We start from the raw sequence: 230,686 nt of genomic DNA, 5'->3' as shown, positions 1-230,686 counted from the left end.
TTCCTGCATGGGCGTGAGCGGGTAGACATCCTCGATCTGCGCTGCCGGAACCGGCAAGGCGTCGATCTGCGCCTGGGTCAGGCGAGCCAGCGGGAAATCCGAAGGCGTGAAACTGCCGGTGCCGTCGGCCAGGCAATGGCCGACCAGGGCCAGCAGCTCCTGGCGATAGGCCTCGGCCAACGCGGCGATGGTCGCCTCGTCATAGCGCTCGGTGCTGAAGGTCCAACGCAGTTGCAGGGCACCGCCATACACCTGGCCATCGACGCTGAGCCAATTGGGCAGCGGCGCATCCAGGTCATGGGCCAGGCCTGCCGGCGCATCCAGCGGCTGGAACAGCTCGGCACTGTCGAACTGCTGGTCGAATTGACCCAGGTAATTGAAGGTGATGCGCGCCTGGGGCAAGGCGGCCATGGCTTCGCGCCCGGTGGTGTCGGCCAGGTAGCGCAGCACACCATATCCCAGCCCCTTGTGCGGCACCTGGCGCAGTTGTTCCTTGATGCCTTTGATGGCCGCGGCGACGTCCTGTTCGGTGTCGCCCAGTTGCGGCGTCAGGCACAGCGGATAGGCATTGGTGAACCAGCCGACGCTGCGGGTCAGGTCCATGTCCTCGAACAGGCCGTCACGACCATGGCCTTCCAGTTGCACCAGTACCTGGCTGTCACCGCTCCAGCGGCACAGGGTGCGCGCCAGGGCGGTGAGCAGCAAGTCATTGACCTGGGTCCGGTAGGCCGCAGGTGCCTGTTGCAGCAACTGGCGGGTCTGCTCCTCGTCCAGGCCGATGGCCAAGGTACGGGCATGGCGGTGCAGGTTGCCGCCCTGGGGATGATCGCAGGGCAGTTCGCGATGGGCAGTACCGAGCTGATCCTGCCACCAGCCAAGCTCGTCACGCAGCGAGTCGCTGCCGGCATAGCTGACCAGGCGCGCGGCCCAGTCAGCCATGGCGTGGGTCTTGGCCGCCAGTGGCTGGCCGCGGTAGAGCGCCTGCAGGTCCTCGAGCAACACGCGCCAGGACACACCGTCCACCACCAGGTGATGGATCGCCAGCAGCAAGCGCTGGGCGCCCTGCCCGTCGGTCACCAGCAGCGCACGCAGCAATGGGCCTTCGGCAAGGTCCAGGCTGCGCTGTACATCGGTGTACAGCGCCTGGCAATTCTCGAAATCCGCCACGGTGGCGACCCACAGTAATTGCTGACCCGGCGATTGGACGTACTCGGCCTGCCAATGCCCGTTGGCCTGGGTAAAGCGCAGGCGCAGGCTGTCGTGATGCGCCACCAGCGCCGCCAGGGCATGCTCCAGCGCCTGAGTCTGCAACGGCTGACGGACCTCCAGCAGCACGGCCTGATTCCAGTGTTGAGGGTGAACGATCTCGCTGTCGAAGAACCATCGCTGGATTGGCGTCAGGGCGCTGCTGCCCTGCCGAGCGCCCTGCTCGATGCCGCTTTGCGCCTCGCTACGGCTGACCACGGCGGCGAGCGCCTGGACAGTCTGGTGTTGGAACAGATCGCGCGGGGTGAACTGCAAGCCCAGCTGGCGGGCGCGACTGACCACCTGAATCGACAAAATCGAGTCGCCCCCCAATTCGAAGAAGTTGTCCTGCACACCGATGCGGGCAACGTTGAGCACCTCTTGCCAGACCTGCGCCAGTTGCTGCTCCAGTTCGTTGGCCGGCGCCTGATAGTGCTGGCGTGCCTGCTCGATGTCCGGCGCCGGCAAGGCGCGGCGATCGAGCTTGCCGTTGCCCATCAGCGGCAGGCTGCTCAGCAGCACCAGGTGCGCAGGCACCATGTAATCCGGCAGGTGCTGCCGGGCATGGGCCTTGACCGCCTCGCGCAGGGCCGCCTGGGTGTCGGCGTCAGCACTGGCCTGTGGGCAGACCAGATAGCCCACCAATTGCTTGCCCCCCGGCAGGTCCAGGGCGACGACCACGGCTTCATCGACAGCGGCATGGGCCTGCAGCTGGCTTTCGATCTCGCCCAGTTCGATACGGAAACCACGGATTTTCACCTGCTGATCGGCACGCCCCACATACTCGACCAGACCATCGGCGCGCAGGCGTACCAAATCCCCTGTGCGGTACAGACGACCGCCCTCCTGACTGAACGGGTCGGCGATGAAGCGCTCAGCCGACAGCCCCGGACGATCGTGATACCCCTGGGCAAGACCGGCGCCCCCAATGTACAGCTCACCGATGCCGCCCTGAGGCAGTAACGCCAGGTCATCATCCAGAACGTAAGCCGTGCGCGCCCCGATCACCCGGCCGATCGGCACGCTGCCCGCATCCGCCGGCAACTGCTGCGGCGCAAGGCAGGCCAGCGGCATGACCACGGTTTCAGTCGGCCCGTAGGCGTTGAAGAACTGCTGTGGCAGGAATGCCTGGCGGATTCGCTGCAGATGCTCCCCGGTCAATGCTTCGCCCCCGGTGATCACCAGGCGCACCGGCAACTGCTCGTGCTGCCCGAGCAGGTACTGGGCCAACTGGCTACCGTAACTGGGGGTAAAGCCCAGGATGCTCACCTGCTGCGCGCGCACCAGCTGGCAGATCTCTTCGGCACCCCACTGGCCCTGGCCACGCAGCACCACCCGAGCGCCGCACAACAGCGGCGCCAGCAGGCGCTCAGTGGCGGCGTCGAAGTTGATCGAATAGAAGTGCAACTCGCAGTCGTCGCTGCGCATGCCGAAGGCCGCGATCACCGCCTGGCAATGCATGGCGATTTCGCCATGGCTGACCACCACACCCTTTGGTTGGCCGGTGGAGCCTGAGGTGTAGATCAGGTAGGCCTGATGCTGCGGCAGGTTGAGGTTGTCCAGTGGCGCATCGCTGTAATGCGCAAGCGACGCGGCATCGTCTTCCAGGCACCATTGGGCCACGCCTTCAGGCAGCCCCCCTATGGCATCGAACAGAGCACGCTGCCCGAGCAGCAGGCCGAGTCGGCTGTCCTCGATCATGTAGCGCAAGCGGTCGAGGGGATACTCCGGGTCCAGCGGCACATAGGCACCGCCGGCCTTGAGGATGGCAAGCAAGCCCACGACCATTTCCAGCGAACGCTCCAGGGCAAGGCCCACCCGCACCTGCGGCCCGACGCCACGTTCACGCAGGGCGCGGGCCAGGCGGTTGGCCTGCTGGTCCAGTTCAGCGTAGGTCAGGTGCTGGCCGGCGAAGGTCAGCGCCCGGGCCTGAGGGCTGCGCGAAGCCTGCAAGGCGAACAGGCCATGCAGGGTCTGGTCGAGCTCGAGGCCTTGCTCACCCTGCAACTGGCCGACCAGCGCGTGCTGCTCAGCGTTGCTGAGCATCGGCAGCTCGCACAGGCGCGAGCCCGGGGCATCGATCAGGCCGACCAACAATTGCTGCCAGTGCTCAGCCATGCGGGCAATGCGCGGCTCGTCGAACAGGTCACGGCTGTAGGTCAGGCAGCAGCCCAGGCGACCGTCCAGGTCAGTCACCTCCAGGTAAAGGTCGAATTTGGTCGCACTGGCGTCGTTGACCAGGTAATCCACGCTCATGCCCGCCAGTTCGCGGCTTTGCTGGAAGGCCCAGCGCTGGACATTGCACATCACCTGGAACAACGGGTTGTAGGCGCTACTGCGCGGGGGCTGCAAGGCCTCCACCAGCTGGTCGAATGGCAGGTCCTGGTGCGACTGGCCATCGATCACGGTGCGACGGACCTGTTCGAGCAATTGGCTGCCGGTCATTTGCCCATCGAGCTCGCAACGCAGCACCTGGGTGTTGAGGAAGGCGCCAATCAGCCCTTCGCTTTCCGGGCGGACACGGTTGGCCATCGGCGCGCCGATGCGCAGGTCGCGCTGACCGCTATGGCGGTGCAGCAAGGCGGCCAGGGTGGCGGTCATGGTCATGAACAAGGTCAAGCCATGCTGGCTGTTGAAGGCATGCACACGTTCGACCAGCGCGGGGTCGAGGTCGAAGCGGTACAGCTCGCCACGATGGCTCTGTACGGCCGGACGCGGACGGTCCGAAGGCAGCGCCAGCACCGGATGCTCGTGACCCAGGCGGGCTTTCCAGTAGGCCAGTTGGCGGGCTGCTTCTCCGCTTTCGAGCCACTGGCGCTGCCAGACGCTGTAATCGAGGTACTGCACCGGCAGCGGCGCCAGGGGCGACTCGCGCTCATCGACGAAGGCCTCGTACAGCTCGCCCAGCTCACGGGCGAAGATGTCCATGGCCCAGCCTTCGGTGACAATGTGGTGCAGGGTCAGCACGAAGTAGTGTTCGCGCTCACCGGTCTTGACCAGGCAGGCGCGCAGCAACGGGCCGCGCGCCAGGTCGAACGGCAGGTGCGCCTGCTCATCGGCCAGTAGCTGCAAGCGCTGCTGGCGATCTTCGCCCTGGAGCGCGGAAAAATCATGCCACTGCACACGCAGCGGGCTGTCTTCGGCCACGCACTGATATGGCACGCCGTCGATCTCAGGGAAGGTCGTGCGCAGGGTCTCATGGCGCACGACCAGGGCCTGCAAGGCCCGCTCGAAGGCATCCACATGCAACACGCCGCCCAGGCGCGCCATACCGCCGACGTTGTAGGCCGGGCTCTCCGGCGCCATCTGCCACAGCACCCACATGCGCTGCTGCGAATACGACAGCGGCACTGCCTGGCGCCGATCGACCCGCTCGATGACGCCTTGCCGGTTGTGCTCGCCGGCGGCCTGAATGCGCTCGATCTCGGCGCAGAAGGCGCCCAGTTCGCTGGCCTCGAACAAGGCCTTGAGCGGCAGCTCGACGTCGAGCGCCTGGCGGGTACGCGAGACGATCTGGGTGGCGAGCAGCGAGTGGCCACCGAGGGCGAAGAAGTCATCCAGAAGACCGACCCGCGGCAGATTCAGCACCTCACGCCAGATCGCCGCCACCTGTTTCTGCACAGCGCTTTGCGGCTCGACATGACCGCGTTGCTGCCAGACCGGTGCCGGCAGTGCCTTGCGATCAACCTTGCCGCTCGGCCCCAGGGGCATCTGTGCCAGGTGAATCAGTTGCGCCGGCACCATGTAGGTCGGCAGGCGCTCGCCCAAGGCTGCGAGCAGCGCCTCGGACTGTTCGACACCGCTGTAGTAGCCGACCAGCTGCGCACCGACGGCATCGGGGTGGACCAGCACCAAGGCCTGGTCGACGCCCGGCTCGGCCAACAGGCAGGCCTGGACCTCCTGGGGCTCGACACGAAATCCTCGCACCTTGACCTGTTGATCGAGGCGGCCGAGGTATTCCAAGGCTTGCAGCGGCAACAGCCAGCGGGCACGGTCGCCACTGCGGTACAGCCGCTCGCCGTTGCCATCGGGCTGGGGCACGAAGCGTTCGGCGGTCAGCCCAGGACGGCCCAGGTAACCACGGGCCAGTCCCGCGCCGCCCAGGCACAACTCGCCCGGTACGCCCGGCGCGGTCAGTTCCAGCTCGTCATCCAGCACTCGGCACAGCACGTTGCCCAGCGGCCGGCCGATCGGCGAGCGTTCGCCATCCTGCGTCTGGCAATGCCAGTGGGTGACGTTGATGGCGGTCTCGGTCGGGCCATAGCGGTTGTGCAACTGCACCTGCGGCAAGACTTGCAGCACGCGGTCACGCAGGTGCGCCGACAGCGCCTCGCCGCCGGAGAACACCCGGCGCAGGCTGGTACAGCTCGCCGCCAGCGGCTCCTGGACAAACACCTGCAGCAACGGCGGGACGAAATGCAGCGTGGTCACGCCATGGGCCTGCACCAGCTCGGCGATACGCCGCGGGTCGCGGTGCTCGCCAGGGCCGGCCAGTACCAGCGTGCACCCCTGGATCAACGGCCAGAAGCACTCCCACACCGATACGTCGAAGCTGATCGGTGCCTTCTGCATCAGCACGTCGCTGTCGTCCAGCGCGTAGGTGCCCTGCATCCATTGCAAGCGCTCAGCCAACGCGGCATGGGTGTTGCCCACGCCCTTGGGCTGGCCGGTGGAGCCTGAGGTGTAGATCACATAGGCCAGGTTGTCGCCGTCCAGGTGCAGGCCTGGGGCATGGCTCGGCCAGCTGTCCAAATGCAGCTGATCCAAAGCGATGGCACTGACGCCCTGGACCTGCGGCAGGCGTTCGAGCGTGGCGCTGTGGCTGAGCAGCAGTGCGGCGCCACAGTCGCTGAGCATGTAAGCCAGGCGCTCGGTCGGGTAATCGACATCCAGCGGCACATAGGCGCCACCGGCCTTGAGGATGGCTAACAGACCGATCATCAACTGTGGCGAGCGTTCCAGGGCGATGGCCACGCGGGTGTCCGGGCCGACGCCCTTGTCACGCAGGTAGTGGGCCAGGCGATTGGCCTGCTGGTGCAGGCTGGCGTAGTCGAGACTGCCACCTTCCCACACCAGCGCCGTACGCTCCGGTGTGCGTTGGCCCTGGTCGGTCAGTTGCTCGACCACCAGGCGCTGGGCGCTCGGCGCAGGCGCCTGCCCCCATGCCAGCAGTTGCGCATGGCCTGCGTCGTCGAGCAAGCGCACCTCGCCCAGCACGCGCTGCGGGCAGGCGCAGACTTGCTCGAGCAGGGTCAGCAGGTGCCTGGCCAGACGTTCGATGGTATCGGCCTCGAACAGCTCGGCGGCATAGTCGAACGCTAGACTCAAACGCCCCTGGTGATCCTGCTCGCTGTGCAATTGCAGGTCGAACTTGGCCTCGCGGCTATGCCAGGGCAATTCTTCGGCGAGCAGACCAGGCAGGCGGCGCAGCGCCGAAAGATCACGCTGCTGATGATTGAACATCACCTGGAACAGCCCCTGCTCGCGGGCATCTGGCAGCGCCTCGAGCAATTGCTCGAACGGCAAGTCCTGGTTGGCCTGGGCCAGCAGTGTGGCCTGGCGCACCTGGGCCAGTAACTGATTGAACGGCAGGCGGCCATGGAGTTCGGCGCGCAGCACTTGGGTGTTGATGAAAAAGCCCACCATGCCCTGGGTTTCCAGGCGCGGGCGGTTGGCGTTGGGCACACCGACGCGGATATCGCCCTGACCGGTGTACCGGTGCAACAGGCCTTGCCAGGCGGCCAGCAGGACCATGAACAGGCTAGCCTGCTGCTCGCGGGCCAACGTGTCCAGGGCAGTGGCCAGCGTGGCGGGCACCTTCACGCTCAGACGCGCGGCGCGATGGGTGCGCTCAGTGGCGCGCGGATGGTCGGTGCACAGGTCGAGCACCGGCAATTCATCGCCCAGTTGCGCCTTCCAGTGGTTCAACTGCCGCTCACCTTCGCCGCCGGCCAACCATTGGCGCTGCCAATGACCATAGTCGGCGTAGCCCAGCGGCAGGGGCGCCAGGTTGGCCTGAAGGCCTTGGCAATGGGCGGCGTACAGCTTGGCGAATTCGTCGAGCAGGATGTTCAACGACCAGCCATCGGCAACGATGTGGTGCAGGGTTACCCAGAGCTGGTGGTCCTCATCGCCCAGGCGCGCCAGCGTGACGCGCAGCAGCGGTCCTTGGGTGAGGTCGAACGGCTGCCGCGCCTCGGCCTCGCGACAGGCCAGGACCTGCTCGGCGTCCGCCCCTTGCAGATCCGTGCGGTGCAGCTCGAAGGTCGCCTCGGGCAAGACCTGCTGCATGGCCTGGCCGTCGACCTCGCAAAAATGCGTACGCAAGGACTCGTGACGTGCCACCAGCGCCTGGAAGCTCGCCTGCAGCGCCGACTCGTCCAACTCACCCCGCAGGTGCAAACCGGCAGGGATGTTATAGGCCGCCGACTCCGGCGCCAGCTGCCACAGTAGCCACAGACGGTTCTGCGCCAGCGATTGCGGCAGAGCCTTGCCACGCCCCAGAGCATCGATGGCCGCGGACGCGGTGCCACCTTCGGCCAGGCTCGCTGCCACCGCAGTGCTGTAATCGGCCAGGGTCGGCGACTCGAACAGCGTGCTCAGGCTCAGGCCAACACCCAGTGCGTCCGCCAGGCGAGCGGTCGCCTGGGTGGCGGCGATGGAGTTGCCGCCCAGCAGCAGGAAATGATCGTCCGGTGCCACCGTTTCGACCTTGAGCACTTCGCGCCAGATGGCCGCGATGCGCTCCTGCAGCTCACCACCTATCGCCTGCGCAGCCACAGGCGCTTCGACAGTCGGAAAACGTGCATAGCAGTCCAGGCTGCCATCGGCCATGCGCAGGCGGCAGGCCGAGCGCTGGAGCTTGCCACTGGAGGTCTTGGGCAAGGCGCCGGGGTTGAGCAGCAGTACCACCGCAGGTGCCTGGCGGCAGGCATCGGCAATGACCTGGCGCACAGTACGGATCAGGTCCTGAGGTTTGATGACCTTCTGCACGTTGCGGCTGATCTCCACCGCCACGCCGATACCCTCTTCCCCCTGGTCGTCCACGGCGAATACCGCGACACGGCCTTTACGCAGCCCTTCGACCTCGCGTTCAAGGGTCTTTTCAAGGTCCTGTGGGTAGAGGTTCTGGCCCCGAACGATGAGCATGTCTTTCAGGCGCCCGGTGACGAACACCTCGCCATCACGCATGAAGCCCAGGTCCCCGGTGCGCAGCCAGGTCTGGCCGTCCTGCTCGACAAAGGTGCGTGCGGTGGCCTCTGGGTTGCGCCAATAGCCCTGCGCGATGCTCGGCCCTGCAGCCCACACTTCGCCGATGCGGTTATCGCCCAACACCGCCAGGCGCTGCGGGTCGACGATGCGCACGGCGTGGCCGGGCTGCGGATAGCCACAGCTCATCAGTACACTGCCCTGGCCAGGTTCGGCGCGATTGGCGGCGAACGCCTCGGCGTCCAGGGCCATGGCAGCGATGCCCTGGCCCCGGCGGCTACCGCTGACGAACAGCGTCGCCTCGGCCAGGCCGTAGCTGGCAAAGAAGCTGCTCGCCTCGAATCCACATGCACTGAACTTGTCCGCGAAGGTCTGCAGGCTGTCCTGGCGAATCGGCTCGGACCCTGAATACGCCACCCGCCAACGGCTCAGATCCAGGCCAGCCAGGGCCGCCTCGCTGACCCGCTCGCTACACAGGCGGTAGGCGAAATCCGGACCACCGCTGATGGTGCCGCCGTAGTCGCTGATCGCCTGCAGCCAGCGCTGTGGCCGGGCAAGGAAATAGCCCGGCGACATCAGCACGCAGGGCACGCCGCTGAAGATCGGTTGCAAGAGCCCGCCGATCAGGCCCATGTCGTGGTACAGCGGCAACCAGCTGACGATCACGTCGTCCGGGTTCAGGTCGATGCCAAAGCCCTGACGGATCAGTTGCTCGTTGGCCACCAGGTTGCCATGGCTGACCTGCACGCCCTTGGGCAAGGCAGTCGAGCCGGAGGTGTATTGCAAGAAGGCAATGTGCTCACCGGTCAGCACCGGCTCGCGCCAGTCGGCCGCCAGCGCCGGGTCCAGACAGTCCACGGCCAGCAGGCCAGGGGCGCCCTGCTGCGCCAGGGCATCGAGGCCCTGCAAGCTGTCGCGCAAGGCGTCGACGGTGAGCAGCAGGCGCGGCTGGGCATCGTCGATGATCGATAGCAGACGCTCCTGGTGATGGCGCCGCGAAGATTCCGGCGGATACGCCGGCACGGCAATGACCCCGGCGTACAGGCAACCGAAGAACGCCGCCACGTAGTCCGGGCCACTGGGAAACAGCAGTACCGCCCGGTCGCCAAAATCGGTACGCGCCTGCAGCGCCGCGGCAATGGCCCTCGCTCGCAGATCCAGCTCCTGATAGCTGAGCACGGCCTGCTCGCTTGGATCATCGGCTAGAAAGCGCAAGGCGATCCGGTCGGGGGTCCGCGTGGCGCGCTGCGCCAGGGCGTGGACCAACGAGAGCGGGAGTTCGAAGGCGTCCATCATGGGGAGTTCCTGCCAGTGTCTGGATAAGTCGTGCCGACGCTGCGCCGCGAGACAGGCGCAAAGCGTTCGACAGCCGGATGTACACAGGGGAACGGATGGGCGGGGCAAATAATTAAACCGCTTGGCGGCGGCAGACAAAGCAGACGAGAGGCGAAAGGGGCCGATTTCAACGGTCGAGGCTTAGAACGCAACCGTCACGCTACTAATTACTTTTCGCATTTGACAATCATTATCATTGTGAATAATTTGTCGCTCGTCGTAGGAAGCGTCCTACACAGACGCCTTCCCCTTCCCTTCAGCGTCCAGGTGATTTCCATGGCGGAACAACTATCCACAAGTAAGTGCGATTCACCACTGCTCCAGGCATTCGTCGACAACCGCAGCATCCTGGTCAAGATCGCGGCCCGCATCACCGGCTGCCGTTCACGCGCCGAAGATGTGGTGCAGGATGCCTTCTTCCGACTCAGCGCCGCGCCGCAGATCACCTCGTCGTTCAAGGCCCAGCTCAGCTACCTGTTCCAGATCGTGCGCAACCTGGCCATCGATCACTACCGCAAGCAGGCCATGGAGCAGAAGTATTCCGGCAGTGAAGAAGAAGGCCTGAACGTCGTCCTGCAGAACGCCTCGCCCGAAACCACCCACATCAACCTCGCCACCCTCGAGCACATCGCCGAGGCCCTCGGCGAGTTGCCCCAGCGCACCCGTTACGCCTTCGAGATGTATCGCCTGCATGGCGTGCCGCAGAAAGACATCGCCAAGGAACTTGGGGTGTCGCCGACGCTGGTCAATTTCATGATCCGCGATGCCCTGATCCATTGCCGCAAGCACACCCGCCAGGCCTGAGCCGATGGGGCCGCTGTGCGGCCCCATCGGCTCAGGACAGTGAGCAGCGGTCGAAGAACCGCTCCCGCCCCAAGATCATCAACGCCGCCCGTTTGTGCGGAAAATCGAACTCTTTTTCGCAATGGAAGCACTGATCGTGCATGTAGCCGATCATCTTGCCGTTGTCGGCACGCGGCTCGGCGACCACCCGCTGGGTCCGCGGATCGTCCAAGAACAAATAGTGCACCAGCGCCGACAGCCAACTGGCTACCTTGTGCGGACCGCGATGGGCCTGCTCGCCCACCAGCATATGGATACCCCGGTCGTAGTCGTCCGCCGGATAGAACGGCGCGATGCGGTCCTCCTTGGCCCAGTAGGCCTCGAAGTAGGCAAAGGGCTGGTCATCGAAGCAGCCGATCAAGGTAAGGGTATGCGGGTCGGCCTGAAGCTTGGTCAGGTATTGGCGATGCTGTTCGAGCGTGCCGCCTTCCTGCCAGAACTGCAGCACACGTGCATCGTTCTGCCAGCGATTGAAGCGTTCCAGGTCCTGTTCGATTTCAAGCGTGCGCAGCGACACCCAGGCCCCCAGGCGCGCATCGAATCGCCGGTACACCTCACCTCGGGGCTTGGGTGCACGACGAGGATGGCGCTTGCCATCGCTGATCTGCATTTGCTGCGGATAAGCGCCGGCTTGCGCATCGCCCAGCCAGGGCTGCGGCAGTTGCCAGAACATCGCTCGCTCGCACAGGTACAGCCCTGGCTGGTCACCGGGCACCAGCAGGCCGCTGGCCAAGGCCGAATCCACTGGATGCGGGCAATGCCAGACCAGGCGCTGGCGCGCTGGATCCCGCGAGAGCAGCCAGTAGCAGGCTGCCCACAGCGCTTGCGCGGGGCGCGCTTGGCACACCTGCTCGAGGTGGACGTGCAGCGGCTCGCCTGGGGTCAGGCGAACCCGGATCAACGCTTGCCCCTCAAGGGTCAGGCTCAACCGGCAATCGTTTTCATCGGCGCTGAGACTGCGCCAACGCGGCAGGGAAAGGGGCTGCGAATCGGCATCGAACGGCATGGTCATGGCTCACGGCATTGAAATGAAGGCTCAATCCGGTAGACGTGACGGGCATTAGGGAATTTAGTGGCCGCTCGGCGCCACGACGTTGATCCGATAGGGCTGGAAGATGCGCAGCAATTCGCCGCTCGCGCGCAGCCGATCGAGCAAGGCGGCGAATGTCCGGGCATCGATCGGCGCGCCTGGGCGAACCATCGCATAGTGATGATAGACCTGATCGACCCGCTCAGAGGCCATCAGCTGCGCCCGGCTGTCCGGGTTTCGCGCCATGAAGTCAGCTAGAAACGATCGCGTCGCCAGGGCAATGTCGACACGTCCACGCTGCACCATCAGCAAGTTGCTGTCGTGGGAGTAGGTCAGCGTGGCGCTGAAGTTCTGGCTCAGATAGCGGGGGTCGGAATTGAAGTCGGCAAAGGCGTAGTGATAGCCGTGGAACAATGCCAGGCGTTTGCCTTGCAGGCTGCTGAAATAGTGCTGGTCTCGCCCGGCCTGTTGGCGTGCGACGAACACTTCGGCATCTTCCAGGCCCATGTCTACGCTTTCGTGGGGAACCTGTTCCCAGCCCCATTTGGGATTCTCGAATATCGCGATGTCCGTGCGCCCTTGCTGGAAATCGCCAAAACGCCGAGGAATCGACGTGGGAACCTGCACGAAGTGGTAGCTGTGCTGTTGCTGGTTGAGGGCTTTGAGCAATTGCGGCAACAGGCCGTTGTCAGCGCCCTGCTCGGGACGCACGGTATAGGGCGGAAAATGCGCCGCCCCGACCCTCACCTCGACAACCGCTTGCGCCGACGCAGGCAGCGCCATCCACACTGCGGCGAGTATCAACAAGGAAGACAAGGCCTTCGAGCCGGTCACGGAAGTCAAAAGCAGACACTCATCACGGTTTGTGAATGGATTCAACTAAGCTAGGCGCTTTCCCGCCAGGGCACAACCTTCTGCGATGTCAAAACAGCAGCATTGTGCCAGGGGATGCCCTTGGGCCTCAGATTGGCTACGCTCTAGCGACCACGCAGGGGACTGCGTCTTGCACGGGAGCCCGGTATGGGGCATTGGCTGGTGATTGACCTGGAAGCGACCACCGATGACGGTGGCTGGCCCGTCACGGAGATGGAAATCATTGAAATCGGGGCGAGCCTGGTGACACGCGAAGGTCGCGAGATCGATCACTTCCAGCGCTTCGTGCGGCCCAGGCGGCGACCACAGCTGACCCCCTTCTGCCGTGAGTTGACCCATATCACCCAGGCCAGTGTCGACGGCGCAGCCTCCTTTACCGAGGTCTGGGCGCAGTTCGAGCGCTGGCTCGGCCATCATCAGGGGCAGTTGCAGGCCTGGGTCAGCTGGGGCGACTACGACCGCCAGCAGCTGCAACAGGAATGGAAACAGCACCAGCTCACCAGCCTGCTGCAGGCCCTGCCCCACATCAACCTCAAACAGCGCTTTGCCAAGGCCCGCCAACTGCAGCGCCCGATGGGGCTGAACAGCGCCCTGCAACTGGCCGGCCTGCAGTTCGCCGGCCAGCAGCATCGCGCCCTGGAAGACGCCCGCAACACTGCGCGGTTACTTCCGTTGAGCCTGCCGGCCAGCGGCACCTGAATTCAGATGACGAGGTGTTGGGGCTTGGGCATACTGGCCAGCCTTTTTTCCTCCCTTTTTTCAGGAGTCGCTCCATGTTCAAGGTCAATGAGTACTTCGATGGCACCGTCAAGTCGATCGCCTTCACGGGCGAGGAAGGTCCAGCTACCGTGGGTGTCATGGCGCCGGGCGAATACGAGTTCGGCACGGCCAAGCGGGAAATCATGCACGTGGTGTCCGGCGCGCTGACCGTGAAGCTGCCGGGGAGCGATAACTGGGAAGTCTTCAAGGCGGGGAGCCAGTTCAATGTGCCTGCGGACAGCAAGTTCCAGCTGAAGGTGGCGGTGGATACAGCTTACCTGTGTGAGTATCGCGACTGAGCTCTTCTTGGGTAGTGTAATTATCCGTTTCTGGTGGTGACGCCACCGACGCTTTTCGCCTTTGCGGCGACTACTGTTGCTGTTGGGCAAAAGTAGGTCGCCGCAATGGCGCAAAGGTGACCAAGCGGCGGCACATCAGACGGATCAGCCACAAACCTCAAACCAACACCACTACCTCATCAGAAACGCAGCAACCCGCTCAGCCGCCACCTGCAGATGCCCCTCATGCGTCAAACCCGACGCCTTCAGCGGCTTCAAGTCATGATCCGCTGCCGCCAACCAACACAACTCGATCGCAGGCGACAACACATACCCCGCCACCGCCTCCCGGTTCCCCAGGGCATCGCGCTCGCCCTGGACGATGAGCGTAGGCGTGCGCAACCCCGCCAGATGCTCGACCCGGGGTTTTTCCGGCTTGCCCACCGCATAGAACGGATACCCCAAGCAAACCAAGGCATCGGCCCCCAGCTCATCGGCCAGCAGGCTCGCCATGCGCCCGCCCATGGACTTGCCGCCAATAGCCAACGGCCCCGCGACCAATAGTCGCACCTGCCGATACACCTCGCGCCAGCAGTCGAGCAGCACCTTCTGTGGGTTGGGCGGCCGCTTGCCGCCGCCCTCACGACGTTGGGCCATGTAGGGGAACTCGAAGCGGATCACGCCTACCCCTTGCGCTGCCAGCCTTTGCGCCATGTCCTCCAGAAAGTCGCTGTCCATCGGCGCCCCCGCGCCGTGGGCCAGGATCAGGCAGCCCTTGTAGTCCTGATCCCCCCGAATTCTCGGAGGATCGCAGCGCAAGCCTGGGATATTTCCCACCTGCGCCCATTGATCCCCGTCAATACCGGCAATGTGCCCATTACTCATGCTTGCCTCGCTATCTAGCCTGCCTATAACCGTGGATGGGAACCCATACATGAACACAACCAGCAGTACCGCCTATAACTACAAGGTGGTCCGCCAATTCGCCATCATGACGGTGGTGTGGGGAATCGTCGGGATGGGGCTCGGCGTTTTCATTGCCGCGCAACTCGTCTGGCCCTCCCTGAACTTCGACCTTCCCTGGACCAGCTTCGGCCGCCTGCGACCGCTGCACACCAATGCGGTGATCTTCGCCTTCGGCGGCTGTGCCTTGTTCGCCACTTCCTATTATTCGGTGCAACGCACCTGCCAGACCACCCTGTTCGCCCCCGCCCTGGCGGCGTTCACCTTCTGGGGCTGGCAGCTGGTGATCCTGCTGGCGGCCATCAGCCTGCCGCTGGGCTTCACCAGTTCCAAGGAATACGCCGAACTGGAATGGCCCATCGACATCCTGATCACCATCGTCTGGGTCGCCTACGCCGTGGTGTTCTTCGGTACGCTGATCAAGCGCAACACCAAACACATCTACGTCGGTAACTGGTTCTATGGCGGCTTCATCCTGACCGTGGCGATGCTGCATATCGTCAACAATCTGGAAATGCCCGTCAGCCTGACCAAGTCCTACTCGATCTATGCCGGCGCCACCGATGCAATGGTCCAGTGGTGGTATGGCCACAACGCCGTGGGCTTCTTCCTGACCGCAGGCTTCCTGGGGATGATGTACTACTACGTGCCCAAGCAGGCCGAGCGCCCGGTGTATTCCTATCGGCTGTCGATCGTCCACTTCTGGGCGCTGATCACCCTGTACATCTGGGCAGGCCCGCACCATCTGCACTACACCGCCTTGCCCGACTGGGCGCAGTCGCTGGGCATGATCATGTCGCTGATCCTGCTGGCGCCGAGCTGGGGCGGGATGATCAACGGCATGATGACCCTCTCCGGCGCCTGGCACAAACTGCGCAGCGACCCGATCTTGCGCTTCCTGGTGGTCTCGCTGGCCTTCTACGGCATGTCCACCTTCGAAGGCCCGATGATGGCCATCAAGACCGTCAATGCCCTCTCCCACTACACCGACTGGACTATCGGCCACGTCCACGCCGGCGCCCTCGGCTGGGTCGCGATGATCTCCATCGGCGCGCTGTACCACACCATTCCCAAGGTGTTCGGCAAGGAGCGCATGTACAGCATTGGCCTGATCAACGCCCACTTCTGGCTGGCGACCATCGGCACCGTGCTGTACATCGCCTCGATGTGGGTCAACGGCATCGCCCAGGGCCTGATGTGGCGCGCGGTCAACGCCGACGGCACGCTCACCTACTCCTTCGTCGAGACGCTGGTGGCCAGCCATCCTGGCTTCATCGTCCGCTTCGTCGGCGGCGCGATCTTCCTCAGCGGAATGTTGCTGATGGCCTGGAACACCTGGCGCACCGTGCGCGCACCGGCCACCGACGCCGCCCCTGCGAACGCCCAGCTGGCCTGAGGAGACACGCCTGATGAAACATGAAGTCATCGAAAAGAACGTAGGCCTGCTGGCTTTGCTGATGGTCTTTGCCGTCAGCATCGGCGGCCTGACCCAGATCGTCCCGCTGTTCTTCCAGGACGTCACCAACAAGCCGGTCGAAGGCATGAAGCCCTACACCGCCCTGCAGCTCGAAGGCCGCGACATCTACATCCGTGAAGGCTGCGTTGGCTGCCACTCGCAGATGATCCGTCCGTTCCGCGCCGAGACCGAGCGCTACGGCCACTACTCGGTGGCTGGCGAGAGCGTCTGGGACCACCCGTTCCTGTGGGGCTCCAAGCGCACCGGTCCGGACCTGGCCCGCGTCGGTGGCCGCTACTCCGACGACTGGCACCGCGCGCACCTGTACAACCCGCGCAACGTGGTGCCCGAATCGAAGATGCCGTCCTACCCGTGGCTCGTCGCGCAAAAGGTCGACAACAGTCACACCGACACCAAGATGCGCACCCTACGCACCCTGGGCGTGCCCTACACCGACGAAGACATCGCCGGTGCCCGCGACGCGGTCAAGGGCAAGACCGAGATGGATGCCCTGGTGGCCTACCTGCAGGTGCTGGGCACCGCGATCAAGAACAAGAGGTAACGATGGAACTGTCACTGGATATCGGCATGATCCGCGGCCTGGGCACCTTGGTGGTGATGATCGCCTTCATCGGCCTGAGCCTGTGGGTCTTCAACCGCCGCCGCGACCGTGATTTCGCCGAAGCGCGCCTGCTGCCCTTCGTCGATGACCGCCTGCCCCCTGCCGGGCAGGAACCTGCCATGAGGAATAATCGGTAATGACCACCTTCTGGAGTACCTACATCAGTGTACTGACCATCGGCAGCCTGATTGGCCTGACCTGGCTGCTGCTCGGCACCCGCAAGGGCCAGAGCAACAACACCACCGACCAGACCATGGGCCACAGCTTCGATGGCATCGAGGAGTATGACAACCCGCTGCCCAAGTGGTGGTTCTGGCTGTTCGTCGGCACCCTGGTGTTCGCGGTGGGCTACCTCATCCTCTATCCGGGTCTGGGTAACTGGAAAGGCATCCTGCCGGGCTACGAGAATGGTTGGACCCAGGTCAATGAATGGCAAAAGGAAATGGACAAGGCCGACGCCAAGTTCGGGCCGATCTTCGCCAAGTTCGCCGCCATGCCGGTCGAAGAAGTCGCCAAGGATCCGCAAGCCCTGAAGATGGGTGGCCGCCTGTTCGCCTCCAACTGCTCGGTGTGCCACGGCTCCGACGCCAAGGGCGCCTACGGCTTCCCCAACCTGACCGACAAGGACTGGCGCTGGGGCGGGGAGCCTGAAACCATCAAGGCGTCGATCATGGACGGTCGCCATGGCGTGATGCCAGGCTGGTCCGAAGTGATCGGTGAACAGGGCGTGGCCGACGTGGCTGCCTTCGTGCTCACCAACCTCGATGGCCGTACCCTCCCTGAAGGCGCCAAGGCCGACCCGGTCAAAGGTCAGGAGATCTTCGCGGCCAACTGCGTGGCCTGCCACGGTCCTGAGGGCAAGGGCACCCCGGCGATGGGCGCGCCCAACCTCACCCACCCGCAGGCGTTCATCTACGGCTCGAGTTTCGCTCAGCTGCAGCAGACCATCCGCTACGGCCGTCAGGGCCAGATGCCGGCCCAGCGCGAAATCCAGGGCAACGACAAGGTGCATCTGCTGGCAGCCTATGTGTACAGCCTGTCGCAGGATGACGCGTCCGAAACCGTGACTGCCAAGTAACACCCTTCGCGGGTAAACCCGCCCCCACAGGAACAGCGCCGATCCTTGTGGGAGCGGGTTCACCCGCGAATATCCCGCCCAAGCACCAGGACAAGCGACGTCCGCCAAGGGCTGCGCTCCGCCCTCCCCGCCTCATCCCTCCTTGCACCCCCTCTGAACAGAACTAAGCTTGTTGCCACAGTGGCCTCGCTTATAGCGAACCCACATGGCGCGGCGCATGGCCTGACTCCGCGCACCGGCTTTTGCGGGTCGATCGCACAGGTTTCGGTAGACGTCCCTTCTTACCGGAGCCCTGCAGAAAAAGCTTGACCGATCGATCAGAAAAAGGCGAAAAACGGTACACATTACAAACATTTATTTGTGTACAATCATCCAGCCCCTAAACCGCGGGACGGTGGTGGAAAGGGCCTGGACACGGGTCGGCGTCATGATCCTTGCGTTGCCATAACCCTGGTGGTTATCGATACTGGCGCCGATTTTCGACCAACAAGAACACCCAAAACCGTGGAACCTTAGAATGAGCACTGCAATCAGTCCGACTGCTTATAACTATAAGGTCGTCCGCCAGTTCGCCATCATGACGGTGGTCTGGGGGATCCTTGGCATGGGCCTCGGCGTCTTCATTGCCTCGCAACTGGTATGGCCCCAGCTCAACCTGGACCTGCCATGGACGAGCTTCGGCCGCCTTCGCCCGCTGCACACCAACCTGGTGATCTTCGCCTTCGGAGGTTGCGCGCTGTTCGCCACTTCCTACTACGTCGTGCAGCGCACCTGCCAGACTCGGCTGATCTCCGACAGCATGGCCGCGTTCACCTTCTGGGGTTGGCAGGCAGTGATCGTCGGCGCGCTGATCACCCTGCCGATGGGCTACACCACCACCAAGGAATACGCCGAGCTCGAGTGGCCGCTGGCGATTCTGCTGGCCATCGTCTGGGTCACCTACGGCCTGGTGTTCTTCGGCACCATCGTCAAGCGCAAGACCAAGCACATCTATGTCGGCAACTGGTTCTACGGTGCGTTCATCGTTGTCACGGCGATGCTGCACATCGTCAACCACATGTCCTTGCCGGTCAGCCTGTTCAAGTCGTACTCGGCCTACTCCGGCGCCACCGATGCAATGATCCAGTGGTGGTACGGGCACAACGCTGTGGGCTTCTTCCTGACCACGGGCTTCCTGGGGATGATGTACTACTTCGTGCCCAAGCAGGCCGAGCGTCCGATCTACTCCTATCGCCTGTCGATCGTCCACTTCTGGGCACTGATCACCCTGTACATCTGGGCAGGCCCGCACCATCTGCACTACACCGCGCTGCCTGACTGGGCGCAGTCGCTGGGCATGGTGATGTCGATCATCCTCCTGGCCCCGAGCTGGGGCGGCATGATCAACGGCATGATGACCCTCTCCGGTGCGTGGCACAAACTGCGCACCGACCCGATCTTGCGGTTCCTGGTGGTCTCGCTGGCCTTCTATGGCATGTCCACCTTCGAAGGCCCGATGATGGCCATCAAGACCGTCAACTCGCTGTCGCACTACACCGACTGGACCATCGGCCACGTCCACGCCGGCGCCCTCGGTTGGGTCGCGATGATCTCCATCGGTGCCGTGTATCACATGATCCCGCGCCTCTACGGTCGCCAGCAGATGCACAGCGTCGGCCTGATCAACGCCCACTTCTGGCTGGCGACCATCGGTACCGTGCTGTACATCGCCTCGATGTGGGTCAACGGCATCACCCAGGGCCTGATGTGGCGCGCCATCAACGACGACGGCACCCTCACCTATTCCTTCGTCGAAGCCCTCCAGGCCAGCCATCCGGGTTATATCGTCCGCGCCCTGGGCGGTGCGTTCTTCGCCTCCGGCATGCTGCTGATGGCCTACAACGTCTACCGCACTGTCCGCGCCGCGAAGCCGGCCGAGGCTGAGGAAGCCGCCAAGATCGTCGTCGTGGGAGCTCACTGATGAAGCACGAAGCAGTCGAGAAGAATATCGGCCTATTGGCCTTCTTCATGGTCATCGCCGTCAGCATCGGCGGCCTGACCCAGATCGTCCCGCTGTTCTTCCAGGACGTCACCAACAAGCCCGTCGAAGGCATGAAGCCGCGTACCGCGCTGGAGCTTGAGGGTCGCGACATCTACATCCGCGAAGGCTGCGTCGGCTGCCACTCGCAGATGATCCGTCCGTTCCGCGCCGAGACCGAGCGCTACGGCCATTACTCGGTGGCCGGCGAGAGTGTCTGGGATCATCCGTTCCTGTGGGGCTCCAAGCGCACCGGCCCGGACCTGGCGCGTGTGGGCGGTCGCTACTCCGATGACTGGCACCGCGCGCACCTGTACAACCCGCGCAACGTCGTGCCCGAGTCGAAGATGCCCTCCTACCCCTGGCTGGTGGAAAACAAGCTCGATGGCAAGGACACGCCGAAGAAAATGGAAGTCCTGCGCACCCTGGGCGTGCCCTACACCGACGAGGACATTGCCGGCGCCCGCGACGCGGTCAAGGGCAAGACCGAGATGGACGCCCTCGTGGCGTACCTGCAAGGCCTCGGCACCATCATCAAGAGCAAGCGGTGACACTGATGGATATCGGGATGATTCGTGGCCTGGGCACCGTCGTGGTGATGGTCGCCTTCGTAGGCCTGGCGCTGTGGGTGTTCAACCCACGGCGCAAGAAAGAGTTCGACGAGGCAACCCAGTTGCCGTTCGCCGATGATCCCGAAGCCAGCCGGCACGTCGAGCAAGCGCAAGCGAAAGCTTCTAGGAGCAAAGAACAATGACAACCTTCTGGAGTCTGTACGTCACCGTCCTGACCCTGGGCACCATCTTTTCCCTGACCTGGCTGTTGCTCTCCACCCGCAAGGGCCAGCGCGAGGAAATCACCGACGAGACCGTCGGCCATGCCTTTGACGGTATCGAGGAATACGACAACCCGCTGCCCAAGTGGTGGTTCTGGCTGTTCGTCGGCACCATCGTGTTCGCCTTGGGCTATCTGGTGCTGTACCCAGGCCTGGGTAACTGGAAAGGCGTCCTGCCTGGCTACCAGTACCTGGATACCGAAAAGCAGACCGAGTTCTCCAACGGCCAGGCCGGCTGGACCGGCGTGCACGAATGGGAAAAGGAAATGGCCAAGGCCGATGCCCGCTTCGGGCCGATCTTCGCCAAATTCGCCGCCATGCCGGTCGAGGAAGTCGCCAAGGATCCGCAGGCGCTGAAGATGGGAGGTCGCCTGTTCGCCTCCAACTGCTCGGTGTGCCACGGCTCCGATGCCAAGGGCGCCTACGGCTTCCCCAACCTGACCGACAACGACTGGCGTTGGGGCGGCGAGCCGGAGACCATCAAGACCACCATCATGAATGGTCGTCACGGCGTCATGCCGGCCTGGGCCGAAGTGCTGGGCGAGCAAGGCGTGGCCGATGTCGCAGCCTTCGTCCTGACCAATCTTGACGGCCGCACCCTGCCCGAAGGCGCCAAAGCCGATCCGGCCAATGGCCAGAAGCTCTTCGCCGCTAACTGCGTGGCCTGTCATGGCCCCGAAGGCAAAGGCACTCCAGCGATGGGCGCGCCTAACCTGACCCACCCGCAGGCGTTCATCTACGGCTCGAGCTTCGCTCAGCTGCAACAGACCATCCGCTACGGTCGTCAAGGCCAGATGCCGGCTCAGGCGCAGATGCAGGGCAACGACAAGGTCCACCTGCTGGCGGCCTATGTCTACAGCCTGTCGCATCAAGACGCTGCGCAGCAGAAAGCAGAGTAACCACAGCAAGCGGCCCCGGCGATCACCACCGGGGCCGTTTTTTCTGGGCTGGCAGGATTGATAGGAGGAATCGCTACCGGATTCCGAAGGACAGGACACTAGGAAATTCTCTGGTGGACAGGCATCGAGCCTGACTTACCCAGAGGATTTAAGAAATGGCCTACCCCACCTATCCCGTAGCCCTACCCCCAAAACAGCCTGGCCGCTATGGCAACCGCCCGACACCCAGAGCGTTCGTGTTCGCATCCGATCCACAGTACCCATGGACGCCCGCTTCCGACTATGGCGAATATGAAAGCGACGCTGAACGCAACAAAGAATCGAAAGCCCTGATCAACGAGCAGTACGCCAGCATTGCGAGCTACCGCAACAGCTTGGGTGGCACGGGCGTCCCGGTGATGATCAATGGCGACATGACAGCATACGGGCACGGCTGGCAACGCAAAGTCCTCTACCCGATCATCGAGCGCCACCTGCACAAGAACTACTACTTTGGCCTGGGCAATCATGATTACAAGAACAACATCACCGATGAATTCGGAGGCTCATTCAACAACGGCGGGCCCCGGGACAGCGTGATGGATCTGCTCAATCACCACCGAGATGTGGTGGACACGATGGATGTCGCGACCTCGAGCAGCTACAGGCTGACCAGCTACAGCGGCAGCCTGGCGTACAGCATCAGCTTCGGCAGGGTTCGCCTGATCCAGCTGAACAACGAGCCCACCTACCGTGTGGATTTCGACAGTGGCTGGGCATGGCCTTTCGAGCCCCGCGATAAGTTCAGGATCAATGACGCACTAGGCTGGCTGGAGGGGCAATTGAAAGAAGCCTATGAGAACGGCCAGATCGTCCTGCTCAACCTGCATCAGCCAGACGATTGGGACGGCACCGAGGAGGACCTGATGCATTTCAGGGACATGATCAACCACTTCCAGGTCAACGCGGTGTTCGGTGGCCACTATCACACCGAAGCCGGAGGCTGGCATCGCTCCAACCGGCAATATGGCGCGGTCCCGGTCTTCCTGAGTGGTTCGGCCTCCCAGCGCACCTACCTGCTGGCCGAACTGGACGACGATGCCCAAGGGTTGGCCATCAAACGCGTGAGGAACAATGACTGGACCCAGGCCGAAACACTGAGGCACCTGAGGCTGTATCGGGCATAGACACTTGCCTGCGGCGGGCACGCCTTGTCAATTGACCTGCGTCAAGGCGAGCCCCAATACACGATAATCAAATGCAACCCAATGCGACTTAACGCCGCAGCCACACTCCAGGTGCCATGACGGGCGTATCATGCACGGACACCTGATGGGTCACAAACGCGGTCGGCATGCACTGGCCGCAGCGTTTTTCCACTGCCGTGGGACATGATGATGAGCAAGCAAATTCCGGTACATGACGTCACCCCGCCCGCCAAGAAAGGCAAGGAATCCGTCGACCTCTACGCCTCACGGGAAAAAATCTACACCCGTGCCTTCACCGGCGTGTTCCGCAGGCTGCGCATGGTCGGCGGGGCCATCCTGTTCCTGCTCTACTTCGGCACGGTGTGGCTGAACTGGGGCGAGCATCAGGCTGTGTGGTGGAACCTGCCCGAGCGTAAGTTCTACATCTTCGGCGCCACCATCTGGCCGCAGGACTTCATCCTGCTCTCGGGCCTGTTGATCGTGGCGGCCTTCGGCTTGTTCTTCATCACGGTGTTCGCCGGGCGTGTGTGGTGCGGTTATACCTGTCCGCAGAGCGTCTGGACCTGGATTTTCATGTGGTGCGAGAAGGTCACCGAGGGTGACCGCAACCAGCGCATGAAACTCGACAAGGCGCCAATGAGCACCAACAAGTTTTTGCGCAAGGCCGCCAAGCACAGCCTTTGGCTGCTGATCGGCTTCGTCACTGGCATGACCTTCGTCGGCTACTTCTCGCCCATTCGCGAACTGGTCACCGAGTTCTTTACCGGCCAAGCCGATGGCTGGGCCTATTTCTGGGTCGCGTTCTTCACCCTCGCCACCTACGGCAATGCCGGCTGGCTGCGTGAGCAGGTGTGCGTGTACATGTGCCCTTACGCCCGCTTCCAGAGCGTAATGTTCGACAAAGACACCCTGATCGTCTCCTATGACCCACGCCGCGGCGAGACCCGAGGCCCGCGCAAGAAAGACATCGACTACAAGGCCAAAGGCCTGGGCGACTGCATCGACTGCACCATGTGCGTGCAGGTCTGCCCCACCGGCATCGACATCCGCGACGGTCTGCAGATCGAGTGCATCGGCTGCGCGGCCTGCATCGACGCCTGCGACAACATCATGGAGAAAATGGACTATCCCAAAGGGCTGATCAGCTACACCACCGAGCACAACCTGTCCGGGCAGAAGACCCACATGCTGCGTCCACGCCTGATCGGCTACGCCGTGGTGCTACTGGTGATGATCGGTCTGCTTGCCACCGCCTTCGCCACCCGCTCGCTGGTGGGCTTCGATGTCAGCAAGGACCGAGTGCTGTATCGCGAAAACGCCCAAGGACGGATCGAGAACGTATACAGCCTCAAGGTCATGAACAAGGACCAGCGCGACCACGTCTACGTGCTCGACGCCACCGGCCTGCCGGGCCTGCAGCTCGAAGGCCATCGCGAGATCCGCGTCGCTGCCGGCGATATCGTCAGCCTGCCAGTGCAGTTGTCGGTCGCGCCCGAGCAATTGCCCTCGACCACCAACGAAATCACCTTCATCCTCAAGGACGCTGATCAAAGCGCCACCCAGGTTGAAGCCAAGAGCCGCTTCATCGGCCCGCAAATACGCTGAGAGAGAATTCGACAATGCCTGCCGCAACCGCCGACAGCCCCTGGTACAAACACCTTTGGCCGTGGATCATCATCGGTATCCTGGCCACCTCGGTATGCCTGAGCCTGACCATGGTCAGCATCGCCGTGCACAACCCCGACAACTTGGTGAACGACAACTACTACGAGGCCGGCAAAGGCATCAATCGCTCCCTGGATCGTGAACTGCTGGCCCAGACCCTCAACCTCAAGGCCAGTGTGCACCTGGACGAACTGACCGGCGAAGTCGATGTACGCCTGACCGGCAACAGCGCCCCTCAGACGCTGGAGCTGAATCTGATCTCGCCCACCCAGCCAGACAAGGACCGCAAGGTACAGCTAGCCCGCAGCGAACCCGGTCGTTACCTCGGCCAGCTCGACGACCGGGTCGAAGGCCGGCGCTTCGTCGAACTGCTGGGCAGCGAAGACGGCCACGTCTGGCGTCTGTTCGAGGAGGAGAAAGTTGCCCATGGCGTGACCCTGGCGCTGGGCGACGAGGCCCTGCAGGGCGCCGAGCACCAAGAGTAAACGATTCCCCGTTAGAGCAGGTTTACCGCACGATGGCGCCCGACTGGCGATGAGACAGGCAGTCCGGCGCCATTACGCGGTGAACCCGCCCCACAGGGTTGCGCTGCAGCCAGAAGACATCAAATGACCCAACCCATCCCCTGCTACCACTGCGCCCTCCCCATCCCCGCCGGCAGTCGTTTCACCGCGGTAGTCCTTGGCGAGCCGCGTCAGTTCTGCTGCCCGGGCTGCCAGGCAGTGGCTGCGTCCATCGTCGCAGGTGGCCTGGAGCACTACTATCAGCATCGCAGCGACACCAGCGCTAACCCCGAAGCCTTGCCTCGGCAATTGCAGGACGAACTGGCGCTCTACGATCGCGCCGACGTGCAGCAGGCGTTCGTACGTCACCAAGACGAGCTGTCCGAAGCCACACTGATGATCGAAGGCATCAGTTGCGCCGCCTGCGGCTGGCTGATCGAAAAGCATCTGCGTAACGTGGCCGGCGTCGCCGAAGCACGACTGAACCTGTCCAATCACCGCTTGCTGGTGACCTGGGACGACCGCCAATTGCCCCTTTCCCAGCTGCTGGCCGAACTGCGCCAGATCGGTTACGCGGCCCACCCCTATCAACCGGACCAAGCCGCCGAACGCCTGGCCCAGGAGAACCGCAGTGCGCTGCGCCGCCTGGGCGTGGCAGGACTGCTGTGGTTCCAGGCGATGATGGCGACCATGGCCACCTGGCCGGAATTCAACATCGACCTGAGCCCGGAACTGCACACTATCCTGCGTTGGGTAGCGCTGTTTCTGACTACCCCAATCGTGTTCTACAGCTGCGCACCGTTCTTCAAAGGTGCCGCCCGCGACGTGCGCACACGCCACCTGACCATGGACGTCTCGGTGTCTCTGGCCATTGCCCTGGCTTATGGCGCCGGCATCTGGACAGCCATCACCGGCAGCGGCGAGCTGTACTTCGACACCGTCGGTATGTTCGCGCTGTTCCTGCTCACCGGCCGTTATCTGGAACGCCGTGCGCGGGAGCGCACAGCAGCGGCCACCGCCCAACTGGTCAACCTGCTCCCCGCCTCCTGCCTGCGCCTGGACAGCGTCGGAAACGCTGAGCGCATCCTGCTCGGCGAGCTCAACCAGGGTGATCGGGTCCAGGTGCTGCCTGGCTCGGTGATCCCCGCTGACGGGCGTATTGTCGATGGCCGCTCCAGCGTGGACGAATCGCTGCTCACCGGTGAATACCTGCCTCTGGCACGGCAGGTCGGTGACCGGGTCACCGGCGGCACCTTGAATGTCGAGAGCACGTTGACCGTGGCGGTCGAAGCCATTGGCCAGGACTCGCGCCTCTCAGCCATCGTGCGCCTGCTGGAGCGAGCCCAGTCGGAAAAACCGCGCCTGGCCGAGATCGCCGACCGCGCCTCTCAATGGTTCCTGCTGTTCACGCTGGTGGCCAGCGCAGCCATTGGCCTGCTGTGGTGGCAACTCGATGCGACGCGAGCCTTCTGGATCGTCCTGGCCATGTTGGTAGCGACCTGTCCCTGCGCGCTGTCCCTGGCCACTCCGACCGCCCTCACCGCCGCCACCGGCACCCTGCACAAACTGGGCCTGCTGGTGACGCGAGGCCATGTGTTGGAAGGGCTGAACCAGGTCGATACGGTAATCTTCGACAAGACCGGCACCCTCACCGAGGGTCGCTTGGCGCTACGCAGCATCCTCCCCTTGGGGGCGCTGCCTGTCGATCGTTGCCTGGCGCTGGCCGCCGCCTTGGAGAACCGCTCCGAGCACCCCATCGCTCGCGCCTTCGGTCGTACCGCCGAGCCAGCCGAAGATGTGCAGACCGTGCCCGGGCTGGGGCTGGAGGGGCGCTTCGACGGGCAGCAACTGCGCATCGGCCAGGCCACGTTCGTTTGCGCGTTGAGTGGCGCCCAGATCCCGCCAGTACCAGAGGCGCGTGGCCAATGGTTGCTGCTGGGTGATCGCCAAGGTCCGCTGGCCTGGTTCGGCCTGGATGATCGGCTGCGTGATGACGCACCTGCCCTGCTGGCCGCCTGCAAAGCCCGTGGCTGGCGCACCCTGCTGCTATCGGGCGACAACTCGCCAATGGTCGCTGAAGTCGCCACACAACTGGGCATTGACCAGGCCATTGGCGGCCTGCGCCCGGACGACAAACTGGAACGCCTCAAGGCGCTGCAGGCCGAGGGTCGCAAGGTGCTGATGCTGGGAGACGGGGTCAACGACGTGCCGGTGCTGGCCGCCGCCGACATAAGCATCGCCATGGGTTCGGCCACTGATCTTGCCAAGACCTGCGCCGACGCAGTGCTGTTGTCCAACCGTCTGGACGCTCTGGTGCAAGCCTTCGACCTGGCCCGACGCACTCGCCGCAATATCATCGAGAACCTGCTCTGGGCGACCTTGTATAATGGCCTCATGTTGCCGTTCGCCGCCCTCGGCTGGATCACCCCGGTCTGGGCAGCCATCGGCATGTCGGTCAGTTCGCTGATCGTGGTGCTCAATGCCCTGCGCCTGACCCGGCCGACAGGCGCGAGCCTGCTTGCGAGCCAGACGCCCGCGACCGAAAGGAAACCGCTATGCCCGCCCTCTACGTCATGATCCCCGCGGCTCTGCTGATCGTCGGCGTGGCCGTCTACATCTTTTTCTGGGCAGTGGACAGCGGCCAATACGACGACCTCGACAGCCCTGCCCACAGCATCCTGTTCGACGATCAGGACCCACGCCACCAGGCCGCTGTCAAACCCGACGAAAACCAGCCAGACGACAAGGATCCGCCCACCCGTGCCTGACCTGCTTCCCCTGCTCGGCTCGGCACTGGTCCTAGGCTTGCTCGGCGGTGGGCACTGCCTGGGCATGTGCGGCGGCCTGATGGGCGCCCTGACGCTGGCCATCCCTCCTGAGCAACGCAGCCGTCGCCTGCACCTGCTGCTGGCCTATAACTTAGGGCGCGTACTGAGCTATGCCACCGCAGGCCTGTTGCTCGGCCTGGCCGGCGTGGCACTGGCCAGCAGCCCACTGGCCCAAGGCCTGCGCGTGGTCGCTGCACTGCTGTTGATCGCCATGGGCCTGTACCTGGCGGGGTGGTGGAGCGGCCTGACCCGCATCGAAGCACTGGGCCGCGGCTTGTGGCGCCACATCCAGCCCCTGGCCACTCGCCTGCTGCCAGTCTCCAGCCTGCCCCGGGCGCTGCTGCTCGGAGCCCTGTGGGGCTGGCTGCCGTGCGGCTTGGTGTACAGCACACTGCTATGGGCTGCCAGCCAGGGCAATGCCGCTCATAGCGCGGCCTTGATGCTGGCGTTCGGCATCGGGACCTGGCCGGTGCTGGTGGCTACGGGGCTGGCTGCCGAACGCATCGGCGCGGTGCTGCGGCGGCGCGGCGTACGCATGGCCGGGGGACTGCTGGTGGTCCTGTTCGGCCTGTGGACCCTGCCAGGGCCGCACCAGCACTGGTTGATGGGACACTGACAGCGCCTCAGCCCCAGCTACGCGCTCCCATCCAGACCCCGTTGATGCAAATCAAGACGAGCCCCAGCGGGCCGCCCTAGACTCCGGACACTGCCGCTCTCTCCGGGGACCACCATGCTCGACGACCTACGCTGGGACTGCGACCTGATCCGCCGCTACGATCTGGCCGGCCCACGCTACACCTCTTATCCGACCGCCATGCAACTGCACGGCGAAGTGGGTTCGTTCGACCTGCTCCACGCCCTGCGCGAGAGCCGTCGCGCGGTCCGCCCACTGTCGCTGTACGTACACGTGCCGTTCTGCGCCAACATCTGCTACTACTGCGCCTGCAACAAGGTCATCACCAAGGATCGCGCCAGAGCCCAGCCTTACTTGCAACGTCTGGAGCAAGAGATCCAGCTGATCGCCTGCCATCTGGATGCCAAGCAGCGGGTCGAGCAATTGCATTTCGGTGGAGGCACACCCACCTTCCTCAGCCATGTCGAACTGCGCCAATTGATGGCCACCCTGCGCCAGCACTTCCACCTACTGGACGACGACTCCGGCGACTACGGTATCGAGATCGACCCACGCGAAGCCGACTGGTCGACCATGGGCCTTTTGCGCGAGCTGGGCTTCAACCGCGTCAGCCTGGGCGTGCAGGATCTCGACCCGGCCGTGCAGCGCGCGATCAACCGCCTGCAAAGCCTGGAGCAGACCCGCACCTTGATCGAGGCCGCACGCACCTTGCAGTTCCGCTCGGTCAACCTCGATCTGATCTATGGCCTGCCCCGCCAGACCCCGGAAGGCTTCGCCCGCACCGTCGAGGAAGTGATCCGCCTGCAGCCGGACCGCCTTTCGGTATTCAACTATGCCCACCTGCCCGAGCGCTTCATGCCCCAGCGACGCATCGACAGCGCTGAGCTGCCAACGCCTTCGGCCAAGCTGGAAATGCTCCAGGGCACCATCGAGCAATTGACGTGCGCCGGCTATCGTTACATCGGCATGGACCACTTCGCCTTGCCCGATGACGAGCTGGCGATCGCCCAAGAAGAGGGCACCCTGCAACGCAACTTCCAGGGCTATACCACCCACGGCCACTGCGACCTGATTGGCCTGGGCGTATCGGCCATCAGCCAGATCGGCGATCTCTACTGCCAGAACAGCAGCGACCTGGCCACCTACCAAGACACCCTTTCCAGCGCCCAGCTGGCCACCCAGCGCGGGCTGCTGTGCAACCCGGATGACCGCCTGCGGCGCGCGGTGATCCAGCAATTGATCTGCCATTTCGAGCTGGACTTCGACAGCATCGAGCAAGCTTTCACCATCGACTTTCGAGGTTACTTCAAGGACCAATGGCCACAATTGCAGGCCATGCAGCGTGATGGTCTGATCAGCCTGGATGCAAAGGGTATTCGGGTACTGCCTGCCGGGCGACTGCTGGTACGTTCGGTGTGCATGGTGTTCGACGCCTATTTGGCCATGCACAACCAGCAACGCTTCTCTCGGGTGATATAAACAAACCGAGTCGATCAACCGCATGGACAGAACGCCTTGTCAGGCACACTATGGACAGTTAACAGGCCTTGGCATACTCCCGCCAAAGCCCCGGCCAGGTCGCACCAAAATAGCGCACGCTGGCCTACTGCCTATGCTGTGAGTTACCCTTACAGCTTATGTGTGCTTTCCCACAAGGATCGATAGAAATGTCCGAGCCAGTCAAACTGCGCCCACACAACCAGGCCCATTGCAAGGACTGCAGCCTGGCCCCCCTGTGCCTGCCCCTGTCACTCAATCTGGAGGACATGGATGCACTGGATGAAATCGTCAAGCGTGGCCGTCCCCTGAAAAAGGGTGAGTTCCTGTTCCGCCAGGGTGACAATTTCGGCTCGGTCTACGCCGTACGTTCCGGCGCCCTGAAAACGTTCAGCCTCAGTGATGGTGGCGAAGAGCAAATCACCGGCTTCCATCTGCCGAGCGAACTGGTCGGGCTATCGGGGATGGACACCGAGACCTACCCGGTGTCGGCCCAAGCCCAGGAAACCACCTCGGTCTGCGAGATCCCCTTCGAGCGGCTGGATGAGCTGTCGGTCCAGCTGCCCCAGTTGCGTCGCCAGTTGATGCGGGTCATGAGCCGGGAGATTCGCGATGACCAGCAGATGATGCTGCTGCTGTCGAAAAAGACCGCTGACGAACGCATCGCCACCTTCCTGGTCAACCTGTCCGCCCGCTTCCGTGCCCGGGGCTATTCGGCCAACCAGTTCCGCCTAAGCATGTCGCGCAACGAAATCGGCAACTATCTGGGCCTGGCGGTGGAAACCGTGTCCCGGGTGTTTACCCGCTTCCAGCAGAACGGCCTGATCAAGGCCGAGGGCAAGGAAGTTCATATCCTCGACCCGATCCAGCTGTGCGCGCTGGCCGGCGGCGCGATAGAAGCCTGAAGCCGCACCGGCAAGGTATACTGGCGCATCCGTTTTCCAGGAAAGCCACATGCACAGCGATACCTTCGATCTCAAAGCCCTGATCCGCCCGGTCCCGGACTTTCCCAAGCCGGGCGTGATCTTCCGCGACATCACCCCTCTGTTCCAGTCGCCGCGCGGGCTGCGCTATGTGGCCGACCAGTTCATCGAGCGTTATGTCGAAGCCGAGTTCAGTCACATTGGTGCCATGGATGCCCGGGGTTTTCTGATCGGCTCGATCATTGCCCACCAGCTGAACAAGCCACTGATCCTGTTCCGCAAGCAAGGCAAGCTGCCGGCCGACGTGCTATCGGAGGCTTACCAGACCGAGTACGGCGAAGCGTTTCTCGAAGTGCATGCCGACAGTCTCTGCGAGGGGGATTCGGTACTGATCTTCGACGACCTGATCGCCACCGGCGGTACCCTGCTGGCGGCCGCCAATCTGATCCGTCGCACCGGTGCCGAGGTGTTCGAGGCTGCGGCCATCATCGACCTGCCTGAGCTGGACGGCTCGCGCCGCCTGCAGGCTGCGGGCGTACCCACCTTCTGCCTGACCGAGTTTTCGCTGAGCGAGTTCTGATTTTTTGTCAGAGCCCTGCGCCTCCAGGCGACTGCAGGCGCGGTTCTGTTCATGATTCAGAGCGAGATCGGCTTACGCCCGGCGAAGGCATGAGCCAAGGTACCGCCATCGACCAGTTCCAGCTCCCCACCCAACGGCACGCCATGGGCGATTCGCGAGGCGATCAGGCCTTTCTCGGTCAGCAACTGGGCGATGTAGTGGGCGGTTGCCTCCCCTTCCACGGTAGGGTTGGTCGCCAGAATCACCTCGGTGAAGCTGCCTTGCTCCTCGATCCGTGCCATCAATTGCGGAATACCGATCGCATCCGGGCCAAGCCCGTCCAACGGTGACAGATGCCCCTTCAGGACGAAGTAGCGGCCTCGGTACCCTGTCTGCTCCACTGCATACACATCCATCGGACCTTCGACCACACAAAGTTGTGTGTCGTCACGGCGCGTGTCGGCGCATTGCGGGCACAATTCCTGCTCGGTCAGGGTCCGGCATTGACGGCAGTGGCCGACGCCTTCCATGGCCTGGCTCAGGGCCTGGGCCAGACGCAGACCGCCACTGCGGTCGCGCTCGAGCAACTGCAGGGCCATACGCTGGGCGGTTTTCTGGCCGACACCGGGCAGCGTGCGCAAGGCGTCGATCAGTTGGCGGATCAGGGGGCTGAAGCTCATGGGAAAGGCCTGACAGATCAATAGGAGGCGGTTTATACCGGCCGGGGTCATATACGTCAAATACCCCCCTTCAAGCGGCCACCAGCAACGACCTCACTTCCCGCCGCCCTTGCTCTTCATGCGCGATAGTCCAGACACCATCAATCACGTATGAAGAGGGGCATGGGCAGCGAACCCGTTGTCGCTGATGTGCTGGATCAGCATGGCTTTTCACAGCCAAATAAAAAAGCCGCCCCGATCATCGGTAGCGGCTTTTCGATGCGCAGCCAGTCATTGCCTGGCCAGGCAACAGTCAGAACGGCATCTTGAAGCCCGGTGGCAGCTGCATGCCTGCAGTCATGCTACCCATCTTCTCCTGGCTGTTCTGCTCGACCTTGCGCACTGCATCGTTCACAGCAGCAGCGATCAAGTCTTCCAGCACTTCTTTGTCCTCTTGCATCAGGCTGTCATCGATGCTGATGCGCTTGACGTCATGACGACCGGTCATCACCACGCTGACCAAGCCGGCACCGGATTGGCCAGTCACTTCAGCATTGGCCAGCTCTTCCTGCATCTTGGCCATTTTTTCCTGCATCTGCTGGGCCTGCTTCATCAGGCCGGCCATGCCACCTTTCATCATGGGGTACACCTCGATTGGGTCATGTGATGCGCCCCGGCTTGCTACCGGGCGCATGGTTATCCGTTCATTCGCCCTGGCTGACCAGGGCTTGCACAGGCTCAATAGTATCCTGTCGTACCGTCGCACCGAACTGCCTGATCATCTGCTGGATGAGTGGGTCCTGCTCGATCGATACCTCAGCCTCGCGCTGGCGCTCTGCACGCTTGCGCGCAGCAGCCTGGGCCGGAGTTTCCTGCTCGGGGCGGATCAGTTCGATCTTCAGTCGCAGGGTTCGTCCCAAGTGCTGATTCAGCGCATCGTTCAGCCGGCGCTGCTGGGTCGTATTGAACAGCGCGCCCTGCCCCGGGTCCAGATGCAGCAGCCAATCGTCACCATCAGCGGCAATCAGCGTACAGTTTGCGGCGATGTTGCCTGTCATACCGGAGACAGGCAACTGTGGGAATAATTCCAGCCATTGCAGAGCCAAGCCCGTGGCCGGCTTGGCCGCTGGCAGAGGCTCCGGCGCCTTCGCCGGCTCGGCTTCGTGCACATGCTCGGCCAATTCGTCCAGGTAGCTGAAACCTGCCGGATCGCTGTCAGGCGTGTAGTAATCCTCATCGAGCGGCGGTTCGTCGTCGCGGTCCATGCCTGCCGAGCCGTAGGCTGACGGATCGAAAGGCGGCTCGTCATGGCTTGGGCTCTGACTGGACACCGGAACAGGCTGAGCCTGCGGCGCGGGCGAGACGTCGGGCGCAGGTGACGCGACGGGGACTTCCCACGGCAGGTCGATGACGTCCTCCACCACCACATCCGGCTCCGGCGCAGCTACCTCGACTTGTCGCTCGGGCTCGGGCGCAGGTACCGGGTCGACAACCGCTGACGGTGGTTCGACCGGCGGCACAGCCGCTGGCTCAGCAGCAACAGCTGCCTGGGCCGGCGTCTCGGATTGCTCGGGAACACTCGCGACAGGCGGCTCGACGACAGGCGTCGCGGCTGCCACCGGTTTTGCCGGATCAGCTGTGGCCTGGCTGATCCCCACCGGCTTTAGTACCGGCTTCGGCGCATCTTCGGCATCCGCCGGGCGGAAAGCCAGCATGCGTAACAGGACCATCTCGAATCCGCCCCGCGGATCCGGCGCCAACGGCAGGTCCCGTCGACCGATCAGGCCCATCTGGTAATAGAACTGCACATCCTCGGCCGGCAATGCCGAGGCCAGGGCCAGCACGCGGTCACGATCGCCCTGGCCGTTGTCCACGGCCTCTGGCAGCGCCTGGGCGATCGCGACCCGGTGAAGCACATTGAGCATCTCGGCCAGCACGCCGTTCCAGTCCGGCCCCTGTTCGGCGAGATTGCGCACGGCCTCCAGTAGCGCCCGCGCATCGCCTTCCAGCAGCGCCTGGAGTACGCCATACACCTGACCATGGTCGAGGGTGCCGAGCATTGCCCGGACATCGGCGGCCAGCACCTTGCCCTCACCGAAAGCGATGGCCTGGTCGGTCAGGCTCATGGCGTCGCGCATGGAGCCATCAGCCGCACGGCCGAGCAGCCACAGGGCATCCTCCTCGAACGGTACGTTTTCGGCAGCCAGGACATGGCTCAGATGCTCCACCACCCGCTCCGGGCTCATGTTCTTCAACGAGAACTGCAGGCAACGAGACAGGATGGTCGCCGGAAGCTTCTGCGGATCGGTGGTCGCGAGGATGAACTTGACGTAAGGCGGAGGCTCTTCCAGCGTCTTCAACAGGGCGTTGAACGAGTGGGTGGAAAGCATGTGCACTTCGTCGATCAGATAGACCTTGAAACGCCCACGGCTCGGCGCGTACTGCACGTTGTCGAGCAGTTCACGGGTGTCCTCGACCTTGGTCCGGCTCGCCGCGTCGATCTCGATCAGGTCGACGAAGCGCCCCTCGTCGATCTCTCGGCAGACCGAACAGGTACCGCAGGGTGTTGAGGTAATACCGGTTTCGCAGTTCAGGCACTTGGCGATGATCCGCGCGATCGTGGTCTTGCCCACGCCGCGCGTACCGGTGAATAGATAGGCATGGTGCAGGCGCTGGTTGTCCAGGGCGTTGATCAAAGCCTTGAGCACATGGGCCTGGCCGACCATTTCGCGGAACGAGCGCGGGCGCCATTTACGTGCAAGAACCTGATAACTCATCAAAAAACCATCGCAACCTGAACAAGCGGAAGATCGCTAATGCTAGCGGAGCGGGGGCAAAATTGCACCCTGCCGAACTCGTCTAAGCTAAGGACAAACGCACGCATTGGCAGCGATCAAGGAGGATTGACGTGCACAAAGCCCTGCTCATCCTCATGCTCTGGGCCGGCAACGCCCTGGCCGAGCAGCCAGTGCTGCGATTCTCCGTCGCCGAAAGCTGGAGCATGCCGCTGATCCGCATCGAACAGGACCAGCCGGTGGAGGGCATCCTGTTCGATCTGATGCAGACACTGGCCCGGGAGACAGGCACACGGGCGGAATATCACGTCATGGCACGCCTGCGGGTGCAACAGGCGATGGACGCGGACGAAGTCGATGTACGCTGCCATGTGACCCCGGCGTGGTTCGACAACCGCTTCGACAAGTTCCTGTGGAGTGTACCTCTCCTTCACCAGCGTGACCTGCTGGTCGGGAGCCCCGGCCAGTACGCTCCTACCCGCCTTGAACAACTGCCGACTCAGGCCGTTGGCACAGTCCTAGGCTATCGCTACCCCGCACTGGACGCATTGTTTGACCAAGGTCGGTTACGTCGCGAAGACAGTCGCAATCAGGTTCTCGTCTTGCAAAAGCTCCAGGCAGGCCGCTACCGCCATGCCGTGAGCAATGAATTCTCACTGCTATGGTTCAATCGCACACTGCCCCCGGCGCAACAATTACAGGCCCTTGCCGTACTGGAGGAGCAGGACTTGCGTTGTATCGTGCGCAATGACCCGACAGTCCCCACCCAGGCGGTGCTCAACGCCCTGGCACACATGAAGCAGTCAGGGCAGATCGAGCGGATTCTGCAGCGCTACAGCACCCCGCCCACACGGCCGGTCAGCTCGCAGACAGTGACATCGTCCCAGATTCTCGATCGCTGACCCTCACCACGGGCCCGCCTGCACCAGCATCGCACTCAAGAACAACCCCACCCCGAACACCATATGCGTCGCGACGCTGCGCAGGCAGCTGACCAGCGGCTTGGGCGTACGCGACGCAAAGAAGCCTGCCCCCAAGGCAGGCTGCATGAAACAAAGCGGTGCCACGACCGAGCACAAGCCGAAAGCCAGGGCCGGCCAGAGTGTTGGCGAGCTCAGCCACGCCTCCCCTGCCAAACTCACCAGCAATGCTGCAAAGGCGAGGCCGGTGGCGTAGTGCATGAGCCAGCCCAGTGCGCGTTCGTGCCTAATGGGCGCGGCCTTGGCGATTGCTTCATGGCGCAGATGCCCATGTCCCATATGGCCTACCCAACGTCCGACCATCGCATAGTTCAAGGTGGCAACGCCTATACGCTTGAGCATCAACGTCCACAGGTCCATGACCAGCGTGGCGCCGATGCCGATCGACAAAGTACTTAGGAAAGCAGTTGTGGCAGACATACGAACGCCCTCTGGCATTGACGGAAAATTCCATGCCGCGCAGCATAGAAGTTGAAGTCAACTTCAAGTCAAGGGATGCACAAATGGACATCGCCGATGTGGCCAGGCGCACAGGGGTACCGGCCTCGACACTGCGCTACTACGCCAAGAAAGGTCTGATCAGGTCGCTGTCCAGGCAGGGCGAGCGCCGACAATTCCCTGCCGATATCGCCCAGCGGCTGGGGTTGATCGCCCTAGGCCAGGCTGCAGGATTTTCACTGGATGAAGTGGGGGCGATGTTGGTGGAGCAGCAAGTCGATCGACAGATGCTGCGAGACAAGGCCGACGAGCTGGATCAACGAATCAAGCGCCTGCAAGCGATGAGCAAAGGCCTTCGCCATGCGGCGGCATGTCCTGAAGAGGATCACCTGAACTGCCCGACGTTTCAGCGACTGCTGAAGCTTGCCGCCGCCAGTACACGAGCGAAAAAGCAGGCCAAGCCTCAGTAACCGTGCGATTCCCGGAACGGTTGGCTCTTATGGTAGGCCACCCATTCCTCTACCTCATAGGGCAGGTAAAGCTGACGCCGCGCCCGCGAAAGTGCGATGTACACTGCACAGACCCGAGCATCGAACGCATAGGCGTCCTTGAAGGGGTCGGTGCTCATCAGCTCCGGCGTCAACAGCACGCGCTCGAACTCCAACCCTCCCGCATCCTCGGCCAGCATCAACAGAACGCTGCCGGGCTGGCCGGTCACCCGAGCCTTGACCTTGTTCAGCTCAGCGATACGGAAGCCTTCCTGCAGCCTGGCCTCGACCCAGACGAATGCAGCATCGTGCTGATGGATTTCGCGAACCTGCCGCCAATCCGTGGAGTGAGCGAAGGACGGATGCGACTCGTCACTATCCTGCTCTCCCCTGAACAACCTGATCGCGGTTTCCATGAAGCCCTGCAGGTTCATCTGCTCGGCAAAGGTGATTGCGTAATGCTTGCCGGCCAGTTCCATCGCCCATTTCATCGCGTCCCAGTGGGATGCGGTCAACACCACGCAGCCCTCCGGCGGCACAAAGCCTTCTGGATAGAACTCCACGCCGACCTCGGCGCTACCCGCGCCCTCGAATGCCAGCTTGGACTTTTGCGAATGCACGCTGATCAGCGGGTTGATCAAGCGCTCGACCTGAGGACCGCTACGCACGGAGAAGGCGATATCGCGCTGACGCACCTCGCGCTGCCTGCGCAGTCCCGGCCCCCAGGCGCGCTGGTACTCATCGCCAAGGGTAATCAGGACCTGACGGCCACGCTCGATGATCTGCAACAAGGACGCCGGCACGTCCTGGCTCTCGTCGATGATCACGTGGCCATAGCGGGCCGGCACACTGCAACCGGCAAGGCTTGCACGCTTGATCAGCAACAGTGCCAGGAATCCCGTGTGGCTGTCCCAGGCAGGATTAGCCTGGAGGTAGGTCCACAGCCGGCTTGAATATTCCAGCAGTACCCGACTGTCGAGGTTGGACAGCGGGTGTTCGAAATAGGGCAGGTGCCGGGCAGTGATGCTGTAGTCCCAGGACTCGCAGTAGTTCTTCAGCAGCTCAAGGCAGATCTCCAGCGTTTTCTCCGGTCCGTACTGGCGAAAACCGAGAATGCCCAGTTCCTCGGCCAAGGCACGTTTGCGCGGAACCCTCACGGCCTTGGCAGGAGCGCGTCGCGAGCCCTGCAACAACTCATGGGCGAATTCGCCAAACGTCTTGCCTCGCTTGCTATCGGCAGCGACACCCAGGCGCCGCCGCAGCGCGTGCAATTTGCCGGAGGTACGCGCCAGCGGCAGCACGCTCCCCGCGGGCAGGCAGTCCATCAATGCCCCGAGCAAATAGCTCTTGCCGATACCCGCATAGCCTTGAACGTGCAAGTCCTCGTCCGGATTGGCCCGCACTATCCTGACCAGCTTGTCCTGCTCGGCGGTGAGCCAGCGCTCCCTGTCGAACCTGGTGATCGCTTGCTGACGAAACGGATTGTTGCGCTGGTGGCGGCGGATCTTGAACTCGAAATCCCACTTGCCATCAGGTAACAGGTACTCGCCGGCCGCCACTTCGTCAGCCATCAGCAAATGCAGCTTCGAGCCTTTGATGAGCTCCAGCCCGAAGTACAGTTTTCGCGCATCGAACAACCGCCGCGCTTCCGACAACAGCCCTATCCCAGGTGAATGGCGAACATCGACCGACCAGGCCAACAGCCTGGCCAGTACCTTTTCGGTTGCAGAGGGATCGAGCACCTGCCCCTTGGCCTCGACAAGATTCTGGATAACCAATACCGCTGCCAACTGCGCATCGCCCAGCGCATCGAGCGCGCTGTGATCCTGGGCATCGAGCAACCCCTGGCAGGTCTCCAGGGAGACCGGCAGGAACACGGGGTTGGTGAAATCGTAGTGTTCAGGTTGCATACGCGCTCACGGGAAAATCATTCAACGCGGCAAGGCCCGTCGGCCTCGGCCACTGTCAGGGTGTACTCGTACGTCCCAAGGCTGCCCGACATGCCGCCCGGATAGCTTCGTGCTTCTGGGAGGCCGGCTTCCAGCATGCCGTCGAGTTCATAGATTGCCATTTCCAGCAGCTTGCGCAGGTCCCGGGCGCTACCAGCCGAAACCTTGAGCTCAAAACCCAAAGCCCCTTGAGCGACGACGCCCTGATCAGTGTTTGCAATGACTTCGGCCTCGCCGAGGATGCGCTCATGCTCCTCTTCCATCTGGTCGAGCACCCTCGACAGCTCCAGAACCCGCTCGGGATGGGCAGCCATCAGGTCCTTGATTTCCAGGCGACGGATTTGCCAATCACGGATCTTGTGGCGGGTCTGGTCATCTAGGTGATCCATGGGCGTACCTCAGGAGGTGAAACAGCGAACGGAATGCCTTGCATGATAAGGCGCTCGCAGGGGCGGGAGAAAGACGCGCGGTATTACCAGACGTTGAATTCTGGCGCAGGGAGAGAGGTAGGAGAGACAGGTGAATCGCTTGGCGGACGCCAGAAATGGAGGCGGCCCCACCAGCCACACCCCGGCACACGATGTTCCCGCTATGGCTGCTCCCTTCCGGGCCTGACCAGGTTAACGGGTAATCGTTGCGGGAAGGCCTGAAAGCCTCGCCATTCCTGACTTCTAGCGTTTTCTGCTCGTCGCACGACTATCAATCGGAGACCACATTCTATAGCGCTGGCATGAGCCTTTGGGAGCGCTTTGGATCACCGTTTCGGATCACTTCTGGATCCCTTTTGGATCACTTGGCCACACCCCACCGGCCATTTTTTGCAAAAAATGCGAGCCCCTATCCATCGAGCCGTCCCACTCGATTCCCCCCGGTACCCACCCCTCCTCGCCTGAAAAAACAGGGCACCCCCTCCCCGATCAAACACGATGCTCAGGCTTCCCTGTCGACAGCGAGGGTGAGCCGGGGCACGACGACCACCCACGGGCCTCGATCTCACTTCCAGGTGAACGAGTACCGCGCTCTGGCCAGAGGTCTCGATGGAAGGACAGATCAGCCCGCAAGACCGCGAGATGGGTTCCCGTGCGTACTAAGGGGGCGGCTCAGAAGGTGTACCTTCCGAGCCAGCTTGAGCCAAACGAAGCGCTGCGATCTTCACATGGATCAGAACTGTTGATTTCTACCGATCCACCCAATAGCATCTTGAGCCAGCTTTGTGATCCACCTAGCGCTCAAGGAGCTATTAGCCATGACCGCCACCATCGCCTACGTCCGAGTCAGCACCGACGACCAAACAACCGAGGCCCAGCGCCACGCCATCAGCCAACGCTTCAATGTGAGTGAGTGGTTCTCCGATGAAGCCACCAGCGGCGCCACGAAGGCGCTGCAACGGGAGGGCTTCAAGGCACTCCACGCCTATGCCAGGAAGGGAGATACCGTAGTGGTCGCTGCCATCGACCGCCTGGGCAGGGATACCATCGACGTGCTGGAAACAGTGGAAGCCCTGAAAGCCAAGGGCGTAACCGTGGTATCGATGCGCGAAGGCTTCGACCTCTCCAGCCCAGTCGGCAAAGCCATGCTCACCATGCTGGCTGCCGTAGCTGAACTGGAGCGAGCCAACATCAAAGCCCGCCAGATGGCCGGGATCGAGCGAGCCAGGGCACAGGGCAAGAAGCTGGGGGCGCCGAAGGTGATCGATGATCAGGCCGTGGCGATCTGGAGGAAGGAGAACGAGGCCAGCATTGCAGATACCGCCAAGCACTGGGGGATCTCGACTGCTGCCGTGAAGCGGGCTTGCAGGGTGCTGCGAGTGCCACAAGCGGCAGCCGTGTAGACGAGGTTGTGGGTTTGGGGGTGCATTATTTTTTGCTCCCCCAACGCGCCGTTACCGCATGGCCGAGTACACGCTCTCACCAGCCCCGTAGTAGCTCGTGAAGATGTGGTGGAAGGCCAGCTCGCACTTCTCGTTGTAGATCCCCTCGTCGTAGCTCTCAGGCAAGCCCCGGTCGAAGACGATCTCCAGAGTACGCCGCACATCACTTCTGGCCCGGTCTTTCTTGCGCCAGTCGAGCACCAGCTTCTCGGCCTTCAGTGTCTCCAGAAGCTCCTTGCAGACCTTCTTCACCTGCGCCCTTTCCTTATCTGCAAGTTCAGGCACTGGCTTGGTCAGGATGTCGAACAGAGCCAGCTCTTCCTCGGAGAGGTTCTCGCGGATAGCTCGTTGATCCTCGACCTGCAGATCAGCAGTCAGATCCACCAGCTCCTTGAAGAACACCTCGATGTTCAGGCTGCCAGAGTTGTAGGCGTCGATCAGCTTCTGGAACTTCTCCATGAAGTCCTTGCGAGTGGGGTTCTCGGTCAGCATGGTTTCCAGTTTCATGCTCAGCAAGGCCCGGAGCTTCTCGGCCTCGGTGCGTTTGCGCCCCTGATTGAACTTCTCCTTGAGCTTCTCGAAGTCAATCTGGCTGAGGTCATGTAGTGGCTGATCGTCGTCTTCCTTGATGATGTAAGGCACCGGAGCGATGGAGCGATCCAGCAATTCCTCGACCTGCTGCATCACCTCGGAGATGTCGACAGGAGGGGCCAGTGCCTTGATCTTCTGGGCAATCACGGAGATCAGCACAGCATCAGGAGCAAGCTCATTGGCATCAGGATCGGGAAGAATCGCTCGGTAGACCCGAGACACAATCCGGGCCTGACTCATGAAGCTGTTCTTGGTTTCCTCATTGGCAATGAGTTGCTCAACCGCATCATCCAGCTTGGCCACCTTCTCGAAGCCTTGAGCATCCTTGATGGCCTGGGCATTCACACCATGCTCGGACAGGAACGAGATCCCCCTGGCAAGCAGGTGCTTCAAGTACTCGACCAGCTCGGCCTTGTTCTTGATTGGCTCACCCTCCCCCCCTTCGCCAGAAGAAGCCCCACCGTAGATCGCCAAGGCTTCCTGCAGCTTACGGAAGACCCCCACATAGTCGACGATCAGCCCCGCCTCCTTGCCCGGATACTTCCGGTTGGCCCGAGCAATGGTCTGCATCAGGGTGTGATTCTTCATCGGCTTGTCGAGGTAGATGGTCGAGCAAGACGGTACATCAAAGCCGGTGATCCACATGGCACACACGAAGACCAACCGCAGAGGATCCTTGGAATCCTTGAACTTCTCGCCCAGGTTCTCCTCATTCATGCGCTTACGGTGTGGGATGATGTCCAGCCCTTTGTCGGCTAGCTCCTTCACCTCATTCTGACCTTGGGAGACAACCACCGCCATGTCGGTCGATGTCATCACCTGGATCTTGTGCTGTAGCTCTTCCTGCTGCTCCTTGGGAGCCTTTGCGAGCTGAGCTTTCAGTTCAGCCAGATACGTCTTCCAGTGATCCTGAACCTTGTTGTACATGCGGACGGCGGTGGCCTTGTCGATGCACACCAGCATGGCCTTACCCTGGTAACCACGACCAACGAAGTGGTTCACCAGATCCTTGGCGATAGCCTCAAGGCGATCCTCTCGGGTGATCAGGTGGTACTCACGGGCGAAGACCTGCTCAACCTTGCGCTCCTGCTCCTCGTCCAGCTCGGCCTCTTCGAGTAGCGCCGCCATGTCCTCGTTGAGGTTCTCATTGATGAGCTGCATCTCGGGAATGCGGTTCTCGTAATACAGGGGAACCGTGGCACCGTCAGCGATGGACTGGCCGAAGTCATAGACCGAGATGTAGTCACCGAAGACCTCTTTGGTCTTCTCCTCGCCAGCCATCAGTGGCGTCCCGGTGAAGCCCAGGAAGGCGGCATTGGGGAGTGCCGTCCTCATGTTCATGGCCAGCGTGTCGTACTGGGAACGGTGAGCTTCGTCGGTGATGACGATGATGTCCTGGCGGTCAGAGAGCTGCGGGTAGACCTCGCCTTTCTTCGTGCCGAACTTCTGGATCAACGTGAAGACGTAGCGGTGGTCTTCACTGAGCAACTGCTTGAGGTGAGCGCCGCTGGTGGCATGAGCCTCGACCTCACCCACCGCGCCTGTGGCAGCGAAGGTCTTGTAGATTTGCTCGTCCAGTTCGTTGCGGTCGGTGACGATCACGAACGTCCAGTTGCCTGGGATCTTGCGAAGGATCTTCTGAGCGAAGAAGACCATCGACAGAGACTTGCCTGAGCCTTGGGTGTGCCAGAAGACGCCAAGCCGCCCGGCCTGATCCTTGGGGCGATCCTTGGTTCGCCAGACCTCAGCGATGGCCTTATTGACCCCCAAGTACTGGTGGTTCTTGGCGATCTTCTTGATCACGCCCCCAGCCACATCCTCGAACACGGTGAAGTTCTCGACGATATCCAGCAGCCTGGAAGGCTCACCGATGCCTCTGATCGCGGTCTCCAGGGAGACAACGCCCTTCTCACCTTCATCGTTGATCCGCTTCCACTCGAACAGATGCTCCCACGGCGAGAAGGTGCTTCCCACCACGGTCTGGGATCCGTTCGATAGCATCAGTGCGCCGTTGTAGGTGAAGAGCTGCGGGATGACCGTGCGGTAGTCGGTGAGGTTGTCGTCGTAGGCGGCCTTGAGCGTCTTGTGCGTTGCCTTCAGCTCAACGAACAACAGCGGAATACCGTTCACGAAACCCAGCAGGTCGGTGCGCCGGGTGTGGTAATCCCCTTTCACCCAGAACTGGGAGGCGAGGAAGAAGTCGTTCTCCTCGACATTGCCCCAGTCGATGACCTTGGCCACCTTGAGCGTGTTATGCCCGTGCTCATCGGTGACCGAGACAGGCACCCCATCCTTCAGCAGCCGGTAGACTTCCTGATTGGCGTTGACCGGCAGCAGCTTGGAGCGATCTCGTGCCAACTCCTCGACCACCAGATCGATGGCCTCGTTGGGCAGATCAGGATTGAGCTTGCTGAGTGCAGCCCGCAAACGCCCCTCCAGCACCACATCCTGCTGGGTCTGTCGACCTTCGCTGGAGGAACTACCTGTCCACTCTGCGTAGAGGTTCCCAGTTTCCCAACCGAGAGACTCGAACAGCGCGATGGCTGGCTGCTCGACCAGCGTGTCCTCGGAATAGTCGTGCGAATGTGGTGCTGCTGGACTCATGCGCCTGAACTCCTTTTAGGTCGGCATGGGGATATCGGATACGTCGATCTCACCGGAGATTAGCTTGGGAATCAGAAGATCACGCTGCGCTCGGAGGTTAGCGTTCTTACGGCGCAACTTCATTTCCAGATCATAAAGCGGCTCAAGAAATGATGACGCAGCATCTAGCACCGCTTTCTCAGGCACCACAACATGCAGCTTCTGCAAGTCCTTCGCACTAAGGTGGGCAACTGTAGTTCCAACAATAGTGTTCTCAAGGTGTTTGATCGGCCTTTCGAGAGAAAGAAAAAGAAAGTAACGACCGACCTGTATGGGACGAAATCTCGCAACACGCTGAACTAGCCATGCCTGTCCTCCAGCCCACTTCCCCATATGGAACTGACCATCCATACCAATCAGTATGTCGCCATTTTCGATAAGATGCTTCGGCTTACCTTCTTCAGATGTGTAAGTCTTTACCTCGCCAGCTTTGATATCCCTGATGCGAACGATACCCAGGCCAACACCATCCTCATTAAATTGGCTAGCTTTAAACGGATGGCCATAGGTCACTTCCGCAACATCGTAGAGAGGTTGTATGCCCCAACCTTCAGGAATCAGCCCAAGCTCACTCTCTTTGAACTCCACTCCCTCATGCCCCGGAAAGCGGAACTGAACGAACCACTCCTCGTACAACCGCCGCGCCATTTCTTCGAGGATCTCGATGCGGCGCGTGTTGTTTTCGATAAGGTCGTCGTAGGCGGAGAGAATCGATACGATACAGCGCTGAGTATCAAGTGAAGGCAAAGAAACCTGAACAGCATGAATTCTGTCAGGTGCTGTATGCCTAACGGTTGAGCCGGTGGCTGTAGCCTTGATCTGATCTCTTACGAAAGACCAGTTCAGTAAGTAGTATAGGTACTCTTTTGTTAGCTTTTCTTGGTCTAGCTGTGTGACTAATCCAAGTCTTTGGTTGTGCAGGTACTTATCATTGCGCGGAATTATTGCTGGGCTACCAAGAATTCTTGCTTCTTGTGTGAGATCGGTCATAACTATGAGTAAATCCCCCGCAGAGAGGATGTACTCATCTGGAGGGGTTGCAGAGTAGTACTTCTCTTTTTCTCCTTGTGATTTCAGTCCGCCATGCTCTCTGAAGTTTCCAGGGGTAAGCACCACATAATTGCCGGATTTTACAAAATGCTCCCCCTTGAATGCATAGCCATGTTTTACTCGGAAACATTCGCCGAATCTAATCATGGACGTCTGATTCATGCTGACGCCTCAAGAACTGCCGCAATGCTCTGAGCAATAACCGCCTCAAGCTCTGCCGCTTCGGAGTTGAGTACCTCCAGCTCCTCGACCAGTTCCTCCAGCCGAACTGCGAAGTCCACGTCATCAATCTCTCTAGTCGCTGCACCCACGTATCGCCCAGGGTTCAGCGACCACCCCTGCGCCTCGATCTCTTCTCTGGTGGCAACCTTGCAGAGCCCTGGAACGTCCAGATAGCCATCACTCAGCCCTCGCTCAGCAAGCAACTCAGCACTGCCCTGCTCCAACTCGGGCACTTGCCCTCGGTACAACCGTACGATATTGGCAATGAACTCGACCTGCTCAGGCAGCCAGTCACGGTGAGCCCTGTCAATCTGCCGGTAGATGTGACGAGCATCGATAAACAGAACCTTGTCTGCGCGCTCCGCATCACGCTCTTTCGCCCGGTCAAAGAACCACAGGGTGCAAGGTAGAGTCACGGTGTAGAAGAAGTTCGAGCCAACCGAAACGATCACATCGACTGCGCCGCTCTCAATCAGTTTCTGCCGGATCACCTGTTCGCTACCTCGGGCATCACCTGCCGAGTTCGCCATCACGAAACCAGCGCGACCGCTATTGTTCAGCGATGCGTAGAAAAGCTGTATCCAGAGGTAGTTGGCATTGTCGGTCTTGGGCACACCGAACGGGAACCGCAGGTCGCCTTCAAGGCGCTCCTTATCGACACCGGATACGTTGAACGGTGGATTGGCCATAACGAAGTCGAAGCGCCCACCATCACGAGTAACGGCCTCATGCGGGTCTTCGTAGTAGGTGTTGGCGATACGCACATCACCCGACAGGCCATGCACAGCCAGGTTCATCTTGTTCAGATTGACCGTGACCTGCTCTTTCTCGGTGCCGAAGATGGAGATTTCTTCCATCGCCGTCTTGTGGTGGCGTTTCACGAAGTCAGCCGACTGGGCGAACATGCCCCCAGATCCACAAGCCGGGTCGAAGATCCGCCCATGGAACGGCTCGATGATCTCGACGATCAGCTTCACGATGGACTCGGGGGTGTAGAAGACCCCGCCTTTCTGGCCTTCCTTCAGCGCGAAGTTACCCAGGAAGTACTCATAGACTTTGCCGAAAGCATCCCCACTGAGATCCACCGGGCCAAGCAGCTTGATCAGCTCCAGCAGCACCTTGTTGCCAAGCTGGACGTAGTTGCGAGGCAGAGCGCCTTTGAGGTCGACGTTCTCTTCCTCAACGGCCTTCATGGCTTCGTTGATAGCCAAACCGATGACATCGCCCTCGGTGAGGGTCTGCAGATAGGAGAAGCGGGCCTTCTCTGGAAGGAAGATCACGCCCTCGGCCAGATAGTCATCTTTGCTGACCTTGCGGCGTCCACCAGAGCCAATCGGCCCCAGCTTCTTTTCGGCAGCGGCGTAGATCTTCTCGGCATATCGCAGGAAGATCAGCCCTAGGACAGGCACCGAGAACTCCCCCGGCCTCAACCCCGTGTTGGCCCATAGCTGGTCAGCTACAGCCCACAAACGCTTCTCTACATCTCCAGTGACCAAGGCACATCTCCACGCAGCAATACAGAAATGCCGAGAGCTTACTACAGACGAGAGCTGATCAAACGCATGGCTATAACCGGAGCAGACCAGAGTGCCATCACGTGCTCTGCTACCAACGAGGAGCAGCCAACTTGCCACCAATGCCATATCAGCAAGATCGCAGCACGTTCGACGAAGATCGATTAACACACAGTTATGGAGGAAAGAACGCGTAATCTCGCACGTTCGATCTTCAACCATGACGCTCGATCTTCACCGCCGCAAACCGCCGGAGGAGCTGATCGAGCCAGGGAAAGGCAACAGCCCAGCGAGGCGACCGCCGAGTACCTACTGCTACTTTGAGCTTCAGGCGTACAGCCCCTCTCACTGCCCCGACAGATCGGCCAGCAGTCACGGGTGATGACGAACCTGACATAGCTGGCTGAGAGGTGATGGCACTCAGTCGAGGCTGGCTACCTGCGATGACTCGCGGGGTGTAGCGGTGGATGGCGAAGCCACTCTAAGAGTGTCTTTGAGCTGTCCTCTATCCATGGTCATTACCATCATTCCATCAATGAAGAACGAAGCCATGAGACAGCATCAAGCCTGTCTTGCGGAGGACACTGGCAGGTGCTCTTCAAGCTGCACCGCAAGTTGCTCTTGATGCCTCCCCAACTCTGCTGACACAGGATCGATGATCACCGATGACGATGTTGTCAGTGATCATCCCCGTCAGTGGTTGTCAGGAAGCCCAATACCCTCTGCCAGACCACCTCCTGCTCATCTTCATGTACCTCCAGATGACTCCGCCCAGGGGCTTCCCCATTTGCCTCTGTCATCCATCAGCCCTGGCCTCAGCACAGTAGCGACCTAGGCAACCACTGCTGCCCAGGCTTTGGCCCATGGATGGCTTCCAGGCACCGGGGAACTCCTGGGCCAGTCACCAGCATCAACCCTGCATCCCTTGCAGATTCCCCTTCAAACCCAGCCCGTTTTGTCCAGCCGTCCGAGCCGTCCGTGTTTCCCTTGTAGATGGGAGCTGGTGGCATGGATGGAAGGGACTCTGACGGCTGAACAAAAAGGATGATCTACGCCATGAGCTTGTACATCACCACCGAATTTCTGCGCGAGCTGATCTTCTCCTGTTCGCAACCGGAGGCAGCCTGATATGCGACTGATGGAGTTGTTTTTCATAGTTGCATTGACCATCTGGCTTTTCATGCCACTGATCTACTTGCTGCTTATGCAGTTCACCCTGGACGTGAAGCTAACAGCACGGAACAAGGCATCTCACGAAGACCATACGCAGCAGGGTTGTAACCAATAGCGTGCCCGTTCGGATCAGACCGCACCCAAGGCGTTGAAACCGGGGGGCGCAAGATGGCTAGCAGGTCTGCTTCTGCGATCTGTAACCACAGCGCCACCTCCCTCAGAGGTTGGGTTTGTCTCACCGCTGAGACTGAAATCTGCCTCTAGCCCAGTAAATCCGGGGCAAGCAATTGCCCTTCTATGTAAGGAAAGGAGCTTCTCGCACCTTCCTGCACCCCCCTGATTCATCCATTACCACCACAGACCACTAAGGAGTATGTCGCCATGCTTCTCTCGTTTATCCATTCACCCTCAGAACAAGTTGACCTGCCTTTGTGTGTTCCTGTGCGGACACGCGACGGACTCTTTGCCATCAACCCTGAAACAGGATGTGTCATTGATCAGCAGGTAACTACATCTGCGCTCTCGAAGCGTCACGTCGAGGCCCAAGTTGGGATCGATACTCGCTACCCAGCGGAAGCAAGAAACCCTCAAGAGCTGTACCAGGCTTTATCCGTTCATGACCCGCATCTCGCGGATCTCAACGTCGAGTACGACCGGCTTCTCGGGCTGCTCGATGTCGGACACTCTGTCCTGGCGGTCAAGGTCTTCCGGTTCATCTGCGAGCGGCTCGACGGCTGGAACTACTGGTTCGGTCGAGTCGCTGACCTGCTGACAGCGTTAGATGGCTACGGTCGAGCAAGCGTTTATCGGGCCTGGTCATCACTTCAACCGATGCTGCTCAGAGTTGAGCCCATCCACAACCTCGGAACGCTCCGGGTGCGGGTCAACCCTTGGTACGCATGGCGAGGTGCTCGATACATCCAGAGCCCGGCGATCAGTAACTGGTATGCGGCAGCCGCTGTGCAGTTGTCGTCGATTGAGCGAGACGTGAGGGAGGGCTGATCGATGACGCACGGGCAAATGAAACAGGGAGATTCGACCGGCAAAATCAAGCAGCGCATCTCCGACGACGTGCGACAGCGGGTGCTCGATCTGCGCCGAAGCCACTCCCTACGAGAAGTAGCCGCAATGACCGGGCTGCCGCTCGGAACAGTGAAGACCCTGGTTTCACGATCAGGTAAGTTCCGCGATAACGCCAAGCACCGAGAGCTGTTCAGCTTGCCGCCGATCCGAGAAAGTGAGGAAACGCTGCCGAGTGTGCCGGAGTTGCCGCCTCAGGAGAACATCACTGGCGATAAAGAAGTGGATGCTGTCCTGTGGTTGCGACAGGTGATTGCTACAGGTGAAGCTGCGCTGATCAGCAGAGCGCTGGAAGCCGCGAAGCAGATCAAGACTCCCCTGAAGGAGCTGGAGGTTCGGTACGGGAAGTACCTCATGGAGTCGAGTGGTGGGAATGTGCTGGCCGGACTTGGCTCTGTTGGCTTTGCCGACCTTGAGGAGCTTGCTACCCGCTCAGTTGAGCGCAAGCGTCTCCGGGTTGAAGCGTTTGCCCGTTTTGGTGAGGCGCTGATGGAGGATACTCCGGCAGAGGCTTTCTGTATCGAGGCGCTGGCAGGTTTGGAGCTTACTGGTAGCTTGCTTGAATATGACGCGGGCGAAGTTGCCGAGAGGTTCAAGGCTCGTTTCAAGCTGATGCCGCAGACGCTGGCGGACTGTCTGTATGAACTGGATTATTGGAGTCGCCTCTATAGCCTACGGCGAGCGGCTGATCAGGATTTCTATGATGGTCTACCAGAGGTAGAAGCAAGATCGAGTTTTGTGTTCGCACTAATGGCAGAGATTCGCCCCCGAGATCGAGCTGAAGCGAAGGCAGTCTTGCGCTATCTGATAGAGAACGATTGCAAGAATTGGGCGAACACCGATGCCATACTTGAAAACCTGATCGGGTAGCTCCTCACTGCACCTCGCCCAGCATCCGCAACCCCCGGTTTCACTCTTCCTTTCCCCCTGCAGTTTCGCCACTGCATTTCAATCAACACCAGCCCGTTTAGTCCTGCCGCTTGTGTCCGTCTGCGCTGCCCTATGTGGTGGGCGCTGGTGGGCGTAGGCGGTGGCGACCACAGGCGGCAGAACTAAGAGGAACACCACATGAACCCTCAATTCGCATCAACTTGTCCAAACAGAAAAATTTGGTTGATCCCACCTTACCGGGGCGTAACTCGAGCACCTTCCAGAAAAGCACACTTCCCCCTCCAACGAACACCCATAGCCCGCCTCTGAGCGGGCTTCGTCTTTTCTGGAGGACAGAACATGAACGCACTGATCAACAGCAACATCGCCACCATGAACAGCCTGGAGATTGCCGAGCTGGTTGGCTCCCGTCACGACGACGTTAAACGCTCTATCGAGCGGCTGGCAAAACGAGGCGTGATTGTCCAACCGCCAATGGCGGATGTACCCGGCCTCGACTCGCTGGGCCGCACCCGCATCACCGAGGTGTGCGTTTTCTCCGGGGAGAAGGGTAAGCGCGACTCCATCGTTGTCGTGGCACAACTCTCCCCAGAGTTCACCGCCCGCCTGGTTGACCGCTGGCAGGAGCTGGAAGCGAAGCTCGCACAGCCAGCCTTCCCAATTCCTCAGTCGTTCCCCGAAGCCCTGCGTCTGGCTGCTGAGATGGCTGAGAAGAACGAGCGTCTGGCCTTGGAGAACCAGCACCTCACCCTGGAGAACAAGGAGATGGCACCGAAGGCTGTCGTCTTCGACAACTGCGTGGCGCTGCGTCAGGAATCACTGGCCACCTTCGTGCGTACCCTGGAAGGCGTCAACACGATGGCCATCAAGGGTGATCTGGCTGACCTGGGTTACCTGTACCGCACCGTCGGCGCTGGTAAGTACCGCGTGTACGCCAAGTACCGTGACGTGCTGTTCACAGAGAAGCTGATCGCCCAGCTCTATCTAGAAGGGAAGCTGACCATGAAGAAGGGATTTGCTGCCTGACCTGCAGTTTCGCCACTGCACTTCAACTCACACCAGCCCGTTTAGCCCTGCCGCCTGTGTCCGTTTGCGCTGCCCTATGTGGTGGGCGCTGGTGGGCGTAGGCGGTGGCCAATGCTGACCTCTGGCAGCTCCTCGATCAGCTACTGGCCGAGCACACGGTTCGCTTCAGGTGGGTGCGTGGCCATAGCGGTCATCCCGAAAATGAGCGGGCCGATGCCCTGGCTCAACGAGCTGCTCTGGGTGAACGCGTCGAGCGGTATGGCATCCTCAAGCAGCCCTGATCACTGCAGCCACCCGACAGCATCGAAGTCCACTGCCTCCACCACCGGAGCCAACACCTCGGGCCTGAAGTCCTTACCGTAGCGGCTGAAGGTGATGCCACCCGTCTGGTGCCCCAGCAGCCCACCTACCAGCGCCTCACTGAGACCCTTCTGCTTCAGATGATCCGCGATGGTGTGACGGAAGCTGTGGAAGTCCTTCTGCCCTTCCCCATCCCTGAAGCCCAACTGCTCACGAACACGGGTGAACCACTTCGACGGAGCAGCCCCGTAGCCATGCTTTTTGTGGCAGGTCAGCTCAGGGAAGACCCGCTGATGCCCTGCTGCCCGCTGCTTCTGGACGAACTCGATGAAGCCCAGCTCCTTCAGCTTGGAATGGATCGGTACCAGCCGCTCGGAAGATGCAGTCTTGAGCTTCTGATCGGGTCGTGATGCTCGAATGTGGAGGCAGTCCACACCGTTGATGGTCACCACATCGTCGAGGTAGAGCTGACACAGCTCATTGAGCCTCGCTCCGGTGTACAGCCCCAGCAGCGGTAGCCAGTACTGATTCGGCTTCTTGGTGCTGGCCGAGGCGTACACCTCCTTCGAGAACAACCGGCGCAGATCCTTCTCGGTGAAGACACTGCGCTCCTCGCTGACCTTGCCCCGCTGCTTCACCCTCAGCCCATCGAAGGGATTGCGCTCGCAGTAGCCCTCACGGATGGCATAGGAGAAAAAGGTCGTCAGGTTCTTCACGTAGTTGTTGAACGTAGTGAGGCTGATCGTGCTGGTTGCCGTCTTGATGATCTCCTCCAAGGACTGGCCTTCGGGGAGCTGATTGAGACGCGGGGGCAGCTTGAGGGCTGTCTCGCGGAACTTCCTGGCATCCTGGCGAGTGATCAGGTCAATGGGCATGTCACCGATGATCCGCACCAGTAGGGATGCAACGGATCGCTTGTCGTCGATGGTCTTGGTCGAGACGCCTTCATGCTCCTGCTGCCCCAAGCACTCCTCGACCACCTTGGAGAAGCGAGGAGACCTACTGGGCGAATCTGGTACTAACCCCATGCCCTGACCTGAAGAGGCTCTTGTAGAGGCTCTGCGGAGCTTCTGAGAGCCTTCCGCCGCTCTACCTTGCCCCACCTCGCCATTCGCTCCGGGCTGTCCCTGTGGGGGCACTCCAGCAGCCGCCATCTCGACCAACTGCTGCTGACGGAGCCATGAGGCCCAACTGGCGACTCTCTTGCCTCCAGCCTCCCAGCCACCCCGCAAGGCATCAAGGCAAGGCCGAACACCTTGAAAGGCTTGGGTGTATAGGCGCTGAACCTGCAAGAGCAACTCACGGCCACGAATCAAGGCTTCGCGCTTGCAGCGGGTCTGCAGGGAGCGACGAATCTCGGCACAGGGGAACAACGGACGAAGGACTTCTGGCACCACGATTCTGAAATAGAAGATCGAGTGTCGGGATAACCAGAGGTAGGAAGGTACGGAAGACACGGTGGATCACCCCTTGGATCACTTGCGTGCTAGGGAGCGAAAAACCGTTAGAAATCAATTACTTAAAGAAATGGAGGCGGCCCCACCAGCCACACCCCGGCACACGATGTTCCCGCTATGGCTGCTCCCTTCCGGGCCTGACCAGGTTAACGGGTAATCGTTGCGGGGGGACCGATGGGGCCACCACGACGGCTCGCCATGTGACGAGCCGCGCCATTGTACCGGTCTGGGGCGAAGTTACAACCTCTGCATCGAGAAAAAACCATCATTTCTCAATGACTTGTCCCCTCCGCTGGTCAGACGGCGATGCCGTGACCCTCAAGGAAGGCGACAAACGCTTCCTCATCCAGCACCTTGACACCTAGCTCGCTGGCCTTGGCGAGCTTGGAGCCCGCACCGGGCCCGGCGACGACGCAATGGGTCTTGCTGGAAACCGATCCTGCCACCTTGGCACCGAGGCTTTCCAGCTTGTCCTTGGCGATGTCACGGCTCATGCGTTCCAGGGTGCCGGTCAGCACCCAGGTCTGCCCGGCCAGGGGCAGCCCTTGCGCGACCCTCTTCTCGCTGGCCCAGTGCATGCCGAAGTCGAGCAGTTGCGCTTCAATGGCACGGGCCAGCTGCTGGTTGGCCTCGACTCTGAAGAACTCCCGCACCGCCTCGGCCTGCTTGGTGTTCAGAGCCTGGCGCAGGTCAATACCATCGGCTTCGATGATCTTGTCCAGGGTACCCAGCTTGTCCACCAGTTTTTCCGCGCCCGTCGGCCCGACCGAGGGGATATCGAGCTTGGCGATCATGCCCGCCAAGGTAGTACTGGCGGCGAACTCGGCCGCCAGTTCGCCCTCGTCCTGCAGCTGCATACCACTGTCGAGCAACTGCTGGATGACCTCACGGTTGTGGTCATCCTCGAAGAAGTTATGGATCTCGTAAGCGACTTCCAGGCCAATGTCAGGCAGATAGGTCAGCACCTGCGGCAGCGCCTTTTGCACCCGCGCCAGGCTGCCCAAGGAGCGGGCCAGGACTTTGGCGGTCTCCTCGCCGACATCCGGAATCCCCAAGGCGAAGATGAAGCGCGCAAGGCTGGGCTGCTTGCTGGCCTGGATCGCCTCCAGCAACTTGTTGCTGGACACTTCGGCAAAGCCCTCGAGCTCGACGATTTGCTCGAACTTAAGGTCGTACAGGTCGGCCGGAGAGCGGATCAATCCTTCGTCAACCAATTGCTCGACGCTCTTTTCGCCCAGGCCGTCGATATCCATGGCTCGGCGCGAAACGTAATGGATGATCGCCTGCTTGAGCTGGGCGGCACAGGCCAGGCGCCCTACGCAGCGGTAAACCGCGCCTTCACTGGTGGTCTCCTTGCCTTTGCTGCGCTTGACCAACTGGGTGCGCTCGACTTGCGAGCCACAGACCGGGCACTGACTGGGCACAACCACAGGACGGGCGTTGTCGGGACGGCGCTCGATCACCACCTGCATCACTTGCGGAATGACGTCACCGGCCCGACGGATGATCACGCTATCGCCAATCATCAGACCCAGGCGGGCGATTTCATCCATGTTGTGCAGCGTGGCGTTGGAGACCGTGACACCAGCCACCTTCACCGGCTTGAGCCGCGCCACGGGGGTGACGGCGCCAGTGCGGCCGACCTGGAACTCGACGTCGAGCACTTCGGTGAGTTCTTCCATGGCCGGGAACTTGTGGGCGATGGCCCAACGCGGCTCCCGGGCTCGAAAGCCCAGCTCGCGCTGGGCAGCCAGGCTGTTGACCTTGAACACCACACCGTCGATCTCGTAAGGCAGATCGTTGCGGCGGGCGCCAATGTCGCGGTAGTACGCCAAGCATTGCTCCACCCCTGCGGCATGGCGCAGCTCGCGACTGATTGGCAAGCCCCAGGTCTTGAGCTTCTCCAGGATACCGATATGGCTGTCGGCGATGGCCTCGGAGACCTGGCCCAGGCCGTAGCAGCAGAATTCCAGGGGGCGGCTGGCGGTAATCTTGGAGTCCAGCTGGCGCAAACTGCCAGCAGCGGCGTTGCGCGGATTGGCGAAGGTCTTGCCGCCGCTCTCGGCCTGGGCGGCGTTCAGGCGCTCGAAGCCGGCCTTGCTCATGTACACCTCGCCGCGCACCTCAAGCACCGCCGGCCAGCCTTCGCCGTGCAGCTTGAGCGGGATGTTGCGAACAGTACGCACGTTAGCGCTGATGTCCTCGCCCGTGGTGCCATCCCCCCGAGTGGCGCCCTGCACCAGTTGGCCGTCGCGATATAGCAGGCTGACTGCAAGGCCATCGAGCTTGGGCTCACAGCTGTAATCGACCGCGGCCTGCTCAGCGAACAGATCGCCGGCCGGCAGATCCAGCCCCTCCACCACGCGCCGATCGAAGTCGCGCAGGTCGTCTTCCTCGAAGGCATTGCCCAGGCTGAGCATAGGAATTTCGTGACGCACCTGGCTGAACGCCGCCAGCGCCGCCCCGCCGACGCGCTGGGTTGGCGAATCGGGCGTCACAAGGTGCGGATACTCGGCCTCCAGCGCCTTGAGCTCGTTGAACAGACGGTCGTATTCGGCGTCAGGCACGCTCGGCTCGTCCAGCACGTAATAGCGGTAATTGTGCTGTTCGAGTTCGGCACGCAGTTCATGGATACGGTTTTCGGCGTTCATCGTTCATCTTCTCTTGCAACGCAAAAGAGCAGCACAGGGCTGCTCTTTTTGCTCAAATCGGGCGGGCAGGATCAAGGCAGGTCCGCCCGCTGGGGGCCATCAACGCTTCTGGGTCAGCGCGCGACGCTCGAACTCGACGATGCGCTGGCGGTAGTGCTCGATGGTCTGGGCGGTCAGTACGCTACGCTGGTCATCCTTGAGCTCGCCGTTGAGTTCATGGGCCAGCTTGCGGGCGGCAGCGACCATCACGTCGAAGGCCTGCTTGGGGTGACGCGGGCCTGGCAGGCCCAGGAAGAAGCTCACCGCGCGAGTGCTGAAATGGTCGATATCGTCCAGATCGAACACCCCTGGCTTGACCGCATTGGCCATGGAGAACAGCACTTCGCCGTGACCGGCCATGCTCTCGTGCCGATGGAAGATGTCCATCTCGCCGAAACGCAGGCCGCTTTCGAGGATGTTCTGCAGCAGGGCCGGCCCCTTGAACCCCCCCTCGTCGCGGGAGATCACGCTGATCACCAGTACTTCCTCGGCCGGAGGCAGTTCTTTGACTGTATTGCCCGCGCCTGCACCGTTGTGGCGGCTGTGCTCGGCAGGACGATCATCATCGGCGTCGGCAAACAGGTCCGGCTCACGCGGCTCGGCAGCCAGGTTCAGGTCGCCCTGCTGTGGCTCGCTGGCGCGCTTGCCACGTTTGTTGGTTTTGGCTGGCTTGGGCTCACGCTCACGCGCCGGGGCGCTGACCGAAGGCAGATCGCTTTCGTCCAGCTCGGGTTCTTTTTGGGTTTCCAGTACGCGTGCAGGGCCCAGTACCTCGGCGCTGCCCTCGTCGTCCGGCAGATTGGAGTAGCTGCGATCCAGACGGAATTTCAACTTGCCCTTGCCGCCGCGCATGCGGCGCCAGCCGTCGAAAAGAATACCGGCGATGACAATGACGCCGATGACGATCAGCCATTCGCGCAGACCGATTTCCATGTAATCCCGTGCCTCTAAAAAATATGCTTGAAAACAAAGGCTTCAAAGCCCTTTAACACGTGGCGCCAACTCTATGTTCTGACAGGCGTTTTACCCACGCAAAAAATAAGTGACATAAAGCTAGCACGACCAAAGGCAACTTTACACCGTCTGTCGCACATGTCGGGGGGATTTCCCCACGTATCCTGCCTTATCTTCGCTCATCAGGCATCGACCATGGCCAACGCTTCCTCCACATCAACTGCAACAAGACGTGAGCAGCCTGGCTCGTGCATGGTCACCCCCATCAATTGATCGGCCATTTCCATGGCAATCTTGTTATGGGTGATGTAGATGAATTGCACGCTTTCGCTCATTTCCTTCACCAACCTGGCGTAACGTCCGACGTTGGCATCGTCCAGCGGCGCATCGACCTCGTCGAGCATGCAGAACGGTGCCGGGTTCAGCTTGAAGATGGCGAACACCAGTGCGAGGGCGGTCAACGCCTTCTCGCCACCGGACAGCAGATGGATGGTGCTGTTCTTCTTGCCCGGCGGGCGCGCCATGATCGTCACCCCAGTATCGAGTAGATCTTCGCCCGTCAGTTCCAGGTAAGCACTGCCGCCACCGAAAACTTTTGGAAAAAGTGCCTGCAAACCGGCATTTATCTGATCAAAGGTATCCTTGAAGCGATTACGGGTTTCCTTGTCGATCTTGCGGATGACGCTTTCCAGTGTCTCCAATGCTTCCACCAGGTCGGCATCCTGGGCGTCCAGGTAACGCTTGCGTTCGGACTGCTGCTGGTATTCCTCGATGGCCGCCAGGTTGATTGCGCCCAGGCGCTGGATGCGCCCGTCCAGTTGCTCGAGTTCTTGCTCGGTGCCCTGCTCGCTTGCCTCGGGCTCGAGGGTGGCGAGCACACCCTGCAAGTCATAGCCATCGGCCAGCAGTTGCTCCTGCAGCGTCTTGCGACGCACATCCAGGCCCTGGGACTCCAGGCGGGACTGCTCAAGCTGACCGCGCAGCAACTGAGCCTGTTGCTCGGCCTGGGTTCGACGGCGTTCGGCATCGCGCAGTTCACGGTCGGCTTCATCCATGTGCAGACGAGCCTGGCGCATTTCCTCATCGACGCTCATGCGCCGCTCCAGCAGCTCTTCGAGCTTCATGCGCTGTTCTTCCAGCGGCGCTTCGCCCTCCTCCAGATTGAGGCTCAGTTGCTCCTGGCGCTCGCTCAGGCGTGCCGCCTGTAGCTCCAAACGCTCCAGGGCCTGACGGGTGGAATCATGCTGGGCCCGCAGGGAGCCCAGGCGCACCGCCAACTGATGGGCATGATCCTTGTGCTGACGAGCCTCCTGACGGATACGATCGAGCCCTTCGCGCAGAGTGTCGCGCCGGGCCATCAGTTGCTCGCGCTGCTCGGTGTCTTGGGCCATCCGCTCCAGGGCTTCCTGTAACAGCAGACGGGCCTCGCCCAGTTGCTCATGCTCCATGGCCCGCTGCTCTTGCAGCTCGGCCAATTCTTCTTGCAGCCGGCGGCAGCGCAGCTGCACCTGCTCGGCGCGGGCTCGCCCGGCCGAAAGCCGCGCCTTGAGTTCGCCGAGCTGGCGGTTTTCGTCCTGACTGCGTCGGCGCAGCTGTTCACGCTGCGCTTCCAGGTCGCGCTGTTGTCCGCGCAGGTCCTGCAGGTGTTGCTCCAGTTGCTCCAGACGCGACTGGAGTTCGAGCTGCTCATGCCCCAGGCGTTCGATTTCCTGGCCACGGGCCAGAACCCCGCCTTGGGACTCCCCGCCCCGGCTGATCCGCAAAAAGTGTCGACCGATCCAATATCCGTCTCGACTGACCAGGCTCTGACCTTCCGCCAGCCCGGCTCGCAAGGCCAAGGCCTGTTCGAGACTCTCCACGGGACGTACCTGACCGAGCCAGGGCGCAAGATCGGTGCGCCCCTCGACTTTGTCCAGCAGGCTGCCCGGCAGTCGAGCCCCCTGCGTGCTCGCCAGCAGCAGCCGCAGTTCGCCCTGCTCCAGGGCAGTGAAATCCAGTGAGGCGAAGTCTTCGACCAACACTGCTTGCAGATCGGCACCCAGCACGGTCTCGACCGCCAGCTCCCAGCCTGGCTCGACCCGCAGCCCTTCAGCCAGCCGCGGCTTGTGCTCCAGCCCTTGGCCGCGCAGCCAGTCACTGGCACCCGCACCGGGCTCCAGGGCCGCCTGCTGCAATGCTTCCAGAGATGCCAGGCGCCCGCCTAAACGTTGCAGTTCGCCTTGGGACTGCTGATGAGTCTCAGTAGCCTGTTGCAACTGCTCGCGTACCGCGTCGAGCTGCTCGAGCACCTGTTGCTCGCTCATCTGAAGCGTTTCGAGCTCCAGTTCGCTACTGGCCACTTGCTCGGTCAACTCGAACAACGCGGCGTCTTCGGGTTCGGCCGCGAGCTGCTCGCGCTCTTCCTCCAGCTTGCGTTGACGCTCGGCCAAACGCTCCAGGCCAGCCTCCAGCTGCTGCAAACGGGACTGTTGCACTTCAGCCTGGCGCCGCGGCTCGGCGGACTGGGTATTGAAACTGTCCCATTGCTCCTGCCAGGCGTGCATGCCCAGCTCAGCCTCCTCGAGGGTGGCGGTCGCCTCTTCGGCGCTGGCCAAGGTCAGTTCCTGCTCGGGTTCGAGCATCGCCAGCTCTTCACCCAGGGTCGCCAGCAACGTGCGGTCATGCCCTAGGTGCGACTCAGTTTCCAGGCGGGTGCGCTCGGCTTCCTTGAGGTCGTCTTGCAATTGGCGTAAGCGTTGCTGGCCATGCTGGATGCTCTGTTCCACACGGGCGATGTCGCCGGCGACAGAATAGAAGCGACCCTGGACCTGATTGAAGCGCTCTGACAGCTCATGATGGCCGTCACGCAGGCGCTCGATACTCGCATCGGCATTGCGCTGCTCGGCCACCAGGGCTTCAAAAGCCACCTCCTGATCGCCGATGACCGCTTCGCGCTGGCGCACGCGCTCATCCAGCTCGCGCCAACGCAGGGCTGACAGGCGCGCCTTGAGTTGGCGCTCCTGGGCCTTGTATTCCCGGTATTTCTCGGCGGCCTGGGCCTGGCGGTGCAGGCGTTCAAGCTGGCGTTCGAGCTCCTCGCGAAGGTCGGTCAGGCGCGCCAGGTTCTCCTGGGTACGACGAATGCGGCTCTCGGTTTCGCGGCGACGCTCCTTGTATTTGGAGATGCCTGCGGCTTCTTCGATGAAATTACGCAGCTCCTCTGGCTTGGCCTCGATGAGCTTGGAGATCATCCCTTGCTCGATGATCGAGTAGCTGCGCGGCCCGAGGCCGGTGCCGAGGAAGATGTCCGTGATATCACGCCGCCGGCATTTGGTGCCGTTCAGGTAATAGGTGTTTTGCCCGTCGCGGGTGACCTTGCGGCGGATGGAAATCTCGGCGTAGGCGGCGTACTCGCCCAGCAACGTAGTCTCGCTGTTGTCGAACACCAGCTCGATGCTGGCCTGGCTCACCGGCTTGCGGCCGGATGAGCCATTGAAGATCACGTCGGTCATCGACTCGCCGCGCAGGTTCTTGGCCGAGCTTTCGCCCATCACCCAGCGCACCGCATCGATGATGTTGGATTTCCCGCAGCCATTGGGACCTACCACGGCGGCCATGTTGCTGGGGAAATTGACCGTGGTCGGATCGACGAACGACTTGAACCCGGCCAATCGAATGCACTTCAGGCGCATCGATCAGACCTGCGCCAGGGCCGCCAACACCAGCTCGCAACTGCGCTGGCTGTAGGCGACCAAGACCTCGCGGATACGTGCCTGGTCGCGGGCGACCACGGCTTCGAGCAGGCGAGCGAACAGTTCGAGGTAGTCGACCATGTTGGCCTGGCGCTGGTCCAAGGCCAGGTAATAGGCGCGGCTCATGGCAGGCTGCAGGTTTTCGACGGTTTCCTGCAGATAGGGATTGTCGGCGAATGGATAGGCTGCGCGCATCACCGCGAAGCTCTCGGCGACGAAGGTTTCGATGTCCTGGTTGGCATGGGCCCGCTGCAAGCGCTGCTGGATCTCGAGGAACGGCTCCAGATCACGCTCATGGCGCCAGCTGCTGGCTACCGCGTTGCCCAGCAGAATGTAGAACTCGCCCATCAGAGTGCACAGGCTGCGCACGCCACGTTCGTCCAGTTCGGTGACGTGGGCGCCGCGGCGCGCCAGGATCGCCACCAAATGTCGGCGTTCGAGGATCAACAGCGCCTCGCGCACAGAGCCGCGGCTGACGTTGAGCGCCTGGGTGACCTTCAGTTCCTGGATCCGTTCGCCCGGCTTGAGTTCGCCGCGAATGATCCGTTCGGCCAGGTAATGGGCAATCTGCTCGGAGAGGCTGTCCGGCGCCTTGAACGTCATGGTTTTCCTTCAGAATCTTGAACGGGGCACAAGGAGGCGATTGTAGCCTACTTGCCCGGCCGTCGCGCAGGGGTTCGCTGCGCTTTAATTCGACCTGTGGACGTGCTGCGAAGCCGGCGCGTTCTATGCTTTGAATATGACGATCTTGTCCCGTCGGGACGTGGCGTACGCAATTTCTTGACCTTTGAGTCAGAAATTTATTGACCAAATGGTCAAGCGTGCTTAGAGTCCGACCGAACAACAATAAAACCATTGCGAGGCCTTCCCCGTGATCCAGTTTCTCGTCAACCAGGAGCTGCGTAGTGAGCACGCCCTGGACCCGAACATGACGGTGCTGCAATACCTGCGTGAGCACCTGGGCAAACCCGGCACCAAGGAAGGCTGCGCCAGTGGCGACTGCGGCGCTTGCACCGTGGTGGTCGGCGAGCTGACCCAGGACGACCAGGGCCGTGACACGCTGCGCTACCGCAGTCTCAACTCATGCCTGACGTTCGTCTCGTCACTGCACGGCAAGCAGCTGATCAGCGTCGAAGGCCTGAAACACCAGGGTGAACTGCACAGCGTGCAGCGAGCCATGGCCGATTGCCATGGTTCCCAGTGCGGCTTCTGCACTCCAGGCTTCGTCATGTCCCTGTTCGCCCTGCAAAAGAACAGCGACGGCCACGATCTGCACCAAGCCCAGGAGGCCCTGGCAGGCAACCTGTGCCGCTGCACCGGCTACCGCCCGATCCTTGCCGCGGCCGAGCAGAGCTGCGCCCAGCCTTGCCGCGACCAGTTCGACGAGCAACAAGCCCAGACCATCGCCCGCCTCAAGGCGATCGCCCCGACCGAAACCGGTGAGCTCAACAGCGGCGACAAGCGCTGCCTGGTGCCACTGACCGTGGCCGACCTTGCCGACCTGTACAGCTCGCACCCTGAGGCGCGTCTGCTGGCCGGCGGCACCGACCTGGCCCTGGAAGTCACCCAGTTCCACAAGTCGCTGCCGGTGATGATCTATGTCGGTCACGTGGCCGAACTCAAGCGCATCGAAAAAACCGAGACCCACCTGGAAATCGGCGCCGCCACCCCGCTGACCGACTGCTACGGCGCACTCAACGAGGAGTACCCCGATTTCGGTGCCCTGCTGCACCGCTTCGCCTCGCTGCAGATCCGCAACCAGGGCACGCTGGGCGGCAACATCGGCAACGCGTCGCCGATCGGTGATTCGCCACCCCTGCTGATCGCCCTCGACGCCCAGGTGGTTCTGCGCCAGGGCGAGACCCAGCGCACCCTGGCGCTGGAAGACTACTTCATCGACTACCGCATCACTGCGCGCCAGGACAGCGAGTTCATCGAGAAGATCATCGTCCCGCGTGCCAGCGCAGACTGGACGTTCCGCGCCTACAAGGTTTCCAAGCGCCTGGACGACGACATCTCGGCGGTGTGCGCGGCGTTCAACCTGCGTATCGAGGACGGTGTGGTGCGCGAGGCGCGGATCGCCTTCGGCGGCATGGCGGCCATTCCCAAGCGCGCCCGCGCCTGCGAGGCCGCACTGGAGGGCAAGGCCTGGGACCAGGCCAGCATCGAGCAGGCCTGCCTGGCCCTAGACGAAGACTTCACCCCGCTCTCGGACTTCCGCGCCAGCAAGCAATACCGCCTACTGACCGCACAGAACCTGCTGCGCAAGTACTTCATCGAACTGCAATCGCCGTACATCGAAACCCGGGTGACCGCTTATGTCTAACCATCACGTAGCCAAAAGCCAGGCCGAGATGGCCGAACTGTTCAGCCAGGACCTGACCACCGGGGTCGGCCGCAGCATCAAGCATGACAGCGCCGACAAGCACGTCAGCGGCGAGGCGGTGTACATCGATGACCGCCTGGAATTCCCCAATCAGCTGCACGTCTATGCGCGTACAGCCGACCGCGCCCATGCGCGCATCCTGCGCATCGACACCACGCCGTGCTACGCCTTCGAAGGCGTACGCATCGCAATCACCCATGAAGACATCCCGGGCCTGAAGGACATCGGCCCAGTGGTCGCCGGCGACCCGCTGCTGGCCATCGACAAGGTCGAGTTCTTCGGTCAGCCAGTGCTTGCTGTCGCCGCCCGAGACCTGGACACCGCACGCCGCGCCGCCATGGCGGCGATCGTCGAGTACGAAGACCTCGAACCGGTGCTGGACGTGGTCGAGGCCCTGCGCAAAAAGCATTTCGTGCTGGACAGTCACACCCACCAGCGCGGCGACTCGGACAGCGCCCTGGCCACCGCCCCCCACCGCCTGCAAGGCACCCTGCACATCGGCGGCCAGGAGCACTTCTACCTGGAAACCCAGATTTCCTCGGTGATGCCCACCGAGGACGGCGGCATGATCGTCTTCTGCTCCACCCAGAACCCCACCGAAGTGCAGAAACTGGTGGCCGAGGTGCTGGACGTGCCGATGAACAAGATCGTCGTCGACATGCGCCGCATGGGCGGCGGCTTTGGCGGCAAGGAGACCCAGGCCGCCAGCCCGGCCTGCCTGTGCGCGGTGATCGCGCGCCTGACCGGTCAGCCGACCAAGATGCGCCTGCCGCGCGTCGAAGACATGATGATGACCGGCAAGCGTCACCCGTTCTACGTGGAGTACGACGTCGGCTTCGACGACACCGGCCGCCTGCACGGCATCAACCTGGATCTTGCCGGCAACTGCGGTTACTCGCCTGACCTGTCCGGCTCGATCGTCGACCGCGCCATGTTCCACTCCGACAACGCCTACTACCTGGGCGATGCCACCGTGCATGGTCACCGCTGCAAGACCAACACCGCATCCAATACCGCCTATCGCGGCTTCGGCGGGCCACAGGGCATGGTCGCCATCGAACAGGTGATGGACCATATCGCCCGCCACCTGGCGCTCGACCCGCTGGCCGTGCGCAAGGCCAACTACTACGGCAAGACCGAACGCAACGTCACCCACTACTACCAGACCGTCGAGCACAACATGCTCGAGGAGATGACCGCCGAACTCGAGGCCAGTGCCGACTACGCCGAGCGCCGCGAGTCGATTCGTCGCTTCAACGAGCACAGCCCGGTGCTCAAAAAAGGCCTGGCACTGACCCCGGTGAAGTTCGGAATTTCCTTCACCGCGACCTTCCTCAACCAAGCCGGCGCGCTGATCCACATCTACACCGACGGCAGCATCCACCTGAACCACGGCGGCACCGAGATGGGCCAGGGCCTGAACACCAAGGTCGCACAGGTGGTGGCGCAGGTGTTCCAGGTCGATTTCGAACGCATCCAGATCACCGCCACCAACACCGATAAGGTACCCAACACGTCGCCGACCGCCGCCTCCAGTGGCGCGGACCTCAACGGCAAGGCCGCGCAGAACGCCGCTGAAATCCTCAAGAAGCGCCTGACCGAGTTCGCCGCGCGGCATTACAAGGTCACCGAAGAGGATGTGGAGTTCCGCAACGGCCACGTGCGGGTGCGCGACCAGATCGTCAGTTTCGAGCAGTTGGTGCAACAGGCCTACTTCGCCCAAGTATCACTGTCGAGCACCGGTTTTTATCGCACGCCGAAGATCTACTACGACCGCGACCAGGCCCGCGGCCGCCCGTTCTACTACTTCGCGTTCGGCGCTGCTTGTGTCGAGGTGGTCGTCGATACCCTGACCGGCGAATACAAGATGCTGCGGGCCGACATCCTGCACGACGTTGGCGCCTCGCTGAACCCAGCCATCGACATCGGTCAGGTCGAAGGTGGCTTCATCCAGGGCATGGGCTGGCTGACCACCGAAGAGCTGGTGTGGAACGCCAAGGGCAAGTTGATGACCAATGGCCCAGCGAGCTACAAGATCCCGGCAGTGGCGGACATGCCGCTGGACCTGCGCGTGAAGCTGGTGGAAAACCGCAAGAACCCGGAGGACACGGTGTTCCATTCCAAGGCCGTGGGCGAGCCGCCGTTCATGCTCGGCATCGCCGCCTGGTGCGCCATCAAGGATGCCGTGGCGAGCATCGCCGACTACCGCGTGCAACCGCAGATCGATGCACCGGCGACGCCTGAGCGGGTGCTGTGGGGCTGCGAGCAGATGCGCAAGGCGGTAGCCGCCGAGCAGCCCGCCGAGCAGGAACTGGAAACCGTGACTCACTGACAACGCGAATCCCTGTGTGAGCCGGTTCATCCGCTTCCACAGGGGGCCGTGGCGCAACTTAGAGAGGCTGCATCATGCACCAATGGATCAACGCCCTCGCCGACCACCAGGCCCGCGGTGAAGCTTGCGTTCTGGTGACCATCATCGAGGAGCGCGGCTCGACGCCACGCAACGCCGGCTCGAAGATGGTGGTCAGTGCCGCGGGTCTGTTCGACACCATCGGCGGCGGACATCTGGAATACAAGGCGCTGCACATCGCCCGGCAGATGCTCGCGGAGCAGCGCACCACCCCGCATCTGGAGCGCTTCAGCCTGGGCGCGAGCCTCGGCCAATGCTGCGGCGGCGTCACGGTGCTGCTGTTCGAACCGATGGCCGCAGTGCAGGCGCAGATCGCAGTGTTCGGCGCGGGCCATGTCGGCCGTGCTCTGGTACCCTTGCTCGCCGCGCTGCCCTGCCGGGTACGCTGGATCGATTCGCGCGAGCATGAGTTTCCCGAGGTCATCCCCAATGGCGTGACCAAGGTCGTCAGCGAGGAACCGGTCGACGAAGTCGCCGAGCTGCCAGCGGGCAGCTATTGCATCGTCATGACCCATAATCACCAGCTCGACCTGGAACTGACCGCCGCCATCCTCAAGCGCAATGATTTCACCTGGTTCGGCCTGATCGGCTCGAAGACCAAACGGGTCAAGTTCGAGCACCGCCTGCGCGAACGCGGCTACGACGACGCCGTCGTGGCGCGGATGCGTTGCCCTATGGGCCTGGCTGAGGTCAAAGGCAAGCTGCCGATCGAGATCGCCGTGTCCATCGCCGCGGAAATCATCGCCACCTACAACGCCTGCTTCGGCCAGCATGACGCTGCCGCCAATTCAGGCCCAATCGCCCAACTGCTGCCGCCCTCCCGGCGCAGCCAAGCCAATTGACGAGACCGTTATGAGCGCAACCCGCAAAGCCTACCGAGCCGCCATTTTGCACAGCATCGCCGACCCGGCCGAGGTGGGCCTCGACGCCTCCCATGAATATTACGAAGACGGCCTGCTGGTGGTCGAAGATGGCCGCATCAGTGCACTGGGTCACGCCAGCGACTTGCTGCCCAGGCTCGGCACCGACGTCGAAGTGATCCATCACCAGCACGCTCTGATCACTCCAGGCTTCATCGATACCCATATTCATTTCCCACAGACCGGCATGATCGGCTCCTACGGCGAGCAGTTGCTGGACTGGCTGAACACCTACACCTTCCCTTGCGAAAAGCAGTTCGCCGACAAGGCCCATGCCGACCAGGTGGCCAAGATCTTCCTCAAGGAATTGCTGCGCAACGGCACCACCAGCGCGCTGGTGTTCGGTAGCGTCCACCCCGAGTCGGTCGATGCCTTGTTCGAAGAAGCCCAGCGTCTGGACCTGCGTCTGATCGCCGGCAAAGTGATGATGGATCGCAACGCCCCGGACTACCTGACCGACACCGCCGAGTCCAGCTATGCCCAAAGCAAGGCGCTGATCGAGCGTTGGCACGGCAAGGGCCGACTGCACTATGCGGTGACCCCGCGTTTCGCACCCACCAGCACCCCCGAACAACTGGCTCTGGCCGGCCAGTTGCTCAAGGAGTACCCGGGTCTGTACATGCACACCCACCTGTCGGAGAACGTCAAGGAAATCGACTGGGTCAAGGCACTGTTCCCTGAGCGCAAGGGCTACCTGGACGTCTACGACCACTACGAACTGCTGGGCGAGCGCTCGGTGTTCGCCCACGGCGTGCACCTGTGCGACGCAGAGTGCCAGCGCCTGGCCGACACCGGTTCGGCTGTGGCCTTCTGCCCCACCTCCAACCTGTTCCTGGGCAGCGGACTGTTCAACCTGCCTCAGGCCGAGCGCTTCAAGGTCAACGTGGGCCTGGGCACCGACGTGGGCGCAGGCACCAGCTTCTCGCTGCTCAACACCTTGAACGAGGCCTACAAGGTCATGCAGCTGCAGGGCGCGCGCCTGCACCCGTACAAGTCCCTATACCTGGCGACGCTCGGCGGTGCCCGCGCCCTGCGCCTGGACGACCGCATCGGCAGCCTGCGCCCAGGCAACGATGCCGACTTCGTGGTGCTCGACTACAAGGCCACCCCACTTCTGGACTACCGCATCCAGCAGTCCAACAGCATCGAAGAAACCCTATTCGTCCTCACTACCCTGGGCGACGACCGCACCGTGCGTGAAACCTACGCCGCCGGTCGCTGCGTGCACCAGCGCTAAGTCTCCCGAGCCAGCCCTCGGTACAGCGCGCCGCCGATCGCCGCCCCGATCAGCGGCGCCACCCAGAACAACCACAACTGCTGCAACGCCCAGCCCCCGACGAACAGGGCTGGGCCGGTGCTGCGTGCGGGATTGACGGATGTGTTGGTCACCGGAATGGAAATCAGGTGAATCAGCGTCAACGCCAGGCCTATGGCGATGGGCGCCAACCCCGCTGGCGCGCGCGTGTCGGTGGCGCCCATGATGATCACCAGGAACATCGCCGTCATCACCACCTCGCTGACAAAGCCCGCCGCCAGCGAGTATCCCCCCGGCGAATGATCGGCGTAGCCATTGGAGGCCAACCCCGATGACAATTCAAAGCCCGCCTTGCCACTGGCAATGAAGTAGATCACCGCTGCCGCCAGGATCGCCCCGATCACTTGGGCAATCACGTAGGGCACGAACTCCTTGGCCGGAAACCGCCCGCCCACCACGAGCCCGAACGATACCGCAGGGTTGAGGTGGCAGCCGGAGATATGGCCGATGGCAAACGCCATGGTCAGTACAGTCAGGCCGAATGCGAAGGCGACACCGAGGATACCGATGCCGGTCGGAAAGCTTGCGGCCAGCACCGCACTGCCGCAACCGCCAAGGACCAACCAGAAAGTGCCGACCAGCTCGGCACCCATGCGCTTGCCCAGGGACATACTCATGAACCAATCCTCAAGTAGTGGAATGCACTGGATGCGCAAGCCCAACTGCTTGATGAAGGTTTGCAAAAAACAATCTAGCAGAGCCTTGGCCAAAGGCCAGCAGCCCTCGTACACCGCATCAGCACTGGCTTTCCGCCCCATTAGCGATCATTGCGGGGCTGAAATGAAAAACGCCACCGCTCCGAGTGGGGAGCGATGGCGTTGGTAGCTACGGTCTGCCCGTAGACCGGGCAAACGATCAACCTTTGACTGGCACCTTCGGCTTTTTCAGCAAATGCGAGAACACAGCATGCAGGTCGTCGGAGGCGCCCTCCTCGTCCAGGTTCAGTTTGGTGTCGATGTGATCCATGTGATGCATCATCAGATTCACTGCCAGCTCCGCGTCACGGGCCTCGATGGCATCGATCAGTTGCATGTGCTCGTCGTAGGAGCAGTGCGAACGGTTGCCGCTTTCGTACTGTGCGATGATCAGCGAAGTTTGCGAAACAAGGCTGCGCTGGAAACTGATCAGGGGGGCATTGCCAGCGGCTTCGGCCAGTTTGAGGTGGAACTCGCCGGAAAGGCGGATACCCGCGCCCCGGTCGCCACGAGAGAAGCTGTCGCGCTCCTCGCGTACCATCTGGCGCAGTTCGTTCAGTTGCTCGATCGTGGCGTGCTGCACGGCAAGCTCGGTGATTGCGCGCTCGACCATGCGCCGGGAGAAGAACACCTGGCGCGCCTCTTCCACCGTAGGGCTCGCCACCACTGCACCGCGATTGGGCCGCAGTAGCACCACGCTTTCGTGGGCCAGACGCGACAAGGCACGACGGATGATGGTGCGGCTGACGCCGAAGATCTCGCCCAGCGCTTCCTCGCTCAACTTGGTGCCCGGTGCCAGACGCTGCTCGAGGATCGCCTCGAAAATATGCGCATAGACGATGTCGTCCTGGGTACCGCTGCGGCCGGCCTTGCCATTGCGCGCAGGTTTCTTCAGAGGTTGCAGCTGTTCGTTCATGGGTTCTCGAGCACGAGGATCCGCCAGTCGGGACCTTGACTGTAATACCTGTCAGAGGGTGGCTGGCAAGTCCTGGATAGAAAATAAAGGGACCAAGGTATCGGTCTATTGTACACAGGCCATTCGATTTCTGCAGGTGGCCTTTTCCCATATAGCCACTACGCGACAGATCGCGCACACAAAAAATAAAACATTATTTGCATTATTTGTACACAACAGCATAATCCAGCGAGCAACTTTCTGACTCGAAAGTCAACAAATCGATCAGACGTCTGCCAATCCCCTCGCGGAACCGCCCAAGTGCATTGGCGCAGGACCAAGGTTCCGAAACAACAAGAAAGACTTGAGGAGTACTCGCTGTGGAAAGCCGCAAATCCGAAGCCCCTACGCTGGATCTCGCTCCACCGCTCGAAACGAGTTGGCTGGAACGGATTTTCAAACTCAAGCGACACGGCAGCACCGTCAGGACCGAGCTGATCGCCGGGGTGACCACCTTCATCACCATGGCCTACATCATTTTCGTCAACCCCAACATCATGGCCGATGCCGGTATCGACCATGGTGCGGCCTTCGTTGCCACCTGTATCGCCGCGGCCTTGGGCTGCCTGTTGATGGGCCTCTATGCCAACTGGCCGGTGGGCCTGGCCCCCGGCATGGGGCTCAACGCCTTCTTCACCTACACCGTGGTCGGCACCATGGGCTACACTTGGGAGGCGGCATTGGGTGCAGTGTTCGTGTCCGGTGTGCTGTTCATGGCCCTGACTCTCTCGCGCGTGCGCGAATGGTTGCTCAATAGCATTCCGGTCAGCCTGCGCCACGCCATGGGCGCGGGGGTCGGCCTGTTCTTGGGGCTGATCGGCCTTAAAACCGCCGGTATCGTCGTCGACAGCCCTGCCACGCTGATCAAGCTGGGTTCTCTGCACGAGCCTGGCCCACTGCTGGCGGCGGTATGTTTCCTGATGATCGCGGTACTGAGCTACCACCGCGTGTTCGGCGCGATCCTCATCAGCATCATCACCGTCACCCTGGCAGGCTGGGGCCTGGGACTGGTCCAGTATGGCGGGGTGTTCTCCCTGCCACCGAGCCTGGCTCCGACCTGGATGGCCATGGATGTAGCGGGCGTATTCAATGTCAGCATGATCAGCGTGGTGCTGGCGTTCCTGTTCGTGCATATGTTCGATACCGCCGGCACCTTGATGGGTGTGGCCCAACGCGCCAACCTGGTCGGTGAAGATGGCCGCATCGAGAACCTGTCCCGTGCACTGAAGGCCGACAGCGCCTCCAGCGTGTTCGGTGCTGCCGTCGGCGTACCACCTGTGACCAGCTATGTGGAAAGCGCCGCAGGCGTCGCCGCCGGGGGGCGTACCGGCCTGACGGCCGTGGTGGTTGGCCTGCTGTTCGTCGCCGCCATGTTCTTCGCACCGCTGGCCGGCATGATCCCCGCCTACGCCACCGCAGGGGCGCTGATCTATGTGGCCATGCTGATGATGGGCAGCATGGCACACATCCACTGGGACGAGGCGACCGACAGCATTCCTGCGATCGTCACCGTGATCATGATGCCGCTCACGTTCTCGGTCGCCGACGGCATCGCCCTGGGCTTCATCAGCTACGTGGCGCTCAAGGCCGGGACCGGCAAGTTCAAGGATATTTCTGCCAGCCTGTGGGTACTCTGCGCGATCTTCATCGCCAAGTTCGTGTTCCTCTGAGAGCCTGGCGCTGCCGAGGGCGCCTCGAACCCTCTCTCGCTCAAACAAAAAAACCCGATGGCAGTTCCCTGCCATCGGGTTTTTTAGTGGGTAACCGATTTACTTGGCGACGGACCCGGCGGCGCCGGAGGCCTGTCCACTACGCTTGCTCTTGAGCATGTAGAAGGCATACATCACCACCAGCCAGACCGGAATCGCATACACCGAGACCTGGATACCAGGGATCTGCAGCATGATGCCCAGGATCAGCACCACGAAGGCCAGGCACAGGTAGTTGCCATACGGGTACCAGAGCGCCTTGAACAGCGCCTTCTGCCCGGTGCGGTCCAGGTGCTGACGGAATTTGAGGTGCGAGTAGCTGATCATCGCCCAGTTGATCACCAGCGCAGCCACCACCAACGACATCAACAGCTCCAGCGCATGTTGCGGCATGAAGTAGTTCAGCAGCACCGCCACCAGCGTCACGCCGGCCGAGGCCAGGATCGAACGGACCGGTACGCCGCGCTTGTCGATCTTGGCCAGGCTTGCCGGGGCGTCGCCTTGCTCGGCCATGCCGTAGAGCATGCGAGCGTTGCAGTAGGTCCCGCTGTTATAGACCGACAGCGCCGCAGTCAGGACCACGAAGTTCAGCAGGTGCGCCGCCACGTCGCTACCGAGCAGCGAGAACACCTGGACGAACGGGCTGCTGCCATAGCTGCCGCCGGAGGCATCGATGCTCGCGACCAGGCTATTCCATGGGGTCAGCGACAGCAGGATCACCAGCGCGCCGATATAGAAGATCAGGATGCGGTAGATGACCTGGTTGATCGCCTTAGGAATCACGGTCTTTGGCTTGTCGGCCTCGGCAGCGGTGAAGCCCAGCATTTCCAGGCCACCAAAGGAGAACATGATGATCGCCAGAGCCATCACCAGGCCACTCACGCCATTGGGGAAGAAACCGCCATGGGCCCAAAGGTTGGTCACCGAAGCTTCAGGACCACCGCTGCCGCTGGTGAGCAGATAGGCACCCAGGCCGATCATGCCGACGATGGCGAGTACCTTGATGATGGCGAACCAGAACTCGGCCTCGCCGAACACTTTCACGTTCATCAGGTTGATCGCGTTGATCAGGATGAAGAAGCCCGCCGCAGTGACCCAGGTAGGGATCTCCGGCCACCAGTAGTGAATGTACTTACCGACCGCGGACAGCTCCGACATGCCGACCAGAATGTACAGCACCCAGCAGTTCCAACCGGACAGGAAGCCCGCGAAACCGCCCCAGTACTTGTGGGCGAAGTGGCTGAAGGAGCCGGCAACCGGCTCTTCGACGATCATTTCGCCCAGTTGGCGCATGATCATGAAGGCGATGAAGCCGCAGATGGCGTAGCCGAGAATCATCGACGGACCGGCGGACTTCATCACGCCGGCAGAGCCCAGGAACAATCCGGTACCAATTGCGCCACCCAGGGCAATCAGCTGGATATGGCGGTTCTTCAGGCCACGCTTGAGCTCGCCTGAAGGCATGTTTTGTCCACTCATGAACGAAGTCACCTGCTTGTTTTTATCTGTGACGGAATCGGACCCACCGCGCTCGTGGCGCAGCGGAATGGGCAAGGTGGTTACCTTGGGTTTCTTGGACGGGGGTGATGACACCGAGGGACAGGCCCCGGGCGACTCAACCAGGCGTCAGCAAGAGTGCGCGGTACGCATTGGGGTCACAGGTAAAACGCGGCGCATTGTATACCCCTGCGTACGCGCAGGCGTCAACGCGTTGCGTCATTTCCTGATGAAAAAACGCAGCGATCCTGGCGGGAAGGCCTGAAAAGGCAAGATGATCGGCGTACATGGCGCCTCCATTTGTTGTTTTCGATGCCCAGCTCTACGGCCAGGCCCTGCACACGGCATGGGCGCTATATCAGCGTGCGGCGACGGGTTGAACAAGGGGGCGAGTGGCAAAGAAACAGCTCTGGAACGCGGCACTTGGCAGAATTTGTTTACATGCACAGGTGTACCGGCAAAAACGGTCGAAATTCGTAAAGATTTTGTTACAAGCTGGTCGATAGGGTTTCCAGACCCCATAAAAAATCGCGTCGGATCAAGATGTTAGATTTCTAGAGGCGCAAAAAAGGGGCCACGAGGGCCCCTTTCCTATGACGCTGAGCAATCAGCCGCGTGGCTTGCCGCGGCCACGGCCTGCTGGCTTTTCGGCCTCCGGCTTGGCCGGACGCTTACGCATCTCGCTGGGGCGTTCGGCAACCGTGCTGCTGCGACCGCCCTTGCGTGGCGCCTCTTCACGGGTCGGACGTTCACGCGCAGGACGCTCGGCTTGGCCATCTTGGGCGGGACGCAGGGTACGCACACGTTCGCCACGACCGAGCGGCCGGGTGGACTTGCGCTGCATGCGCTCGAGCTTGTCCTTGGCCTTGAGGTTCAACGCTGGCAACGCCACCGGCTGCAGGCCGACTTCCGCTGCCAGGATGTCGATCTCGCCCTGGGTCATTTCGCGCCAACGCCCCATCGGCAGGTCGGAATTGAGGAACACCGGACCGAAGCGCACGCGCTTGAGGCGGCTGACCACCACGCCTTGGGATTCCCACAGGCGACGTACCTCACGGTTGCGACCTTCCATCACCACGCAGTGGTACCAGTGGTTGAAGCCTTCGCCGCCCGGAGCTTTCTGGATGTCGGTGAACTTCGCCGGACCATCTTCGAGCATCACACCCGCCTTGAGGCGATCGACCATGTCGTCGTCGACCTCACCGCGCACACGCACCGCATACTCACGGTCCATCTCGTAGGAGGGGTGCATCAGGCGGTTGGCCAGTTCACCGTCGGTGGTGAACAGCAGCAGGCCAGTGGTGTTGATGTCCAGACGGCCGATATTGATCCAACGCCCTTCTTTCGGACGCGGCAGGCGATCGAACACAGTCGGACGACCTTCCGGATCGTCACGGGTGCAGATCTCGCCGTCAGGCTTGTTGTACATGATCACGCGGCGGGTGGCCTCGGCGGCCTCCACACGCTTGATCAGCTTGCCATCGACGGCAATGGCATCGTGCAGATCGACACGCTGGCCAAGGGTAGCCTCGACGCCATTGACCTTGATACGGCCCTGGCTGATCCAGGCCTCGACGTCACGACGCGAACCGACGCCGATACGCGCCAGCACCTTCTGCAGCTTTTCGCCGGACGGAGGGGTGGATTGGGTTTCTTGCAGGTCTTGGTCACTCATCTGGGCACCTCCCGGTGTAGTAGTGAAAGCGTTTTTTTGGCGAAAGATGCGCCAAAGGGGCGCGCATCATACGCGGTTCGGCGGACGAACGCACTGGAGACTAACGGTTTATCGCGATTGGGCTGTGAGTTTCCGCCCGAAGGTGCTGCAGCGTCACCCGTAGCCCCGCTGCACCTATGAGCGCGGGTTCATCCGCGAACGGGCCAGAGCGATCTATGACTCAGGCTCATCCTCGACGTTGGCAGCCTCATTCCGCAGATCATCGAAATCGGTCTTGAGCCCATGTTCCATCGCATCGAGCTCCACCAGCAGCGTCCGGAAGCTGGTCTCCTCCCGAGGCGGCGCCTCGCCCTCCTCGTCCTCACCCAGGCTCGCATCGGCCAGCGCCTGCAGGTGCGCAGGCACGGGTGCGTCATCCGGATCCAACAACGGCTCGGTGTCCATTTCGCGCAGTTCGGCCAGAGCCGGCAGCTCATCGAGGCTCTTGAGGTTGAAATGATCGAGCAATGCCTTGGTGGTGGCGAACATCGCCGGTCGGCCGGGCACCTCACGATAACCGACGATACGGATCCATTCACGCTCCATCAGGGTCTTGATGATGTTGCTGTTGACCGCCACACCGCGCACATCCTCGATTTCGCCGCGGGTGATCGGTTGGCGATAGGCAATCAGCGCCAAAGTCTCCAGCAGCGCCCGGGAGTAGCGCTGCGGACGCTCTTCCCACAGCCGGCCGACCCAGGGCGCAAAGTCCTCGCGGATTTGCAGGCGATAGCCGGTCGCCACTTCCTTGAGCTCGAAGGCGCGGCCATTGCAGGACTTGGCCAGGATTTCCAAAGCCTTCTTGAAGACAGCAGGCGCGGGGCGCTCGGCCTCTTCGAGCAACTCGTACAGGCGCTCGAGCGATTGCGGCTTGCCAGAGGCAAGGAGGAAGGCTTCGATCAGCGAGGCCAGGTCACGGGGTTCGTTCAGGTTCATCGGTAGGAAAGGCTTGCTCGTGGTCACTCGGCCCGGGCACGGACATGGATCGGGGCAAAGGGGTCATTCTGCACCAGTTCGATGAGCGATTCCTTCACCAGTTCGAGAATTGCCATGAAGGTGACGACCACCCCCAACTTGCCTTCCTCGGCGGTAAAGAGCTCGATGAACGGCACGAAGCCGCCACCCTTGAGTCGTTCGAGCACTTCACTCATGCGCTCACGGGTCGACAAGGTCTCGCGGGTGATCTGATGGCTTTCGAACAGGTCGTTGCGCCGCATCACCTGGGCCATGGACAGCAGGATTTCCTCCAGAGAAACATCGGGCAACAGCTTGCGAACCTTGGCCTGAGGCGCCTCCAGGCGCGGCACGACAATCTCCCGGCCTACCCGCGGCAGCTCATCGAGGCCTTCGGCGGCGGCTTTGAAGCGCTCGTATTCCTGCAGCCTGCGGATCAGCTCGGCACGTGGATCGCCCTCCTCCTCCTCGACCTCGCTGGAGCGCGGCAGCAGCATGCGCGATTTGATCTCGGCAAGCATGGCAGCCATCACCAAGTACTCTGCGGCCAACTCCAGGCGCACGCTCTTCATCAGCTCGACGTAGGACATGTACTGGCGGGTGATCTCCGCCACGGGGATGTCGAGGATGTCGATGTTCTGCTTGCGGATCAGATACAGCAACAAGTCCAGCGGGCCCTCGAAGGCTTCAAGGAACACTTCCAGGGCGTCAGGAGGGATGTACAGGTCCAGCGGCAGTTCGGTGAGTGCCTCGCCGTAGACCAGCGCCAGTTGCAGCTGTTGCGGCGCCTCGCTGTCAGCGACCGGGGCCGGGGCCTCTTGCACCGTGCTCACGCGGGCGCCAGGAACGGCGCAGGGTCGCCACAGCCAACACGGATGACTTCCGGCTCGTCACCTTCCAGGCTGATCACGGTGGAAGCTTTGAGGTCACCGAAGCCGCCATCGATGATCAGGTCCACATGATGCTCAAGGCGCGCACGGATCTCGTAGGGGTCGGTCATCGGCTCTTCATCACCGGGCAGGATGAGGCTCACGCTCATCAAGGGTTCGCCCAATTCCTCGAGCAGTGCCCGGGCAATGGGGTTGGAAGGAACCCGCAGGCCGATGGTCCGACGCTTTTCATGCAACAACAGCCTGGGCACTTCCCGCGTGGCATTGAGGATAAAGGTATAGGGACCGGGAATGTGCGCTTTGAGCAGACGGAAGGTCGCTGTGTCGATCTTGGCGAACAACCCCATTTGCGAAAGGTCGCAACACAGCAGTGTGAAGTTGTGGTTCTTGTCCAGCTGGCGCAGTCGTCGGACCCGCTCCACGGCAGTCTTGTCGCCGATCTGGCAGCCCATCGCGTAGGCCGAGTCGGTCGGATAGACCACGACACCGCCCTTGCGGATGATCTCGACGGCCTGTTTGATCAGGCGCGCCTGCGGGTTTTCCGCATGAATCTGGAAAAATTGGCTCACGTAGTCGTCCTGTTCATACCGCCAAAGGCTGTTCATGGCTGAATCGGCGCCACAAAGGTGGCAGATCCTCGGGCAATGGCCGGTAGGCACCGATCTCGCCCCAGGTGCCGGGGCCGTGGAAGTCACTGCCAGCACTTGCCAGCAGGCCGAACTCACGGGTGAGGATGGACATCGTGCCCACCTGCTCGGCCGGCATCATCCCGTTGACCACCTCCAACGCCTGCCCGCCTGCCTGAATATAGTCTGCAATCAGCCGTCTGCGCTTACTGCGAGTCAACTCGTAATGCATCGGATGGGCCAGACTCACCCAAGCGTTGGACCGACGCAGCGTGGCGACGGTTTCCTCCAGGGTCGGCCAATGCAGCTTGACGTCGCCCAGCTTGCCGGCACCCAGCCACTTGCGAAACGCCTCGCCGCGGTCTTTGACGTGGCCGGCACGCACCAGGAACTCGGCAAAGTGCGGACGCGCCGGGGCATTGCCGCTGTCGCCCAGCTCCTGCTGCACCGCCCTGGCGCCTTCGAGCGTGCCGGGCATGCCCTTGGCCGCGAGCCGTCGGTCGATTTCCTCGGAGCGCAGCCAACGGCCACGGTGCAAGGCCTCGATAGCCTCGAGTAGCGGCGGTGCATCGAGCGGGAAGTCATAGCCCAGCACATGGATCGTGGCGCCCCCCCAGGTACAGGACAGTTCCACTCCACTGACCCAGCGCATGCCGTTGGCGTGGCAGGCCTGACGCGCCTCGGCCAGGCCTTCTATGGTGTCGTGGTCGGTCAGTGCCAACGTCTGCACCCCGTGCTCGTGGGCCCGGGCGACCAGGGCCGAAGGCGACAAGGCGCCGTCGGAGGCCGTGCTGTGACAGTGCAGATCAACATTCATGGAGGAGCGCTTTCGCTGGAATCGATGTTTGTTATTATGCCGTCACATCCCGCTTCTGGCTGCCACTGTGAAACAATTCATCGATTTCATCCCGCTGTTGTTGTTCTTCATCGTCTACAAACTCGACCCGCGCGCGGTCGAAATCGCTGGTCACAGCGTCGAGTTCGGCGGCATCTACAGCGCCACGGCGGTGCTGATTCTCAGCTCCCTGGTGGTCTACGGCGCGCTGTTCCTGCGCCACGGCAAGCTCGAGAAGGGGCAGCTGCTGACCCTGGTCGCCTGCCTGGTGTTCGGCGGCCTTACCCTGGCCTTCCACAGCGAAACCTTCCTCAAGTGGAAAGCACCGGTGGTGAACTGGCTGTTCGCCCTGGCCTTCGCCGGCAGCCACTTCGTCGGTGACCGGGTCCTGATCAAGCGCATCATGGGCCACGCCCTGAGCCTGCCCGAGGCAATCTGGACGCGCCTGAACCTGGCCTGGATCGGCTTCTTCCTGGTGTGCGGTGCGGCCAACCTGTTCGTCGCATTCACCTTCCAGGACTTCTGGGTCGACTTCAAGGTGTTCGGCAGCCTGGGCATGACCGTGATCTTCCTGGTGGCCCAGGGCGTGTACCTGTCGCGCCACCTGCATGACAGCGACCCCTCCACTTCCAAACCTAAGGATTGACATGCTCTACGCCATCATCGCAAGCGACGTCGAAGGTTCCCTGGAAAAACGCCTGGCTGCCCGCCCGGCGCACATCGAGCGCCTGCAGCTGCTCAAGGCCGAGGGACGTGTGATCCTGGCCGGCCCGCACCCGGCGATCGACAGCAACGACCCAGGCGCCGCAGGCTTCACCGGCAGCCTCATCGTCGCCGAATTCGACTCCCTGACCGCCGCCCAAGCCTGGGCCGATGCCGACCCGTACATCGCCGCCGGCGTGTACGACAAGGTCGTGGTCAAGCCATTCAAGCAAGTCCTGCCTTGATCGGACCGGGCCTCATGACAGGTTCATGAGGCCCGCGCTCATCTATTACGACCTGCGGCCGACAACCTTCTGAACCGATAGGAATCAGGAGTTCCAATGCGCCGAGGTCTGATGTCACTGCTGCTTTGCCTGCTGTCGCTGTCCCCTTTCGCCATTGCCGAAGAACCACTGTCGTTGACTGCCGCCGCGCAGATCACCGCGCTGCAGCAACGCCTGCAGGACAGTGAACAGCAACGCGCCGCGCTCAACCAGCAACTGCAAGACACCCAAAACGAGCAAGACAATGCTCAGCTCGCACGCCTGCGCCAGGAAAACCAGCGCCTGAAGCTTTCGCTCAAGGAACTGCAGGCCAGCACCCCGGTACCGCTGCTCAGCGACCAGCAGCTGTGGTTCGTGATCGGCTCGGCCGTTGCACTGTTTTCGGCTGTCTGCGGTATCTTAGCCAGCGGCGGACACAGAAGACGCCGTCAATGGTTGAATTGAGTGAGTCATGAGCGAGCTGTTACTGATTGATGATGACCAGGAACTCTGCGAGCTGCTCGGCAGCTGGCTGAGCCAGGAAGGGTTCGACGTACGTGCCTGCCACGATGGCCAGAGCGCACGCCAGGCCCTGGCTGCCCATGCGCCGGCGGCCGTGGTGCTGGACGTGATGCTGCCTGATGGCAGTGGCCTGGAGCTGCTCAAGCAACTGCGCACCGAGCATGCGGAGTTGCCAGTGCTGATGCTGTCGGCCCGCGGCGAACCCCTGGACCGTATCCTGGGCCTGGAGCTGGGCGCCGACGACTACCTGGCCAAACCCTGCGACCCACGCGAGCTCACCGCCCGCCTGCGCGCGGTGTTGCGCCGCAGCCACCCGGCAGCCACCAGCACCCAGCTCGAAGTCGGCGACCTGACCTTCAGCCCTGCGCGGGGCGTGGTCAGTGTCGATGCTCGCGAAATGACCCTCACGCTTTCCGAAAGCCGCATTCTCGAGGCATTGCTGCGCCAGCCTGGCGACCCACTGGACAAACAGGAACTGGCGCAGATCGCCCTGGGCCGCAAGCTGACCCTCTATGACCGCAGCCTGGACATGCACGTCAGCAACCTGCGCAAGAAAGTCGGCCCGCACCCTGATGGCCGACCTCGCATCGTTGCCCTGCGTAGCCGCGGTTACTACTACAGCCTGTAGCGGCAAGCGATGAGCTGCAAGAAGGCAGCCCCCCTCACGGATCTGTCTTGTAGTTTGCAGCTTGCAGCCCAAGCCTTTACCAAGTCTTTACGCTCACCTGACCGCCCTTGACCTTGCTTTCCCTAGACTGGGCTCATCCGGTAACCACCGGCCCATGAAAGGAGAAACACCATGCGCAAGACCCTTATCGCTCTGATGTTCGCCGCCACCCTGCCGACCGTGGCCATGGCCATGCCCGAAGGCGGTCCGCACCACGGTGGCTGGCATCATCGCGGTGACGCGCCTTTCGCCCAACTGGACCTGAGCCGCGACCAGCGCCAGCAGATCGGCAAGCTGATGGGCGAGCAAATGAAGCACCGCCGCGACATCACCGAACGTTACATCGCCAAGCTGCCGGCTGCCGACCAGAAGGCCATGAAAGACGAGATCAAGGCCAGCCACGACAAGACCCAGGCCGATATCCGCGCCTTGCTCAAGCCCGACCAGCAGAAGAAGTTCGACGAGCTGCAAAAGGAACGCGCCGCCCGCAAGGCCGAGTGGCAGGAGTTCCAGGCCTGGAAAGCTGAAAAAGGCACCAAGGCCCAGTAAGCTGTCAGCCCTGCGCCCGACCCGCCTCCCGGCGGGCCGGGTTTTTCTTGCTTTCAGGAGGTGCTCTTGCGGTCATTGTTCTGGCGCATCCTGGCCAGCTTCTGGCTGGCCATCGCCCTGGTCGCCGGCCTGTCGATCCTGCTTGGCCACATGCTCAACCAGGATGCCTGGATCCTCAGTCGCCATCCGGGCCTCAATACCCTGGCCAGCCGCTGGACCCAGCACTATGAGCAGGAAGGCCTGGAGTCTGCCCAGCGCTTTCTGGAACGGCGCAAGCACCGCTTTGGCATCGATGTGCAAGTGCTCAACGACAGTGGCGAGGCCGTGGTCCCGGGCACTTTCCCACGTCGCGCCGCCGCCTTCGAGGCCCGTCAGCACAATGACCAGCGCCGTCTGCCCTGGCGTCGCCTGACCCAGGAATACACCAGCCCGGACAGTGGCGAGACCTACCTGCTGATCTACCGCATTCCACATCCGGCGCTCAACGCCTGGCACCGCGAGAGCCTGCTGTGGCCGCTCAGCGCCTTGGGAATCGCCCTGGTGGTGCTGACGCTGTTCAGCCTGTTCGTCACGCTGTCGATCACCCGCCCGCTCAGCCGGCTGCGAGGGGCGGTACACGATCTGGGACAAACCAGCTACCAGCAGAACAGCCTGGCGCGACTGGCGGCCCGGCGTGACGAGTTCGGTGTACTGGCCAATGACTTCAACAAGATGGGCGCGCGGTTGCAAAGCCTGATCGGCAGCCAGCGGCAACTGCTGCGCGATGTCTCCCACGAGCTGCGCTCACCCTTGGCGCGGCTGCGCATCGCCCTGGCCTTGGCCGAACGTGCCGAGCCTGAGCAGCGCCAGGCCCTATGGCCGCGACTGACCCGTGAGTGCGATCGCCTGGAAGACCTGATCAGCGAAATCCTCGCCCTGGCCAGGGTCGACGCCGAGCAGTCCCATGCCGAGCCAGTGGACCTCAACGCCCTGCTGGGCAGCGTGCGCAAGGACGCCCAGCTCAGCGTCCCGGAGCAGGAAATACGCCTGGAGGCCACCCCGGGGCTCACCCTGCAAGGCTGGCCGACACTGATCGAGCGTGCCGTGGACAACCTGGTGCGCAATGCCTTGCGCTTCAACCCGCCAGGTCAGCCGATCGAGATCCATGCCGCTCGTGAGCCTGGGCGCATCGTACTGAGCGTACGTGACCATGGCCCCGGGGTGGCCGATGAGCACCTGGCACAGTTGGGCGAGCCATTCTTCCGCGCTCCTGGGCAGGAAGCACCTGGGCACGGCCTGGGACTGGCCATCGCCCGACGGGCGGCGGAACGCCACGGCGGGAACCTAGTGCTAGGCAATCATCCGCAAGGCGGGTTTGTCGCGACGCTGGAGCTGCCCTGCGAGATGATTACCGACTGAAAGGACCCAGGGCCGTGCAGCGGCCCTGGTGAATCACTCGCCCCAGGCGTTGACGAAGTCGGCGGTAGCCAGCACCGGAGCGGTCCGTGGCTCAGCCATGGGCGTGCCGACATACAGGTAGCCGATCAGCTCCTCGTTGTCGGCAAGCCCCAGGCCTTGGTGCACATGAGCATCGAACGCCATGTCGCCGGTACGCCACACAGCGCCGATCCCCTGGGCATGAGCGGCGATGAGAATGCCATGGGCAGCGCAACCGGCTGCAAGGCGTTGCTCGGACTTGGGCACCTTGAAGTGGTCCTGCAGGCGAGCCACCACCACGATCAGCAAAGGCGCACGCAGCGGCATGGCCCGCGCCTTGTCCAGCGCGGCCTGGCTGGCGTCGCCCTTCTTCTGTACCGCCTCGGCGAACAGCTCACCGAGCTTTTCACGAGCCGCACCCTCGATGGTCAGGAAGCGCCATGGGCGCAGCTGGCCATGGTCCGGGGCGCGCAAGGCCGACTGGAACAGCGCTTCGCGCTGGGCGGCATTGGGCGCCGGGTCGGTCAGGCGTGGCACGGAAACACGGTTGAGCAATGCGTCGAGAGCCTCCATGGGCTACCCTCCTGGCAGATTGAAAAAGTGCGGCCATTCTCAAGCTGCACGCCGCAAGCTGCAAGCCGCAAGAAAAACGTCCTCTCACGCTTACCGCTTGCAGCTTGCAGCCTGCCGCTTAAAATGGCGCCCTTTCCGTTTCGAGTCAGAGCAGATCACATGGCGTTGCCGACCTTAAGGATCATTGGTTTCATCATCGGCATCTTCCTGATCACCCTGGCGGTCAGCATGGTCGTGCCCATGACGACCCTGGTGGTCTTCGAACGCACCAGCGACATGCCTTCGTTCCTCTGGTCGAGCCTGATCACCTTCATCGCCGGCCTGGCGCTGGTCGTTCAGGGGCGGCCAGAGCACGTCCACCTGCGCCCACGCGACATGTACCTGCTGACGGTCAGCAGTTGGTTGGTCGTGTGCGTGTTCGCCGCCCTGCCGTTCCTGTTGACCCAGCACATCAGCTACACCGACGCTTTTTTCGAAAGCATGTCCGGCATCACCGCCACTGGCGCCACGGTGCTCAGCGGGCTCGACAACATGTCCCCAGGCATCCTGATGTGGCGCTCGATGCTGCACTGGCTCGGCGGCATCGGCTTCATCGGCATGGCGGTAGCGATCCTGCCGCTGCTGCGAATCGGTGGCATGCGCCTGTTCCAGACCGAATCCTCCGACCGCTCTGAAAAGGTCATGCCGCGCTCGCACATGGTCGCCAAGTCGATCGTGGCGGTGTATGTCGGCATCACCGTGTTCGGCAGCCTGGCGTTCTGGTGGGCAGGCATGCGGCCGTTCGATGCCATCAACCATGCCATGTCGGCGATTTCCACCGGCGGGTTCTCCACCTCCGATCAGTCCCTGGCCAAGTGGGACATCCCAGCCGTGCACTGGGTGGCGGTGGTGGTGATGATCCTGGGCAGCGTGCCGTTTACCCTGTACGTGGCCACCTTGCGCGGTAACCGCAAGGCCTTGATCCGCGACCAGCAGGTCCAAGGCCTGCTCGGTTTGCTGGTGGCCACCTGGCTGGTACTGGGCACTTGGTACTGGGCCACCACCAATCTGCACTGGCTCGACGCCTTGCGCCATGTGGCGCTGAACGTCACGTCGGTGGTCACCACCACTGGGTTCGCCCTGGGCGACTACAGCTTGTGGGGCAACTTCTCGCTGATGCTGTTCTTCTACCTGGGCTTCATCGGGGGCTGCTCCGGCTCCACCGCCGGTGGCATCAAGATCTTCCGCTTCCAGGTCGCCTACATCCTGCTCAAGGCGAGCCTCAACCAGTTGATCCACCCCCGCGCGGTCATCAAGCAAAAATACAACGGCCACCGTCTCGACGAAGAGATCGTGCGCTCGATCCTGACCTTCTCGTTCTTCTTCGCCGTCACCATCTGTGTCATCGCCCTGCTGCTGTCGTTGCTGGGCGTGGACTGGATGACCGCGCTGACCGGCGCCGCGGGCACCGTCTCCGGCGTCGGGCCGGGCCTGGGCGAGGTGATTGGCCCTGCGGGCAACTATGCGACCCTGCCGGATGCGGCCAAATGGATTCTTTCAGGCGGCATGCTGCTCGGCCGTCTGGAAATCATTACGGTGCTGGTGTTGTGCATGCCGGCGTTCTGGCGTCACTGACCGACTCTGCCTCAAGGCGGGCGCGATACTCGCTTGGGGTGACATCGAACCAGCGGCGGAACGCCCGGTAAAAGTTGCTCGGGTCGGCAAACCCCAGCAGGTAGGCGGTTTCCAGCAAAGTCATGCCGGGCTGGGCCAGGTACTGTTCGGCGAGTTCCCGGCGGGTGTCGTCGAGCAAGGTCTGGAAGCTGGTGCCCTCCTCCTGCAAGCGGCGCTGCAGGGTACGCTGGGACAGGTGCAACGCCTGGGCGAGGGTTTCGCGCTTGGGCTCACCCTGGGGCAGGACGCGACACAACACCTGGCGCACCCGATGAGTCACCCGGCTTTCCGAGAAGCGTGCCAGGTACTCCCCTGCGAATCGGTCGTGCAGCACGGCCATGGCCTCGTTGGCCGTCGGCAGCGGGGCCTCCATGTCCGCCCGCTCGAACACCAGCGCATCATGGGGCGCACCGAACACCAAAGGGGCATGGAACGCCGTCTTGTAGGGCTCGACGTTCTTCGGCTGTGGCCCTTGGATCAACACCCGGCGCGGCTGGATGGCACGCCCACTGAGCCAGGTGCACAAGGACAACGCGCAAGCCAGCGAAGCCTCGGCGCTATGGCGGGTGGGAGGCAGGTGGTCGCCATGCACGGTCAGCACCAGCGCGTAACCCTCCGGCTCCAGGCGAAAGCTCAGATCGGCGCTCTCGGCGATGATTCTCTGATAACGCACCAGGCGTTCGAATCCCTCGGCCAGGGTGCGGCTGGACATCAGCGCATAACCCACCACATGGAACGATGCCGGACGCACCACCCGGGCCATGTTCAGGCCAATCGCCTCATTGCCCGAAAGCTCCACCGCCAGCTGCCACAGGCGGGTCATGGCGTCCTGGGGAAAGCGCGCGTCAGGATCGTCCAGGGCCGCAAAATCCAGCCCGAGCTGCTTGAACATGGCCTGGCAATCGAGCCCTTCCAGCTCGAGCGCTTTGACAATCCCTGATGCCCAGCTGGCTGACGTGGTTCTCTCGCTCATGGCAGGCTTCTTGTGCTGACCGCTTCATGCGGCGAATCGAAAAGATACTCAATTGGCGCCTTTGGTCACTGGCCGGCTCCGACAATCACTCTAGACTCGATTCAGGCTCCGCGCCGTGTATCTGTTCACAACGCGAACCTGACGGGAGTACTGCCATGACCCCTACCGCACATTTTCGAAGTTTTGCCGAGTTCTACCCCTATTACCTGGGCGAACACAGCAACCCCACTTGCCGCCGCCTGCACTTCGTCGGCACCAGCCTGGTCATCGCCCTGCTCGCCTACACCTTCGCCAGCGGGCGCTGGCAACTACTGCTGGTCGTACCCTTTGCCGGGTATGGCTTTGCCTGGATCGGTCATTTCTTTTTCGAGAAGAATCGCCCGGCCACTTTCAGCCATCCGCTGTACAGCCTGCTGGGCGACTTCGCCATGTTCCGCGATATCCTGCGCGGCAAGATCAGCCTCTAAGGCAGCTAGGCCGTCTCACGTAGCGCGGCCAAGCGCTCGGCCTCGCGGGCCTGGGCATCGGCCAGGCGATAGAGTTCGATCTGCCCATCCCAGTGCTCGATCAGCGCCGTGCATGACTCCACCCAGTCGCCGCAATTGAGGTATTGCACCTCTCCTACCTGGCGAATCTCGGCGTGATGGATATGACCGCAGACAACGCCGTGCAAGCCCCGCCGGGTGCATTCGTGGGCGATGGCATCTTCGAAGTCACTGATGAAGTTCACCGCCCCCTTGACCTTGTGCTTGAGGTACGCCGACAGCGACCAGTAGCCGTAGCCATAGCGGGCCCGCCACTGGTTGAGCCAACGGTTGAGCACCAAGGTGAATTCATAGGCCCGATCACCCAGGAACGCCAGCCAGCGATGGTAGCGAGTAATCACATCGAACTGGTCGCCATGGATCACCAGCAGGCGCCGGCCATCGGCGGTCAAGTGTTCGGCCTCGTCCACCAATTGGATGTTACCCAGGATCAACTTGGAGTAGCGCCGCAGGAATTCGTCGTGGTTGCCAGTGACATAGATGACCTCGGTGCCGCGTTTGCTCAGGGTGAGCAACCGACGGATGACATTGGTATGGGCCTGGGGCCAGTAGATGCCACCGCGCAGCTTCCAGCCATCGATAATGTCCCCGACCAGGTAGATGCGGTCGGCCTGGTACCCCTTGAGAAACTGCGACAAGTGTTCGGCCTGGCAATCGCGGGTACCTAAGTGCACATCGGAAATCCACAAGGTGCGCACGCGTTGCTTGCGCGACGGGCGGGCGAGTTCGGCATGGGTCATGGGCAGGCTCCTGCGCTGTTTGCTGGAGACTGGCAGTTGCGGATGACAGGTTGGTGGCAGCGGCGTGACGGATTCCCCGGGCAACAGCCCGGTGTGTACACTAGGGCTCGAATGCAATGTGTTCACGAAACGGAGCGGGCAAGCGCAGCGTATTAGCGTATACGAGCATTCCAAACCCCGTTTCAACGCAGTGTGGGCGAGTGCGGATACATTTCGCACAGAGCCTAGCGCCCTGCCCCGCGAGGAAGCTCCCATGACCGCCGGCCCGATCCTCTCCCTGCGCCACTACCGCCACGACCTGATTGCCCACAGTCACGACCATTCACAACTGGTGTTTGGCCTGGGCGGCCGCCTGGATTTCGAGGTGCAGGGCCATGGCGCTTTAGTCCAGCGCCAGGGCCTGATGGTGGTGCCAGCCGGCGCACATCACACCTGCGGCAGTCCATCCGGCAGCGACTGCCTGGTGCTGGATGTTCCTGATGAACACTGGTTGTACGAGCAATTGGGCCGCCACGCCGATGCCAGCCGCCGCCTGCTGGATCGTCCAGGCCCTCTGAGCCTGGACAGCCGGCAGCAACAGTTGGTCGACTGGCTCGCCAGCAGCCCGGTGGATGACCCCTTGATCGCCCAGCAGGGCGCAGTCCTGCTGCTGGCCAGCCTCAATGCGCACACCCTGCCGGCGAGCGTCCAGCGGCGCCTGCCCTACGCGGCATTCGATGCGCACATCGAGCAGCACGCGGCCCACCCGCTGCAGGTGGCCGACCTGGCACGCCTGGCCGGTTTGTCCAGCGCCCGCCTGCATGCGCGCTTCGCCAGCGAATGCGCGATGACGCCGATGGACTACATCCGCCAGCGGCGATTGCTCAAGGCGCGACGTTTGCTGCAGCAGACCTGCCTGCCGATCGGCGAAATTGCCGCGCAGGTCGGTTACAGTTCCCAGAGTGCGTTTTCTGCCGCCATGCTGCGCGACTTCGGCCGCTCGCCCATGGCCTTGCGCCGCGAGCCTGGCGACAACTGACGCGAGGATCTCGACAGACAGTACGCGACAGCCCTCGTAGACTGGCCCTGGAATATCGAGCCAGCGGGTTGTTCGCCGGCCGCCTGACCCATCGCCGGATACACCCGCTCGACCGCGCCTGGGCCACTGTCATCACAAGGACTACCATGAACCACCGCACCGCCCTTGGCGCCCTGCACATCGGCGCCCTTTTCTTCGGCCTTACCGGCGTCTTCGGCAAGCTGGCGACCAGTGCCAGCCCCACGATCATCGTCTTCGGACGCGCCGCCTTCGCCGTGCTCGCTCTGGCACTGTTCGCCAGCCTCGCCGGCCCCGGTTGGCAACGCCTCAGCGCCCAGGATGCGCGCCGGCTGCTGCTCGGCGGCGTGCTGCTGGCCGGGCATTGGGTCAGTTTCTTCATTGCCGTCAAGGTCGGCGGCGTGGCCATCGCCACCCTCGGCTTCGCCAGTTTCCCCGCCTTCACAGTGATTCTCGAAGGCGTGTTGTTCCGCGAGCGTATACGCCGCAACGAGGCCGTGCTGGTGGTGCTGGTAAGCATCGGCTTGGTCCTGGTCACCCCTGCCTTCGACCTGCAAAGCGAAGCGACAGGCGGGCTGCTGTGGGCGTTGCTCTCGGGATTGCTGTTCTCGCTGCTGTCGCTGACCAATCGCGCCGGTTCCGGACGGCTGCCGGCGGTACAGGCGGCGCTGTGGCAGAACCTGGTGGTCGGCCTGTGCCTGCTGCCCTTCGCCGGCCCAGGCCTGAACCAGGTAGCGACCATGGACTGGCTGTGGATCGCCCTGCTCGGCATCTTCTGCACAGGCGTCGCCCACAGCCTGTTCGTCGCCAGCCTGGCAGTGATCAAGGCGCGCACCGCCGCCGTGGTGTTCGGCATGGAGCCGGTCTATGGCATCGCCGTCGCCTGGGTGGTGTTCGCCGAAACGCCGACCGTGCGCATGTTGGTGGGCGGTGTGCTGATCATCTTCGCCATCGTGCTCTCCAGTCGCATGGCCGCCGAGCAACCGCCCAGGCAGCGCTCACTGGCCGAAAGCGCCTGATCAGCGATCGTTATGGCCCAGGTCGCGCTGCGGGTCGATCTGGTCGCGCAGTCGCTGCTTGAGCACCTTGGCTTCGGGGAAGCCACCATCGGCCTTGCGCTCCCAGAGCTGGATGCCATCGCAGGTTATGCGGAACACGCCACCGGTACCCGGCTCCAGGGCCACGCGGCCCAGGTCGTCGGCAAAGGTGCTGAGCAACTCCTGAGCCAGCCAGGCCGCACGCAGCAGCCATTGGCATTGGGTGCAATAAGTGATGACGATTTCAGGCTTGGGCTGCGTCATGGCAACGCGTCTCCTTCGGGATGAGCCGCTTATACTAGCGGTCTTTGACCACGGTTTTGAGACTCACGATGCGCCGCCTGCTGTTCTGCCTTTTGCTGATAGTCACCAGTTTCACTACCCTGGCCGCTGAAGTCGCCCGGCCCAAGGTCGGCCTGGTGTTGTCAGGTGGCGCGGCCCGGGGCATTGCCCATATCGGCGTGCTCAAGGCTTTGGAGGAGCAAGGTGTACGCATCGACGCTATCGCCGGCACCAGCATGGGGGCGGTGATCGGCGGGCTGTATGCCTCCGGCTACAGCGTCGAGGAGCTCGAGAAACTCGCCACCACCCTCGACTGGCAGCAGGCGCTGTCCGATGCACCGCCACGCAAGGACGTACCGTTCCGGCGCAAGCAGGACGACCGCGATTTCCTGGTCAAGCAGAAGCTCAGCTTTCGCGACGATGGCAGTCTTGGCCTGCCCCTGGGCGTGATCCAGGGCCAGAACCTCTCCCTGCTGCTGGAAAGCAAGCTGGCCCACACCGCCGACACCCGTGATTTCGACAAGCTGCCGATCCCTTTTCGCGCCGTAGCCACCGACATCGCCAGTGGCGAAAAGGTGGTGTTCAGCCGCGGCCACCTGCCCCAGGTGATCCGCGCCAGCATGTCGATCCCGGCGGTGTTCGCCCCGGTCGAACTCGACGGCCGCCTGTTGGTGGATGGTGGCATGGTCGACAACATTCCCGTCGATGTGGCGCGGGACATGGGGGTGGACCTGGCCATCGTGGTCGACATCGGCACCCCCTTGCGTGACCGCAAGCAACTGGCCACGGTGGTCGACGTGCTCAACCAGTCGATCACCTTGATGACCCGACGCAACTCCGAGGAGCAATTGGCCAGCCTGCACCAGGACGATGTCCTCATCCAGCCCTCGCTCGCCGCCTTCGGCGTGACCGATTTCGGCCGCGCCCAAGACATGATCGATGCCGGCTATCGCGCCGCCCGGGCCTTGGACAACCGCCTGGCCAGCCTGCGCCGCGCCGAGGGCGATACCGGGCTGGCCGTGGCTCGCTCGCCACGCCAGCGCCGGCCGATCATCACCGCGATCAAGGTGGAGAACGATTCGAAGGTCAGCGACGATGTGATCCGTTACTACATCCGCCAACCCTTGGGCGAGCCCTTGGAGCTGGATCGTCTGCAGACAGACATGGGCACTCTGTACGGCTTGGACTACTTCGACCGGGTGCAGTACCGCGTGGTGCACAAAGGCGATGACAACACTCTGGTGATCAATGCCCGCGGCAGGCGTGGCGGCACCGATTACCTGCGCCTGGGCCTGAATCTTTCGGACGACATGCGCGGCGACAGCGCCTTCAACCTCGGCGCCAGCTACCGGGTCAACGGTATCAACCGGCTAGGCGCCGAGTGGCTGACCCGTGCCCAGATCGGCGACCAGCAGGAGCTCTACAGCGAGTTCTACCAACCCCTGGATGTGGGCTCGCGCTATTTCATCGCGCCCTATCTGGACTTCGGCTCGCAGAACATCGAGGCGACCCTGGACAACGACCCGATCGCCGAATACCGCCTTGAGCGCTACGGCTTCGGCCTCAACCTCGGTCGACAGATCGGTACCTATGGCGAAGTACGCGTGGGGGTGGGCAAGGCCTGGGGCGAGGCCGAGGTACGCATCGGGGACCAGGACCTGCCTTCGGTCAGCTTCAACGAAGGTTTCTACGAGCTGAAGTACTCCTTCGACACGTTTGACAACGTGTACTTCCCCCACAGCGGCGAAGACATCGGGCTGGCCGTGCGCCAATACGACAAGTCGCTGGATTCGGACGAGCAGTACCGCCAGTGGGAGTTCAAGCTGGACAAGGCCTTCAGCAGCGGGCCGAACAGCCTGGTGCTGGGCGGGCGCTATGGGCGCACCCTGGATGACGCCCAGGTGGTGACCTCAAGCTTCGTGTTCGGTGGGGCCAGGCAGTTGTCGGGCTTTCGCCAGGACTCGGTGTCGGGGCAGAACATCAGCCTGATGCGCATGGTCTACTACCGCCGCCTGACGCCCCGCGCCTACCTACCGCTGGACTTCCCATTGTATTTGGGGGGCTCGCTCGAGCGTGGCCGGGCCTGGAACAACGACAACGAGTTCGACAGCGGGTACATCAACGCAGCGAGCATCTTCCTGGGCCTGGAGACACCGTTGGGGCCGTTGAACATCAGCTATGGAGCCAACGATGAACATCAGAAGGCGGTGTACCTGAACCTGGGTCATACCTTCTAAACCAGTGGAGCCGCCGTGCGGCCCCACGTGGCATGGATTCAGGATTTTTCGAGGTTGGCGAGAATCTTCGCATGCACCCGCATGCAGACTTCCAGATCAGCCTCGTCGACCCCTGTGAACAACTCCTGACGCAGGGCGTTGGCGATGGTCTCGATCTGGTCGATCAGCGGCTTGGCCGGTGGGCACAGCAGGATTTTCTTCGCCCGACGGTCTTCCATCACCGCCTGACGGCGCACCAGGCCTTGGCTCTCCAGGCTGTCGAGCAACCGCGCCAGCGTCGGCCCCTCGACCCCGACGCTCTGGGCCAGCTCGCGCTGGGTCGGGGACTCTTCGAAGCGGGCCAGGTGCAACAGCACCAACCAGCGTGCCTGGGACAGGTTGAGCCCGGCAAGGCGGCGGTCCAGTTCGGCGCGCCAGCCACGGGACATCTGGGCCAGCTGCATGCCGAAGCGGTGTTGGTTATCGGTCAGGGGCATAAGCGACTCTATGAACAGAACTAATTATTAGCCAGCTAATCATGCCCGACGCCAACAGGCAAGGCTGCAGCGCGCGGGAATGTCCGATAATCGTCAAAAAGCGTGACGAGGGTCAGTCACAGCTCGAACTCCGCGGCCAATGCCGCACGCACACAATGCAGCACGCCTTCAGGTACGCGCTGGCCGAACAATGGTGACACTGCCGATACCGGAGGCAGTTCGCCTTCGCCGTCAAGGAAGGCATCCTGCACTTCCATCAGCAGGTCTTCGGGCAGATCCAGAGCCTGCTCAAGGCTCAACTCCTGGCGACCAAGGGCCTCGGCCAGCAGGCTGTAGACATTCTTCTCACTGCAATTGAGCTGGCCGGCGATCTGCGCCGGCGTCATGCCGGCACGGGCCAGGCTGACCAGCTCGTGGCGAAGGTCGAGCACCACCTTCGGCGCCTGATCCCCCGTACCGCCATTGAGTACCTCGAGGAACGCTTCGCCGTAACGCTCCAACTTGCGCGCACCGACGCCACTGACCTGGGCCATGTCGCTGAGGCTGGTAGGTTGACTGCGCAGCATCTCCAGCAGGGTCGAGTCGGGGAAGATGACATAAGGCGGCACGCTGTGCTCCTCGGCCAGCTTGCGCCGCAGGGCTCGCAGCGCCTCCCAGAGCTCGCGCTCCTCGGCACGCACCAGCTGGCTGGCAGGGCTGCCGCCACCGGAGGATTTGGCCACGGCCTGTGGTTTGAGGTCGCGGCGCAACTGCAAGGTGACTTCGCCGCGCAACAAGGGCCGGCAACTGTCCGTCAGACGCAGCCCACCGTAGCCTTCCAGGTCGATGTCCACCAAGGCACGTGCCACCAGCTGGCGGAACAGCGAACGCCATTCGTGTTCGCTCAGGGCCTTGCCGACGCCGAACACCGACAGCTTTTCATGACCGAAACTACGCACCTTCTCGGTATCCTTGCCCACCAGCACATCGACCAGATGGCCCACCCCGTAGCGCTGACCAGTGCGGTATACCGCCGACAGGGCCTGGCGCGCAGGCTCGGTGGCATCCCAGGTCTGGACCTGGTCTACGCAATTGTCGCAATGACCGCAGGGCTGTTCGAGCACTTCGTCGAAGTACGCCAGCAGTGTCTGGCGGCGACAGCGGGTTTCTTCACACAGCGCCAGCATGGCGTCGAGCTTGTGCTGCTCGATGCGCTTGTGGCGCTCGTCGCCTTCGGAGTTCTGCAGCATCTGCTTGAGCATCACCATGTCCTGAAGGCCGTAGGCCATCCAGGCGTCAGACGGCAGGCCATCACGGCCGGCACGGCCGGTTTCCTGATAATAGGCTTCCATCGATTTGGGCAGATCGAGGTGGGCGACGAAGCGTACGTTAGGCTTGTCGATGCCCATGCCGAAGGCAATGGTGGCGACCATGATCAAGCCTTCCTCGTTGAGGAAGCGATGCTGGTTGGCCGCACGGGTCTCGGCGGCCAGGCCGGCGTGATAAGGCAGGGCTGGGAAGCCCTGCTCGCAGAGGAAGGCGGCTGTCTCGTCGACTTTCTTGCGCGACAGGCAATAGACGATGCCGGCATTGCCACGGCGCTCTGCGAGAAATGCCATCAGCTGCTTGCGCGGCGCTTCCTTGGGCACGATGCGGTAGAAGATGTTGGGCCGGTCGAAACTCGACAGGAATCGCTCTGCGCCCTGCAGATGCAGGCGCTGGACAATCTCCTCGCGGGTACGCATGTCGGCCGTTGCAGTCAGGGCGATCCGGGGTACCTGGGGGAACAGCTCGGCCAGTTGGCCCAGTTGCAGGTATTCCGGGCGAAAATCATGGCCCCACTGCGAGACACAGTGAGCTTCATCGATGGCAAACAGCGCGATATCCAGGGTCCGCAGAAACTCCAGCATGCGTGGCTGCACCAGGCGCTCGGGGGCCAGATACAGCATCTTCACCTCGCCACGACGCAGGCGCCCGGCCAGCTCGCGTTGCTGCTCGGCACTCAAGGTCGAATTCAGCGCAGCGGCCGCCACCCCCAGTTCGTCGAGGGTGGCGACCTGGTCGTCCATGAGCGCGATCAGCGGTGAAACCACGACAGCAAGGCCCGGACGCAGCAAGGCCGGCACTTGGAAACACAAGGACTTGCCGCCGCCGGTGGGCATCAGCACCAGGGCATCGCCGCCACTGGCCACGCATTCGATGATCGCTGCCTGGCGCCCCCGGAAACTGTCGTAGCCGAAGATGTCCTTGAGGACGCGCTGAGCCTGTTCGAGCATTGGAAACTCCAAAATCGCCGTACCATCCTGGACACAGGCTGGACGAAAAATCCGCCGGACACACTTGCCAATGCGTAAGCGGCTTTTGCCGGAATGCCGGAGAAACGGCACCCTGGGTGAAAAATCGCGAAGTATACCCCAGTGCCCGCTCGCGCAGGATGCCTTGACTGCTTCCCCACGACAGACGTTCCCTTGGCCCCCAGCCGCCGCAAGGTGCTAGAATTCGTTATCGTTTATTCCCCAAGGTAGCCCTGTAATGTCCTTCGCCGAGCAACTGACCCGCCTGCAAGCCTTCCTCGACGCCGACGAGCTGCACGAAGAAGCGCTGGACTACGTCGCCGCCCATGGCTACCTGACCGCGCTGTCGATCTGCTCCGAGGAAGTTCCCGAGCGCGAATGGATCGACGCCCTGTTCGCTGAAGAGCCCCACTACGCGAGCGATGCCCAGCGCACCGAGATCGAGGCGACCCTGGTGGCCCTCAAGGCCCACATCGGCCGCCAACTGGCCAGCGACGACGAGTTCGAGCTGCCATGCGACCTGGACCTGACCGACGAGCCGGACGACTCCGACCTGCGCGGCTGGTGCATCGGTTTCATGGAAGGCGTCTTCCTGCGCGAGGAAGCCTGGTTCGAGAACGCCGAGGAAGAAGTCAGCGAAATGCTGCTGCCGATCATGGTCGGTTCGGGCCTGTTCGACGAGCAACCGGAGTTCGAGGACATCGCCCGCAATGCCAGCCTGCAGGATGACATGATCGTGCAGATCCCCGAGGCGCTCACCGCGCTGTTCCTGCTGCTGCACGCCCCTGACGAGAAACCTGCCCTGCTCAAGCCGCGCCACCACTAAGGTGGCCATGCGCTACCTGTTGCTGGCCATCGGCTGGCTCAGCGTTGCGCTGGGGGTGGTGGGGATCTTCCTGCCGGTGCTGCCTACCACCCCTTTCCTGCTGCTGGCTGCGGCGTGCTTCGCGCGCAGCTCGCCACGCTTTCACCACTGGTTGATCAACCACCCCAAACTGGGTCCGTGGATCCGCGATTACCTCAGTGGCGAAGGCATCCCGCTCAAAGGCAAGGTCTACGCCATCGGCCTCATGTGGGCGAGCATCGGCCTTTCCTGCTACCTGGTGCCCCTGTTCTGGGCACGGGCCTTCATGCTCACCAGCGCCGTGTTGGTCAGCCTGTACATTCTCAAGCAAAAGACCCTGCGCCGCCCCGGTTGACGCTCAATCGCTGAGCGACGACGGTTCGGACTCCACCACCAGCAACAGACACCCCCTGGGCGAACGCAACCAATGCTCGGAGCCTGCGGCGTAGACCAAGCTGTCGCCCGCGCGAAACACCTGACCATCGACATCCATGACTTCGCCCTCCAGCACCTGCAGCAACTCGGTGGCTGCGTGCCGGTGCGGCACTGAGCGGCTGCCGGGCGCCATTTTCATCCAGTAGGCCTGCCAGGGGCCGGTATCGGCCAGGATTTTCCAGCTGACGCCTTCCAGGCGCTGACCGCCCAAGAGCATGGGCTGCCACTGGACCTGGCTGGGGGTATGGGATTCGCGTAGGGACATGTGGACTAATTCCGAGGTGGGCTCGATCACAGTCTAGGGAGCTGACGCAGGCCCGGTGCTGCAGGTACGACCAGGGCGTATGCCCTGGCGTCGCATTTGTGCCTGGATCGAGAGGCGAGCCCGCGCCTGCAGGCGCGGGTCTCACGCCGCCCGTAACATTCAGACAGTATCCACTTTCAATGAGTGGTCATTGAGCATCCCATTGATGATAGTTGCAGTGTCCTGCCCCGAGGCGATCACCCCACCCGCGCCGGCCGTGACACCATAATGCTGAGCCAAGTCGACCCCGGCCAGCTCGATGGTCTGGGTGGGCGCCGCGCCCGCCACACTGCTGACTTCGATGGTCGAGACCACATTGGTTCCGGTACCGGTGACCTTGAAGTGCAGGTAGTCGTCCAGCGAGGCGGACGTGGCATGCTCTCCCTGAAGCAGCTGCGACAGGTCGAGGCGATCACTGCCGGGGATGAAGTCAGTGACGGTGTCGTGCCCCACATCCCCCTTCTGCCACACAAACGTATCGTTACCGCCCCCCCCGGTGAGCCGGTCATTGCCCACCCCGCCGATGAGGACGTTGTTGCCGCTATTGCCGATCAGGAGGTCGTTGTAGTCGGAGCCGATCAAGTTATCGATGCCATTGAAGGTGTCGATACCAGCGCCCCCGGTATCCTGCGCCCCCGTGAGGTTCAGGTTGACCGTCACCGCGCCGGGGGCCGAGGCGTAGCTGGCGGTATCGGTACCTGCACCGCCATCGAGCAGATCATTGCCCGGGCCGCCGATCAGCAGGTCATTGCCTTCCCCGCCGTAGAGCTTGTCATCACCACCGCCACCGACCAGCACATCGTTGCCAGCAGCACCGTGCAGGGTATCGTTCCCCGCGCCGGCAACCAGGGTGTCGTTGTCGGCAGTGCCGGTGAGCACACTGCCGCCCTGGTAGGTGATGTCGGCATTGCCCGTCGCGCTGCCGCCGTGGCCATCGCTCACCGTGTAAGTGCCGTTGTAGGCATCCTGCTCGGCATTGCTGTAATCGATCGACATCGTCAGTAGGTAGTTCACATTGCCGTGGCTGCCATTGCCGCTGGACAAGTTGATCATGTGGATGGAGTACGTCCCGTCGTGGCTGGCAGTGAAACCTTTGTCATTGTCGATGGCCTGGTAGCTACCGCTTTCGTCCTTCCATGCCATGGCGACCTGACTTGCCGACACGTCATGGTGCAGGTTCAGGGTCTCACCTTTCTTGAGCGTGACCGTCAAAACATCCTGGGCGTTGGCGAAGTTGCCGTTGGGCGAGGCCAGGAAGCCGCTCACGATCAGCGCGGCCGCCATGCTGTCGGCCGGCCCACGGAACTCGCTGCGCGCAAGGTCACGCACCCGGTTGGACAAGTTGCTGCCGGTACCAGTGAAGTCGGCCACAGGCGTGTCGCTTCCCACGCCAAAACCTGCGCCGTTGGGGGAAAACCGAGTGTCGAAGTAGGTCGAGGACACCGAGAGCTTGTCGTAATCAGGGTCGTTGTCATTGGCCAGCAGGGCCTCGGCCGGCACCGTCATCCCAGTGCCGGCGATATTGGTGATGAGATGGTCGGCCCCAGCCACAGGAGGCGCGTTCGTCACCTGCGGTTCACCGATCCAGGGCTGGCTGTCCTGTACCTTGATGCTGACGGTGGTGGTGCTTTCATCGCCGTCGGCGTCGCGGATGGTGTAGACGAAGGTGTCGGTCGCGCCATCGCTGCCCACGCTGTTGGGGTTGGCGTGGTAGCTGGCGCTGCCGTCGGCCTTGAGGATCAGGTAGCCATAGTTGCCCATGATCTGTGTGCCAACCTCACCATGGGCGGCGGTCGAAGTGTCGCTGCCAGCGCGCACGCCAACCACGACGTTGCCATTGGTCACCTTGTCCGCGCCCAGGTCATCGTTGTACAGCACATTGCCGGTGACCACCCCGCCTTCATGCACGATCGACTTCGCATCGGCGATGGCCTGGGGCACGTCGTCGACGATGTTGATGACGATCTGGCTGGTGATGGTATTGCCCTGCTGATCCTTCGCCTGGTAGGTGAAGGTCTCGGTCGTGGTATTCGGGCCATCGTTGACGCCACCTGGGGTCTTCGGCGCCGAGGTCAGGGTGTAGGTGTAGGTGCCGTCTCCGCTCAGATGAATCTGACCGTATTGCCCGACGGCATTGCCCACCAAGGTGTAGGTCAACGCACCGACCCCGCCTTGCACCGCGCCGACCAGGGTGCCTGTCCCGGTCTCACCCGTGGAGGTTGGATCGCTGCCAGTGACAGTCCCGGCCGCCAGGTCCTTGCCATCCTGATTCAGGTCCAGGGCTTTTTCATAAACCGTTACATCGCGGTCTGGGCCGATCACCGAAAGCGGATTGCCCTGCACATTGAGAGTGACGGTCGTGGTGCTCTCGTCGCCATCGGCGTCGCGGATGGTGTAGACGAAGGTGTCGGTGGCACCGGCACCCGGCACGCTGTTGGGGTTGGCGTGGTAAGTCGCCCAGCCGTTGGCGTTGATGACCAGGTAGCCGTAGTTACCCATGACCTGAGTGCCGACATCGCCATGTGCGGAAGTCGAGGTGTCGCTGCCGGCGCGCACACCGACCACGACGTTGCCATCGATGACCTTGTCCGCACCCAGGACATCGTTGTAAAGCACATCACCACTCACCGTGTCGCCCACGCGTACGGTGGCCGAGTCGGCGTTGGCCTTGGGCACGTCGTCGACGATGTTGATGACGATCTGGCTGGTGATGGTGTTGCCCAGTTGATCCTTCGCTTGATAGGTGAAGGTCTCGGTCAGGGTGTTCGAGCCATCGTTGGCGCCACCTGGGGTCTTCGGCGCTGAGGTCAGGGTGTAGGTGTAGGTGCCGTCTCCGTTGAGATGGATCTGACCGTATTGCCCGACGGCATTGCCCACCAAGGTGTAGGTCAACGCACCGAGCCCGCCTTGCACCGCGCCGACCAGGGTGCCTGTCCCGGTTTCACCCGTGGAGGTTGGGTCGCTGCCGGTGACGTTGCCAGCCGCCAGGTCCTTGCCGTCCTGGTTCAGGTCCAGGGCTTTTTCGTAAACCGTCACATCACGGTCCGCCCCACTGACCGACAGTCCACTATCCAGCACCTTGATAGTGACGGTGGTGGTGCTCTCGTCGCCGTCGGCGTCGCGGATGGTGTAGACGAAGGTGTCGGTCGCACCGGCACCCGCCACACTGTTGGGGTTGGCGTGGTAAGTCGCCCAGCCGTTGGCGTTAATGACCAGGTAGCCGTAGTTACCCATGACCTGAGTGCCGACATCGCCATGTGCGGAGGTCGAGGTGTCGCTGCCGGCGCGCACACCGACCACGACGTTGCCATCGGCCACTTTGTCCGCCCCCATGTCATCGTTGTAGAACACGTTGCCGGAGACGACACCGCCCTCATGGACGGGTGCCGAATCCGGATTGGCCTCGGGCACGTCGTCGACGATGTTGATGACGATCTGGCTGGTGATGGTGTTGCCCAGTTGATCCTTCGCTTGGTAGGTGAAGGTCTCGGTCAGGGTGTTCGGGCCATCGTTGGCGCCACCTGGGGTCTTCGGCGCCGAGGTCAGGGTGTAGGTGTAGGTGCCGTCTCCGTTCAGATGAATCTGACCGTATTGCCCGACGGCATTGCCCACCAAGGTGTAGGTCAACGCACCGACCCCGCCTTGCACCGCGCCGACCAGGGTGCCTGTCCCGGTCTCACCCGTGGAGGTTGGGTCGCTGCCGGTGACGTTGCCAGCCGCCAGGTCCTTGCCGTCCTGGTTCAGGTCCAGGGCTTTTTCGTAAACCGTCACATCACGGTCCGCCCCACTGACCGACAGTCCGCTGTCCAGCACCTTGATAGTGACGGTGGTGGTGCTCTCATCGCCGTCGGCGTCGCGGATGGTGTAGACGAAGGTGTCGGTCGCACCGGCACCCGCCACACTGTTGGGGTTGGCGTGGTAGGTGGCGCTGCCGTCAGCGTTGAGGATCAGGTAGCCATAGGTGCCCATGATCTGGGTGCCGACATCGCCATGAACAGGTGTCGAGGTATCGCTGCCAGCCCTTACGCCGACCACGGCCTTGCCCTCAGGAGCACCATCGGCCCCAACCACATCGTTGTGCAATACGTTGCCGGTGACCACCCCGCCTTCGTGCACGATGGATTTGGTATCGGGATTGGCTTGAGGCACATCGTCGACAATGTTCACGTCGATGCTACCGCTAGCACTACTGCCATCGCTGTCGGTCGCAACGACGGTAAAGCTTTCGCTCACACTGTTGGTGCCATCGGCGTTCGGGTGCGCCTCATTGTCGGTCAGGGTGTAGCTGTAGCTGACGACGCCGGTGGCCGGGTTGTAGCCGGTCACGGTCAGGGTATTGCCCAGCGGTGTGGTGATCGATTGCGGGAAGCCCGCCACCACCCCGCCATTGACCAGGGTGATTCCCCCAACGACCAGCGTTTGCAGGCCATCGGCTGCTGTGACGGTAAAGGTCCCGCTTTGCGTCAATGCCGAGGCATCGGGGGCACTGCCGTCGGCCAAGTGCTTCTCGTGAACGGTGAGCTCGCCCCCTTTTACAGCCAGCCCATCGAGGGTAACCGGGTCGTTGAGGTTGGTGACATTGAGCACCAGCGTCGCCGTGCTGCTGTCCCCGTCCGCGTCGGTCAAGGTGTAGGTGAAGTGCTCCACGCCCGAGCCGCCACCGTGCAGGTTGATGAAGTCCGGGTCGTTGGTGTTCAGCGTGTAGGTGTAGGACCCGTCCGCCGCCAGCACCAAGGTGCCATAGGTGCCGACATAGGTACCGGCGGTGATCGGCCCGGATGGCACACGGTCGGCCCCCTGCACATCGTTGCTCAGCACATTGCCGGTCAAGGTGGTCTGCTGCTCGGTCGCCACCGTGGGGTTGCTGTCGTCCAGGGCTTTGGGCGCGTCGTCGACAATGTTCACGTCGATGCTACCGCTAGCACTGCTGCCATCGCTGTCGGTCGCAACGACGGTAAAGCTTTCGCTCACACTGTTGGTGCCATCGGCGTTCGGGTGCGCCTCATTGTCGGTCAGGGTGTAGCTGTAGCTGACGACGCCGGTGGCCGGGTTGTAGCCGGTCACGGTCAGGGTATTGCCCAGCGGTGTGGTGATCGATTGCGGGAAGCCCGCCACCACCCCGCCATTGACCAGGGTGATTCCCCCAACGACCAGCGTTTGCAGGCCATCGGCTGCGGTGACGGTAAAGGTCCCGCTTTGCGTCAATGCCGAGGCATCGGGGGCACTGCCGTCGCCCAGGTGCTTCTCGTGAACGGTGAGCTCGCCCCCTTTTACAGCCAGCCCATCGAGGGTAACCGGGTCGTTGAGGTTGGTGACATTGAGCACCAGCGTCGCCGTGCTACTGTCCCCGTCCGCGTCGGTCAAGGTGTAGGTGAAGTGCTCCACGCCCGAGCCGCCACCGTGCAGGTTGATGAAGTCCGGGTCGTTGGTGTTCAGCGTGTAGGTGTAGGACCCGTCCGCCGCCAGCACCAAGGTGCCATAGGTGCCGACATAGGTACCGGCGGTGATCGGCCCGGATGGCACACGGTCGGCCCCCTGCACATCGTTGCTCAGCACATTGCCGGTCAAGGTGGTCTGCTGCTCGGTCGCCACCGTGGGGTTGCTGTCGTCCAGGGCTTTGGGCGCGTCGTCGACAATGCTCACGTCCAAGGTGCCACTGGCCACACTTCCATTGGTGTCGCTGACATGCACCGAGAGCTGCTCGCTGACTGCCTGTGCGCCTCCGGCGGTCGCCAGGGTGTAGCTGTAGCTGACCGTACCGGTGACCGGGTCATAGCCGGTGATGGTCAGGACATTGCCCAAGGCGGTGGTCAGCGACTGGCCGACACCCGTTACCACGCCTCCGGTGACGACATTGATACCGCCGACATTGAGGTTGAACACGCCATCGGGCGCTGACACAGTGAAGCTGCCGCCCTGGGTCAAGGCACCAGGGTTACTGGCAGAACCGTGCGGCAGATGGGCCTCTTGCAGGGTCAGCTCGCCTCCGGCGACGTCCAGTCCGTGCAGGGTGACCGGATTATCGGGATCGTCTGGGCCATCGGTTACCGGTCGGCGATCATCATCGAAGCGCGTATCCCCGGCATCGGGAATCGTGAACTCAGGGATGCCATTGAACCCTGCGGTGGGGAAACCAATCACCGGGTCGACGCGCCCGGCCACCTCGGTCAGCAATACGAAGCTATGGCCACCGCCCACCGCACCGGGCGCGCCGGTGCTGCTGGGGCCTGCCGCCGTGGCCTCGGCCTCCTGGCTCGGGTCAGCACCTGCGGCAATTGCCTGTTGCAAGCGCTCGACATCACTCAAGTCAGCCTCACTGGGCGCTATCGCTTCAGGGCCCTGCACATGCCCCGCGGGGTGGGCCAACAGCTCCGGCCGCAGCTCAAGGCTGCTGTCGCGCCCCAGGGTGAGCTCGCCACCGTTATCCAGGTGCACGGCTACAGCCCCCGCGGCGCCGGTCTCGAGTTGTTCTCCGGCATACAGCCGGTCACCTTCGACCGAGACCCGACGGGTGCCGTCCTGACCGACCGCGAAGACTTGCCCGACAACCTTGCTGACCACACCAAGTGATTTAGCCATGAACCAATGCCTCCATTGCCGAGTGATTCCCGCAACGCGAGGCTTTTGGAGGAAGGAGGAATTCGCGGCGTTGACCATGCACGCAGCGATGCGTCGATAACTGCGCCAGGCCCCGATTTCACGGGGGATCAAGGCTTATGGATGATAGTCGACGATGAACCTGGCAAAACGCGATGGCAAAATGACAGATGTCAATAAAATGTCGCCAAATAACGTCCTGCCTCCCTCCCCTCGTTAGATCCCTGCCCTCTGCTGCAAGAAAAACGGGAACTTTTCTCAGAGGCCCGAAAAACAAAGCGTGTGCGCTTATTCAACGGACGACCTGAGTAGAACAATGTCCGGTATTTCTTAGAGCGCATAAGTTTTTTTTCGCATAAATCTTATGAGGAAATCTTCTTAGTTCGCCTGGTAAATGTTCTTAGCTCTGTTGTTACAAACCTGAAACGGTTTGACTCTTATTTTTCGTCATTTTTTTGGCGATTGCAGGACTTTTTCGAGACCAGGGAGATGTACTCCATGCGCGTTCTAACCCCCATCACCAGTGCAATTCTGTTGGCCATGGCATGCGCCAACTCTCAGGCGATGTCGATCACCGAGGCTGTCCAGAACGCGGTGGACCAACATCCCGAAATCAGCGCCAGCCGTAACAGCCGTTTGTCGGCTGATGAAGATGTGAAGTTCGCGCGTGGGGGCTACTACCCCAGTGTCGACCTTATTGCAGGCTATGGTCGCCAACGCTCCGACAACACCAATACCCGTGGCTTCAACCCTGATGGTTCGCGCAACCACAACAAGGAAACCCTCAGCTACACCCAGTCGGAACTGCGTCTGCGGCAGATGCTCTTCGATGGATTCAATACCGCCAACGAGGTGGGCCGTACCGAGGCAGTGGCCAACTCCCGTGCCTACTTCACCCAGGCGACGGCCGAAACAGTGGCATTGCGTGCGATCGAGGTGTACCTGGAGGTGCTCAAGCGTCGCGAACTGGTGACCCTGGCCAAGAACAACCTGCAAGCCCACCTGCGGGTCAACGACCAGATCGGGCTTCGCAGCGAACGCGGCGTGGGCAGTAATGCCGACCTGGACCAGTCCCGTGCCCGCCGGGCCTTGGCCGAAAACAACCTGGACACCGCCGAAGTCGACTTGGCCGACGCCGAGGCCAACTTCTACAGCGTGGTCGGACGCATGCCCGATGAGCTCGAAACGCCGGTCACCATCAAGGGCGAGGTGCCCACCACCCTGGAGCAGGCACGCCAGGGCATGTTGGAGAACAACCCCTACCTCAAGTCGGCCCAGGCCGACGTGAATGCCGCCGAGCAACAGTACGAAGTGGCCAAGTCGCCCTTCTACCCACGCCTGGACGCCGTGCTGGCCACCGGCGCCAACAACAACATCGCCGGCCAGCGCGGCCATGACAACAACGATTGGCAGGCCGGTGTCGAGCTCAACTACAACCTGTTCCGCGGCGGCAGCGACAAGGCGCGCCTGCAGTCGGACGCGCACAAGATCAACCAGGCCATGGACATCCGCAACAATGCCCTGCGCGAGCTCAACGAGAACCTGAGCCTCGCCTGGAACGCCATGAACAATGCGCGCAAGCAGACCCCGACCGCCCGCGAATACGCCGAAACCACCCAACGGGTGCGCGCCGCCTACCAAGACCAGTTCGGCCTTGGCCAGCGCACCCTGCTCGACCTGCTCGACAGCGAAAACGAGCTATACAACGCCAATCGTCGTTACACCGAAGTGCGCTATACCGAGGAGTTCTCCATGTATCGCGTGCTGGCGAACATGGGCGAGCTTCTGAGCAAGCAACGTATTTCGCTGCCGCCTGAGGCCATCGCCAAGACCGAAGTGCGTAACGAAGCCCGGTTGCCCGACATGCGGTAGTTCGTGCGTACTGCTGGCTGTTCATCCAGAAAGGATTGGTTTCCACCGCGGCAGGAGTAGACCATCGTGACCAGTATGCAAAGCGCGCAACCGCGCCTGGATGTTGATGATCCTTTGCTCGATGGCCTGCTGATTCTGTGCAAGCTGCACGGCTGCCCCGCCAGCCGTGCCGGTTTGTGCAGTGGCCTACCCTTGGCCGACCAGCGCCTGCCCCTTGAACTGCTGCCCCGCGCCGCTTCCCGCGCAGGGCTTCAGGCACGGGTACTGGAACGCACTCTGGCCAACATCTCGGAACTCAACCTGCCGGTTTTGTTGATGCTCAAGGACGGGCGTAGCGCCGTGCTGCAGCGCTGGGGCAATGATGGCCGGGCATTGATCCTGCCCTGTGAAGCCGAAGGTGGCGAACAATGGGTCGAACGCGAATCGCTGGAACAGGCCTATGCCGGTCAGGCGTTGTTCGCCCGCCCTCGACACACCTTGGAGAACCTGCGCACGCCCCTGATCCCGCGGGTTGACGCCTGGTTTCGCGATACCCTCAAACATTCGCGCTGGCTGTATGGCGATGCCCTCTTGGCCAGTCTGCTGATCAACCTGCTGGGGCTGATGGTGCCCTTGTTCGTCATGCAGACCTACGACCGGGTGGTGCCCAACCAGGCGCTGTCGACCCTCTGGGTACTGGTCGTCGGCCTGTTCATTGGCACGGCTTTCGAACTGGTGCTGCGCATGGTGCGCGCCCATCTGCTGGACCAGGCCGGCAAGAAGACCGACCTGATTCTCTCGGCCACCCTCTTCGAACGCATCACCGGCATGTCCATGAAGGCCCGGCCCGCCACCATCGGCGGCTTCGCCCAGAGCATTCATGACTTCCAGGGGCTGCGCGAATTCCTCACCGCCGTCACGCTCACCAGCATCATCGACCTGCCATTCGTGGTGCTGATGCTGCTGGCGATCGGCCTGCTCGGCGGCTGGCTGGTGTTGATCCCGCTGATCGCTTTTCCCGTGGCCGTGGCGTTTGCCCTGTTCATCCAGGTGCGCCTGCGCGACACCGTACAAAAAAGCCTGAGCCTGGGCTCGGTCCGCCAGGCCCTGCTGATCGAGACCCTCGGCGGGCTGGAGACGCTCAAGGCCTGCGGTGCCGAAAGCGAGCGTCAGTACCAGTGGGAACACACCAACGGCGCCATCGCCCGCCTCGATGCCCATGCCCGCAATCTGTCCTCCCTGGCCAGCAACGGCACGCTGTTCATCCAGCAGTTCTGTGGCATGGCCACCATTGTCGCCGGGGTCTACAGCATCATCGCCGGCAACCTCAGCGTCGGCGCATTGGTGGCCAGCTACATGCTCGGCAGTCGGGTCCTGGCGCCATTGGGGCAGATCGCCGGCCTGATCACCCGCTATCAGCAAGCCCAACTGACCATGCGCAGCACCGACGCCCTCATGGCCCTGCCCCAGGAGCGCCAAGCCGAGCACCAGGCCTTGGAACACACCACGCTCAAAGGTGGTCTTGCCCTCAACCACGTGAGCTTTCGCTACCCAGGACAGAGCGCCCTTGCCCTGCAGGACGTGCACCTGACTCTGCAGCCCGGCGAGCGCATCGGCATCATCGGGCGCAGCGGCTCGGGCAAGAGCACACTCGCCCGCCTGCTGATGGGCTTTCATCATCCGGAAGAAGGCCAGGTGCTACTGGACAACCTCGACCTGCGCCAGCTGGACATCGCCGACCTGCGCGTGCAAATGGGCTATGTCGCCCATGACCTGCCGCTGCTGGCCGGCAGCCTGCGCGACAACCTCACCTTGGGTGCCCGCCATGTCAGCGACGCGCGCATGCTCGAGGTGGCAGAGCTGACCGGCGTCAGCGAACTGGCCCGCCTGCACCCGCAAGGCTTCGACCGCCCGGTGGGTGAGCGTGGCCAGTTGCTGTCCGGCGGCCAACGCCAGTGCGTGTTGCTGGCGCGGGCATTGCTGCTGGAACCGCCGATCCTGATCCTCGATGAACCCACCAGCCACATGGACAACAGCAGCGAGGAGCAACTGCGTCAACGCTTGCTGGCTTGTGTTGCGGGTAAGACCGTGGTGTTGGTCACCCATCGCACGTCCCTGCTGAGCCTGGTGGACCGGCTGGTAGTGCTGGACAACGGCAAGGTCGTCGCCGACGGGCCGAAGGACGCGGTCATCGACGCCCTGCGAAAAGGCCGCATCGGTGCTGCCGTATAGGAAGCAAACAAAGCCCGCGGATTCCGCGAGCCAGACGGGAGCAGGTTTATGCAAGGTGCGTCACCGCCGCGTGGGCGGACGAGCCCGCCCACAGGCCCCGGGCAAATCCATGAGTATCGCGTGGGTCAAAGAGAGGTAGGTCATGTCCCTGAGCCAGAGCATCCGCAGCCCCCACGGCAACGACAAGCGCGCCGAACGCGACTATATGCCGGAGCTGGCCGGCGCCACCTTGCAGGACTCCCCTCGCCTGTCGCGACTGACCGTGTGGCTGACGGCCGCCCTGCTGCTCGCAGCGCTGGCCTGGGCCCACTTCGCGGTGGTCGATGAGGTCACTGTGGGCGAAGGCAAGGCCATCCCGTCGAGCAAGGTCCAAGTGGTGCAGAACCTCGAAGGCGGTATCGTCACCGAGATCTTCGTGCGCGAAGGCCAGATGGTCGACAAAGGCGCCACCCTGCTGCGCCTGGACGACACGCGGTTTCTCTCCAACAAAGGCGAAAGCGAAGCCGACCGCTATGCCCTGACAGCCCAGGTCGAGCGTTTATCGGCCGAATCCGAAGGCCGCCCGTTCAACCTTTCGGACGAAGTGCGCGCCAAGGCGCCCCAGGTGGCCGAAGACGAAACGGCCCTGTATGAGTCGCGCCAGCGCCGCCTGGCAAGCGAGAAGCAGACCCTCAACGAACAACTGCGACAGAAGACTCAGGAGCTGGCCGAATTTCGCTCCAAGGTGGACCAGTACCGCTCGGCCCTGGGCCTGCTGCAACAGGAACTGAACATGTCCACCCCGCTGGTGGGCACCGGGGCGATTTCGCCAGTGGAGATCCTGCGCCTGAAACAACGCGCCGTGGAGGCACGCGGTCAGCTCAATGCCACCAGCCTGGCGATCCCCCGCGCCGAAGCGGCCGTGGCGGAGATCAAGAGCAAGATCCAGGAGTCCGACGCCACCTTCCGCTCCGAGGCCGCCAAGGAGCTCAACGACAAACGTACGGAGCTGTCGAAGATCACCGCCACCAGCATCGCCATCGACGACCGGGTTAACCGGACGACGGTGGTTTCGCCAGTGCGCGGGATCATCAAGCTGCTCAAGGTCAATACCATTGGCGGCGTGGTACAGCCCGGCAGCGATCTGGTCGAGATCGTGCCGATCGAAGACAACCTGCTGATCGAGGCCAAGGTGCGCCCGCAGGATGTCGCCTTCCTGCACCCAGGGCAGACGGCGATGGTCAAGTTCAGCGCCTATGACTACACCATCTATGGCGGGCTCAAGGCCAAGCTCGAGCTGATCGGTGCCGATACCGTGACCGACGACAAGGGCAACGCCTTCTACCTGATCCAGGTGCGAACCGAAAAGAACCACCTGGGCGGGGACAACAAACCCTTGCTGATCATTCCGGGCATGGTGGCAACCGTGGACATCATCACCGGGCGCAAGAGTGTGCTCGATTACCTGTTGAAGCCGGTGCTCAAGGCCCGGACAGAGGCGCTGCGCGAACGCTGAACAGGCAGTTGCCAAACAGCAGGCAAAAAAAAGCCCGCCAGTGTGAGAGCGGGCATAAGGACCTACGAAGATTCTTCTAGCGACCAACTAGCTTCCACGATAGGTCGAGTAACTGTACGGCGAGATCAGCAGCGGCACGTGGTAGTGCTCTTGCTTCTCATCGATACCGAAGCGCAGGACGACCACATCCAGGAATGCGGTCTCCGGCAATTTCACGCCACGGGCGCGGTAGTAGTCACCGGCGCTGAATTGCAGCTGGTAGACACCCGTGCGGTAGTCTTCACCCTGCAGCAGCGGCGCGTCGACGCGGCCATCGCTGTTGGTCAGGGCAGTGTTCACCAGCTCCAGTTGCTGGCCTTCGACACGGTACAGCTCAACCTTGATCGAGCTGCCCGGGCAGCCGTGAGCGGCATCCAGTACGTGTGTGGTCAAACGTCCCATTTGCTTGTCGCCTCTTGTCGTATGCGTGGGCAAAAAATACACGGCAATCACCGCGCCAAGGGCCTGCGGTGTGCGGGAATGGCGCCATTAAGACACTTTCTCGATAAATTGTACACAATTTTTTGAACCCCTCTTGCACACCCCTCCCGCCCTCTCGATAAATACGGCATTCACCGCAAAGACAGGCCCCATGCCGACCTCAATGTCGTTATCTGACCGTTCAGGCAGGTTTCTTGCAACCCATTCCCAGCCGACAAAAGGGAAGAAATGCGGAAAAACAGGCTTACAAATGATTTCAGAACTTGTATACAATCACCCTCATCCGGTGGTGCGACATCCCGACGCGGTCCGCCCACCACCCGCACTAACGTACAAGAAGGAAGACTGCAGTGAGCGCTGACTACCCTCGCGACCTGATCGGTTACGGCAACAACCCACCTCACCCGCACTGGCCGGGGAACGCACGCATCGCTCTGTCCTTCGTGCTCAACTATGAAGAAGGTGGCGAACGCAACGTCCTGCACGGTGACAAGGAATCCGAAGCCTTCCTGTCCGAGATGGTTGCCGCTCAGCCTCTGCAAGGCGTGCGCAACATGAGCATGGAGTCGCTCTACGAATACGGCAGCCGCGCCGGCGTCTGGCGCCTGCTCAAGCTGTTCAAGGAAACCGGCGTTCCGCTGACCATCTTCGCCGTGGCCATGGCTGCCCAACGCCACCCCGACGTGATCCGCGCCATGGTCGAAGCCGGCCATGAGATCTGCAGCCACGGCTACCGCTGGATCGACTACCAGTACATGGATGAGCAGCAAGAGCGCGAGCACATGCTCGAGGCCATCCGCATCCTCACCGAACTGACCGGCGAGCGTCCGCTGGGCTGGTACACCGGCCGCACCGGCCCGAACACCCGCCGCCTGGTGATGGAGGAAGGTGGCTTCCTCTATGACAGCGACACCTACGACGATGACCTGCCCTACTGGGAGCCGAACAACCCGACCGGCAAGCCGCACCTGGTGATCCCCTACACCCTGGACACCAATGACATGCGCTTCACCCAGGTCCAGGGCTTCAACTGCGGCGAACAGTTCTTCCAGTACCTCAAGGACGCCTTCGACGTGCTCTACGCAGAAGGCGCCGAGGCGCCGAAGATGCTTTCGATCGGCCTGCACTGCCGCCTGGTCGGCCGCCCGGCTCGCCTGGCTGCGCTCAAGCGCTTCGTCGAATACGCCAAGAGCCATGACCAGGTCTGGTTCGCCCGCCGCGTGGACATCGCCCGCCACTGGCACGCCACCCACCCGTACAAGAACGAGAACGCCTGATGACCGCTTTCAAGACCCTCAAGCCATCGACCCTGGACCGCGACGCCTTCGTCAAGGCCTTCGCCGACATCTATGAGCACTCGCCGTGGGTTGCAGAAAAAGCCTACGACCTGGGTCAGCTGGGCGAACTGGACGAGATCGAGGCGCTGCACCAGCGCATGAGCGACATCCTGCTCAGCGCCAACCATGAGGATCAACTGGCGCTGATCAACGCTCACCCGGACCTGGCCGGCAAGGCCGCCATCCAGGGCGAGCTGACCGAATCCAGCACCAATGAACAGGCCGGCGCCGGGATCCACCAGTGCACCGCCGAAGAGTTCGCCCGTTTCACCGAACTCAACGACGCCTACAAGGCCAAGTTCAAGTTCCCGTTCATCATGGCGGTCAAAGGCAGCAACCGGCACCAGATCCTGGCCGCTTTCGAAAAGCGCATCCACAACGACGCCGATGCCGAATTCAAGGAAGCCCTGGCGCAGATCAACCTGATCGCCCTGTTCCGCCTGCTGCAACTTTAAAAGATGGTGCGATGGCCGCCCCGAGCGCGCGACACACTCGCCCCGGGGCTCGGCCCACACCCTAAACAGAACACAGAACAAAGAGATAACCGCATGCGCACTTTAGTGATCGAGCCCCTGACCAAAGAAGCCTTCGCCCCTTTCGGTGACGTGATCGAAACCGACGGCAGCGACCACTTCATGATCAACAACGGTTCGACCATGCGCTTCCACAAGCTCGCCACGGTCGAAACCGCCGAGCCCGAGGACAAAGCGATCATCAGCATCTTCCGCGCCGATGCCCTGGAGATGCCACTGACCGTACGCATGCTGGAACGCCATCCGCTGGGCAGCCAGGCTTTCATCCCGCTGCTCGGCAACCCCTTTCTGATCGTGGTCGCGCCAGTTGGCGATGCACCTGTATCAGGCTTGGTCCGTGCCTTCCGCAGTAATGGCAGGCAGGGCGTTAATTACCATCGCGGCGTCTGGCACCACCCGGTGCTGACGATCGAAAAGCGGGATGATTTCCTGGTGGTTGATCGCAGTGGTTCCGGCAACAACTGCGACGAGCATTACTTCACCGAGGATCAGATGCTGATCCTCAATCCCCACCAATAAGAAAAGGTCGGTCATCGTCTCGGTGATCGGCAAGAGGTACATACTGTGGAAGCACACCTTCACGAATGGCTGAACCTGAGCATTCGCTGGGTTCACATGATCACCGGTATCGCCTGGATCGGTGCATCGTTCTACTTCGTCTGGCTGGAAAACAACCTGAACCGGAGCAATCCGCGCGAAGGTCTGTCGGGTGACCTCTGGGCCATCCACGGCGGTGGTATCTACCACCTTGAGAAGTACAAGCTCGCACCGCCGAAGATGCCGGAGAACCTGCACTGGTTCAAATGGGAAGCCTATTTCACCTGGATGTCCGGTATCGCCCTGCTCTGCGTGGTGTTCTACTGGAACCCGAGCCTCTACCTGCTGGCACCGGGCAGCACCCTGAGCGGTGCCGAAGGCGTGGCCATCGGTATCGGCTCGCTGGTCGCCTCCTGGTTCATCTACGACTTCCTGTGCGATTCGCCCCTGGGCAAACGCCCTGCCCTGCTCGGCGCCGTCCTGTTCGTGCTGATCATCGCGGCCTGCTTCGGCTTCAGCCTGGTGTTCAGCGGTCGTGGTGCGTACCTGCACACCGGCGCGATCATCGGCACCATCATGGTCGGCAACGTGTTCCGCATCATCATGCCGGCCCAGCGCCAGCTGGTGGCCGCCATCGAGAAGAACGAAACCCCTGATCCGGTCCTGCCGGCCAAGGGTCTGCTGCGTTCGCGCCACAACAACTACTTCACCTTGCCGGTGCTGTTCATCATGATCAGCAACCACTTCCCGAGCACCTATGGCAGCCAGTACAACTGGCTGATCCTGGCCGGGATCGCAGTGGCTGCGGTACTGATCCGTCACTACTTCAACACCCGTCACGAAAGCAACAAATACGCCTGGACCCTGCCTGTCGGCGCCCTGGCAATGATCTGCCTGGCCTACGTGACAGGTCCGAAGCCGATGCCGACCGCACCTGAGCAAGCCGCGGCGAAGGTCGAGTACCAACCGCTGCCAGCGACTGCCATCGGTGGCAAGACCGCTGCCGAGCAACGTGCCGAAGACGCCGCCAAGGCTGCCCAGGCACCTGCCGCCCCGGCCGAAGCTCCTGCCCAGGCAACCGCCCAGGCCGCCCCGGGTGGGTTCGAGAAGATCCACACGGTCATCCAGGAACGGTGCACCGTGTGCCACTCGGCCAAGCCGACCAGCCCGCTGTTCAGCGCTGCGCCCGCCGGCGTGATGTTCGACACTCCGCAGCAGATCCAGGCTCAGGCCGCGCGCATTCAGGCGCAGGCTGTCGCCAGCCAGATCATGCCGCTGGGCAACATCACCCAGATGACCCAGGAAGAACGCAACATGGTCGGTGCCTGGATCGCCAAAGGCGCTCCGGTCAACTGATCGAAGCTGCAAGCTTCAAACCTCAAGCTGTAAGTAGTAGGTAACAAGCAAGCATCGAGCCCTGAGCCTCAAGCGGGAACCCCAAGCTTTTTTAAAGCTTGCCGCTTGAAGCTCGCGGCTTGGATCCGAGAATAAAAACAAAACTCGAGGTGCTGCATGTCCGAGTCCCGCAAGGCGTACATCCCCGTTGCGCCCCCACGACAGCCTCTGCCCCTGTTCCAACTGATCCTGGTGGGTCTGCAACATGTACTGCTGATGTACGGAGGTGCGATTGCCGTGCCTTTGATCATCGGCCAGGCCGCCGGACTGTCTCGTGAAGAAGTCGCTTTCCTGATCAACGCCGACCTGCTGGTCGCTGGCGTTGCCACCATGGTCCAATCGTTCGGTATCGGTCCCGTCGGCATTCGCATGCCGGTGATGATGGGTGCCAGCTTCGCTGCCGTCGGCAGCATGGTCGCCATGGCCGGCATGCCCGGCGTAGGCCTGCAGGGGATCTTCGGCGCGACCATCGCCGCCGGGTTCTTCGGCATGCTGATCGCCCCGTTCATGTCCAAGGTCGTGCGGTTCTTCCCGCCGCTGGTCACCGGTACCGTCATCACCTCGATCGGCCTCTCGCTGTTCCCGGTTGCGGTCAACTGGGCCGGTGGCGGTCATGAAGCCGATACCTTCGGCTCGCCGATCTACCTGCTGGTCGCAGGCCTGGTGCTGGCTGTGATCCTGCTGATCAACCGCTTCATGCGGGGGTTCTGGGTCAACGTCTCGGTGCTGGTCGGCATGGGCCTGGGCTACGTCCTGGCCGGTTCGATCGGCATGGTGGACCTTTCCGGTCTGTCCGAGGCACCGTGGCTGCAAGTGGTGACCCCACTGCACTTCGGCATGCCCACCTTCAGCCTGGCTCCGATCCTGTCCATGTGCCTGGTGGTGGTGATCATCTTCGTCGAGTCCACCGGCATGTTCCTTGCGCTGGGCAAGGTCACCGACCGTGAAGTCACCCCTGGCATGCTGCGTCGTGGCCTGATGTGCGACGCCGGTGCATCGTTCGTTGCAGGTTTCTTCAACACCTTCACCCACTCCTCCTTCGCCCAGAACATCGGTCTGGTGCAGATGACCGGGGTACGCTGCCGCTACGTCACCATCGTCGCCGGCGCCCTGCTCATCCTGCTCAGCCTGCTGCCGAAGGCGGCCTTCCTGATCGCCTCGATCCCGCCCGCTGTACTGGGTGGCGCGTCCATCGCCATGTTCGGCATGGTCACGGCCACAGGGATCAAGATCCTTCAGGAAGCGGACATCTCCGACCGCCGCAACCAGCTGCTGGTCGCAGTCAGCGTGGGCTTTGGCCTGATCCCTGTGGTCCGTCCGGAGTTCTTCGCGCAGATGCCGCACTGGATGGAACCCATCACCCACAGTGGTATCGCCATGGCAACGGTCAGCGCCTTGGTGCTGAACCTGCTGTTCAACATCCTGGGTGGCGCCGAGCGCGCCGTGCATAACGCAGCCCACCAGCATTGAGCCAAGGGCGGCAATCCTGCCGCCCTGCTCTTTCATGCAGTAACCGCAACACCGGTGACCCACGCACGTGGGTCGCAGGGGGCGCGCTTGCGCGTCACAAACCACAAACAAGAACAAGAACCGGGAATCTCAACATGAAACGCATCACTTCGTCCCTGTTGCTGGGCAGCAGCCTGCTGGCCACCCTCCCCGCTGTCGCGGGCGACTTGTTGGAGTGGCACGGCGAAAGCCTGACCTACCTGTACGGCAAGGACTTCAAGGTCAACCCAGGCATTCAGCAGACGGTGACGTTCGAACACGCCAACCGGTGGAAGTACGGCGACACCTTCCTGTTCATCGACAAGACCTTCTACAACGGCCAGGCCGATGCCAGCAAAGGCCCTACCACCTACTATGGCGAATTCAGCCCTCGCCTGTCGCTGGGCCGGATCTTCGACCGCAACCTCTCGTTCGGCCCGGTCAAGGACGTGCTGATCGCCATGACCTACGAGCGCGGTGAAGGTGACAACGAAGCCTATCTGATCGGTCCTGGCTTTGCCCTGAACGTGCCGGGCTTCAACTACTTCAACCTGAACTTCTATGTACGTAATACCGAAGGCAGCCGCCCGGGTGATAACGTCTGGCAGATCACGCCTAACTGGTCCTACACCATCCCCGTGGGCAAGTCCGACATCCTCATCGATGGCTACATCGACTGGGTGGTGGACAACGACGAGACCCGTCGTGGTACCTACCACGCTAACTTGCAGTTCAACCCACAGGTCAAATACGACCTGGGCAAGGCGCTCAACTGGGGCGCCAAGCAGCTGTATGTGGGTATCGAATACAGCTACTGGAAAGACAAGTACGGCATCGACAACAGTGGCAACATCGACAGCAATCAGAGCGTCACCAGTGCCCTGGTGAAAGTGCACTTCTAAAAGTTGACTCGTAGTTCAGGTTTTATGCCATAGTTACTCCCGGACGGAGTACTTGAGGCCGGGCGCGCAAGTGGGTAATCTGCGCGCCCCCTCGATCAGGGCAGGAAGGATCCTGCCCGCGTTTACTGACCGCTCAGTCAATGAATTAGGGCGGTTGGCCAACGTGTTGCCAGCCTGAAACACCCATTTCATCCGTTCAGAACGTAGTCGAGCAGGATGGTTGTGACCAACCGGAAATGTTGGCGCAGCTCTTGCCCATTAGCTGTGGCCAATCGAAAAAAACTGACTCAAAAGACAAAAAATGCGCCTCAAGAGCGCTGACAACAGATCCACTCAAGGGAGCGACCTGCGCAATGCGTACCATCAACAGCCTGATTCTTGCCGGCGGCCTGCTGGCTTCCGGTGCCAGCTTCGCCGGCGATCTGCTGCAATGGCAGAACAACAGCCTCACCTACCTGTGGGGCAAGAACTTCAAGGTGAACCCTGAAACCCAACAGACCGTCACCTTCGAACATGCCGACGGGTGGAAGTACGGCGATAACTTCATCTTCGTCGATAAGATCTTCTACCAAGGCAAGAAAGACGCGAACAACGGCCCCAACACCTACTACGGCGAGATCAGCCCGCGTCTGTCGTTCGGCAAGATCTTCGACCAGAAGCTCGAGTTCGGCCCGATCAAGGACGTGCTGCTGGCCATGACCTATGAGTTCGGCGAGGGCGACACCGAGTCCTACCTGATCGGTCCCGGCTTCGACCTGGCCATCCCAGGCTTTGACTACTTCCAGCTGAACTTCTACCAGCGCACTACCGACGGCAGCCGTCCGGGTGACAACGTCTGGCAGATCACCCCGGTCTGGTCCTACACCATTCCCGTAGGTTCGTCGGACATCCTCATCGACGGCTTCATGGACTGGGTCGTGGACAACGACGAGAACCGCCGTGGCGACTACCACGCGAACCTGCACTTCAATCCGCAGGTCAAGTACGACCTGGGCAAGGCGCTGAAGGTGGGCGAGAAGCAGTTGTACGTAGGTATCGAGTACGACTACTGGAAGAACAAGTACGGCATCAAAGACAGCGATGGCTTCACCACCGATCAGAACACCATGAGCTTCCTGCTCAAGTATCACTTCTGATCTGAGTGGAGGGGCTGCTGCGCGGCCCAGTCGCAACAAGGCCGTTCCTCACAGGCGTGGGAACGGCCTTGTGCCGTCACGAACTGGGCTGCGGCCCTCGCTAGCGAGCGGGCCGCAGCGCCCGCCAAACCTTGCCCAGCACGCCCACCAGCGCCAGCACCACACCGCCAGCCACCACACCGGCCACGCCATTGAGCAAGCCGCCGGTCAGCGACCCGCCCCGCCCTTCGCTGAATGCCTCGATGGCGTGATGCAGCGGCTCGATGCCATGTACCAGGATGCCCCCACCGACCAGGAACATCGCCGCGGTGCCGATCACCGAGAGGCTTTTCATCATGTACGGCGCAGCCCGCAGGATGCCATTGCCCACGGCGCGGGCCAGGCTGGACGTCTTGGTCGTCATCCACAAGCCCAGGTCGTCGAGCTTGACGATGCCGCCCACCAAGCCGTAAACGCCGATGGTCATCACCACGGCGATGCCCGAGAGCACGACGATCTGCTGCGTCAGCGGCGAATCGGCGACGATGCCCAGGGTGATGGCGATGATTTCCGCCGAGAGGATGAAGTCGGTGCGCACTGCACCCTTGATCTTGTCTTTCTCATAGGCCACCAGGTCGATGTTCGGATCGGCCAGGGCCTCGTTGCGCGCGTTGTGCTGCGCCTGGTCTTCGTCCTTGCTGTGCAGAAACTTGTGCGCCAGCTTCTCGAAGCCCTCGAAACACAGGTAGGCGCCACCGAGCATCAGCAAGGGTGTCACCGCCCAAGGGATGAACGCACTGATCAGCAACGCCGCCGGCACCAGGATCGCTTTATTCACCAGCGAGCCCTTGGCCACCGCCCACACCACCGGGATCTCGCGATCTGCACGCACCCCGGTGACCTGCTGGGCGTTGAGCGCCAGGTCGTCGCCCAGCACCCCTGCGGTCTTCTTCGCCGCGACCTTGGTCATCACCGAAACGTCGTCGAGCACCGTGGCGATATCGTCGATCAGTACCAGTAGACTGCTTCCTGCCATGATTGCCTGCATCCCGTGGATTGAGTGGGTCGATTCTAGCCGAAAGAGGCCGCCTTGAGCGCCCGACAAGGCGGGTGCTACCATGCCGAACCCTCTCTTAGAGGTGGCCAGACAAAGGAAGATTCCCGACATGAGCACCATTCGCGAGCGCAACAAGGAGCTGATCCTGCGCGCGGCCAGCGAAGAATTCGCCGACAAGGGCTTCGCCGCCACCAAGACCAGCGACATCGCCGCCAAGGCCGGCCTGCCCAAGCCGAACGTCTATTACTATTTCAAATCCAAGGAAAACCTCTACCGCGAGGTCCTTGAAAGCATCATCGCGCCGATCATGCAGGCCTCCACGCCGTTCAACCCCGACGGCGACCCCAAGGAAGTGCTCAGCGGCTACATCCGCTCTAAGATCCGCATCTCCCGCGACCTACCCCATGCCTCGAAGGTGTTCGCCAGCGAGATCATGCACGGTGCCCCGCACCTCTCGCCCAACCAGGTGCAGCAGCTCAACGATCAGGCGCGGCATAACATCGAATGCATCCAGCACTGGATCGAGCGCAAGCAGATCGCCCCGGTCGACCCGCATCACCTGATGTTCAGCATCTGGGCGGCGACGCAGACCTATGCCGATTTCGACTGGCAGATCTCCGTGGTCACCGGCAAGCCCAAGCTGGCCGACAGTGACTATGACGCAGCGGCCGAGACCATCATCCGGCTGGTGCTCAAAGGCTGCGAGCCCGAAGCCGCCTGACCCGATTGCGGGCTGCGATGCAGCCCTTTCGCGACAAAAAGCCGCACGCAGCTCGCGTCATGCTCCTGCGACAAAAGGCCGCCCCCCAGGGACAAAGCCCCCCTTACGAGGGCAGCGATGAACCTAGGGAGCGGCCTTTTTTCGCGACAGGGGCGCGAAGCGGCCCCTGGATTAAACACTTATGCAGCTACGCCAGCATCGGCCTTCAGCCCCGCCTCCTCGATCGCACTGATCGCGCATTGCTCGTCGATATCCGACGTATCCCCGCTGATCCCTACCGCACCCAGCACCTTGCCCGCCTGATCACGAATCAGCACACCACCAGGCGCCGGTACCACCGGGCTTTCGCCCAAGCCATTGAGCGCGGCGAAGAATGCCGGGCGTTGCTGCGCATCCAGCGCCAGCAGGCGCGAGCCCTTGCCCAGAGCGACAGCCCCCCAGGCCTTGCCCATGGCCACCTGCGGACGCAGCAGGCTGGCGCCATCTTCGCGCTGCAGCGCCAGCAGGTGCCCGCCAGCGTCCAGTACCGCCACCGTCAAGGGAGCGGCGTTGATCTTGCGACCCGCTGACAGCGCGGCGTTCACCAGGCTGACGGCGACTTTGAGGGTCAATGCGTTCATGGAAAGGTCCTCTTCTTGTTGTGAGAAGCCCTGAGGGCAGTTGAAAACCGGATAGAGACAATAGAACACAACGGCGAGATTTTTTGTATACAATAATTTTAGACGATCGTGCACGATCAGACGAAACGCCGTTTTCACAGGCTTCCCGACGAAAGCCACTTCCGCTGATGAAAATGGATTGACCTAAAGCGTCGAGCGTGAATACACTCTGTCGCAAAGCAAGTTGTATACAATTACAAAATCGATGAGGCACAAACCATGAGCAAAATGAGAGCAATCGATGCAGCCGTTCTGGTCATGCGCCGTGAAGGTGTAGATACCGCGTTCGGCATCCCGGGGGCTGCTATCAACCCGCTGTACTCGGCCCTGAAGAAAGTCGGTGGCATCGATCACGTCCTCGCTCGCCACGTCGAAGGCGCTTCCCACATGGCCGAGGGTTACACCCGCGCCAACCCGGGCAACATCGGTGTGTGCATCGGCACCTCCGGCCCTGCCGGTACCGACATGGTGACCGGTCTGTACAGCGCTTCGGCCGACTCCATCCCAATTCTCTGCATCACCGGCCAAGCGCCTCGTGCTCGTCTGCACAAGGAAGACTTCCAGGCCGTTGACATCACCAACATCGTCAAGCCAGTCACCAAGTGGGCCACCACCGTTCTGGAGCCAGGCCAGGTGCCTTACGCCTTCCAGAAAGCCTTTTACGAAATGCGCACCGGCCGTCCAGGCCCTGTGCTGATCGACCTGCCGTTCGACGTGCAGATGGCCGAAATCGAATTCGACATCGACGCCTACCAGCCACTGCCAGTCCACAAGCCAGCCGCCAGCCGCGTCCAGGCTGAAAAAGCCCTGGCCATGCTCAACGAAGCCGAGCGTCCGCTGATCGTTTCCGGCGGTGGCGTGATCAACGCCGATGCCAGCGAGAAATTGGTCGAGTTCGCCGAACTGACCGGCGTACCGGTCATCCCGACCCTGATGGGCTGGGGCACCATTCCTGACGATCACCCGCAGATGGTCGGCATGGTCGGCCTGCAGACTTCGCACCGCTACGGCAACGCCACCCTGCTCAAATCCGACCTGGTGTTCGGTATCGGTAACCGTTGGGCCAACCGTCATACCGGTTCCGTCGACGTCTACACCGAAGGCCGCAAGTTCGTTCACGTGGACATCGAGCCGACCCAGATCGGTCGCGTTTTCACCCCGGACCTGGGCATCGTCTCTGACGCTGGCGCCGCACTGGATGCCTTCCTGGAAGTGGCCCGCGAGTGGAAAGCCGCCGGCAAGCTCAAGTGCCGTCGCGAGTGGCTGGAAGATTGCCAGCAGCGCAAGTCGAGCCTGCAGCGCAAGACCCACTTCGACAACGTGCCGGTCAAGCCGCAGCGCGTCTACGAAGAAATGAACCAGGTCTTCGGCAAGGACACCTGCTACGTCAGCACCATCGGTCTGTCACAGATCGCCGGTGCCCAGTTCCTGCACGTGTACAAGCCGCGTCACTGGATCAACTGCGGCCAGGCCGGCCCGCTGGGCTGGACCATCCCGGCTGCCCTGGGCGTGGTCAAGGCAGACCCTTCGCGCAAAGTCGTCGCGCTGTCCGGTGACTACGACTTCCAGTTCATGATCGAAGAGCTGGCGGTAGGCGCCCAGTTCAACCTGCCGTACGTCCACGTGCTGGTGAACAACGCCTACCTGGGCCTGATCCGCCAGGCGCAGCGTGGCTTCGACATGGATTACTGTGTACAACTGGCGTTCGAGAACATCAACGCCACCGAAGCGGGCAGCTACGGCGTCGATCACGTGGCCGTGGTCGAAGGCCTGGGCTGCAAGGCACTGCGCGTGTTCGAACCGGCTGAAATCGCCCCTGCCCTGCTCAAGGCGCAGAAGATGGCCGAAGAGTTCCGCGTGCCGGTGGTGGTCGAGGTGATCCTCGAGCGCGTGACCAACATTTCCATGGGTACCGAAATCAACGCGGTCAACGAGTTCGAAGACCTCGCCCTGGTCGGCAACGACGCGCCTACCGCGATCTCGCTGCTGGACTGACCGCCTGACGCCCCCGCGCCGGCTGTGCCGGGGGCCTTCTTCTGCAAGGAGACAACCATGCCTCGCTTCGCTGCCAACCTGTCCATGCTGTTCACCGAGCAGGACTTCCTGGCCCGCTTCAAGGCCGCCGCCGACGCTGGCTTCAGCGGTGTCGAATACCTCTTCCCGTACGATTTCAGCGCCACCGAGATCAAGCAGCAACTCGACGCCCACGGCCTGACCCAGGTGCTGTTCAACCTGCCGGCCGGCGACTGGGGCAAAGGCGAGCGCGGCATCGCGTGCAACCCTGAGCGTGTCGAAGAATTCCGCGCCGGTGTCGACAAGGCCATCGAATACGCCAAGGTACTAGGCAACACCCAGGTCAACTGCCTGGCCGGTATCCGCCCGCAAGGCCCGGACTGCGCCACCGTCCGCAAGACCTTCGTCGACAACCTCAAGTACGCCGCCGACAAGCTCAAGGCTGCAGGTATCCGCCTGGTCATGGAAATGATCAACACCCGTGACATTCCGGGCTTCTACCTGAACACCACCAAGCAGGCCCTGGAGATCCAGGCCGAAGTCGGCAGCGACAACCTGTTCCTGCAGTACGACATCTACCACATGCAGATCATGGAAGGTGACCTGGCTCGCACCATGGAAGCCAACCTGAAGCTGATCAACCACATCCAGCTGGCCGATAACCCCGGCCGCAACGAACCAGGCACTGGCGAGATCAACTATCGCTTCCTGTTCGAGCACCTGGACCGCATCGGTTACCAGGGCTGGGTGGGCGCGGAATACAAGCCGCTGACCACCACCGAAGCAGGCCTGGGCTGGCTGAAAACCCACAACGCAATCTGAAAGCCGAGTACAGCCCCTGTGGGGTAGCAGACACCGTGGACGCGGGTTCACCCGCGTACACCGGCCAAGCCGGTGCCATCCACCGAAGTGTCTGCTTCGCGGGTAAACCCGCTCCCGCAGAGACCGCGGCTCACTTGAGATTTCTACAAATATAAAGAGGCACATTCTCATGGCTAAAATCGGTTTCATCGGCACCGGCATCATGGGCAACCCAATGGCCCAGAACCTGCAGAAGGCAGGTCACAGCCTGTTCGTCTCCACCCACCACGACGCCGCCCCTGCCAATCTTGTCGCCGCAGGCGCCGTCGCCCTGGCCAACCCGAAGGAAGTGGCCCAGGAAGCCGAATTCATCATCGTCATGGTCCCGGACACCCCGCAGGTCGAATCCGTCCTGTTCGGTGAGAACGGCGTTGCCGAAGGTGCAGGCCCGAACAAAGTCGTGATCGACATGAGCTCGATCTCCCCCACCGCCACCAAAGTCTTCGCCGAGAAGATCAAGGCCACCGGCGCTGCCTACCTGGATGCCCCGGTCTCCGGCGGTGAAGTCGGCGCCAAGGCCGGCACCCTGAGCATCATGGTCGGCGGCTGCCCGAAGGCCTTCGAACGCGCTCTGCCGCTGTTCGAAGCCATGGGCAAGAACATCACCCGCGTCGGCGGCAACGGCGACGGCCAGACCGCCAAGGTCGCCAACCAGATCATCGTCGCCCTGAACATCCAGGCCGTCGGCGAAGCCCTGCTGTTCGCCGCCAAGAACGGCGCAGACCCGGCCAAGGTTCGTGAGGCACTGATGGGCGGCTTCGCGTCCTCGAAGATCCTGGAAGTGCACGCCGAGCGCATGATCAAAGGCACTTTCGATCCAGGCTTCCGCATCAACCTGCACCAGAAGGACCTGAACCTGGCCCTGCAAGGCGCCAAGGAGCTGGGTATCAACCTGCCCAACACCTCCAACGCCCAGCAAGTGTTCAGCACCTGCGTCGCCCTGGGCGGCGGCAACTGGGACCACTCGGCGCTGATCAAAGGCCTGGAGCACATGGCCAACTTCTCGATCCGCGACGAGAAATAAGCTTCAAGCTGTAAGCCTCAAGCGGCGAGCGAACGCAGATCTGCATTTCGCTCGCGGCTTGTAGCTTGAAGCTTGCAGCTCTGGGGACCGCCCCTGGTTCGGCCTGCACGGAGGCAGTTCCAGGGGCGTTTTCGATTCTGCAGAACAATAAGATTTTGGGAGCCTGCCATGTCGGTCGATCCACAAAGAATTCTCCGCGAGCTGTTCGATACAGCCATCGCCGCCGCTCACCCCCGCCAGGTTCTTGAACCCCACCTGCCCGCAGACCGCAGCGGCCGCGTCATCGTCATCGGTGCCGGCAAGGCGGCCGCGGCCATGGCCGAAGTGGTCGAGAAGAGCTGGAAGGGCGAGGTGTCCGGCCTGGTCGTGACCCGCTACGGGCACGGCGCCAACTGCCAGAAGATCGAGGTGGTCGAAGCCGCCCATCCGGTTCCCGATGCCGCCGGCCTGGCCGTGGCCAAGCGCGTGCTCGAACTGGTCAGCAACCTCACTGAAGACGACCGGGTGATCTTCCTGCTCTCCGGCGGTGGCTCGGCCCTGCTGGCCCTGCCTGCCGAAGGCCTGACCTTGGCCGACAAGCAGCAGATCAACAAAGCCCTGCTCAAGTCCGGCGCCACCATCGGCGAGATGAACTGCGTGCGCAAGCACCTCTCGGCGATCAAGGGCGGCCGCCTGGCCAAGGCGTGCTGGCCCGCCACTGTCTACACCTACGCGATCTCCGACGTACCGGGCGACCTGGCCACGGTCATCGCCTCCGGCCCCACCGTGGCCGACCCAAGCACCTCGGCCGACGCCCTGGCCATCCTCAAGCGTTACAACATCGAAGCGCCCCAGGCAGTCATCGACTGGCTCAACAATCCAGCGTCGGAAACCGTCAAGGCCGATGACCCGGCGCTGGCACGCAGCCACTTCAAGCTCATCGCCAAGCCTCAGCAGTCCCTGGAGGCAGCAGCGGTCAAGGCACGCCAAGCGGGCTTCAGCCCGTTGATCCTGGGCGATCTTGAAGGCGAATCGCGCGAAGTGGCCAAGGTCCATGCCGGCATCGCCCGTCAGATCGTATTGCACGGCCAGCCACTGAAGGCGCCCTGCATCATCCTCTCTGGCGGCGAAACCACCGTCACCGTACGCGGCAACGGCCGTGGGGGGCGCAATGCCGAGTTCCTGCTGAGCCTCACCGAGAATCTCAAGGGCCTGGCGGGCGTGTACGCCTTGGCCGGTGACACCGACGGCATCGACGGCTCCGAAGAAAATGCCGGCGCCATCATGACCCCGGACAGCTACGCCAACGCCGAGGCCTTGGGCCTGTCGGCGTCCGACGAGCTGGACAACAACAATGGCTATGGCTACTTCGCCGCACTGGATGCGCTGATCGTCACCGAGCCGACCCGCACCAACGTCAACGACTTCCGTGCCATCCTGATCCTCGAGACCCAGCCATCATGACGCCTGATAAGAAAGTCAAAATCCTCGCGACCCTCGGCCCTGCGATCAAAGGCATCGATGACATTCGCCAGCTGGTCGAGGCCGGGGTGAACATCTTCCGCCTGAACTTCAGCCACGGCGAGCACGCCGACCATGCGCTGCGCTACCAGTGGATCCGCGAAGTCGAGCAGCAGCTGAACTACCCGCTGGGCATCCTGATGGACCTGCAGGGGCCGAAACTGCGCGTAGGCCGTTTCGCCGACGGCAAGATCCAGCTGCAACGCGGCCAGGCCCTGCGCCTGGATCTGGACAAGACCCCAGGCGACAACCGCCGGGTCAACCTGCCCCACCCGGAAATCATCGCCGCGCTGGAGCCCGGCATGGACCTGCTGCTCGACGACGGCAAGCTGCGCCTGCGGGTGACCGCCAAGCACAGCGATGCCATCGACACCGAAGTGGTCGCCGGCGGTGAGCTGTCCGACCGCAAGGGCGTCAACGTGCCCCAGGCCGTGCTCGACCTCAGCCCGTTGACCGAAAAAGACCGCCGCGACCTGGCCTTCGGCCTGGAACTGGGTGTCGACTGGGTCGCCCTGTCGTTCGTCCAGCGCCCCGAGGACATCGTCGAGGCCCGCCAGTTGATCGGCGACCGCGCCTACCTGATGGCCAAGATCGAGAAGCCATCGGCGGTGGACCAGTTGCAAGCGATCGCCGAGCTGTCCGACGCGATCATGGTCGCCCGTGGCGACTTGGGCGTGGAAGTACCCGCCGAGAGCGTGCCGCAGATCCAGAAGCGCATCATCAACACCTGCCGCCAGCTTGGCCGTCCGGTGGTGGTAGCCACGCAGATGCTCGAGTCCATGCGCTTCTCCCCTGCCCCGACCCGCGCCGAGGTCACCGATGTGGCCAATGCCGTGGCCGAAGGCACCGACGCAGTCATGCTGTCGGCGGAGACGGCATCGGGTGAGTACCCGTTGGAAGCCGTGCAGATGATGAGCAAGATCATCCGCCAGGTAGAAAACGGCCCGGACTATCAGGCCCAGCTCGACGTCGGCAGGCCCAAGGCCGAAGCCACGGTGTCGGATGCCATCAGCTGCGCGATCCGTCGCATCAGCGGCATCCTGCCGGTGGCCGTGCTGGTCAATTACAGCGAGTCGGGTTCCTCGACCCTGCGCGCGGCGCGCGAGCGTCCACGTGCTCCGATCCTCAACCTGACGCCTAACCTGGCCACCGCCCGTCGCCTGAGCGTGACCTGGGGCGTGCATTCGGTGGTCAATGACCGCCTGCGTCAGGTCGACGAGATCTGCTCCACGGCCCTGGAGATCGCCCAGGCCCAAGGCATGGCCAGCCGTGGCGACACGCTGCTGATCACCGCCGGTGTGCCTTTCGGCAAGCCAGGGACGACTAATACCCTGCGGATCGAGACCTTGGCCTGATTCACCCTGGGGCGCCTGCGCCCCTGATCGCGGTCCTCGCCAGCGCCCTGCGGATGTGCATTCCCGTGGGGCTGGCGAAGCCTGCGATCGAGGGCCCAGCCCTGCCCATGAACAACAACCGGCGGAAAATCCGAGGCCCAGAAGAGGCCCACCGCTTCCCTTCCCACCTTCCTGACTGCCCCATGTACACCAAGAATTTCGTCAACCCGTGCCCCGACTGGGCCACGGCTTTGCTCAACGGCTTCAGCCAGGTTCTGCTGCTGCGCAATCCTTTTTGCGGCCTGTGCTGCCTGCTGGCCCTTCTGCTGACCGCCCCGAACCTGGTCGGCGGTGCCCTGCTCGGCGCCCTGGCCGGGTTGCTCACCGCCCAGCGCCGCGGTTATGAGCGCGCCGACCGCCAGGCCGGGCTGTACAGCTACAACGGTGTGCTGATCGGTATCCTGATCGCCGCCCTGCTACCCTGGTCGGCCATCGTGCCGCCACTGATCATCGCCGCCGGTGGTCTTTCCAGCATCCTCACACACCAATGGCGCAAACGCGGCGGCAAACTGCTCGTCGCCTATACCGCACCCTTCGTGCTGCTCGGCTGGGGCACCTTGCTGATGACAGAACCGATGCCCGCCTTGTTCACCGAAGCCAACCCGCTGTACGCCCTGCTGCGTGGCGTGGGCCAGATCTTCCTGCTGGACAATCCGTTGGCCGGCCTGTTGATCGTCATCGGCATGCTCGTGGCCAACCCCTACGCCGCGCTCTGGGCTTTGCTGGGATCGGCCATCGGCGGTGGTGTCGCGTTGCTAGCAGGCGAAGCCCAGGCGGCCTGGATGGGGCTGTACGGCTTCAACGCTGCGCTCGCCGCGCTGGCCTTCAGCCGTCAGGGCGAGCGCTTCTGGGTGACCTTGCTGGCCATTGCCCTGGCTTTGCTGTTGCAACCTTTGTTCAACCAGATGCCGATCGCCGGCCTGACCGCGCCCTTCGTCACCGCCTGCTGGTTGATGCATGTGGGCAGTCATTTGCTGCAACTGAGCCAACGTCGCAACGTCGATCGCTTGCACAGCTAAATCGCAGCCCCTAGGCTCTGCCCATCGCACAAGGGAACGAGCCCATGGAAAACCCTGCGAGCCTGCGCGAGCGGCTCTACGTCATCGTCTTCCAGACCGACACCGTCGCCGGCCGGCGCTTCGACAAGATCCTGCTCTTGATCATTCTCGCCAGCCTGGTGACGGTGATCCTCGACAGCATCGACGAGGTCCATCAGGGCTATGCCGGCATGCTGGCCATGATCGAATGGGGCTTCACGGCGATCTTCCTGGTGGAGTACCTGGCCCGGCTGTACTGCTCGCCCAAGCCTCTGCGCTACGCCTTCAGCTTCTACGGACTGGTCGATCTGCTGGCGATCGTGCCGGGGATCATCGCCCTGTACTACAGCGACGCCCAATACCTGCTGATCGTGCGGGTCATCCGGATGCTGCGGATCTTCCGCGTGCTCAAGCTCAGTCCCTACCTCAAGCAGGCTCATTACCTGCTGGCGGCGCTGCAAGGCAGCAAGCAGAAGATCATCGTCTTTCTGGTGAGCGTCTCCACCCTGGTGACGGTGTTCGGCACACTGATGTATGTCGTCGAAGGCCCTGAGCACGGGTTCACCAGCATTCCCAAAGGCATCTACTGGGCCATCGTCACCCTCACCACGGTGGGCTTTGGCGACATCGTGCCCAAGACTCCGCTGGGCCAGGTACTGTCGTCGCTGGTGATGATCACCGGTTACTCGATCATTGCGGTGCCCACCGGCATTTTCACCGCCGAGCTGGCCAACGCCTTGCGCGGCGAACAGCTGCAACACGACTGCCCCACCTGCCGCAAGCACACCCACGAGCATGGCGCTGCATTCTGCTCACGCTGCGGCAATGCACTGTTCCCGAAAAACGAATAAGCAAAGAGCCATTTGGTCTTTAAGGCCTCAAGAACCAAAGGTTATAGTCGCTGGCAAATTGCCAAACATTTGAACCAGAACAAGGATAGCTTCGTGAAAAAGCTCTTCACCGCCTCGCTGCTCGCCGCAGGACTCGCCTTGGGCAACCTGGCCCAGGCCGCTCCCACCCTGCTGAACGTTTCCTATGACGTGATGCGTGACTTCTACAAGGACTACAACCAAGCGTTCCAAAAGCACTGGGAAGCCGAGCACAACGAGAAGGTCAACGTACAGATGTCCTTCGGCGGCTCGAGCAAGCAGGCGCGGGCAGTGATCGATGGTCTGCCGGCCGATGTCATCACCATGAACATGGCCACAGACATCAACGCCCTGGCCGACAACGGCAAGCTGGTGCCGGACAACTGGGTTTCGCGCTTGCCGAACAACAGCGCGCCCTTCACCTCCGCCACCGTGTTCATCGTGCGCAAAGGCAACCCGAAGGCCCTGAAGGATTGGCCCGACCTGCTCAAGGACGGCGTGCAGGTGATCGTACCCAATCCCAAGACCTCGGGTAATGGCCGCTACACCTACCTCTCCGCCTGGGGCTATGTACTCAAGCAGGGCGGCGACGAAGCCAAGGCACGCGACTTCGTCGGCAAGCTGTTCAAGCAGGCTCCGGTGCTCGATACCGGTGGCCGCGCCGCTACCACCACCTTCATGACCAACCAGATCGGCGATGTGCTGGTGACGTTCGAGAACGAAGCCGAGATGATCGCCCGCGAGTTCGGCCGCGACCAGTTCGAAGTGGTCTACCCGAGCGTGTCGGCCGAAGCCGAACCGCCGGTGAGCGTGGTCGACAAAGTCGTCGAGCGCAAGAAGTCACGCGCCGTAGCCGAGGAGTACCTCAAGTACCTGTGGTCGCCGGCGGCCCAGGAGATCGCTGCGCAGAACTACCTGCGTCCGCGTGATGCCACTGTCCTGGCCAAATACACCGACCGCTTCCCGAAAGTCGACTTCCTGTCGGTGGAGAAGACCTTCGGTGACTGGCGCACCGTGCAGAAGACCCACTTCAACGACGGCGGCGTGTTCGACCAGATCTACACCAGCAATTAAGCGAAAAAGGGGGCCTGGAGCCCCCTTTTTCATGGTGTGGTTTGCGCGACAAAGGATCGGCGCAGCTTGCTTTAGGCCTGACGGAACACCAGCGCCTTCAGCCCACCTTCCGGATCCGCATCTGGAAACTCCGGCGGGTTGTCTAGCCGCTCGACGAATGCCAGCCCTGGCGCATGCTCGGCCATGCCCTCGATCAAGAAACCCGGCCCGATGCCTGGATCATTGACACAGGCCAGCACCGTTCCCCCTTCCGTCAACAACTCTGGCAAGCGTCGCAGGATCTTGGCGTAGTCCTGGGTCAGTACGAAACTGCCTTTCTGGAAGGTGGGCGGATCGATGATGATCAGGTCATAGGGCCCGTACTTGCGCACCTTGCCCCAGGATTTGAACAACTCATGGCCCAGGTACGCGACGCGGGATGAGTCATGATCATTGAGCCGGTGGTTCTCCCGTCCCCGGGACAACGCGGCCTTGGCCATGTCCAGGTTGACCACCTGCTGCGCACCGCCGGCGATCGCCGCCACCGAGAACCCACAGGTGTAGGCGAACAGGTTGAGCACTCGCTTGCCCGCGGCCTGCTGGCGCACCCAGCGACGGCCATAGCGCATGTCCAGGAACAGTCCGTTGTTCTGGCGCACCCCTAGGTCGAGCAGGTATTTGAGCCCGTCTTCCACCACCACCCGTTGCTGGCAAGGCTCGCCCAGCAGCCATTGGCCAGGGCTCTCGGGCAGGTAGCGGTGCTGGATGAGGATGGCCTGGCCAGTCCATTGCGGGCGCTCGGCGAGGCTGCGCAGCATCGCTTGCAATTCTGCCAGCTGGCCCTCGGGCGGCTCACGGAACAACGCCACCAGCAGCACGCCTTCCAACCAATCGACCGTGATCTGCTCAAGCCCCGGCCAGCAGCGGCCACGACCATGGAATAGGCGGCGGGTCTCTTGCGGGGCGGGGTCGAGGGCGGCGAGCAAGTGCTGCTCGAGGGTAGGGATCGGCGAGGTCATGATCGGGTCGCAAGCAAAAAGAAGGCATTCTACCTAATAGCGCTCGCTTGGGCTTTTGAGGCTGCTACGCGGCCCAACGCAGGCGTTGCTAGGAGCAGCCTTGTTTCGCGGGGGGCGCAAAGCGCCCCCGGTGGTTCAGGAGCCTTCGATCATTGGCCCTTCAGCGCGACCCTGCCCGAGCGGAACCACCACCCCTGCTGCATCCCTGCTGCAGCCAGCAAAATCGCCGCCACACCCAGCCACTGCAGCGGCGCCAGACGATGATCGAAGGCCACCCAGTCGACCAGGATCGCCGCGATCGGGTAGATGAACGACAACGCGCCGGTCAGGGCGGTAGGCAGGCGCTGGATAGCGCTGTACAGCAACACGTACATCACGCCGGTGTGCACGACTCCCAGCGTCAGCAGGCTGGCCAGTGCCGACGTCTCAACGGGTAGCCCCTCACCGCCGACCCACGGCGCCAGCAACAGGATGCCCGTGGTCACCTGAATCAGCGCGATCAGGTGCGGCGGCGTACCGCTCAGGCGCTTGATGATCAAAGCGGCCACGGCATAGAGAAAGGCCGCGCCCAAAGCCAGGACGATGCCCAGCAGATAGTCGCCCGCCCCACCCTGGCCGTTGCCATGGGCGCTGACGATGGCCAGCATGCCGAGGAAGGCCAGGCTCAACCAGGTCATTTTGGGTAGGGTGATCTTTTCATCCAGGAACAACGCTGCCAGCCCGACCAGCATGAACGGCTGCACGTTGTAGACCGCCGTACCAATGGCGATCGAAGCCTTGGAGTAGGAGGCGAACAGCAGCACCCAGTTGCCCACGATAGTCACGCCACTGGCCACCGCCAGCAGGAAGGTAGCGCGAGTCAACACACCGGGTTTGAGAAAGCCCATGGCAGCGCAGATCAGCAACAGGGTGACGGCGCCGAACACGCAGCGCCAGAACACCACTTCCAGCACCGGTTGACCGGACACCAGCACGAACCAACCGATGGTCCCGGAAATCAGCATGGCGGCGACCATTTCCAGCGAGCCGCGGCGCAACGAATTGTCCATCTCACACCTCCTGTCGAACATGGCCACAGTATGCCCAGTGCCCTAGCGTGCCATCCAGCGGATAAAAAAGGCGATTTCGTCATCTTGCCTTTACTATCAAGGCAGAAAACAAAAAACGCCTAACGAGGTACCCATGACCGATGACATCGACCAACTGCTGATCAACGCGCTGATGGAAGATTCCCGCCGCTCGCTCAAGGCCCTGGCCCAGGTCAGTGGCCTGTCGGCCCCCAGTGTCAGCGAACGCCTGCGGCGCCTGGAGGAACGTGGTGTACTGCGCGGCTACACCGTCGAGGTGGATCCGCGCAGCTTCGGCTACCAGTTGCAAGCCATCGTACGGATCCGCCCGCTGCCGGGTCAGTTGCAGGAGGTGGAGCGGCAGATCATTGCCATCCCCGAGTTCACCGAGTGCGACAAGGTCACCGGGGAAGACTGCTTCATCGCACGCTTGCACGTGAGGTCAATGGAGCAACTCGACACGCTGCTCGATCGCATCAATGTGCTGGCGGAAACCAATACCGCGATCATCAAGAAAACCCCGGTTAAACGCCGACTGCCGCCAATGGCTTGAAGTGGGATTTACGAAAAGCGTTATTGACATTTATCGATCGATAATTTGTACACAAGAATGTCACCTAAAGTGTCATTTTTGTGTGCACTTTTGTCCGTCATCCACTCACTCCCCTACACACTTCCCACCTAAAAATCTGACCAATCGATCAACTAACAGCGACGACGAGAAATAAAACCTGTTCAATTGGTCAACATATATTGCGCTTAATTCATCGACTTAACTTTCAGCGGGTTAAGTTGCAAAAGGCCATACCCGTAAAGTTGGTTTTTACCTGGCATGGAACTCGCTTTTGTGTGCCTATGTTTTGTATACAAATCAGACAAAACATACATACAAGAACTCGCAGCGCCTGCCTTACACAACAGGCCGTTGCGCCCAGAACCCAGTGATGCCAACGCTGCACCGACGAGATGGCGAGCCCGTGCGCTGCCCGCTCATCGCAGTCCACGCGCATCAGGAGCCTGACGCATGAGTACCAGCCTCAACCTAGCCCCTGAACTATCCGTTGCCAGCACCGCCTCCCCCTCTCTTCCATTGAATGGCCATTCGCCGGCGCTTGAACTCAGCCCGCGCCTGCATAACAGAGACCTCGCCCCTACTCGTATCGAGGGCCGTCGCTGGGGCCGCTACAGCATCTTCGCGCTTTGGACCAATGACGTGCACAACATCGCCAACTATTCCTTTGCCATGGGATTGTTCGCCCTCGGCCTGGGCGGCTGGCAGATTCTTCTGTCCCTGGCGATCGGCGCAGCGCTGGTGTACTTCTTCATGAACTTGTCCGGGTACATGGGACAGAAAACCGGCGTACCCTTTCCGGTGATCAGTCGCATCGCCTTCGGCATCCACGGCGCGCAGATACCGGCGCTGATCCGGGCGGTGATCGCCATCGCCTGGTTCGGTATCCAGACCTACTTGGCGTCCGTCGTGTTGCGCGTACTGCTCACTGCCGTGTGGCCGCAGCTGGCGGCCTACGACGATAACAGCCTTCTTGGCCTGTCGAGCCTGGGCTGGGTGTGCTTCGTGGCGATCTGGCTGGTGCAACTGGTGATCCTTGCCTACGGCATGGAGATGGTGCGCCGCTACGAGGCCTTCGCAGGCCCGGTGATCCTCTTGACCGTGGCGAGCCTTGCCGGGTGGATGTACTTCCAGGCCGATGCCCGCATCGCCTGGTCGGTGGCCGAACCGCTGACCGGTTATGAGATGTGGCGCAACATCTTTGCCGGCGGCGCGCTATGGCTGGCCATCTACGGCACGCTGGTGCTGAACTTCTGCGACTTCGCTCGTTCCTCGCCATGCCGCAAGACCATCCGTGTGGGCAATTTCTGGGGCCTACCGGTCAATATCCTGGTGTTCGCCACCATCACCGCGGTGCTGTGCGGCGCACAGTTCCAGATCAACGGCCAGGTCATCGACAGCCCCACCCAGATCGTCGCCTCCATCCCCAGCACAGCTTTCCTGGTTCTCGGCTGCCTGGCCTTCCTGATCGTCACCGTGGCGGTGAACATCATGGCCAACTTCGTCGCCCCGGCCTTCGTGCTGAGCAACCTGGCGCCACGCCATCTGAACTTCCGCCGCGCCGGCTTGATCAGCGCCACCCTGGCGGTGCTGATCCTGCCTTGGAACCTCTACAACAGCCCGCTGGTGATCGTGTACTTCCTGTCAGGTCTGGGCGCCCTGCTCGGCCCCTTGTATGGCGTGATCATGGCGGACTACTGGCTGCTGCGAAAAGGCCAGGTCAATGTACCCGAGCTCTACAGCGAGAATCCCGCGGGGGCCTACTTCTACACGCGGGGCATCAACCTGCGCGCCGTCGCGGCCTTCCTGCCGGCAGCCCTGTTGGCCATCGTGCTGGCACTGGTGCCCCACTTCCACAGCGTCGCGCCGTTCTCCTGGCTGATCGGTGCCGGCACCGCAGCCACCCTCTACCTGCTGGTCGCCCCGCGCAACCGCCAGTACCTCGACGTCAGCGGTGAAGCCATCGCCGTCGACCACAGCAGCCATTGATAGGGAAATCTCCATGCGCATTCTGATTGCCAACGTCAACACCACCACCGCCATCACTGACGCCATCGCCGAGCAAGCTCGCAGTGTGGCCTCCCCAGGCACCGAAATCGTCGGCCTCACGCCTTGGTTCGGCGCGGAGTCCGTGGAAGGCAACTTCGAGAGCTATCTCGCCGCTATCGCCGTGATGGACCGGGTGCTCAATTTCGATCAACCCTACGATGCCGTAATCCAGGCCGGCTATGGCGAGCATGGCCGCGAAGGCCTGCAGGAACTGCTCGACGTACCGGTCGTGGACATCACCGACGCCGCCGCCAGCACCGCCATGTACCTGGGCCACAAATATTCGGTGGTCACCACCCTGGACCGCACCGTGCCGCTGATCGAGGACCGCCTCAAGCTCTCCGGGCTGTACGACCGCTGCGCCTCGGTACGCGCCAGTGGCCTTGCCGTGCTGGACCTGGAAGCCGACCCGCAGCGTGCCGTGCAAGCGATCGTCGAACAGGCCGAACGCGCCGTGCGTGAAGACAAAGCCGAGGTGATCTGCCTGGGCTGCGGCGGCATGGCCGGGCTCGATGAACAGATCCGTCAATGTACGGGGGTACCGGTAGTAGATGGGGTCAGTACAGCGGTGAGCATCGCCGAATCCCTGGTGAGGCTGGGCTTGAGCACCTCGAAAGTACGCACTTATGCGACACCCCGAGCGAAGAAAGTCGTGGGTTGGCCGATGATGTTCGGACGTTAAGCGGTCACTGGACGGCTGTCGCTTCCACACCTGCGCCATTGCAAGTGTGGAAGCGAGCTTGGGCATTACCGACCAGCAAAGGTGGATTCCAGCCGGCCAGGCACATCACTTCATGTGCTGATCTCGACGCCAGAAAAGACACATCCCCATGATCATTGCAAAAATCTTGCATAGCATGAGGTCAATGCCGCAAAACGTCTCGAGATGTATATAGAAGAGGCTGGACAGCCCTCCCATGAATACGGCGACGCCCAACCATTTGCGCAACCTGGGCGCTTTTAGCCGCTGGTCGATGAAGAACGCCGCCACGAACATCGATACAAGAGAAAATGCATTTTCGTGCATTGGAGGCTCAATGCTTGAGGATCATTGAGGTGGACAACTGCCGAGGCCCGAGACCGCCGTGAACGCTGGCATCGATACCAATCAATCTGTCTCCCACGTGATAGTGCCGCAATCGTTCAGCGACAATAGCGGGGACATTGATTTTGGCTGCCACAGCGGTCCGCTGACGTCGGGCTGTGCCCGGGATCAAGCTGGTTAACGTCCAGCGCTGAGCATTGAGTGCGTCGCATTGATCACGGTTCAGAGGCTTTGAAATCGAAACTTTCAGAAGGCAGGGACGTTCCCTTGCCTGCATACGGTCATAGACCTTTATTACTCTTTCGATGATGCGATCGTTTACCTGTCGTGCCACGTCGAAGTAAAGCGCCCCGAATTGAGAACGTCGCATCACCTCAAACTCCAGAACGTCAAAGACCACACCCCGATAGCCGATCATTTGATGAATGTTCGTGAATTGCATGTGCCCACCTTAGCGTTCAAAGTCATCGCTCGAACGCAGAAGGTGCCTTGCCGGTGGAGCGAGCAATACCCGTCGTTTCGTTGTTTACCGGATGACTTTTCCTCACCTGCAACGCGGGTAAGACGCGGATGACTCAGTCATCGCGCGTCAATACTTCCAGCAACTCGATTTCGAACGTCAAGTCCGAATGGGGCGGGATCGAACCCACGTTGCGCTCGCCATAACCCAGGTGCGCCGGCACTATCAGCTTGCGCTTGCCGCCGACACGCATGCCCATTAGGCCCTGGTCCCAGCCTTTGATGACGCGGCCGGTGCCAATAACGCACTGGAACGGCTTACCCCGCGTCCAGGAGGAGTCGAACTCGCTGCCATCGGCCAGCCAGCCGGTGTACTGGGTGGTGATCAGCGCGCCCTTGACCACAGCCTTGCCGTAGCCTTCCTGGATATCGATGATTTGCAGTTCGCTGCTCATGGCTGTTTCCTTGAAGCGGATTTGTGGCCGCCCTTTTCTCAGGAATGTGCCACTTTGGCAAGGCTTGATGCGCTAGCCAAGTTGCTCGAATGCCTCCTGGCCGGTCAATTCCTTGGTCTGGTTGGCGAAGCAGTACCAGGCGGGTTTCTGCTCGATGAAAATCTGCAAGTCGAAAGCCCAGGCTTCTTCGCCATCCAACAGGCCTACCGGGATGGCATAGAAATCGTTGGCTTTGAGGCGGTAGTACAGATGTGTGCCGCACCGGCCACAAAAACCACGCTGGGCCCAGTCGGAAGAGTCGTAGACGCTTGGCGTGCGGCCTTCGATCGTTGGAGGGTGGCTGCAATGGACGACCAGTAGCGGGCCGCCGGTCCACTTGCGGCACATGCTGCAGTGGCAGGCGCTGATGTGGGTGTTGTCGACGGTCACTTTCAGGTGGGTTTCGCCGCAGAGGCAGGTGCCTTGTTTTTCCAGGGTCATGGTGAGGCTCCTTGCATTTGGGACTGGGAAGTATAGGTGGTGATTCTATTTGGGCTTGGGCTTGGGCTTGGGCTTTCAGGCTGTGTGAATATCCGGGTTTGGTGGGGGCGCCACCGGCGCTTTTCGCCTTTACGGCGACCTACTTTTGCTCTTGGGCAAAAGTAGGCAAAAACCGCTGGCTCCCACATCCGGCCCCTGCGCTGCGCTCCGGGGTCCCCTCGCTGCGGTGTCTTGCGGGGCTCCGCGGCCTCCGGCTGGCTACGCCAGCCTCCATCTCGCGTCTTCGGCTACCGCCGAAGGGCGCTGCGCGCCTGCCCCTACAGACACCTCCACTCGGCCTTCTGAGGTCGCGATGGGTGGTGACTGAACCGACGCGCATCAAAAGCAACGGCAACGGCAACGGCAACGGCAACGGCAACGGCAACGGCAACGGTAAACAAGTTAATTGTTTTGGTGTTTGTTCCGGCCTATTCGGCGTCCCGATTTACCCGCGAATAGGCTTAAAGGCTCACCCCACAACCCACTCAGACAAAGATGACCCCACGCAGGTACAAAGCCCCCCGCCCACTGATGATCACCCGCCCATTCCCTGGCACTTCACATTCCAGTTGCCCCTTACGCGCCCCGCCCTGCTCGCACACCAACCGGCGCTTGCCCAGCCGCTCGGACCAGTAAGGCGCCAGCGATGTATGCGCCGACCCTGTCACCGGGTCTTCATTGACCCCAACCCGAGGGCCGAACCAACGGGTAACGAAATCAAACCCACCTCCGGGTGCTGTCACCGCAATTCCTCGCACGTCAAACGCCGAAAGCGCAACGAAATCCGGCGTCAGCGTGCCGAGCAGCTCGGCATCGTCGATCACCAGCACATAGTCGTTAGTGCGATACAACGCCCGGGCACTGGTCAGCCCTAGCGCCTCGAGCAACGCTTGAGGAATATCAACCGCTACCGGCTGCTTGGCCGGAAAATCCATCGCCAGCAGCCCATCGGCACCTCGACTGACGCGCAGTTCGCCGCTGCGGGTATTGAACCGCAGCACCTCGGCCTGCTCCCCCAACTGCTCGAACAACACCCACGCCGTTGCCAAGGTCGCATGCCCGCATAGGTTCACCTCCACGGTCGGGGTGAACCACCGCAGGTCGAATGCCTCGCCGTTACGCACGAAGTAAGCCGTTTCGGAAAGGTTGTTCTCCGCGGCGATACGCTTGAGTGTTTCGTCGGGCAGCCAGGTTTCCAGCGGGACGACTGCCGCTGGGTTGCCGCCGAACGGCGTGGCGGAGAACGCGTCGACCTGGAAAATTTCGAATTGCATGCAAAGACTCCTAAAGCCCAGCACCTGGCTGGGCGAGTTCTGGAAAACGTTCAGGAACGCAAAAGCGCCAGTGAGTGCCGAGCGGCAAAGAATGTTTGCAAGCGGGGGCAGGAAAATGGCGATAGCCGCGCCACGCGTCCGACAGGACAGTCGGGCTCGAACGCCCCCCAGCTCAACGGTGAGCTGGGATTATGCGTGGCAACCCACCAGTACAGTCAATGGAAAGATAGGATCAAAACTGTACTGTAACGGTCGGATGAACTACTGAGCGAAGGCGCGTCCCAGACCGCCTGGCACACCACTGCTGTCGGTTTCCTGCCAGGGTCCATCAGGGCTGAGCGACCAGCTCCAGCCGTTGTTCCAGCGGTAGTAGGTGCGCTGGCGATAGAAGGTATTGGTCTTGTTCTCCAGGACATAGACACCCATGCGCGGGTCCCAATGGCTGGCCCCGCCTGGTGGCGGGGCGAAGCTGGCAGAGGTACGCGGCATTGCTTTGGGCGTGGCGGCGGGCTTGCTCGGCTGGGTGCCCGGCTGCCCCCCTGGCAACGGTTTGACCGCTGGCCCCTGGCGGGGATGAGGGGCCTCTATCGGCGGCAAGCGCTCCTGGCTCGGCGGCTGCACCGTACACGCGGAAAGACCCAATGCCAGGGTGATCAGGGTCAAGCGCACAGTGCTGTTCATTTGAATCGCTCTCTTAAGGATCTGGGCTGTCGATGGTCAGTTGTTGGGTGCCCTGGGTTCGGTTGGGCAGCGGCGAGCTCTGGCCGATCCACTCGCCTCGGGTCGGTTGTCCGGCGCGCGATACGCGTGCAACGAGTTGGACTTGCGCGAAGTCCGACAGTTTCATCTGCGGCATCATCGCATCCGCGTCGGAAAGCTCCACTTCCACTGGCAGCTGGGCAACCGTCACGCGCTTGGCGGCCAAAGGCATGGGTGGGCCATTGCTGGCCCGGGCGAAGATGAACACCGTGTCGTCTGGCCTGACCTTGTCCTTGAGCGCATCCGCCAGGGCCACCCGCACCTTCAGGCGTGCAGCCTCAGGCGCGGCGGCCAGGGTGCCCCCTGCAGCCTTGAGGCGTTCGGCGGCGCGGTCGATCCCCCCCTGCAAGGCTGCGCGCGACGCGTCGCCTTCGGGCAGTTGGGCCAACAGACGTTGCCAGTAATCGATCGCCTCCTGATAGCACTCGCCCTCGAACGCCGCGATGCCACGCAGTCCAAGGCTGGTCACCTCCTTGGGGTCCGCCTGGAGCGCTTCGTCGGTCAGGGCCTGTACCTGCGGGCTCCATTGTTTGTTGGCGGCAAAGTACAGGGCCTGTGCCCACTGCCCGAGCAGCTCGGGCTGTCGCCCTGCGAGCGTCACGGCTCGCTCGAAGGTACGAGCCGCATCGGCGGGACGCTGCTCGGCCATGTAGGCCCGAGCGAGGAAGTACAGACCTTCGGCCGAGTCCGGCTGGGCTTGCACGGCGCGCTCCAGGCGCGCAGTCATTTCTTCCATCGATTGCGGCGCCTGGGCGAACTCCTGGGTCAGCTCGACCTTGTCCGCAGCGCCGAAATGCAAATAGAGGCCCAGGCCCAGCACCGGCACCAGCACCGCCGCAAGCAGCGGCAAGGTCTTGCCCAAGTGGCCCTGACGTGGCGCCTCGGCGCCCTCGGTGTCGGCCAACAGCTCACGGGCCGCCTCGTCGCGGCCCTTGGCCAACTGGTCGTTGTCGAGTACACCGGCTTGCTGCTGGGCAGCCAGTTCTGCCACACGCTCCTGGTATAAGGCGACGTTGAGGGCAGTACGGTCTTCCTCCTGCTGCCGACGCCGGCCACGCAGGATAGGGATCAGCAGAAAAGCCAGGGCCGCGAGCAACAGCAGGCCCGCGCTAAGCCAGAATTCAGTCATGGGTCTGTTCTTTATCCAGCAGTTTGGCGAGGCGCTCGCGTTCCTCGGCGGACAGCTGCGCGCAAGGGTTTGCCACAGTATTTCGGCGACGACGCACGATCAACGCCAGCACCACGAAGCCACCGACCAGGAGAATCCCCGGGCCGAACCAGAGCAGCCAGGTACGCCCGGTGAGCGCTGGCTTGTAGCGCACGAAATCACCGTAGCGGTCGACCATGAAGTCGACGATCTGCTGGTTGCTCTTGCCTTCGCCGAGCATGCGGAAGATTTCTCGGCGCAGGTCGGCGGCAATCGGTGCATTGGAATCGGCGATGTCCTGGTTCTGGCACTTGGGGCAGCGCAGTTCCTTGGTCAGCTGTTGGTAACGCTCACGTTCGGCGTCATCACGAAACTGATACGTATCGATGGCAGCCTTGGCCACGCCCGTCAGACTCAACCCCAGTACGGCAGCAGCAAGCCAGCGCTTCATGGCTGAGCCTCATCGACCAGCCCCTGGTACAGCGGCGCCAGTTGCTCGCGCCACACGGTGGCATCGACCACGCCCACATGCTTGTAGCGGATGATGCCCTTGGCATCGATCAGGAAGGTTTCCGGTGCGCCATACACGCCCAGGTCCAGACCGAGGCTGCCCTGCTCGTCACGGATGTTCAACTGGTAGGGATTGTGGAAATCCGCCAGCCACTTCAACGCCGCGGCGTTGTCGTCCTTGTAGTTGACGCCGTGGATCACCACGCCCTGCTCGGCCAGCTGGTTCAGGTACGGGTGCTCGACCTTGCACGAGGGGCACCAGGTCGCCCAGACGTTGACCAGCGCTGGGCGCCCCTGCAGGTCCGCGGGGGTCAGCGTACGATCGCCCTGCACCGAAGCCAGGGAGAACGCCGGGAAGGGCTTGCCGATCATCGCCGAAGGCAGTTCGTCGGGCTTGAGGAACAGCCCCTTGTAGAGAAAGACCGCCACCAGCAGGAACACCGCCAGTGGCAACACCATGATCCAACGCTTCATGCAGTCGCTCCAGACATGCCCAGGACATCACGCACCCGGGCCTTGACCTTGACGCGATAGCGTCGGTCGAGAGCCGCCAGGAATCCGCCCAGCGCGGTCAGCAGACCGCCCAGCCAGATCCAGCGGACATAAGGCTTGATATGCACCCGCACCGCCCAGGCCCCGTTGTCCAGGGGCTCGCCGAGGGCGACATACAGATCGCGGGTGAAACCGGCATCGATACCGGCCTCGGTCATCATCGATTGCTGCACCGTATACAGGCGCTTCTCCGGATGCAGCACGGTCACCTCGCGGCCATCACGGCTTACCCGGACAGTGCCCTTGTCGGAAATGAAGTTCGGCCCTTCGAAATGCTTGGCCCCCTCGAACAGGAAGTGATAGCCACCCAGTTCCACGCTTTCGCCGGGGGCCATGCGCAGGTCGCGCTCAGCACTGTTGCTGCTCGCCAGCACCACGCCCAAAGCGCAAACCGCCAGGCCCAGGTGCGCCAGCTGCATGCCCCAGTAGCTGCGCGAGAGGCCGCGCAGCCCTTTGGCCAGGCCCTTGTGGCGGGTCTTGTCGAAGATGTCGCGAACACCGGCAAGCACCACCCAGGCGGCCAGGGCGAAGGCGCTCAAGGCAGGCCATTCGAAATCGTCGACGATCAAGCCCGCGACCGGTGCCAGGATAGCGCTGCCGATCAACACCGGAGTCATCATGCCCACAAGCCACTTGCCGGGGGTGTCTTTCCAGCGCACCACCACGCCGATGCCCAGCACCACCATCAGCAATGCCATCAGCGGCAGGAACAACGCATCGAAGTAAGGCGGACCGACCGACAGCTTGGCGCCGGTCAAGGCATCGAGCACCAGAGGGTAGAGCGTACCGAGCAGAATCATCGAGGCGGCCACGACCAACACCAAGTTGTTGGCCAGCAACAGTGTTTCCCGCGACCACAGGGCAAAGCCCACCTGGCTCTTGACCACAGGCGCTCGAAACGCGAACAGGGCCAGCGAACCACCTACCACGAAGAGCAGGAAGATGAGGATGAATACACCGCGCGAAGGGTCGGCGGCGAAGGCATGCACCGAGGTCAGCACCCCGGAGCGCACCAGGAAGGTACCCAGCAGGCTGAGCGAGAACGCGGCGATGGCCAGCAGTACCGTCCAGCTCTTGAACACCCCACGCTTTTCGGTGACGGCCAGCGAATGGATCAGTGCCGTGCCCACCAGCCATGGCATGAAGGAGGCGTTTTCCACCGGATCCCAGAACCACCAGCCGCCCCAGCCCAACTCGTAGTAGGCCCACCAGGAGCCCAGGGTGATCCCCACGCCCAGGAAGGCCCAGGCGACGATGGTCCAAGGCCGCGACCAGCGCGCCCAGGCCGCGTCCAGGCGGCCACCGAGCAGTGCGGCGATGGCGAAGGCGAAGGCCACCGAGAAGCCCACGTAACCCATGTACAGCATCGGCGGGTGAACGATCAGGCCGAAGTCCTGCAGCAACGGGTTGAGGTCGCGTCCGTCCGTGGGCACCTGCGGCAGCAGGCGCTCGAATGGGTTGGAGGTGACGATCAGGAACGACAGGAAGCCCACGCTGATCATGCCCATCACCGCGAGCACCCGAGCCAGCATGACTTGCGGCAACTGGCGCGAGAACACCGAAACGGCGAAGGTCCAGCCGCCGAGGATCAGGGCCCAGAGCAACAGCGAACCTTCGTGGGCGCCCCACACCGCACTGAACTTGTAGTACCAGGGCAAGGCGCTGTTGGAGTTGCTGGCCACATAGGCGACCGAGAAGTTGTCGGTCATGAAGGCGTGAGTCAGGCAGGCAAAGGCGAAGGCCAGGAAGGCGAACTGCCCCCAGGCCGCAGGCCGCGCCAGGCTCATCCATAGACTGTCGCCGCGCCAGGCGCCAAGCAGCGGTACGCTGGCCTGGACCCCCGCGAAGCAAATCGCCAGGATCATCGACAATTGCCCCAGCTCCGGGATGACCAATGCCGCGTTCATGGCTTGGGCTCCGTGCCGGTCGCGGCCTGGCCGCTTTCTTTCAGGGCCTTGGTGACCTCCGGCGGCATGTATTTCTCGTCATGCTTGGCCAGGACCTCGTCGGCCACCACCACGCCGTCGGCATTCAATTTGCCCAGGGCGACAATGCCTTGGCCTTCACGGAACAGGTCGGGCAGGATGCCACGGTAGGTGATCGGCACCGACTTGTTGAAGTCGGTGACCACGAAGCGCACGTCCAGCGAATCGGGGGAGCGCTGCACCGAGCCTTTCTCGACCATGCCGCCGGCACGGATGCGCGTGTCCAGCGGCGCCTCGCCGTTGGCGATCTGGGTCGGGGTGTAGAACAGGTTGATGTTCTGCTGCAGGGCGCTCAGCGCAAAGCCCACGGCGATGGCGACACCGACCAGCAGGCCCAGGATGAGGAACAGGCGTTTCTTGCGCTGAGGATTCACTGGTTGTTCTCCCGGCGCAGACGACGCGCCTCTTCTTGCAGGTAACGACGCCGAGCCAGCAGCGGTGCGGCGACATTGAGCGCCAGCACCGCGAGGCAGATGCCGTAAGCCGACCAGACGTACAGACCATGGTGCCCCATGGCCAAAAAATCATTGAAGGAAGCGAAGCTCATCACGCGGCCCTCCGACCCAGGCTGTTCAACACTTCCTCCTTGACCCAACTGGCGCGCGCCTCGCGCTTGAGCACTTCAAGGCGCATGCGCAGCAGCAGCACAGCGCCAAAGAAGCAGTAGAAACCCAATGCCGTGAGCAACAGCGGCAGCCACATTTCAGAAGGCATGGCCGGCTTCTCGGTCAGGGTGAAGGTGGCGCCTTGGTGCAGGGTGTTCCACCACTCCACCGAGTACTTGATGATCGGGATGTTCACCACACCGACGATCGCCAGAACCGCGCAAGCCTTGGCCGCGCTGTCACGATTGCTGATCGCCTGGCCCAGGGCGATGATGCCGAAGTACAAAAACAGCAGGATGAGCATGGAGGTCAGTCGGGCATCCCAGACCCACCAACTGCCCCAGGTCGGCTTGCCCCAGATCGCCCCGGTGACCAGCGCCACGGCCGTCATCCAGGCACCGATGGGCGCTGCGCACTGCACGGCCACATCAGCCAGTTTCATCTTCCACACCAGCCCCACCACGCCAGCCACCGCCAACAACACATAGCAGGACTGGGCCAGCATGGCGGCGGGGACGTGGATGTAGATGATCCGGAAGCTGTTGCCCTGCTGGTAATCCTGCGGGGCGAAGGCCAGGCCCCAGATGACGCCGACCAGCAGCAGGAGAATGGCGCACCCGCTCAGCCAAGGCAGCATGCGGCCACTGATGGCATAGAACCATTTGGGGGAGCCCAACTTGTGGAACCACGTCCAGCTTATCTTCATCAAGGTACATCCACGGTATTTGCCGGGCTTGGAAGCCCGGGACTCGTTATTCGCCGACGCTGATCTTCAGGCCAGCCGCGATCGCAAAAGGTGCCAGTGTCACCGCCAGGGCCGTCAGGCTGGCCAGCCAAAGCAGATGGCCGGTCGCCGGCATATTCTGCAATGCTGCCTGCAAGGCGCCACTGCCCAGGATCAATACCGGGATATACAGCGGCAGGATCAACAATGCCAACAGCAGGCCGCCACGCTTGAGGCCCACAGTCAGTGCCGCCCCCACCGCGCCCAGCAGGCTCAGCACCGGGGTTCCCAGTAGCAGCGACCCCAGCAGCACCGGCAGGCAGCCAGCTGGCAGCCCCAACATCAAGGCAAGCAATGGCGCCAACAATACCAGCGCCAGCCCGGAAAAGATCCAGTGTGCCAGCACCTTGGCCAACACCAGCAGTGCCAGCGGATGCGGCGACAGCACCCACTGCTCCAGCGAGCCGTCCTCGAAGTCGCTGCGAAACAGCCCGTCCAGCGACAGCAATACGGCCAGCAATGCCGCGACCCAGACCAAGCCTGGCGACAAGGTTTGCAACAATTGTGTCTCAGGACCGACCGCCAGAGGGAACAAGGCGACGACTATCGCAAAGAACACCAACGGGTTGGCCAGCTCCGCCGGGCGGCGGCACAACAGACGCGCCTCGCGGCGCAACAACAGGATGAATACACTCATGCCGCCCACTGCCCCAGGTTCAGTTCTCGATAACCCGATGGCTTGCGCTCGAGGTTGTGATGGGTGGTCAGCACCACCGTGCCACCTTGCTCGCAATGGGCCGCCAGGTGGGCCTCCAGTTGCGCCACACCTTGCTTGTCCAGAGCGGTGAAGGGTTCGTCGAGGATCCACAACGGGGGGCTGTCCAGATACAGCCGCGCCAAGGCCACGCGGCGCTGCTGGCCGGCGGACAACGTATGGCAAGGCACATCTTCGAATCCTCGAAGCCCCACGGCCTCCAGCGCCTGCCAGATGGCCCGGGCACTGGCCGGCTGATGCAGTGCGCACAGCCAGGCGAGATTCTCTTCGGCGGTGAGCAGGTCTTTGATCCCGGCGGCATGGCCGATCCACAGCAAGATGCTGGCCAGCGCATGGCGCTGCTCGGCCAACGGTTGGCCATTGAGCAGAATCCGACCCGCGGTAGGCTGCATCAGGCCGGCCAGCAACCGCAGCAGGCTGGTCTTGCCGCTGCCGTTGGGGCCACTGATCTGCAGCATGTCACCGGGCCGCAACTGGAAGTCCAGATGCTCGAAGAGCAATCGCCAGTCACGCTCGCAGGCCAGGCCCGCGGCTTGGAGATGAAGGGTCACGGTTTCGCCTTATCAATGTTGGGTTCAGCGCCGCGCGCCGTAGTCCGCGCGAACCCGCGCTGAACCCCAGTGTCTCAAGTCGCCCCGGTCACTGCCGTTATAGTGGCAGTGGCGGACGGCGGGCATTATTACATGGGACGTCTCGCTGCCAAGAGGGCGGGTCCGACAGGTTGTATACAATCATGACTGAAATCAATAGTCTCGGCGCACAATCCACGCTCGGACTCCAGGCGGGCAAGGCTGCGATGACCGGCGAGCTGCTGCGTCTGCTGCAATCACAGCCCGGCCTGCTGGCCCCAGGCGAGACCGCCCGGGCCGATGTGCTCTCTCTGCGCCAGGTGGGCCAGGATTTCCAGTTGCTGCTGCGCCTGACCTTGGCCAACGGCACCCAGACCCAACTGCAGGCCAGCGCCAGCCAACCCCTGCCTCAAGGCAGCCAAGTGACCGTCGCCCAGACTGACAGCAACCGCCTGACGGTGCTCCTGCAGCAAGCCAATGCCAACAACATCGCCACCCTCACTCGCCTGGACACCGACAAAGTACCGGTCGGCACCCTGCTGCAAGGCAAGGTGCTGACTAGCCAGGCGCAGGCCGTGGCACCTGGCGAGGCGGCGAGCTTCCGCTCTCTGGTCAGCCTGCTCAACAGCGCCCAGGCCGGGGCCACCCTGACGGTCGACAGCCCACGCCCCCTGCCGGTGGGCAGCTTGCTCAGCGCGCAGGTCCAAGGCGATCAGTCGTTGCGCTTCGTGCCGCTGAGCGGCCGTCAGGACCAGTTGGCGATCGCCCAACAGCTCGGCACCCAGCAAAGTCGCCAAGCCTCGTTATCGGGTCTGCTCAATGCGCTGCAGCAGATCACCCGCGACCCTGGCGCCAATGACGAGCTCAAGACCAGCGCCGAACGTCTGCTGGCCAGCCTGCCCGAGGCCCGCCAGCTCGGCGACGCCAAGACCCTCGCCCAGGCATTGAGCAACAGTGGCGCGTTCCTCGAGGCCAAGCTACTCGGCGGTGGCGGTGCAGGCCTGGTGCCGGACCTCAAGGCACAGCTGGTCCGGCTGGTGGCCCAAACGTTTCCCGACCTGCCCAGCAGCGCGCTGAGCAGCCCCGCCACCGCCGCCACCCTGGCTCAGGCGTTTCCGGCCATCGCCCGCAGCGCCCTGGGCATGCTCGACAGAAATAGCCCACGGCCCCAGCCTGGCACCTTTCCCCTGCCCTCGCGCCTGCTCCAGAGCCTGGAAGCCGAAGGCGACCTGCAACAATTGCTGCGTCTGGCCGCCGCCGCCATCTCGCGCTTGCAAAGCCATCAGCTGGCCAGCCTGCAGCAGACCGGTGTCACCGAGAACGGCAACCTGCAGACCACCTGGCAGACCGAGATTCCCATCCGCCATGGCCAGGAGTTCATTCCACTGCAGGTCAAGCTGCAGCAGGAGCAGACCCCGGAGCAACAGGCCGATTCGCAGCGCAGTCAGCGCGATCCGCTGGAGTCGCTGTGGCGAATCGAGCTGGCATTCGACCTGCCACCCTTGGGCCCGCTGCAGGTCCAGGCGCAACTGAGCCAGGGCCGGTTGTCAGGGCAGCTGTGGGCAGAGCAGCAGCAGACTGCGCAGTTGATCGAACGCCAATTGGGCGAGTTGCGCGAACGCCTGGTGGCCCGAGGCCTGGATGTGGGCGAACTGCAGTGTCACCCGGGCATTCCGCCCCAGGGGGCACGCACGCGCCTGGAACAACGTTGGGTGGACGAAAACGCATGACCGACAAGCAACCGCGCCAGGCCATTGCCCTGACCTACGACGGCCAGCAGGCTCCCACCCTCAGCGCCAAAGGTGACGACGAGTTGGCCGAGGCCATCCTCGCCATCGCTCGCGAACACGAGGTGCCGATCTATGAGAACGCCGAGTTGGTCCGCCTGTTGGCGCGCCTGGAGCTGGGCGAACAGATCCCCGAAGCACTGTACCTGACCATTGCCGAGATCATCGCCTTCGCCTGGCAATTGCGCGGCAAGGTACCGGTGGGCTTTGACGACGAGCCCGCCGACGAGCGCGACATCACGCCCTTGCGCTTGCGCCTGCCCAATGAGCGCGCCTGAGCCACACACTGCGTGGCGCAGTCACATTCACCGACACGTCCTCAGAAAACGACCAAGTCCTGGGTAACTCATCTGGCAGATCGGCAGAGGCCGTCATCCCCGGCCCGCAACGCAGCCCCCCCAAACCAGCAACGTCGGCACCCTGCTGGTCGCCTATGAGGCCGAACTCGCCCCCCCCCCTCGAATCGAGCCTGAATCGGGAGATTCCGGTGCTGCTGCAATCAGCGCTTGGCGAAGGCCAGTGCATTAGTGCCGTCGGCACGCAAAACGTCGAGATGACGAACTGCAACAGCAACGATGCACGGCAGATGTGAGGGTTCGACGAGGCGCGACGCTACCGCAACCTCGCGCCCCGGCAGTGCATGGCCTTCAACGTGTCGAATCATCTCGCGGGCCTTGAAGGAACGCCTCCGCGCCTGGCCCGTTTGCCAAGCGATGCGCCTTGGCGAACAGGCGCTATTTAACTACCCCCTCCGGCCCCCGCATCCACGCCATCGTGCCCCCTCGACTAACCACGCGAGCCATTACGATGACCCCTTCTTATGTAAACGATGCCGGCGTGCAATTTGTGCGCGATCACCTGGCCAACGTTCCGCGCCCCGACCGCGCCGCAGCCCAAGCCATCCGCCAATGGGCTGGCGATCGCGGGCTGGATGTGAACCCCGATCGCTGCGATGTGGTGGTGCTTCATCATCAATGGCGACCGGGCATCGGTCGGGTCGCTGTCGTCACCCAGAAAATGACCCTCACCCAGGCCGTGCTGTCGAACTGGCAAGGCGAGTCGGCGAACGACCTGATCGGCGCCGCCCTTGGCGCGCCATGGGCCGGCGCCTTCCCCGATGACAAGCGCATCACCCTCGTCGATCACCTGGACCCGCCTTCCGCCCTTGCCAATGGCCCAGGCTACGGCATCTACAACGGCCTGTTTCGCCAGACCACGCCACAGAAATACTCCCGCGACACCCATATCCAGCTGCCAGCCGAGGCGTTCGAACGTTTTATCTGGGCGCTGGACTTCCACGCCAGCTACCGGGCGATGCTGGACAGGTACTGGTCCGCGCACCTGGAAGGCCACCGGACCTCGGCGAAAATCGCCTTCATCGCCGCCTGCAACAAACAGGCGGCCGAAGGCAGCCTGTCGGACGCTGCGCGTCAACTGGCCTGGCAGGCGGCAGGGCTGGCGTGCGCCAAAGACTCGACCCAGGTGCGATTGCTGAACGTCTATGGCTACGTGGCGAGCCACTTGCCATGCATTCGTGATACACGCAGCGGCCTCACCCTGCTCTACATGCCAGGCAACAGCGCGCCCCTGCTCGAGTTCGCCAGCGAAGGCCTGATGCAGGATTGGTTCGCCGATCAGTGCAAGGACGCAGCCAAACGCCAGGTGCTCAGGCAGTTCTTCGCGCTCCAGGACACACCGGATGGGCTCAGTTTCAGTGGCCTGGATACCGCACTCGCCGGCCTCGGCGCCTACCCCTCGATGTATCGCCTCTCGACGCAACGCGCCGGCTTCACCCGCAGCGGCTACTGGGCCCCGCGCGAATACGTCAACTATCGCCCGGACCACTACAGCCCCGTCATCACCGGTGACCTGTTCACCGCGCTCAGCGAACAGCAGCGCCAACGCAGCTACGCCGATGCCGATTTCATCATCACCAGCGATAACGAGGTGAGCAAAGCCCGTTGGCGCGACTACCTGACCTGCGCCATGAACCTGCTGGCCCCGCTGACCTTCGTGATGCCAGGCCTTGCCCCAATGCTGGCCGTGGGGGGTGTCGCCCAGTTCGGTCTGGGCCTTGACCAGATCATCCACGGCCGAACCCAGGAGCAACAGGCCAGTGGCGTGCAGACCCTCACCTATGGCCTGTTCAACGCATTGCCGCTGGCCTCGCAAGCGCTGAGCCGGGGTGCGAAGCTGTTTCGCGTGAAAAGTGAAGGCTTCGTTACCCCCAGCTGGATCAATGAGCGATGGGGTTACGCGCTGAGCCCGATCGAACCACCGCACCTGCCGCAGACGGACGTGGGGCCGTACTTTCACATTCCCGCGCCGATCCCTGCCTTGCCCGACGGCGACCCGGCGATCATCGAAGCGGTCACCAGGACACCCCGTTACAGCAGCAGCCCAGACCAGTTGAGCGCACGCATCGACGGCCATCGCACGCAGATGATCTATGACATGAAGCACGATGCCTTCGTCAAGCTCGACAGCCTCAACGAGGTCGATCCGGTCCGCTATGTCGCCCGCACCGGCAGCACGGACCTGGTGCCTGTCGCCCCCGGGCGGGAAGTCAGCAACGCCACGCGCACCGCCACCCTGCGCGCCCTTGGTGTCGACCTGCCGCTGCCGGTCGAGCTGCCATCGGGGCCTGGAGCCGGCGCCAGCCCTATACCAGCGAAGGTCTCGTGCATCTGGCTAGGCGACAAGGTCATCGAGCCCATGCTGTTGACCAACCTCGCGAGCAACGCCGCCCGTCTTCGCGACAGCCGATACACACTGCGCTTGTACCTGTCGAAGGCGACACCCGCAGCCTATGCCCAGAACCTGCGCCAGCTCGCCGAGCACGCGCCAGGGCTTGAGGTCGTCCCCCTCGAAGAGCAGCCGTTTTTCCACACGTTCAGCCAGGGCAACTACTACGCCCAGTACCAGGCGGCCATTGGCGGCAACGCCGGCGTGGCCCGCCACTATGCCTCGGCCTGCGACGTCCTGCGCTTTTGGTTGCTGTACCAGGAAGGTGGCTTGTACATGGACGTGGACGATTACCTGTTGGCGCCCGGTGAACCGCGCACCCTCAACGGCAAGCCTGGGGAGTCGATCGACCAGGTGGAGTTGCTGGCCACAGGAGAAAGCCTGCTGCTCGCGCCGCCAATGGCCAATGAGAAGATGAGCATGTACTGCCTGTACGCCAACAGCCTGATCGGCAGCCACGCGGGCAATCCGACCTTGCTGGCGATCTCCGAGGAAATGCGTGCCCGTTACCTGGCCGAACCGGACTTCTACGACCGCAAGCCCAGCCTGGCCGAGGACCCGGCCGGCTTCTACCGCTATGCCGAGCGCCTCAGTTACCTCACGGGGCCGGCGCTGCTCACCGAGGTGGTCGACCAGCGCCTACCCGCGCTGCGCACCCTGCGCCAAGTCATGCACCTGCATGGCATGCCCGTGGATTCGGACACTTTCATCGACCTGGACGCCTACCGGCAGGCACTTCGCACGCTGCTGCCGCTCAATCGAATTGCCCGGGTCGGCAGCTACAAATCCTGGGCGCGGGACTGAAGCGCGAGGCGACCCGTCATTCGCCGCGGTGCAGCTTGCTCATCAGCTCCGCCTCGGCTTGGGTCAGGCCACAGGTGCGGGTCAGCTCATCGATGCTGGCCCCCATGCCCACCAGCTTGGCCGCCTGGGTGAACGTCACGCTGTTGGGGTCGCGCTGCTCCAGTTGCTGGAGTTTATCCGGCAACGGCGCGAGCACTGCGCGCAATTCATGGATCGCCTCGCCCATGCGCACCGTGCCGTTCTGGTAGTCATCCAGACGCTTGGCCAGGTCCTTGATGCGCTGGTCTCGCAGCGCATCGCCCTGGGCCTGCTGGGCCGCCAGCTCACGCTGGCGCTTGCTGTAGTTGAGGAAGAACCACAGGCTCAGGGCCCAGAGCAGCGCCAGGAAAACGACAGCAGCCTCGAAAATCAACTCAGATGTTCTCCAGCTCGGACCACTCTTCCTCGGTCATCATTTTGTCCAGCTCGACCAGAATCAGCAGCTCGCCGTTCTTGTTGCACACGCCCTGGATGAACTTGGCCGACTCTTCGTTGCCGACATTCGGCGCGGTCTCGATCTCGGACTGACGCAGGTAGACCACTTCGGCCACGCTGTCGACCAAGATGCCCACCACTTGCTTGTCCGCCTCGATGATGACGATGCGGGTGTTGTCAGTGACTTCGGTCGGCATCAGACCGAAACGCTGACGGGTGTCGATCACCGTGACCACGTTGCCGCGCAGGTTGATGATGCCCAGCACGTAGCTCGGCGCACCAGGCACCGGAGCGATCTCGGTATAGCGCAGGACTTCCTGCACCTGCATGACGTTGATGCCATAGGACTCATTGTCCAGGCGGAAGGTTACCCATTGCAGGATCGGATCTTCGGAACCTTGTGCAGACGACTTTTTCATTCCCCTACCCCTCAAAATCCGCCATTGGCGGTGTGCTCGCTATGGCCACGGCAGTTGTGGCCTTCAGTCATTGGTGTTTGGCATGCATTTGCTTGACGGCGCCGCTGGCGATCAGCTCGGCCAGTTCAGCGACATCGAGCAAGGCGCACATGTGTTCGATCACGGTGCCGGCCAGCCAGGGCCGCTGGCCACGCTGGCTGCGCCACTTGATCTCGGCCGGGTCCAGGCGCAGGGAGCGGCTGACCTGATGCACGGCCAGCCCCCATTCATAGCCCTGGACGGAAATCACGTACTGCAGGCCCTGGCGGAAATCGTCGCGATAGCGGTCGGGCATGACCCAGCGCGCGGTATCCAGGACCTTGAGATTGCCCGCCTGGCACGTAAGGATGCCCAGGAACCAGTCAGGCTGGCCGAACAGCGGCGTCAACTCCTGACCCGCCAGGCTGTAGATCGAGCCCAGGCAGACCAGCGGCACCGCCAGGGTCAGCCCTGCGACATCGAACAGCAAGCACTCGAAGGGCTCTGCCGCCCAGGCCGGGCGACCGTCCACCGTCGCCGGTGGCACAGGAGGATTGGCGGCCGGCAGGTAGACATCCACCAGTGGCGCCACCGGCTCGATTGCCTGGGCCTCGACTGCTGGAGTTTCGGGTTCGACGTTGACGGCCGCAGGCTCCGGCGTCACCTCGACCGGTTTCAGTACCGTTGGCAACACGGCCACTGCACTGGGCTCGGCGAAGGGTCGCGCAACAACTGCTGCTGGGGCGGCCTGACGCTCAGCGTCCCTGGCTTGCTCCTCACGCACCGCGGCGGCGAATTCATCGACGATCGCCTCTTCAGCCGGCGCTTGGGGCGCATCGAGCTCCTCGGTGGCGTCCTGCAACAGGCCATCGAGGTAGGACTGCAAGGCCAATTGCGGCTTGGTGGTGGTCTGCCGTGCTGGGTTCATCAGGCCACCTGCAATGCGGGTTTGTAGGTCAACAGATGCTTGAGCAATGCCCGGTAGGCGATCAGCCCCCGGCTCTTGCCATCGAACTGCGAAGGTGTGACCCCCGCCCGGCTGGCATCGCGCAGGCGCGTGTCGACCGGGATGTAGCCTTGCCAGACCTGCTCACCATAGCTGTCACGCAAGACCTTGAGCGTGCCAAGAGACGCCTGGGTGCGACGGTCGAACAAGGTCGGCACGATCTGGTAGGGCAGCGCCTGGCGCCGCGAGCGGTTGACCATGGCCAATGTCCCGACCATGCGCTCCAGGCCCTTGACCGCGAGAAACTCGGTTTGCACCGGGATCACCAACTGCTGGCTGGCAGCCAGGGCATTGACCATCAGCACCCCCAAAAGCGGAGGGCTGTCGATCAGGGCGAAGTCGAAATCCTGCCACAGCTGCGCCAGACTCTTGGCGATCACCAGGCCCAGGCCACTCTGCCCCGGCGACTGGCGTTCGAGCACGGCCAATGCGGTGCTCGAAGGCAGCAGCGAGATACGCTCGTCGCTGGTGGGCAGCAACAGTTGCCCTGGCAAGCCCTCGGGCACCGTGCCCTTGTGCAGGAACAGGTCGTAGCAGCTGTGCTCCAGGGCATCAGGGTTGTGCCCGAAGTAGCTGGTCATCGAGCCGTGCGGGTCGAGGTCGACGACGACCACGCGCTTGCCCGCTTCGGCCAGCAACCCGGCCAAGGCGATGGTGGTGGTGGTCTTGCCGACGCCACCTTTTTGATTGGCTACTGCCCAGACTCTCATCGTGCGTTGCTTCCCCCCGCAATGGCCGCCTGCCCTGCCGGGAACGGTTTGAATTCAGTGACGGACAATTGACGGGCTCAGCCCCCAACCGCCGGTGCAGGCGTTGTCGGTGCAGTTTGTGTGCCAGCCCGCCGCAAGGCCGCGTCCGGCGTGGCATTGGCGCTACCGGACCCGGTCAGGCTGCGGCGTACTTCCAGGTTGCGGGAAATCACCAGCACCACTCGACGGTTACGCGCCCGCCCTTCGGCCGTCTCGTTGCTGGCCACCGGCTGGTACTCGCCATACCCCACCGAGGCCATGCGCGCCGGGTTCACACCGTTCATCGCCAGCAGGCGGACGATGCTCGCCGCTCGGGCAGAGGACAGCTCCCAATTGGTCGGGTATTGAGCGGTACGGATCGGCAGGTTGTCAGTGAACCCTTCGACGTGCACCGGGTTGGCGTAAGGCTTGAGGATGTTGGCCACCTTCTCGATGATCGAGAACGCTGTGTCGCTGGGCATGGCGTCACCGCTGCCGAACAGCAGCGATGAGTTGAGCTCGATCTCGACCCACAGTTCGTTGCCGCGCACGGTCATTTGGTCGGATTTGATCAGGTCGCCAAAGGCGTCGCGCACGTCATCGCTAATGGTCTTCAACGGGTCGGCATTGCTCTGGGCAAGGCCTGCGTCGGTTTGCTCGCTGTCCTTGATCAGCGGCTCGGCGGGTTTGACGCTGAGCGGGCGTTCATCGCCGATCGGGATGGGCTTCATGCTGCGCTCAGGGTCGTTGAATACGCCGAGCAGAGCCTGGGAGATGACCTTGTACTTGCCCTCGTTGATCGAGGAGATCGAATACATGACCACGAAGAAGGCGAACAGCAAGGTGATGAAGTCGGCGTACGACACCAGCCAGCGTTCGTGGTTTTCGTGTTCCTCGGTGTGACGACGGCGGGCCATGGCTTACTCCATGAAGCCTTGCAGCTTCAGCTCGATCGAGCGTGGGTTCTCCCCTTCTGCGATCGACAGCAGGCCTTCGAGCAGCATTTCGCGGTAGCGCGACTGGCGCAGCGCGATGGCCTTGAGCTTGTTGGCGATCGGCAGCAGGATCAGGTTGGCGCTGGCCACGCCGTAGATGGTGGCGACGAAAGCCACCGCAATGCCATTGCCCAGCTGAGATGGGTCGGCCAGATTGCCCATCACATGGATCAAGCCCATGACCGCGCCGATGATGCCGATGGTCGGCGCATAGCCGCCCATGCTCTCGAACACCTTGGCCGCTTGGATGTCGCGACTCTCCTGGGTCAGGAAGTCGACCTCGAGGATGCTGCGGATCGACTCGGGCTCCGCGCCGTCCACCAGCAGTTGCAGGCCCTTGCGCGCATACGGGTCGGGTTCGGCGTCCGCCACCCCTTCAAGACCCAGCAGGCCTTCCTTGCGCGCGGTCAGGCTCCAGTTGACGACCCGATCGATACCGCCGGGCAGGTCAACGCGCGGCGGGAAGAAAATCCAGCGCAGGATCTGCAATGCCCGCTTGAAGGCCGACAGCGGCGACTGCAGCAGCGCCGCCGCCAGGGTACCGCCCAGCACGATCAACGCCGCCGGGCCGTTGAGCAAGGCACCGACATGGCCGCCTTCCAGGAAGTTGCCGCCGACGATGGCGACGAACGCGAGGATCAGGCCAATCAGGCTCAGGACATCCATCAGACGCACGCCTCGACCAGATGCTTGCCGATCTCGTCCAGGCTGTAAACCGCATCGGCCAGGTTGGCCTTGACGATGGCCATCGGCATGCCATAGATCACGCAGCTGGCCTCATCCTGGGCCCAGACGGTGCTGCCGCCCTGCTTGAGCAGGCGGGCCCCTTCGCGACCGTCGGCACCCATGCCGGTGAGAACCACAGACAGGACCTTGTCTCCATAGGACTTGGCCGCCGAGCCGAACGTGATATCCACGCAGGGCTTGTAGTTCAGGCGCTCATCGCCCGGCAGGATCTTCACCGCGCCACGGCCGTCGATCATCATCTGCTTGCCGCCAGGGGCCAGCAGGGCCAACCCCGGGCGCAGCATGTCGCCATCCTCGGCTTCCTTGACACTGATCTTGCACAGTTTGTCCAGGCGCTCGGCAAAGGCCTTGGTGAAGGCCGCCGGCATGTGCTGGATCAGCACGATCGGCGCCGGGAAGCTGGCCGGCAGTTGCGTCAGCACCCGCTGCAGCGCCACCGGGCCGCCGGTGGACGTGCCAATGGCGACCAACTTGTAGGGCTTGCGCTTGGGTGCTGGCGAATGGCTGCTGGACGCTGGACGGGCCACAGACGCAGCCGGGGTCGAAACGCGAGCCGTCGAAGGGCTTGCGAAGCTGCTGGTCGGTGCATGGCTGGCAGGCGCAGGCGCCGGGCTTGCCGTCGCGAAACCGCCGAACCGGCGGTTGCTGCGCGAAATGGTGTGGACCTTCTCGCACAGCAACTGCCGGACTTTGTCCGGGTTGCGCGAGATGTCCTCGAAGTTCTTCGGCAGGTAGTCCACCGCGCCGGCATCCAGGGCGTCGAGGGTGACCCGGGCGCCTTCGTGGGTCAGCGAGGAGAACATCAATACCGGCGTCGGGCAGCGCTGCATGATGTGCCGCACTGCCGTGATGCCATCCATCATGGGCATTTCATAGTCCATGGTGATGACATCCGGCTTGAGGGCGATTGCCTGGTCGATCGCTTCCTTGCCATTTGTCGCGGTACCCACGACCTGGATAGTCGGGTCGGCCGAGAGAATTTCCGAGACGCGGCGGCGGAAGAAACCGGAATCATCCACCACCAGGACCTTGACTGCCATAAACACTCCATTAGGCGGCGCAACCGCCAAGGTGCGCCACCGAAATCAAATTCGCCGGGCGGCGTAACGCTTGAGCATGCTCGGCACATCGAGGATCAACGCGATGCGACCGTCGCCGGTGATGGTCGCGCCGGACATGCCCGGGGTGCCCTGGAGCATCTTGCCCAGCGGCTTGATCACCACCTCTTCCTGGCCCACCAGCTGATCGACCACGAAGCCGATACGCTGGGTGCCGACCGACAGGATCACCACATGGCCTTCGCGCTGCTCCTCATGCACCTGGTCCTGGACCAGCCACCGCTTGAGATAGAACAGTGGCAGCGCCTTGTCGCGCACGATCACCACTTCCTGGCCGTCGACCACGTTGGTGCGCGACAGGTCCAGGTGGAAGATCTCGTTGACGTTGACCAGCGGGAAGGCGAACGCCTGGTTGCCCAGCATCACCATCAAGGTCGGCATGATCGCCAGCGTCAAGGGCACCTTGATGACGATTTTCGAACCCTGGCCCTTGGCCGAGAAGATGTTGATCGAGCCGTTGAGCTGAGAGATCTTGGTCTTGACCACGTCCATGCCCACACCGCGACCGGACACGTCGGAGATCTCGGTCTTGGTGGAGAAGCCCGGCGCGAAGATCAGGTTGTAGCAATCGGATTCGCTCAGGCGATCGGCGGCGTCCTTGTCCATCAGGCCCTTTTCGACAGCCTTGGCCCGCAGGATGTTAGGGTCCATGCCCTTGCCGTCGTCGGAGATCGACAGCAGGATGTGGTCGCCTTCCTGCTCGGCCGACAGCACCACGTGGCCGGTCCGTGCCTTGCCGGCGCCTTCGCGCTCCTCGGGCATTTCGATGCCATGGTCGACGGCGTTGCGTACCAAGTGCACCAGCGGGTCGGCCAAGGCCTCGACCAGGTTCTTGTCCAGGTCGGTGTCCTCACCGACCAGCTCCAAGTTGATTTCCTTCTTGAGCTGGCGGGCCAAGTCGCGAACCAGCCGTGGGAAGCGGCCGAAGACCTTCTTGATGGGCTGCATGCGGGTCTTCATGACCGCGGTCTGCAGGTCGGCGGTGACCACGTCGAGGTTGGACACAGCCTTGGACATGGCCTCATCGCCGCTGTTCAGGCCCAGGCGTACCAGACGGTTACGCACCAGCACCAGTTCGCCGACCATGTTCATGATCTCGTCCAGGCGCGCGGTGTCGACCCGCACAGTGGTTTCCGCTTCGCTGGCCGTAGGCTTTTCGGCGGCTGGGGCTGCTGCGCGGGCCGGCGCGGCCGGTTTGGCAGCCGCAGGCTTGGCCACCGGCGCCGGTTCAGGCTTGGCGACAGGCTTGCTGTCGGCCTTGGCCACGGCAGAGGCCGCCACGGCCTCAGGCGCAGCCACGGCCGCGTCACTGGAGAACTTGCCTTTGCCGTGTAGCTGATCCAGCAAAGCTTCGAATTCGTGCTCGGTGATGTCACCACTTTGGGCGCCCGCCTCGACCGAAGCCGGTGCCTGAGCCGTGGCGCCGGGCAGTGCATCGGCGGCGAAGGTGCCCTTGCCGTGCAACTGATCGAGCAACGCTTCGAATTCATCGTCGGTGATTTCATCGCTGCTCGGCGCCGCGACGCTGTCAGCCGACACAGGCGCAGGCGTCTGGGCAGAAAACTGGCCTTTGCCGTGCAACTGATCGAGCAGCGACTCGAACTCGGCATCGGTGATCTCGTCGCTGTCGCTTCCCGCGACCTCACCCTGCAGCTGTTCGGTAGCCTCGGCCTGGGCCTTCACCGCATCGAGCGAGTCGAGCAGTTGTTCGAACTCGCTATCGGTGATGTCGGGCTCGACCGCAGGCTCGGCTTCGGCGACGGCTGGAGCCTGGGCCGCAGGCGCTGGGGCCTCGGTACCGGCCGGCTCGGCCAGACGCGACAGTGCGGCCAGCAATTCCGGCGTGGCCGGGGTAATGTCGCTGCGCTCGCGCACCTGGCCAAACATGCTGTTGACCGTATCCAGTGCCTCGAGCACCACATCCATCAATTCCGCATCGACCCGGCGCTCACCTTTGCGCAGGATGTCGAACACGTTCTCGGCGATATGGCAGCACTCCACCAGCTCATTGAGCTGAAGGAAGCCGGCGCCCCCTTTTACAGTGTGAAAACCGCGGAAGATCGCATTGAGCAGGTCCGCATCTTCCGGTCGGCTTTCCAGCTCGACCAATTGCTCGGACAGTTGCTCGAGGATTTCGCCGGCCTCTACCAGGAAATCCTGGAGGATTTCTTCATCGGCGCCGAAGCTCATTGAACGTGCTCCCTAAAAACCCAGGCTGGACAGCAAATCGTCGACGTCGTCCTGACCGGACACGACATCTTCACGCTTATCGGCATGAATCTGCGGACCTTCACCCCGAGTCGGATGTTTTTCTTGATCTTTTTCAGCACGCAGCTGCTGGTGGTCATGTTCGATACCGGCAAAACGGTCGACCTGGCTGGCCATCAGCACGAGCTTGAGCAGATTGCTTTCGACTTCGGTGACCAGCGCGGTCACCCGTTTGATCACCTGGCCGGTGAGGTCTTGGTAGTCCTGGGCCAGGAGAATGTCGTTGAGATGGCCAGCGACCTTGCGGTTCCCCTCGGCGCTTTGCGTCAGGAAACTGTCGACGCGCTTGACCAGATCACGAAACTCCGGCGCTGCGACTTCACGGCGCATGAAGCGCTGCCAGTCGGTGCTCAGATTCTGGGCCTCGGCCTGCAGGTCGTTGAGCAGCGGCGTGCTCGCCTCCACCAGGTCCATGGTGCGGTTGGCCGCGCCTTCGGTGAGCTTGACCACGTAGGACAAGCGCTCGGTGGCGTCGGTGATCTGCGACACTTCCTCGGCCTGCGGCATGCGCGGGTCGATCTGGAAGCTGACGATCGCACTGTGCAGCTCGCGGGTGAGCTTGCCGACTTCCTGGTACAGGCCGCGGTCGCGGGTCTGGTTCAGCTGGTGGATCAGCTGCACCGCCTCGCCGAACCGGCCGTGCTCGAGGCTCTCGACCAGTTCCTGGGCGTGTTTCTTCAGGGTCGACTCGAACTCCCCCAACGATGTGTTCATTTGCTCCATGGCGCCCCCTGACGTGACTCAGCCGTTGACGCGTTCGAAGATCTTTTCGATCTTCTCCTTGAGCACCTGGGCGGTGAAGGGCTTGACCACATAGCCGTTGACCCCGGCCTGGGCCGCTTCGATGATCTGGTCGCGCTTGGCTTCAGCGGTCACCATCAACACCGGCATACCCTTGAGGCGGTCATGGGCACGGACCTTGCGCAGCAGGTCGATGCCGGACATGCCAGGCATGTTCCAGTCGGTCACGAGGAAGTCATAGTGGCCGTTTTCCAGCATCGGCAACGCCGTGGTGCCGTCGTCGGCCTCCTCGGTGTTGGTGAAGCCCAGGTCACGCAACAGGTTCTTGATGATCCGCCGCATCGTCGAAAAGTCGTCAACGATGAGGATTTTCATGTCTTTGTTCAATTAGACCTCCAAGCAGTCTTAAACGCGCCCGGCCCCCGGACGCGCATTCAATCAATTCGGTACAACATCCAACGACGGTGGCGAACCCTGGCTCAACGTGCCCGCCATTCCCCGAGACGGCTGCGCAGGCGCGCGGCGCACTGGCTGTGCAACTGGCTGACACGCGACTCGCTGACCCCAAGCACCTCACCGATTTCCTTGAGGTTCAGCTCTTCGTCGTAGTACAGCGCCAGCACCAGACGCTCACGCTCCGGCAGGTTGGCGATGGCTTCGGTCAGCGCGGCCTGGAAGCGCTCGTCTTCCAGGTCCCGCGAAGGTTCCAGCTGGCCACTGGCGCCATCCTCGTGCAGCCCTTCGTGCTCGCCGTCCTGCAGGAGGTCGTCGAAGCTGAACAGGCGACTGCCCAGGGTGTCGTTCAGAATCCCGTAATAATCATCGAGACTCAATTGGAGTTCGGCAGCAACTTCATGATCTTTAGCGTCGCGACCGGTTCTGGCCTCCACGGCGCGTATCGCGTCGCTGACCATGCGGGTGTTGCGGTGTACCGAACGCGGCGCCCAATCCCCCTTGCGTACCTCATCGAGCATGGCCCCACGAATGCGGATGCCGGCGTAGGTTTCGAAGCTCGCGCCCTTGCTGGCATCGTATTTGTTGGCCACTTCCAGCAAGCCGATCATGCCCGCCTGGATCAGGTCCTCGACCTGTACGTTGGCCGGCAGGCGCGCCAGCAAGTGATAGGCAATGCGCTTGACCAGAGGGGCATAACGTTCGACCAGTTCGTAGTGGGCATCACGCGCCGCCCGGCTGTACATCTTGAAACCGCTCGCATTCATAGTACCGGTCCTGCGCTGGTAGGCTGCACCAGACGCTCGACGAAAAACTCCAGGTGCCCGCGCGGGTTGGCAGGCAGCGGCCAGCTGTCGACCTTCTGCGCGATGGCCTTGAAGGCCAGCGCACACTTGGATCGAGGGAAGGCCTCATAGACCGCCCGCTGCTTCTGCACCGCCTTGCGTACACATTCGTCGTAAGGCACGGCACCGACGTATTGTAAGGCGACGTCCAAGAAGCGATCCGTGACCTTGGTCAACTTGGCAAACAGGTTGCGCCCTTCCTGCGGGCTCTGCGCCATGTTGGCCAGGACCCGGAAGCGGTTCATGCCGTAATCGCGGTTGAGCAGCTTGATCAAGGCGTAGGCATCGGTGATCGAGGTCGGCTCGTCGCAGACCACCAACAGCACCTCCTGCGCGGCGCGCACGAAGCTCACCACCGAGTCCCCGATTCCCGCGGCGGTATCGATCACCAGCACATCGAGGTTGTCGCCGATCTCGCTGAACGCCTGGATCAGCCCGGCATGCTGGGCTGGCGCCAGGTGCACCATGTTCTGGGTGCCGGAGGCGGCCGGCACGATGCGCACACCGCCTGGCCCCTGCAACAGCACATCGCGCAGCTCGCAGCGCCCTTCGATGACATCGGCCAGGGTGCGCTTGGGCGACAGCCCCAGCAGGACGTCGACGTTGGCCAGGCCCAGGTCGGCATCCAGCAACATGACCCGGCGGCCGAGCTCGGCCAGCGCCAGGGACAGGTTCACTGAAACGTTGGTCTTGCCCACGCCACCTTTACCGCCGGTCACGGCGATCACCTGTACGGGATGCATGCTACCCATGTTTGTTCTTTACCTTGTCTCGGGGCCCAGGCCACATCAGGAGCTGAACACGACGCTCAGGATGCAGGTACTTTGCGCTGTCCATTCGTCAACCCGCACGCTTGCCTGGGTTGTGGTAGAGATCAGCGAACATGTCGGCCATCGCCTCTTCGCTGGGCTCGTCCTGCATCTGCACACTGACCGCACGGCTGACTAACTGATGTTTGCGCGGCAGTTGCAGGTCGTCAGGAATGCGCGGTCCATCGGTCAGATAGGCCACGGGCAATTCGTGACTGATGGCAAGGCTCAGCACTTCGCCGAGGCTGGCCGTTTCATCAAGCTTGGTCAGGATGCAGCCGGCCAGGCCACAGCGCTTGTAGCTGTGGTAGGCGGCGGTCAGCACCTGCTTCTGGCTGGTGGTGGCCAGGACCAGGTAGTTCTTGGCGGCGATGCCGCGTCCGGCCAGGCTCTCCAGTTGCAGCCGCAGGGCCGGGTCGCTGGCCTGCAGGCCTGCGGTGTCGATCAGCACCACGCGCTTGCGCAACAGCGGATCGAGCGCCTGGGCCAAGGACTGGCCCGGGTCGACATAGGTCACCGGCACATTGAGGATGCGCCCCAATGTCTTGAGCTGCTCTTGGGCGCCAATGCGGAAGCTGTCCATGCTCACCAGCGCCAGATGCTGGGCGCCGTATTTGAGCACGTAGCGCGCCGCCAGCTTTGCCAACGTGGTGGTCTTGCCCATACCAGCCGGACCGACCATGGCGATCACACCGCCCTCTTCGATCGGCTCGATCTCGGGGACCTGGATCATCCGTGCCAGGTGGGCCAAGATCATGCGCCAGGCGTGGCGCGGGTCTTCGATCTCGCCGGCAAGCTCGAGTGCTTCGCGAGCGATCGGGCCCGACAGGCCGATACGCTGCAAACGACGCCAAAGGTTGGCCTGCTGCGGCTTGTTGCCCTGCAGCTGGCTCCAGGCCAGGGATCCGAGCTGGACTTCGAGCAATTCGCGCAGGCCCGACAGCTCCGAGCGCATGGCATCGAACAGACGCGGATCGACCGGTGCCGGCGCTGGAGCCGCAACCTGCGCCGGCGCGTCAACCTGTGGCTCGACCAGTGGCTCGGAGGCGGTCAACGACAATCCGGCGAACAATTGGCGATTGCCGATCTCGTCGCTTTCGTTGCGTGTGCTCAGTTCGGCCTGGGCGGTGGCGATGCGCGTCTGGGTTTTGCGCAGCTCGTCCTCGAGTTCGATGTTCGGCACGCGTGGGGCCAGGGCGGACAGCTTGTAGTCCAGCGCGGCCGTCAACTCGACACCGCCGGCGATGCGCCGGTTGCCGATGATGGCGGCGTCGGAGCCAAGCTCATCCCGGACCAGCTTCATGGCCTGACGCATATCGGCGGCGAAAAAACGCTTAACTTGCATAACCCACTACCTCAGCCGTTGGGGCCCACGGTGGCAACGATGGTGACTTGCTTGTTGTCAGGTATTTCCTGATACGCCAGAACATGCAAATTCGGTACAGCCAGGCGACCGAAGCGCGACAGCATGGCGCGGATCGGGCCGGCGACCAGAAGAATGGCCGGCAGGCCTTGCATCTCCTGACGCTGGGCCGCTTCGATCAGCGATCGCTGCAGCTTCTCGGCCATGCTCGGCTCCAGGAGAACACCGTCTTCCTGGCCTTGCCCGGCCCTTTGCAGACTATTGAGCAAAATCTGTTCCAACCTTGGTTCGAGGGTGATCACAGGCAGCTCGGACTCAACGCCGACAATGCTTTGCACGATGGCGCGACACAATCCGACGCGCACTGCCGCCACCAGCGCGGCGGTATCTTGACTCTTGCCAGCATTGTTGGCGATTGCCTCGGCGATACTGCGGATGTCCCGCACCGGCACCTGCTCGGCCAACAATGCCTGCAGGACCTTGAGCAAGCCTGACAACGAAATGACACCCGGTACCAGCTCCTCGGCAAGTTTAGGCGAACCTTTGGCCAATACTTGCAACAGTTGCTGGACCTCTTCATGGCCGATCAGTTCATGGCAATGTTTCTGCAGGATCTGGTTGAGGTGGGTGGCCACCACCGTGCTGGCATCGACCACGGTGTAGCCCAGCGACTGAGCCTGGGCACGCTGCCCGACGTCGATCCACACCGCCTCAAGACCAAACGCCGGATCGCGCGCAGCGATACCGTTGAGCGTGCCGAAGACCTGGCCCGGGTTGATGGCCAGCTCCCGGTCCGGATAGATCTCCGCTTCAGCCAGGATCACCCCCATCAAGGTGAGGCGATAGGCGCTCGGCTGCAGGTCCAGGTTGTCGCGGATATGCACAGTGGGCATGAGAAAGCCCAGGTCCTGGGACAGCTTCTTGCGCACCCCCTTGATCCGCGCCAACAGCTGGCCACCCTGGTTGCGGTCCACCAGCGGAATCAGGCGATAACCGACCTCAAGGCCGATCATGTCGATTGGCGTCACATCGTCCCAACCCAATTCCTTGGTTTCCAAGGCACGCTGGGGCGATGGCAGCAGGTCCTGCTGGCGCTGCGCTTCTTCCTGGGCCTTGAGCTTGGCCTGTTGCTGACGACGCCAGACCAGGTAGGCACCGCCCCCGGCCGCCGCGCCAAGCCCCAGGAAGGCGATATGCGGCATGCCCGGAACCAAGCCCATGACGATCATCAGCGCCGCCGAAACAGCCAACGCTTTGGGCGAGTCGAACATCTGCCGATTGATCAGCTTGCCCATGTCCTCGGAACTGGAGGCTCGGGTCACCATGATCGCGGCGGCGGTGGACAGCAGCAGCGAGGGCAACTGCGCCACCAAACCGTCACCGATGGTCAGCAAGGCGTAGACCTTGCCCGCCTCGCCGGCCGACATGCCATGCTGCAGGATACCGATGAGCATGCCGCCGATAAGGTTGATGAACAGGATCAGCAGCCCGGCGATGGCGTCGCCGCGAACGAACTTGCTGGCACCGTCCATGGAGCCATAGAACTCGGCTTCCTGGGCGACTTCGGCGCGTCGGGCCTTGGCCTGAGCCTGGTCGATCAGGCCCGCATTGAGGTCGGCGTCGATCGCCATCTGCTTGCCAGGCATCGCGTCAAGGGTGAAACGTGCGCTCACCTCGGAAATACGCCCGGCGCCCTTGGTGACCACGACGAAGTTAATGATCATGAGGATGGCGAACACCACCGCACCGACCACGTAGTTGCCGCCGATCACCACCTCGCCGAAGGCCTGAATCACCTTGCCCGCAGCACCGTGGCCTTCCTGGCCGTGGAGCATGACCACACGCGTGGAGGCCACGTTCAGGGCAAGACGCAGCAAGGTTGCCACGAGCAGGATGGTGGGAAACGCAGCGAAGTCCAGCGGGCGCAGGGCGTATACGCAGACCAGCAGGACGACGATCGACAGGGCGATGTTGAAGGTGAAGAAAACGTCGAGCAGGAACGGTGGAATCGGCAACATCATCATTGCCATCATCACCAGCAGCAACAGCGGCACGCCCAGGTTGCCCCGGCCGAGACCAGCCAGGTTGTTTCGGGCGCTGTTGATTAACTGAGTGCGATCCACCGCAAATCCTCTTCAAGCAAAACTTTGACGCCTGAATGGGCGTTTGGCGCTGCCTTTGCAAGAAGCTTTCCAACTTTTGAGGGTGGCTTTCAGGCCGTGTGAATATCTGGGTTTGGTGAGGGCGCCACTGGCGCTTTTCGCCCTTACGGCGACCTATTTTCGTTCTTGGGCAAAAGTAGGCATGGGCCGCCCCATGACAACGGATAAAACAACGCCAGCCCAGGCGCCGCCCGCAACTTGCGCCCCATTAGCAGGCCGAGCGGAGGTGTCTGTAGGGGCAGGCGCGCAGCGCCCTTCGGCGGTAGCCAAAGTCGCGAGAGGGAGGCTGGCGTAGCCAGCCGGAGGGCGCGAGGTCCCGCAAGACAATGAAGAGGGAACCCCGCCACGGGCGGGGCATATGCTGGGGCGCAGCGGCTTTTACTTGGCAAGACCAAAGTGACCCGCCGTAAGGGTGCAAAGGTGACTCAGCGTCACCCAAGCAAACGGATCAGCCCCAAAAAGCCAAAGCCAACCCATAACCACTCACTGATCACGCCGTAAATCCGGCGGAATCGGCAAATCAGGCTTCAAAGGCTCCGGCGCCTTGCCCTTCCCCGCCCGGTATTGCCGGATCTGGAACACATAAGCCAGCACCTGCGCCACCGCCAGGTACAACCCCGCCGGAATCTCCTGCTCAAGCTCGGTGGAGTAGTAGATCGCCCGCGCCAACGCCGGAGACTCGAGGATCTGCACCTGATGCTGAACGCCGATCTCGCGAATCTTCAACGCGATGAAATCCGTCCCCTTGGCCAACAGCAAAGGCGCCACCCCGCCCGATTCCGGGTCGTACTTGAGCGCCACGGCATAGTGCGTCGGGTTGGTGATGATCACATCCGCCTCGGGCACCGCCGCCATCATGCGCCGCTGCGAGGCTTCGCGCTGCAACTGGCGAATCCGCTGTTTGACCTCAGGCTTGCCTTCCGAATCCTTGTATTCGTCCTTCACTTCCTGCTTGGTCATCTTCAGCTTGTTATGCGCCTGCCAGATTTGGAACGGCACGTCGACCGCCGCGATCAGCAGCAATCCGGCAGCCATCCACAACGCGCTCCACCCGACCACCTGGACGCTATGGATGATGGCTTGCTCCAGCGGCTCGTTGGCAATCGCCATCAATGCCTGGCGATCGCTGGAAAGTACCGCCAGCGCCACCACCAAAATCACGAAAAACTTGGCAAACGCCTTGAGCAACTCAGTCAGCGAGTTCAAGGAGAACATCCGCTTGATGCCCGACAAGGGGTTCATGCGGCTGAATTTCGGCTGCAACAAGCTGCCAGAGAACAAGAAACCACCCAGGACGATAGGTGCGATGAAGGAAATCACGAACAGCATGATCACGATGGGCTGAACCGCCCAGATCGCCATCTTTCCCGAGACCAGGAGCAGGGTTCCCATGGCACTCTCATCCACCACCATGTCGCGGGTGAGAGAAAAGCTCATACGCATCAGGTCCATCAACGTTTCCGCCAGATACCCACCGAATGCCAGCAGGGCCCCGGCACCAGCGAGGGTCACCGCTACTGTGTTGAGCTCCTTGGAGCGAGCCACTTCGCCTTTTTCACGCGCATCGCGCCGGCGCTTGTCGGTGGGTTCTTCTGTCTTGTCCTGACCGCTCTCGCTTTCTGCCATCTTCAGCGCGCCCTTGCCAGCTCACGCAGCCATTGCAGCGCTTCGCTGGCCAACAGCTGGTAATGGGAAAAAATGTCCGCCAGGGTGACCCAGAAGATGGCCAGCCCCAACACGAGGGTCAACGGAAAACCAATGGAGAAGATGTTCAACTGCGGCGCGGCACGCGTCATGACGCCGAATGCAATATTGACCACCAGCAGCGCAGTGATCGCGGGCAATACCAACAACAGGCCAGCGCCGAGCACCCAGCTCATGCGCCCGGCCATCTCCCAGAAATGATTGACCATCAGCGCACTGCCGATCGGCAAGGTGGTGAAGCTCTCGGTCATTACCTCCAGCACCACCAGATGACCATTCATCAGCAGGAATAGAATGCTCACCAGCATGGTCATGAACTGGCTGACGACTGTCACGTTGACACCGTTGGCCGGGTCAACCATGGAGGCAAAGGCCATCCCCATCTGAACGGCAATGATCTGCCCAGCCACCACGAACGCCTGGAACAGCATCTGCAAGGCCAGACCGAACAGCGCACCGACAATCACCTGCTCGGCGCACAGCAACACGCCACGCAGGCTCAGGGGGTCGATCTCAGGCAAGGGCGGCAGCCCTGGAACAATCACCACGGTGATGGCTAAAGCTGCATAGAGACGGATGCGCGCGGGCAACATCTTGGTACCCAGGATCGGCATGGTCATCAGCACCGCCGTCACCCTGAACAACGGCAGGATGAACGTGGCGACCCAGGTGCCAATCTGCGTATCGGTCAGCTCCAGCATGACTGCATCAACCGATCAGCTGCGGAATGCTGGTGTACAGACGGTTGAAATACTCCATGAAGCGCTGCAACAGCCAGGGCCCGATGACGATCAGGGTGACCAGCATCACCAGCAGGCGCGGCAGAAAGCTCAGGGTCTGCTCGTTGATCTGGGTGGCAGCCTGGAACATCGCCACCACCAGGCCGACCAACAGGCTCGGCACCACCAGGATGGCCACCATCATGGTGGTCATCCACAGCGCATCACGAAAAATGTCTACGGCAACTTCTGGTGTCATGCAGGGCTCTCCTTGATGGCGTCAGACGCCACCGAAACTGCCGGCCAGGGTACCCATGATCAACGCCCAGCCATCGACCAGAACGAACAGCATGATCTTGAACGGCAGCGAGATGATCAGCGGCGAGAGCATCATCATGCCCATGGCCATCAGCACGCTGGCCACCACCATGTCGATGATCAAGAACGGAATGAAGATCATGAAGCCGATCTGGAACGCGGTCTTGAGCTCCGAGGTGACGAACGCCGGTACCAGGATGGTCAATGGCGCCTGCTCAGGGCCGGCGATGTCGGTGCGTTTGGACAGGCGCACGAACAGGTCCAGGTCGCTTTGCCGGGTCTGGGCCAGCATGAAGTCCTTCAGCGGCCCCTGGGCCTTGTCGATGGCTTGCTGGGCGGTCATCTGCTCGTTCAGGTAGGGCTGGATGGCGTCCTGGTTCACCCGGTCGAACACCGGGGCCATGATGAACAGCGTCAGGAACAACGCCATGCCGGTCAGCACCTGGTTCGAAGGCGTCTGCTGCAGGCCCAGGGCCTGACGCAGGATGGAAAAGACAATGATGATGCGGGTGAAGCTGGTCATCAGGATGACGAACGCCGGAATGAAACTCAGCGCCGTCATGATCAGCAGGATTTGCAGGCTGACCGAATACTCCTGCTGGCCGTCCGCCCCATTGGACAGGGTGATGGCCGGAATCGACAGCGGGTCGGCAGCCAAGGCCATCGGCGCAGCCAGCAGCAGCGCCAGGGTCAACAATGAGCGCAATGCGCCGGTCATCACTTCTTGTCCTTCTGATCCTTGCCCATCAGCTCGAGCAGCCGCTGGGCGAACTCCGGCGTGGCTGGGCGGGCACTGGCGGGCACCTCCACAGGCTCGGCCAACACGTGCAATGCCTCGATGTTGCCGGGCGAGTGACCGATGAGGATCTGCTCCTTGCCCACCTGCACCAGCAGCAGGCGGTCACGCGGGCCGATCGTCCGGCTGCCGATGATATCGATCACCTGCCCACCGCACGGTGTCGCGCCCTGCATGCGGCGCAGCAACCAGGCAAGGGCGAAGATCAGGCCGATCACCAGCAACAGGCCGAAGACCATCTGTGCCAACTGCCCGCTGAGGCTGCCGGGTGCGGCCGCAGCGGGTGCCGCTGCCTGGGTGGCCGCGATCACCGTCTCGCTGACGAGCAAGGCGCCGAAGGCCATCACGGCCCGCATCGACCCCTTCACTCAGCGCAGCTTCTTGATGCGTTCGCTGGGGCTGATCACGTCGGTCAGGCGGATGCCGAACTTCTCGTTGACCACCACCACCTCGCCGTGGGCGATCAAGGTGCCGTTGACCAGCACGTCCAACGGCTCGCCCGCCAGGCGATCAAGCTCGATCACCGAGCCCTGGTTGAGCTGCAGCAGGTTGCGGATGCTGATTTCGGTGCTGCCCACTTCCATGGAAATGTTCACCGGGATATCCAGGATCACATCCAGGTTCGGCCCCTCGAGGCTGACGTTTTCATTGGGCTTGGGGGAGCTTGCGAACTCTTCCATCGGCAGGCGGCCGGCGCCGGACTTGCCGCTGTCGGCAGCCAGCAGTGCATCGATGTCGGCCTGGCCGGCGTCGCCGGTTTCCTGCAGGGCGGCAGCCCACTCATCGGCCAGAGCCTGTTCCTCCGGGGAGGTGATTTCGTTTTCGTTAGCCATGATGTCCTCGACAGGCATTCAATTCGGAAGGAGCGACCGGCACGCCGTCAGCGACGTTCGATCGGGTCGATGATCTGCAGCGACAAGGTGCCCTTGTGCGAGCCCAGGCGCGCCTTGAACGACGGCACGCCGTTGGCGCGCAGCACCAGGTGCTCGGGCAACTCGACGGGGATCACATCGCCCGGCTGCATGTGCAGGATGTCGCGCAGCTTGAGCTGACGGCGGGCCACGGTGGCCGAGAGCGGCACGCTGACATCGAGCACGTCTTCGCGCAGGGCCTTGACCCAACGCTCGTCCTGGTCGTCCAGGTCGGACTGGAAGCCCGCATCGAGCATCTCGCGCACCGGTTCGATCATCGAGTACGGCATGGTCACGTGCAGGTCGCCGCCACCGCCGTCCAGTTCGATATGGAACGTCGAGACCACCACCGCCTCGCTCGGGCCGACGATGTTGGCCATGGCCGGGTTGACCTCGGAGTTTATGTACTCGAAGTTGACCGGCATGATTGCCTGCCAGGCTTCCTTGAGGTCGACGAAGGCCTGGTCGAGCACCATGCGCACCACGCGCAGCTCGGTGGGCGTGAATTCACGACCTTCGATCTTGGCGTGACGGCCATCGCCACCGAAGAAGTTGTCCACCAGCTTGAACACCAGCTTGGCGTCGAGGATGAACAACGAAGTGCCGCGCAGCGGCTTGATCTTGACCAGGTTCAGACTGGTCGGGACATACAGCGAATGCACGTACTCGCCGAACTTCATCACCTGCACGCCGCCGACCGCCACGTCGGCGGAGCGACGCAGCAGGTTGAACATGCTGATGCGGGTATAGCGGGCGAAGCGTTCGTTGATCATCTCCAGGGTCGGCATGCGTCCGCGGACGATCCGATCCTGGCTGGTCAGGTCATAGCTTTTGACGCCACCGGGCTCGGCGGCGCTTTCGGTTTGTACCAGACCATCATCGACGCCATGCAACAGGGCGTCGATCTCATCCTGGGACAGCAGGTCCTGCACGGCCATTTCGGGCTCCTACTGCAATACGAAATTGGTGAACAGCAGCTGGTCCACGACCGGCTTGCCGACTTCCTTCTGCGCCACTTCCTGGACCACCGCGGTGGCCTTCTGGCGCAACATCTCCTGGCCTACCGGGCTGCTGGCCAGGGTGTCGAAACCTTGTCCCGAGAACATCATGACCAGGTTGTTGCGGATCACAGGCATGTGCACCTTGAGTGCGTCCAGGTCGGCCTGGTTGCGCCCCTGCATGGTGATGCTCACCTGCATGTAGCGCTGGCGACCGTTCTGGTTGAAATTGACCACGAAAGCCGGCGCCAGCGGCTCATAGATCGCCGCCGCCTTGACGTTGGTCTGGGCAGGATCGACAGCGGGTGCCGACTCGCTCTTGTGCATGACGAACCACGTGGCGCCCACCGACAGGCCCACGGCCAGCAGCAATGCCAGCACCAGCAGGAGGATCAGCTTGAGTTTGCCTTTAGTGGCGGGGTCTTTGACTGCTTCGCTCTTCGCCATGCCAATAATCCGTCGTCCATCGGGGTTTCAAAGAAGGATGACGTGGCTTGAGCAAGTGTTATGCCAGATTTGAGCCGAGCGGGAGCAACCGACAAGCGTAGGAGCTGGTGACGGCCTGAGATGGGCTGCGCCGCAGCCCTCAGGCGTAGTAATCGACGGCGCTGTCGCCGATCACCACCTGATGTTCGACCGGCTGTGCACCATCGGCCAGTTCACCGTCGTCCTCGCCACCGGCCGTGGCGCGCCGCGCCGCGACCCCGGACAGGTTCGAACCCTCCTGCTGAGCCTGCTGTTGCTGCTGGCCGCGGGATTGATCGGCAACGTTGACATCAGGCTGGGCCAGACCCTGCTGGGCGAACAGTTCGCGCAGGCGATGCACCTGACTGTCCAGAGCGTCACGCACCCCGGCGTGACCACTGATGAAGGTGACCTGGGTAGACTGATCCGCCGCGACATTGACGCGGATGTCCAGGCGGCCCAACTCGGCGGGTTCGAGTTGAATGTCTGCGGACTTGAGGTTCTGGCTGGACAGGTACATGACGCGATTCACCAATCCTTCGGCCCAGGCGTTCTGGTTCATCGGCAGCGGCTGATGCAGTGGGCTGGGCGGTACGGCATTGGCGGTCTTGGGCGTTGCGGCCTGTGTCAGGCTGGCCAGGCGATTGGCGAAGTCGTCGACCCGCGTGTCGCTGCTGGCGCTCTTGGTATCCTTCAAGCCGTTATCGAGCAGCTCGCTGAAGGCTTTGTCACCTGGCTGCGAGGTGTCGCCTTCAGCTTGCGGTTTGTCGATCAGGCTCGCCAAGGTATTGACGGCTACCTGCCCATCGTCGGGCTGGCCGCTGTCACTTTGACTGGTGGGCGCCGCATGGGCGGAGGTCGTCCCTTTGGCCTGTGCACTTTGTTCCAGGGCCAGGCGCAAGGTCGGCAGGTTGGCCAACGGATCGGCCGCAGGGTCGAAATCCTCCACGGCCGGCGCCTGCTCCGACGGCGTCTCGACAGGCGCGGCCTGAGGCTGCACCGCGGCCTGCAGCACAGGCGCCACTGCCTCTGCCTGCGCCTGAATCAATTGCGCGCCAGGCTGGGCATCGGTGACCTGCCCGGCCACGAGGCTGGCATCGAGCAAGCTCGATTCGCTGCTGTCGCTGGTTTGATCGACCACTGGCAAGGTTTTGCCGCCATCGGCAACCGGCTGCGTATCGGCAGGCTCGGTCTTGCCGTCGATCGCACTGTCGGATTTGTCCTTGGCCTTGGCTTGGGTCGCCTTGTCATCACGCCCCTGGCGGGCCATGACCTGATCGAAGCCCCCCGTCTGGGAGCCCGCCGCCTGCGGCTTGTCCGCCGTCTGAGCAGCCGCGCGCGATGGCTTGCTCACCACACTGGCTTGCAGCAAAGGATTGGATGCGACAGGCATTGAAAGGTCTCCGCGCCGAATAATCGTGAATCGTCTAGGCAAAGACAGGCAAAAGTCGCGCCAGGTTGCTTCAACCTGCGGAAATACGCGCGCGCTCGGCGCGGTAGAAGCGCTGAACCTCGAGATACTCCTGATCGATCCGGTTGATCAGGTCCTCGATGCCATACAGAGAATGCTTTCGCACACGCTCCTCCAACTGCCGACACAGCTCGGCCAGGCCCACCGCGCCCATGTTGCCGCTGCTGCCCTTGAAGCTGTGGGCCGCCAAGCCCAGCTCCTCGGCGCTGCGGGCCCCGTGCAATTGGTCTAGGCGGCGCTCGGAGTCTTCCAGAAAAGTCTCGAGCAATTGCAGATACCCCTCCTCCATGACCTCTTGCAGGTCACTGAGGATCTTCGGGTCGATATGCATGTCAGCCACTTGCTCACTCCTTTGATCAAGTCCATGGGGCCTGCTTGCGCAGGGTCCGGCGCCAGCTGCTCACCAACAGAATACCACCCGCGCACAACGTCCACCCTCAAGCCACTCGGCGCTCTGGCTGAGGCTGCGCACCAGGTTCAGTCCGCGCCCGCTCAACCCCTGGCCCTGCCGCTGGCCAGACAGCACCTGGGCAACGTCGAATCCCAGGCCGCTGTCGCGTACGTCGATCTTCAGACGCCCGCCCCTGGCCCAGGGTTCAACTTCCAGATCGATTCGCACGAAGCCGTCATCCTGCCGCGCCAAGCGAAGGCTACGCTCGCGGTAATAGTCGGCAAATCCTTGGGCGTCGTGCTTGAGACGCGAATCCAGGCCAAGCACCCCATGTTCCAGAGCATTGGCGTACAACTCGCTCAGGACCGTGTGCAACAGGCCACCGTTTGGCCGCAGGCCATGGATCTCCTGCAGCAGTTGAACGAGGTATGGCACGGGATTGAAACGTTTCAAGCTTTCGCCACGCAATTCGAAGTGCAACGACCAATGCAACGGACCAGAACGGCTGGCCTCGCTGTCGGGCACGGCCGCTGGCGCCTGCCACTGGGGCTCGACCATGGACACGTCACACAGGCTGATATCGTCCCGGGGGCGCCCGCCAAAATGCTCCAGTGCTTGCATCAGCTCCGGCAGCAGCTGCGCCGGATCGCGATTGGCGCGCAGCACCTGCTCCAGGCGCTGCACGCCGAATAACCGCTCCTGGTCATCGCAGGTATCGACCACGCCATCGGATAGCAGCAAAAGCCGCTCGCCCACCGCCAGCGGCAACACCTCGGTGCTGTCATCGAAGCGCTCTGGCGAGAGGATGCCCAGTGGCAGGTGCCTCGATTGCAGCGTGGCCAGCACCTCTCCTGTAGCGGACAAACGGTAACCATCCGGCATGCCGCCGTTCCAGACCTCCACCGTGCCACGTTGATAGCTCAGGTCGAGCATCAGGGCGCAGCAGAACATGTCCACTGGCAGGATGTGCTTGAGCTTGGCGTTCATCTCCCGCAGCGTTTCTGCGACACCATGACCCTTGGCGGCCATGCCGTAGAACACCTCGGCCAAAGGCATGGCGCCAATCGCGGCGGGCAAGCCATGGCCGGTAAAGTCGCCCAGCAGCACATGCAGGTTGCCGTTGGGGGTATAGGCCGCCAGCAACAGGTCGCCATTGAACAGCGCGTAGGGAGATTGCAGGTAGCGAATGTTGGGCGCGCGTAGGCATCCGGCATGGGCCACCTTGTCGAACACCGCCTTGGCGACCCGTTGCTCGTTGAGCAGGTGATGATGATGCCGGGCGATCTGGTCTCGCTGCTCGAGCACCGTGGCATGCAACCGACGCAGCCGATCCATGGCGCGGATCTTGGCGCCGAGGATCACCGCGCTGTAGGGCTTGGCCATGAAGTCGTCGCCGCCGGCTTCCAGGCAGCGCACCAAGGCGTCCTGCTCGTTGAGCGAGGTGAGAAAGATGATCGGCACCAGCGCTTCGCCGGCCAGCGCCTTGATCCGACGCGCCGCCTCGAAACCGTCCATCACCGGCATCAGCGCATCGAGCAGCACCAGCTGCGGCCGCCGTTCGGCGAACAGCGCCACGGCCTGCTCGCCGTTTTCCGCGGTGAACACTTCATGACCCTGGCGCCGGACGATCTGCGCCAGCAACAACCGGTCTGCCGCACCGTCTTCGGCGATCAGCACGCTCAGCGCCCGTTCGGCCGGCATGGCGACGCTCAACTGATATCGAACAGTTTTTCGAAATTGGAGATGGCGAGGATCTTGCGCACGTCAGGGCTGGTGTTGATCACGCTGATGCAGGCGTCTTCACCGCCCTCATGGTCGCGCAGCAACAGCAGCATGCCCAATGCCGAGCTGTCCAGGTAAGTGGCGTCCTTGAGGTCCACGACCACTGAGTCAGGGCGGACGGGTTGTCGTTCGTAGGCATTGCGAAATTCTTGATGCCTGCCGAAGTCAAACCGCCCTTTGACGGTGATCGTGAGTTTTTTCTCGTCCTGTGAAAAATCGGATTCGACAGCCATGCCAGCGATTCCTTCGATGATGATGGCGAATGCGATCCTAGTAGGTTTAGCAGGCGCTACCGGCAATCGCAAATTGGCGCAGACGCCAGCAAGACGGTTACAGGTGATGATGACGCGGCAAACGCTGGGATAATTCATCCAACAGCTTTTGCTCACGCTTGTCTTCCGCCCGCCGGGCTTCGTCGAGATATCGCTGCACCAGCTTGCGCAACCCCTCGACCCGCGCATGGGCCTGCTGCCAGATGCCCCGGGCATTGTTGAGGTTGTTCTGGTGCCAGGCCAGGCTCTGGCGCTGCTGAGTCATCGCCGTTTCCAACTGACCGAGAAAGCGTTGGTAGTTGACCAGCCAGTTGCCGTTAACCCCCTGTCCGCCGCGGTTGATCCACTGCAACTGATAGTCTTCGCGAAAACGCTCAAGCTCGGCCAGCTTGGCGTGGGCCTGGGCCAACTGCTGCTGGAAGTGGCCAAGGCGCTGGGCGGCCTTGCGCTCGGCCTCCTCGGCCATCTCCACCACCGGCGCCAGGCGCGCGGCTCGACTGGGCAAGGCCATGACCTATCAGCCGCCTGCAGGCGAAGCGAAGATGGCGCCGAGCTGCTCGCGGCTCTGGGCCATGCCGACGTTTTCCTGAAGGCCCTGACGCAAGAAGCCCACCAGGCTCGACTGCAGAGCAATGGCCTGGTCGGTCTCCGGGTCTCCGCCTGGCACATAGGCACCGACGCTGATCAGGTCGCGGCTTTGAGACAGGCGCGACCACAACTGCTTGAAGTGCTGGGCTTGGCGCAGGTGATCCGGATCGACAACTTGGGGCATGACCCGGCTGATGGACGCTTCGATATCGATGGCCGGGTAATGCCCTTCCTCGGCCAACCGCCGAGACAGCACGAAGTGGCCATCGAGCACGCCGCGCGCCGCATCGGCGATAGGGTCCTGCTGGTCGTCACCTTCGGACAGCACCGTGTAGAAAGCAGTGATCGAGCCACCGCCTGGCTCGCCATTGCCCGCGCGCTCGACCAGCTTGGGCAGTTTGGCGAACACCGAAGGCGGATAGCCGCGGGTCGCCGGCGGCTCGCCGATGGCCAGGGCGATTTCCCGCTGGGCCTGGGCGAAACGGGTCAGCGAATCCATCAGCAGCAGAACGTTCTTACCTTTGTCACGGAAATATTCGGCAATTCGCGTGCAGTACATCGCCGCGCGCAGGCGCATCAGTGGCGCATCGTCGGCAGGCGAGGCCACCACCACCGAGCGCTTGAGCCCTTCCTCACCGAGGATGTGCTCGATGAACTCCTTCACCTCGCGGCCCCGCTCGCCGATCAGGCCGACCACGATGATCTCGGCCTCGGTGAAGCGCGTCATCATGCCCAGCAATACCGATTTACCCACACCGGTACCGGCGAACAGGCCCAGACGCTGCCCACGCCCCACCGTGAGCAGCCCGTTGATGCTGCGGATACCCACGTCCAGCGGCTGGCTGATCGGGTCGCGGTTGAGCGGGTTGATGATCGGGCCGTCCATCGGCACCCAGTCTTCGGCTTTCATCCCACCTTTGCCATCCAGGGCACGCCCGGCACCATCGAGCACTCGCCCGAGCATGCTCATGCCCATGGGCAGCCGACCGCTGTCGTCCAAGGGCACGACGCGCGCCCCGGGCGCGATACCCGCGATACTGCCCACCGGCATGAGGAAGACCTTGGCGCCGGAAAAGCCCATGACCTCGGCCTCGACCTGCACCGGGTGGTAGCTGTCGTCGTTGATCACCAGACAGCGACTGCCGACTGCGGTGCGCAGGCCTTCGGCCTCCAGGGTGAGGCCGACCATGCGCAGCAAGCGCCCCTCCACCACCGGTTGGTCCGGTAATTTAACCGCCGCCGCATAACCGCCCAGGCGCTTGCCGAAGCTGGTGCGCTCAAGACGCATCGCCATGCTCCGGGATGCTTGTTTCCAGCTCAAGGGCAAGATCCGGCGCGGCCGGGTGCAGGGACTGGTCGTGCAATTGGTCGAACAATTGCGCCAGCGCCTTTTCCAGGCGCGTTTCCATGGTCGCATCGATGCGGCTGTGCAGCGTTTCGATCCGGCAACCGCCAGGCAACAGCGACTCGTCCTCGAGCAGCTTCCAACGCTCTTCGTGGCGTTCGCGCAGGGCCTTGGCCAGCTCGAAATCCTGAGGGTTCAGATGGATGCGGATATTCTCGGCGCCCATGGGCAGCAGCTTGAGCGCCTCGCGCAGCACATGGGTTATCTGGCTCGAATCGCTGCGCAGCTCACGACCGATCACCTGACGAGCCATGTGCGCCACCAACTGCACCAGGCCACGCTCGATCTGGGTGTCCTGTTCGGCGATAGGTTCGAGCAGTTGCCCCATCAGTTGTTCGAGGCTGGCCAGCTTGGCCGCCAAAGCCACCTCGGCCTCCTGACGCACTTTCAGCTGGGTACTGTGGAAACCTTCGCGCTCACCGGTGGCGAACCCTTCGTTGTAGGCCTCCTGACGGATCGCTTCGAGCTCTTCGAGGGTCAGTGGCTGGACTTCCTCCAGCGGCACCTCCTCGATTTCTTCCTCGACGATCTCAGGTTCCGGTTCAGGCTCCGGCTCTGGCTCCGGGTCGAAGCTGGGCAACGCCCAGACATCGACGCCCTCAAGATCGCGGGCGCGGATCAGATCGCTGAGGTGTTCATTGGTGGACATGTCAAAACCTCATGGCTACGAGCTGCACGCTTGCAGCGACAAGAAAAGGCCATACGCTTTTCTTGCCGCTCCAAGCGTGCCACTTGCGGCTTAAATCATTTCTTCGGCGCCTTTGCCGCCAAGCACGATCTCGCCGGCCTCGGCCATACGCCGTGCGATGGTGAGGATTTCCTTCTGCGCCGTCTCCACGTCGCTGACCCGCACCGGCCCCTTGGCCTCCAGGTCGTCGCGCAGCAGTTCCGAGGCGCGCTTGGACATGTTGCGGAAGATCTTGTCCTTGACCTTCTCGTCAGCGCCCTTGAGCGAGACGACCAGCACGTCGGAGGACACCTCGCGCAGCAGCGCCTGGATGCCACGATCGTCGACGTCGGCCAGGTTGTTGAAGACGAACATCAAGTCTTCGATCTGCTCGGACAGGTCGCCGTCGATATCGCGGATCGCATCCATCAGCTGGCCTTCGACCGAACTGTCGAGGAAGTTCATGATGTCCGCGGCGCGCTTGATGCCGCCCAGGGTGGTGCGCGCGGCATTGGAGTTGCCGGAGAACTGCTTCTCGAGGATCTGGTTCAGCTCCTTGAGCGCCGCCGGTTGCACGGTATTGAGCGACGAGACGCGCAGGATGATGTCTAGGCGCACCTTGTGGTCGAAGTTACTCAGCACCTCACCGGCTTGGTCCGGGTCCAGGTAGGCCACCACGATGGCCTGGATCTGCGGGTGTTCGTAGCGGATGACATCGGCCACGGCACGCGGCTCCATCCACTTGAGGCTGTCCAGGCCACTGGTGTTGCCACCCAGCAGGATGCGGTCGATCAGGCCGTTGGCCTTGTCCTCGCCCAAAGCCTGGTTGAGCATCTTGCGGATATAGCCGTCGGAGCCCACGCCCAGGCTGGTCTGGTCGCCGACGATTTCGACGAACTCGCTCATCACCTGCTCGACCTGTTCGCGATGGACGTTGCCCATCTGCGCCATGGCCACACCGACCCGCTGCACTTCCTTGGGCCCCATGTGTCGCAGGACCTGGGCGGCGTCGGTCTCGCCCAGGGAGAGCAGCAGGATCGCCGCCTTGTCGACGCGGCTCAGCTTGGCGGTAACGGCTCGGTTGTCACTCATCGGCGTTGATCCACTCTTTCACGACCTGGGCCACGCGACCCGGGTCTTCGGCCACCAGGCCTTTGATTGCGTTCAACTGTGCTTCATAGCCCTCGCTCGGGCTCGGCAACAGAATGCTTTGCGGGCCACCCAGGGTGACGCGGTCGTTGGCCAGTTCGCCATCCAGACCGATCATCCCGCCCAGCTCCATGTCGCTGTCGGTGGCAGCCTGCTTGCCGCCACCTGTGATGTTGTTGAGCACCGGACGCAGCACACCGAATACCAGCACCAGGATGAACACGACACCCAGCACCTGCTTGACGATGTCCCAGAACCAAGGCTGCGAGTAGAACGGAATGTCCTCCAGCTCCGTGCCACGGTCAGCGGAGAACGGCACGTTGACCACGGTCACGCTGTCGCCACGGCTGGCGTCGAAGCCCACTGCGTCCTGCACCAGGCGAGTGAAGCGCGCCAGGTCCTCGGCACCCCATGGGGCACGGGTGGCTTCGCCGGTGGCGGCGTCGACCTTGACCTGGTCGTCCACTACCACGGCCACCGACAGGCGCGTCAGGCGGCCCTGCTGCTGACGGGTGTGGCTGATGGAGCGATCGAGCTCGAAGTTCTTGGTGGTCTGCTGACGCTTGTCAGCCGGGTAAGGCGCCAACATCGGCTGGCCAGTGGCCGGGTCCATGATCTGTTGGCCATTGGCGTCCACCAGTGGCTGGCCTGGCTGGATCGCACCGGCAGGCGGCGCCGAGGCGGTGGCATTTTCAGGCGCCGAGGCACCGGCCGGCGGCTGGTTGCTCAGGGCACCGGGCACGCCTTGCGGGGGCTGGCTGCTGGAGCGCTGCTCATTGACCGACTGCTCGCTGCGAAGCGCTGGCTGATCTGGGTTGAACTGCTCGGAGGTGGACTCGACCGCGCTGAAGTCGACGTCGGCCGATACCTCGGCCTTGTAGCGGTCGTTGCCCAGCACCGGCTGCAGGATGTTGTGCACACGCTGGGTCAACAGGCCTTCCATGCGGCGGCTGTAGTCGAATTGCTTGCCGGCCATGGTCAAGGCGGTGTCCTGCAACTGCTCGGAGAGCAGGTTGCCCTTCTGGTCGACCACGGTCACCTGGGACTTGTCCAGTTCCGGCACGCTGGTGGCCACCAGGTTGACGATGGCCATGACCTGGCCGGCCTCCAGGGCGCGTCCCGGATACAGCTCGACCAGTACCGATGCGCTGGGCTTGCGCTCGTCGCGCACGAACACCGAGCTCTTGGGAATGGCCAGGTGGACACGGGCGGCCTTGACGTTGTTCAGGCTCGATACGGTACGCGCCAGTTCGCCTTCAAGGCCCCGACGGTAGCGGGTGGCCTCCATGAACTGGCTGGTACCCAGGCCCTGCTCTTTATCGAGAATCTCGAAGCCGATGTTGCCATCGCTTGGCGCGACACCGGCAGCAGCCAGCTTAAGGCGCGCGCGGGAGAGATCGTCGGCCTTGACCAGCAAGGCGCCGGAGTTGGGCTCCACGCGGTAGCCGATGTCCGCGGAGGCCAGGGTGTCCATGACCTGCTTGGCATCCAGGCCCGCCAGGCTGCCGTACAGCGGCCGGTAGTCCGGTTGCTGCGACCAAAGCACCACGGCGAAGCCGATCGCCACGCTCGCGGCCAGTCCGACCAGCAGGCCGACCTGACGCAGCATGGGCATCTGCGAAATGTTTTCCAGGAACGACATGCCGAACAGCGGCGGCTTGGGCGCTGGCGGACCACTCTTGGCGGGGGGATTGTCGACGACTGCTTCAGCCATGGCTCACTCTGTCCTCAAACCGGCATCTGCATGATGTCCTGGTACGCCTGGACCAGTTTGTTACGGACCTGGGTCAGGGCCTGGAACGACACGGAAGCCTTTTGCGAAGCAATCATAACGTCAGTCAGGTCAACACCGCTCTTGCCGATCTCGAAGGCGTTGGACAGCTGGGTCGAGGCCTGCTGTACCTCATTGACCTTGCCGATGGCCTGGCCGAGCATGTCGGCAAAGCTGCTCTGGCCAGGGGCCAGTTCAGGCGCGGCAGCGACCTTGGGCTGGGACATGGCTTCGGCCTGCATGGCCCGCATATCCAGCATCAGACGATTGAATTCAACACCTTGGGTCATGGACTTCTTCTCTCCGGCGGCCGCATTTTTTTGACGCTCATGCAGCGAATGGGCTGGAACTAGCAACAAGAGTGCCAGCCCTGCATGCGACCTTTAAAACTGGTTTCAGCCGTACAGGCTGGCTTCGACGTCGAACCCCGCATCACGCATCTGCGCAAGCTTGTAGCGCAGTGTCCGCGGACTGATACCCAAGCGCTCGGCGGCTTCCTTGCGGCGGCCACGCTCGGCGCGCAGGGTGTCGATGATCATCTGGAACTCATGGCGACGCATGTCATCGCCCAGCCCCCCGGATTCGGCAGGTACCTCGCTCACGGCCACCGCAGGTACCGACAAGGCAATGGCACCGGCCAGACAGAAATCCGCCGCCTCGATCACCCCACCCTGCTGCAGGATCAAGGCGCGCTGCAAAGCGTTGTCCAGCTCGCGCACATTACCTGGCCACGGATGCCCTTGCAGGCAGGCTCGCGCCTCGGCGGACAACCGCACCGGGGCATGCTTCATCTTGGCCACATGGCGCGCCAGCAGGCGCTCAGCCAGCGGCAGAATGTCGGCGCTGCGCTCGCGCAGCGGGCGCCAGGCGAGCGGGAACACCGACAGGCGATAGTAGAGGTCCTCACGGAAGCGCCCGGCGGCGACCTCCTCGGCCAAGTCTCGGTTGGTGGTCGCCAGCACGCGGATGTCCAGGGCGATCGGCTTGCGCCCACCCACCCGCTCCACCTCACGCTCCTGCAGCACGCGCAGAAGCTTGGCCTGCAAGCCCAGGGGCATTTCGGAAATCTCGTCGAGCAACAAAGTGCCGCCATCGGCCTGCTCGAACTTGCCGGCCTGGGCGGCAATGGCCCCCGTGAAGGCGCCTTTCTCATGGCCGAACAACGTGGCTTCGAGCATGTTGTCGGGAATGGCTGCGCAATTGATCGCCACGAAGGGCTGCGCCGCGCGCGGCGATTGCTGATGGATATAGCGCGCCAGCACTTCCTTGCCGGTCCCGGACTCGCCGGAAATCAGCACGGTCGAGTCACTGCGCGCCACGCGCGCGGCCAGCTCCAGCAATTGCCGACTGGCCGGCTCACAGGCGACCGGCCCCTCTTCATCGGCACCGCCCACGCGCCCGGCGGCATGACGCTCCACCAGGCTCAGCAGCGCCTTGGGCTCGAACGGCTTGACCAGGTAATCGACAGCGCCCTGGCGCATGGCCTGCACGGCACGCTCCACCGCGGCGTGGGCAGTCATCAGCAACACCGGCAATTGAGGATGCTGGGTACGCAGCTGAGCCAGCAACTGGTGCCCATCCATGCCCGGCATGTTCACATCGCTGACCACCAGGCTGAAGGACTCGCCAGCCACTGCCTCGAGCGCCTCCTCGCCACTGCCCACCGCACGGTAGGCGAAACCGCCGATTTCCAGGGTATCGCCCAAGGCCTGGCGCAGGACACGATCGTCCTCGACCAGCAACACCTTGATCGTCATCACGCCTCCCCCATCGCCGGCCCGCCGATCAACGGCAGCACCACGTCCACACACGTTCCTCGGCCGACCTTCGAGCGCAGCCGCAGACTACCCTGGTGCGCCCGCACGACAGCCTTGACCACCGCCAACCCCAAGCCGGTGCCGGTGGACTTGGTAGTCAGGAAGGGCTCGCCCAAGCGCGCCAGCAGCTCGGCCTCGATGCCACAGCCGGCATCGCTGATGCACAAGTGCAGGGCCTGATCGCGCCGGTACAGGTGCACCTTCAGGCGCGCCGGCCCGGTGCTGGCTTGCAAGGCGTTTTCGATCAGATTGAGCAAGGCGCCCACCAAGGTGTCGCGATTGCACAGCAGCTCACCGAGATGGCTGTCGCATTGCCAGCGCACGCTATGGCCTTGGACATGGGTTTGGGCTGCCTGCTGCAACGCCTGGAACAAAGCCTTGGGGCTCATGCGGTCGCCCAGCGGCAGCTCGCCGCGAGCGAACACCAGCATGTCACGGACCTGATGCTCCAGCTCGTGCAGGCGCTCCTTGAGGCTGCCGGCGAAGCGCTGGCGGGTTTCTTTGGGCAATTCTTTTTCTGCGTCGGCCAAATGGCCGGCATAGAGCATCGCCGCCGACAATGGCGTGCGGATCTGATGGGCGAGTGAAGCGACCATGCGCCCCAGCGACGACAACCGCTCATGGCGGGCCAGTTGATCTTGCAGGCGGCGGGTTTCGGTCAGGTCGTTGAGCAGCACCAGTTGCCCGGGCTCGGCATCGAGCGAGCGCGTGGCGATGGACAGCCGCCGACCGTCACGCAACGAGATTTCATGGCCGTCATCCTTGCGCGGGGCGAAGCTGCGGGCGATCACTTGGCGCCAGAGCTCACCGACCAATGGCTCGCCCAGCAACTCGCATGCCGCCGGGTTGGCCTCGCGCACATACCCCTGATCGTCGATGACGATCACCCCGCCGGGCAGCAGGTCGAGCAGGTTCTGCAAACGATTGGCCAGGCGCTCTTTTTCATCCAGCTCGGCCATGCGCTGAGCACTGACCACGGCCAGTTCACCCTTGAGCTGGCTGACCCGAGCTTCGAGCAGGCTGTAGGACTCACTGAGCTGATCAGAAACCTGATTGAACAGGGCGAACGCCTGCTCCAGGCCCTGACGGCTTTCCTGCTCGACCGAGGTGCGGCCGTGCGCGTCGGGGGTTCGGGAGATGTGGGCGACCTGGGGCATCATGCTCTCTCGCGTGGCTGACCGTCATAAAAACGGTGTGTTGCCAGCGATGTAGCAATAGCCGTGCCGGGTATAAGGAAATGCCGCGACCTTCATCGCAAGGCGGCGTTGCACCACCCGGCTGCAGAGGGCTTGCCGGCGCGAAGGCTGCAAAGCAGCCCCGCTTGTAGAAAAGCAGAAGGCGTCAACCTTCTGCCTGATCGTCACCTTCTCGACGGCTCATGCCGTACTTGCGCATCTTTTCCACCAGCGTGGTGCGGCGGATACGCAAGCGCTCGGCGGCTCGCGCGACGATACCGTTGGCGTCGTCCAATGCCTGCTGGATCAGGCCCTGCTCGAGGTTGCCCAGATAATCCTTCAGGTCCAACCCTTCTGGCGGGAGCATGGCGCTGCCGGAGAAGCTTGGCGCGTGACCGTTGATCGCCGCGCGTTCTTCCAGATCGCTGCGCAGGCTGTCGACCATCTGCTCGTCTTCGTCATCGACGTAACGGAATTTCTTCGGCAACTCGGAAACCCCGATCACCCCGTATGGATGCATGATTGCCATGCGCTCGACCAGATTGGCCAGCTCACGGACGTTCCCCGGCCAACCGTGACGGCACAGGGACATGATCGATGCTGAGTTGAAACGGATCGAGCCGCGCTTCTCGTGCTCCATGCGCGAGATCAGCTCGTTCATCAACAGCGGAATATCCTCGACTCGCTCACGCAGCGGCGCCATTTCAATGGGGAAGACATTCAAGCGGTAGTACAGGTCTTCGCGGAAGGTCCCTTCCTCGATCATGGTCTCGAGGTTCTTGTGGGTCGCGGCAATGATGCGTACGTCAATGCTCTGGGTCTTGTTGCTACCGACCCGCTCGAAGGTGCGCTCTTGCAGCACGCGCAGCAGCTTGACCTGCATCGGCAGCGGCATGTCGCCGATCTCGTCGAGGAACAAGGTCCCGCCGTTGGCCAGCTCGAAACGCCCGGCGCGGCTGGTGATGGCCCCGGTGAAGGCGCCCTTCTCATGCCCGAACAACTCGCTCTCGAGCAACTCGGCCGGAATCGCCCCGCAGTTGACCGGCACGAACGGCGCTTCGCGGCGTTTGGAGTGGTAGTGCAGGTTGCGCGCCACCACCTCCTTGCCAGTGCCGGACTCACCGAGAATCAGCACGCTGGCATCGGTATCGGCCACTTGCTGCATCATCTGGCGCACATGCTGGATGGCACGGCTGGTGCCGACCAGGCTGCGGAACAGATTGGGTTCGCGCTGGCGGCCGCGCTCGCGGGCCTGGTCGTACATTTCGCGGTAGACCTGGGCACGGTGCAGCGAGTCGAGCAACTGGCTGTAGCTCGGCGGCATTTCGAGATTGAACAGAACGCGACGGCGTAGGTCTTCCGGGAAGTCCGCAGAAGAAATTTCACCTAAAAGCAGAACCGGAAGGAACTCATCCCATGCAGCCACTGTCTTAAGCAGCCCAAGGACACCCGCCGGAGCATTCACGGTCCCGATCAGTACGCACAGCACATCGCGACTCGACGACAAAGAAGCAACCGCCTGCTGCCAATCATGGCTGGAGCAGGAGAGGTTTTCTTCGCCTAGAAAATTCAGGACCACCGCCAGATCGCGGCGGCGTTCGCTGTCGTCATCGATCAGGAGGATCTTGGTTTCACGCCACATGCGTTAGCAACTTCCCTAGTCATTTCGACGCCCGCAGGCGTGCTCGACATCATTCCGACTGAATGATCAGTGCTCGGACGTCTGATTTTGCGAAAACAGTCACTAGTTAAGTCAAAAAAACGCACACAGTCAAATTAATGGCGCGCGATTTTTTGCACCCCTCCAGCGTCAACTGAAGAGATGGTATACCTTTGCGGCATTTTTCGCCTGACGAATCTGCGTCATCTCGTCGACTATCGATTGACGTTCGCCACTTGCAATATCAATAAGTTGCCGATAAACGCCAAGCAACTGCTCTAGGCTGCCCTTTACCGCATCTTCGTTGAGCGAGGCCTCAGCCAGCACGTCGTCGACGCAAATTCGGCACTCCAAGTCGAGCTCGCCGATCGCATCCCAATCACGACTATCCAATGCCGCCAGCAGCGCCTCACGGGTCTGCTCGATACGCTCGATCACCTCGCTCATTGCAACCTCTCCCGAATCAGTCTGCCGGCTGCTGATCGCCGATCGCGTCCCAGCCTTCCTTGACCGTGATGAGCAGACGCGCCACCTCATCAATGATCGCCGGATCGTTCTTGACGTTGGCTTCGACCAGGCGACGGCTCATGTAGCTGTACAGGTTGTCCAGATCGGTGAGGCTGTCGGCATGGTTTTCAAGGTCCAAACCTTCGCGCAACCCGCCGATGATGTCGATGGCCTTGCCGATCAGAATGCCGCGCTGAGGGACGTCGTTGCGCGCCATGGCGCCCTTGGCCTGGGCAAGACGATCGAGACCACCCTGCATGAGCATTTGTACCAGACGGTGCGGACTGGCCACGGAGGTCTGCGCCACACCATTGACTTTCTGGTATTGCCGGAGGGCCAACATCGGGTTCATGGATCTACCTCGTTGCAGCGAAAAAGGTTGCGTATACCTGTGTATCGTCGCGGCGTCAAAGAACTTTAGCTATAAAGCCAGAAGCCCGGGGCATCCTGTAGACGCCGCCGGGCTTTTTAGTGTCCGCCTGAAAGGATCAGGACTTCTTGGCCTGGGCGTTGATCGCTTCGAAGATCGAGGTGATCTGGTCGGCCTGGGCTTTCATCTTGCCCAGGGCGGTGTCCAGGGCGACGAATTTCTTGGTCAGGGACTCGGTCAAGGACTCAGTACGACGATCCAATGCAGCCTGCTGGTCGCTGAGATTCTTGGCAGCCTGGTCGAGGTTAGATTTTCGAGTTGCCAAGCTACCGTCCGTAGCGTTGTATGGGTCGATTGCCTTGTTCATCCGCTCGAAAATGCCATTGGTACCAGTGAACAGCTCCTGCACTTCCGGACCGAGCTTCTTTTCATCCATTGCAGCGGTGAATTTGACGCTATTGAACTCGAGCGTACCATCTCTCTGGGTGTTGACCCCCAATTGACCCAAGGTGGTGAGCTTGTCGCCCGCCCCCACTTCGGCTAATACCTTACGCATATCCGCAAGCAAGGAGCGCGTGGTTGGGTCGTTGGTTAGCGGACCAAGCGACTTTACCGTGCCATCGGAATTCTTGGTCGGCGACGTCAGGTCGGAAATCGCCTTTTGCAAGGTGTTATAGGCATCGACAAAGCTCTGGACCGACTTCTTCAAACCATCGTTATCGGCCGCGACCGTCAGCTTGGTTGGCGTGGAATTACCAGCGCCATCCTTAGCACTGACACCCGTAAGCTCCAAGGTCAGACCGCTGACAACCCCTTCAACTTTGTTCGACGCGCTCTTCACGCTCAAACCGTCGATGGTCAGCTCCGCATCCTGCGCCTTGGCTGAGATGAAGCCTGCACCGGCGCCCGACATTTGTGTGCTGCCATCGATAACGAGCTCGGGAATACCGGAAACGGAAATATCGGTGTTCGCGCCGGTGGTGGTAGAGCTCAGTACCAACCTGGAACCACCGGTCTCGTTGATGATGTTGGCGGTAATGCCGCTCGCGCCCAGCTCTTTGTTGATCTGATCACGAACGCTTTGCAACGTGGCCCCGCTGGCGATGTCGAGATTGTAGGTCTTGCTATTACCCTGACTTATGACCATCTGACCGGCTGTGATCGGCGTACTGGCACCGCCCGCCTGCCGCGCACTGGCAACCTTCGAGCCAGTCGCAAGCTGATTCACTACGATATCGTAACTACCGGCCACCGCGTTATTGCTCGACGCAATCTTGACCACCGACTCGTTCGCCGATTTGGCAGAGTAGGCGTTGAAGGAGGGAGCATTGCTGTCATTGAGCTTCTTCATGGCGTCCTGGAACGCCGTGAGCGCACTGCGCAGCGAGCCAATACCCGAGATCATCGCGCTGTTGTTGCTAGTCTGCCGGGCGATCTGCGCTTGCTTGGCGGCAGTATCAGCGCCCACTAGCGCCTTGACCATCGCTCCAATATCGAGACCAGAACCCAAACCTACGCTGGATGTAATTGGGCTTGCCATGCTGTTGTCCCTCTCATCAACGCGTCAATCCTACTCCGCAGGACCAACATGATTCACATCATTTGCTCGCCGCCGGTCAAACCTTGGCGTCGAACAGAACACTTTTGACATCGCTCAGACTATGGGCGATTCGCAGGGCCTCTTCCGAGGGAATCTGACGGATCAGCTCACCACTGTCGCTGGCAATGACCTTGACCACGATTTTGCCCGATTCCTCGTCAGTAGAGAATTCCAGGTTACGTCGGGTTTCTTTCAAGAACTTTTCGATTTCCGCGACGGCACTTTTCACATCGTCAACGCCCTGCACTTTGACCGGGTCGTCCTTTTTAACGCCATCGAATACGTCTGTCGACCGAACCACCTGTTTTTCGGAAACCTGCTCGGCTTGGTGCGTAGCCTGATAGGACAGGTTCAGCTTGACGCTCATGTCCATCTTAACCACCTCACAATGAAAAGGCGGGGAAGCGCCTATGCACCCCCCCGCCGACAACTGTCAGGCAGATTAGCCCAGCAGCTTCAGAACTGCCGACGGCAGCTGGTTGGCCTGAGCCAGAACCGAAGTCGACGCTTGCTGCAGGGTCTGCTGCTTGGTCAGCTGGGCAGTTTCAGCAGCGAAGTCGGTGTCCTGTACGCGGCCACGAGCAGCTTCGGCGTTCTCGTTGATGTTCTGCAGGTTGTTGATGGTGCTGGTCAGACGGTTCTGAGCGGCACCCAGATCGGCACGGGTGGTACCAATGGTCTGCAGAGCGCTATCGATAGCCGACATGGCGGAAGCGAAGTTGGTTTCGGCAGTCGAGCTATCTGCACCAGCGATGGTCTTGCCAGCCAGAGCCGACAGGCCACCAGTGGTGCTCATGGAAGAGCTCAGGGTAATGGTGATCTGGTTGTTGCTGTTAGCTTCGGAGCCAACCTGGAAGACCATCGAGCCACCGGTACCGTCCAGCAGGTTCTTGCCGTTCAGCTGGGTGCTGTTGGCGATACGGTCGATTTCTTCCAGCATCTTCTGGAACTCGCCGTTCAGTGCGTCACGGTTGGTGGAGCTGTTGGAGTCGTTACGCGACTGCAGGGCCAGTTCACGCATACGCTGCAGGATGTTGGTCTGCTCTTGCATCGCGCCTTCAGCGGTCTGGGCGATGGAGATACCGTCGTTGGCGTTCTTGATAGCCATGGTCTGACCGCGGATCTGCGAGGTCATTTTGGTCGCGATCTGCAGGCCAGCAGCGTCGTCTTTGGCGCTGTTGATTTTCAGGCCGGAGGACAGACGGCTCATCGAGGTGGCCAGCGCGTCGGAAGCACGATTCAGGTTCTTCTGAACGCCCAGGGAGGTAGTGTTGGTATTTACAGTCAAAGCCATGACGAATTCCTCGTTGGTTGGGTACTACGGCTTCCGGCCTTGGCATTCGCCCGGGGGTGGCACAGAGAACCTTCGTAATAGTTATCGTCGTCAGGGCTCGTTGCTTTAGCTTTTTTTCGAAAAAATTGCTGGCACCCTGCCAGCCCAATGAAATCAATAACTTGACGTCAATATACGGGCGCGAAGCATCACCTTCGCGCCTCCATCCGTCAGCCAGAAGACGGTTTACCCTCTGCCAAGCTCCGAACAAGACTGACGCCCCCCTTGCATTGAGCAGGACCTTGGCCCTACCCATGCAGCATCAAGGGCTGCCCTTCAGATCGAGTAGCTCAAATACCATTGCACTCAGAGGCGTTGCAGCACGTAGCTATTCTCATAGCCCGGTATCGAGCCGAGTATGTTGAACCCTTTGAAATAGCCGCCTGCCCTGAGCAAATCGACCGCCGGACCGACTTCAGGAGAGCTACGAAAATCACGATAGTCATCGAATACGACAAACCCGCCAGGAACCACGCTCGGTGCGTACAGCAGGAAATCCAACAGCACATTGCGACCAGCGTGCCCACCATCGATATGTAGCAGAGCTACGCGGGGCGACAGTGCATGAAAACGCTCCGCGCATAACTCCGAGTAGCCTCTCAAAATGCAGGCATTCGGTAGCAACAAATCCTTGTAGTGAGAAAACTCCTGGAACTGATTGGGCAGCTCGAACGGGTCGATTCCGATAATACGACGCGAGCGATTGAAGACTTCATTCATCAGCACCAAGGATTTGCCTTTCCAGACACCAATCTCGACCACATCTCCAGGCACGTCCTCGAGCATCAGGGCTAAATAACCCAGAAGGCGAACCTGATCATGGAAGGAAAGCTCGCGGCGCTGCATGGCGCTTTCTGGCGGCAGAGTTGCTTGGGCCTGCTCAAAGTGGTGACCTATCAGCTCCCACACTTGAGCCATGCTCTGGTTCAGTTCGGGCGAACTGATGAATTCCTTAATTTCCTGAAGCGTAGTCATCTCAACCCTGCTCATAATTTGGAGGCCGACTGGCACCTGCCCTGGCGGGCAAGCAGATCAATGCATGAAGCTGCACAACACAATACTGTATAGAGAGGACATACGGCCCCTCAAGCTGTAATAGCCTCGTGCCACATCGCGATCAACGATAGAAATTAAAACGCCGCCCAGAAAATGGCGGCGCTCTTTACTACAATGCGAAAATGCTTAGTCACGACGCTCGATTATCGCTGATCCCCAGGACAGCCCCACACCAAAGCCACTAAGGGCAACCCGCCTGCACCGTGAGCCGAGCACGTGCTTCTCCAGCAGCAACGGAATGCTAGACGACACCGTATTACCTGTTTCGACCATGTCCTTGACGAACTTCGCCCGGTACTCGCCCTCCTCGAAACGCAAGGAGACAGCATCCACGATCGCCGCGCTTCCTTGGTGCAGGCAGTACAGGTCGATATCATCGGCGTGCAACTGACTTGCCTCAAGCAACTGCTTCAAGTGTGCAGGCACTTTGACCAAAGCAAAGTTGTAAACCTGCCGGCCATTCATGAAGAACTTGCCGCCGGTGGTACGCAGGTGTTCGGCGCCCGCTCCATCACTTCCAAACAGCGACCTTCCCAACTGCCATTCGGCGTCCTCCCCCATCCACGTGGCCGTGGCGGCATCGCCAAACAACATCGTGGTGTTGCGATCCTCTGGATCGACGATCTTCGAATAGGGGTCGGCGGTGATCAGTAGGCCGTTTTTCAGGCCTGCGGCCTCCATGAAGCCCTTCATCGCGTACAACCCGTATACATAGCCCGAGCACCCCAACGAAACATCGAAAGCCGCGACATGCGTCGACAAGCCTAACTTGTGTTGGACGATAGCGGCCGTGTGGGGCAGGCCTTCGGCATCACCGTTCTGGGTTACAACGATTACTGCGTCGATGGAAGCCGGGTCCAACGAGGGATTAATCGCGAACAACGCCTTGGCCGCTTCGACGCACAGGTCGGAGGTTTCCTGGCCGGCCTCCTTTCGCGGCAAAAAAGTCGAGCCGATCTTACCGAAGATAAAATCTTGATCCTTACCGAATTTCGCACCTTGGGCGTAGTTGTCAACGCCTTCGACAGGTACGTAACTGGCGATGCTTTTGATGCCAATCATTGTGGCTTCCCGATGGAAATGGCGAAAAATCGCGGGCACAGGGGCCGAAGCCACACGCCTTGCACGTCACACCGATGTGGCTGCCCGCTAACTCAATAGATTAGAGATGCACGTTTCGACTGCCAAGTCACTGTTGCGACAAATACGCGCCCTCACTTGCAACAATGGCCCGTAGCCATTTCCAAGGAAAGGGCACGGACCATGCTGCAAAGCCTCATCGCAGTGACTTCGCGGGCCACATCAGCCCGGCAGCCAAGCCTCGCGCCAGCGCTGCAGGTGTTCACCACCAAGCATCCAGTCGCGCTTCACGCGTGCCCGCAATTCATCACCCATACGAGCAGTAGCATCCAAATCGCTCAGGTGCATGCGAATCGCTCCCAGCCAATCCTCGAAGTTATTTCGTACCCTGGTAACAGGCAGATCGCCCCCATAGCATGCCAAGTCGCTGCAAACCACCGGAAAACCGCAGGCCCCATACTCCAACAACCGCAGATTGCTCTTGCATTCATTGACCAGGGTCTGTTCCCTGGGCGCCAGAGCCAAGTCGAGGTCAAGTCGCGCAAGCGTAGTCGCATAGTCATCGATCGCGACGATCGCGTGACACTCATTAATGTAGGGTCGCAATACATCCGGACACATGCCGAAGTAAACCCATTCCACCTCGCCGCTCAGCGACTTGACGATCTCGATCATCAATTGTGGGTCACTGTCATGGCCGCGACCTCCAACCCAACCAACCCGCGGTCTGGCAGAACGGCGGCGACGACTCGCAAGATCAGCCCACAAGCGAGGATCAAGCCGGTTGTGCACCACTCGGATGTTATGGTGCAACCCCGTTAATGTCTCTGCCAGTGCTTCGGTAGAAACCACGAGGCGATCTGAATAGGCCAATGCCGACCGACCGTCATTACCCTGCGACAAACTCAGGAGACGCTCATCCATGTCGTACACCTTGAACGCTCGAGAGAATGCCTGCATACGGCGCATCCGCTCGAGTTGCACCTCATTGATTTGAGGCTGCAACACGATGCTGTCCGGCGCAAAACGCTCCAGCTCAGTCAGCGACAATTGCGTATGGATCAACGTGCCATCGATCAGCCCTTCGCTGTTGAGCTGCTCCAACGGCTGGATAATCCGATACTGCTCACTTCCCTGCTGATCCGCTGCATAGGCTAGTACCGTTGGGACGGGCTGCCACGACGATAGCGGTCGCCAACTCAGCTCGCTTTGGCCGAAGCTGAACTCATCGCCAGCGCCCAACGAAAGGTTAGGGTTGTATGACGGATCACGCGCCAGCAACGGCAGCCAGCGGGCATACAGGGCATCGGCTTGCTCAGCAGTGACAGCTGGTTCGGAAGCTTCGTTGATCAGCAGCGAGGCCCTCGGGGTCCATACATTGAGGTAACCCGCACTGTGCAGGCGCAGGCACAGGTCGACATCGGTCCATGGTGCCAGCTCCGGGCTTTCATCGAAGCCTCCTGCGTCAAGGAACACCGAGGCCTTTGTCATCAGGCACTTGCCACTTATCGCAGCATGGTTCTGGTCAACCAGCAGACGGTGCAGGTAGCCTGCAGCCCCCATGGGTTGGCCCGTGAAGACCTGTCCGACCGTTCCATTGAGTCCCAAGACCAAACCGCCCTGACGTACGGTGCAATCACCCGCAAGCAGCTTGGCGCCCACCGCACCGACTTCCTGGCGGCAAGCATGGTTAACAAGTTGCAGCAACCAGTCGGGCTCCAGCACCGCAACGCCTGAATCCAACCAGAGCAGCAACTCGCCACGCGCTTGCCGCGCGGCCTGGTTGCGCACTTGCGCTTGCGACCACTGGGCAGGGAACCGCACCACGCGCAGAGACTCCGAGCCCAATTGCTCAAGACCTTCCAACCAGGCTTGAAGGGCCGGGTCATCGTCGCACTGGTCCAGCAACAACACCTCGTAGGCACGATAAGCCGTCTTCTCCAGAATGGTTTCCATGCAGCGATGAGCCCGGGCCAACCCGCCCTGAGTCGACACCAGAATACTCACAAGCGCACCATCAGCTACGCCATAGTCGAGCTCATAGTGGCCCGGCAGACGGCTTTCGACAGTCGCATCCTTGAATCCGCGGGCTTGCAGATGGCGATGAATAGCATGACGCTCATCCTCGCAATCACGCAGGACCGTGGGCGCTCGAATCAACAAGGGCTCACTGATGTGCCCCAAACCCTCAAAGCCTTTGTCTTCGATCATGCGCAGAATGAAATCCAATTCGAACGCTCGCCCTGCCTCACTGCGGAACCCCCCTAACGACAACCAGGCCTCACGATTAAATAACCAGTGGCTGGCCATCGTACTGGGCAAGCTGAGCAACATGTCCAGGTTCAAATCCGGGCGTAGTACCGGTTCCTGAGGCTTACCCTGCGAACCAACGACCTCATCTCCATAAACCGCACGCAAGCCCTGCGCGCCGAGCAAATCAAGTGCGGCGATCAGCAGACCACTGGCAGTGAATACGGTCCCCGCCTCCACCAGCATGAACCAGTCGAAACCACCTTCGCGCACCGCCTGCTCAATTCCCGGCAATGGATTTGTCCCCTCGATACGCACGTAGCGCAGCGCATTTTGAGAGACGCTCGCCCCAGGCAACACATACGGTGTCAACGCAACGACATTGAGGCCGGAATAGAGGTTGCACTCTTGGCTTAAGCTTTGCAGCGTTGACATCAGCCGGTCGGCACGCCCCTCACAGTCCAACACCAAAACCCCGAAGGTAGGCGCCGCCTGGGTCGAAAGGCGCTCGGCAATCAAACGTTGCTGTGCCTCGCTGGGGATTCGTTTCGCGAGCCATTGAGAAACACTCGTTGAAGTCGGCAACAACTGAACATTGCGCAACGCGGCTTTGATCTGCTCCGCGATAGGCCGGACATTCCCTCCAAGCTCCGCAATTTTTTCAGCGCAGACCGTACGGAAAACTTTCTCTCTCAGCACCTCGTATGCCGCGCGAATTTCATCGCTGTCCTTTTCGCACAGGCGGGCTTTCAATTCATTGAGCCGAAGGTAGTCATTGTCGACAGGCCTGTTAAGCGCTGCCAGTTTCAGAGGATCGTAGGCCAGTACCCGCCACTGCGATTCAGTGGCCAGTATCAAGGACACCAATCGCTCCATCACGAAAACCTTGCACTCGTAACCCTTCTCACCACGGTGCAGGGTGGCTTCGTTCAGCGCAGCGCCGTAGGGTGTTGGGCGCACTCCCGAGCGGGCCTGTTCCGCAGCATGGAAGATCGTTTCCGCTTTACTGAACCAGTGCCGCCAAAAGCGCGGTTTGGCAATAAAGAAGTTGCAGAACTGCGAACGACGGGCATCCATGACCAAGGTTTCAAGATTTACGCCTGGGCTCAACTGGCGCGCCATCTCCACAAATGCGGGCCAAATGTTGGGGTGGCACGCAAACCCTTGAATGAACGTGTTTTCATAGAATGCGAGTTCGTCGAAAAACATCGGAAACAGCAACACATCGACATCGTCTGGTGCCGATTTTACAAACTCGAGCACCTGCCCTGAGTCGAGGCCAGTTTTTTGTTTGAAGCGAGGGGAAAGCACCCCATAGAACGCGTTCTCGTCCAGATCCTTATTCAACAATAGATTGCGAATTGGCCAATATTCCGCCCAGTCAGGCCGCTGACCACAGTTATCAAGCGGCGTGAAGCCCGGCTCCAGCATGGCGCGGGTCTCCGGGGAATAGAAGATCTGGTGAATGCGGGCGCCTCCCGCCGCTTTCGTAACCGCCTGAGTCATGAGCGCGTGCTGCTGCTCATACGCAAGCCGTGCGCCCTCCTCCCTGAACCGCTGGCGAAGCGGGAATAATTGCCACTCGTCCGGACTCCCCCCCAAAGGGCGATAACGCACCTGACCGTTCGGTTGCGGATGGTACAACCCCATTTCACGGATTTGCGAGGTGAATACGTGTATGTACTGGCGATACAGATCTTGTATATCGGACTGCTGTTGGCGCTGCTCGTCATGCCGGCGGAAGCAGGACAGAGGCTCGCACAAATACGCCAGGTGGCCATGTCGCAGAATATTGACATACATGGCAAGGTCGTTGATGGCACGGACCGTATGGCCATTGAGACAGGCAATGTGGGGTTTGATGTCGGCCAGATGCTCACGGCGGAACAGGACCGTACTGGGCTCGCCAATGAAGTTGATCGGCTCGTCGACCAGGTAAGCCGCTAGATCCGCCCCTTGAATCACGGCATCTTCGGCAAAAGGGCTGCAGGTGGCGAGGATATCCGCAGTCGGCACCCCAAGGGTATCGATCAATACACGTCGACTGGTGACTAGGCTGATGTCGGGGTTGGTTTGGAATACATCGACCATGCGCTCAATACAGTCAACCATCAAAATGTCGTCGTCATTCAAAATCTTGACGAACTCGCCACGGGCCTCGACCACGCACTGGGTGTAGTTCATCAACCCGCCCAACCCTGGGCGGTTGCGAATCACCCGGATTTCATGACGACCTCGAGACACATGCCGCCGCAGAATCTGCTGGACTGCATCGCTAGGACAATCATCACTGATCAAGATTTCCAGGCGCTCATAGCTCTGCGCCATCGCACTGAGCAAGGCGGCCTCGAAATGCCGTGGCTTGTAAGACGGAATAGCAATCGTAACCAGCGGGGTGAGACTCACGTGCTGCGCTCCCAATCAGAACGCGACTGCCGAGAAACTGTGCAGCCGCGTTCGTGTAAAACGTTGGCGTTAGGCTAGAAAGGCCGCAAACCCATGATCATTCACCGAGTAAGCGATTTCATCGCGAATGAGCAGGTCCAAAGTGGCTTCCCATGAATTCAATACGAATTTGTCTTGGAATAACGTGCAGGGGCATCATCAAGATCATGCCGTTGATGGCAGCCGCCAAAAAAGGTCCGGTGCTGTTCGATAAACCGCCGCCTGCGCGTCACTCTTCCTTTCCAGCAGCAAAAAACCGGCCAGAAAACCTCGACCCCTAGGTTTTCTGGCCGGTTTTTTGCTCGAGCCTCGTAATCATGCTTGAAGTGTCAAAAAACCAGCCATCGGCTAATGACTTCTGACATCTCGGCGAATCAGGCGAGGCTCACTTGATTACAGCGAAACCCGACATCGCGTCACCCGTCGCCATCCAGCTCTCGGTCCGACGCGGCAGCCATATGCTGGCGCAGGCCGAGGGCCTTCTGGCGCCGAGCAATGCGGTAGCGTCAGAAGGCCATGCTGAAGCTACAAGCGAATGCTTTCGTCATGACCAACATACCCGTCTAAGCGTCCAGTGTGATCCGGACCGCGCCGATTTTAGCGATCGGTGGCCATTGCCAGGACATAAACTATAAGGGAACACAATGGATTCTATTTATAAGAAGTTTCCATCCAATATGGCACCTGGCGATTTCTGGCGCCAAATCAAGCGCACAGTTAATGGCGAGCCTGTCTCGGACGAACAAATCTCCATGATTGTCTCGACCATCCGCGACACATTGCAGCTCGCTCCGGATGACCAATTATTGGATTTGGCATGTGGTAACGGTGCGCTATCACAGTACTTCTTCGACGATTGTCACAGTTTCTTGGGCGTGGACATATCCGAGATCCTAATAGACGTGGCCAAGCGTTACTTTGAACAACCAAATCGCCAATTCGTACTTAAGGATGTTGGGGAATATATTGTATCCGAGCCCTGTCCTCAGCGATTTACCAAAGTATTGTGCTATGGCAGTTTCTCCTACTTCCCCGAGCTTACTGCGCGCCAAGTTCTGACTCGTTTGAACCGAGAATTCGTCAACGTAGATCGTGTTTTTATCGGCAACCTCCCGGATTTGGAGCTGCATGAAGCGTTCTATACAGATGGCAAGTCTCATGATCACGAGCTGAAGATGGCTGACTCTTTGATTGGCATATGGCGAAGCCCTTCCGAGTTCGAGGCCTTAGCTGAAGATTGTGGCTGGCGATGCTCAATTCAACGGATGCCCCGTGAATTTTATGCTGGGCACTATCGGTATGATGTACTACTGGCTCGTGACAGGGCATGACAATTGAAAAAAGTTAAGCACACCCCCGCGGACTTGGCCCTGTTCGGAGCAAGCCCTCTGTTTGATACTCCACGTTCGACCTCCAGCTTGGTTGCTCCAGACTTTGATCGTTTTCTAAGGTACTCTCGGATCTTCTATGAGGCGCAGCAATACACTAACAACGGTCCAGTCGTGCAGATGCTTGAGCAGCGATTGGCGGACTTCCACCAAACCCGGTATTGCATCACGTTCTGCAGTGGATTCTGGGCGCTGGTTTTGACCATTCGCGCACTGGCAATGCCTGGACGAAAAGAATTGCTCATGCCCTCGTTGACCTACCGCCGTATGGCCGATGTAGCAGCGTGGGCAGGATTGACACCCCGCTTTTGCGATGTTGAAACCGATACGTTGGCCATCAGTGCGCGGATGGCACGCCCACATGTCAACGACGACACGGCGCTTATACTTGGGGTACACCCGATCGTAAACTGCTGTGATGTGATATCGCTTGAACAACTTTCTCTAGAGACTGGAGTGCCACTGTTCATCGATGCTGTCGAGTCTGTCTATGAAACCTTCAATGGCAGGAAAGTGGGCAGCTTCGGCGTGGCAGAGTGTTTCTCTTTGCATGCCAGTAAACTGCTGAATGGTTTTGAAGGAGGCTACGTCACCACCAACAACGCCGAGTTGGCGCAACGATTACTGGCCATGCGTGGTTTCGGATTCTATACCCCAGACAATGTCGTCGAGCTTGGCATGAACGCCAAACTCAATGAGGTGCATGCCGCCATGGCCCTAGCAGGGCTTGACGAATTGGACCAAGAGGTAGCGGATAATTGCCAGCGCTATAGGATCTATCAACGAGAACTGGAAGGACTTGCCGGGGTTCGTATGGTGGCCTTCGAGGAGACCGAACGCTGCGGATTCAAAAATATCTTAATCGAACTGCTTGATGACTGGCCTCTACCGCGTGAGTTGACCCTACGTTTACTCAATGCCGAACAGATACTGGCCAGAGCCTATTACTCCCCTCCACTGCACATGAAATCTTACGGTTATCCTGTTTTGGCAGGCCCCTTGCCACAGACTGAATACCTCGCGGAGCGCTACCTACTGCTCCCGTGCGGCCATTTCGTAAATGAAGATGACATTGTCAAAGTGTGTCGTTTAATGCGCTTTGTCGCTGAGCAAGCCGAGCCTATTCAAGAGATGCTGACTGTATGAATAACCACAAGCTTGCCATGCTGGGCGGTCAGCCCGCTTTTACGAAGCCTCTGCCTGTGGGCCAACTCTACTTCCCGGACTGGGACGATTATGTAGAAGCCATGCGCGGGATTTTTCAACGCCAGTACTACACAAATCAGGGTCCACTAGTACAGCAGCTGGAAGCTGAGCTACAGCAGCGTCTGGGTGTTCGTCATGTCATCTGCGTGGCTAATGCCACCATCGGCTTGATGATGGCAGCCGACGCACTGGCGCTAAAGGGAAAGGTCATTACGCCTGCCTATACCTTTATTGCAACAGCGCAGTCGCTGACGTGGTCTGGCGTGGAGCCGCTGTTCTGTGATGTCGATCCTCTCACCCACCAGATTGATCCGACTCACGTCGAGCGCTTGATCAATGATGAGGACGTCAGTGCGGTTCTGGCTGTCAATCTGTGGGGGGATGTGTGTGATCAGCAGGCTCTACTTGAGCTTTGTGAACGGCGAAGCATTGGCTTGTACTTTGATTCAGCTCATGCTTTTGGCTGCGAGGTTCAAGGGGTGCCAGTGGGAGGGACGGGCGAACTCGAGGTCTTCTCCTTCCATGCCACAAAAGTATTCAGTGCCGCAGAGGGCGGCTGCCTTTGTACCAACAATGACGAACTCGCGGCACGCTTGCGCAACATTCGTAGCAGCTATGGCGCTGGGCATCCAGTGCCGGTCAGTCGTACAGCCAATGGACGTATGTCAGAAGCCCAGGCCGCCATCGCCTTGTTGAGCCTGAATAAATTTCCGCAGATACTCCAGCGCAACCAGCAACTGTTTGAAGTCTATAGAACTGGTTTGTCTGATGTGCCGGGTATCCATTTGCTGCAACCTGAACGGGTCAGTCGAACCAATTACCAATATGTGGTTTGCGAGGTGGAGGCTACTATCTTTGGCTTGACGCGAGATGAACTGCAGAGAGTGTTGCACGCCGAGAATGTGCTGGCCAGACGGTACTTCTCACCAGGTGTGCACCATTGCCCTCCCTACAAGAATGCGGAGATACAACCGGACTTACCGGTAACCGATGCTCTGTGCCAGCGAACCCTGCAACTGCCTATCGGACAGACCCTCGATGTGTACGGCGCAGAGCGCATCGTTGATGTGATTTGCCAAGCCCATCACCAGGCGCAGAAACTGGCCGAAATTTTGAGGAGGTGAGTATGAGACTGGGAATCATGCAACCTTATTTTTTTCCTTATCTAGGGCATTTTGCGCTGATTGCCCATACCGACCAGTGGATAGTGTTCGATGTCACACAGTACACACCGCGCTCATGGATGAATCGTAACCGGGTACTGCATCCACAAAATGGCTGGAACTACATCAGCGCTCCCTTGATAACCTCGTCGACCACGCTGCTGACTCATGAAGTGCACGTCAACGATCTCACGGCTACCCAGCGTAGTGTATCGGGAAAACTCAGTCACTATCGTCGCAGGGCGCCCTATTACGAAACGGTTATGGATCTTGTTTCGCAGGCATTTGCACGTGCCAAAGATAATTCATTAGTGCAACTCAATATCGCAGGGCTAGCCTCAGTGTGCGAATATCTCGGGCTGCCCTTTAACTATCGAGTATGCTCGGAGCTGGGATTAGACTTACATTCAGTCAGCAAGCCGGGCGGGTGGGCGCCAGAAATCTGTCGACAGCTGGGCGCCGGGGCCTATCTCAATCCCGTCAATGGACGTGCACTATTTGATACTCAGGATTTTGCCCAGCTGGATATCCAGCTAGAATTCATGCAATTTTCTAACGTCCAATATGACACCAGTCCTTATGTCTTCGAGCCAGGTTTGTCGATTCTGGATGTCATGATGTGGAATGCGCCTGAGCGGATCGTGCAGCTACTCAACAGCCACGCCCAGATCACGCAATAAAATGTCTTTTTGCCACGCGCTTGCTCGACGCAGCGACTTGTCATCAACTCGTCAACCAACGTCAGGTTCAAGGTTGTCCAGCCCCAGCATCTGTCTGAAATGTATCCGCACTCGACCCTACTGCTGCGTTGAAACCGACCCGGTATGTCATGCACTTCAGTACGCTGGGCTTCCTAGCTCCGTTTCACTCCTATTTAGCGTTCGCGCGAATACATTTCATAAAGCTCTAGACTTCGCAATATTTAAGCCGATAACGATAAAGATTTTCACGCCAGGCTGGCGAACCGAATGCACCACCACTTTCATGAACCACGCTCAGCGGCCAAGTCCCCATGCTCAGACCGTTGCGTTCGGCCTGCCGACAAAAGTCCATGTCGTAGAAGTGGAACGGGAACTGCTCGTCAAAACGCACGCCGGCTTGCTGCAGACGATCGCTGTCTGCGGCCAGGAATAACCCATCGAGCAACTTGCACGGCTGCGGCGCGGGCCCGAAATTCGAGATCGCACAAGGGAAACCCTTGCCATGCCCTACTCGACCCGTGAGGTTGCTGCGCTCGTCCCAGGTGAAACGATCATCAACGAACAACCAGGCCACTTGCCCCGGAACGCGCCGAACGTTGCCAGCCAGACCAATGACATCAAAGGTGGCCAGCCCTTCGCGCAAGCGATCAGGCCAGAAGAAGTCGCACAGGTAGACATCATCATGCACGAACACGAGAATGGCCGGATTATCCCGGACTTCCTCAATGGCTTGGTTATAAATCGTTGAAAGCCCCTGGGTATTTTCGGCAAACAAACGGATCTCGACAGGGCAACTGTCATAATTGGACACAAGCGAGCGGCCTAGCGCGCTCTGCGTTGCAAAATCCTGCTTGGAAAGACGGGTGCCGCAAACGATTCGAATAGGTTTCATATAGGCACTCTAACTGCCGGGTTAATTGAATGATCTAGGCCTCAGCCGAGTCGAGAATGCGTCAAAAGTCGTTCAACCATGCCAACCCGGTCTGCTCATCCCATTGCTCGTCATAGGCCCGTTCGCCGAAAGCCTGCGGCCAACGCTCGGCCAACGACTGCCCCGCGTCGGCATCGGTCAGCGGCACGCCGCGCACATGCGCCATCGGCGCCCAAACCACTGAAAGCCCTGCTTCACGCGTACGCAAGCACAAGTCGATATCCGCACCCGGTACCGCCTGCAATCCTTCGCATTGCTCGAACAGCGCTTTGCTTATCATCATGCAAGCGCCAGACACAGCGGCGCAGCCATGCGCTACGTGCTGCCATTGCGCGCCAACACCCAGCCAAGGGGAATGAACCTGTGGGCCTTTGATCAATTGGTAACCAGCATGCGCTACCGTTGCATCTGCTGAATACAGGCCAGCCCCCACGACCCCGACTTCTGGGCGTTGAGCCTCGTTGAGCAAGCTTTCTAGCCATGCAGGAGCAATCACCTCACACTGCTCCGAAAGCAGTACCAGATATTCACCCTGTGCCTGACTGGCCGCCAGGTTCAGCAACGCGGTACGCGATGCACCCGGCTCGCCGGTCAACAGACGTACACGATTACTCAAGCGCTGCCCGACGCCGTTGTCGTCTCCTTGCTCTCGCCCGGCACAAGCCATCAGAACTTCGTAACGGGGGTAGCGTGTGCGTTGCAAGACGCTGGTCAGGCAGGCTTGCACGGATGCGGCGTTATCGCTGACCAGCAGGATGCTCACCAAAGGAGTCGTGCTATGCCGGAAGTCCACGTGCAACCCGGTATCGCCGCGGTCACTAACCAGAGCGTGATAACCCAGCTGTCCCAGGTGCCGTTCGAGCGCCTTGAGCGCTTGTGCGACTAATGCCTCAGGGGGGGTTATACCCAACACCAAGAAGTCGTCCAAGTGGCCCATGCAATTCATGCCATGTGTCTCTACCAGACGTAACAACAGGTCGAATTCCAGCGCGTGTGGGCAGGTTTCGCTATACCCTCCGATATCGAGCACAGCCTGACGACGCAACAGCCAGTGTCGCGACATCATCCCAGGTTGGGCACGGAGCAGATCCAGGTCTGCGCCTGGACGCACCACTGATCGCAGACGACCTTGCTCATCGCGTTGAACTTCGTTGGCACAAATGGCCTGACAGCCATGCGCCTGGCGCAACTCTTTCGAAAGGTGCAGCAGCCCCCCGGTCAGTAGTTGCTCACCCGCCTGCACCAACATCAACCATTCACTCGGCAACTGCCGCACGGCTTGGTTGAGATGGGCAACCCAATTGTCCGCCGTCACCTGAATGAAATGCAGAGTGTCTCGCACAGTGGTGATCACCGACGGTTTACCAGCCTTCAGTACCAATAACTTGAAATGTCTTATGCCACTGGCCAGCAGACTGTCGAAGGTAGTCTGCAGGGCCAAGTCGTCATCGTCCAGGTCGAGTACGACAAACGCAATCTGTGGTACGCCCTCGTTCATCAGATGTCTTAATACCTGCTGACGGGCTACCGAAGTTGGGGTTATCGCTTCGAGCATCTTCAGTACCTGGCCGGACGGCGTGACGGCCAATCCCTGCTCCAATCGCATGGACGGCACTTCGGCCAGACGCGACAGCCAGTCGGCAAGTTCCCGCACAGCATCCGCATCGCTGACCGGATCGAGTGAATCCACCAGACGCTGGCATACCTCGCGATTGAATAGGCCAAGACTCAGGGCTTGCCAATATCGTTGCAGAGCGCTCTGCGGCGTATCGTTCGGGTAGGTCTGCAACAGCTCTCGTTGGCGCACCCAGCTCCCCTCCAGCGCCCGGTACTGCCGCTCGCCAGCCGGCCAGGCATGGCAGAGGAACTCCAGGGCCGACAACTCGTGGAAAACTGCCATGTTGTAGTACGGCAGCTCGACGAATTGGTGCTGCTCGAACACTCGCGTGGGTTGATCGAGGACACTTGCCCAAGGCGAAGTGAACAGCAACGGCTCCTCAACCACTTCGTAGGTATTGCGGACAAAATCATTGAGCAAGGCGAAGTCGTCGCTGCATAGCTTCACCTGCGCCGCATCCCACTGACGCAGCACCCGCACCGTATGCGACAACTGTTCTTCACGGCGAACGGCAGACTGCGTGGTGGCAGGGTACTCGCATACCACATCAGTTTGCTCAAGACGTGCAACCCCCCCTTGCGCCAACAGCGCATAGGAGAGCGCCACCCGCCACCCAGCAAAATCCAGAGCCAGCGTATCGGGCAACATCGACAATGCAACCTGCAATGCAGGCACTCGCACCACCGCACGCCAGGCTTGTTGCGCAGCAGTGCCATACTGCCTTACACGCGCCTGGGGACTATCCTCTGTCTTAGGCTTCACTGCCGAACCCAGCTTGTGATACGCCACCCGGGCATCACCGGCAACATAGCCCAGCGCATAACCTTGAGCCCCCAGCGCCTCGAAAGACTCCTGCAGGCAAGCGGCAGCGTTGTCCAAGGCGCAAGGCAACACAAAGTCGGCATCCAGTGTCAGGACGACAAAGGGGGTATCCACCCGTTGCAACACCTGGCCCAGGCGCTCGCAAAACAGCGCAGCGCTGCTGGCGCCCTGTATCGGCGCCAGTGCCAGGCACGGCACACCGGCGCGCTGGTAATAGTGCTGCGCCCGTTCACGATAATCGGCCTGCTCTTGACCGAGCAAGATGACCGTTACGTCACTGCGGGAGCCGTTGGCGGTTACGTTCATATAGCACCTGCTTCAAATTAGGGGTTCAGCGCTAGCTCTGTCATGCGCGGAAGGTCAGTCTGCCAGCCAGGCATTGGCCCAATGCTGCACGTGGTGCGGTGTCAGTACATAGTCACGCAGCACGGCCTCGCGCAGGGCATCGCCTTGGCGATAGCTCGCCTGCGGGTCGGCAAGGTGCATGCGGATCGCCGCCAGCCATTGCTCAGTGGTGTTGTCCTTGACCCGGGTGCACGGCAAATAGCCTGCATATGCCTTGATATCCGTGCAGATCACCGGATAACCACACACTCCATACTCCAGAAGACGCAAGTTGCTCTTGCATTCGTTGAACAGGTTCTGCTCCAACGGCGCCAGCGCCAGATCCAAATTGAGACTGGCCAGCTTCTGCGGGTACTCCGCCATGGGTACGTTGGGGTAAAACTCTTTGATGTACGGCTGCAACATCGGTGGGCACATACCAAAGAACACCCAGTCAACTTGGTCGGCCAAGGCCTGGACGACTCCGAGCATCAGCTCCAGATCGCCCCGATGACTGGTTCCCCCCGCCCAACCGACTCGTGGCCTTGCGCTGGTCTGACGATCACTGCGCAGCCCATCCCACAGTGAGGCAGCCAACATATTGGGGACCACCCGAATATCGTGGTGGAAGCTCGAAAGCGCATCAGCCAGCGGCTCGGTGGATACGACCAGGCGATCGCACAAACCAATAGCCTTACCGAGCATTTCACGCACATTGCTGGGCTGGTTACGCGCATGGTCGTTTTTCTTCGGCGGGTCGATCGCATAATCGTCGAGCTCAAAGATCAAGCGCGTGTCACATACCTGCTTGAGTTCAGTCAAGCGCTTGATATCACTGGGTGAATAGCGGTACTGCATAATCAAGGCATCCGCTTTTTCCCGCGCCAGCTCGATCGGGTTTGGCATCTTGAACGTGAGGCGCCCTTGTATATAACTGGCACGCTCGAGCTCGCTGAACGGCTGAATGACCCGATAATGACCTACGCCCGAAGTATTGCGTGCCACCGCTAATACCGATGGCGCTGCCTTGGCGATGAAAGGGTCCCAACCGCCACGGACACCCGGCTCGAGATTGAAACTGATCAGATTCAGGCTCAGGTTATGGTTATAGGCCGGGTCGTTGGCCACCTTACTCAACCATCGCTCATAGAACGCCTGCTGGCCCTGCGCCTGTGCAGCCTCGTCTATCCCGACCGGCATCCGTGGAAGGACGCTAGCCAGTTTGGCGTAGGGGGTCCAGACCACCAGAAAGCCCTGCTCACGTGCCCGAAGGCACAGATCTGCATCGCTCCAGGCGTGGGGCATTGCTTGCACATCCAGGCCATGTAGTGCCTGAAACAGTTCACGCCGAACCAACAAACAGTCAAGGCTCAACGCGCTCCAGTTCTGCACCTGGTTCAGCCGGTCCAAGTCATTGCTCGAGGCCGCTGCCCTCCATTGGAATGGGTTACCCGCCGGTCCACGAAAACCGAGAACCAAAGCTCCGGAGGCGATCCCGCCATCCTGACCGAACAGCTTTGGCCCGACCACCCCAACCTCGGGACGCTGCGCGTGGAGCATCAATTCCTGCAACCACGGACCGTCGAATGCGATACAGCCCACATCGAGCAGTAGCAAGAATTCGCCACGTGCATACTCGCAAGCCTGGTTCAGGCTCGCCCCGCGACCTTGGGCCTGAACCTCTACCACCCTCAGCGAGGCACCGCCCAATGCCCCCATCGCATCTAACCAATCACGCACCTCGACCGGCTCACTTCCATTGGCGATTAGCAAGACCTCGTAGGCGTCGTAGCGAGTATGTTCAAACAGCGACTCCACGCAACGCTGCAAAGCGAGTACGTCATCACCAGCATGAATCAGGATTGAAACTCCCGCCGTATAAGCGTGTTGGTAGTGGATACGCGACATCATGCTGCCGGGAATGGCCTCCACCCGAGCCGCCACACCTAACCGCTGCAAGTGCGCTTCCACCACCACAGAAGCCTCGGCCTGGCATCGCGGGTCTGCCAACCAATCGCGGTAGGTGTACTGACTCTGCACCAGCAATTCAGCAATATGCTCCACCACGTGCACACCATGGCTTTCGACCATCCGCCAGAGAAGGTCGTGAGTACCCAGACGCGCAAACCGCTCATCGAATCCACCCAATTCCCGTACCGCGTCGCACTTGAACGCCAACTGGCGTCCAACATAGGGCTGGCTGCGCATCAAATCGAGGTTGAAATCTGGCTTGAACACTGGGTCGGAAGATACGCGCCCGTCGTATGCTCCCTCATCGGTATACAGACAGAGGCTGTCTGCACGCAACGCCATGCGCTCAGCCATGAGCAGCAAGGCCTGGGGGTGCAGCCGATCCCCCGCTTGCAGGAGAAAAACCCAGTCAGACTGCTCGTCATCGGCCAGAAGGGCATTGAGCACTGCTCCTTCTTGGGTGTGCGGTCTCAGGTACTCGACGCCTGATCGTGGCGAGCCTGAATCGGCTGCTCCCACAACGCAAATACGGCCAGCGGGAAAAGACTGGGTCGCCAGGCTATCCAGCGTTGAGCCCAACATAAGCTGATCAGAGCCCTCACCGAACACCACCACCAGAATACGTGGCCGATGTGGCCACTGCTCGATCCGCCTGGACAGCAGGCCCAACTGGCCTTCGGATAGGGTACGACACGCCAACCACTGCGAATACACCTCAGCGAAGCTGAGACTGTCGGTACCAACCTGCAGCTTGAAGTCATCCATCTGCTCGGCGAAAGCGCTGCGCAGGTTCATTTCTTCCCAAGCGTGCTCAGGGTCATTACCGAAGTCCTGCAACGGCAAATACCTTACCCAGCCTTTGGCCGGTGCAGATTCGCTTGTCCGTGCTTGCAATATTTGCAGCAGCCAGGTGGTTTCCACCTTGGACGCCTCGGTCATGGATACACGATGGCTCAAGCGCCCCGGATGTACCCTTTCCAGACTCAATATCTGGGCGAGGCTGCACAGGTGTCCTCGCCGCAACAAGCAAACGTAAAGCGCCATATCCACCCGTGCGCGGAAACCTCCCTCCTGCACCAGTGTCGCCAGGTACGCTTCGACCTGTGCCCGACGAAACAGAACATGGCTGATACCACCGAACAGATTGATCGCATTATCGGCCACGCAATCGAGCAGATCGGTTCCATGTAATACCGCGCTGTTGGATGAAATCAACCAGTTGAGCATACGCGAGGGCAGCAGCACATCATCTGCATCGCAAAGCAAGCGCTGGTTGCTCACCATGCTGACCGAGGCGTGATCGATCAGAACCTGGGCCTGCTGCGTGATGCATGTGGTCAACAGACTATCGTCGTCGCAAAGGAACTTGATCAGTTCGCCACGCGCCTGCGCCAGACACGCCAACAAATTATGGGCGTACCCCAGATTACTCGGGTTGCGAAGGTAGCGCAGCGGCACGGTGGTGGTCTTGGCGATCGCTTCGCATAACGCCTCGATGTCGCCATTGGCGCTATCGTCGCAGATGACTATTTCCAAATTCGGGTAGTCTTGGGCGATGGCACTGCTGAGAGCACCGTAGAAGAACTCACTGTTGAATGCCGGAATGGCAATAGTGACGAGAGGTTGTGCCTTCACGCGTGCTCACTCAGCGGGGTGACCGCTCGGAAGACTCACCCCTGTCAGAACAGAAATTTGCGGTTCGATCAGATGTAGTTGACCAACGACAGCCCTGCGATCTTGGCATATGACTGTAGCGATGCCTGCAGCATATTCTTTTGCATTTCAAGACGCAGCATCACCTCGGCAGGATCGCTTTCACGTATTGAGCTTTGGGTCTTCTGATTTTCGGTACTCAGCGCTTCGTTGGTCTCGGCCTGAATATCCAGCGCCTGGCCACGACCACCGATAGAGGAAATCGACGAAGAGACCTGGTTCGTTGCGCTGATGATGTTGCCAACAGCTGAATCCAGGGAGGCCAGGAAGTTCTGCCGGGCCACCGGGTCGCTGTCTTGTGGTGTATTCAGTGCAGTACGGAGCTGACTGATGGTATCGAGGACGTTCTGAGTCTGATGCGTATCGACCTTTACCGCGAACGAATCGCCGGCACTTGGCGCTCCCGACAACTCAAAGCTCACACCAGCGGCAGTGGCAGTGGTACCCGATAAGGTGCCTGTGGAGATCGGCCGGCTGCCTGCCGTTACCGGCGCCGAGTACAGCTCGAAGTCTGTCGCGGTGGTGAACTTCAGCACCGCGCCGCCTCCCGGGAAGGCCGCCTTGTAAACAGCTGGATCGCTGATGCTTGCGTCGGTGATCTGGGCTGTCGAACTGTTGCCAGGACTACGGGTACCGGCAATGGAGTCTTCCTTGGAGCTCAGACTGAACGTGTGACCGGCGATAGCGGCGTCCGGGTTTGCTTCGTCACCCGGCTGGAAAGAAATCTTCAGACGCAAATCGACGCCGCGGAAGCTGATGGTAGTGTTTTCGCCATCGGGCTTGAATGCCCCCCCTTGGCTTGCCTCCAAAGTCACATCATTACCGCCAGCATCAAGAATTTTGTACTGGGTGCTACTGATGAATTGAATGCTGTACGGCTCGCCACTGCGGAAGCGGTCGTTGTAGGTCGCGCTGCCAGAGACCTGACCATTGGACAGGCTGACACGGCCATCGTCGATTGCCGGATTTGTCAGGTGGGTCTCGCTACGGCTGGTGTTCAGCGCCTGCTCGAACGCGTCGTAGCCGGTCTCGTTGGCCGCCAGACTGAGCATGTCGCCCACTTGTAGATTCAATTTGCCCTGGTCGCCCTGGTAGGTGTAGGTGCCGTCAGAATTGCGCACATAGGGCGGGGTGTCGCCCTTGGATCCGGAGAACAGGTACTTACCGTTCTCGTCCTTGCTGTTCATCAGCGTAAACAGCTGGTCTTCCAGCGAGGCCAATTCAGACGCGTTGGCCTTACGGTCGGCGTCAGTGAAACCACCGTTACCGGAACTGATCGCCAGTTCATTGACCCGCTGCAAAATGGTCCCAATGGCATTGAGCGTGCTCTCAGCAGTCCCCAACGCATTGCGCACGTTGACGATGTTGTCGCTGTACTGCTCCAGCATGTTCTGCTGCTGCTCGAGCTGCAGCAGGCGTGCAGCGCCCACCGGATCGTCGGCGGCGGTGCGGATGCGCAGGAAGTCGCTGGCCTCCTGGCTCGTCTTGTTGACGTTGGAGAAGGTGCGCTGGTAGTTGGCGCTGCTGGTGTTGTAGAACTGCGAAGTGGAGATGCGCACGGTCTACGGCTCCTTAAAGACTGTTGATCAAGGTGGCGAAGGTTTCCTGGGCCGCCTTGATGATCTGCGACGACGCGGTGTAGTACTGCTGGAACTTGACCAGGTTGCCGACCTCTTCGTCGACCGACACGCCCGACACCGAGTTGCGGCCGTCCAGCGCGGACTGCTGCAGGGCGTTGGTGGCATTGCCATCCATGGTGGCCTGGGCGGTCTTGCCGCCGACGTTGGATACCAGCTTGGCGTAAGCGTCGGTGAAGCTGATGCCCTTGCCGTCGGCGCCAACGCCCACGGTGCCCTTGGTCTGCAGTCCGAGCACCGACTGGGCATTGCGGTTGTCGGCAGAGCCCGCGCCGGTCAGCGACACGGTGAAGTTGTCACCGCTTTTCGGCGCACCGGAGACGCTCATTTCGAAAGTGAAGGTCTTCTGGGTGGCGCCGTCCATGATCGGGTTGCCGCTGCCATCGACCATCGGCACCGAGAGCTGCAGCTTGTTTTCCTGACCCGGGATGATGGTGCCGCTGCCGATGGCGTTGCCCTTGGCGTCGTACATCGTGTAGGCCTGCGGCGAGGTACTGTCGTCACCGAAAACCAGCTTGACCGGGGTCGAATACTTAAGGCCCGTCTGCAGGTCAGCGCGCTGGGCGGCATCGTAGATGTCCAGCTCCGAGGTAAGTGTCGGCGGGGTGACCGCGCCAGTGCCCTTGTTGCCCGCACCGTTGGTGCTGGTCAGTGGCGCGGCCATGGCCAGGCGGTTGGGATCGGTAAGCACCGACTCCATACTCGCGGCGGCATTGCGGGTCGGGGTGATCTTGAAGCTGTCACCGGCGCTCAACGCACCGCCCTTGAGCGACAAGGTGAAGCCGTCGATCACCGGGGCTGGGTCGTCGGTAAGATCGTACGAGCCCATCTCGGTGCCTTCGGGCAGCTTGCGCACGGTATAGGCCGTGGCACTGGTGAAGGTCACCTGGTAGTCGCTGGTGGTGAGCTTGCCGGTGTCCTTGATGTTCACATCCAGGTTGCCGGAGCCTGCGCTGTTGCCCAGCTTGGGCACGCTGCGCTCGCTCATGGCCTTGGCGCTGTTGATGTCGCCGAACAGAATCGCACCGAACTCGCCGTTCTTGTCGATGCCCTGGGCCAGTTGGCTATTGATGGCATCGGCCACCACCAGCGCCACGCGGCCCAGCTCGTTGAGCGCAGGGTCGAGGGTCTCCTTGCGGTAGCGCAGCAGGCCACCGAGCTCGCCGCCGGTGGTGCTGTTGGTGATGTCCATCTTGGTGGTGCCGCGATTGAGCACCAGGTTCATGCGGGTCGGATCGGTCTGGCTCGGCTCGACGCCCAGGGTCTGGGTGGTCTTGCCCAGCACCAGCGCCTGGCCGTTCTTCAGATAGATGTCGTAGTTGCCTTCGCGCTCCACCACCTCGGCACCGATCAACGCGGTCAGCTCGCGCACGGCGCCATCGCGCTGGTCGAGCAGGTCGTTGGGTTGGCCTTGCACGGCCGAGATCCGCGAGATCTGGTCGTTGTACTCGGCGATCGTCGCGGTGAGCTTGTTCACCTGGTCGGCGATCGAGGCCATGTTGGTGTTGATATTGGTGTTCTGCTGGTTCAGCTGCGCCGACAGGGTATTGAAGCGCTTGGCCAGGGTCTGGGCGCTGGTCAGCAGCAGCTGGCGCGAGGCGTCCTCGTTGGGCTTGGCCGAGGCGTCCTGCATGGCGCCGAAGAAGCTTTTGAGCGCAGCGGTGATGCCGGTATCGGCGCTCGACAGGGCGGTGTCCAGCGGGGTGATCTGGTTCAGGTAGGAAGCGGCGTCGCTCGACAGCGACGTGGTGGTGCGCAGCTGGTTTTCCAGGAAGGCGTTATACACCCGGCGCACATCGGCCAAGGTAGTGCCACTGCCGATGAAGACCTGGCCATACTGCTGCGAGCCCTTGGTCTTCTGCACGATTTGCTGGCGAGAATAACTGTCGACATCGGCGTTGGCGATGTTGTTACCCAGGGTGTACATCCCCGACTGCGCGGCGCCCAGGCCCGACATGCCAATATTGATCAAACTCGCCATGGTTCCAAACCCTTAAAGTTTCGTTGTGGTACCGAGCATTGCGTAGCTCTCGTACGACTTCATCTGTCTTGCGATCTGCGAGATCTTGCTGGCGTAGTTGGGGTCAGTGGCATACCCGGCCTTCTGCAGCTCTCGCACGAACTGTTCCGGGTTATCGGCCGACTTCACCGCATCTTGATAGCGCGCATTGTTCTGCAGCAGGCTGACCAGGTCATGGAAGCTGTCCTGATAGGAATCATAGGAACGGAACGCCGCAGTCTCCTTGACGAACTGCCCGCCACGAAACTCGCTGGTGATCGCCCTCGCCTGACCACCCTGCCAGCTGCCGGTGGCCTTGATGCCGAACAGGTTATGGCTGCTGCTGCCGTCGGCATTGCGCATGACCGACTTGCCCCATCCGGTCTCCAGGGCGGCCTGAGCCACCAGGTAACGGGGGTCGATACCGATGCGCTTGGCGGCCTGTTCGGCCATCGGCAGCATGGTGGCGACGAATTGGTCGCTGTCGGTGAAGGCCTTCTTCGGCGCAAGTGGTGGCTGGGCCACAGCGCGGCCAAGAATGCGCGTGCCATCCGGCGCGGCGAAGGCACGGGCAGCACTGGCCACCTGCTGACCTTCACGGGCCGGCACAGCAGCGGTATTGGTAGTGGTCGCCGACGGCACGATGCCGGCCAGCAAACGGTCGGTCAGCTTGCCTGGCAGCGCCAGGCGCCGCGAGTTGAGCGCGGCCACATCATTGCGGGTGCCGGCCGTCTCACTGAAATGCATGGGCTCGGCCACCTTGCTGCCCCACAGCGCCGGGGCATGCCCTTCGATACGTGGGAACGGGCTGGTGTTGACCGGCGCAGGCTTGTTCTTGGACAGCTGACGCACCAGCACATCCTGCAGACCGATACCGCCACCCTCGCGGGACATGCTCACGGCCAACTGCTGGTCGTACATGTCGCGGTACTGCTTGACCGTCTCGCTGTTCATCGGGTTGTCGTCGGCCAGCACGTCACTGGCTTTGCGCGAGGCCTTGAGCATCTCGCTGATGAACAACGACTCGAACTCCTGGGCCACCTTGCGCACGTTGGCATCGCTGTCGCGGTCACCGTGCTTGAGCGAGCTCAGGCGGTTGAGGTCGGTGTAGGCACCGCTGTCGGCGTGTCCGGAAACCAGGCTCTTGGAATTCATGGGCTGGCGTCCTCAGATCACGATCAGGTCGGCTTGCAAGGCGCCGGCCTGCTTCAGGGCTTCGAGGATCGCCATCAGGTCGCTGGGCGCCGCGCCCACCTGGTTCACCGCACGCACGATCTCGTCCAGGGTGGTGCCCGGGCCGAACTTGAACATTGGCTTGGCTTCCTGCTGGGCATTGACCTTCGAGCGCGGCACTACAGCGGTCTGGCCATTGGAGAACGGTCCAGGCTGGCTGACGATCGGGTCTTCGGTGATGGTCACGGTCAGGCTGCCGTGGGTGACCGCCGCCGGCGAGACCTTGACGTTCTGGCCGATGACGATGGTGCCGGTACGCGAGTTGATGATGACCTTGGCCACGGCCTGGCCCGGGTCGATCTCCAGGTTCTCCAGGATCGACAGGTAGTCCACGCGTTGGCTCGGGTCCATGGGTGCGGTGACGCGCACCGAGCCACCATCGATGGCCTGGGCCACGCCTGGGCCGAGCATGTCGTTTATCTTGTCGACAATGTGCTTTGCAGTGGTGAAGTCCGGACGATTGAGGTTCAGCGTCAGGCTGTTGCCTTGGTTGAAACCGCTCGGCACGGCGCGCTCGACGGTGGCACCGCCAGGAATTCGGCCAGCCGACGGAACGTTGACGGTGATCTTGGAGCCGTCGCGGCCTTCGGCATCGAAGCCCCCGACCACCAGGTTGCCCTGGGCAACGGCGTAGACATTGCCGTCGATACCCTTGAGCGGCGTCATCAATAGACTGCCGCCGCGCAGGCTCTTGGAGTTGCCGATCGAGGAGACGGTGATGTCCACCACCTGGCCAGGCTTGGCGAACGCTGGCAGGTCGGCGTGCACCGACACGGCTGCAACGTTCTTGAGCTGCACGTTGCCCGACCCTGGCGGAACCTTGATGCCGAACTGCGACAGCATGTTGTTGAAGGTCTGCAGGGTGAACGGCGTCTGGGTGGTCTGGTCACCCGTACCGTTCAATCCCACCACCAGGCCATAGCCGATCAACTGGTTGGTACGCACGCCAGAAATACTGGCGATGTCCTTCAGGCGCTCGGCGTGAGCACCGAACGCGCAGGACAGGAGCAGGGTCGCGGCAATCAGCTGCCTTAGGTTGAACATGGTCATTGGACTCAGAAGGGCCAAAGCGGGCTCATGAAGAAGCGGTCCAGCCAACCGGGCTGGCTGGCGTCGGCGAACGAACCTGTGCCCGAATAGGTGATGCGCGCATCGGCCACACGCGTGGACGGCACGGTGTTGTCAGTGGCGATGTCATCGGCGCGGATCAGGCCGGCGATGCGCACCAGTTCCTCACCGGTGTTCAGGGTCAGCCACTTCTCGCCGCGCACGGCGACGATGCCATTGGGCAGCACTTCGGCCACGGTCACGGTGATCGAACCGGTCAGGGTGTTGCCCTGGGTGGCCTTGCTGTCACCCTTGGTCGCCCGTTCGCCTTTGTAGCCGGCCTCCAGAGACAGGTCGCCGCCACCGAACGGGTTGTCGGTGTTCGGCGTGGTGCCGAACAGCGAGGTCAGGCCGATGTTGGCGTTGCTGTTTTTCTGGATCTGAGACCCTGCGTTCTTGCTCGCCGAGGTGCGCTCGTTGAGGGTGATGGTGATGATGTCACCCACCCGGAACGCCTTGCGGTCGGTGTACAGGTTCTGCTCGAAACCGGCCTGATAAATCGAGCCGTTGGCCGCCGACGCCGGCAACGGGGTACGCGGCAGAACCGGCGCATAGTACGGGTCGTTCGGCTTGGGCGTCGGTGCGACGCAACCGGCCAACAACACCGCGCCCCCCAGGGCGAAGACGGACAACAGACGATTCATGACGCTTACCTCACGTGTAACGGGCTTGGGTCTTACAGCTGCTGGGTGACGAACGACAGCATCTGGTCGGCGGTGGAGATGACCTTGGAGTTCATCTCGTAGGCGCGCTGGGTGGTGATCATGTTCACCAGCTCTTCCACGGTGCTGACGTTGGAGTTTTCCAAGGTCTGTTGCAGGGTGGTACCGAAGCCGTTCAGGCCTGGGGTGCCGACCTGTGGTGCGCCGCTGGCTGCAGTCTCGAGGAACAGGTTGTTGCCGATGGCCTGCAGACCTGCCGGGTTGATGAAGTCGGCGGTCTGGATGTTGCCGATGATCTGCGCGGCCGGGTTGCCGGCAGTGGTGATCGACACGGTGCCGTCCTGGCCAACGGTGAAGGTCTGGGCATCCGGCGGCACGACGATCGCAGGCTCAAGGGCAAAACCGTTGGCGGTGACGATCTGGCCGTCGGAGTTCAGGTGGAAGGTGCCGTCACGGGTGTACGAAACAGTGCCATCAGGCTGCAGGACCTGGAAGAAACCGCGACCGTTGACGGCCATGTCCAGCGGGTTTTCGGTGGTCTGCAGGCTGCCGGTCTGGAAGTTCTTCTGAGTACCGACAATGCGCACACCGGTACCGACCTGCAGGCCCGAAGGCAGCTCGCTGTCCTGGGTCGACTGAGCACCCGGCTGACGCTTGATCTGGTACAAAAGGTCCTGGAACTCGGCGCGATCACGCTTGAAGCCGGTGGTCGAGACGTTCGCCAGGTTGTTGGAGATGACGGTCAGGTTGGTGTCCTGGGCGGACAGGCCGGTCTTAGCGACCCAAAGAGCCGGAAGCATTTAGTGTTCTCCTCGTGCGCCTGTTTTACGGCACCCGTTCAAAAGTGATTAGCCGATTTGCAAAACACGCGCCATGGCTTCATCGCCTTCCTTGGCCGCGTTCATCATCTTGACGTGCAGTTCGAATTGACGGGACAGCGCCAGCACCGAGGTCATTTCCTCGACGGCATTGACGTTGCTCGACTCCAAAAAGCCCGACGCCACCCGCACGTTGACGTCGGCATCGGCGGGCTGGCCGTTCTTGGTGTGGATCATGCCGTCCAGGCCCTTGGTCAGGTTCTTGGTGTCCGGATTGACCAGCTTGATGCGGTCGACCTCGGCCATGACCCGCGGGTCCTCGCCCATGGCGCGAATGCTGATGGTGCCGTCTTCACCGATCTCCACCTTCTGCTCAGGCGGAATCGCGATCGGGCCACCGTTGCCCATCACCGGCATGCCGTTGCCGGCACGCAGCACGCCCAGGGCATCGATATTGAGACTGCCGGTGCGCACATAGGCTTCGCTGCCGTCCGGCGCCTGCACGGCGATGAAGCCATCGCCGGTGACCGCCACGTCCAGTTCGCGACCGGTCTCGACCATTGCGCCAGCAGTGAAATCCGTGGCCGGGCGTTCGCTCATGGCGAAGGCGCGCGCCGGAAAGCTGTCACCGAACACCGGCATCGAACGCGCCTGCTCCAGGTCGCGCTGAAAACCGTTGGTGGAAACGTTCGCCAGGTTGTTGGCGTGGGCCCGCTGGGCCAGCGCGTTCTGGCTGGCACCGGTCATGGCCACGTAAAGCATTTTGTCCACAGTCATTCTCCACTGCACTGACGAGCGATTGCCGCCGACGTTGCTGTGCAGGCACTAAAGCAAGTTCCGAACCAACTTTTGAAAAGCATGAAAAAGCCCGTGAATACGGGCTTTGAGGGAAGCCTTTGGATTGGGCAACGCCGGATATCCGGCGCCATCTTGCCGCTGACGGCAATTGGCTACGGCTCGCGGCAACCGGCGTTGTTGTACGGGCCGGCGAAGCGCTTCCACCCCTCCCCCGGCGACCATTGCGAACACACCAGGCGCCCGTCGGCCTGACTCTCCCAGCGCCACCACGGCGCCGCAGCCGCCTGGACCTGGAGCAGGCACAGCGCTGCGGCGAGCGTCACGATCCATTTCTTCATGAGCCTTACCTCGAAAACGACGAACCCCTTTATCGGGAAAGGGGTTCGTGCGCACTCGACCGACCAGCGACCATCAGGTCATCTGGATGATGGTCTGCATGATGGTGCTTTCGGTGGAGATGGTCTTGGCGTTGGCCTGGTAGTTGCTCTGCGCCTTGATCAGCTCGACCAACTCCTGGGTCAGGTTGACGTTGGAGGCTTCCAGCGAGTTGGACTCCACGCTACCCAAGGTACCGGTCTTGGGTGCGTCGATGCCTGGAATGCCGGAGGAGAAGGTTTCGGTCCAGCGGGTGCCACCGATCTGCTGCAGGCCCTGCTCGTTGGCGAAGCTGGCAACGGCCACCTGACCGATCGCACGGGACTGCTGGTTGCTGAAGCTGGCGAACATCACACCGGTGGAATCGATGCTCAGGCTCGACAGAATACCGGTGGCGTAACCGTCCTGGGACTGCGACATACGCGCGGTCTCGGTGTTGTACGAGGTGGTGCTGTTCATCGACAGACGCATGCCACCGGCATTGCCCGCCGCGCCATTGGCAGCCCAGTTACCCGAAGCATCCTTGGACGCCGGAATCCAGCCAGTCATGGTGAAGGTGTTGTTGTTCACGGTGAACGACGAACCAGGCGGCAGGCCGGTGTTGTTGGCCGTCATCGCATTGACCGAACCGTCGCTGTTGAAGCTGATGGTGCCGCTCAGCGGCGTGGTGCTGGCCGGGTCGAACGGATTGCGTCCATCGACCAGGGTGTACATGGTCCACTGGTTGGTGCCGGTCTTGCGATAGAACTGCTCCATGGTGTGCTCGTTGCCCTGACTGTCGTACACCTTGGTCGGGAACGACTTGGTGTAGGTGGTTTCGTCAGAGGGATCGAACGGCTTGTTCGGCACCATGGTACCGGTACCGTCGTCGACCATCAGCGGAATGTCGGTGGCCGAGGAATTCAGGTTGATGCCCTGGTCGATCAGGGACGTGGCCTTGGGCGCCAGAGCGGAGGTGTCGATCTTCAGATCGGTCAGCACGCCCTTCTGGATCTTGCCGGTCGAGTCGGCGGCATAGCCTTGCAGGCGCAGGCCGTCCGAGGTGACCACATAGTTGTCTTTGTTGGTCTGGAAGGCACCGGCACGGGTATAGACCATCGAGCCGTTGTCCGACAGCACGAAGAAGCCCTGCCCCTGGATACCCATGTCCAGTACGTTGCCGGTGTTGTTGATGTCACCCTGGCTGAATTGCTGGGAGACGGCCGCCAGACGCACACCGTTGCCCACTTGGTTCTTGCCGACACCCAGGCGGTTGGCACCTGCGTAGACGTCCGCGAACTCGGCGCGCGACGACTTGAAACCAACGGTATTGACGTTGGCGATGTTGTTACCGGTGACATCCAGCTGCTTGTTGGCAGCGTACAGACCACTAAGACCGATGTTGAAAGACATGAATTCGCTCCTTGTGCCGCTCTAGCCGGCCTTAGATACCAATGGTTTGCACGCTGGACAGAGAAACTTTCCCGAGCCCTGCAAGGTTGAGCATCATCTCGCCATTGGGGTTGATGCTGACGCTGGTGACCTTGGCTGGCAGCAGGGTGTACATCTGCGTCGACTTGCCATCGACCATGGTGGTGGCCGAGAAGCTATAGGTGCCCGGGTCGACCTTTTCACCCTTGTCATTGGTGCCATCCCAGATGAAGTCGGCGTAACCGGCTTTCTGCTGGCCCAACTCGATGGTCTTGATGGTGTTGCCGTCTTTATCCTTGATGGTGATCTTCGCCTCGCTGATACCTTGCGGGACGATGAACTGGCCATTGAAACTCTGGGTGGTGTCGACCACCGCTTTATCGTTCTGCACGATCACCGAACGACCCACCAACGACGAAGCCTGCAGGGCCTGGGACGAACCCATGGCACCGGCAATGGAATTGACCGTGCTGTTGAGCGTGGTGATGCCTTCCAGACTGCTGAACTGCGCCAGCTGGGCGACGAACTCGCTGTTATCCTGAGGATCGAGCGGGTTCTGGTGCTGCATCTGGGTGACCAGCAACTGCAGGAACGCATCCTTGCCCAGGGCGTTCTTGTCAGTGTTCTCGGGTGCGGGCTTCTTGGTGGTGCCAGTGCTGACGCCCGACGCCGCGAGGACGTCGTTGAGGTTCACACCGCCGGTGCTGTTGACTGCCATGATCCTGACTCCTTATCACTGACCGAGGGTCAGCACCTTCTGCATCATGGTCTTGGCGGTGTTCATCAGCTCGGCGTTGGTCTGGAACGCACGGCTGGCGGAGATCATGTCAGCCATCTCCTCCACCACATTGACATTGGGGTAGTAGACGTAGCCGTCCTTGTTCGCCGCCGGATGATTGGGCTCGTAGCGCGCCTCAAGGTTGCTCTGATCCTCGACGATGCCCATCACCTGCACACCCTGCCCCGCTTCGCCCTGATCCTGGAACAGCGACTGGCCAGCGCCGTTCTGGGCTTGCTGGAAGGTAGTGGCGAACACCGGATGACGCGCGCGGTAGGTCTGGTCGATGCTCGAGGAAACAGTCTCGGCGTTGGCGATGTTGGAAGCGACGGTATTGAGGCGGGTGTTCTGCGCGCTCATGCCGCTACCGGCAATATTGAAGACACTGGCAAGGGACATGATCACTCTCCGCGCAGGGCCGAAACCAGCCCTTTGAATTTGCTGTTGAGCAGGGTGAAGCTGGCCTGGAAGCCGATGGCGTTCTCTGCGTAGTTGGACTGCTCGATCTGGGCGTCCACGGTGTTCTGGTCGATCGACGGCTGCATCGGCGTGCGGTACTTGAGGGTATCGTCGCCCATGGCCAGGCCTTCGGCCTCGATGTGGCGGTTATTGGTGCGATCCAGGGCAATGCGCCCTTTCTGCTGCTTGTCGGCTTCAGCGGCGAGCACCGCCGAGAAATCCATGTCACGCGCCTTGTAGTTAGGCGTGTCGGCGTTGGCGATGTTGTTGGCCAGAACCTCGGCGCGCTGGGCGCGGAAGCTCAATGCCTGCTCATGGATGCCGAGCGCCTTGTCGAAGCTGATGCTCATGTCTGGGAAACCTTCGAAGGTTGACCGGAAGAATCGTGAGCAAGCTAGAGCAAGGTTTGTGCCAAGCGATAAAGCCCCAGTAAAACCGGGCACTGAGGCCCTGCTTGCCGGCGGCAATGCCAGAAAAGCGGCAATGGATTACCGCTTGGCGTCAGCAAAGCGGCAATGGGCACCGGCAAAAAAAGGGGCCGCGATGCGGCCCCTGTCTGGGTTTATTTTGCCTGGTAGATGATCCCCGGGCTGCACTGGACCATCTGGTAGTGATCCGGCAACCCGTTGAGCGCCTCGGACGCCCCCAGGAACAGATACCCGCCCGGCTTGAGCGTGCTGTGGATGCGCATGAGGATGTCCTTCTTGACCTGGGCCGAGAAGTAGATCAGCACGTTGCGGCAGAACACGATGTCGAACTTGCCCAGCGCCGCATAGCTGTCGAGCAGGTTGAAGGAACGGAACTCGACCCGGCTGCGGATCGGCGCTTTGACCGCCCAACGACCCGGCCCCTTGGTGTCGAAGTAGCGCTGCAGGCGCTCCTGGGACAAGCCGCGACCAATGGCCAGGCTGTCGTATTCACCGGTCTTGCAGTTGGTCAGCATCGACCCGGACAAGTCGGTGGCAACGATCTGCGCACCCATCTTCAGTTGCCCCAGGTTGCTGCGCTCGAACTCGTCGATGGCCATGGAGATCGAATACGGCTCTTGCCCCGAGGAGCATGCCGCCGACCAGATCCGCAGGCGCTGGCCCGGGTTGTTCTTGATGAACTCCGGAATCACCTTGTTCTTGAGCACCTCGAACGGATAGGTGTCACGGAACCACAGGGTTTCATTGGTCGTCATCGCATCGACCACCTGCTCACGCAACCCGCTGCGCGGCTGGCTCTGAATTCGCTGCACCAGCTCACCGAGCGACTTGATGCCCTGCTGCTCCATTAGCTTGTTGAGACGGCTGGAGACCAGGTATTGCTTATTCTCGCCCAGCAAGATGCCACAGGCTTTCTCCAGGAAGACCCGGAACTGTTCAAAATCCAAATTACCCGTAGACAATGCTGCCGCCTCTTTCAAATCCCTGGTGCCAGGGGTTGCCCCCGGCCGTTTCAATGCGTCGCCTTGATCCGATCGACCACCCGCTGGGCGAGGTCGTCCGGCTTGAATTTGGCCAGGAAGTCGTCGGCGCCGACCTTCTTGACCATGGCCTGGTTGAAGACCCCGGACAGCGAAGTATGCAGGAGGATGTGCAGCTTTTGCATGCGCGGATCGCTGCGAATCTCCGCCGTCAGGGTGTAGCCATCCATCTCCGGCATTTCGATGTCGGAGATCATCATCAGGAATTCTTCTTCCGGACGCTTGCCCTCTTCCACCAACTTGTTCAGGTAGTCCAAGGCCTGGCGACCATCGTTGAGGGCTACCACCTCCACCCCTACCGACTGCAGGCAACGGCTGACCTGCTTGCGCGCCACCGACGAATCATCGACGGTCAGCACGCGCAGCATCATCGCCTTGTCTTGCACCTCGGCATCGACCACCCCCACGGACACGTCCTCGGACGATGGCGACACTTCGGCAAGAACTTTCTCTACGTCGATGACCTCCACCATCCGCCCGTCCACACGGGTGACAGCGGTCAGGTAGTGGTCACGTCCGGTCCCCTTGGGTGGCGGATGGATCTCCTCCCAGTTCATGTTGACGATGCGCTCGACCGAATGCACCAGGAAACCTTGGGTCTTGGTGTTGTACTCGGTGATGATCACGAAACTGTTGCGCGTCTCTTCCTGCAGCCCCGGCAAGCCGGTCGCCATCGACAGGTCGAGGATGGGGATGGTCGCGCCGCGAATGTTGGCCACCCCACGCACCACCGGGTGGGACTTGGGCAACAACGTCAGCTCCGGGCACTGCAACACCTCCCGGACCTTGAACACGTTAATGCCATAGAGCTGCTCGCCATTGAGGCGGAACAGCAACAGCTCCAGACGATTCTGCCCCACCAGTTGCGTGCGCTGGTTGACCGAATCCATGACTCCAGCCATGCCAGACTCCTCTAGTTTTGGCCCATTTACCGACTCGGCACGGGCTTTGCTTTTTTGAGCGCCATGTACACGAAAACGACATTTTACCGACGCCTGACGCGCCTGATGACCGGCTTGATAATGGCGCTATGCCTGCTGGCACCCGGCACACGCGCGCTGGCCGATGCGGTTACCTTGCCTGAACAACTTATCGGCGTCACCCAGGGGTTTCTTGAATTCACCGTGGAGGATTATCTGGCCACCACCCAGACCACTGGTCGCTACGAGATCCAGGTCAACCCGCTCGACCCGCGCCTACGCATGCCGCTGTGCAGTCAGCAACTGGACGCTTCGCTTGAAAGTCCAGCACAGCCGCTGGGCAGGGTCACGGTGCGGGTACGCTGCAACGGCAGCGCCCCCTGGACCGTGTTCGTCCCGGCCCAGGTGAAGCTGTTTCGCGAGGTGGTGGTGATGACCCGCCCGCTCAGGCGCGAGATCGTGATTGGCGAAGGCGATGTCAGCCTGCGTGAGCGCGACGTGGGCACGCTCAATCAAGGCTTTCTCACAAGCCTGGAACAGGCCGTGGGCATGAAGCTGCTGCGCCCGACGGTGCTCGACCAGGTCCTGACGCCCCAGCATCTGGAGCAGGCCGAGGTGGTACGCAAGGGCGATCATGTGGTGATCACGGCCCGCAGTGGCAGCCTTAGCGTGCGCATGCCTGGCGAGGCCTTGAGCAAAGGCGGGCTGTCTGAGCAGATTCGCGTGCGCAACCTGAACTCCAAGCGCGTGGTCAAGGCACGGGTGATTGGGCCTGGACAGGTAGAAGTGGCCATGTAAGGCATTTGCGGCGCCCGCGAGGCGGGACAGGATAAAAACTAGCGACGGGGAACGGGTTTTCCTAAACTGTGTCAGAAAACGGGTCATGCGCGCTTGCCGACAGGTGGCGATACATTCGTGCCTAAAGTTTTTTTCGGGTTGGCCGAAAACAGGGCAAGCGTCCAAATTCCCAGAGGTTTCTGATCATGGTCATCGACTTCAGTCGTTTGAATAATTCTCCGGCCGTCACGGGCGGGGTTCGCAGCAATACCGCGACCGGTAGCGCCCCGAAAGCCGGCGAAACCAGCGAAGCGCCACAGACTGCCAGCGGAGAAGCGGTACACCTCAGCCAAGAGGCCCAGCAGTTGCAGAAGATCAGCGACAAGCTGCGCGACCAGCCAGAAGTCAACAGCGCCCGCGTGGCCCAGTTGAAACAGGCGATCGCCGACGGCAGCTATCAGGTCGATGCCGGCCGGGTCGCCAGCAAACTGCTTGATTTCGAAGCCCAGCGCTAACCCTCCGGGGCGCTGACTTCAAGGACGCAAAAGCCAAGAGCCAGCCATGCACGACACCACTTTGCTGCAACTGATCGAAGACGACATCGCGCCAACGCAGGAACTGCTCGAACTGCTTCAGAAAGAAGCCGTCGCCCTGCATGGCCGGGACATGCAGGTGCTGGAGAACATCCTGGCACGCAAGCAGTCCCTGATCGTCCTGCTCGAGCAGCAAGGCATGCGGCGCAACCAACTGCTGGTCGGCCTGGGCTTATCCGCCGACCGGGCCGGTGTGCAGGCCCTGGCCGCGCAATCCTCCCTGGGCGAGGTCATGCTGCAACAACTCGACGTACTCACCCAATTGATGGATGCCTGCCAAAAGGTCAACGAGACCAACGGCCGGATCATCCAGCTGCAGCAACACGCCACGGCCAATCAGATCAGAATCCTCATGGGTGGCGATTCCCCGTCGCTCTATGACAGCCGCGGCGCCACCTCGCCCATGGCTAAGGCCCGCGCCATCAGCCAAGTGTGATTATTTCTATCAAGGCACGGAACATACTGGCAAAATGCCGTTACTTGCGTGTGTCGTTTTTGCCTGGAGATTGATTACCCGTGTTCAATGCATCCGATGCTCCCCAGCCGCCCAAGGTGCTCACCACCCCCTTGGAAATCGCAGCCAACCTGCGTCAATTGCTGGATAGCCACGATCCGCTGATCATCACCTTCCCTGAGCGCAGCCAGCGGTTCCAAAGTTACGTCGTGCATGTGGACCGTGACGCCAATACCCTGGCGCTGGACGAAATGATCCCTCGCGACGGTGAAAAGTACATCGAGAATGGCGAACCCTTCCGCATCGAAGGTTTCCATGATGGCGTGCGCATCGCCTGGGAATGCAACACCGCGACCACCATCACCGAGATCGATGGCCATCGCTGCTACCGTGCCCCCCTGCCGACCGAGATGACCTACCACCAGCGCCGCAACGCCTTCCGCGCCGCGCTCAAGCTGTCGCAACTGGTCGATGTCGTGCTCGACGGTGAACGACTCAAGGGCAAGGGCGCCCTGCGTGGCAAGTTGCTGGACATCTCCGCCACAGGCTGCAAGCTGCGCTTTGAAGGCAACATCGAAGAGCGCCTGCAACTGGGTGAGGTGTATGAGCGCTTCGCCGCCAGCAATCCGCTGGGCATGTCGCAGGCGATGGTAGAACTGCGTCACCTGCACTTCGAAGAGCGCCTGAACACCACCTTCGCTGGCGTGCGCTTTCACAACCTCAATGGCCAGATGCAGCGCAAAGTCGAGAGTTTCGTCTACCAGTTGCAGCGCGAGGCACGACGCTTCGACAAAGACGACTATTGAGTGTCGAATGTCCAATGAAAAACGCCACCCATCGGGTGGCGTTTTTCATTGCTTTGCAGCTTGCCTGAAGACCGGCTCAAACCGACTTGTCGACCTCGGCCTGGGGTGCACCCGCCTCTTCCCGGGGCTTTTGCTCCTCGGCTTCGGTGTCTTCGGCCGCCACCGGCGCTTGCATCACGTCCTGCACGGTCTGCTCATCGACCCGAGGGTCCAGCGCTGCCGACAAGGGTGAGCCCGCCGCTGGCATGGCCACGTGGCCCAGCGGCGCGTCCTGCACCTGATGCAGGCCGGTGACGGCCTTCGGCCGGATCCGCCACACCAGCACCAAGGCGAAGAACAGGAAGAAGGCATAGAGCATTTGCGGCCCCAGGACCTTCATCAGCACACCCGCCGCCAGCGGACCGATACAGGCCCCCACGCCGTAGGTCACCAGCAACATGGCCGTCAGCGAGACACGGCGCTCGCTTTCGACATGGTCGTTGGAAAACGCGACCGCCAGCGGATAGAGGCAAAATTGCAACAGCGAAATCACGAAACCGACGGCGAACAGCAACTCCAGCGGCACGCTGGGCAGCACCGCCAGCGGCAATGCAGCCAGCGCCAGACCGATCGAGACGCTACGGATCAGCACCGCACGATCATAGCGGTCCGACAGCCAACCCAGCGGCCACTGCACCACCAAGCCCGCGAAGATGCAGCTCCCCATGAACAGACCGATCTGCTCGGTGGTAAGCCCCTGCTTGGCCGCATACAGCGGCGCCAGACCATAGAAAGAACCTACGATCAGGCCCGAACCCAGCACCGTCGACAACGACTGCGGTACCCGTTTGAGGAAGAACTTCGGCTCCATCGGCGCCGGGCGCAACGGTGCCGGGTGGATGCGCCGGGTCATCGCCACCGGCACCAGGCACAGGGCAAAGCACATGGCGACCAGCATCAGCAGTTCAGGGCCGAGCTCCGGATGCACCACCAGGATCAATTGGCCGAGTACCAAACCCAGGTAGGAGGCGATCATGTATCCACTGAACACCGCCCCGCGGTGCTTCACATCGGCCTGCTCGTTGAGCCAGCTTTCGATGACCATGTACTGGCACATCATCCCCAGGCCCACGATCATCCGCAGCCCTACCCACACCGGGAGCCAATTGGTCATGCCATGGCCGAGCACCGCCGCGCAGACGATGCCCGCGCACGTGGCGTAGGCGCGGATGTGCCCGACCCGGCCGATCAGCCGGTGGCCGACCTTGCCGCCCACGGCCAGGCCAAAATAGTTGGCGGCCATCAGGGCACCGACCCAAAGGCTGTCCACATGGTCGGCGGCCAGGCGCAAGGCCAGGTAGGTACTGAGCAGGCCCGAGCCGATCAGCATCATCAAGGCAGCGAAATACAGCGACTGAAACGGCTTCCAGATGTTTCGCATACGTCCCGTCGGGCTCCCTGGTCAGGTGGCGTTAGCTTGCAGGCAAGCATAAAAGCAAATTCGCCGCAGCGCAGGCCCCCATCGGCTAAATAGCCAGCCAGGGGGCGTGTCCAGTGTCGGTTGTGTCGCGATCAGGCCTGTGCGGCTAGCACCCGCCGCTCCCAAGGGGTGATTTCGTCGAGGAAATCCGTCAGCTCCAAGGTCTTGGTTGCGACATACCCTTCGATGAATTCGTTCCCGAACATCTGACGCGCCAATGCGCTGCGCTTGAGGCGTTCCAATGCGCCATGCAGGGTGCAAGGCAGGTTCAGGTGCTCCGGCACTTCGAACTCGCCCTGGATCGCGGCCGTAGGTTGCAGGCGCTGCTCGATGCCGTGCAGACCAGCGGCCAAGCTCGCAGCGATGGCCAGGTACGGGTTGGCGTCGGCCCCAGGCAGCCGGTTCTCGACCCGTCGAGCCACAGGCGAACTGGCCGGGATGCGCAAGCCGGCGGCTCGGTTGTCATGGGACCAACAGGCATTGTTGGGCGAGGCGTACGGGTGGCACAGGCGTTGGTAGGAGTTGACGTTGGGCGCGAACAGCGCGGTGAAGTCAGCCATGCAGGCCTGCAGACCGCCGATGAAGTGATGGAAGGTATCGGTCGGCTGCCCGCCCTCATCGCTGAAGACGTTGCGGCCACTGTCGATGCGCACCAGGCTCTGGTGGATATGCATCGAGCTGCCCGGTGTTCTGGCCAAGGGCTTGGCCATGCACACCACGGTCAGGCCATGCTTGAGTGCGACTTCCTTGAGCAGGTGCTTGAACAGGAAAGTCTGGTCGGCCAGCAGCAACGGATCGCCGTGAAGCAAATTGATCTCGAACTGGCTGACGCCCATCTCGTGCATGAAGGTGTCACGGGGCAAGCCTAGGGCGGCCATGCACTGATACACCTCGCTGAAAAATGGCCGCAGGCCATTGTTGGAACTGACGCTGAACGCCGAGTGCCCCAACTCGCGACGGCCATCCTTGCCCACCGGCGGCAAGAACGGCTGGTGCGGATCGGTATTCGGTGCAAAGACGAAGAACTCCAGCTCCGTGGCCACCACCGGCGCAAGGCCAAGCGCGGCATAGCGCGCGATCACGGCCTTGAGCTGGCCCCGGGTGGAAAGTCCGGACGCCACACCGTCGAGCTCGACTGCATCGCAGACGGCCAGCGCCCGCGGCTCGTCGCTCCAGGGCAGGCGATGGATCTGGGCAGGTTCGGCCACCAGGGCCAGGTCGCCATCATCGCTGCCATAGAAACGGGCTGGCGGGTAACCGCCCATGATGCATTGCAGCAATACACCCCGAGCCATCTGCAAGCGGCGCCCTTCCAGAAAGCCCTCGGCAGTCATCACCTTGCCGCGGGGTACACCATTGAGGTCGGGGGTGACGCATTCGATCTCGTCGATGCCGGTCAGACGTTCGCTGAGGGAACGCGGGGCTTCGGTCGTCATGACGCTGTCCTTCTTGTTGTTTTCCAGGCCGGAAATGGCGTTAGGCACAACATAGGCGTCCGCTGTTGAAAATATCAAGCGAGGATGGGCGGCAGTGTGGAAATTTATTAACACCCGCGGTCGCGCCGCTGTATTCGCCATCGGATTGGCGCAACCTCGGGCTCCCATCAGCCCGATACGACGCTATTCGCGCAAGGTCATGCCATTGGCCGGCAACGGCAGCGCGGTCTTGTAGCGCACCTGCTTGAGGGCAAAACTCGAACGGATGTTAGCCACTCCGGGCAAGCGAGTCAGGTAGTCGAGAAAGCGCTCCAGCGCCTGGATGCTGGGCAACAGTACGCGCAGCAGGTAGTCCGGATCGCCGGTCATCAAATAGCACTCCATCACCTCAGGCCGCTCGGCGATTTCCTCCTCGAAGCGGTGCAACGCCTGCTCCACCTGTTTCTCCAGGCTGACGTGGATGAACACGTTGACGTCCAGCCCCAGCACCTCGGGTGCGAGCAAGGTCACCTGCTGACGGATGACGCCCAGCTCTTCCATTGCCTTGACCCGGTTGAAACAGGGCGTAGGCGACAGGTTCACCGAGCGGGCCAGCTCTGCGTTGGTGATGCGGGCATTTTCCTGAAGGCTGTTGAGAATGCCGATATCGGTGCGATCGAGTTTGCGCATGAGACAAATTCACCGGTTTTTTGTGTTTATGCGGAATGTTTATCTGCGCCGTCAGGCAAAGGCAATCAACTTGAGAGAAAAATTCTTCAGCGGTCCCCCTATGATGTAGTTAGCGCTGACCTACCAGTCACAAGCCGGTACTCAGCGGCGACCGCTTCAAAGCTCACAAAAACAACATTCGAGCGAGCGTAAAAAGCATGAACGAGTACGCCCCCCTGCGTCTGCATGTGCCCGAGCCTACCGGCCGGCCAGGCTGCCAGACCGATTTCTCCTACCTGCGTCTGAACGACGCCGGCCTAGTCCGTAAACCCCCGATCGATGTAGAACCCGCCGACACTGCGGATCTGTCCTACAGCCTCATCCGTGTGCTGGACGAACAAGGCAATGCCGTCGGTCCATGGGCCGAGGACATCGACCCGCAGGTCCTGCGCCAGGGCATGCGCGCAATGCTCAAGACGCGGATCTTCGACAACCGCATGGTCGTTGCCCAGCGCCAGAAGAAGATGTCCTTCTACATGCAGAGCCTGGGCGAGGAAGCCATCGGCAGCGCCCAGGCGCTGGCCTTGCAATACACCGACATGTGCTTCCCGACCTACCGCCAGCAGAGCATCCTGATGGCCCGGGACGTGTCTCTGGTCGAGATGATCTGCCAGTTGCTGTCCAACGAGCGCGATCCGCTCAAGGGGCGCCAACTGCCGATCATGTACTCGGTGCGCGAGGCAGGCTTCTTCACTATCAGCGGCAACCTGGCCACTCAGTTCGTCCAGGCCGTCGGCTGGGCCATGGCCTCGGCCATCAAGGGCGATACCAAGATCGCCTCGGCCTGGATCGGCGACGGCGCCACGGCCGAGTCCGACTTCCATACCGCCCTGACCTTCGCCCACGTCTACCGCGCCCCGGTAATCCTCAACGTGGTCAACAACCAGTGGGCGATCTCGACCTTCCAGGCCATCGCCGGCGGTGAGTCCACCACCTTCGCAGGCCGTGGCGTGGGCTGCGGCATCGCCTCCCTGCGGGTCGACGGCAACGACTTCATCGCGGTCTACGCCGCCTCGCGCTGGGCCGCCGAACGTGCCCGCCGCGGCATGGGCCCGACCTTGATCGAATGGGTCACCTACCGCGCAGGCCCACACTCCACCTCGGACGATCCATCCAAGTACCGCCCGGCCGATGACTGGAGCCACTTCCCGCTGGGCGATCCGATCGCTCGCCTCAAGCAGCACCTGATCGCTATCGGCCACTGGTCCGAAGAAGAACACCAGGCCGTCACCGCCGAGCTCGAGGCCGAGATCATCAAGGCGCAGAAAGAAGCCGAGCAGTACGGCACCCTGGGCAATGGCCACATTCCTAGCGCCGCCTCGATGTTCGAGGACGTGTACAAGGAAATGCCCGACCACCTGCGCCGCCAGCGCCAGGAACTGGGGGTCTGAGATGAACGATCACAACAACAGCATCCATCTGGAATCCGCCATGTCCACCACCACAATGACCATGATCCAGGCCCTGCGCTCGGCCATGGACATCATGCTCGAGCGCGACGACAACGTGGTGATCTACGGCCAGGACGTCGGTTACTTCGGCGGCGTGTTCCGTTGCACCGAAGGCCTGCAGAACAAATACGGCAAGTCCCGCGTGTTCGACGCACCGATCTCCGAAAGCGGCATCGTCGGCACTGCCGTGGGCATGGGCGCCTATGGTCTGCGTCCGGTGGTGGAGATCCAGTTCGCCGACTACTTCTACCCCGCCTCCGACCAGATCGTCTCGGAAATGGCCCGCCTGCGCTATCGCTCGGCCGGCCAGTTCATCTCTCCACTGACCCTGCGTATGCCGTGCGGCGGTGGCATCTATGGCGGCCAGACCCACAGCCAGAGCCCCGAGGCGATGTTCACCCAGGTGTGCGGCCTGCGCACCGTGATGCCCTCGAACCCCTATGACGCCAAAGGCCTGCTGATCGCCTCGATCGAGTGCGACGACCCAGTGATCTTCCTCGAGCCCAAGCGCCTGTACAACGGCCCGTTCGACGGCCACCACGACCGCCCGGTAACGCCGTGGTCCAAGCATCCGCAAAGTGCAGTGCCCGATGGTTACTACCAGGTACCGCTGGACAAAGCCGCCATCGTCCGCCCAGGTAACGATGTCACCGTACTGACCTATGGCACCACGGTGTATGTGTCCCAAGTGGCCGCCGAAGAGACCGGCGTCGATGCCGAAGTCATCGACCTGCGCAGCCTGTGGCCATTGGACCTGGAAACCATCGTCGAATCGGTGAAGAAGACCGGCCGCTGCGTGGTGGTCCATGAGGCGACCCGCACCTGCGGCTTCGGCGCCGAACTGGTGTCGCTGGTGCAGGAGCACTGCTTCCATCACCTCGAAGCGCCGATCGAGCGCGTCACCGGTTGGGACACCCCCTATCCCCATGCACAGGAATGGGCCTACTTCCCAGGACCTTCGCGGGTAGGTGCGGCATTGAAACGGGTCATGGAGGTCTGAATGGGCACGCACGTCATCAAGATGCCGGACATCGGCGAAGGCATCGCACAAGTCGAGTTGGTGGAGTGGTTCGTCAAGGTCGGCGATGTGATCGCCGAAGACCAGGTGGTGGCCGATGTCATGACCGACAAAGCCACCGTGGAGATCCCCTCGCCGGTCAGCGGCAAGGTATTGGCCCTGGGCGGCCAGCCCGGTGAGGTGATGGCGGTCGGCAGCGAGCTGATCCGTATCGAAGTCGAAGGCAGCGGCAACCACGTGGACGAACCCCATGCCAAGCCGGTCGAAACCGTCGCGCCAGCCGCACCCGCCCCGGTTGCTGCCGCACCGCGCCTCGAACCGCAGCCGACCGCCAGCCCCGTGTCCAGCGCCAGCGTCGCCGCGCCGATCGTGCCACGCCAGGCGGGCGAAAAACCCCTGGCCTCCCCAGCGGTGCGCAAGCGCGCGCTGGATGCCGGTATCGAGCTGCGTTACGTGCACGGCAGCGGCCCGGCCGGGCGCATCCTGCACGAAGACCTCGACGCCTTCATCAGCAAGCCGCACAGCACGGCCGGCCAGGCGCCAAGTGGCTATGGCAAGCGCACCGACAGCGAGCAGATTCCAGTGATCGGCCTGCGCCGCAAGATCGCCCAGCGCATGCAGGATGCCAAGCGTCGCGTCGCGCACTTCAGCTATGTCGAAGAAATCGACGTCACCGCCCTCGAGGCCCTGCGCCAGCAACTGAACGCCAAGCACGGCCAAGACCGCGGCAAATTGACCTTGCTGCCGTTCATCGTGCGCGCCATGGTCGTGGCCCTGCGCGACTTCCCGCAGATCAACGCCACCTATGACGACGAAGCCCAGGTCATCACCCGCCACGGCGCGGTGCACGTGGGTATCGCCACCCAAGGCGACAACGGCCTGATGGTGCCGGTGTTGCGCCATGCCGAAGCCGGCAGCCTGTGGAGCAACGCCAGCGAGATCGCTCGCCTGGCCAATGCCGCGCGCAGCAACAAGGCCAGCCGCGAGGAACTCTCCGGCTCGACCATCACCCTGACCAGCCTCGGCGCACTGGGCGGCATTGCCAGCACGCCGGTGGTCAACACACCGGAAGTGGCCATCGTGGGCGTCAACCGCATGGTCGAACGGCCGGTCGTGGTCGATGGCCAGATCGTCGTGCGCAAGATGATGAACCTGTCCAGCTCCTTCGACCACCGGGTGGTCGATGGCATGGATGCCGCCTTGTTCATTCAGGCCGTGCGCGGCCTGCTGGAACAACCTGCCTGCCTGTTCATGGAGTAAGCATGCAACCGATCCTCAACACGACCCTGCTGATCATCGGTGGCGGCCCTGGCGGTTACATCGCCGCCATTCGCGCCGGCCAACTGGGCATCCCTACGGTACTGGTCGAAGGCCAGGCCCTTGGCGGCACTTGCCTGAACATCGGCTGCATTCCGTCCAAAGCACTGATCCATGTGGCCGAGCAGTTCCACCAGGCCTGTCACCACGATGAGCAATCGGCGCTGGGCATCAGCGTATCTTCGCCGCGCCTGGACATCACCCGCAGCATCGCCTGGAAGGACGGCATCGTCGATCGCCTGACCTCCGGCGTTGCCGCCTTGCTCAAGAAGAACGGGGTCAAGGTGATCCATGGCTGGGCGAAGATCCTAGACGGCAAGAGCGTCGAGGTCGACGGCCAGAAAATCCAATGCGAGCACTTGCTGCTGGCAACCGGCTCCACCAGCGTGGAATTGCCCATGCTGCCGCTGGGCGGCGCGGTGATTTCCTCCACCGAGGCCCTGGCCCCGAAAGCCCTGCCCCGTCATCTGGTGGTGGTCGGCGGTGGCTACATTGGCCTGGAGCTCGGCATTGCGTACCGCAAACTGGGCGTCCAAGTCAGCGTGGTGGAAGCGCGCGAGCGCATCCTGCCGACCTATGACGGCGAACTGACCCAGCCGGTGGCCGACTCGGTGAAGAAACTGGGCATCGCCCTGTACCTGGGCCACAGCGTCGAAGGCTATGAGAACGGTTGCCTGCTCGCCAACGACGGCCAGGGCGGCCAACTGCGCCTGGAGGCCGATCAGGTGCTGGTCGCTGTGGGCCGTCGACCACGCACCCAGGGCTTCAACCTCGAGTGCCTGGACCTGAAGATGAACGGCGCGGCCGTGGCCATCGACGAGCGCTGCCAGACCAGCATGCGCAACGTCTGGGCCATCGGGGATGTGGCGGGCGAACCGATGCTGGCCCACCGGGCCATGGCCCAGGGCGAGATGGTCGCGGAAATTATCGCGGGCAAGTCACGGCGCTTCGAGCCTAGCGCCATCGCGGCGGTGTGCTTCACCGACCCGGAAGTGGTGGTGGTCGGCAAGACGCCCGAGCAAGCAAGCCAGCAAGGCCTGGATTGCATCGTCGCGCAGTTCCCCTTCGCCGCCAACGGCCGGGCCATGACCCTGGAATCGAAAAGTGGCTTCGTGCGGGTGGTAGCCCGCCGTGACAACCACCTGATCCTCGGCTGGCAGGCCGTAGGGGTGGCGGTCTCGGAACTGTCCACCGCCTTTGCCCAATCCCTGGAAATGGGTGCCCGCCTGGAAGACATCGCCGGCACCATCCACGCCCACCCGACCCTGGGCGAGACGGTCCAGGAAGCGGCATTGCGGGCCCTGGGCCACGCACTGCATATCTGACACTGAAGCGGCGACAGCCGATTTGGCCCGCTGCGCCCCAGGCGCGGCGGGCATTTTTTTGTCCTCATTCCCCGGATTTCGCCGATGTCTGTAGAAGCGGGTTTACCCGCGGCTGCGGCAGCGCACTCAACGACGCATTCGCGGGTAGACCCGCTCCCCTAAGGTGTGCACGACGCTCAAGAACAGGGGGTGGCCCTCACTCGAAGATGGTGTTCTTGCCCGCAGCCTTGGCCCGGTACAGCGCTTGGTCAGCGCGCGCCAACAGACCATGCTGGTCCTCATCGTCCTGCCAGCGCACCACGCCAAAACTCATGGACAGGCGACAATCGCCGATCGGCTCCATGTCGTCCAGCGCCTGGCGGATCTGCGTAGCCAGCTCCACCGCCTGCTCCACCGGGGTCTGGGGCAAGACGGCGACAAATTCGTCGCCTCCCCAGCGCGCCAGCAGGTCCTGCTTGCGCAAACACGCCCGGACGCGCTCCACCGCCTCGACCAGCGCTGCATCGCCTCGGGCATGGCCGTAGCGGTCGTTGATCGGCTTGAAATCGTCCACATCCATGACAATCAGCGACAACGGCTGGCGGAAGCGCCGGGCACGCTCGCACTCCTGGCGTAGGGTCTTTTCCAGCCGATAACGATTGGCGGTGCGGGTCAGGGCGTCGCGCTCGGCGAGCTCGAGATTCTCGTCAAGCTGGCGCTGCAGTTGCTGATTGACCCAGGACAGCTCGCGGGTACGCTCGGCTACCTGGGTTTCCAGCGACTGGTTCCTCTGCTGCAGTTCGATCACCAAGCGCTTGCCCGCGTCGATGTTGCGGTGGGCGCCGAGCATGCGCGCCACCGAGCCATCTTCGTTGCGGGCGATAATGTGGCCGCTGTCTTCGATCCACAGATAGCTGCCATCCTGGCAGCGGCAACGGTATTCGATGCGGTAGCGCTCGTTGCGCTGGTTGATGTAAGCCTCGAAGTGGGCCATCACCCGTGGGTAGTCCTCGGGGTGGATCACGCTCTCCCAGGTCAGCACGGTGTTGGCCATCGAGTGGCTCTCGTAGCCGAGCATGGCGTACCAGCCAGGGTTGCGGTACACGTACCCGGAGTTGGCATCCCAATCCCAGATGCCGTCGCTGATCAGGTCGAACAAGGTATGCAGTTGCTGCTCGCTGAAGCCGGCAGGCATCGGCCTGGACTGCTGACTCATGGACGCTCTCTCCTGGTGTCCAGCAACTGCGCCTTTCTGGGCTGCTGATGGTCATGGTGAT

General features: G+C 61.8%; 200 protein-coding genes, 2 other RNA genes and 2 pseudogenes (1 of these 204 running past the window's edge). 83 read left to right on the top strand and 121 right to left on the bottom strand.

What is annotated here, in order from left to right; translation table 11 throughout:
- On the bottom strand, positions 1-9,750 hold the 5' portion of the coding sequence (locus AB1N67_RS08020; protein WP_367863657.1) for a non-ribosomal peptide synthetase. Its footprint begins 3,204 nt before the window's first position; only the first 9,750 of its 12,954 coding nucleotides appear in the window; it begins with the start codon at positions 9,748-9,750; the stop codon falls past the left edge of the window.
- Between the two features lie 315 nt (positions 9,751-10,065).
- Here AB1N67_RS08020 and AB1N67_RS08015 point away from each other — a divergent pair, with 315 nt between their 5' ends.
- The gene (locus AB1N67_RS08015; protein ID WP_043212316.1) at positions 10,066-10,593 is read left to right on the top strand and encodes an RNA polymerase factor sigma-70; all 528 of its coding nucleotides are present in this window, start codon (positions 10,066-10,068) and stop codon (positions 10,591-10,593) included.
- 31 nt (positions 10,594-10,624) lie between these two features.
- Here the strand turns inward: AB1N67_RS08015 and AB1N67_RS08010 are convergent, their stop codons facing one another.
- On the bottom strand, positions 10,625-11,638 hold the full coding sequence (locus AB1N67_RS08010; RefSeq protein WP_102081790.1) for a GNAT family N-acetyltransferase: 1,014 nt from the start codon (positions 11,636-11,638) through the stop codon (positions 10,625-10,627).
- 63 nt (positions 11,639-11,701) lie between these two features.
- Positions 11,702-12,505 (bottom strand): ABC transporter substrate-binding protein, encoded by an 804-nt coding sequence (locus AB1N67_RS08005; RefSeq protein WP_090345945.1) that lies wholly within the window; start codon positions 12,503-12,505, stop codon positions 11,702-11,704.
- Between the two features lie 177 nt (positions 12,506-12,682).
- Between AB1N67_RS08005 and AB1N67_RS08000 the strand changes: the two genes are divergently transcribed.
- Together AB1N67_RS08000 and AB1N67_RS07995 are read left to right on the top strand one after the other, a co-directional pair.
- Positions 12,683-13,234: an exonuclease domain-containing protein gene (locus tag AB1N67_RS08000; protein ID WP_043212313.1), complete on the top strand. Its 552-nt coding sequence runs from the start codon at positions 12,683-12,685 to the stop codon at positions 13,232-13,234.
- A 74-nt stretch (positions 13,235-13,308) separates the two neighbouring features.
- Entirely contained in the window at positions 13,309-13,593 is a 285-nt protein-coding gene (locus AB1N67_RS07995) for a pyrimidine/purine nucleoside phosphorylase (RefSeq protein WP_043212311.1), read from the top strand.
- A gap of 171 nt (positions 13,594-13,764) precedes the next feature.
- Here AB1N67_RS07995 and AB1N67_RS07990 read toward each other — a convergent pair whose 3' ends face one another.
- Complete coding sequence (locus AB1N67_RS07990; RefSeq protein ID WP_043212341.1) at positions 13,765-14,457, bottom strand: alpha/beta family hydrolase; 693 nt, start codon at positions 14,455-14,457, stop codon at positions 13,765-13,767.
- Positions 14,458-14,506: 49 nt separating this feature from the next.
- Between AB1N67_RS07990 and ccoN (AB1N67_RS07985) the strand changes: the two genes are divergently transcribed.
- From ccoN (AB1N67_RS07985) to AB1N67_RS07905, 17 genes are all read left to right on the top strand, one after another.
- On the top strand, positions 14,507-15,931 hold the full coding sequence (gene ccoN, locus AB1N67_RS07985) for a cytochrome-c oxidase, cbb3-type subunit I (RefSeq protein ID WP_043212309.1): 1,425 nt from the start codon (positions 14,507-14,509) through the stop codon (positions 15,929-15,931).
- Positions 15,932-15,944: 13 nt separating this feature from the next.
- On the top strand, positions 15,945-16,553 hold the full coding sequence (ccoO, locus tag AB1N67_RS07980; RefSeq protein ID WP_043212308.1) for a cytochrome-c oxidase, cbb3-type subunit II: 609 nt from the start codon (positions 15,945-15,947) through the stop codon (positions 16,551-16,553).
- Positions 16,554-16,561: 8 nt separating this feature from the next.
- Positions 16,562-16,750 (top strand): cbb3-type cytochrome c oxidase subunit 3, encoded by a 189-nt coding sequence (locus tag AB1N67_RS07975; RefSeq protein ID WP_043212339.1) that lies wholly within the window; start codon positions 16,562-16,564, stop codon positions 16,748-16,750.
- Positions 16,750-17,691 (top strand): cytochrome-c oxidase, cbb3-type subunit III, encoded by a 942-nt coding sequence (gene ccoP, locus AB1N67_RS07970; protein WP_043212306.1) that lies wholly within the window; start codon positions 16,750-16,752, stop codon positions 17,689-17,691. The genes AB1N67_RS07975 and ccoP (AB1N67_RS07970) overlap by 1 nt, the downstream gene beginning before the upstream one ends.
- Positions 17,692-18,208: 517 nt before the next feature.
- Complete coding sequence (gene ccoN / locus AB1N67_RS07965; protein ID WP_043212304.1) at positions 18,209-19,651, top strand: cytochrome-c oxidase, cbb3-type subunit I; 1,443 nt, start codon at positions 18,209-18,211, stop codon at positions 19,649-19,651.
- Complete coding sequence (ccoO, locus tag AB1N67_RS07960) at positions 19,651-20,259, top strand: cytochrome-c oxidase, cbb3-type subunit II (protein ID WP_043212301.1); 609 nt, start codon at positions 19,651-19,653, stop codon at positions 20,257-20,259. The genes ccoN (AB1N67_RS07965) and ccoO (AB1N67_RS07960) overlap by 1 nt, the downstream gene beginning before the upstream one ends.
- A gap of 5 nt (positions 20,260-20,264) precedes the next feature.
- Positions 20,265-20,462, top strand: coding sequence for a CcoQ/FixQ family Cbb3-type cytochrome c oxidase assembly chaperone (locus AB1N67_RS07955; RefSeq protein ID WP_070092136.1), 198 nt, complete (start codon positions 20,265-20,267; stop codon positions 20,460-20,462).
- On the top strand, positions 20,459-21,439 hold the full coding sequence (gene ccoP, locus AB1N67_RS07950; RefSeq protein ID WP_043212299.1) for a cytochrome-c oxidase, cbb3-type subunit III: 981 nt from the start codon (positions 20,459-20,461) through the stop codon (positions 21,437-21,439). Before AB1N67_RS07955 ends, ccoP (AB1N67_RS07950) begins: the two co-directional genes overlap by 4 nt.
- 236 nt (positions 21,440-21,675) lie before the next feature.
- Positions 21,676-22,605: a metallophosphoesterase gene (locus AB1N67_RS07945; protein WP_178113760.1), complete on the top strand. Its 930-nt coding sequence runs from the start codon at positions 21,676-21,678 to the stop codon at positions 22,603-22,605.
- Between the two features lie 210 nt (positions 22,606-22,815).
- Entirely contained in the window at positions 22,816-24,231 is a 1,416-nt protein-coding gene (gene ccoG, locus AB1N67_RS07940) for a cytochrome c oxidase accessory protein CcoG (RefSeq protein WP_043212297.1), read from the top strand.
- 14 nt (positions 24,232-24,245) lie between these two features.
- Positions 24,246-24,776 (top strand): FixH family protein, encoded by a 531-nt coding sequence (locus AB1N67_RS07935; RefSeq protein WP_043212295.1) that lies wholly within the window; start codon positions 24,246-24,248, stop codon positions 24,774-24,776.
- A gap of 123 nt (positions 24,777-24,899) precedes the next feature.
- The gene (locus AB1N67_RS07930) at positions 24,900-27,371 is read left to right on the top strand and encodes a heavy metal translocating P-type ATPase (protein WP_367863656.1); all 2,472 of its coding nucleotides are present in this window, start codon (positions 24,900-24,902) and stop codon (positions 27,369-27,371) included.
- Positions 27,350-27,562: a cbb3-type cytochrome oxidase assembly protein CcoS gene (gene ccoS / locus AB1N67_RS07925; RefSeq protein ID WP_043212290.1), complete on the top strand. Its 213-nt coding sequence runs from the start codon at positions 27,350-27,352 to the stop codon at positions 27,560-27,562. The genes AB1N67_RS07930 and ccoS overlap by 22 nt, the downstream gene beginning before the upstream one ends.
- On the top strand, positions 27,555-28,238 hold the full coding sequence (locus tag AB1N67_RS07920) for a sulfite exporter TauE/SafE family protein (RefSeq protein WP_043212288.1): 684 nt from the start codon (positions 27,555-27,557) through the stop codon (positions 28,236-28,238). The genes ccoS and AB1N67_RS07920 overlap by 8 nt, the downstream gene beginning before the upstream one ends.
- Before the next feature lie 114 nt (positions 28,239-28,352).
- Positions 28,353-29,735 carry an oxygen-independent coproporphyrinogen III oxidase gene (gene hemN / locus AB1N67_RS07915; protein ID WP_043212285.1) on the top strand — a complete coding sequence of 461 codons (1,383 nt, stop codon included), beginning with the start codon at positions 28,353-28,355 and terminating at the stop codon, positions 29,733-29,735.
- A 188-nt stretch (positions 29,736-29,923) separates the two neighbouring features.
- Positions 29,924-30,658 (top strand): Crp/Fnr family transcriptional regulator FnrA, encoded by a 735-nt coding sequence (gene fnrA / locus AB1N67_RS07910; RefSeq protein WP_070574256.1) that lies wholly within the window; start codon positions 29,924-29,926, stop codon positions 30,656-30,658.
- A gap of 49 nt (positions 30,659-30,707) precedes the next feature.
- Entirely contained in the window at positions 30,708-31,256 is a 549-nt protein-coding gene (locus AB1N67_RS07905) for an adenine phosphoribosyltransferase (RefSeq protein WP_043212282.1), read from the top strand.
- A gap of 56 nt (positions 31,257-31,312) precedes the next feature.
- Here AB1N67_RS07905 and recR read toward each other — a convergent pair whose 3' ends face one another.
- Complete coding sequence (gene recR / locus AB1N67_RS07900; protein ID WP_070574258.1) at positions 31,313-31,915, bottom strand: recombination mediator RecR; 603 nt, start codon at positions 31,913-31,915, stop codon at positions 31,313-31,315.
- 162 nt (positions 31,916-32,077) lie between these two features.
- Between recR and AB1N67_RS07895 the strand changes: the two genes are divergently transcribed.
- Complete coding sequence (locus AB1N67_RS07895) at positions 32,078-32,224, top strand: hypothetical protein (protein WP_178113759.1); 147 nt, start codon at positions 32,078-32,080, stop codon at positions 32,222-32,224.
- Here AB1N67_RS07895 and AB1N67_RS07890 read toward each other — a convergent pair.
- Complete coding sequence (locus AB1N67_RS07890; RefSeq protein ID WP_043212277.1) at positions 32,208-32,534, bottom strand: YbaB/EbfC family nucleoid-associated protein; 327 nt, start codon at positions 32,532-32,534, stop codon at positions 32,208-32,210. The two genes, AB1N67_RS07895 and AB1N67_RS07890, sit on opposite strands and share 17 nt — an antisense overlap.
- 64 nt (positions 32,535-32,598) lie before the next feature.
- Positions 32,599-34,671: a DNA polymerase III subunit gamma/tau gene (dnaX, locus tag AB1N67_RS07885; protein ID WP_367863655.1), complete on the bottom strand. Its 2,073-nt coding sequence runs from the start codon at positions 34,669-34,671 to the stop codon at positions 32,599-32,601.
- Between the two features lie 131 nt (positions 34,672-34,802).
- Between dnaX and AB1N67_RS07880 the strand changes: the two genes are divergently transcribed.
- A complete protein-coding gene (locus tag AB1N67_RS07880) occupies positions 34,803-35,591 on the top strand; it encodes an ABC transporter substrate-binding protein (protein WP_182941435.1) in 789 nt (262 codons plus the stop codon).
- A gap of 3 nt (positions 35,592-35,594) precedes the next feature.
- On the opposite strand, the gene AB1N67_RS07875 is transcribed toward AB1N67_RS07880, so the two are convergent.
- On the bottom strand, positions 35,595-36,089 hold the full coding sequence (locus tag AB1N67_RS07875; protein ID WP_090346009.1) for a DUF2938 domain-containing protein: 495 nt from the start codon (positions 36,087-36,089) through the stop codon (positions 35,595-35,597).
- Between the two features lie 83 nt (positions 36,090-36,172).
- Between AB1N67_RS07875 and AB1N67_RS07870 the strand changes: the two genes are divergently transcribed.
- Entirely contained in the window at positions 36,173-36,577 is a 405-nt protein-coding gene (locus tag AB1N67_RS07870) for a helix-turn-helix domain-containing protein (RefSeq protein WP_043215544.1), read from the top strand.
- On the opposite strand, the gene AB1N67_RS07865 is transcribed toward AB1N67_RS07870, so the two are convergent.
- From AB1N67_RS07865 to ffs (AB1N67_RS07855), 3 genes are all read right to left on the bottom strand, one after another.
- Positions 36,571-38,505, bottom strand: a complete 1,935-nt coding sequence (locus AB1N67_RS07865) for a hypothetical protein (protein ID WP_367863654.1) — start codon at positions 38,503-38,505, stop codon at positions 36,571-36,573. The two genes, AB1N67_RS07870 and AB1N67_RS07865, sit on opposite strands and share 7 nt — an antisense overlap.
- Positions 38,506-38,522: 17 nt before the next feature.
- Entirely contained in the window at positions 38,523-38,933 is a 411-nt protein-coding gene (locus AB1N67_RS07860) for a hypothetical protein (protein WP_043215541.1), read from the bottom strand.
- A gap of 165 nt (positions 38,934-39,098) precedes the next feature.
- An RNA gene (gene ffs, locus AB1N67_RS07855) (signal recognition particle sRNA small type) lies at positions 39,099-39,195 on the bottom strand.
- Positions 39,196-39,790: 595 nt separating this feature from the next.
- Here ffs (AB1N67_RS07855) and AB1N67_RS07850 point away from each other — a divergent pair.
- On the top strand, positions 39,791-40,375 hold the full coding sequence (locus tag AB1N67_RS07850; RefSeq protein WP_367863653.1) for a recombinase family protein: 585 nt from the start codon (positions 39,791-39,793) through the stop codon (positions 40,373-40,375).
- A 51-nt stretch (positions 40,376-40,426) separates the two neighbouring features.
- Here the strand turns inward: AB1N67_RS07850 and AB1N67_RS07845 are convergent, their stop codons facing one another.
- From AB1N67_RS07845 to AB1N67_RS07835, 3 genes are read right to left on the bottom strand one after another with little or no spacing between them, the layout of a single operon-like run.
- Positions 40,427-43,609: a type I restriction endonuclease subunit R gene (locus AB1N67_RS07845; protein WP_367863652.1), complete on the bottom strand. Its 3,183-nt coding sequence runs from the start codon at positions 43,607-43,609 to the stop codon at positions 40,427-40,429.
- A 15-nt stretch (positions 43,610-43,624) separates the two neighbouring features.
- Complete coding sequence (locus AB1N67_RS07840) at positions 43,625-44,860, bottom strand: restriction endonuclease subunit S (protein ID WP_367863651.1); 1,236 nt, start codon at positions 44,858-44,860, stop codon at positions 43,625-43,627.
- Positions 44,857-46,416 carry an N-6 DNA methylase gene (locus tag AB1N67_RS07835; RefSeq protein ID WP_367863650.1) on the bottom strand — a complete coding sequence of 520 codons (1,560 nt, stop codon included), beginning with the start codon at positions 46,414-46,416 and terminating at the stop codon, positions 44,857-44,859. The genes AB1N67_RS07840 and AB1N67_RS07835 overlap by 4 nt, the downstream gene beginning before the upstream one ends.
- A 1,572-nt stretch (positions 46,417-47,988) precedes the next feature.
- Between AB1N67_RS07835 and AB1N67_RS07830 the strand changes: the two genes are divergently transcribed.
- The 4 genes and pseudogenes from AB1N67_RS07830 to AB1N67_RS07815 all read left to right on the top strand — a co-directional run.
- Positions 47,989-48,609 (top strand): hypothetical protein, encoded by a 621-nt coding sequence (locus tag AB1N67_RS07830; RefSeq protein ID WP_367863649.1) that lies wholly within the window; start codon positions 47,989-47,991, stop codon positions 48,607-48,609.
- A 3-nt stretch (positions 48,610-48,612) separates the two neighbouring features.
- Complete coding sequence (locus AB1N67_RS07825) at positions 48,613-49,557, top strand: hypothetical protein (RefSeq protein WP_367863648.1); 945 nt, start codon at positions 48,613-48,615, stop codon at positions 49,555-49,557.
- Positions 49,558-49,917: 360 nt separating this feature from the next.
- Positions 49,918-50,604, top strand: coding sequence for a Rha family transcriptional regulator (locus AB1N67_RS07820; protein WP_367863647.1), 687 nt, complete (start codon positions 49,918-49,920; stop codon positions 50,602-50,604).
- A gap of 104 nt (positions 50,605-50,708) precedes the next feature.
- A pseudogene (locus AB1N67_RS07815) lies at positions 50,709-50,885 on the top strand (RNase H family protein); the annotation flags it as partial.
- On the opposite strand, the gene AB1N67_RS07810 reads toward AB1N67_RS07815, so the two are convergent.
- The 7 genes and pseudogenes from AB1N67_RS07810 to AB1N67_RS07780 form a co-directional block, all read right to left on the bottom strand.
- On the bottom strand, positions 50,886-51,932 hold the full coding sequence (locus AB1N67_RS07810; RefSeq protein ID WP_367863859.1) for a tyrosine-type recombinase/integrase: 1,047 nt from the start codon (positions 51,930-51,932) through the stop codon (positions 50,886-50,888). It abuts the pseudogene before it with no gap.
- Positions 51,933-52,181: 249 nt separating this feature from the next.
- Positions 52,182-52,361, bottom strand: a pseudogene (locus AB1N67_RS07805) (DUF6538 domain-containing protein); the annotation flags it as partial.
- Positions 52,362-52,441: 80 nt separating this feature from the next.
- Positions 52,442-52,538: signal recognition particle sRNA small type (ffs, locus tag AB1N67_RS07800), an RNA gene on the bottom strand.
- A gap of 119 nt (positions 52,539-52,657) precedes the next feature.
- A complete protein-coding gene (ligA, locus tag AB1N67_RS07795) occupies positions 52,658-55,012 on the bottom strand; it encodes an NAD-dependent DNA ligase LigA (protein WP_043215539.1) in 2,355 nt (784 codons plus the stop codon).
- A gap of 99 nt (positions 55,013-55,111) precedes the next feature.
- Entirely contained in the window at positions 55,112-55,984 is an 873-nt protein-coding gene (gene zipA / locus AB1N67_RS07790) for a cell division protein ZipA (RefSeq protein ID WP_043215536.1), read from the bottom strand.
- 203 nt (positions 55,985-56,187) lie between these two features.
- The gene (gene smc, locus AB1N67_RS07785) at positions 56,188-59,676 is read right to left on the bottom strand and encodes a chromosome segregation protein SMC (protein ID WP_367863646.1); all 3,489 of its coding nucleotides are present in this window, start codon (positions 59,674-59,676) and stop codon (positions 56,188-56,190) included.
- A gap of 3 nt (positions 59,677-59,679) precedes the next feature.
- Positions 59,680-60,339 carry a GntR family transcriptional regulator gene (locus tag AB1N67_RS07780; protein WP_070574271.1) on the bottom strand — a complete coding sequence of 220 codons (660 nt, stop codon included), beginning with the start codon at positions 60,337-60,339 and terminating at the stop codon, positions 59,680-59,682.
- A 268-nt stretch (positions 60,340-60,607) separates the two neighbouring features.
- Here AB1N67_RS07780 and xdhA point away from each other — a divergent pair, with 268 nt between their 5' ends.
- The 4 genes from xdhA to guaD all read left to right on the top strand — a co-directional run bounded on the left by xdhA (position 60,608) and on the right by guaD (position 66,689).
- The gene (xdhA, locus tag AB1N67_RS07775; protein ID WP_043215531.1) at positions 60,608-62,062 is read left to right on the top strand and encodes a xanthine dehydrogenase small subunit; all 1,455 of its coding nucleotides are present in this window, start codon (positions 60,608-60,610) and stop codon (positions 62,060-62,062) included.
- Entirely contained in the window at positions 62,055-64,454 is a 2,400-nt protein-coding gene (gene xdhB / locus AB1N67_RS07770; RefSeq protein WP_090345974.1) for a xanthine dehydrogenase molybdopterin binding subunit, read from the top strand. The genes xdhA and xdhB overlap by 8 nt, the downstream gene beginning before the upstream one ends.
- A 74-nt stretch (positions 64,455-64,528) precedes the next feature.
- Positions 64,529-65,374 (top strand): xanthine dehydrogenase accessory protein XdhC, encoded by an 846-nt coding sequence (gene xdhC, locus AB1N67_RS07765; RefSeq protein WP_367863645.1) that lies wholly within the window; start codon positions 64,529-64,531, stop codon positions 65,372-65,374.
- Positions 65,375-65,384: 10 nt separating this feature from the next.
- Positions 65,385-66,689, top strand: coding sequence for a guanine deaminase (gene guaD, locus AB1N67_RS07760; RefSeq protein ID WP_043215799.1), 1,305 nt, complete (start codon positions 65,385-65,387; stop codon positions 66,687-66,689).
- Here the strand turns inward: guaD and aqpZ are convergent.
- Together aqpZ and AB1N67_RS07750 are read right to left on the bottom strand one after the other, a co-directional pair.
- Positions 66,686-67,384, bottom strand: a complete 699-nt coding sequence (gene aqpZ / locus AB1N67_RS07755) for an aquaporin Z (RefSeq protein ID WP_367863644.1) — start codon at positions 67,382-67,384, stop codon at positions 66,686-66,688. The two genes, guaD and aqpZ, sit on opposite strands and share 4 nt — an antisense overlap.
- Before the next feature lie 238 nt (positions 67,385-67,622).
- Positions 67,623-68,378, bottom strand: coding sequence for a GntR family transcriptional regulator (locus tag AB1N67_RS07750; protein ID WP_070092105.1), 756 nt, complete (start codon positions 68,376-68,378; stop codon positions 67,623-67,625).
- A 389-nt stretch (positions 68,379-68,767) separates the two neighbouring features.
- Here AB1N67_RS07750 and AB1N67_RS07745 point away from each other — a divergent pair, with 389 nt between their 5' ends.
- The gene (locus AB1N67_RS07745) at positions 68,768-70,087 is read left to right on the top strand and encodes an NCS2 family permease (protein ID WP_232092116.1); all 1,320 of its coding nucleotides are present in this window, start codon (positions 68,768-68,770) and stop codon (positions 70,085-70,087) included.
- A gap of 99 nt (positions 70,088-70,186) precedes the next feature.
- On the opposite strand, the gene AB1N67_RS07740 is transcribed toward AB1N67_RS07745, so the two are convergent.
- The 6 genes from AB1N67_RS07740 to AB1N67_RS07715 all read right to left on the bottom strand — a co-directional run bounded on the left by AB1N67_RS07740 (position 70,187) and on the right by AB1N67_RS07715 (position 76,624).
- On the bottom strand, positions 70,187-71,605 hold the full coding sequence (locus tag AB1N67_RS07740; RefSeq protein WP_167358113.1) for an amino acid permease: 1,419 nt from the start codon (positions 71,603-71,605) through the stop codon (positions 70,187-70,189).
- A gap of 625 nt (positions 71,606-72,230) precedes the next feature.
- Positions 72,231-73,298, bottom strand: a complete 1,068-nt coding sequence (gene rluB, locus AB1N67_RS07735; protein WP_090345983.1) for a 23S rRNA pseudouridine(2605) synthase RluB — start codon at positions 73,296-73,298, stop codon at positions 72,231-72,233.
- A 213-nt stretch (positions 73,299-73,511) separates the two neighbouring features.
- Positions 73,512-74,273 (bottom strand): SMC-Scp complex subunit ScpB, encoded by a 762-nt coding sequence (gene scpB, locus AB1N67_RS07730; protein WP_090345986.1) that lies wholly within the window; start codon positions 74,271-74,273, stop codon positions 73,512-73,514.
- Between the two features lie 23 nt (positions 74,274-74,296).
- Positions 74,297-74,995, bottom strand: coding sequence for a ScpA family protein (locus AB1N67_RS07725; RefSeq protein ID WP_167358115.1), 699 nt, complete (start codon positions 74,993-74,995; stop codon positions 74,297-74,299).
- 125 nt (positions 74,996-75,120) lie between these two features.
- Positions 75,121-75,750 (bottom strand): L-threonylcarbamoyladenylate synthase, encoded by a 630-nt coding sequence (locus tag AB1N67_RS07720; RefSeq protein WP_043214365.1) that lies wholly within the window; start codon positions 75,748-75,750, stop codon positions 75,121-75,123.
- 13 nt (positions 75,751-75,763) lie between these two features.
- Positions 75,764-76,624 (bottom strand): PHP domain-containing protein, encoded by an 861-nt coding sequence (locus AB1N67_RS07715; protein WP_043214317.1) that lies wholly within the window; start codon positions 76,622-76,624, stop codon positions 75,764-75,766.
- A 67-nt stretch (positions 76,625-76,691) separates the two neighbouring features.
- Here AB1N67_RS07715 and AB1N67_RS07710 point away from each other — a divergent pair, with 67 nt between their 5' ends.
- The 6 genes from AB1N67_RS07710 (at position 76,692) to AB1N67_RS07685 (ending at position 80,743) form a co-directional block, all read left to right on the top strand.
- Complete coding sequence (locus tag AB1N67_RS07710; protein WP_043214319.1) at positions 76,692-77,288, top strand: septation protein A; 597 nt, start codon at positions 76,692-76,694, stop codon at positions 77,286-77,288.
- Position 77,289: 1 nt separating this feature from the next.
- Positions 77,290-77,589: a YciI family protein gene (locus AB1N67_RS07705; RefSeq protein WP_090345991.1), complete on the top strand. Its 300-nt coding sequence runs from the start codon at positions 77,290-77,292 to the stop codon at positions 77,587-77,589.
- A gap of 96 nt (positions 77,590-77,685) precedes the next feature.
- Positions 77,686-78,072 carry a translation initiation factor 2 gene (locus AB1N67_RS07700; RefSeq protein ID WP_367863643.1) on the top strand — a complete coding sequence of 129 codons (387 nt, stop codon included), beginning with the start codon at positions 77,686-77,688 and terminating at the stop codon, positions 78,070-78,072.
- A gap of 7 nt (positions 78,073-78,079) precedes the next feature.
- The gene (locus tag AB1N67_RS07695) at positions 78,080-78,757 is read left to right on the top strand and encodes a response regulator transcription factor (protein ID WP_043214326.1); all 678 of its coding nucleotides are present in this window, start codon (positions 78,080-78,082) and stop codon (positions 78,755-78,757) included.
- Positions 78,758-78,928: 171 nt separating this feature from the next.
- On the top strand, positions 78,929-79,345 hold the full coding sequence (locus AB1N67_RS07690; RefSeq protein ID WP_043214328.1) for an LTXXQ domain protein: 417 nt from the start codon (positions 78,929-78,931) through the stop codon (positions 79,343-79,345).
- Positions 79,346-79,405: 60 nt separating this feature from the next.
- Positions 79,406-80,743 carry a sensor histidine kinase gene (locus tag AB1N67_RS07685; protein ID WP_367863642.1) on the top strand — a complete coding sequence of 446 codons (1,338 nt, stop codon included), beginning with the start codon at positions 79,406-79,408 and terminating at the stop codon, positions 80,741-80,743.
- Between the two features lie 33 nt (positions 80,744-80,776).
- Here AB1N67_RS07685 and AB1N67_RS07680 read toward each other — a convergent pair whose 3' ends face one another.
- A complete protein-coding gene (locus AB1N67_RS07680; protein WP_043214331.1) occupies positions 80,777-81,334 on the bottom strand; it encodes a nitroreductase in 558 nt (185 codons plus the stop codon).
- A gap of 159 nt (positions 81,335-81,493) precedes the next feature.
- Between AB1N67_RS07680 and AB1N67_RS07675 the strand changes: the two genes are divergently transcribed.
- The gene (locus tag AB1N67_RS07675) at positions 81,494-82,948 is read left to right on the top strand and encodes a TrkH family potassium uptake protein (protein ID WP_043214333.1); all 1,455 of its coding nucleotides are present in this window, start codon (positions 81,494-81,496) and stop codon (positions 82,946-82,948) included.
- On the opposite strand, the gene AB1N67_RS07670 is transcribed toward AB1N67_RS07675, so the two are convergent.
- Positions 82,905-83,960: an AraC family transcriptional regulator gene (locus AB1N67_RS07670; protein WP_043214335.1), complete on the bottom strand. Its 1,056-nt coding sequence runs from the start codon at positions 83,958-83,960 to the stop codon at positions 82,905-82,907. The two genes, AB1N67_RS07675 and AB1N67_RS07670, sit on opposite strands and share 44 nt — an antisense overlap.
- Positions 83,961-84,115: 155 nt before the next feature.
- On the opposite strand from AB1N67_RS07670, the gene AB1N67_RS07665 reads away from it, so the two are divergent.
- Entirely contained in the window at positions 84,116-84,427 is a 312-nt protein-coding gene (locus tag AB1N67_RS07665; RefSeq protein ID WP_043214337.1) for a DUF962 domain-containing protein, read from the top strand.
- Between the two features lie 5 nt (positions 84,428-84,432).
- Here the strand turns inward: AB1N67_RS07665 and AB1N67_RS07660 are convergent, their stop codons facing one another.
- Entirely contained in the window at positions 84,433-85,245 is an 813-nt protein-coding gene (locus AB1N67_RS07660) for a UDP-2,3-diacylglucosamine diphosphatase (RefSeq protein WP_043214340.1), read from the bottom strand.
- Positions 85,246-85,498: 253 nt separating this feature from the next.
- Between AB1N67_RS07660 and AB1N67_RS07655 the strand changes: the two genes are divergently transcribed.
- Both AB1N67_RS07655 and AB1N67_RS07650 read left to right on the top strand, forming a co-directional pair.
- Positions 85,499-86,263 (top strand): AraC family transcriptional regulator, encoded by a 765-nt coding sequence (locus AB1N67_RS07655; RefSeq protein ID WP_090345996.1) that lies wholly within the window; start codon positions 85,499-85,501, stop codon positions 86,261-86,263.
- Between the two features lie 146 nt (positions 86,264-86,409).
- Positions 86,410-87,300: a DMT family transporter gene (locus AB1N67_RS07650; protein WP_043214345.1), complete on the top strand. Its 891-nt coding sequence runs from the start codon at positions 86,410-86,412 to the stop codon at positions 87,298-87,300.
- On the opposite strand, the gene AB1N67_RS07645 is transcribed toward AB1N67_RS07650, so the two are convergent.
- On the bottom strand, positions 87,301-87,582 hold the full coding sequence (locus tag AB1N67_RS07645) for a SelT/SelW/SelH family protein (RefSeq protein WP_043214349.1): 282 nt from the start codon (positions 87,580-87,582) through the stop codon (positions 87,301-87,303).
- 68 nt (positions 87,583-87,650) lie between these two features.
- Between AB1N67_RS07645 and AB1N67_RS07640 the strand changes: the two genes are divergently transcribed.
- Positions 87,651-89,837: a patatin-like phospholipase family protein gene (locus tag AB1N67_RS07640; protein ID WP_070574304.1), complete on the top strand. Its 2,187-nt coding sequence runs from the start codon at positions 87,651-87,653 to the stop codon at positions 89,835-89,837.
- Between the two features lie 38 nt (positions 89,838-89,875).
- On the opposite strand, the gene AB1N67_RS07635 is transcribed toward AB1N67_RS07640, so the two are convergent.
- Together AB1N67_RS07635 and recQ are read right to left on the bottom strand one after the other, a co-directional pair.
- The gene (locus AB1N67_RS07635) at positions 89,876-90,313 is read right to left on the bottom strand and encodes a MarR family transcriptional regulator (RefSeq protein ID WP_043214353.1); all 438 of its coding nucleotides are present in this window, start codon (positions 90,311-90,313) and stop codon (positions 89,876-89,878) included.
- Positions 90,314-90,429: 116 nt separating this feature from the next.
- Positions 90,430-92,568, bottom strand: a complete 2,139-nt coding sequence (recQ, locus tag AB1N67_RS07630; protein ID WP_043214355.1) for a DNA helicase RecQ — start codon at positions 92,566-92,568, stop codon at positions 90,430-90,432.
- Positions 92,569-92,824: 256 nt separating this feature from the next.
- Between recQ and AB1N67_RS07625 the strand changes: the two genes are divergently transcribed.
- Both AB1N67_RS07625 and AB1N67_RS07620 read left to right on the top strand, forming a co-directional pair.
- Entirely contained in the window at positions 92,825-93,412 is a 588-nt protein-coding gene (locus AB1N67_RS07625; protein WP_043214359.1) for a YecA family protein, read from the top strand.
- Positions 93,413-93,419: 7 nt separating this feature from the next.
- Positions 93,420-93,785, top strand: a complete 366-nt coding sequence (locus AB1N67_RS07620) for a YbaN family protein (protein ID WP_043214361.1) — start codon at positions 93,420-93,422, stop codon at positions 93,783-93,785.
- 3 nt (positions 93,786-93,788) lie between these two features.
- Here AB1N67_RS07620 and AB1N67_RS07615 read toward each other — a convergent pair whose 3' ends face one another.
- The gene (locus AB1N67_RS07615) at positions 93,789-94,130 is read right to left on the bottom strand and encodes a cupin domain-containing protein (protein WP_052352502.1); all 342 of its coding nucleotides are present in this window, start codon (positions 94,128-94,130) and stop codon (positions 93,789-93,791) included.
- A 159-nt stretch (positions 94,131-94,289) separates the two neighbouring features.
- Positions 94,290-100,748 carry a retention module-containing protein gene (locus AB1N67_RS07610; RefSeq protein WP_367863641.1) on the bottom strand — a complete coding sequence of 2,153 codons (6,459 nt, stop codon included), beginning with the start codon at positions 100,746-100,748 and terminating at the stop codon, positions 94,290-94,292.
- A gap of 516 nt (positions 100,749-101,264) precedes the next feature.
- Between AB1N67_RS07610 and AB1N67_RS07605 the strand changes: the two genes are divergently transcribed.
- The 3 genes from AB1N67_RS07605 to AB1N67_RS07595 all read left to right on the top strand — a co-directional run bounded on the left by AB1N67_RS07605 (position 101,265) and on the right by AB1N67_RS07595 (position 106,344).
- Positions 101,265-102,638 (top strand): TolC family outer membrane protein, encoded by a 1,374-nt coding sequence (locus AB1N67_RS07605; protein ID WP_090345527.1) that lies wholly within the window; start codon positions 101,265-101,267, stop codon positions 102,636-102,638.
- 75 nt (positions 102,639-102,713) lie between these two features.
- A complete protein-coding gene (locus AB1N67_RS07600; RefSeq protein WP_367863858.1) occupies positions 102,714-104,849 on the top strand; it encodes a type I secretion system permease/ATPase in 2,136 nt (711 codons plus the stop codon).
- Between the two features lie 142 nt (positions 104,850-104,991).
- Positions 104,992-106,344 (top strand): HlyD family type I secretion periplasmic adaptor subunit, encoded by a 1,353-nt coding sequence (locus tag AB1N67_RS07595; RefSeq protein ID WP_043214847.1) that lies wholly within the window; start codon positions 104,992-104,994, stop codon positions 106,342-106,344.
- An 87-nt stretch (positions 106,345-106,431) separates the two neighbouring features.
- Here the strand turns inward: AB1N67_RS07595 and uraH are convergent, their stop codons facing one another.
- On the bottom strand, positions 106,432-106,785 hold the full coding sequence (uraH, locus tag AB1N67_RS07590) for a hydroxyisourate hydrolase (protein WP_043214849.1): 354 nt from the start codon (positions 106,783-106,785) through the stop codon (positions 106,432-106,434).
- 389 nt (positions 106,786-107,174) lie between these two features.
- Between uraH and puuE the strand changes: the two genes are divergently transcribed.
- The 7 genes from puuE (at position 107,175) to AB1N67_RS07555 (ending at position 114,152) form a co-directional block, all read left to right on the top strand.
- The gene (puuE, locus tag AB1N67_RS07585) at positions 107,175-108,101 is read left to right on the top strand and encodes an allantoinase PuuE (protein WP_043214851.1); all 927 of its coding nucleotides are present in this window, start codon (positions 107,175-107,177) and stop codon (positions 108,099-108,101) included.
- On the top strand, positions 108,101-108,616 hold the full coding sequence (gene uraD / locus AB1N67_RS07580; RefSeq protein WP_043214853.1) for a 2-oxo-4-hydroxy-4-carboxy-5-ureidoimidazoline decarboxylase: 516 nt from the start codon (positions 108,101-108,103) through the stop codon (positions 108,614-108,616). Before puuE ends, uraD begins: the two co-directional genes overlap by 1 nt.
- Positions 108,617-108,709: 93 nt before the next feature.
- Positions 108,710-109,213: an ureidoglycolate lyase gene (locus tag AB1N67_RS07575; RefSeq protein ID WP_043214855.1), complete on the top strand. Its 504-nt coding sequence runs from the start codon at positions 108,710-108,712 to the stop codon at positions 109,211-109,213.
- A 45-nt stretch (positions 109,214-109,258) separates the two neighbouring features.
- On the top strand, positions 109,259-110,587 hold the full coding sequence (locus tag AB1N67_RS07570) for a urate hydroxylase PuuD (RefSeq protein WP_043214857.1): 1,329 nt from the start codon (positions 109,259-109,261) through the stop codon (positions 110,585-110,587).
- 156 nt (positions 110,588-110,743) lie between these two features.
- On the top strand, positions 110,744-112,096 hold the full coding sequence (locus AB1N67_RS07565) for a nucleobase:cation symporter-2 family protein (RefSeq protein WP_043214859.1): 1,353 nt from the start codon (positions 110,744-110,746) through the stop codon (positions 112,094-112,096).
- Between the two features lie 134 nt (positions 112,097-112,230).
- Complete coding sequence (locus tag AB1N67_RS07560) at positions 112,231-113,016, top strand: outer membrane protein OmpK (RefSeq protein ID WP_043214861.1); 786 nt, start codon at positions 112,231-112,233, stop codon at positions 113,014-113,016.
- Between the two features lie 353 nt (positions 113,017-113,369).
- A complete protein-coding gene (locus AB1N67_RS07555; RefSeq protein ID WP_043214863.1) occupies positions 113,370-114,152 on the top strand; it encodes an outer membrane protein OmpK in 783 nt (260 codons plus the stop codon).
- A gap of 100 nt (positions 114,153-114,252) precedes the next feature.
- Here the strand turns inward: AB1N67_RS07555 and AB1N67_RS07550 are convergent, their stop codons facing one another.
- The gene (locus tag AB1N67_RS07550) at positions 114,253-115,167 is read right to left on the bottom strand and encodes a DUF808 domain-containing protein (protein ID WP_043214878.1); all 915 of its coding nucleotides are present in this window, start codon (positions 115,165-115,167) and stop codon (positions 114,253-114,255) included.
- A 130-nt stretch (positions 115,168-115,297) separates the two neighbouring features.
- On the opposite strand from AB1N67_RS07550, the gene AB1N67_RS07545 reads away from it, so the two are divergent.
- On the top strand, positions 115,298-115,909 hold the full coding sequence (locus AB1N67_RS07545; RefSeq protein ID WP_043214865.1) for a TetR/AcrR family transcriptional regulator: 612 nt from the start codon (positions 115,298-115,300) through the stop codon (positions 115,907-115,909).
- 179 nt (positions 115,910-116,088) lie between these two features.
- Here the strand turns inward: AB1N67_RS07545 and AB1N67_RS07540 are convergent, their stop codons facing one another.
- Positions 116,089-116,529 carry a heme-binding protein gene (locus tag AB1N67_RS07540; RefSeq protein ID WP_043214867.1) on the bottom strand — a complete coding sequence of 147 codons (441 nt, stop codon included), beginning with the start codon at positions 116,527-116,529 and terminating at the stop codon, positions 116,089-116,091.
- 258 nt (positions 116,530-116,787) lie between these two features.
- Here AB1N67_RS07540 and gcl point away from each other — a divergent pair, with 258 nt between their 5' ends.
- The 8 genes from gcl to AB1N67_RS07500 all read left to right on the top strand — a co-directional run bounded on the left by gcl (position 116,788) and on the right by AB1N67_RS07500 (position 126,340).
- Positions 116,788-118,563 (top strand): glyoxylate carboligase, encoded by a 1,776-nt coding sequence (gene gcl, locus AB1N67_RS07535; RefSeq protein ID WP_043214870.1) that lies wholly within the window; start codon positions 116,788-116,790, stop codon positions 118,561-118,563.
- A 57-nt stretch (positions 118,564-118,620) separates the two neighbouring features.
- Positions 118,621-119,403, top strand: a complete 783-nt coding sequence (gene hyi, locus AB1N67_RS07530; RefSeq protein ID WP_043214871.1) for a hydroxypyruvate isomerase — start codon at positions 118,621-118,623, stop codon at positions 119,401-119,403.
- Between the two features lie 169 nt (positions 119,404-119,572).
- The gene (locus tag AB1N67_RS07525) at positions 119,573-120,466 is read left to right on the top strand and encodes a 2-hydroxy-3-oxopropionate reductase (protein ID WP_043214874.1); all 894 of its coding nucleotides are present in this window, start codon (positions 119,573-119,575) and stop codon (positions 120,464-120,466) included.
- A 168-nt stretch (positions 120,467-120,634) separates the two neighbouring features.
- A complete protein-coding gene (locus AB1N67_RS07520; RefSeq protein ID WP_070576725.1) occupies positions 120,635-121,909 on the top strand; it encodes a glycerate kinase in 1,275 nt (424 codons plus the stop codon).
- On the top strand, positions 121,906-123,321 hold the full coding sequence (gene pyk, locus AB1N67_RS07515; protein ID WP_070576721.1) for a pyruvate kinase: 1,416 nt from the start codon (positions 121,906-121,908) through the stop codon (positions 123,319-123,321). The genes AB1N67_RS07520 and pyk overlap by 4 nt, the downstream gene beginning before the upstream one ends.
- Before the next feature lie 182 nt (positions 123,322-123,503).
- A complete protein-coding gene (locus tag AB1N67_RS07510; RefSeq protein WP_043215651.1) occupies positions 123,504-124,379 on the top strand; it encodes an urea transporter in 876 nt (291 codons plus the stop codon).
- A gap of 44 nt (positions 124,380-124,423) precedes the next feature.
- Positions 124,424-125,248: an ion transporter gene (locus tag AB1N67_RS07505; RefSeq protein ID WP_043215650.1), complete on the top strand. Its 825-nt coding sequence runs from the start codon at positions 124,424-124,426 to the stop codon at positions 125,246-125,248.
- 93 nt (positions 125,249-125,341) lie between these two features.
- A complete protein-coding gene (locus AB1N67_RS07500; protein WP_043215648.1) occupies positions 125,342-126,340 on the top strand; it encodes a sulfate ABC transporter substrate-binding protein in 999 nt (332 codons plus the stop codon).
- 71 nt (positions 126,341-126,411) lie between these two features.
- On the opposite strand, the gene AB1N67_RS07495 is transcribed toward AB1N67_RS07500, so the two are convergent.
- Positions 126,412-127,338 carry a class I SAM-dependent methyltransferase gene (locus tag AB1N67_RS07495; RefSeq protein WP_043215647.1) on the bottom strand — a complete coding sequence of 309 codons (927 nt, stop codon included), beginning with the start codon at positions 127,336-127,338 and terminating at the stop codon, positions 126,412-126,414.
- Positions 127,339-127,487: 149 nt separating this feature from the next.
- Entirely contained in the window at positions 127,488-128,387 is a 900-nt protein-coding gene (locus tag AB1N67_RS07490) for a DMT family transporter (RefSeq protein WP_367863639.1), read from the bottom strand.
- 133 nt (positions 128,388-128,520) lie between these two features.
- Here AB1N67_RS07490 and AB1N67_RS07485 point away from each other — a divergent pair, with 133 nt between their 5' ends.
- The 3 genes from AB1N67_RS07485 (at position 128,521) to AB1N67_RS07475 (ending at position 131,707) form a co-directional block, all read left to right on the top strand.
- Entirely contained in the window at positions 128,521-128,958 is a 438-nt protein-coding gene (locus tag AB1N67_RS07485) for an Lrp/AsnC family transcriptional regulator (protein WP_043215643.1), read from the top strand.
- 471 nt (positions 128,959-129,429) lie between these two features.
- Positions 129,430-130,965, top strand: a complete 1,536-nt coding sequence (locus tag AB1N67_RS07480; RefSeq protein WP_102081318.1) for an NCS1 family nucleobase:cation symporter-1 — start codon at positions 129,430-129,432, stop codon at positions 130,963-130,965.
- Positions 130,966-130,978: 13 nt separating this feature from the next.
- On the top strand, positions 130,979-131,707 hold the full coding sequence (locus tag AB1N67_RS07475) for an aspartate/glutamate racemase family protein (protein WP_367863638.1): 729 nt from the start codon (positions 130,979-130,981) through the stop codon (positions 131,705-131,707).
- A gap of 105 nt (positions 131,708-131,812) precedes the next feature.
- On the opposite strand, the gene AB1N67_RS07470 is transcribed toward AB1N67_RS07475, so the two are convergent.
- The 15 genes from AB1N67_RS07470 to ccmA form a co-directional block, all read right to left on the bottom strand.
- A complete protein-coding gene (locus tag AB1N67_RS07470; protein WP_367863637.1) occupies positions 131,813-132,052 on the bottom strand; it encodes a hypothetical protein in 240 nt (79 codons plus the stop codon).
- A 7-nt stretch (positions 132,053-132,059) separates the two neighbouring features.
- Complete coding sequence (locus AB1N67_RS07465; protein WP_043215635.1) at positions 132,060-132,512, bottom strand: hypothetical protein; 453 nt, start codon at positions 132,510-132,512, stop codon at positions 132,060-132,062.
- 133 nt (positions 132,513-132,645) lie between these two features.
- On the bottom strand, positions 132,646-132,984 hold the full coding sequence (locus AB1N67_RS07460; RefSeq protein WP_324723478.1) for an FKBP-type peptidyl-prolyl cis-trans isomerase: 339 nt from the start codon (positions 132,982-132,984) through the stop codon (positions 132,646-132,648).
- Positions 132,985-133,056: 72 nt separating this feature from the next.
- Positions 133,057-133,464 carry a GFA family protein gene (locus AB1N67_RS07455; RefSeq protein WP_043215631.1) on the bottom strand — a complete coding sequence of 136 codons (408 nt, stop codon included), beginning with the start codon at positions 133,462-133,464 and terminating at the stop codon, positions 133,057-133,059.
- Between the two features lie 524 nt (positions 133,465-133,988).
- Positions 133,989-134,777 (bottom strand): PhzF family phenazine biosynthesis protein, encoded by a 789-nt coding sequence (locus tag AB1N67_RS07450; RefSeq protein WP_367863636.1) that lies wholly within the window; start codon positions 134,775-134,777, stop codon positions 133,989-133,991.
- Positions 134,778-135,038: 261 nt separating this feature from the next.
- Positions 135,039-135,458, bottom strand: a complete 420-nt coding sequence (locus AB1N67_RS07445) for a hypothetical protein (RefSeq protein WP_043212847.1) — start codon at positions 135,456-135,458, stop codon at positions 135,039-135,041.
- 13 nt (positions 135,459-135,471) lie between these two features.
- Complete coding sequence (gene ccmI, locus AB1N67_RS07440; RefSeq protein ID WP_367863635.1) at positions 135,472-136,665, bottom strand: c-type cytochrome biogenesis protein CcmI; 1,194 nt, start codon at positions 136,663-136,665, stop codon at positions 135,472-135,474.
- Positions 136,658-137,134 (bottom strand): cytochrome c-type biogenesis protein, encoded by a 477-nt coding sequence (locus AB1N67_RS07435; protein WP_043212843.1) that lies wholly within the window; start codon positions 137,132-137,134, stop codon positions 136,658-136,660. Before AB1N67_RS07435 ends, ccmI begins: the two co-directional genes overlap by 8 nt.
- Positions 137,131-137,667, bottom strand: coding sequence for a DsbE family thiol:disulfide interchange protein (locus AB1N67_RS07430; protein ID WP_043212840.1), 537 nt, complete (start codon positions 137,665-137,667; stop codon positions 137,131-137,133). The genes AB1N67_RS07435 and AB1N67_RS07430 overlap by 4 nt, the downstream gene beginning before the upstream one ends.
- Entirely contained in the window at positions 137,664-139,652 is a 1,989-nt protein-coding gene (locus tag AB1N67_RS07425; protein ID WP_043212837.1) for a heme lyase CcmF/NrfE family subunit, read from the bottom strand. Before AB1N67_RS07425 ends, AB1N67_RS07430 begins: the two co-directional genes overlap by 4 nt.
- Positions 139,649-140,104, bottom strand: a complete 456-nt coding sequence (gene ccmE, locus AB1N67_RS07420) for a cytochrome c maturation protein CcmE (RefSeq protein WP_090345508.1) — start codon at positions 140,102-140,104, stop codon at positions 139,649-139,651. Before ccmE ends, AB1N67_RS07425 begins: the two co-directional genes overlap by 4 nt.
- Complete coding sequence (gene ccmD / locus AB1N67_RS07415) at positions 140,101-140,277, bottom strand: heme exporter protein CcmD (RefSeq protein ID WP_043212833.1); 177 nt, start codon at positions 140,275-140,277, stop codon at positions 140,101-140,103. Before ccmD ends, ccmE begins: the two co-directional genes overlap by 4 nt.
- A complete protein-coding gene (locus AB1N67_RS07410; RefSeq protein ID WP_043212831.1) occupies positions 140,277-141,041 on the bottom strand; it encodes a heme ABC transporter permease in 765 nt (254 codons plus the stop codon). Before AB1N67_RS07410 ends, ccmD begins: the two co-directional genes overlap by 1 nt.
- Before the next feature lie 46 nt (positions 141,042-141,087).
- Complete coding sequence (gene ccmB, locus AB1N67_RS07405; RefSeq protein ID WP_043212857.1) at positions 141,088-141,756, bottom strand: heme exporter protein CcmB; 669 nt, start codon at positions 141,754-141,756, stop codon at positions 141,088-141,090.
- A complete protein-coding gene (gene ccmA / locus AB1N67_RS07400) occupies positions 141,753-142,385 on the bottom strand; it encodes a cytochrome c biogenesis heme-transporting ATPase CcmA (protein WP_090345506.1) in 633 nt (210 codons plus the stop codon). Before ccmA ends, ccmB begins: the two co-directional genes overlap by 4 nt.
- Before the next feature lie 182 nt (positions 142,386-142,567).
- On the opposite strand from ccmA, the gene AB1N67_RS07395 reads away from it, so the two are divergent.
- The 3 genes from AB1N67_RS07395 (at position 142,568) to AB1N67_RS07385 (ending at position 147,739) form a co-directional block, all read left to right on the top strand.
- Complete coding sequence (locus AB1N67_RS07395) at positions 142,568-144,133, top strand: flagellar hook-length control protein FliK (RefSeq protein WP_090345504.1); 1,566 nt, start codon at positions 142,568-142,570, stop codon at positions 144,131-144,133.
- Entirely contained in the window at positions 144,130-144,468 is a 339-nt protein-coding gene (locus tag AB1N67_RS07390) for an EscU/YscU/HrcU family type III secretion system export apparatus switch protein (RefSeq protein ID WP_090345503.1), read from the top strand. Before AB1N67_RS07395 ends, AB1N67_RS07390 begins: the two co-directional genes overlap by 4 nt.
- A 529-nt stretch (positions 144,469-144,997) precedes the next feature.
- Positions 144,998-147,739 carry a dermonecrotic toxin domain-containing protein gene (locus tag AB1N67_RS07385; RefSeq protein WP_367863634.1) on the top strand — a complete coding sequence of 914 codons (2,742 nt, stop codon included), beginning with the start codon at positions 144,998-145,000 and terminating at the stop codon, positions 147,737-147,739.
- 16 nt (positions 147,740-147,755) lie between these two features.
- Here AB1N67_RS07385 and AB1N67_RS07380 read toward each other — a convergent pair whose 3' ends face one another.
- The 43 genes from AB1N67_RS07380 to AB1N67_RS07170 all read right to left on the bottom strand — a co-directional run bounded on the left by AB1N67_RS07380 (position 147,756) and on the right by AB1N67_RS07170 (position 192,546).
- Entirely contained in the window at positions 147,756-148,151 is a 396-nt protein-coding gene (locus tag AB1N67_RS07380) for a DUF2802 domain-containing protein (protein ID WP_070577156.1), read from the bottom strand.
- A gap of 1 nt (position 148,152) precedes the next feature.
- On the bottom strand, positions 148,153-148,632 hold the full coding sequence (locus tag AB1N67_RS07375; protein WP_003254393.1) for a chemotaxis protein CheW: 480 nt from the start codon (positions 148,630-148,632) through the stop codon (positions 148,153-148,155).
- A 67-nt stretch (positions 148,633-148,699) separates the two neighbouring features.
- Positions 148,700-149,578: a CheW domain-containing protein gene (locus tag AB1N67_RS07370; protein ID WP_043212820.1), complete on the bottom strand. Its 879-nt coding sequence runs from the start codon at positions 149,576-149,578 to the stop codon at positions 148,700-148,702.
- Positions 149,578-150,366 (bottom strand): ParA family protein, encoded by a 789-nt coding sequence (locus AB1N67_RS07365; RefSeq protein ID WP_043212817.1) that lies wholly within the window; start codon positions 150,364-150,366, stop codon positions 149,578-149,580. The genes AB1N67_RS07370 and AB1N67_RS07365 overlap by 1 nt, the downstream gene beginning before the upstream one ends.
- A gap of 77 nt (positions 150,367-150,443) precedes the next feature.
- Positions 150,444-151,301 carry a flagellar motor protein MotD gene (gene motD / locus AB1N67_RS07360; RefSeq protein WP_043212815.1) on the bottom strand — a complete coding sequence of 286 codons (858 nt, stop codon included), beginning with the start codon at positions 151,299-151,301 and terminating at the stop codon, positions 150,444-150,446.
- 3 nt (positions 151,302-151,304) lie between these two features.
- Positions 151,305-152,045: a flagellar motor protein gene (locus AB1N67_RS07355; RefSeq protein WP_043212813.1), complete on the bottom strand. Its 741-nt coding sequence runs from the start codon at positions 152,043-152,045 to the stop codon at positions 151,305-151,307.
- Complete coding sequence (locus AB1N67_RS07350; protein WP_090345499.1) at positions 152,045-153,166, bottom strand: chemotaxis response regulator protein-glutamate methylesterase; 1,122 nt, start codon at positions 153,164-153,166, stop codon at positions 152,045-152,047. The genes AB1N67_RS07355 and AB1N67_RS07350 overlap by 1 nt, the downstream gene beginning before the upstream one ends.
- A gap of 45 nt (positions 153,167-153,211) precedes the next feature.
- The gene (locus tag AB1N67_RS07345; RefSeq protein WP_332770793.1) at positions 153,212-155,434 is read right to left on the bottom strand and encodes a chemotaxis protein CheA; all 2,223 of its coding nucleotides are present in this window, start codon (positions 155,432-155,434) and stop codon (positions 153,212-153,214) included.
- Between the two features lie 12 nt (positions 155,435-155,446).
- The gene (locus AB1N67_RS07340; protein ID WP_043212807.1) at positions 155,447-156,235 is read right to left on the bottom strand and encodes a protein phosphatase CheZ; all 789 of its coding nucleotides are present in this window, start codon (positions 156,233-156,235) and stop codon (positions 155,447-155,449) included.
- An 18-nt stretch (positions 156,236-156,253) separates the two neighbouring features.
- Positions 156,254-156,628 (bottom strand): chemotaxis response regulator CheY, encoded by a 375-nt coding sequence (locus AB1N67_RS07335; protein ID WP_011534888.1) that lies wholly within the window; start codon positions 156,626-156,628, stop codon positions 156,254-156,256.
- A gap of 104 nt (positions 156,629-156,732) precedes the next feature.
- On the bottom strand, positions 156,733-157,473 hold the full coding sequence (gene fliA / locus AB1N67_RS07330) for an RNA polymerase sigma factor FliA (protein ID WP_367863633.1): 741 nt from the start codon (positions 157,471-157,473) through the stop codon (positions 156,733-156,735).
- The gene (fleN, locus tag AB1N67_RS07325) at positions 157,470-158,303 is read right to left on the bottom strand and encodes a flagellar synthesis regulator FleN (RefSeq protein ID WP_043212801.1); all 834 of its coding nucleotides are present in this window, start codon (positions 158,301-158,303) and stop codon (positions 157,470-157,472) included. The genes fliA and fleN overlap by 4 nt, the downstream gene beginning before the upstream one ends.
- 88 nt (positions 158,304-158,391) lie before the next feature.
- A complete protein-coding gene (gene flhF / locus AB1N67_RS07320) occupies positions 158,392-159,705 on the bottom strand; it encodes a flagellar biosynthesis protein FlhF (RefSeq protein ID WP_043212799.1) in 1,314 nt (437 codons plus the stop codon).
- An 11-nt stretch (positions 159,706-159,716) separates the two neighbouring features.
- Entirely contained in the window at positions 159,717-161,846 is a 2,130-nt protein-coding gene (flhA, locus tag AB1N67_RS07315; protein WP_043212797.1) for a flagellar biosynthesis protein FlhA, read from the bottom strand.
- 522 nt (positions 161,847-162,368) lie between these two features.
- The gene (flhB, locus tag AB1N67_RS07310; RefSeq protein WP_043212796.1) at positions 162,369-163,511 is read right to left on the bottom strand and encodes a flagellar biosynthesis protein FlhB; all 1,143 of its coding nucleotides are present in this window, start codon (positions 163,509-163,511) and stop codon (positions 162,369-162,371) included.
- 2 nt (positions 163,512-163,513) lie between these two features.
- The gene (fliR, locus tag AB1N67_RS07305; protein ID WP_043212794.1) at positions 163,514-164,290 is read right to left on the bottom strand and encodes a flagellar biosynthetic protein FliR; all 777 of its coding nucleotides are present in this window, start codon (positions 164,288-164,290) and stop codon (positions 163,514-163,516) included.
- Between the two features lie 7 nt (positions 164,291-164,297).
- Positions 164,298-164,567, bottom strand: coding sequence for a flagellar biosynthesis protein FliQ (gene fliQ / locus AB1N67_RS07300; RefSeq protein ID WP_043212792.1), 270 nt, complete (start codon positions 164,565-164,567; stop codon positions 164,298-164,300).
- Positions 164,568-164,588: 21 nt separating this feature from the next.
- Positions 164,589-165,344, bottom strand: a complete 756-nt coding sequence (gene fliP, locus AB1N67_RS07295; RefSeq protein WP_367863632.1) for a flagellar type III secretion system pore protein FliP — start codon at positions 165,342-165,344, stop codon at positions 164,589-164,591.
- Entirely contained in the window at positions 165,344-165,778 is a 435-nt protein-coding gene (gene fliO, locus AB1N67_RS07290; RefSeq protein WP_367863631.1) for a flagellar biosynthetic protein FliO, read from the bottom strand. Before fliO ends, fliP begins: the two co-directional genes overlap by 1 nt.
- 12 nt (positions 165,779-165,790) lie before the next feature.
- Positions 165,791-166,255, bottom strand: a complete 465-nt coding sequence (gene fliN / locus AB1N67_RS07285; protein ID WP_043212852.1) for a flagellar motor switch protein FliN — start codon at positions 166,253-166,255, stop codon at positions 165,791-165,793.
- A gap of 47 nt (positions 166,256-166,302) precedes the next feature.
- Positions 166,303-167,271, bottom strand: a complete 969-nt coding sequence (gene fliM / locus AB1N67_RS07280; RefSeq protein ID WP_043212789.1) for a flagellar motor switch protein FliM — start codon at positions 167,269-167,271, stop codon at positions 166,303-166,305.
- A 9-nt stretch (positions 167,272-167,280) separates the two neighbouring features.
- Positions 167,281-167,778: a flagellar basal body-associated protein FliL gene (gene fliL / locus AB1N67_RS07275; protein WP_367863630.1), complete on the bottom strand. Its 498-nt coding sequence runs from the start codon at positions 167,776-167,778 to the stop codon at positions 167,281-167,283.
- A 139-nt stretch (positions 167,779-167,917) separates the two neighbouring features.
- A complete protein-coding gene (locus AB1N67_RS07270; RefSeq protein ID WP_043212784.1) occupies positions 167,918-169,189 on the bottom strand; it encodes a flagellar hook-length control protein FliK in 1,272 nt (423 codons plus the stop codon).
- A 70-nt stretch (positions 169,190-169,259) separates the two neighbouring features.
- Positions 169,260-169,607 (bottom strand): Hpt domain-containing protein, encoded by a 348-nt coding sequence (locus tag AB1N67_RS07265; RefSeq protein ID WP_043212781.1) that lies wholly within the window; start codon positions 169,605-169,607, stop codon positions 169,260-169,262.
- A 60-nt stretch (positions 169,608-169,667) separates the two neighbouring features.
- Entirely contained in the window at positions 169,668-171,359 is a 1,692-nt protein-coding gene (locus tag AB1N67_RS07260) for a fused response regulator/phosphatase (protein ID WP_102081325.1), read from the bottom strand.
- Between the two features lie 8 nt (positions 171,360-171,367).
- The gene (locus AB1N67_RS07255) at positions 171,368-171,673 is read right to left on the bottom strand and encodes an STAS domain-containing protein (RefSeq protein WP_043212774.1); all 306 of its coding nucleotides are present in this window, start codon (positions 171,671-171,673) and stop codon (positions 171,368-171,370) included.
- 97 nt (positions 171,674-171,770) lie between these two features.
- Positions 171,771-172,223, bottom strand: coding sequence for a flagellar export protein FliJ (fliJ, locus tag AB1N67_RS07250; RefSeq protein ID WP_043212772.1), 453 nt, complete (start codon positions 172,221-172,223; stop codon positions 171,771-171,773).
- Positions 172,224-172,229: 6 nt separating this feature from the next.
- Entirely contained in the window at positions 172,230-173,588 is a 1,359-nt protein-coding gene (gene fliI, locus AB1N67_RS07245) for a flagellar protein export ATPase FliI (protein ID WP_070571550.1), read from the bottom strand.
- Positions 173,578-174,354 (bottom strand): flagellar assembly protein FliH, encoded by a 777-nt coding sequence (fliH, locus tag AB1N67_RS07240; RefSeq protein WP_043212766.1) that lies wholly within the window; start codon positions 174,352-174,354, stop codon positions 173,578-173,580. Before fliH ends, fliI begins: the two co-directional genes overlap by 11 nt.
- 90 nt (positions 174,355-174,444) lie before the next feature.
- Positions 174,445-175,464 (bottom strand): flagellar motor switch protein FliG, encoded by a 1,020-nt coding sequence (gene fliG, locus AB1N67_RS07235; protein WP_043212764.1) that lies wholly within the window; start codon positions 175,462-175,464, stop codon positions 174,445-174,447.
- A complete protein-coding gene (fliF, locus tag AB1N67_RS07230; RefSeq protein WP_070571548.1) occupies positions 175,457-177,235 on the bottom strand; it encodes a flagellar basal-body MS-ring/collar protein FliF in 1,779 nt (592 codons plus the stop codon). The genes fliG and fliF overlap by 8 nt, the downstream gene beginning before the upstream one ends.
- Positions 177,236-177,249: 14 nt before the next feature.
- On the bottom strand, positions 177,250-177,582 hold the full coding sequence (gene fliE / locus AB1N67_RS07225; RefSeq protein ID WP_043212757.1) for a flagellar hook-basal body complex protein FliE: 333 nt from the start codon (positions 177,580-177,582) through the stop codon (positions 177,250-177,252).
- Between the two features lie 105 nt (positions 177,583-177,687).
- Complete coding sequence (locus AB1N67_RS07220) at positions 177,688-179,049, bottom strand: sigma-54 dependent transcriptional regulator (protein WP_090345482.1); 1,362 nt, start codon at positions 179,047-179,049, stop codon at positions 177,688-177,690.
- Positions 179,049-180,266, bottom strand: a complete 1,218-nt coding sequence (locus AB1N67_RS07215) for a PAS domain-containing sensor histidine kinase (RefSeq protein ID WP_043210980.1) — start codon at positions 180,264-180,266, stop codon at positions 179,049-179,051. The genes AB1N67_RS07220 and AB1N67_RS07215 overlap by 1 nt, the downstream gene beginning before the upstream one ends.
- A 184-nt stretch (positions 180,267-180,450) precedes the next feature.
- A complete protein-coding gene (gene fleQ / locus AB1N67_RS07210; protein WP_070571546.1) occupies positions 180,451-181,926 on the bottom strand; it encodes a transcriptional regulator FleQ in 1,476 nt (491 codons plus the stop codon).
- A gap of 168 nt (positions 181,927-182,094) precedes the next feature.
- Complete coding sequence (locus AB1N67_RS07205; RefSeq protein ID WP_043210877.1) at positions 182,095-182,391, bottom strand: flagellar protein FliT; 297 nt, start codon at positions 182,389-182,391, stop codon at positions 182,095-182,097.
- A 16-nt stretch (positions 182,392-182,407) separates the two neighbouring features.
- A complete protein-coding gene (gene fliS, locus AB1N67_RS07200) occupies positions 182,408-182,803 on the bottom strand; it encodes a flagellar export chaperone FliS (protein ID WP_043210879.1) in 396 nt (131 codons plus the stop codon).
- Positions 182,804-182,939: 136 nt separating this feature from the next.
- Positions 182,940-184,361, bottom strand: a complete 1,422-nt coding sequence (fliD, locus tag AB1N67_RS07195) for a flagellar filament capping protein FliD (RefSeq protein ID WP_043210881.1) — start codon at positions 184,359-184,361, stop codon at positions 182,940-182,942.
- Positions 184,362-184,437: 76 nt separating this feature from the next.
- Positions 184,438-184,794 carry a flagellar protein FlaG gene (locus AB1N67_RS07190; RefSeq protein WP_043210883.1) on the bottom strand — a complete coding sequence of 119 codons (357 nt, stop codon included), beginning with the start codon at positions 184,792-184,794 and terminating at the stop codon, positions 184,438-184,440.
- Between the two features lie 69 nt (positions 184,795-184,863).
- Positions 184,864-185,715, bottom strand: a complete 852-nt coding sequence (locus AB1N67_RS07185; protein WP_043210886.1) for a flagellin domain-containing protein — start codon at positions 185,713-185,715, stop codon at positions 184,864-184,866.
- A gap of 345 nt (positions 185,716-186,060) precedes the next feature.
- Positions 186,061-186,729 carry a class I SAM-dependent methyltransferase gene (locus tag AB1N67_RS07180; protein WP_043210983.1) on the bottom strand — a complete coding sequence of 223 codons (669 nt, stop codon included), beginning with the start codon at positions 186,727-186,729 and terminating at the stop codon, positions 186,061-186,063.
- A gap of 207 nt (positions 186,730-186,936) precedes the next feature.
- The gene (locus AB1N67_RS07175) at positions 186,937-187,872 is read right to left on the bottom strand and encodes a ketoacyl-ACP synthase III (RefSeq protein ID WP_148921521.1); all 936 of its coding nucleotides are present in this window, start codon (positions 187,870-187,872) and stop codon (positions 186,937-186,939) included.
- 240 nt (positions 187,873-188,112) lie between these two features.
- Positions 188,113-192,546 (bottom strand): glycosyltransferase, encoded by a 4,434-nt coding sequence (locus AB1N67_RS07170; protein WP_324723534.1) that lies wholly within the window; start codon positions 192,544-192,546, stop codon positions 188,113-188,115.
- Positions 192,547-193,229: 683 nt separating this feature from the next.
- Between AB1N67_RS07170 and AB1N67_RS07165 the strand changes: the two genes are divergently transcribed.
- Genes AB1N67_RS07165 through AB1N67_RS07150 form a run of 4 tightly spaced genes read left to right on the top strand, consistent with a single transcriptional unit; the run spans position 193,230 to position 197,022 of the window.
- On the top strand, positions 193,230-193,916 hold the full coding sequence (locus AB1N67_RS07165; protein WP_324723535.1) for a class I SAM-dependent methyltransferase: 687 nt from the start codon (positions 193,230-193,232) through the stop codon (positions 193,914-193,916).
- A 3-nt stretch (positions 193,917-193,919) separates the two neighbouring features.
- Positions 193,920-195,119 carry an aminotransferase class I/II-fold pyridoxal phosphate-dependent enzyme gene (locus AB1N67_RS07160; protein ID WP_043210890.1) on the top strand — a complete coding sequence of 400 codons (1,200 nt, stop codon included), beginning with the start codon at positions 193,920-193,922 and terminating at the stop codon, positions 195,117-195,119.
- Positions 195,116-196,303, top strand: coding sequence for a DegT/DnrJ/EryC1/StrS aminotransferase family protein (locus AB1N67_RS07155; RefSeq protein ID WP_043210892.1), 1,188 nt, complete (start codon positions 195,116-195,118; stop codon positions 196,301-196,303). Before AB1N67_RS07160 ends, AB1N67_RS07155 begins: the two co-directional genes overlap by 4 nt.
- 2 nt (positions 196,304-196,305) lie before the next feature.
- Positions 196,306-197,022 carry a WbqC family protein gene (locus AB1N67_RS07150; RefSeq protein WP_256664373.1) on the top strand — a complete coding sequence of 239 codons (717 nt, stop codon included), beginning with the start codon at positions 196,306-196,308 and terminating at the stop codon, positions 197,020-197,022.
- 226 nt (positions 197,023-197,248) lie between these two features.
- Here the strand turns inward: AB1N67_RS07150 and AB1N67_RS07145 are convergent, their stop codons facing one another.
- From AB1N67_RS07145 to AB1N67_RS07065, 17 genes are all read right to left on the bottom strand, one after another.
- Positions 197,249-197,935, bottom strand: coding sequence for a glycosyltransferase (locus AB1N67_RS07145; RefSeq protein ID WP_043210895.1), 687 nt, complete (start codon positions 197,933-197,935; stop codon positions 197,249-197,251).
- Between the two features lie 61 nt (positions 197,936-197,996).
- On the bottom strand, positions 197,997-200,528 hold the full coding sequence (locus tag AB1N67_RS07140; protein WP_367863629.1) for a glycosyltransferase: 2,532 nt from the start codon (positions 200,526-200,528) through the stop codon (positions 197,997-197,999).
- A gap of 246 nt (positions 200,529-200,774) precedes the next feature.
- On the bottom strand, positions 200,775-204,344 hold the full coding sequence (locus AB1N67_RS07135) for a glycosyltransferase (RefSeq protein WP_324723542.1): 3,570 nt from the start codon (positions 204,342-204,344) through the stop codon (positions 200,775-200,777).
- A 68-nt stretch (positions 204,345-204,412) separates the two neighbouring features.
- Entirely contained in the window at positions 204,413-205,981 is a 1,569-nt protein-coding gene (locus AB1N67_RS07130) for a flagellar hook-associated protein 3 (protein WP_367863628.1), read from the bottom strand.
- A gap of 13 nt (positions 205,982-205,994) precedes the next feature.
- On the bottom strand, positions 205,995-208,040 hold the full coding sequence (gene flgK, locus AB1N67_RS07125; RefSeq protein ID WP_367863627.1) for a flagellar hook-associated protein FlgK: 2,046 nt from the start codon (positions 208,038-208,040) through the stop codon (positions 205,995-205,997).
- 12 nt (positions 208,041-208,052) lie between these two features.
- The gene (gene flgJ, locus AB1N67_RS07120; RefSeq protein WP_043210910.1) at positions 208,053-209,213 is read right to left on the bottom strand and encodes a flagellar assembly peptidoglycan hydrolase FlgJ; all 1,161 of its coding nucleotides are present in this window, start codon (positions 209,211-209,213) and stop codon (positions 208,053-208,055) included.
- A gap of 12 nt (positions 209,214-209,225) precedes the next feature.
- The gene (locus tag AB1N67_RS07115; RefSeq protein WP_043210987.1) at positions 209,226-210,335 is read right to left on the bottom strand and encodes a flagellar basal body P-ring protein FlgI; all 1,110 of its coding nucleotides are present in this window, start codon (positions 210,333-210,335) and stop codon (positions 209,226-209,228) included.
- A gap of 11 nt (positions 210,336-210,346) precedes the next feature.
- Complete coding sequence (gene flgH / locus AB1N67_RS07110; protein ID WP_070092462.1) at positions 210,347-211,042, bottom strand: flagellar basal body L-ring protein FlgH; 696 nt, start codon at positions 211,040-211,042, stop codon at positions 210,347-210,349.
- 32 nt (positions 211,043-211,074) lie between these two features.
- A complete protein-coding gene (flgG, locus tag AB1N67_RS07105; protein WP_043210912.1) occupies positions 211,075-211,860 on the bottom strand; it encodes a flagellar basal-body rod protein FlgG in 786 nt (261 codons plus the stop codon).
- Positions 211,861-211,908: 48 nt separating this feature from the next.
- On the bottom strand, positions 211,909-212,649 hold the full coding sequence (flgF, locus tag AB1N67_RS07100) for a flagellar basal-body rod protein FlgF (RefSeq protein ID WP_043210915.1): 741 nt from the start codon (positions 212,647-212,649) through the stop codon (positions 211,909-211,911).
- A gap of 179 nt (positions 212,650-212,828) precedes the next feature.
- Positions 212,829-213,014, bottom strand: coding sequence for a hypothetical protein (locus tag AB1N67_RS07095; protein WP_332770785.1), 186 nt, complete (start codon positions 213,012-213,014; stop codon positions 212,829-212,831).
- 73 nt (positions 213,015-213,087) lie between these two features.
- The gene (gene flgE, locus AB1N67_RS07090; RefSeq protein WP_043210920.1) at positions 213,088-214,443 is read right to left on the bottom strand and encodes a flagellar hook protein FlgE; all 1,356 of its coding nucleotides are present in this window, start codon (positions 214,441-214,443) and stop codon (positions 213,088-213,090) included.
- A 31-nt stretch (positions 214,444-214,474) separates the two neighbouring features.
- Positions 214,475-215,179, bottom strand: a complete 705-nt coding sequence (gene flgD / locus AB1N67_RS07085) for a flagellar hook assembly protein FlgD (RefSeq protein WP_043210921.1) — start codon at positions 215,177-215,179, stop codon at positions 214,475-214,477.
- A gap of 15 nt (positions 215,180-215,194) precedes the next feature.
- Positions 215,195-215,638, bottom strand: a complete 444-nt coding sequence (gene flgC / locus AB1N67_RS07080) for a flagellar basal body rod protein FlgC (protein WP_043210925.1) — start codon at positions 215,636-215,638, stop codon at positions 215,195-215,197.
- Between the two features lie 2 nt (positions 215,639-215,640).
- Entirely contained in the window at positions 215,641-216,048 is a 408-nt protein-coding gene (flgB, locus tag AB1N67_RS07075; RefSeq protein ID WP_043210926.1) for a flagellar basal body rod protein FlgB, read from the bottom strand.
- A gap of 212 nt (positions 216,049-216,260) precedes the next feature.
- Positions 216,261-217,088: a protein-glutamate O-methyltransferase CheR gene (gene cheR / locus AB1N67_RS07070; RefSeq protein WP_043210928.1), complete on the bottom strand. Its 828-nt coding sequence runs from the start codon at positions 217,086-217,088 to the stop codon at positions 216,261-216,263.
- Positions 217,089-217,138: 50 nt separating this feature from the next.
- A complete protein-coding gene (locus AB1N67_RS07065; RefSeq protein WP_043210931.1) occupies positions 217,139-218,068 on the bottom strand; it encodes a chemotaxis protein CheV in 930 nt (309 codons plus the stop codon).
- Between the two features lie 63 nt (positions 218,069-218,131).
- On the opposite strand from AB1N67_RS07065, the gene flgA reads away from it, so the two are divergent.
- The 4 genes from flgA (at position 218,132) to AB1N67_RS07045 (ending at position 220,716) form a co-directional block, all read left to right on the top strand.
- Positions 218,132-218,884, top strand: a complete 753-nt coding sequence (gene flgA / locus AB1N67_RS07060; RefSeq protein WP_367863626.1) for a flagellar basal body P-ring formation chaperone FlgA — start codon at positions 218,132-218,134, stop codon at positions 218,882-218,884.
- Positions 218,885-219,069: 185 nt separating this feature from the next.
- Complete coding sequence (gene flgM / locus AB1N67_RS07055) at positions 219,070-219,378, top strand: flagellar biosynthesis anti-sigma factor FlgM (protein WP_043210935.1); 309 nt, start codon at positions 219,070-219,072, stop codon at positions 219,376-219,378.
- Between the two features lie 46 nt (positions 219,379-219,424).
- Complete coding sequence (locus AB1N67_RS07050) at positions 219,425-219,892, top strand: flagella synthesis protein FlgN (RefSeq protein ID WP_043210937.1); 468 nt, start codon at positions 219,425-219,427, stop codon at positions 219,890-219,892.
- A gap of 80 nt (positions 219,893-219,972) precedes the next feature.
- Complete coding sequence (locus AB1N67_RS07045; RefSeq protein ID WP_043210939.1) at positions 219,973-220,716, top strand: flagellar brake protein; 744 nt, start codon at positions 219,973-219,975, stop codon at positions 220,714-220,716.
- Between the two features lie 76 nt (positions 220,717-220,792).
- Here the strand turns inward: AB1N67_RS07045 and AB1N67_RS07040 are convergent, their stop codons facing one another.
- From AB1N67_RS07040 to bkdR, 3 genes are all read right to left on the bottom strand, one after another.
- Positions 220,793-222,136 (bottom strand): MFS transporter, encoded by a 1,344-nt coding sequence (locus AB1N67_RS07040; protein WP_043210941.1) that lies wholly within the window; start codon positions 222,134-222,136, stop codon positions 220,793-220,795.
- Between the two features lie 131 nt (positions 222,137-222,267).
- Positions 222,268-223,509 carry a glutamine synthetase family protein gene (locus tag AB1N67_RS07035; protein WP_367863857.1) on the bottom strand — a complete coding sequence of 414 codons (1,242 nt, stop codon included), beginning with the start codon at positions 223,507-223,509 and terminating at the stop codon, positions 222,268-222,270.
- A gap of 285 nt (positions 223,510-223,794) precedes the next feature.
- Complete coding sequence (gene bkdR, locus AB1N67_RS07030) at positions 223,795-224,280, bottom strand: Bkd operon transcriptional regulator BkdR (RefSeq protein WP_043210945.1); 486 nt, start codon at positions 224,278-224,280, stop codon at positions 223,795-223,797.
- A gap of 197 nt (positions 224,281-224,477) precedes the next feature.
- Here bkdR and AB1N67_RS07025 point away from each other — a divergent pair, with 197 nt between their 5' ends.
- The 4 genes from AB1N67_RS07025 to lpdA are packed head-to-tail and all read left to right on the top strand — an operon-like array spanning position 224,478 to position 229,430.
- Entirely contained in the window at positions 224,478-225,710 is a 1,233-nt protein-coding gene (locus AB1N67_RS07025; RefSeq protein ID WP_043210948.1) for a 3-methyl-2-oxobutanoate dehydrogenase (2-methylpropanoyl-transferring) subunit alpha, read from the top strand.
- 1 nt (position 225,711) lies between these two features.
- Complete coding sequence (locus tag AB1N67_RS07020) at positions 225,712-226,770, top strand: alpha-ketoacid dehydrogenase subunit beta (protein ID WP_043210951.1); 1,059 nt, start codon at positions 225,712-225,714, stop codon at positions 226,768-226,770.
- A complete protein-coding gene (locus AB1N67_RS07015; protein ID WP_367863625.1) occupies positions 226,771-228,048 on the top strand; it encodes a dihydrolipoamide acetyltransferase family protein in 1,278 nt (425 codons plus the stop codon). It abuts the gene before it with no gap.
- A gap of 2 nt (positions 228,049-228,050) precedes the next feature.
- A complete protein-coding gene (gene lpdA / locus AB1N67_RS07010; RefSeq protein ID WP_043210956.1) occupies positions 228,051-229,430 on the top strand; it encodes a dihydrolipoyl dehydrogenase in 1,380 nt (459 codons plus the stop codon).
- Positions 229,431-229,626: 196 nt separating this feature from the next.
- On the opposite strand, the gene AB1N67_RS07005 is transcribed toward lpdA, so the two are convergent.
- Positions 229,627-230,625 carry a diguanylate cyclase gene (locus AB1N67_RS07005; RefSeq protein ID WP_043210958.1) on the bottom strand — a complete coding sequence of 333 codons (999 nt, stop codon included), beginning with the start codon at positions 230,623-230,625 and terminating at the stop codon, positions 229,627-229,629.
- Between the last annotated feature and the right edge of the window lie 61 nt (positions 230,626-230,686).

Origin of the sequence: Pseudomonas guariconensis, assembly GCF_040822035.1 — a bacterium.
Taxonomy (GTDB): Bacteria; Pseudomonadota; Gammaproteobacteria; order Pseudomonadales; family Pseudomonadaceae; genus Aquipseudomonas; species Aquipseudomonas guariconensis.
The sequence above is the reverse complement of the archived record's forward strand: the minus strand, read 5'-3'. Positions and strand labels throughout refer to the sequence as shown.

Bases quoted from the DNA above. Each gene is read 5' to 3' on its own strand.
- AB1N67_RS08015 (WP_043212316.1), top strand. From the start codon at position 10,066: ATGGCGGAACAACTATCCACAAGTAAGTGCGATTCACCACTGCTCCAG.
- AB1N67_RS08010 (WP_102081790.1), bottom strand. From the start codon at position 11,638: ATGCCGTTCGATGCCGATTCGCAGCCCCTTTCCCTGCCGCGTTGGCGC.
- AB1N67_RS08000 (WP_043212313.1), top strand. From the start codon at position 12,683: ATGGGGCATTGGCTGGTGATTGACCTGGAAGCGACCACCGATGACGGT.
- AB1N67_RS07995 (WP_043212311.1), top strand. From the start codon at position 13,309: ATGTTCAAGGTCAATGAGTACTTCGATGGCACCGTCAAGTCGATCGCC.
- AB1N67_RS07990 (WP_043212341.1), bottom strand. From the start codon at position 14,457: ATGAGTAATGGGCACATTGCCGGTATTGACGGGGATCAATGGGCGCAG.
- ccoN (WP_043212309.1), top strand. From the start codon at position 14,507: ATGAACACAACCAGCAGTACCGCCTATAACTACAAGGTGGTCCGCCAA.
- ccoO (WP_043212308.1), top strand. From the start codon at position 15,945: ATGAAACATGAAGTCATCGAAAAGAACGTAGGCCTGCTGGCTTTGCTG.
- ccoP (WP_043212306.1), top strand. From the start codon at position 16,750: ATGACCACCTTCTGGAGTACCTACATCAGTGTACTGACCATCGGCAGC.
- ccoN (WP_043212304.1), top strand. From the start codon at position 18,209: ATGAGCACTGCAATCAGTCCGACTGCTTATAACTATAAGGTCGTCCGC.
- ccoO (WP_043212301.1), top strand. From the start codon at position 19,651: ATGAAGCACGAAGCAGTCGAGAAGAATATCGGCCTATTGGCCTTCTTC.
- AB1N67_RS07955 (WP_070092136.1), top strand. From the start codon at position 20,265: ATGGATATCGGGATGATTCGTGGCCTGGGCACCGTCGTGGTGATGGTC.
- ccoP (WP_043212299.1), top strand. From the start codon at position 20,459: ATGACAACCTTCTGGAGTCTGTACGTCACCGTCCTGACCCTGGGCACC.
- ccoG (WP_043212297.1), top strand. From the start codon at position 22,816: ATGAGCAAGCAAATTCCGGTACATGACGTCACCCCGCCCGCCAAGAAA.
- AB1N67_RS07935 (WP_043212295.1), top strand. From the start codon at position 24,246: ATGCCTGCCGCAACCGCCGACAGCCCCTGGTACAAACACCTTTGGCCG.
- AB1N67_RS07930 (WP_367863656.1), top strand. From the start codon at position 24,900: ATGACCCAACCCATCCCCTGCTACCACTGCGCCCTCCCCATCCCCGCC.
- ccoS (WP_043212290.1), top strand. From the start codon at position 27,350: ATGCCCGCCCTCTACGTCATGATCCCCGCGGCTCTGCTGATCGTCGGC.
- hemN (WP_043212285.1), top strand. From the start codon at position 28,353: ATGCTCGACGACCTACGCTGGGACTGCGACCTGATCCGCCGCTACGAT.
- fnrA (WP_070574256.1), top strand. From the start codon at position 29,924: ATGTCCGAGCCAGTCAAACTGCGCCCACACAACCAGGCCCATTGCAAG.
- AB1N67_RS07905 (WP_043212282.1), top strand. From the start codon at position 30,708: ATGCACAGCGATACCTTCGATCTCAAAGCCCTGATCCGCCCGGTCCCG.
- recR (WP_070574258.1), bottom strand. From the start codon at position 31,915: ATGAGCTTCAGCCCCCTGATCCGCCAACTGATCGACGCCTTGCGCACG.
- AB1N67_RS07895 (WP_178113759.1), top strand. From the start codon at position 32,078: ATGGGCAGCGAACCCGTTGTCGCTGATGTGCTGGATCAGCATGGCTTT.
- AB1N67_RS07890 (WP_043212277.1), bottom strand. From the start codon at position 32,534: ATGATGAAAGGTGGCATGGCCGGCCTGATGAAGCAGGCCCAGCAGATG.
- dnaX (WP_367863655.1), bottom strand. From the start codon at position 34,671: ATGAGTTATCAGGTTCTTGCACGTAAATGGCGCCCGCGCTCGTTCCGC.
- AB1N67_RS07875 (WP_090346009.1), bottom strand. From the start codon at position 36,089: ATGTCTGCCACAACTGCTTTCCTAAGTACTTTGTCGATCGGCATCGGC.
- AB1N67_RS07870 (WP_043215544.1), top strand. From the start codon at position 36,173: ATGGACATCGCCGATGTGGCCAGGCGCACAGGGGTACCGGCCTCGACA.
- AB1N67_RS07865 (WP_367863654.1), bottom strand. From the start codon at position 38,505: ATGCAACCTGAACACTACGATTTCACCAACCCCGTGTTCCTGCCGGTC.
- AB1N67_RS07860 (WP_043215541.1), bottom strand. From the start codon at position 38,933: ATGGATCACCTAGATGACCAGACCCGCCACAAGATCCGTGATTGGCAA.
- AB1N67_RS07850 (WP_367863653.1), top strand. From the start codon at position 39,791: ATGACCGCCACCATCGCCTACGTCCGAGTCAGCACCGACGACCAAACA.
- AB1N67_RS07845 (WP_367863652.1), bottom strand. From the start codon at position 43,609: ATGAGTCCAGCAGCACCACATTCGCACGACTATTCCGAGGACACGCTG.
- AB1N67_RS07840 (WP_367863651.1), bottom strand. From the start codon at position 44,860: ATGAATCAGACGTCCATGATTAGATTCGGCGAATGTTTCCGAGTAAAA.
- AB1N67_RS07830 (WP_367863649.1), top strand. From the start codon at position 47,989: ATGCTTCTCTCGTTTATCCATTCACCCTCAGAACAAGTTGACCTGCCT.
- AB1N67_RS07825 (WP_367863648.1), top strand. From the start codon at position 48,613: ATGACGCACGGGCAAATGAAACAGGGAGATTCGACCGGCAAAATCAAG.
- AB1N67_RS07820 (WP_367863647.1), top strand. From the start codon at position 49,918: ATGAACGCACTGATCAACAGCAACATCGCCACCATGAACAGCCTGGAG.
- AB1N67_RS07810 (WP_367863859.1), bottom strand. From the start codon at position 51,932: ATGGGGTTAGTACCAGATTCGCCCAGTAGGTCTCCTCGCTTCTCCAAG.
- ligA (WP_043215539.1), bottom strand. From the start codon at position 55,012: ATGAACGCCGAAAACCGTATCCATGAACTGCGTGCCGAACTCGAACAG.
- zipA (WP_043215536.1), bottom strand. From the start codon at position 55,984: ATGGAAATCGGTCTGCGCGAATGGCTGATCGTCATCGGCGTCATTGTC.
- smc (WP_367863646.1), bottom strand. From the start codon at position 59,676: ATGCGCCTGAAGTGCATTCGATTGGCCGGGTTCAAGTCGTTCGTCGAT.
- AB1N67_RS07780 (WP_070574271.1), bottom strand. From the start codon at position 60,339: ATGACGTTCAAGGCGCCGGACAGCCTCTCCGAGCAGATTGCCCATTAC.
- xdhB (WP_090345974.1), top strand. From the start codon at position 62,055: ATGTCTAACCATCACGTAGCCAAAAGCCAGGCCGAGATGGCCGAACTG.
- xdhC (WP_367863645.1), top strand. From the start codon at position 64,529: ATGCACCAATGGATCAACGCCCTCGCCGACCACCAGGCCCGCGGTGAA.
- guaD (WP_043215799.1), top strand. From the start codon at position 65,385: ATGAGCGCAACCCGCAAAGCCTACCGAGCCGCCATTTTGCACAGCATC.
- aqpZ (WP_367863644.1), bottom strand. From the start codon at position 67,384: ATGAGTATGTCCCTGGGCAAGCGCATGGGTGCCGAGCTGGTCGGCACT.
- AB1N67_RS07750 (WP_070092105.1), bottom strand. From the start codon at position 68,378: ATGAACGAACAGCTGCAACCTCTGAAGAAACCTGCGCGCAATGGCAAG.
- AB1N67_RS07740 (WP_167358113.1), bottom strand. From the start codon at position 71,605: ATGAGTGGACAAAACATGCCTTCAGGCGAGCTCAAGCGTGGCCTGAAG.
- rluB (WP_090345983.1), bottom strand. From the start codon at position 73,298: ATGAGTGACCAAGACCTGCAAGAAACCCAATCCACCCCTCCGTCCGGC.
- scpB (WP_090345986.1), bottom strand. From the start codon at position 74,273: ATGAACCTGAACGAACCCCGTGACCTGGCCTCGCTGATCGAAGCCTTC.
- AB1N67_RS07715 (WP_043214317.1), bottom strand. From the start codon at position 76,624: ATGAATGTTGATCTGCACTGTCACAGCACGGCCTCCGACGGCGCCTTG.
- AB1N67_RS07705 (WP_090345991.1), top strand. From the start codon at position 77,290: ATGCTCTACGCCATCATCGCAAGCGACGTCGAAGGTTCCCTGGAAAAA.
- AB1N67_RS07700 (WP_367863643.1), top strand. From the start codon at position 77,686: ATGCGCCGAGGTCTGATGTCACTGCTGCTTTGCCTGCTGTCGCTGTCC.
- AB1N67_RS07695 (WP_043214326.1), top strand. From the start codon at position 78,080: ATGAGCGAGCTGTTACTGATTGATGATGACCAGGAACTCTGCGAGCTG.
- AB1N67_RS07690 (WP_043214328.1), top strand. From the start codon at position 78,929: ATGCGCAAGACCCTTATCGCTCTGATGTTCGCCGCCACCCTGCCGACC.
- AB1N67_RS07680 (WP_043214331.1), bottom strand. From the start codon at position 81,334: ATGGAGGCTCTCGACGCATTGCTCAACCGTGTTTCCGTGCCACGCCTG.
- AB1N67_RS07675 (WP_043214333.1), top strand. From the start codon at position 81,494: ATGGCGTTGCCGACCTTAAGGATCATTGGTTTCATCATCGGCATCTTC.
- AB1N67_RS07670 (WP_043214335.1), bottom strand. From the start codon at position 83,960: ATGAGCGAGAGAACCACGTCAGCCAGCTGGGCATCAGGGATTGTCAAA.
- AB1N67_RS07665 (WP_043214337.1), top strand. From the start codon at position 84,116: ATGACCCCTACCGCACATTTTCGAAGTTTTGCCGAGTTCTACCCCTAT.
- AB1N67_RS07660 (WP_043214340.1), bottom strand. From the start codon at position 85,245: ATGACCCATGCCGAACTCGCCCGCCCGTCGCGCAAGCAACGCGTGCGC.
- AB1N67_RS07655 (WP_090345996.1), top strand. From the start codon at position 85,499: ATGACCGCCGGCCCGATCCTCTCCCTGCGCCACTACCGCCACGACCTG.
- AB1N67_RS07650 (WP_043214345.1), top strand. From the start codon at position 86,410: ATGAACCACCGCACCGCCCTTGGCGCCCTGCACATCGGCGCCCTTTTC.
- AB1N67_RS07645 (WP_043214349.1), bottom strand. From the start codon at position 87,582: ATGACGCAGCCCAAGCCTGAAATCGTCATCACTTATTGCACCCAATGC.
- AB1N67_RS07640 (WP_070574304.1), top strand. From the start codon at position 87,651: ATGCGCCGCCTGCTGTTCTGCCTTTTGCTGATAGTCACCAGTTTCACT.
- AB1N67_RS07635 (WP_043214353.1), bottom strand. From the start codon at position 90,313: ATGCCCCTGACCGATAACCAACACCGCTTCGGCATGCAGCTGGCCCAG.
- recQ (WP_043214355.1), bottom strand. From the start codon at position 92,568: ATGCTCGAACAGGCTCAGCGCGTCCTCAAGGACATCTTCGGCTACGAC.
- AB1N67_RS07625 (WP_043214359.1), top strand. From the start codon at position 92,825: ATGTCCTTCGCCGAGCAACTGACCCGCCTGCAAGCCTTCCTCGACGCC.
- AB1N67_RS07620 (WP_043214361.1), top strand. From the start codon at position 93,420: ATGCGCTACCTGTTGCTGGCCATCGGCTGGCTCAGCGTTGCGCTGGGG.
- AB1N67_RS07615 (WP_052352502.1), bottom strand. From the start codon at position 94,130: ATGTCCCTACGCGAATCCCATACCCCCAGCCAGGTCCAGTGGCAGCCC.
- AB1N67_RS07610 (WP_367863641.1), bottom strand. From the start codon at position 100,748: ATGGCTAAATCACTTGGTGTGGTCAGCAAGGTTGTCGGGCAAGTCTTC.
- AB1N67_RS07605 (WP_090345527.1), top strand. From the start codon at position 101,265: ATGCGCGTTCTAACCCCCATCACCAGTGCAATTCTGTTGGCCATGGCA.
- AB1N67_RS07600 (WP_367863858.1), top strand. From the start codon at position 102,714: ATGCAAAGCGCGCAACCGCGCCTGGATGTTGATGATCCTTTGCTCGAT.
- AB1N67_RS07595 (WP_043214847.1), top strand. From the start codon at position 104,992: ATGTCCCTGAGCCAGAGCATCCGCAGCCCCCACGGCAACGACAAGCGC.
- uraH (WP_043214849.1), bottom strand. From the start codon at position 106,785: ATGGGACGTTTGACCACACACGTACTGGATGCCGCTCACGGCTGCCCG.
- uraD (WP_043214853.1), top strand. From the start codon at position 108,101: ATGACCGCTTTCAAGACCCTCAAGCCATCGACCCTGGACCGCGACGCC.
- AB1N67_RS07575 (WP_043214855.1), top strand. From the start codon at position 108,710: ATGCGCACTTTAGTGATCGAGCCCCTGACCAAAGAAGCCTTCGCCCCT.
- AB1N67_RS07565 (WP_043214859.1), top strand. From the start codon at position 110,744: ATGTCCGAGTCCCGCAAGGCGTACATCCCCGTTGCGCCCCCACGACAG.
- AB1N67_RS07560 (WP_043214861.1), top strand. From the start codon at position 112,231: ATGAAACGCATCACTTCGTCCCTGTTGCTGGGCAGCAGCCTGCTGGCC.
- AB1N67_RS07555 (WP_043214863.1), top strand. From the start codon at position 113,370: ATGCGTACCATCAACAGCCTGATTCTTGCCGGCGGCCTGCTGGCTTCC.
- AB1N67_RS07550 (WP_043214878.1), bottom strand. From the start codon at position 115,167: ATGGCAGGAAGCAGTCTACTGGTACTGATCGACGATATCGCCACGGTG.
- AB1N67_RS07545 (WP_043214865.1), top strand. From the start codon at position 115,298: ATGAGCACCATTCGCGAGCGCAACAAGGAGCTGATCCTGCGCGCGGCC.
- AB1N67_RS07540 (WP_043214867.1), bottom strand. From the start codon at position 116,529: ATGAACGCATTGACCCTCAAAGTCGCCGTCAGCCTGGTGAACGCCGCG.
- gcl (WP_043214870.1), top strand. From the start codon at position 116,788: ATGAGCAAAATGAGAGCAATCGATGCAGCCGTTCTGGTCATGCGCCGT.
- hyi (WP_043214871.1), top strand. From the start codon at position 118,621: ATGCCTCGCTTCGCTGCCAACCTGTCCATGCTGTTCACCGAGCAGGAC.
- AB1N67_RS07525 (WP_043214874.1), top strand. From the start codon at position 119,573: ATGGCTAAAATCGGTTTCATCGGCACCGGCATCATGGGCAACCCAATG.
- AB1N67_RS07520 (WP_070576725.1), top strand. From the start codon at position 120,635: ATGTCGGTCGATCCACAAAGAATTCTCCGCGAGCTGTTCGATACAGCC.
- pyk (WP_070576721.1), top strand. From the start codon at position 121,906: ATGACGCCTGATAAGAAAGTCAAAATCCTCGCGACCCTCGGCCCTGCG.
- AB1N67_RS07510 (WP_043215651.1), top strand. From the start codon at position 123,504: ATGTACACCAAGAATTTCGTCAACCCGTGCCCCGACTGGGCCACGGCT.
- AB1N67_RS07505 (WP_043215650.1), top strand. From the start codon at position 124,424: ATGGAAAACCCTGCGAGCCTGCGCGAGCGGCTCTACGTCATCGTCTTC.
- AB1N67_RS07495 (WP_043215647.1), bottom strand. From the start codon at position 127,338: ATGACCTCGCCGATCCCTACCCTCGAGCAGCACTTGCTCGCCGCCCTC.
- AB1N67_RS07490 (WP_367863639.1), bottom strand. From the start codon at position 128,387: ATGGACAATTCGTTGCGCCGCGGCTCGCTGGAAATGGTCGCCGCCATG.
- AB1N67_RS07485 (WP_043215643.1), top strand. From the start codon at position 128,521: ATGACCGATGACATCGACCAACTGCTGATCAACGCGCTGATGGAAGAT.
- AB1N67_RS07480 (WP_102081318.1), top strand. From the start codon at position 129,430: ATGAGTACCAGCCTCAACCTAGCCCCTGAACTATCCGTTGCCAGCACC.
- AB1N67_RS07475 (WP_367863638.1), top strand. From the start codon at position 130,979: ATGCGCATTCTGATTGCCAACGTCAACACCACCACCGCCATCACTGAC.
- AB1N67_RS07470 (WP_367863637.1), bottom strand. From the start codon at position 132,052: ATGCACGAAAATGCATTTTCTCTTGTATCGATGTTCGTGGCGGCGTTC.
- AB1N67_RS07465 (WP_043215635.1), bottom strand. From the start codon at position 132,512: ATGCAATTCACGAACATTCATCAAATGATCGGCTATCGGGGTGTGGTC.
- AB1N67_RS07460 (WP_324723478.1), bottom strand. From the start codon at position 132,984: ATGAGCAGCGAACTGCAAATCATCGATATCCAGGAAGGCTACGGCAAG.
- AB1N67_RS07455 (WP_043215631.1), bottom strand. From the start codon at position 133,464: ATGACCCTGGAAAAACAAGGCACCTGCCTCTGCGGCGAAACCCACCTG.
- AB1N67_RS07450 (WP_367863636.1), bottom strand. From the start codon at position 134,777: ATGCAATTCGAAATTTTCCAGGTCGACGCGTTCTCCGCCACGCCGTTC.
- AB1N67_RS07445 (WP_043212847.1), bottom strand. From the start codon at position 135,458: ATGAACAGCACTGTGCGCTTGACCCTGATCACCCTGGCATTGGGTCTT.
- ccmI (WP_367863635.1), bottom strand. From the start codon at position 136,665: ATGACTGAATTCTGGCTTAGCGCGGGCCTGCTGTTGCTCGCGGCCCTG.
- AB1N67_RS07435 (WP_043212843.1), bottom strand. From the start codon at position 137,134: ATGAAGCGCTGGCTTGCTGCTGCCGTACTGGGGTTGAGTCTGACGGGC.
- AB1N67_RS07430 (WP_043212840.1), bottom strand. From the start codon at position 137,667: ATGAAGCGTTGGATCATGGTGTTGCCACTGGCGGTGTTCCTGCTGGTG.
- AB1N67_RS07425 (WP_043212837.1), bottom strand. From the start codon at position 139,652: ATGAACGCGGCATTGGTCATCCCGGAGCTGGGGCAATTGTCGATGATC.
- ccmD (WP_043212833.1), bottom strand. From the start codon at position 140,277: ATGAGCTTCGCTTCCTTCAATGATTTTTTGGCCATGGGGCACCATGGT.
- AB1N67_RS07410 (WP_043212831.1), bottom strand. From the start codon at position 141,041: ATGAAGATAAGCTGGACGTGGTTCCACAAGTTGGGCTCCCCCAAATGG.
- ccmB (WP_043212857.1), bottom strand. From the start codon at position 141,756: ATGAGTGTATTCATCCTGTTGTTGCGCCGCGAGGCGCGTCTGTTGTGC.
- AB1N67_RS07395 (WP_090345504.1), top strand. From the start codon at position 142,568: ATGACTGAAATCAATAGTCTCGGCGCACAATCCACGCTCGGACTCCAG.
- AB1N67_RS07390 (WP_090345503.1), top strand. From the start codon at position 144,130: ATGACCGACAAGCAACCGCGCCAGGCCATTGCCCTGACCTACGACGGC.
- AB1N67_RS07385 (WP_367863634.1), top strand. From the start codon at position 144,998: ATGACCCCTTCTTATGTAAACGATGCCGGCGTGCAATTTGTGCGCGAT.
- AB1N67_RS07375 (WP_003254393.1), bottom strand. From the start codon at position 148,632: ATGAAAAAGTCGTCTGCACAAGGTTCCGAAGATCCGATCCTGCAATGG.
- AB1N67_RS07370 (WP_043212820.1), bottom strand. From the start codon at position 149,578: ATGAACCCAGCACGGCAGACCACCACCAAGCCGCAATTGGCCTTGCAG.
- AB1N67_RS07365 (WP_043212817.1), bottom strand. From the start codon at position 150,366: ATGAGAGTCTGGGCAGTAGCCAATCAAAAAGGTGGCGTCGGCAAGACC.
- motD (WP_043212815.1), bottom strand. From the start codon at position 151,301: ATGGCCCGCCGTCGTCACACCGAGGAACACGAAAACCACGAACGCTGG.
- AB1N67_RS07355 (WP_043212813.1), bottom strand. From the start codon at position 152,045: ATGGATGTCCTGAGCCTGATTGGCCTGATCCTCGCGTTCGTCGCCATC.
- AB1N67_RS07350 (WP_090345499.1), bottom strand. From the start codon at position 153,166: ATGGCAGTCAAGGTCCTGGTGGTGGATGATTCCGGTTTCTTCCGCCGC.
- AB1N67_RS07345 (WP_332770793.1), bottom strand. From the start codon at position 155,434: ATGAGCTTCGGCGCCGATGAAGAAATCCTCCAGGATTTCCTGGTAGAG.
- AB1N67_RS07340 (WP_043212807.1), bottom strand. From the start codon at position 156,235: ATGGAGCAAATGAACACATCGTTGGGGGAGTTCGAGTCGACCCTGAAG.
- AB1N67_RS07335 (WP_011534888.1), bottom strand. From the start codon at position 156,628: ATGAAAATCCTCATCGTTGACGACTTTTCGACGATGCGGCGGATCATC.
- fliA (WP_367863633.1), bottom strand. From the start codon at position 157,473: ATGAATGCGAGCGGTTTCAAGATGTACAGCCGGGCGGCGCGTGATGCC.
- fleN (WP_043212801.1), bottom strand. From the start codon at position 158,303: ATGGGTAGCATGCATCCCGTACAGGTGATCGCCGTGACCGGCGGTAAA.
- flhF (WP_043212799.1), bottom strand. From the start codon at position 159,705: ATGCAAGTTAAGCGTTTTTTCGCCGCCGATATGCGTCAGGCCATGAAG.
- flhB (WP_043212796.1), bottom strand. From the start codon at position 163,511: ATGGCAGAAAGCGAGAGCGGTCAGGACAAGACAGAAGAACCCACCGAC.
- fliR (WP_043212794.1), bottom strand. From the start codon at position 164,290: ATGCTGGAGCTGACCGATACGCAGATTGGCACCTGGGTCGCCACGTTC.
- fliQ (WP_043212792.1), bottom strand. From the start codon at position 164,567: ATGACACCAGAAGTTGCCGTAGACATTTTTCGTGATGCGCTGTGGATG.
- fliP (WP_367863632.1), bottom strand. From the start codon at position 165,344: ATGACCGGCGCATTGCGCTCATTGTTGACCCTGGCGCTGCTGCTGGCT.
- fliO (WP_367863631.1), bottom strand. From the start codon at position 165,778: ATGCGGGCCGTGATGGCCTTCGGCGCCTTGCTCGTCAGCGAGACGGTG.
- fliN (WP_043212852.1), bottom strand. From the start codon at position 166,255: ATGGCTAACGAAAACGAAATCACCTCCCCGGAGGAACAGGCTCTGGCC.
- fliM (WP_043212789.1), bottom strand. From the start codon at position 167,271: ATGGCCGTGCAGGACCTGCTGTCCCAGGATGAGATCGACGCCCTGTTG.
- fliL (WP_367863630.1), bottom strand. From the start codon at position 167,778: ATGGCGAAGAGCGAAGCAGTCAAAGACCCCGCCACTAAAGGCAAACTC.
- AB1N67_RS07270 (WP_043212784.1), bottom strand. From the start codon at position 169,189: ATGCCTGTCGCATCCAATCCTTTGCTGCAAGCCAGTGTGGTGAGCAAG.
- AB1N67_RS07260 (WP_102081325.1), bottom strand. From the start codon at position 171,359: ATGCCGGCCGAACGGGCGCTGAGCGTGCTGATCGCCGAAGACGGTGCG.
- AB1N67_RS07255 (WP_043212774.1), bottom strand. From the start codon at position 171,673: ATGGCTGTCGAATCCGATTTTTCACAGGACGAGAAAAAACTCACGATC.
- fliJ (WP_043212772.1), bottom strand. From the start codon at position 172,223: ATGGCCTTGCCCAGTCGAGCCGCGCGCCTGGCGCCGGTGGTGGAGATG.
- fliI (WP_070571550.1), bottom strand. From the start codon at position 173,588: ATGCGTCTTGAGCGCACCAGCTTCGGCAAGCGCCTGGGCGGTTATGCG.
- fliH (WP_043212766.1), bottom strand. From the start codon at position 174,354: ATGTCCACCAATGAACACCTCAGCGATCTGATCCGCGCCCGCGATCTT.
- fliG (WP_043212764.1), bottom strand. From the start codon at position 175,464: ATGAGTGACAACCGAGCCGTTACCGCCAAGCTGAGCCGCGTCGACAAG.
- fliF (WP_070571548.1), bottom strand. From the start codon at position 177,235: ATGGCTGAAGCAGTCGTCGACAATCCCCCCGCCAAGAGTGGTCCGCCA.
- fliE (WP_043212757.1), bottom strand. From the start codon at position 177,582: ATGACCCAAGGTGTTGAATTCAATCGTCTGATGCTGGATATGCGGGCC.
- AB1N67_RS07220 (WP_090345482.1), bottom strand. From the start codon at position 179,049: ATGACGATCAAGGTGTTGCTGGTCGAGGACGATCGTGTCCTGCGCCAG.
- AB1N67_RS07215 (WP_043210980.1), bottom strand. From the start codon at position 180,266: ATGCCCCAGGTCGCCCACATCTCCCGAACCCCCGACGCGCACGGCCGC.
- fleQ (WP_070571546.1), bottom strand. From the start codon at position 181,926: ATGTGGCGTGAAACCAAGATCCTCCTGATCGATGACGACAGCGAACGC.
- AB1N67_RS07205 (WP_043210877.1), bottom strand. From the start codon at position 182,391: ATGAGCGAGGTGATCGAGCGTATCGAGCAGACCCGTGAGGCGCTGCTG.
- fliS (WP_043210879.1), bottom strand. From the start codon at position 182,803: ATGAACCCGATGTTGGCCCTCCGGCAATACCAGAAAGTCAATGGTGTG.
- fliD (WP_043210881.1), bottom strand. From the start codon at position 184,361: ATGGCAAGCCCAATTACATCCAGCGTAGGTTTGGGTTCTGGTCTCGAT.
- AB1N67_RS07190 (WP_043210883.1), bottom strand. From the start codon at position 184,794: ATGGACATGAGCGTCAAGCTGAACCTGTCCTATCAGGCTACGCACCAA.
- AB1N67_RS07185 (WP_043210886.1), bottom strand. From the start codon at position 185,715: ATGGCTTTGACTGTAAATACCAACACTACCTCCCTGGGCGTTCAGAAG.
- AB1N67_RS07180 (WP_043210983.1), bottom strand. From the start codon at position 186,729: ATGACTACGCTTCAGGAAATTAAGGAATTCATCAGTTCGCCCGAACTG.
- AB1N67_RS07175 (WP_148921521.1), bottom strand. From the start codon at position 187,872: ATGATTGGCATCAAAAGCATCGCCAGTTACGTACCTGTCGAAGGCGTT.
- AB1N67_RS07165 (WP_324723535.1), top strand. From the start codon at position 193,230: ATGGATTCTATTTATAAGAAGTTTCCATCCAATATGGCACCTGGCGAT.
- AB1N67_RS07155 (WP_043210892.1), top strand. From the start codon at position 195,116: ATGAATAACCACAAGCTTGCCATGCTGGGCGGTCAGCCCGCTTTTACG.
- AB1N67_RS07150 (WP_256664373.1), top strand. From the start codon at position 196,306: ATGAGACTGGGAATCATGCAACCTTATTTTTTTCCTTATCTAGGGCAT.
- AB1N67_RS07145 (WP_043210895.1), bottom strand. From the start codon at position 197,935: ATGAAACCTATTCGAATCGTTTGCGGCACCCGTCTTTCCAAGCAGGAT.
- flgK (WP_367863627.1), bottom strand. From the start codon at position 208,040: ATGGCGAGTTTGATCAATATTGGCATGTCGGGCCTGGGCGCCGCGCAG.
- flgJ (WP_043210910.1), bottom strand. From the start codon at position 209,213: ATGAATTCCAAGAGCCTGGTTTCCGGACACGCCGACAGCGGTGCCTAC.
- AB1N67_RS07115 (WP_043210987.1), bottom strand. From the start codon at position 210,335: ATGTTCAACCTAAGGCAGCTGATTGCCGCGACCCTGCTCCTGTCCTGC.
- flgH (WP_070092462.1), bottom strand. From the start codon at position 211,042: ATGAATCGTCTGTTGTCCGTCTTCGCCCTGGGGGGCGCGGTGTTGTTG.
- flgG (WP_043210912.1), bottom strand. From the start codon at position 211,860: ATGCTTCCGGCTCTTTGGGTCGCTAAGACCGGCCTGTCCGCCCAGGAC.
- AB1N67_RS07095 (WP_332770785.1), bottom strand. From the start codon at position 213,014: ATGAAGAAATGGATCGTGACGCTCGCCGCAGCGCTGTGCCTGCTCCAG.
- flgE (WP_043210920.1), bottom strand. From the start codon at position 214,443: ATGTCTTTCAACATCGGTCTTAGTGGTCTGTACGCTGCCAACAAGCAG.
- flgD (WP_043210921.1), bottom strand. From the start codon at position 215,179: ATGGCAGTCAACAGCACCGGCGGTGTGAACCTCAACGACGTCCTCGCG.
- flgC (WP_043210925.1), bottom strand. From the start codon at position 215,638: ATGTCCCTTGCCAGTGTCTTCAATATTGCCGGTAGCGGCATGAGCGCG.
- flgB (WP_043210926.1), bottom strand. From the start codon at position 216,048: ATGAGCATCAGCTTCGACAAGGCGCTCGGCATCCATGAGCAGGCATTG.
- AB1N67_RS07065 (WP_043210931.1), bottom strand. From the start codon at position 218,068: ATGGCTGGAGTCATGGATTCGGTCAACCAGCGCACGCAACTGGTGGGG.
- flgA (WP_367863626.1), top strand. From the start codon at position 218,132: ATGTACACGAAAACGACATTTTACCGACGCCTGACGCGCCTGATGACC.
- flgM (WP_043210935.1), top strand. From the start codon at position 219,070: ATGGTCATCGACTTCAGTCGTTTGAATAATTCTCCGGCCGTCACGGGC.
- AB1N67_RS07050 (WP_043210937.1), top strand. From the start codon at position 219,425: ATGCACGACACCACTTTGCTGCAACTGATCGAAGACGACATCGCGCCA.
- AB1N67_RS07040 (WP_043210941.1), bottom strand. From the start codon at position 222,136: ATGCGAAACATCTGGAAGCCGTTTCAGTCGCTGTATTTCGCTGCCTTG.
- AB1N67_RS07035 (WP_367863857.1), bottom strand. From the start codon at position 223,509: ATGACTGCCGAGGGCTTTCTGGAAGGGCGCCGCTTGCAGATGGCTCGG.
- bkdR (WP_043210945.1), bottom strand. From the start codon at position 224,280: ATGCGCAAACTCGATCGCACCGATATCGGCATTCTCAACAGCCTTCAG.
- AB1N67_RS07025 (WP_043210948.1), top strand. From the start codon at position 224,478: ATGAACGAGTACGCCCCCCTGCGTCTGCATGTGCCCGAGCCTACCGGC.
- AB1N67_RS07020 (WP_043210951.1), top strand. From the start codon at position 225,712: ATGAACGATCACAACAACAGCATCCATCTGGAATCCGCCATGTCCACC.
- AB1N67_RS07015 (WP_367863625.1), top strand. From the start codon at position 226,771: ATGGGCACGCACGTCATCAAGATGCCGGACATCGGCGAAGGCATCGCA.
- lpdA (WP_043210956.1), top strand. From the start codon at position 228,051: ATGCAACCGATCCTCAACACGACCCTGCTGATCATCGGTGGCGGCCCT.
- AB1N67_RS07005 (WP_043210958.1), bottom strand. From the start codon at position 230,625: ATGAGTCAGCAGTCCAGGCCGATGCCTGCCGGCTTCAGCGAGCAGCAA.